Annotated in this window: 214 protein-coding genes (1 of these 214 running past the window's edge); 118 read left to right on the top strand and 96 right to left on the bottom strand. The window is 69.1% G+C overall.

What is annotated here, in order from left to right:
• Positions 1-2,341, top strand: partial view of a M16 family metallopeptidase gene (locus Strain318_RS14170; RefSeq protein WP_367886346.1) — the 3' portion only. It extends 488 nt beyond the left edge of the window; 2,341 of the gene's 2,829 nt are visible here — the last part of the coding sequence; the start codon falls outside the window, past its left edge; the stop codon is at positions 2,339-2,341.
• Here Strain318_RS14170 and Strain318_RS14165 read toward each other — a convergent pair.
• From Strain318_RS14165 to Strain318_RS14150, 4 genes are all read right to left on the bottom strand, one after another.
• Positions 2,338-5,355 (bottom strand): spermine/spermidine synthase domain-containing protein, encoded by a 3,018-nt coding sequence (locus tag Strain318_RS14165; RefSeq protein WP_367886345.1) that lies wholly within the window; start codon positions 5,353-5,355, stop codon positions 2,338-2,340. The genes Strain318_RS14170 and Strain318_RS14165 overlap by 4 nt on opposite strands.
• A gap of 21 nt (positions 5,356-5,376) precedes the next feature.
• A complete protein-coding gene (locus Strain318_RS14160) occupies positions 5,377-6,186 on the bottom strand; it encodes a carboxypeptidase-like regulatory domain-containing protein (protein WP_367886344.1) in 810 nt (269 codons plus the stop codon).
• Positions 6,187-6,255: 69 nt separating this feature from the next.
• Positions 6,256-6,819 carry a hypothetical protein gene (locus Strain318_RS14155; protein ID WP_367886343.1) on the bottom strand — a complete coding sequence of 188 codons (564 nt, stop codon included), beginning with the start codon at positions 6,817-6,819 and terminating at the stop codon, positions 6,256-6,258.
• Positions 6,820-6,869: 50 nt separating this feature from the next.
• Positions 6,870-7,808, bottom strand: coding sequence for an IS110 family RNA-guided transposase (locus tag Strain318_RS14150; RefSeq protein ID WP_367886342.1), 939 nt, complete (start codon positions 7,806-7,808; stop codon positions 6,870-6,872).
• 503 nt (positions 7,809-8,311) lie between these two features.
• Here Strain318_RS14150 and Strain318_RS14145 point away from each other — a divergent pair.
• Positions 8,312-9,259 carry an IS110 family RNA-guided transposase gene (locus Strain318_RS14145; RefSeq protein WP_367887880.1) on the top strand — a complete coding sequence of 316 codons (948 nt, stop codon included), beginning with the start codon at positions 8,312-8,314 and terminating at the stop codon, positions 9,257-9,259.
• 48 nt (positions 9,260-9,307) lie between these two features.
• Here the strand turns inward: Strain318_RS14145 and msrA are convergent, their stop codons facing one another.
• Genes msrA through Strain318_RS14130 form a run of 3 tightly spaced genes read right to left on the bottom strand, consistent with a single transcriptional unit; the run spans position 9,308 to position 10,723 of the window.
• On the bottom strand, positions 9,308-9,838 hold the full coding sequence (msrA, locus tag Strain318_RS14140) for a peptide-methionine (S)-S-oxide reductase MsrA (RefSeq protein ID WP_367886341.1): 531 nt from the start codon (positions 9,836-9,838) through the stop codon (positions 9,308-9,310).
• On the bottom strand, positions 9,835-10,293 hold the full coding sequence (gene msrB / locus Strain318_RS14135) for a peptide-methionine (R)-S-oxide reductase MsrB (protein WP_437436308.1): 459 nt from the start codon (positions 10,291-10,293) through the stop codon (positions 9,835-9,837). The genes msrA and msrB overlap by 4 nt, the downstream gene beginning before the upstream one ends.
• A 31-nt stretch (positions 10,294-10,324) precedes the next feature.
• Positions 10,325-10,723 (bottom strand): hypothetical protein, encoded by a 399-nt coding sequence (locus Strain318_RS14130; RefSeq protein WP_367886340.1) that lies wholly within the window; start codon positions 10,721-10,723, stop codon positions 10,325-10,327.
• Between the two features lie 218 nt (positions 10,724-10,941).
• Here Strain318_RS14130 and Strain318_RS14125 point away from each other — a divergent pair, with 218 nt between their 5' ends.
• From Strain318_RS14125 to Strain318_RS14115, 3 genes are read left to right on the top strand one after another with little or no spacing between them, the layout of a single operon-like run.
• The gene (locus Strain318_RS14125) at positions 10,942-12,942 is read left to right on the top strand and encodes a TolC family protein (protein ID WP_367886339.1); all 2,001 of its coding nucleotides are present in this window, start codon (positions 10,942-10,944) and stop codon (positions 12,940-12,942) included.
• A gap of 50 nt (positions 12,943-12,992) precedes the next feature.
• Positions 12,993-14,117: an efflux RND transporter periplasmic adaptor subunit gene (locus tag Strain318_RS14120; protein ID WP_367886338.1), complete on the top strand. Its 1,125-nt coding sequence runs from the start codon at positions 12,993-12,995 to the stop codon at positions 14,115-14,117.
• 12 nt (positions 14,118-14,129) lie between these two features.
• Complete coding sequence (locus tag Strain318_RS14115) at positions 14,130-17,288, top strand: efflux RND transporter permease subunit (RefSeq protein WP_367886337.1); 3,159 nt, start codon at positions 14,130-14,132, stop codon at positions 17,286-17,288.
• 140 nt (positions 17,289-17,428) lie between these two features.
• Here the strand turns inward: Strain318_RS14115 and Strain318_RS14110 are convergent, their stop codons facing one another.
• The 3 genes from Strain318_RS14110 to Strain318_RS14100 all read right to left on the bottom strand — a co-directional run bounded on the left by Strain318_RS14110 (position 17,429) and on the right by Strain318_RS14100 (position 20,711).
• Positions 17,429-17,935, bottom strand: coding sequence for a hypothetical protein (locus Strain318_RS14110; RefSeq protein WP_367886336.1), 507 nt, complete (start codon positions 17,933-17,935; stop codon positions 17,429-17,431).
• Positions 17,936-18,063: 128 nt separating this feature from the next.
• Positions 18,064-19,257 carry a hypothetical protein gene (locus Strain318_RS14105; RefSeq protein WP_367886335.1) on the bottom strand — a complete coding sequence of 398 codons (1,194 nt, stop codon included), beginning with the start codon at positions 19,255-19,257 and terminating at the stop codon, positions 18,064-18,066.
• A complete protein-coding gene (locus Strain318_RS14100; RefSeq protein WP_367886334.1) occupies positions 19,254-20,711 on the bottom strand; it encodes a pyridoxal phosphate-dependent decarboxylase family protein in 1,458 nt (485 codons plus the stop codon). The genes Strain318_RS14105 and Strain318_RS14100 overlap by 4 nt, the downstream gene beginning before the upstream one ends.
• Here Strain318_RS14100 and Strain318_RS14095 point away from each other — a divergent pair.
• The 3 genes from Strain318_RS14095 (at position 20,710) to Strain318_RS14085 (ending at position 25,774) form a co-directional block, all read left to right on the top strand.
• The gene (locus Strain318_RS14095; RefSeq protein WP_367886333.1) at positions 20,710-21,948 is read left to right on the top strand and encodes a hypothetical protein; all 1,239 of its coding nucleotides are present in this window, start codon (positions 20,710-20,712) and stop codon (positions 21,946-21,948) included. The two genes, Strain318_RS14100 and Strain318_RS14095, sit on opposite strands and share 2 nt — an antisense overlap.
• A gap of 66 nt (positions 21,949-22,014) precedes the next feature.
• Complete coding sequence (locus Strain318_RS14090) at positions 22,015-24,360, top strand: ShlB/FhaC/HecB family hemolysin secretion/activation protein (protein ID WP_367886332.1); 2,346 nt, start codon at positions 22,015-22,017, stop codon at positions 24,358-24,360.
• A gap of 112 nt (positions 24,361-24,472) precedes the next feature.
• A complete protein-coding gene (locus Strain318_RS14085; RefSeq protein WP_367886331.1) occupies positions 24,473-25,774 on the top strand; it encodes a GGDEF domain-containing protein in 1,302 nt (433 codons plus the stop codon).
• Positions 25,775-25,800: 26 nt separating this feature from the next.
• Here the strand turns inward: Strain318_RS14085 and Strain318_RS14080 are convergent, their stop codons facing one another.
• Entirely contained in the window at positions 25,801-26,712 is a 912-nt protein-coding gene (locus Strain318_RS14080) for a PhzF family phenazine biosynthesis protein (RefSeq protein ID WP_367887931.1), read from the bottom strand.
• Between the two features lie 38 nt (positions 26,713-26,750).
• Positions 26,751-28,382, bottom strand: a complete 1,632-nt coding sequence (pruA, locus tag Strain318_RS14075) for an L-glutamate gamma-semialdehyde dehydrogenase (RefSeq protein ID WP_367886330.1) — start codon at positions 28,380-28,382, stop codon at positions 26,751-26,753.
• A gap of 62 nt (positions 28,383-28,444) precedes the next feature.
• Here pruA and Strain318_RS14070 point away from each other — a divergent pair, with 62 nt between their 5' ends.
• The 10 genes from Strain318_RS14070 (at position 28,445) to Strain318_RS14025 (ending at position 35,488) form a co-directional block, all read left to right on the top strand.
• The gene (locus Strain318_RS14070; protein WP_367886329.1) at positions 28,445-29,263 is read left to right on the top strand and encodes a hypothetical protein; all 819 of its coding nucleotides are present in this window, start codon (positions 28,445-28,447) and stop codon (positions 29,261-29,263) included.
• Positions 29,260-29,946, top strand: coding sequence for a response regulator transcription factor (locus tag Strain318_RS14065; protein WP_367886328.1), 687 nt, complete (start codon positions 29,260-29,262; stop codon positions 29,944-29,946). The genes Strain318_RS14070 and Strain318_RS14065 overlap by 4 nt, the downstream gene beginning before the upstream one ends.
• A complete protein-coding gene (locus Strain318_RS14060) occupies positions 29,943-30,848 on the top strand; it encodes a deoxyribonuclease IV (protein WP_367886327.1) in 906 nt (301 codons plus the stop codon). Before Strain318_RS14065 ends, Strain318_RS14060 begins: the two co-directional genes overlap by 4 nt.
• 138 nt (positions 30,849-30,986) lie before the next feature.
• Complete coding sequence (locus tag Strain318_RS14055) at positions 30,987-31,325, top strand: SWIB/MDM2 domain-containing protein (RefSeq protein ID WP_367887965.1); 339 nt, start codon at positions 30,987-30,989, stop codon at positions 31,323-31,325.
• An 85-nt stretch (positions 31,326-31,410) separates the two neighbouring features.
• Positions 31,411-32,205 carry a signal peptidase I gene (lepB, locus tag Strain318_RS14050; protein ID WP_367886325.1) on the top strand — a complete coding sequence of 265 codons (795 nt, stop codon included), beginning with the start codon at positions 31,411-31,413 and terminating at the stop codon, positions 32,203-32,205.
• Positions 32,202-32,699, top strand: coding sequence for a RidA family protein (locus Strain318_RS14045; RefSeq protein ID WP_367886324.1), 498 nt, complete (start codon positions 32,202-32,204; stop codon positions 32,697-32,699). Before lepB ends, Strain318_RS14045 begins: the two co-directional genes overlap by 4 nt.
• A 14-nt stretch (positions 32,700-32,713) precedes the next feature.
• A complete protein-coding gene (locus Strain318_RS14040) occupies positions 32,714-33,226 on the top strand; it encodes a hypothetical protein (RefSeq protein ID WP_367886323.1) in 513 nt (170 codons plus the stop codon).
• A 35-nt stretch (positions 33,227-33,261) separates the two neighbouring features.
• A complete protein-coding gene (locus tag Strain318_RS14035; protein WP_367886322.1) occupies positions 33,262-34,653 on the top strand; it encodes a M24 family metallopeptidase in 1,392 nt (463 codons plus the stop codon).
• A 13-nt stretch (positions 34,654-34,666) separates the two neighbouring features.
• On the top strand, positions 34,667-35,026 hold the full coding sequence (locus tag Strain318_RS14030; RefSeq protein WP_367886321.1) for a co-chaperone GroES: 360 nt from the start codon (positions 34,667-34,669) through the stop codon (positions 35,024-35,026).
• Between the two features lie 33 nt (positions 35,027-35,059).
• Positions 35,060-35,488 (top strand): BrxA/BrxB family bacilliredoxin, encoded by a 429-nt coding sequence (locus tag Strain318_RS14025; RefSeq protein WP_367887930.1) that lies wholly within the window; start codon positions 35,060-35,062, stop codon positions 35,486-35,488.
• Between the two features lie 147 nt (positions 35,489-35,635).
• Here Strain318_RS14025 and Strain318_RS14020 read toward each other — a convergent pair whose 3' ends face one another.
• The gene (locus Strain318_RS14020) at positions 35,636-36,934 is read right to left on the bottom strand and encodes an ABC transporter permease (RefSeq protein ID WP_367886320.1); all 1,299 of its coding nucleotides are present in this window, start codon (positions 36,932-36,934) and stop codon (positions 35,636-35,638) included.
• Positions 36,927-37,892: an ABC transporter ATP-binding protein gene (locus Strain318_RS14015; RefSeq protein ID WP_367886319.1), complete on the bottom strand. Its 966-nt coding sequence runs from the start codon at positions 37,890-37,892 to the stop codon at positions 36,927-36,929. Before Strain318_RS14015 ends, Strain318_RS14020 begins: the two co-directional genes overlap by 8 nt.
• 53 nt (positions 37,893-37,945) lie before the next feature.
• Between Strain318_RS14015 and Strain318_RS14010 the strand changes: the two genes are divergently transcribed.
• From Strain318_RS14010 to Strain318_RS13975, 8 genes are read left to right on the top strand one after another with little or no spacing between them, the layout of a single operon-like run.
• Positions 37,946-38,905 (top strand): extracellular solute-binding protein, encoded by a 960-nt coding sequence (locus tag Strain318_RS14010; RefSeq protein ID WP_367886318.1) that lies wholly within the window; start codon positions 37,946-37,948, stop codon positions 38,903-38,905.
• Positions 38,906-38,923: 18 nt separating this feature from the next.
• Complete coding sequence (locus Strain318_RS14005; protein ID WP_367886317.1) at positions 38,924-39,706, top strand: ABC transporter permease; 783 nt, start codon at positions 38,924-38,926, stop codon at positions 39,704-39,706.
• A 1-nt stretch (position 39,707) separates the two neighbouring features.
• The gene (locus tag Strain318_RS14000) at positions 39,708-40,787 is read left to right on the top strand and encodes an ABC transporter ATP-binding protein (protein WP_367886316.1); all 1,080 of its coding nucleotides are present in this window, start codon (positions 39,708-39,710) and stop codon (positions 40,785-40,787) included.
• The gene (locus Strain318_RS13995; RefSeq protein ID WP_367886315.1) at positions 40,781-42,004 is read left to right on the top strand and encodes a glycosyltransferase family 2 protein; all 1,224 of its coding nucleotides are present in this window, start codon (positions 40,781-40,783) and stop codon (positions 42,002-42,004) included. The genes Strain318_RS14000 and Strain318_RS13995 overlap by 7 nt, the downstream gene beginning before the upstream one ends.
• The gene (locus tag Strain318_RS13990; RefSeq protein WP_367886314.1) at positions 41,997-42,695 is read left to right on the top strand and encodes a class I SAM-dependent methyltransferase; all 699 of its coding nucleotides are present in this window, start codon (positions 41,997-41,999) and stop codon (positions 42,693-42,695) included. Before Strain318_RS13995 ends, Strain318_RS13990 begins: the two co-directional genes overlap by 8 nt.
• A complete protein-coding gene (locus Strain318_RS13985) occupies positions 42,692-43,696 on the top strand; it encodes a class I SAM-dependent methyltransferase (RefSeq protein ID WP_367887929.1) in 1,005 nt (334 codons plus the stop codon). Before Strain318_RS13990 ends, Strain318_RS13985 begins: the two co-directional genes overlap by 4 nt.
• A 9-nt stretch (positions 43,697-43,705) precedes the next feature.
• Positions 43,706-44,668 (top strand): fatty acid desaturase family protein, encoded by a 963-nt coding sequence (locus Strain318_RS13980; protein ID WP_367886313.1) that lies wholly within the window; start codon positions 43,706-43,708, stop codon positions 44,666-44,668.
• The gene (locus Strain318_RS13975; protein WP_367886312.1) at positions 44,665-46,173 is read left to right on the top strand and encodes a hypothetical protein; all 1,509 of its coding nucleotides are present in this window, start codon (positions 44,665-44,667) and stop codon (positions 46,171-46,173) included. The genes Strain318_RS13980 and Strain318_RS13975 overlap by 4 nt, the downstream gene beginning before the upstream one ends.
• Here the strand turns inward: Strain318_RS13975 and Strain318_RS13970 are convergent.
• From Strain318_RS13970 to Strain318_RS13960, 3 genes are read right to left on the bottom strand one after another with little or no spacing between them, the layout of a single operon-like run.
• Positions 46,157-47,557, bottom strand: coding sequence for a sulfatase-like hydrolase/transferase (locus Strain318_RS13970; protein ID WP_367886311.1), 1,401 nt, complete (start codon positions 47,555-47,557; stop codon positions 46,157-46,159). The two genes, Strain318_RS13975 and Strain318_RS13970, sit on opposite strands and share 17 nt — an antisense overlap.
• 51 nt (positions 47,558-47,608) lie before the next feature.
• The gene (locus Strain318_RS13965; RefSeq protein WP_367886310.1) at positions 47,609-47,752 is read right to left on the bottom strand and encodes a hypothetical protein; all 144 of its coding nucleotides are present in this window, start codon (positions 47,750-47,752) and stop codon (positions 47,609-47,611) included.
• An 11-nt stretch (positions 47,753-47,763) separates the two neighbouring features.
• Complete coding sequence (locus Strain318_RS13960) at positions 47,764-49,641, bottom strand: gamma-glutamyltransferase family protein (RefSeq protein ID WP_367886309.1); 1,878 nt, start codon at positions 49,639-49,641, stop codon at positions 47,764-47,766.
• Between the two features lie 179 nt (positions 49,642-49,820).
• Between Strain318_RS13960 and Strain318_RS13955 the strand changes: the two genes are divergently transcribed.
• Genes Strain318_RS13955 through Strain318_RS13945 form a run of 3 tightly spaced genes read left to right on the top strand, consistent with a single transcriptional unit; the run spans position 49,821 to position 54,014 of the window.
• A complete protein-coding gene (locus tag Strain318_RS13955) occupies positions 49,821-50,495 on the top strand; it encodes an ABC transporter ATP-binding protein (RefSeq protein ID WP_367887928.1) in 675 nt (224 codons plus the stop codon).
• The gene (locus Strain318_RS13950; RefSeq protein WP_367886308.1) at positions 50,489-52,858 is read left to right on the top strand and encodes an ABC transporter permease; all 2,370 of its coding nucleotides are present in this window, start codon (positions 50,489-50,491) and stop codon (positions 52,856-52,858) included. The genes Strain318_RS13955 and Strain318_RS13950 overlap by 7 nt, the downstream gene beginning before the upstream one ends.
• 43 nt (positions 52,859-52,901) lie before the next feature.
• Positions 52,902-54,014, top strand: coding sequence for an efflux RND transporter periplasmic adaptor subunit (locus tag Strain318_RS13945; RefSeq protein WP_367886307.1), 1,113 nt, complete (start codon positions 52,902-52,904; stop codon positions 54,012-54,014).
• Between the two features lie 34 nt (positions 54,015-54,048).
• Here the strand turns inward: Strain318_RS13945 and Strain318_RS13940 are convergent, their stop codons facing one another.
• Positions 54,049-54,990, bottom strand: a complete 942-nt coding sequence (locus Strain318_RS13940; protein ID WP_367886306.1) for an IS481 family transposase — start codon at positions 54,988-54,990, stop codon at positions 54,049-54,051.
• A gap of 132 nt (positions 54,991-55,122) precedes the next feature.
• On the opposite strand from Strain318_RS13940, the gene Strain318_RS13935 reads away from it, so the two are divergent.
• Entirely contained in the window at positions 55,123-56,040 is a 918-nt protein-coding gene (locus Strain318_RS13935; protein ID WP_367886305.1) for a hypothetical protein, read from the top strand.
• Between the two features lie 10 nt (positions 56,041-56,050).
• Here Strain318_RS13935 and Strain318_RS13930 read toward each other — a convergent pair whose 3' ends face one another.
• The 7 genes from Strain318_RS13930 to Strain318_RS13900 all read right to left on the bottom strand — a co-directional run bounded on the left by Strain318_RS13930 (position 56,051) and on the right by Strain318_RS13900 (position 63,121).
• Positions 56,051-57,286 (bottom strand): aminotransferase class V-fold PLP-dependent enzyme, encoded by a 1,236-nt coding sequence (locus tag Strain318_RS13930; protein WP_367886304.1) that lies wholly within the window; start codon positions 57,284-57,286, stop codon positions 56,051-56,053.
• Positions 57,283-57,684, bottom strand: coding sequence for a Rieske (2Fe-2S) protein (locus Strain318_RS13925; protein ID WP_367886303.1), 402 nt, complete (start codon positions 57,682-57,684; stop codon positions 57,283-57,285). The genes Strain318_RS13930 and Strain318_RS13925 overlap by 4 nt, the downstream gene beginning before the upstream one ends.
• Entirely contained in the window at positions 57,681-58,163 is a 483-nt protein-coding gene (sufU, locus tag Strain318_RS13920) for a Fe-S cluster assembly sulfur transfer protein SufU (RefSeq protein ID WP_367886302.1), read from the bottom strand. The genes Strain318_RS13925 and sufU overlap by 4 nt, the downstream gene beginning before the upstream one ends.
• 11 nt (positions 58,164-58,174) lie before the next feature.
• Positions 58,175-59,485, bottom strand: coding sequence for a Fe-S cluster assembly protein SufD (sufD, locus tag Strain318_RS13915; RefSeq protein WP_367886301.1), 1,311 nt, complete (start codon positions 59,483-59,485; stop codon positions 58,175-58,177).
• A 2-nt stretch (positions 59,486-59,487) separates the two neighbouring features.
• Positions 59,488-60,240, bottom strand: coding sequence for a Fe-S cluster assembly ATPase SufC (gene sufC / locus Strain318_RS13910; RefSeq protein ID WP_367886300.1), 753 nt, complete (start codon positions 60,238-60,240; stop codon positions 59,488-59,490).
• Positions 60,241-60,350: 110 nt separating this feature from the next.
• Complete coding sequence (sufB, locus tag Strain318_RS13905) at positions 60,351-61,784, bottom strand: Fe-S cluster assembly protein SufB (protein WP_367886299.1); 1,434 nt, start codon at positions 61,782-61,784, stop codon at positions 60,351-60,353.
• Positions 61,785-61,945: 161 nt separating this feature from the next.
• Positions 61,946-63,121, bottom strand: a complete 1,176-nt coding sequence (locus Strain318_RS13900) for a GGDEF domain-containing protein (RefSeq protein ID WP_367886298.1) — start codon at positions 63,119-63,121, stop codon at positions 61,946-61,948.
• Positions 63,122-63,219: 98 nt separating this feature from the next.
• Between Strain318_RS13900 and Strain318_RS13895 the strand changes: the two genes are divergently transcribed.
• A complete protein-coding gene (locus Strain318_RS13895; RefSeq protein ID WP_367886297.1) occupies positions 63,220-63,774 on the top strand; it encodes a hypothetical protein in 555 nt (184 codons plus the stop codon).
• A 106-nt stretch (positions 63,775-63,880) separates the two neighbouring features.
• Here Strain318_RS13895 and Strain318_RS13890 read toward each other — a convergent pair whose 3' ends face one another.
• From Strain318_RS13890 to Strain318_RS13875, 4 genes are all read right to left on the bottom strand, one after another.
• A complete protein-coding gene (locus Strain318_RS13890) occupies positions 63,881-64,876 on the bottom strand; it encodes a Vgb family protein (protein ID WP_367886296.1) in 996 nt (331 codons plus the stop codon).
• Between the two features lie 69 nt (positions 64,877-64,945).
• A complete protein-coding gene (locus tag Strain318_RS13885; RefSeq protein WP_367886295.1) occupies positions 64,946-66,160 on the bottom strand; it encodes a hypothetical protein in 1,215 nt (404 codons plus the stop codon).
• Between the two features lie 154 nt (positions 66,161-66,314).
• A complete protein-coding gene (locus Strain318_RS13880; protein WP_367886294.1) occupies positions 66,315-67,277 on the bottom strand; it encodes an FAD binding domain-containing protein in 963 nt (320 codons plus the stop codon).
• A 4-nt stretch (positions 67,278-67,281) separates the two neighbouring features.
• A complete protein-coding gene (locus tag Strain318_RS13875; protein WP_367886293.1) occupies positions 67,282-68,223 on the bottom strand; it encodes a ChaN family lipoprotein in 942 nt (313 codons plus the stop codon).
• Positions 68,224-68,311: 88 nt separating this feature from the next.
• Here Strain318_RS13875 and Strain318_RS13870 point away from each other — a divergent pair, with 88 nt between their 5' ends.
• Genes Strain318_RS13870 through Strain318_RS13860 form a run of 3 tightly spaced genes read left to right on the top strand, consistent with a single transcriptional unit; the run spans position 68,312 to position 70,145 of the window.
• Positions 68,312-69,235: a hypothetical protein gene (locus tag Strain318_RS13870; protein WP_367886292.1), complete on the top strand. Its 924-nt coding sequence runs from the start codon at positions 68,312-68,314 to the stop codon at positions 69,233-69,235.
• Between the two features lie 41 nt (positions 69,236-69,276).
• On the top strand, positions 69,277-69,840 hold the full coding sequence (locus Strain318_RS13865; RefSeq protein ID WP_367886291.1) for a M23 family metallopeptidase: 564 nt from the start codon (positions 69,277-69,279) through the stop codon (positions 69,838-69,840).
• The gene (locus Strain318_RS13860) at positions 69,837-70,145 is read left to right on the top strand and encodes a YhbY family RNA-binding protein (protein ID WP_367886290.1); all 309 of its coding nucleotides are present in this window, start codon (positions 69,837-69,839) and stop codon (positions 70,143-70,145) included. Before Strain318_RS13865 ends, Strain318_RS13860 begins: the two co-directional genes overlap by 4 nt.
• Before the next feature lie 57 nt (positions 70,146-70,202).
• On the opposite strand, the gene Strain318_RS13855 is transcribed toward Strain318_RS13860, so the two are convergent.
• Positions 70,203-72,518: a xanthine dehydrogenase family protein molybdopterin-binding subunit gene (locus Strain318_RS13855; protein ID WP_367886289.1), complete on the bottom strand. Its 2,316-nt coding sequence runs from the start codon at positions 72,516-72,518 to the stop codon at positions 70,203-70,205.
• Positions 72,511-72,981, bottom strand: coding sequence for a (2Fe-2S)-binding protein (locus Strain318_RS13850; RefSeq protein ID WP_367886288.1), 471 nt, complete (start codon positions 72,979-72,981; stop codon positions 72,511-72,513). The genes Strain318_RS13855 and Strain318_RS13850 overlap by 8 nt, the downstream gene beginning before the upstream one ends.
• 142 nt (positions 72,982-73,123) lie before the next feature.
• Between Strain318_RS13850 and Strain318_RS13845 the strand changes: the two genes are divergently transcribed.
• The gene (locus tag Strain318_RS13845; protein WP_367886287.1) at positions 73,124-73,387 is read left to right on the top strand and encodes an indolepyruvate ferredoxin oxidoreductase subunit alpha; all 264 of its coding nucleotides are present in this window, start codon (positions 73,124-73,126) and stop codon (positions 73,385-73,387) included.
• A 117-nt stretch (positions 73,388-73,504) separates the two neighbouring features.
• On the opposite strand, the gene Strain318_RS13840 is transcribed toward Strain318_RS13845, so the two are convergent.
• The 3 genes from Strain318_RS13840 to Strain318_RS13830 are packed head-to-tail and all read right to left on the bottom strand — an operon-like array spanning position 73,505 to position 76,065.
• Positions 73,505-74,128 (bottom strand): methyltransferase family protein, encoded by a 624-nt coding sequence (locus Strain318_RS13840; protein WP_367886286.1) that lies wholly within the window; start codon positions 74,126-74,128, stop codon positions 73,505-73,507.
• Positions 74,129-74,149: 21 nt separating this feature from the next.
• Positions 74,150-74,941: an alpha/beta fold hydrolase gene (locus Strain318_RS13835; RefSeq protein WP_367886285.1), complete on the bottom strand. Its 792-nt coding sequence runs from the start codon at positions 74,939-74,941 to the stop codon at positions 74,150-74,152.
• The gene (locus tag Strain318_RS13830) at positions 74,938-76,065 is read right to left on the bottom strand and encodes an AI-2E family transporter (RefSeq protein ID WP_367886284.1); all 1,128 of its coding nucleotides are present in this window, start codon (positions 76,063-76,065) and stop codon (positions 74,938-74,940) included. The genes Strain318_RS13835 and Strain318_RS13830 overlap by 4 nt, the downstream gene beginning before the upstream one ends.
• A 92-nt stretch (positions 76,066-76,157) precedes the next feature.
• Here Strain318_RS13830 and Strain318_RS13825 point away from each other — a divergent pair, with 92 nt between their 5' ends.
• Complete coding sequence (locus Strain318_RS13825; RefSeq protein ID WP_367886283.1) at positions 76,158-77,342, top strand: ribonuclease D; 1,185 nt, start codon at positions 76,158-76,160, stop codon at positions 77,340-77,342.
• Positions 77,332-79,959 carry a protein kinase domain-containing protein gene (locus tag Strain318_RS13820; protein WP_367887927.1) on the top strand — a complete coding sequence of 876 codons (2,628 nt, stop codon included), beginning with the start codon at positions 77,332-77,334 and terminating at the stop codon, positions 79,957-79,959. The genes Strain318_RS13825 and Strain318_RS13820 overlap by 11 nt, the downstream gene beginning before the upstream one ends.
• On the opposite strand, the gene Strain318_RS13815 is transcribed toward Strain318_RS13820, so the two are convergent.
• Together Strain318_RS13815 and Strain318_RS13810 are read right to left on the bottom strand one after the other, a co-directional pair.
• Positions 79,956-80,321 carry a metal-sulfur cluster assembly factor gene (locus Strain318_RS13815; RefSeq protein ID WP_367886282.1) on the bottom strand — a complete coding sequence of 122 codons (366 nt, stop codon included), beginning with the start codon at positions 80,319-80,321 and terminating at the stop codon, positions 79,956-79,958. The genes Strain318_RS13820 and Strain318_RS13815 overlap by 4 nt on opposite strands.
• Positions 80,318-81,610 (bottom strand): serine hydrolase domain-containing protein, encoded by a 1,293-nt coding sequence (locus Strain318_RS13810; RefSeq protein WP_367886281.1) that lies wholly within the window; start codon positions 81,608-81,610, stop codon positions 80,318-80,320. The genes Strain318_RS13815 and Strain318_RS13810 overlap by 4 nt, the downstream gene beginning before the upstream one ends.
• Before the next feature lie 138 nt (positions 81,611-81,748).
• Here Strain318_RS13810 and Strain318_RS13805 point away from each other — a divergent pair, with 138 nt between their 5' ends.
• From Strain318_RS13805 to Strain318_RS13795, 3 genes are read left to right on the top strand one after another with little or no spacing between them, the layout of a single operon-like run.
• Positions 81,749-82,324, top strand: a complete 576-nt coding sequence (locus Strain318_RS13805) for an RNA polymerase sigma factor (protein WP_367886280.1) — start codon at positions 81,749-81,751, stop codon at positions 82,322-82,324.
• Positions 82,305-83,036: a cupin domain-containing protein gene (locus Strain318_RS13800; protein WP_367886279.1), complete on the top strand. Its 732-nt coding sequence runs from the start codon at positions 82,305-82,307 to the stop codon at positions 83,034-83,036. Before Strain318_RS13805 ends, Strain318_RS13800 begins: the two co-directional genes overlap by 20 nt.
• Positions 83,036-84,232 (top strand): PDZ domain-containing protein, encoded by a 1,197-nt coding sequence (locus Strain318_RS13795; RefSeq protein WP_367886278.1) that lies wholly within the window; start codon positions 83,036-83,038, stop codon positions 84,230-84,232. The genes Strain318_RS13800 and Strain318_RS13795 overlap by 1 nt, the downstream gene beginning before the upstream one ends.
• 13 nt (positions 84,233-84,245) lie before the next feature.
• On the opposite strand, the gene Strain318_RS13790 is transcribed toward Strain318_RS13795, so the two are convergent.
• Complete coding sequence (locus Strain318_RS13790) at positions 84,246-84,968, bottom strand: matrixin family metalloprotease (RefSeq protein WP_367886277.1); 723 nt, start codon at positions 84,966-84,968, stop codon at positions 84,246-84,248.
• Positions 84,965-85,897: an alpha/beta fold hydrolase gene (locus Strain318_RS13785; protein ID WP_367886276.1), complete on the bottom strand. Its 933-nt coding sequence runs from the start codon at positions 85,895-85,897 to the stop codon at positions 84,965-84,967. The genes Strain318_RS13790 and Strain318_RS13785 overlap by 4 nt, the downstream gene beginning before the upstream one ends.
• A gap of 230 nt (positions 85,898-86,127) precedes the next feature.
• On the opposite strand from Strain318_RS13785, the gene Strain318_RS13780 reads away from it, so the two are divergent.
• From Strain318_RS13780 to Strain318_RS13745, 8 genes are all read left to right on the top strand, one after another.
• The gene (locus Strain318_RS13780; RefSeq protein ID WP_367886275.1) at positions 86,128-87,045 is read left to right on the top strand and encodes a hypothetical protein; all 918 of its coding nucleotides are present in this window, start codon (positions 86,128-86,130) and stop codon (positions 87,043-87,045) included.
• A gap of 162 nt (positions 87,046-87,207) precedes the next feature.
• Positions 87,208-87,417: a heavy-metal-associated domain-containing protein gene (locus tag Strain318_RS13775; RefSeq protein WP_367886274.1), complete on the top strand. Its 210-nt coding sequence runs from the start codon at positions 87,208-87,210 to the stop codon at positions 87,415-87,417.
• 9 nt (positions 87,418-87,426) lie between these two features.
• Entirely contained in the window at positions 87,427-87,810 is a 384-nt protein-coding gene (locus Strain318_RS13770) for a cupredoxin domain-containing protein (RefSeq protein WP_367886273.1), read from the top strand.
• Complete coding sequence (locus Strain318_RS13765) at positions 87,803-90,034, top strand: heavy metal translocating P-type ATPase (protein WP_367886272.1); 2,232 nt, start codon at positions 87,803-87,805, stop codon at positions 90,032-90,034. The genes Strain318_RS13770 and Strain318_RS13765 overlap by 8 nt, the downstream gene beginning before the upstream one ends.
• Positions 90,035-90,049: 15 nt before the next feature.
• Positions 90,050-90,400: a metal-sensitive transcriptional regulator gene (locus tag Strain318_RS13760; RefSeq protein ID WP_367886271.1), complete on the top strand. Its 351-nt coding sequence runs from the start codon at positions 90,050-90,052 to the stop codon at positions 90,398-90,400.
• 2 nt (positions 90,401-90,402) lie between these two features.
• Entirely contained in the window at positions 90,403-91,452 is a 1,050-nt protein-coding gene (locus Strain318_RS13755; RefSeq protein WP_367886270.1) for an LLM class flavin-dependent oxidoreductase, read from the top strand.
• Between the two features lie 10 nt (positions 91,453-91,462).
• Positions 91,463-92,041, top strand: a complete 579-nt coding sequence (locus tag Strain318_RS13750) for a hypothetical protein (RefSeq protein ID WP_367886269.1) — start codon at positions 91,463-91,465, stop codon at positions 92,039-92,041.
• A gap of 28 nt (positions 92,042-92,069) precedes the next feature.
• Positions 92,070-92,645 (top strand): NADPH-dependent FMN reductase, encoded by a 576-nt coding sequence (locus Strain318_RS13745; protein ID WP_367886268.1) that lies wholly within the window; start codon positions 92,070-92,072, stop codon positions 92,643-92,645.
• Here the strand turns inward: Strain318_RS13745 and Strain318_RS13740 are convergent.
• Complete coding sequence (locus Strain318_RS13740; RefSeq protein WP_367886267.1) at positions 92,623-93,351, bottom strand: DsbA family oxidoreductase; 729 nt, start codon at positions 93,349-93,351, stop codon at positions 92,623-92,625. The genes Strain318_RS13745 and Strain318_RS13740 overlap by 23 nt on opposite strands.
• A gap of 3 nt (positions 93,352-93,354) precedes the next feature.
• Here Strain318_RS13740 and Strain318_RS13735 point away from each other — a divergent pair, with 3 nt between their 5' ends.
• The 7 genes from Strain318_RS13735 (at position 93,355) to Strain318_RS13705 (ending at position 99,131) form a co-directional block, all read left to right on the top strand.
• Positions 93,355-94,833, top strand: coding sequence for a flavin-containing monooxygenase (locus tag Strain318_RS13735; protein ID WP_437436307.1), 1,479 nt, complete (start codon positions 93,355-93,357; stop codon positions 94,831-94,833).
• A gap of 4 nt (positions 94,834-94,837) precedes the next feature.
• On the top strand, positions 94,838-95,683 hold the full coding sequence (locus Strain318_RS13730) for an SDR family NAD(P)-dependent oxidoreductase (RefSeq protein ID WP_367887926.1): 846 nt from the start codon (positions 94,838-94,840) through the stop codon (positions 95,681-95,683).
• Positions 95,684-95,728: 45 nt separating this feature from the next.
• Positions 95,729-96,190, top strand: coding sequence for a MarR family winged helix-turn-helix transcriptional regulator (locus tag Strain318_RS13725; RefSeq protein ID WP_367886265.1), 462 nt, complete (start codon positions 95,729-95,731; stop codon positions 96,188-96,190).
• A gap of 65 nt (positions 96,191-96,255) precedes the next feature.
• Positions 96,256-96,675 carry a DoxX family protein gene (locus Strain318_RS13720; RefSeq protein ID WP_367886264.1) on the top strand — a complete coding sequence of 140 codons (420 nt, stop codon included), beginning with the start codon at positions 96,256-96,258 and terminating at the stop codon, positions 96,673-96,675.
• A gap of 2 nt (positions 96,676-96,677) precedes the next feature.
• Complete coding sequence (locus tag Strain318_RS13715) at positions 96,678-97,313, top strand: NADPH-dependent F420 reductase (protein WP_367886263.1); 636 nt, start codon at positions 96,678-96,680, stop codon at positions 97,311-97,313.
• Between the two features lie 66 nt (positions 97,314-97,379).
• Positions 97,380-98,318, top strand: coding sequence for a VOC family protein (locus Strain318_RS13710; RefSeq protein WP_367886262.1), 939 nt, complete (start codon positions 97,380-97,382; stop codon positions 98,316-98,318).
• 57 nt (positions 98,319-98,375) lie between these two features.
• Positions 98,376-99,131: an SDR family NAD(P)-dependent oxidoreductase gene (locus Strain318_RS13705; RefSeq protein WP_367886261.1), complete on the top strand. Its 756-nt coding sequence runs from the start codon at positions 98,376-98,378 to the stop codon at positions 99,129-99,131.
• A gap of 11 nt (positions 99,132-99,142) precedes the next feature.
• Here Strain318_RS13705 and queG read toward each other — a convergent pair whose 3' ends face one another.
• Entirely contained in the window at positions 99,143-100,078 is a 936-nt protein-coding gene (gene queG / locus Strain318_RS13700) for a tRNA epoxyqueuosine(34) reductase QueG (RefSeq protein WP_367886260.1), read from the bottom strand.
• Between the two features lie 51 nt (positions 100,079-100,129).
• Positions 100,130-100,372 carry a hypothetical protein gene (locus Strain318_RS13695; RefSeq protein WP_367886259.1) on the bottom strand — a complete coding sequence of 81 codons (243 nt, stop codon included), beginning with the start codon at positions 100,370-100,372 and terminating at the stop codon, positions 100,130-100,132.
• A gap of 97 nt (positions 100,373-100,469) precedes the next feature.
• Here Strain318_RS13695 and Strain318_RS13690 point away from each other — a divergent pair, with 97 nt between their 5' ends.
• Positions 100,470-101,792: a lysophospholipid acyltransferase family protein gene (locus tag Strain318_RS13690; RefSeq protein ID WP_367886258.1), complete on the top strand. Its 1,323-nt coding sequence runs from the start codon at positions 100,470-100,472 to the stop codon at positions 101,790-101,792.
• A gap of 18 nt (positions 101,793-101,810) precedes the next feature.
• Here Strain318_RS13690 and Strain318_RS13685 read toward each other — a convergent pair whose 3' ends face one another.
• The gene (locus Strain318_RS13685; RefSeq protein WP_367886257.1) at positions 101,811-103,214 is read right to left on the bottom strand and encodes an alkaline phosphatase family protein; all 1,404 of its coding nucleotides are present in this window, start codon (positions 103,212-103,214) and stop codon (positions 101,811-101,813) included.
• A 51-nt stretch (positions 103,215-103,265) separates the two neighbouring features.
• On the opposite strand from Strain318_RS13685, the gene Strain318_RS13680 reads away from it, so the two are divergent.
• The 6 genes from Strain318_RS13680 to Strain318_RS13655 all read left to right on the top strand — a co-directional run bounded on the left by Strain318_RS13680 (position 103,266) and on the right by Strain318_RS13655 (position 110,563).
• Positions 103,266-104,231: an LOG family protein gene (locus Strain318_RS13680; protein WP_367886256.1), complete on the top strand. Its 966-nt coding sequence runs from the start codon at positions 103,266-103,268 to the stop codon at positions 104,229-104,231.
• A complete protein-coding gene (locus Strain318_RS13675; RefSeq protein WP_367886255.1) occupies positions 104,218-105,459 on the top strand; it encodes a homospermidine biosynthesis protein in 1,242 nt (413 codons plus the stop codon). Before Strain318_RS13680 ends, Strain318_RS13675 begins: the two co-directional genes overlap by 14 nt.
• Positions 105,460-105,639: 180 nt before the next feature.
• Positions 105,640-106,665, top strand: coding sequence for an HmuY family protein (locus Strain318_RS13670; protein WP_367886254.1), 1,026 nt, complete (start codon positions 105,640-105,642; stop codon positions 106,663-106,665).
• Positions 106,665-108,788, top strand: a complete 2,124-nt coding sequence (locus Strain318_RS13665; RefSeq protein WP_367886253.1) for a TonB-dependent receptor — start codon at positions 106,665-106,667, stop codon at positions 108,786-108,788. Before Strain318_RS13670 ends, Strain318_RS13665 begins: the two co-directional genes overlap by 1 nt.
• Positions 108,788-109,684 (top strand): sirohydrochlorin chelatase, encoded by an 897-nt coding sequence (locus Strain318_RS13660; protein WP_367886252.1) that lies wholly within the window; start codon positions 108,788-108,790, stop codon positions 109,682-109,684. The genes Strain318_RS13665 and Strain318_RS13660 overlap by 1 nt, the downstream gene beginning before the upstream one ends.
• A gap of 39 nt (positions 109,685-109,723) precedes the next feature.
• Positions 109,724-110,563 (top strand): tetrahydrofolate dehydrogenase/cyclohydrolase catalytic domain-containing protein, encoded by an 840-nt coding sequence (locus Strain318_RS13655; protein WP_367886251.1) that lies wholly within the window; start codon positions 109,724-109,726, stop codon positions 110,561-110,563.
• A gap of 13 nt (positions 110,564-110,576) precedes the next feature.
• Here the strand turns inward: Strain318_RS13655 and Strain318_RS13650 are convergent, their stop codons facing one another.
• From Strain318_RS13650 to Strain318_RS13640, 3 genes are all read right to left on the bottom strand, one after another.
• Positions 110,577-111,287, bottom strand: a complete 711-nt coding sequence (locus Strain318_RS13650) for an energy transducer TonB (RefSeq protein ID WP_367886250.1) — start codon at positions 111,285-111,287, stop codon at positions 110,577-110,579.
• Positions 111,288-111,409: 122 nt separating this feature from the next.
• Positions 111,410-111,667 carry a hypothetical protein gene (locus Strain318_RS13645; protein ID WP_367886249.1) on the bottom strand — a complete coding sequence of 86 codons (258 nt, stop codon included), beginning with the start codon at positions 111,665-111,667 and terminating at the stop codon, positions 111,410-111,412.
• Between the two features lie 78 nt (positions 111,668-111,745).
• Positions 111,746-112,333, bottom strand: a complete 588-nt coding sequence (locus Strain318_RS13640) for a DUF4142 domain-containing protein (protein ID WP_367886248.1) — start codon at positions 112,331-112,333, stop codon at positions 111,746-111,748.
• Positions 112,334-112,500: 167 nt separating this feature from the next.
• On the opposite strand from Strain318_RS13640, the gene Strain318_RS13635 reads away from it, so the two are divergent.
• Entirely contained in the window at positions 112,501-113,130 is a 630-nt protein-coding gene (locus Strain318_RS13635) for a helix-turn-helix transcriptional regulator (protein WP_367887925.1), read from the top strand.
• A gap of 28 nt (positions 113,131-113,158) precedes the next feature.
• Here Strain318_RS13635 and Strain318_RS13630 read toward each other — a convergent pair whose 3' ends face one another.
• Entirely contained in the window at positions 113,159-114,604 is a 1,446-nt protein-coding gene (locus Strain318_RS13630; RefSeq protein ID WP_367886247.1) for a NupC/NupG family nucleoside CNT transporter, read from the bottom strand.
• Between the two features lie 199 nt (positions 114,605-114,803).
• Positions 114,804-115,247 carry a hypothetical protein gene (locus tag Strain318_RS13625; RefSeq protein WP_367886246.1) on the bottom strand — a complete coding sequence of 148 codons (444 nt, stop codon included), beginning with the start codon at positions 115,245-115,247 and terminating at the stop codon, positions 114,804-114,806.
• 73 nt (positions 115,248-115,320) lie between these two features.
• Here Strain318_RS13625 and Strain318_RS13620 point away from each other — a divergent pair, with 73 nt between their 5' ends.
• Positions 115,321-116,625 (top strand): M24 family metallopeptidase, encoded by a 1,305-nt coding sequence (locus Strain318_RS13620; RefSeq protein WP_367886245.1) that lies wholly within the window; start codon positions 115,321-115,323, stop codon positions 116,623-116,625.
• Here Strain318_RS13620 and Strain318_RS13615 read toward each other — a convergent pair whose 3' ends face one another.
• The 4 genes from Strain318_RS13615 to Strain318_RS13600 are packed head-to-tail and all read right to left on the bottom strand — an operon-like array spanning position 116,626 to position 121,047.
• Positions 116,626-117,837 (bottom strand): GGDEF domain-containing protein, encoded by a 1,212-nt coding sequence (locus Strain318_RS13615; protein ID WP_367886244.1) that lies wholly within the window; start codon positions 117,835-117,837, stop codon positions 116,626-116,628.
• 35 nt (positions 117,838-117,872) lie between these two features.
• On the bottom strand, positions 117,873-118,307 hold the full coding sequence (locus Strain318_RS13610) for a hypothetical protein (RefSeq protein WP_367886243.1): 435 nt from the start codon (positions 118,305-118,307) through the stop codon (positions 117,873-117,875).
• 30 nt (positions 118,308-118,337) lie between these two features.
• Positions 118,338-120,584 (bottom strand): xanthine dehydrogenase family protein molybdopterin-binding subunit, encoded by a 2,247-nt coding sequence (locus Strain318_RS13605; protein WP_367886242.1) that lies wholly within the window; start codon positions 120,582-120,584, stop codon positions 118,338-118,340.
• Between the two features lies 1 nt (position 120,585).
• Entirely contained in the window at positions 120,586-121,047 is a 462-nt protein-coding gene (locus tag Strain318_RS13600) for a (2Fe-2S)-binding protein (RefSeq protein ID WP_367886241.1), read from the bottom strand.
• Between the two features lie 36 nt (positions 121,048-121,083).
• Here Strain318_RS13600 and Strain318_RS13595 point away from each other — a divergent pair, with 36 nt between their 5' ends.
• The 5 genes from Strain318_RS13595 to Strain318_RS13575 all read left to right on the top strand — a co-directional run bounded on the left by Strain318_RS13595 (position 121,084) and on the right by Strain318_RS13575 (position 128,236).
• Positions 121,084-121,509: a secondary thiamine-phosphate synthase enzyme YjbQ gene (locus tag Strain318_RS13595; protein WP_367886240.1), complete on the top strand. Its 426-nt coding sequence runs from the start codon at positions 121,084-121,086 to the stop codon at positions 121,507-121,509.
• A 20-nt stretch (positions 121,510-121,529) separates the two neighbouring features.
• Positions 121,530-123,242 carry an alpha/beta hydrolase gene (locus tag Strain318_RS13590; RefSeq protein ID WP_367886239.1) on the top strand — a complete coding sequence of 571 codons (1,713 nt, stop codon included), beginning with the start codon at positions 121,530-121,532 and terminating at the stop codon, positions 123,240-123,242.
• Between the two features lie 6 nt (positions 123,243-123,248).
• Entirely contained in the window at positions 123,249-124,472 is a 1,224-nt protein-coding gene (locus Strain318_RS13585; RefSeq protein ID WP_367886238.1) for a RuBisCO large subunit C-terminal-like domain-containing protein, read from the top strand.
• Complete coding sequence (locus Strain318_RS13580) at positions 124,469-125,602, top strand: alpha/beta hydrolase (protein ID WP_367886237.1); 1,134 nt, start codon at positions 124,469-124,471, stop codon at positions 125,600-125,602. The genes Strain318_RS13585 and Strain318_RS13580 overlap by 4 nt, the downstream gene beginning before the upstream one ends.
• A 72-nt stretch (positions 125,603-125,674) precedes the next feature.
• The gene (locus Strain318_RS13575; protein WP_367886236.1) at positions 125,675-128,236 is read left to right on the top strand and encodes a M1 family metallopeptidase; all 2,562 of its coding nucleotides are present in this window, start codon (positions 125,675-125,677) and stop codon (positions 128,234-128,236) included.
• Here the strand turns inward: Strain318_RS13575 and Strain318_RS13570 are convergent.
• The 6 genes from Strain318_RS13570 to Strain318_RS13545 form a co-directional block, all read right to left on the bottom strand.
• Entirely contained in the window at positions 128,233-129,705 is a 1,473-nt protein-coding gene (locus tag Strain318_RS13570; protein ID WP_367886235.1) for a M20 family peptidase, read from the bottom strand. The genes Strain318_RS13575 and Strain318_RS13570 overlap by 4 nt on opposite strands.
• A complete protein-coding gene (locus tag Strain318_RS13565) occupies positions 129,702-130,058 on the bottom strand; it encodes a DUF1304 domain-containing protein (protein WP_367886234.1) in 357 nt (118 codons plus the stop codon). Before Strain318_RS13565 ends, Strain318_RS13570 begins: the two co-directional genes overlap by 4 nt.
• A 28-nt stretch (positions 130,059-130,086) precedes the next feature.
• Positions 130,087-130,437, bottom strand: a complete 351-nt coding sequence (locus Strain318_RS13560) for a hypothetical protein (protein ID WP_367887964.1) — start codon at positions 130,435-130,437, stop codon at positions 130,087-130,089.
• Positions 130,438-130,559: 122 nt separating this feature from the next.
• Positions 130,560-131,216, bottom strand: a complete 657-nt coding sequence (locus Strain318_RS13555; protein ID WP_367886232.1) for a hypothetical protein — start codon at positions 131,214-131,216, stop codon at positions 130,560-130,562.
• Position 131,217: 1 nt separating this feature from the next.
• The gene (locus tag Strain318_RS13550; protein WP_367886231.1) at positions 131,218-131,679 is read right to left on the bottom strand and encodes a hypothetical protein; all 462 of its coding nucleotides are present in this window, start codon (positions 131,677-131,679) and stop codon (positions 131,218-131,220) included.
• A 50-nt stretch (positions 131,680-131,729) separates the two neighbouring features.
• A complete protein-coding gene (locus Strain318_RS13545; RefSeq protein WP_367886230.1) occupies positions 131,730-132,299 on the bottom strand; it encodes a hypothetical protein in 570 nt (189 codons plus the stop codon).
• Positions 132,300-132,430: 131 nt separating this feature from the next.
• On the opposite strand from Strain318_RS13545, the gene Strain318_RS13540 reads away from it, so the two are divergent.
• Positions 132,431-133,351, top strand: a complete 921-nt coding sequence (locus Strain318_RS13540; RefSeq protein ID WP_367885738.1) for an IS481 family transposase — start codon at positions 132,431-132,433, stop codon at positions 133,349-133,351.
• A gap of 107 nt (positions 133,352-133,458) precedes the next feature.
• Here Strain318_RS13540 and Strain318_RS13535 read toward each other — a convergent pair whose 3' ends face one another.
• The 6 genes from Strain318_RS13535 to Strain318_RS13510 are packed head-to-tail and all read right to left on the bottom strand — an operon-like array spanning position 133,459 to position 139,549.
• On the bottom strand, positions 133,459-135,105 hold the full coding sequence (locus tag Strain318_RS13535; protein WP_367886229.1) for a M20/M25/M40 family metallo-hydrolase: 1,647 nt from the start codon (positions 135,103-135,105) through the stop codon (positions 133,459-133,461).
• A 36-nt stretch (positions 135,106-135,141) separates the two neighbouring features.
• Positions 135,142-136,386 carry an ABC transporter permease gene (locus tag Strain318_RS13530; protein WP_367886228.1) on the bottom strand — a complete coding sequence of 415 codons (1,245 nt, stop codon included), beginning with the start codon at positions 136,384-136,386 and terminating at the stop codon, positions 135,142-135,144.
• Positions 136,386-137,084: an ABC transporter ATP-binding protein gene (locus Strain318_RS13525; RefSeq protein ID WP_367886227.1), complete on the bottom strand. Its 699-nt coding sequence runs from the start codon at positions 137,082-137,084 to the stop codon at positions 136,386-136,388. Before Strain318_RS13525 ends, Strain318_RS13530 begins: the two co-directional genes overlap by 1 nt.
• Positions 137,081-137,557 carry a DUF3299 domain-containing protein gene (locus Strain318_RS13520; protein ID WP_367886226.1) on the bottom strand — a complete coding sequence of 159 codons (477 nt, stop codon included), beginning with the start codon at positions 137,555-137,557 and terminating at the stop codon, positions 137,081-137,083. Before Strain318_RS13520 ends, Strain318_RS13525 begins: the two co-directional genes overlap by 4 nt.
• A 23-nt stretch (positions 137,558-137,580) precedes the next feature.
• On the bottom strand, positions 137,581-138,714 hold the full coding sequence (locus tag Strain318_RS13515) for a DUF2911 domain-containing protein (RefSeq protein WP_367886225.1): 1,134 nt from the start codon (positions 138,712-138,714) through the stop codon (positions 137,581-137,583).
• Positions 138,715-138,751: 37 nt separating this feature from the next.
• Positions 138,752-139,549, bottom strand: coding sequence for an MBL fold metallo-hydrolase (locus Strain318_RS13510; protein ID WP_367886224.1), 798 nt, complete (start codon positions 139,547-139,549; stop codon positions 138,752-138,754).
• A 214-nt stretch (positions 139,550-139,763) separates the two neighbouring features.
• Between Strain318_RS13510 and Strain318_RS13505 the strand changes: the two genes are divergently transcribed.
• A complete protein-coding gene (locus Strain318_RS13505) occupies positions 139,764-140,234 on the top strand; it encodes a GreA/GreB family elongation factor (protein WP_367886223.1) in 471 nt (156 codons plus the stop codon).
• A gap of 5 nt (positions 140,235-140,239) precedes the next feature.
• Here Strain318_RS13505 and Strain318_RS13500 read toward each other — a convergent pair whose 3' ends face one another.
• The 3 genes from Strain318_RS13500 to Strain318_RS13490 are packed head-to-tail and all read right to left on the bottom strand — an operon-like array spanning position 140,240 to position 143,542.
• Positions 140,240-140,773 carry a TlpA family protein disulfide reductase gene (locus Strain318_RS13500; RefSeq protein ID WP_367887963.1) on the bottom strand — a complete coding sequence of 178 codons (534 nt, stop codon included), beginning with the start codon at positions 140,771-140,773 and terminating at the stop codon, positions 140,240-140,242.
• Complete coding sequence (locus Strain318_RS13495) at positions 140,773-142,014, bottom strand: sialidase family protein (protein WP_367886221.1); 1,242 nt, start codon at positions 142,012-142,014, stop codon at positions 140,773-140,775. The genes Strain318_RS13500 and Strain318_RS13495 overlap by 1 nt, the downstream gene beginning before the upstream one ends.
• Position 142,015: 1 nt before the next feature.
• Entirely contained in the window at positions 142,016-143,542 is a 1,527-nt protein-coding gene (locus Strain318_RS13490; RefSeq protein ID WP_367886220.1) for a glycerol-3-phosphate dehydrogenase/oxidase, read from the bottom strand.
• Between the two features lie 94 nt (positions 143,543-143,636).
• Between Strain318_RS13490 and fadI the strand changes: the two genes are divergently transcribed.
• The 8 genes from fadI to Strain318_RS13450 all read left to right on the top strand — a co-directional run bounded on the left by fadI (position 143,637) and on the right by Strain318_RS13450 (position 152,462).
• Entirely contained in the window at positions 143,637-144,929 is a 1,293-nt protein-coding gene (gene fadI, locus Strain318_RS13485; protein WP_367886219.1) for an acetyl-CoA C-acyltransferase FadI, read from the top strand.
• Entirely contained in the window at positions 144,929-147,082 is a 2,154-nt protein-coding gene (gene fadJ / locus Strain318_RS13480; RefSeq protein WP_367886218.1) for a fatty acid oxidation complex subunit alpha FadJ, read from the top strand. The genes fadI and fadJ overlap by 1 nt, the downstream gene beginning before the upstream one ends.
• A 103-nt stretch (positions 147,083-147,185) precedes the next feature.
• Positions 147,186-148,766 carry a M14 family metallopeptidase gene (locus Strain318_RS13475; protein WP_367886217.1) on the top strand — a complete coding sequence of 527 codons (1,581 nt, stop codon included), beginning with the start codon at positions 147,186-147,188 and terminating at the stop codon, positions 148,764-148,766.
• Between the two features lie 28 nt (positions 148,767-148,794).
• Positions 148,795-149,727 carry a proline dehydrogenase family protein gene (locus Strain318_RS13470; RefSeq protein ID WP_367886216.1) on the top strand — a complete coding sequence of 311 codons (933 nt, stop codon included), beginning with the start codon at positions 148,795-148,797 and terminating at the stop codon, positions 149,725-149,727.
• Positions 149,724-150,059, top strand: coding sequence for a hypothetical protein (locus tag Strain318_RS13465; protein WP_367886215.1), 336 nt, complete (start codon positions 149,724-149,726; stop codon positions 150,057-150,059). The genes Strain318_RS13470 and Strain318_RS13465 overlap by 4 nt, the downstream gene beginning before the upstream one ends.
• Positions 150,056-150,991, top strand: coding sequence for a ribosome small subunit-dependent GTPase A (rsgA, locus tag Strain318_RS13460; protein ID WP_367886214.1), 936 nt, complete (start codon positions 150,056-150,058; stop codon positions 150,989-150,991). Before Strain318_RS13465 ends, rsgA begins: the two co-directional genes overlap by 4 nt.
• Entirely contained in the window at positions 150,988-151,485 is a 498-nt protein-coding gene (locus Strain318_RS13455) for an arsinothricin resistance N-acetyltransferase ArsN1 family B (protein WP_437436306.1), read from the top strand. Before rsgA ends, Strain318_RS13455 begins: the two co-directional genes overlap by 4 nt.
• A 71-nt stretch (positions 151,486-151,556) precedes the next feature.
• Positions 151,557-152,462 carry a tetratricopeptide repeat protein gene (locus tag Strain318_RS13450; protein ID WP_367886213.1) on the top strand — a complete coding sequence of 302 codons (906 nt, stop codon included), beginning with the start codon at positions 151,557-151,559 and terminating at the stop codon, positions 152,460-152,462.
• A gap of 7 nt (positions 152,463-152,469) precedes the next feature.
• Here Strain318_RS13450 and pdxH read toward each other — a convergent pair whose 3' ends face one another.
• Entirely contained in the window at positions 152,470-153,105 is a 636-nt protein-coding gene (gene pdxH / locus Strain318_RS13445) for a pyridoxamine 5'-phosphate oxidase (RefSeq protein ID WP_367886212.1), read from the bottom strand.
• 232 nt (positions 153,106-153,337) lie between these two features.
• Here pdxH and Strain318_RS13440 point away from each other — a divergent pair, with 232 nt between their 5' ends.
• From Strain318_RS13440 to Strain318_RS13425, 4 genes are read left to right on the top strand one after another with little or no spacing between them, the layout of a single operon-like run.
• Positions 153,338-153,934, top strand: a complete 597-nt coding sequence (locus Strain318_RS13440) for a sigma-70 family RNA polymerase sigma factor (RefSeq protein ID WP_367886211.1) — start codon at positions 153,338-153,340, stop codon at positions 153,932-153,934.
• Positions 153,931-154,203 carry a zf-HC2 domain-containing protein gene (locus Strain318_RS13435; RefSeq protein WP_367886210.1) on the top strand — a complete coding sequence of 91 codons (273 nt, stop codon included), beginning with the start codon at positions 153,931-153,933 and terminating at the stop codon, positions 154,201-154,203. Before Strain318_RS13440 ends, Strain318_RS13435 begins: the two co-directional genes overlap by 4 nt.
• Positions 154,204-154,221: 18 nt before the next feature.
• The gene (locus tag Strain318_RS13430) at positions 154,222-154,749 is read left to right on the top strand and encodes a MogA/MoaB family molybdenum cofactor biosynthesis protein (protein ID WP_367886209.1); all 528 of its coding nucleotides are present in this window, start codon (positions 154,222-154,224) and stop codon (positions 154,747-154,749) included.
• Positions 154,746-155,543 carry an exodeoxyribonuclease III gene (locus Strain318_RS13425; RefSeq protein ID WP_367886208.1) on the top strand — a complete coding sequence of 266 codons (798 nt, stop codon included), beginning with the start codon at positions 154,746-154,748 and terminating at the stop codon, positions 155,541-155,543. The genes Strain318_RS13430 and Strain318_RS13425 overlap by 4 nt, the downstream gene beginning before the upstream one ends.
• Before the next feature lie 15 nt (positions 155,544-155,558).
• On the opposite strand, the gene Strain318_RS13420 is transcribed toward Strain318_RS13425, so the two are convergent.
• Positions 155,559-157,475 (bottom strand): Kelch repeat-containing protein, encoded by a 1,917-nt coding sequence (locus Strain318_RS13420; RefSeq protein WP_367886207.1) that lies wholly within the window; start codon positions 157,473-157,475, stop codon positions 155,559-155,561.
• Between the two features lie 238 nt (positions 157,476-157,713).
• Between Strain318_RS13420 and Strain318_RS13415 the strand changes: the two genes are divergently transcribed.
• Entirely contained in the window at positions 157,714-159,612 is a 1,899-nt protein-coding gene (locus Strain318_RS13415) for an Ig-like domain-containing protein (RefSeq protein ID WP_367886206.1), read from the top strand.
• A gap of 24 nt (positions 159,613-159,636) precedes the next feature.
• Here Strain318_RS13415 and Strain318_RS13410 read toward each other — a convergent pair whose 3' ends face one another.
• The 3 genes from Strain318_RS13410 to Strain318_RS13400 are packed head-to-tail and all read right to left on the bottom strand — an operon-like array spanning position 159,637 to position 161,666.
• Positions 159,637-160,068 carry an OsmC family protein gene (locus Strain318_RS13410; RefSeq protein WP_367886205.1) on the bottom strand — a complete coding sequence of 144 codons (432 nt, stop codon included), beginning with the start codon at positions 160,066-160,068 and terminating at the stop codon, positions 159,637-159,639.
• 18 nt (positions 160,069-160,086) lie between these two features.
• The gene (locus Strain318_RS13405; protein ID WP_367886204.1) at positions 160,087-161,328 is read right to left on the bottom strand and encodes an amidohydrolase family protein; all 1,242 of its coding nucleotides are present in this window, start codon (positions 161,326-161,328) and stop codon (positions 160,087-160,089) included.
• Between the two features lie 5 nt (positions 161,329-161,333).
• Positions 161,334-161,666 carry a tRNA-binding protein gene (locus Strain318_RS13400; RefSeq protein ID WP_367886203.1) on the bottom strand — a complete coding sequence of 111 codons (333 nt, stop codon included), beginning with the start codon at positions 161,664-161,666 and terminating at the stop codon, positions 161,334-161,336.
• Between the two features lie 17 nt (positions 161,667-161,683).
• Here Strain318_RS13400 and Strain318_RS13395 point away from each other — a divergent pair, with 17 nt between their 5' ends.
• The 3 genes from Strain318_RS13395 to Strain318_RS13385 all read left to right on the top strand — a co-directional run bounded on the left by Strain318_RS13395 (position 161,684) and on the right by Strain318_RS13385 (position 162,705).
• Positions 161,684-162,007, top strand: coding sequence for a (2Fe-2S) ferredoxin domain-containing protein (locus tag Strain318_RS13395; protein WP_367886202.1), 324 nt, complete (start codon positions 161,684-161,686; stop codon positions 162,005-162,007).
• A complete protein-coding gene (locus Strain318_RS13390; RefSeq protein WP_367886201.1) occupies positions 162,007-162,360 on the top strand; it encodes a (2Fe-2S) ferredoxin domain-containing protein in 354 nt (117 codons plus the stop codon). Before Strain318_RS13395 ends, Strain318_RS13390 begins: the two co-directional genes overlap by 1 nt.
• Positions 162,361-162,426: 66 nt before the next feature.
• Complete coding sequence (locus Strain318_RS13385; protein WP_367886200.1) at positions 162,427-162,705, top strand: hypothetical protein; 279 nt, start codon at positions 162,427-162,429, stop codon at positions 162,703-162,705.
• A gap of 49 nt (positions 162,706-162,754) precedes the next feature.
• Here Strain318_RS13385 and Strain318_RS13380 read toward each other — a convergent pair whose 3' ends face one another.
• The gene (locus Strain318_RS13380; protein ID WP_367886199.1) at positions 162,755-163,585 is read right to left on the bottom strand and encodes a zinc metalloprotease HtpX; all 831 of its coding nucleotides are present in this window, start codon (positions 163,583-163,585) and stop codon (positions 162,755-162,757) included.
• An 84-nt stretch (positions 163,586-163,669) separates the two neighbouring features.
• On the opposite strand from Strain318_RS13380, the gene Strain318_RS13375 reads away from it, so the two are divergent.
• Positions 163,670-164,023, top strand: coding sequence for a hypothetical protein (locus Strain318_RS13375; RefSeq protein WP_367887962.1), 354 nt, complete (start codon positions 163,670-163,672; stop codon positions 164,021-164,023).
• A 37-nt stretch (positions 164,024-164,060) separates the two neighbouring features.
• On the opposite strand, the gene Strain318_RS13370 is transcribed toward Strain318_RS13375, so the two are convergent.
• Together Strain318_RS13370 and Strain318_RS13365 are read right to left on the bottom strand one after the other, a co-directional pair.
• Positions 164,061-166,085, bottom strand: a complete 2,025-nt coding sequence (locus tag Strain318_RS13370) for a TonB-dependent receptor plug domain-containing protein (RefSeq protein WP_367886197.1) — start codon at positions 166,083-166,085, stop codon at positions 164,061-164,063.
• 189 nt (positions 166,086-166,274) lie between these two features.
• A complete protein-coding gene (locus Strain318_RS13365; RefSeq protein ID WP_367886196.1) occupies positions 166,275-168,383 on the bottom strand; it encodes an alpha-ketoacid dehydrogenase subunit alpha/beta in 2,109 nt (702 codons plus the stop codon).
• Positions 168,384-168,514: 131 nt separating this feature from the next.
• On the opposite strand from Strain318_RS13365, the gene Strain318_RS13360 reads away from it, so the two are divergent.
• The 3 genes from Strain318_RS13360 to Strain318_RS13350 all read left to right on the top strand — a co-directional run bounded on the left by Strain318_RS13360 (position 168,515) and on the right by Strain318_RS13350 (position 170,798).
• Complete coding sequence (locus Strain318_RS13360) at positions 168,515-169,195, top strand: hypothetical protein (protein ID WP_367886195.1); 681 nt, start codon at positions 168,515-168,517, stop codon at positions 169,193-169,195.
• Positions 169,196-169,242: 47 nt separating this feature from the next.
• On the top strand, positions 169,243-170,109 hold the full coding sequence (locus Strain318_RS13355) for a hypothetical protein (protein ID WP_367886194.1): 867 nt from the start codon (positions 169,243-169,245) through the stop codon (positions 170,107-170,109).
• A gap of 284 nt (positions 170,110-170,393) precedes the next feature.
• Positions 170,394-170,798 (top strand): HNH endonuclease, encoded by a 405-nt coding sequence (locus Strain318_RS13350; RefSeq protein WP_367886193.1) that lies wholly within the window; start codon positions 170,394-170,396, stop codon positions 170,796-170,798.
• A gap of 97 nt (positions 170,799-170,895) precedes the next feature.
• Here Strain318_RS13350 and Strain318_RS13345 read toward each other — a convergent pair whose 3' ends face one another.
• Entirely contained in the window at positions 170,896-171,738 is an 843-nt protein-coding gene (locus Strain318_RS13345) for a methylated-DNA--[protein]-cysteine S-methyltransferase (RefSeq protein WP_367886192.1), read from the bottom strand.
• Positions 171,739-171,828: 90 nt separating this feature from the next.
• Positions 171,829-173,688: an NAD+ synthase gene (locus Strain318_RS13340; protein ID WP_367886191.1), complete on the bottom strand. Its 1,860-nt coding sequence runs from the start codon at positions 173,686-173,688 to the stop codon at positions 171,829-171,831.
• Positions 173,689-173,812: 124 nt separating this feature from the next.
• Between Strain318_RS13340 and Strain318_RS13335 the strand changes: the two genes are divergently transcribed.
• Entirely contained in the window at positions 173,813-175,837 is a 2,025-nt protein-coding gene (locus Strain318_RS13335; protein WP_367886190.1) for a transglycosylase domain-containing protein, read from the top strand.
• 53 nt (positions 175,838-175,890) lie between these two features.
• Positions 175,891-176,820, top strand: a complete 930-nt coding sequence (locus tag Strain318_RS13330) for a leishmanolysin-related zinc metalloendopeptidase (RefSeq protein ID WP_367886189.1) — start codon at positions 175,891-175,893, stop codon at positions 176,818-176,820.
• Positions 176,821-177,815: 995 nt separating this feature from the next.
• Here the strand turns inward: Strain318_RS13330 and Strain318_RS13325 are convergent.
• The 3 genes from Strain318_RS13325 to lon form a co-directional block, all read right to left on the bottom strand.
• The gene (locus tag Strain318_RS13325) at positions 177,816-178,976 is read right to left on the bottom strand and encodes an IS30 family transposase (protein WP_437436301.1); all 1,161 of its coding nucleotides are present in this window, start codon (positions 178,974-178,976) and stop codon (positions 177,816-177,818) included.
• Positions 178,977-179,001: 25 nt separating this feature from the next.
• Positions 179,002-180,150, bottom strand: coding sequence for an NHL repeat-containing protein (locus Strain318_RS13320; RefSeq protein ID WP_367886188.1), 1,149 nt, complete (start codon positions 180,148-180,150; stop codon positions 179,002-179,004).
• 503 nt (positions 180,151-180,653) lie between these two features.
• Complete coding sequence (lon, locus tag Strain318_RS13315) at positions 180,654-183,194, bottom strand: endopeptidase La (protein WP_367886187.1); 2,541 nt, start codon at positions 183,192-183,194, stop codon at positions 180,654-180,656.
• 235 nt (positions 183,195-183,429) lie between these two features.
• Here lon and Strain318_RS13310 point away from each other — a divergent pair, with 235 nt between their 5' ends.
• Both Strain318_RS13310 and Strain318_RS13305 read left to right on the top strand, forming a co-directional pair.
• Entirely contained in the window at positions 183,430-185,328 is a 1,899-nt protein-coding gene (locus Strain318_RS13310; protein ID WP_367886186.1) for a serine/threonine-protein kinase, read from the top strand.
• Positions 185,321-187,369, top strand: coding sequence for a protein kinase domain-containing protein (locus tag Strain318_RS13305; RefSeq protein ID WP_367886185.1), 2,049 nt, complete (start codon positions 185,321-185,323; stop codon positions 187,367-187,369). The genes Strain318_RS13310 and Strain318_RS13305 overlap by 8 nt, the downstream gene beginning before the upstream one ends.
• Here the strand turns inward: Strain318_RS13305 and Strain318_RS13300 are convergent.
• Entirely contained in the window at positions 187,346-188,176 is an 831-nt protein-coding gene (locus Strain318_RS13300; protein WP_367886184.1) for an alpha/beta fold hydrolase, read from the bottom strand. The genes Strain318_RS13305 and Strain318_RS13300 overlap by 24 nt on opposite strands.
• 137 nt (positions 188,177-188,313) lie before the next feature.
• Between Strain318_RS13300 and Strain318_RS13295 the strand changes: the two genes are divergently transcribed.
• The 3 genes from Strain318_RS13295 to Strain318_RS13285 all read left to right on the top strand — a co-directional run bounded on the left by Strain318_RS13295 (position 188,314) and on the right by Strain318_RS13285 (position 191,709).
• Positions 188,314-189,453, top strand: coding sequence for a hypothetical protein (locus Strain318_RS13295; RefSeq protein WP_367886183.1), 1,140 nt, complete (start codon positions 188,314-188,316; stop codon positions 189,451-189,453).
• 40 nt (positions 189,454-189,493) lie between these two features.
• The gene (locus Strain318_RS13290) at positions 189,494-190,381 is read left to right on the top strand and encodes an alpha/beta fold hydrolase (RefSeq protein WP_367886182.1); all 888 of its coding nucleotides are present in this window, start codon (positions 189,494-189,496) and stop codon (positions 190,379-190,381) included.
• Positions 190,382-190,512: 131 nt separating this feature from the next.
• Positions 190,513-191,709, top strand: coding sequence for a DEAD/DEAH box helicase (locus Strain318_RS13285; protein WP_367886181.1), 1,197 nt, complete (start codon positions 190,513-190,515; stop codon positions 191,707-191,709).
• Between the two features lie 85 nt (positions 191,710-191,794).
• Here the strand turns inward: Strain318_RS13285 and Strain318_RS13280 are convergent, their stop codons facing one another.
• On the bottom strand, positions 191,795-192,220 hold the full coding sequence (locus Strain318_RS13280; RefSeq protein ID WP_367886180.1) for a pilus assembly FimT family protein: 426 nt from the start codon (positions 192,218-192,220) through the stop codon (positions 191,795-191,797).
• Positions 192,221-192,300: 80 nt separating this feature from the next.
• Here Strain318_RS13280 and Strain318_RS13275 point away from each other — a divergent pair, with 80 nt between their 5' ends.
• The 5 genes from Strain318_RS13275 (at position 192,301) to Strain318_RS13255 (ending at position 197,021) form a co-directional block, all read left to right on the top strand.
• Positions 192,301-192,549: a hypothetical protein gene (locus Strain318_RS13275; protein WP_367886179.1), complete on the top strand. Its 249-nt coding sequence runs from the start codon at positions 192,301-192,303 to the stop codon at positions 192,547-192,549.
• 3 nt (positions 192,550-192,552) lie between these two features.
• Complete coding sequence (locus Strain318_RS13270; RefSeq protein ID WP_437436305.1) at positions 192,553-192,795, top strand: Rdx family protein; 243 nt, start codon at positions 192,553-192,555, stop codon at positions 192,793-192,795.
• A complete protein-coding gene (locus tag Strain318_RS13265; RefSeq protein WP_367886178.1) occupies positions 192,795-193,877 on the top strand; it encodes a 6-phosphofructokinase in 1,083 nt (360 codons plus the stop codon). Before Strain318_RS13270 ends, Strain318_RS13265 begins: the two co-directional genes overlap by 1 nt.
• A gap of 76 nt (positions 193,878-193,953) precedes the next feature.
• Complete coding sequence (locus Strain318_RS13260) at positions 193,954-194,352, top strand: hypothetical protein (protein ID WP_367886177.1); 399 nt, start codon at positions 193,954-193,956, stop codon at positions 194,350-194,352.
• Between the two features lie 8 nt (positions 194,353-194,360).
• On the top strand, positions 194,361-197,021 hold the full coding sequence (locus Strain318_RS13255; RefSeq protein WP_367886176.1) for a DEAD/DEAH box helicase: 2,661 nt from the start codon (positions 194,361-194,363) through the stop codon (positions 197,019-197,021).
• A gap of 83 nt (positions 197,022-197,104) precedes the next feature.
• Here the strand turns inward: Strain318_RS13255 and Strain318_RS13250 are convergent, their stop codons facing one another.
• Positions 197,105-198,097, bottom strand: coding sequence for an IS110 family RNA-guided transposase (locus Strain318_RS13250; protein WP_437436304.1), 993 nt, complete (start codon positions 198,095-198,097; stop codon positions 197,105-197,107).
• 528 nt (positions 198,098-198,625) lie between these two features.
• Here Strain318_RS13250 and Strain318_RS13245 point away from each other — a divergent pair.
• Entirely contained in the window at positions 198,626-199,222 is a 597-nt protein-coding gene (locus Strain318_RS13245; RefSeq protein ID WP_367886175.1) for a TetR/AcrR family transcriptional regulator, read from the top strand.
• Between the two features lie 23 nt (positions 199,223-199,245).
• Positions 199,246-199,851 carry a sigma-70 family RNA polymerase sigma factor gene (locus Strain318_RS13240; protein WP_367886174.1) on the top strand — a complete coding sequence of 202 codons (606 nt, stop codon included), beginning with the start codon at positions 199,246-199,248 and terminating at the stop codon, positions 199,849-199,851.
• Between the two features lie 20 nt (positions 199,852-199,871).
• On the opposite strand, the gene Strain318_RS13235 is transcribed toward Strain318_RS13240, so the two are convergent.
• A complete protein-coding gene (locus Strain318_RS13235; protein WP_367886173.1) occupies positions 199,872-200,495 on the bottom strand; it encodes a CGNR zinc finger domain-containing protein in 624 nt (207 codons plus the stop codon).
• A 38-nt stretch (positions 200,496-200,533) separates the two neighbouring features.
• Between Strain318_RS13235 and yjjX the strand changes: the two genes are divergently transcribed.
• Entirely contained in the window at positions 200,534-201,067 is a 534-nt protein-coding gene (gene yjjX, locus Strain318_RS13230) for an inosine/xanthosine triphosphatase (RefSeq protein ID WP_367886172.1), read from the top strand.
• 3 nt (positions 201,068-201,070) lie between these two features.
• On the opposite strand, the gene Strain318_RS13225 is transcribed toward yjjX, so the two are convergent.
• Complete coding sequence (locus Strain318_RS13225) at positions 201,071-201,988, bottom strand: universal stress protein (RefSeq protein ID WP_367886171.1); 918 nt, start codon at positions 201,986-201,988, stop codon at positions 201,071-201,073.
• A gap of 134 nt (positions 201,989-202,122) precedes the next feature.
• On the opposite strand from Strain318_RS13225, the gene Strain318_RS13220 reads away from it, so the two are divergent.
• The gene (locus Strain318_RS13220) at positions 202,123-202,542 is read left to right on the top strand and encodes an acyl-CoA thioesterase (protein ID WP_367886170.1); all 420 of its coding nucleotides are present in this window, start codon (positions 202,123-202,125) and stop codon (positions 202,540-202,542) included.
• Here the strand turns inward: Strain318_RS13220 and sthA are convergent.
• Positions 202,535-203,968, bottom strand: coding sequence for a Si-specific NAD(P)(+) transhydrogenase (gene sthA / locus Strain318_RS13215; RefSeq protein ID WP_367886169.1), 1,434 nt, complete (start codon positions 203,966-203,968; stop codon positions 202,535-202,537). The genes Strain318_RS13220 and sthA overlap by 8 nt on opposite strands.
• Positions 203,969-204,050: 82 nt before the next feature.
• On the opposite strand from sthA, the gene Strain318_RS13210 reads away from it, so the two are divergent.
• From Strain318_RS13210 to Strain318_RS13170, 9 genes are all read left to right on the top strand, one after another.
• Positions 204,051-205,265 (top strand): 4-hydroxy-3-methylbut-2-enyl diphosphate reductase, encoded by a 1,215-nt coding sequence (locus Strain318_RS13210; RefSeq protein ID WP_367886168.1) that lies wholly within the window; start codon positions 204,051-204,053, stop codon positions 205,263-205,265.
• 2 nt (positions 205,266-205,267) lie between these two features.
• A complete protein-coding gene (locus Strain318_RS13205) occupies positions 205,268-206,239 on the top strand; it encodes a hypothetical protein (protein WP_367886167.1) in 972 nt (323 codons plus the stop codon).
• A complete protein-coding gene (locus tag Strain318_RS13200; protein WP_367886166.1) occupies positions 206,179-207,120 on the top strand; it encodes a hypothetical protein in 942 nt (313 codons plus the stop codon). The genes Strain318_RS13205 and Strain318_RS13200 overlap by 61 nt, the downstream gene beginning before the upstream one ends.
• On the top strand, positions 207,117-208,427 hold the full coding sequence (gene fahA / locus Strain318_RS13195; RefSeq protein WP_367886165.1) for a fumarylacetoacetase: 1,311 nt from the start codon (positions 207,117-207,119) through the stop codon (positions 208,425-208,427). Before Strain318_RS13200 ends, fahA begins: the two co-directional genes overlap by 4 nt.
• 20 nt (positions 208,428-208,447) lie before the next feature.
• Entirely contained in the window at positions 208,448-209,326 is an 879-nt protein-coding gene (locus Strain318_RS13190; RefSeq protein WP_367886164.1) for a TolB family protein, read from the top strand.
• Between the two features lie 2 nt (positions 209,327-209,328).
• Positions 209,329-210,117 carry a class I SAM-dependent methyltransferase gene (locus Strain318_RS13185; protein ID WP_367886163.1) on the top strand — a complete coding sequence of 263 codons (789 nt, stop codon included), beginning with the start codon at positions 209,329-209,331 and terminating at the stop codon, positions 210,115-210,117.
• A complete protein-coding gene (locus Strain318_RS13180; protein WP_367886162.1) occupies positions 210,114-210,554 on the top strand; it encodes a response regulator transcription factor in 441 nt (146 codons plus the stop codon). Before Strain318_RS13185 ends, Strain318_RS13180 begins: the two co-directional genes overlap by 4 nt.
• A 147-nt stretch (positions 210,555-210,701) precedes the next feature.
• Positions 210,702-211,220 carry a DUF4199 domain-containing protein gene (locus tag Strain318_RS13175; protein ID WP_367886161.1) on the top strand — a complete coding sequence of 173 codons (519 nt, stop codon included), beginning with the start codon at positions 210,702-210,704 and terminating at the stop codon, positions 211,218-211,220.
• A 155-nt stretch (positions 211,221-211,375) separates the two neighbouring features.
• Positions 211,376-211,780, top strand: a complete 405-nt coding sequence (locus tag Strain318_RS13170) for a hypothetical protein (RefSeq protein ID WP_367886160.1) — start codon at positions 211,376-211,378, stop codon at positions 211,778-211,780.
• 27 nt (positions 211,781-211,807) lie between these two features.
• On the opposite strand, the gene Strain318_RS13165 is transcribed toward Strain318_RS13170, so the two are convergent.
• Together Strain318_RS13165 and Strain318_RS13160 are read right to left on the bottom strand one after the other, a co-directional pair.
• Complete coding sequence (locus Strain318_RS13165; protein ID WP_367886159.1) at positions 211,808-213,739, bottom strand: ABC-F family ATP-binding cassette domain-containing protein; 1,932 nt, start codon at positions 213,737-213,739, stop codon at positions 211,808-211,810.
• A complete protein-coding gene (locus tag Strain318_RS13160; RefSeq protein WP_367886158.1) occupies positions 213,736-215,505 on the bottom strand; it encodes an acyl-CoA dehydrogenase family protein in 1,770 nt (589 codons plus the stop codon). Before Strain318_RS13160 ends, Strain318_RS13165 begins: the two co-directional genes overlap by 4 nt.
• An 85-nt stretch (positions 215,506-215,590) precedes the next feature.
• On the opposite strand from Strain318_RS13160, the gene Strain318_RS13155 reads away from it, so the two are divergent.
• Positions 215,591-217,189, top strand: a complete 1,599-nt coding sequence (locus Strain318_RS13155) for a mechanosensitive ion channel family protein (RefSeq protein ID WP_367886157.1) — start codon at positions 215,591-215,593, stop codon at positions 217,187-217,189.
• 45 nt (positions 217,190-217,234) lie between these two features.
• Here the strand turns inward: Strain318_RS13155 and Strain318_RS13150 are convergent, their stop codons facing one another.
• From Strain318_RS13150 to Strain318_RS13130, 5 genes are all read right to left on the bottom strand, one after another.
• Complete coding sequence (locus tag Strain318_RS13150; RefSeq protein ID WP_367886306.1) at positions 217,235-218,176, bottom strand: IS481 family transposase; 942 nt, start codon at positions 218,174-218,176, stop codon at positions 217,235-217,237.
• A 96-nt stretch (positions 218,177-218,272) separates the two neighbouring features.
• Positions 218,273-218,662, bottom strand: a complete 390-nt coding sequence (locus Strain318_RS13145) for a hypothetical protein (RefSeq protein WP_367886155.1) — start codon at positions 218,660-218,662, stop codon at positions 218,273-218,275.
• 45 nt (positions 218,663-218,707) lie between these two features.
• Positions 218,708-219,271, bottom strand: coding sequence for a nucleoside deaminase (locus Strain318_RS13140; protein ID WP_367886154.1), 564 nt, complete (start codon positions 219,269-219,271; stop codon positions 218,708-218,710).
• Positions 219,272-219,294: 23 nt separating this feature from the next.
• Entirely contained in the window at positions 219,295-220,428 is a 1,134-nt protein-coding gene (locus tag Strain318_RS13135) for an NAD(P)/FAD-dependent oxidoreductase (RefSeq protein ID WP_367886153.1), read from the bottom strand.
• Positions 220,425-221,645 carry a trans-sulfuration enzyme family protein gene (locus tag Strain318_RS13130; RefSeq protein WP_367886152.1) on the bottom strand — a complete coding sequence of 407 codons (1,221 nt, stop codon included), beginning with the start codon at positions 221,643-221,645 and terminating at the stop codon, positions 220,425-220,427. The genes Strain318_RS13135 and Strain318_RS13130 overlap by 4 nt, the downstream gene beginning before the upstream one ends.
• Before the next feature lie 52 nt (positions 221,646-221,697).
• Between Strain318_RS13130 and Strain318_RS13125 the strand changes: the two genes are divergently transcribed.
• Positions 221,698-222,231: an Lrp/AsnC family transcriptional regulator gene (locus Strain318_RS13125; RefSeq protein WP_367887961.1), complete on the top strand. Its 534-nt coding sequence runs from the start codon at positions 221,698-221,700 to the stop codon at positions 222,229-222,231.
• Here the strand turns inward: Strain318_RS13125 and Strain318_RS13120 are convergent.
• The 4 genes from Strain318_RS13120 to Strain318_RS13105 are packed head-to-tail and all read right to left on the bottom strand — an operon-like array spanning position 222,228 to position 226,956.
• Positions 222,228-223,376, bottom strand: a complete 1,149-nt coding sequence (locus Strain318_RS13120) for a pyridoxal phosphate-dependent aminotransferase (RefSeq protein ID WP_367886150.1) — start codon at positions 223,374-223,376, stop codon at positions 222,228-222,230. The two genes, Strain318_RS13125 and Strain318_RS13120, sit on opposite strands and share 4 nt — an antisense overlap.
• 58 nt (positions 223,377-223,434) lie before the next feature.
• A complete protein-coding gene (locus Strain318_RS13115) occupies positions 223,435-224,622 on the bottom strand; it encodes an NRAMP family divalent metal transporter (RefSeq protein ID WP_367886149.1) in 1,188 nt (395 codons plus the stop codon).
• A complete protein-coding gene (locus tag Strain318_RS13110; protein WP_367887960.1) occupies positions 224,592-225,965 on the bottom strand; it encodes a high affinity choline transporter 1 in 1,374 nt (457 codons plus the stop codon). The genes Strain318_RS13115 and Strain318_RS13110 overlap by 31 nt, the downstream gene beginning before the upstream one ends.
• Positions 225,966-226,014: 49 nt before the next feature.
• Complete coding sequence (locus tag Strain318_RS13105; RefSeq protein ID WP_367886147.1) at positions 226,015-226,956, bottom strand: glutamate--tRNA ligase family protein; 942 nt, start codon at positions 226,954-226,956, stop codon at positions 226,015-226,017.
• Positions 226,957-226,984 lie beyond the last annotated feature (28 nt).

The following is a 226,984-nucleotide window of genomic DNA, read 5'->3' as shown; positions in this document are numbered from 1 at the left end:
CATCGCGAAGAAGGACCTCGAAAGCGAGTTCACGGTGGTGCGCAACGAGTTCGAGTCGGGCGAGAACAGCCCCGTGAACGTCACGCTGCAGCGCACCATGGCCGCGGCCTTCGACTGGCACAACTACGGCAAGAGCACGATCGGCGCGCGCGCCGACATCGAGAACGTGCCGATCGAGCGCCTGCAGGCCTTCTACCGCCGGTACTACCAGCCGGACAACGCCATCCTCGTCGTCGCGGGCAAGTTCGACGAAGCGGCGGCGTTGCGCCTCATCGCGACCAAGTTCGGCAGCATTCCGCGGCCGCAGCGCTCGCTCGATCGCGGCAACCTGCTGTTCCCGACCTACACGCGCGATCCCGATCAGGACGGCGAGCGCGAGGTCACCGTGCGCCGCGTCGGCGACCAGCAGGCCGTGATCGCCGCGTACAAGGTCCCGGCGGGCACGCATCCGGATTTCGCCGCCATCGACGTGCTCGCCCAGGTCCTCACCCGCACGCCGGGCGGTCGTCTGCACTCGGCGTTGGTCCAGCCGGGGCTCGTGGCGCAGGCGGGCAGCCAGGCCTTCCAGCTCGCCGAACCCGGCCTGCTCTTCGGTCTCGCACTGCTCCGCAAGGAGCAGTCGGTCGACTCGGCACGCCGCGTGCTGCTCGCGACGATGGAGGGCTTCGCCGCCCGCCCCGTCACGGCCGATGAGGTGACGCAGGCCAAGGCCGCGCTGACCCGGCAGATCGAACTCTCGATGAACAACTCGCAGAACATCGCGCTCGATCTCTCCGAGTGGGCGTCGATGGGCGATTGGCGCCTGCTTTTCATCCATCGCGACCGCATCGAAGCCGTCACGCCGGCGGACGTGCAGCGCGTCGCCACCACGTACTTCAAGCCCGACAACCGCACCGTCGGCACGTTCATTCCGACGGACGCACCGGCGCGCGTCACCATCCCGACGATTGCGCAGGCCACGGTGGACTCCGTCGCGCGCGCCTACCGCGGCCGCGCGGCGATGGCCGCCGGCGAAGCCTTCGATCCCTCGCCGTCCAACATCGACGCGCGCACCGTGCGCGGCCAGTTGGCCAACGGTTTCAAGCTCGCCATGCTGCCCAAGCAGACGCGCGGCAACCAAGTCGTCGCACGCATCTCGCTGCGCCACGGCAACCTCGAGACGCTCAGCGGCCGCAACCACATCGCGGCCTTCATGCCGGGGATGCTCGACAAGGGCACGCGGACCCGCTCACGCCAGCAGATCCGCGAGGAGTTCGACCGCCTGAAGGCGCAGGTGTCCTTCGTCGGCGCGGGTAACAACATCCAGGCGTCGGTGACGACCACGCGCGAGAACCTCATGCCGACGCTGCGGCTGGTCGGCGAGATCCTCAAGACGCCGACCTTCCCAGCGGAAGAGTTCGAGGAACTGCGCCGCCAGCAACTCGCAGCCATCGAGTCGAACAAGTCCGAACCGGTGGCGCTCGCCGCCACCGAGTACCAGCGGCGCATGAGCCCGTACCCGAAGGGCCACCCGCTCGCCGTCACGTCCTTCGAGGAAGACATCGCGAACCTGCAGGCCATGACGGTCGAACAGGTGCGGAGCATCTACACCGAGCTCGTCGGCGCGAGCTACGGCGACCTGGCGATCGTCGGCGACTTCGACCGCGCCGAGGTCGAGGCCTGGGCGAAGGAGACTTTCGAGGGCTGGCGCAGCCCGAAGCCCTTCGCACGCGCCGAGCGCCAGTTCTTCGACGTCCCGCAGTTCAACGTCTCGATCGAGACGCCGGACAAGGCCAACGCGTTCTTCATCGCCGGGCAGAACCTGCGGCTCCGGGATGATTCGCCGGACTATCCGGCGCTGACGATCGGCAACTTCATCCTCGGCGGCGGCTTCCTCAACTCGCGCCTCGCCACGCGCATCCGCCAGCGCGACGGCATCAGTTACGGCGTCGGTTCCGGGCTCAGCGCACAGTCGCTCGACCAGGTCGGCTCGTTCTCGGCCAACGCCATCTACGCGCCCGAGAACGTGCTGCGGCTCGAGACGGCCTTCGGCGAGGAGATCGGCCGCATTCTCAGCGAGGGCATCACGGCCGAGGAGCTCGAGGCCGCGCGCAACGCCTGGCTCCAGCAGCGCGTGCAAATGCGGGCGAACGACGGCTTCGTCGCGTCCATGTTTGCCGCGCAGTACATCACGGGGCGGACCATGGCCTTCGAGCAGCAGCTCGACGACAAGGTGCGCGCGCTCACGGTGAACGACGTCAACGCGGCCATGCGCCGGCACATCAACCTGGCGCGCATCTCGACCGTCAAGGCCGGCGACTTCAAGAACAAGCCGCCGGTCGCGCCGCCGACGCGCCCCTAGTTCACCAGGGCGTCGAGCATGCGGGTGCGCAGGTCTTCGGGCCTGCGCCCCGCGGCATTGCCCAGCCGCGCAAACGCCGCCTGCGCGCCGGTCACGTCCCCGGTGCGCAGGCGCGCGAGCACTGCAGCGTCCAACAGCAACGCCGGCGGTAGCCACGCACGGCCGCGGTCACGCTCGGCGATCTGCGTGCGCACCTCCGCTGCCGCTGTCGGCCAATCGTAGGTCACCGCCGCGCGCAAGAAGCGCCACGCCGACTGCGCACCCTCTGGGGCGCGCTGCCGTGTGAGATAGCGCTCGACTTGCGCATACCAGGCCGCGTCTACCACACCCATCGTGCCTTGGTGCCGGTCGCGCTCCACCTGCAACACCTCGGCGAACCAGAGCGGCCAGTCCGGCGGCGGACGATCGCTCGCGAGCTCGAGCGAAAGGCGCGCATCGCGCAGCTGCGCGGCGCGCACGCCGACCAGCACCGCGCTGGTGTCGTTGCCGGAGACACGCTGCCGCATCTGCACCGACTTCGCCTGCGCATCGAAGCGCGCGTGCGAAAGCGGCGCGCGGGCCAGTCCCAACGGCGCAATCACCCGCTCGGCCATTGCATCGGCGAGCGCAAAGCGATCACTGTGCATCGAAGCGAAGGCATCGGCCTCCACGCCCAGGAACCGCGCCCGCTCCGCGCGCAGGTCGAGCTGTGGGTAGAAATCGCTGTTCGACGCGGAGTCGCGCGCGAGTGCCGGCCCGAGCTGGCGATGGCCCACGAGCCAAGTCGCGCGTAGCGCGGCGTCGCTGAGCGGACGGAAGCGCGCGAGATCCAGCGCGACGTCCTCCGTGCGGAACACCGACCAGTCCGGCGTGGGCAGTGAATCGGCATTCGAGGCGACGACCAGCACGTCGACGTCGTTCGTGAGATACAGCTCATACGACCGGAACTGCGTGGACAGCGCCTTGAGGATGCCCAAGACCAGCGCGTCCTCGATCTCATACAAGTGCAGCCACTGCCCGAACACGCCGCCCGGTGCGAGCTGGCGTGCCGCCCGCGCGTAGAACTCCTCGGTGAACAGCGCCGACACGCCGCTCACCCAGGGATTCGACGGTTCCGACACGATCACATCGAAGCGGTGGCTCGTCGCCGCGAAGAAGGCGCGCGCGTCGTCAATCACCGTGACCGATCGCGGGTCCTCGAAGGCACGGGCGTTCGCCGGCATGAGTTGCTTCGCGGCCTCGACCATCTCCGGCTCGATCTCGATGGTCGTTACGCGCTCCATCGTCGGCGACCCGAGCAGGAAGTGCGTCGTCATGCCCGCGCCGTGCCCGATCACCGCGGCCTCGCGCGCCGTCGGCGCATGCGCCAGCGTGATGAGCGCGAGCAGTGCCTGCGTGGCGTTGTCGCTGGCCAGTGCCGGCCGCAGCGAATCCGGGCGCGGTGGCTCGAACCACACCGCCTGCAGCGAAGCATCGGGCTTGCCGTTGGTGGCCAGCGTGAAGCCGCTGTCGCTGCCCATCTGCACGCTCACGCTGGCGGTGCGTCCGTCGCGGTAGAAGAGGATGTCGCGCGAACCGGCCTCCGCAACCGTGCCGTAGCGGAACACGCCGCTCGAGAGCACCGAGGGGTCGAAGCCGGGGCTCAGCGACGACACGAGCACCAGCGCCGCCGTCGCGCCGAGGGCGAGAGTGGCGGTGCGTCGGCCACCGGCGCGCAACGGCGCGGCGACCCACAGCAGCCAGCAACCCAACGCGAGATCGATCGTCCCGCCGAGGATCAACGTGCCGCGCACGCCGATGGCGGGCAGTAACCAGAGTCCTGCCGCACTCGCGCCGATGATCGACCCGACGGTGTTCCAGGCGTACACCGTCCCGATGGCGCGTTCGCCGCGGGCGCTGCGCAGCAGCGCACGCGTGATGAGCGGCAGCGTCATGCCCGCGCAGATCGTCGCGGGCAGCATGATGGCCATCGCCAACGCGTAGCGCCCCACATGGAATGCCGCGTAGCCCGCTTCGTTGCGCTGCACGGTTTCCATCAGCGTGGCCATCCACCCGAACGCATCGAGATACCAGCCCAGCGAGAGGATCGCCGCCGCGCCCATCGCTACCTGCACGAGTCCGAGCTGGCGCAGCGGATCGCCGCTGCCATCAGCACGGCGGCGAATCACGAAGGCGCCGATCGCCAAGCCGAGGATGAACGCCGAGAGCATCAACTCAAATGCGTGCGTGGCGCTGCCCAGCACGAGCGAGAGCATGCGGATCCAGGCGATCTCGTAGATGAACGAGGCCACCGCCGTGCCGAACGCGACGCTGAGCAGGAGCTGCGCAAACGCCCCGCTGGGCAGCGCGGCGCCTGCGTCCGTAGCGTCGGGTGCCGCAGCGACGCTCGGCGTATCGGCGGCGTCGCGCGCGGCGAGTGGCTGCCGTCCCGAGAGCAGGTACGCCGCAGCGGCGACGAGCAGGTTCACGACGGCCGCCACGATAAGCGTGCCCGGCAGTCCCGCGATCTCGAGCAACCAGAACCCGGCGACGAGCACGCCGATCGCCGCGCCCAACGAGTTCGCGAAGTACAGCAGCCCGATGGTCCGGCCCGCGCGGTCCGCCGCCTGGCGGCGCAGCACGCCCGCCGTCATGAGCGGGAAGGTCGCGCCCAGCAGCAGCGATTGCGGCAGGATCAGCAGGGCGGCAATGGTCCACTTGGCGATCGTGACCGTCGCCGTGCCGCCGAGCGCGGGGAACAGCGTGTCGTAGGCGAACGCGCTGGTCGCCACGAACACGTCATGGAACGCGAGGCCGAGCAGGCCGACCAGCGCCTCGACGATGGCGTACCAGCGCAGCGGATCGCCGATGCGCGTCGCGCGGCGCGCGATCCATGCGGCGCCGCCGGCCATCCCCCCGAGGAAGATGACGAGCACGAGGATCTGCGCGTACGCCCCGTGGCCGACGAGGAGCCCGAGGTAGCGGCTCCACAGGGATTCGTAGACCAGCCCGGCCGCGCCCGAGCAGATGAAGAGCAGCGTGAGAAGCAGCGTCACGCGCGGAATCTAGCGCGAGGGCTACGGGCGCTGACGCGGCGGCCCGCCGTTCTCCTCGACGTAGGCCTTGGTCCAGTACACCACGAGGGCACAGGGCCTGTCAGTCGTGTTGGGCCAGGCGAAGCGCTTGTAGATCTCCGGCACGCGCTCGTAGACGTCGTAGTACTCGATCGCGTAGATCTGCTCGGGGTAGATGATCTCCTCGCGCGCCGTGCGGAAGCGGCCATTGAACGCCTCGGTGAGGCAGCGCCAGCCGGTGGTCGACGCCACCGTCCAGTCGAGGCGCCCGCGCGCGACGTCGCGGAACGGCTCGCGGCGGAGACCGGTCATGCCCTCGAACATGTCCGCCATGTGCTGCGCCCGGATCGCCTCCAGCTCCTCGGGCCCGCGGAACTGCCCGATCCCCGCGCGGCGTCGGCATTCGAAGCCCTCGATCTGCGTGGCCGCGCAGCCGTCCTGCGAGACGATGCGCAGCGTGTCGAGCAGTTGGACGGCGCGCACCATCGCGAAGCGCACCTCGCGGGACGTGCCGTCGTCGTTGATGCGCACCACCTGCTCCTGCGCGCGCCAGCCCGGGAGGCGGGCCATCAGCACCACCTGGCCCCACGGCATGTTCCGCAGCACGAAGCGGCCATCGGCCCCGGTGCGCACCGAACGCTCCTGCTGCAGCGCGAGCACCTCCACGCCGCGGATCGGATTGCCGACCGAGTCCGTGACGATGCCGCGCACGACGGCCGTCTGCGCCGCAAGCGCGTTGGGCAGGAGCGCGCCGGGCAACAGCACCGCGGCGGCCACGGCGAGGGCGCGAAGGAGAGGGCGGAGGGAAGGCATCACGGACGTCATACCCGGAATTTACGCCGATGCGCCGCGAATGTGCCGCGACCGTCCCTCATCTCCGCGTCAGCGTCCCTCGAAGCCCCACGGCGCGGGCGGTGCCGGCACGGGACGCGTGACATCGAACTCCACGCGGAAGCGGCGGTCCGAACCCGCGCGCGTGAGTTGGTAGACGAACTGCGTCGGCGTGATCTCGACGGTCCAGACGTTCGTGCGCGAGGCCGGCAGCAGCGCCGCCGTGAAGCTGTCCGCCGGGAACTCCATGCGCATCGCCGTGCCGCCGGGCCGCGCGTCACCGCCGTACTGCGTGACGCGGTCCTCGCTGCCGTCCCGATGCCGGTGATCGTGCTTGAGCCGCAGGCCCGATGCCGTTCGCGTCAGCACCCAGGTGCGCGAGCGATCGTCGCCCACATGGAACGGCACCCGCAGCGTGTCACCGCAGCCGCGCACGTGCATCACGAGCCGCTGCCGCGCGAATGCCGTGTCCGCCGGTTGCGGGTCGATGATACGGCCCTCGTACGCCTTGCCGCAGTGCGCGCGCAGCGCTGCGAGGAAATCGTCCGGCGCGGATTGCGCGGAGAGGGCCGTCGCCGAGAGGGCGAGCAGGACGAGCGTCTTGAGAGCGTTCATACGGGAAACGTACTCCAACAACATTCACCACGAAGTGGCTGTGTTGGAAGTCAAGCGGTGGTGGGCGTCGGTGACGCCTGCCACCGCGTCTGGTGTTTGACCATCGCGTTGAGGATGACGAGGAGGCGGCGCATGCACGCGGTCAGGGCGAGCTTCTTCGGCTTGCCGGCGGCGACGAGGCGCCGATACATCGCGCGTACGACGGCGTTGCAGCGGATCGCCGCGAGGGTCGCCATGTAGAGCCCCGTGCGGACGTCGGCGCGGCCGCCGCGGATGCGCCGCACGCCGCGCCAGCGGCCCGACTCCTGCGCGTAGGGCGCCAGCCCGACGAGGGCGGCGATCTCCTTCGCGGACAGCGCGCCGAGCTCCGTGAGGCGCGCGATCAGCAGCCGCGCCGTCTGCGGCCCGACGCCCGGCACGCTCGTCAGCAAGTCCTCCTGCGCGCGCCACAGCGGCGAGCCCTGGATCCAGCGGTCCGTCTCCTCCTCGAGGGCCCGCAGCGCCCGCTCCAGCGCGCGGATCGTCTGCCGGACGCTCGGCTGCACGCTGCGGCGCGCCACCGCGAGCCGGTTGTGCTCCATCGTCAGCATCTCGACGAGCTGCCGCCGCCGGTCGACGAGCGCCGCGAGCTCCTGCGTCGCCGCATCGGGCAGCGGCCGCGCGGCCGGCCGCACCGTCGCCGCGAAGCGCGCGAGCAGCGCCGCGTCGAGCCGGTCCGTCTTCGCCAGCTGCCCGACGCTCTCGGCGAAGCGCCGCACCTGCCGCGGATTCACCACGGCGACCGGCACGCCCGCCGCCGCGAGCGCCGCCGTCAGCGGCACGTGGTAGGCGCCCGTCGCCTCCAGCACGACGAGCGTCGGCCCCTGCGCGCCCACGCGCGCCACCGTCGCGGCGATGCCCGCCGCGTCGTTCGCGTGCTGCCACGCCTGGCCCGTCGCGTCCGCGCCGTCCAGCGTCGCCTGGCTCACGTCGATCCCGATGTACGTCATCCGCCCCTCGCCGCGTGAGGACCGCGCGCGCCCGGCCTTGCGCCATGCGGGCTCGCGGCCCCAGCGGCTGTTCGGGCGTCCCGCGATCGGTTCGACGACGCTCCCGCTTCGTGACGGGCTCTGCACGCCCCTGGCACGACAATCGAGCTGTCGCCGCCCCGATGACTTACCACCATTCGTGTGAGACATACAAGGCACGAAGGGAGCCGCGACGGCCCTGGAAGCTCGCGACGTCCACGCAGGGATCCTACGCGGCGTGGCGGAACGGCGAGGGCATTGCGGCTCCCTTCGTGCCTTCTATGTCGATTCGACGGTATGTTCGTGGGACAAGGGTGCGGGGCGAGCCCGGTCGTGCCTCGGTTCGTGAAGACCGCCACGGAGCAGGGGCCGCGCCCACCCATCACGATTGCCGAGAGCCCGGACGGTTGGGTGGTGCCCACGCCCGACGTGGAGCCCGCATGCGGAAGGCCGGTGCCGGCGGCGATCCCCACGCGGAGGTCCGGATGTTTGTCGGCATCGATGTGGCGAAGGCGACCGTCGTGGTCGCGCTCCATCCGAGCGGCGAGACGTGGACGACGGGCACGAGCGCCAAGGAGTTGCGCGCGCTCGCGCGGCGCCTCGCGGCGCTGCGGCCTGCGCACGTCGTGCTCGAGCCCACCGGCGGCTACGAGCTCCCCGTGCTGATGGCCCTCGGCGCGCAGGCCCTGCCGGTGAGCCTCGTCGCGCCGGCGCGCGTGCGCGAGTACGCGCGCTCGCACGGGCAGTTCGCGAAGACCGACGTGCTCGACGCGCGGATGCTCGCGCGCTTCGCGGCCGAGCGGCCCGTGCAGGCCGTCACGCTCCCCGACGCCGCGCACCGCACCCTGATGCAGCTCGTCGCCCGCCGGCGCCAGCTCGACGAGATGCTCGTCGCCGAGCGGCTGCGCCTCGACCAGCAGCGGCTCTTCCCCGACTCGCCCGTCGTCGCCGACATCGAGGAGACGATCGCGTTCCTCGAGGCGAAGGGGCGCGACCTCGACCGGCAGCTCCAGGCCCACATCGCCGCGCACCCGCAGTGGCGCGAGACGGCCGCGCTGCTGCGCAGCGTCCCCGGGATCGGCCCCGTGACGGTCGCGACGCTGCTCGCGTTCCTGCCCGAGCTCGGGACGCTCTCGCGCCGCGAGATCGCCGCCCTGGTCGGCGTCGCGCCGCTCGCGCAGGACAGTGGCGCCTGGCACGGCCGGCGGCACATCCGCGGCGGTCGCGCCGACGTCCGCCGCGTGCTCTACATGGCCGCGCTCACGGCGGCGCACCACAATCCCGCGCTCAAGGCCTTCTACGCGCGGCTGCGCGCGCGCGGCAAGACGGCGAAGCAGGCGCTCACCGCCTGCAGCCGCAAGCTCATCGTCGTCTGCAACACGATCCTCAAAACGAAGCAGCCGTGGCAGGCCCCGAGGCCCGCCACGGCATAACTCCTCACCTTCGAGACACGGTTGCTTCGTGGTGAAGGCCGTCCGCCGTTACTTCTTCAGCTTGTCGAAGAACACCTTGCGCGCCTTTGCCACCTTCGGCGCGACCACCACGGCGCAGTAGGGATTCTGTGGATTCCGCGCGAGATAGTTGTCGTGGTAGGTCTCCGCCGGCCAGAACGTCTCCAGCGGCTGCAGCTCCGTCACGATCGGGTCTTCCCAGTGCGCCTGCGCCGCCGCGAGCTTCTCGCGCGCCACGCGCGCCTGGCTCTCCGAGTGCGTGAAGATCGCCGAGCGATATTGCGGCCCGACGTCGTTGCCCTGGCGATTCAACGTCGTCGGATCGTGGATGGTGAAGAACACATCCAGCAACTCTCCATACCCGATCACCGCCGGATCGAAGGTCACCTGCACCACCTCGGCGTGCCCCGTCTGCTTGCCGCAGACCTGCTCGTAGGTCGGGTTGGGCACATGGCCACCGGCATAGCCGCTCTTCACGCGCTCCACGCCACGCAGTTCGAGGTACACCGCCTCGAGGCACCAGAAACATCCGCCGGCCAGCGTCGCGACTTCGCCGCTCATGCCGACTCCTGCGCGATGCCCGGAAACAGCCCCGCGAACTGTGCGTAGCCCTCCGCCGTCAGGCGCGCCGCCGGGATGAAGCGCAACGACGCCGAGTTGATGCAGTAGCGCAGGCCCGAGGGTCCCGGGCCATCGGGAAACACATGCCCGAGATGCGAGTCCGCGTCGGCGGAGCGCACCTCGACGCGGCGCATGCCGTACGACGAGTCGGTGTGCTCCGTCACGCGCTCGCGCAGCAGCGGCTGCGTGAACGACGGCCACCCCGTGCCGGAGTCGAACTTGTCGGTGGACGAGAACAAGGGCTCACCGGAGACGACATCTACATAGATGCCGGGTTCGTGATGGTCCCAGAACTCGTTGCGGAACGGCGGCTCGGTCGCGCTGCACTGCGTTACCTCGTACTGCAACGGTGTGAGCTTGGAGGCGAGCTGCGGATCGTCAGGCTTCTTCTTCATGGGCGAAAGGCTCGGAGGGAGGCGTACGGCATCAATCCGCGGCGGTGGATGCGGCGTTCCCCGCGACTCGCCGCGCGCTGCGGAAGAGATACCACGCGGCACAGGTTCCGACGAGCGCGATGCCGATCACCGCCGGCACGAAGCCTTGGGCGTCTTCGGGCGAGAGTTGCAGTAGCGATTCCAGCGAGAGAATCAGCGTCGAGGTCGCCGCCGCCCACGCGAGCGCGGCCATCCATGCCCATCGCGTCATCCGCCACGCGCCGATCGCCGTGAGGATGCCCGGGACCCCGGCGACCACGTGCAGTATACCGAGCATCGGTAGCGCGTCGTCCCCACGGAACTCGCCTGGCACCTGAATCAGCTGGTTGAGGCCGCTCACGGTGAAGAGCGTGGCGAGCAGCAAGCGGGGCCAGAAGGGGCGTGGTGGCATCGACGATTCCTCAATACTGAAGTGCGGGCGGGCGACAAGCACACCACGGAAATCCCACAGTTGCTGATTCATTACCGAACAAATACCGTATATCAATGGACGAAATTCTACATCACAGCACGTTGTGCAGGGCTGAAACCCAAACACAACCTCACCCGTTGTAAGCAAGTGGTCGCTTGCTTTAATTGCTGCCTCCAGTTCGTTCCCCAGATCTCCGTATGACAGAACCAACCAAACAGCAGCTCATCGACGCGGCGCTACGCGTCTACGCCGAGGGTGGATTCCGCGGCGCAACCACGCGACGCATCGCCGAAGCAGCCGGTGTCAACGAAGTCACGCTCTTCCGGCTCTTTGGCTCCAAGGCGACACTCATCGAAGAAGCCCTGCGGTCGCGCGCCGCGACGGTCGACCGCCCGACGCCGCCCGCGGTGCCCGTGGATCCGCAGGGCGAACTCACCGAGTGGGCCGCCGCCGACCACGCGTTCATGCTCGAGTCCGCCGGCATGATCCGCTCCTCGCTCGCCGAGATGCATCAGCATCCGGAGTGCGCCGACACCACCGCCGAGCGCCCCGAAGAGTCCCGCGCGGAAGTCCTGCGCTACTTCGAACGGCTGGTCGAGCACCGCTTCATTCCACCCTCTGCCGACCTCAAGGCGGCGGCCACGATGCTGCTCGGCACCATCTTCGCCGACGCCATGGGACGAGACCTCATGCCCTCCATGTTCCCGCCGCGCGACAAGGCGCCGGCGACGTACGTTCGCCTCGTCCTGCGCGCCATCGGTGCGACGGCCGTCGCACTGCTCTTACTCGTGCTGCCCCTCGCGTCATCGACGCTGCAGGCGCAGGGCACTGCGCCCAACGCGGCCCCGGCGGCGCTCTCGCTCGCCGAGGCACTGCAGATGGCGGAGCAGCGTAGCGCCGGCGTGCGTGCCGCTGCGGCCGGTGCCGACCGCGCGCGCGGACAGCTGCGTCAGGCCAACAGCCAACTGCTGCCGCAAATCAACGGCGCCGCCAACTACCAGCGCGCCATCCAGAACCAGTTCCAGGCCATCTCCGAGCAGTTCGCGCCCGACTCCGGCAGCGGCGGCGGTGACGATGGCATCGCGAACTCGCCGCTCGCGCAGATCTTCGCGGCGCCCAACACCTTCATCTTCACGCTCAGCGCGACGCAGAACCTCTGGACCGCAGGCCGCCTGACCGCGCAGCGCGCCGGCGCCGAGGCCGGACTCTCCGCCGCGGACATCGCGCTCTCGTCGGCCAAGGCGCAGGCGCTGCTCGACGTCGCGCAGGCCTACTACGACGCCGTCGCCGCCGAACGCTTTGCCGAGATCGCCGACTCCACGCTCGCCCTCACCGAGCGCACGCTCTCGCAGGTGCGCCTCGCGCGCGAGGTCGGCACGGCGTCGGAGTTCGATCTGCTCCGGGCGCAGGTCACGCGCGACAACCAGCGCCCCGCGGCCATCCAGGCCCGCGGCGCCCGTCAGGCCGCGCAACTGCGCCTCAAGCAGTTGCTGCGCCTGCCGCTCGCGCAGCCGCTGACGCTCACCACCCCCATCCGCGACGAAGGTGCCGCGATGGCCGCGCCGCTCGCCCCCGTCACGCTCGCTGGCGCGCGTAGCCTCGCACCCGACACGTCGGCCACCGCGCGCGCGACCGTGCGCCAGGCCGCCGCGCAGCTCGACGCTGCCGAGAAGGCCCTCACCGCCGCGCGTCTCGCCCGACTGCCCGCGTTGCAGCTGAGCTCCACCTATCAGCGCTTCGCGTATCCGCCCGACGGCACCTTCTTGCCGAGCGACTTCAATCTCTACTTCCCGAACTGGACCGTCACGCTCGGGCTCAGCTTCCCCGTGTTCAACGGCGGGCTGACCTCCGGCCAGAAGATGGTCGCGCAAGCGAACGTCGCCGAAGCCCGCGCGCGGCTCGAGCAGACGCGCGATGGCGCCGAGCTCGATGCCGTGCTCGCCGTCAACGCCTACGAGCAGGCCGCGGCGGCGTACCAAGCCGCCGTCGGCACCGATGCGCAGGCCGCGCGCGCCTACGCCATCGCCGAAGTGCGCTTCAGCGAGGGCATCTCGACGCCTGTCGAACTCACCGAGGCCCGCGTGCAACTCGAGCAGGCCCGCCTGCAGCGCGTCACCACGGCGCGTGACCTCGAGGTCGCGCGCATGCGCCTCGCGCTCCTGAAGGACCTCCCGCTGGCCATCGGAGGCGCCCGCTGATGTCCATTCCCATGATTTCCCACACGCCCGCCCTGCGGGGGATGCTTTCGATGTCTTCGCGTTCGTTCCGCGCCGCCGGCGTTGCCGCACTCGCGCTCCTCGTGTCTCTCTCCGCCTGCGGACGCGGCGACGCCAACGAGGCGCCCGTCTCCGAGGCCGTCACCGTCAACGTCGGGCCGGAAGGCGTCGCCGTTGCCGAACAGACCTCGCTCTCGATCGGGCCGATCCTCTCGGGCTCGCTCGTCGCCGAGCGCACGGCGCAGATCCGCGCCGAGGTGCCGGGCGCGGTGCTGGCCGTGAACGTGGATCCCGGCGCCGTCGTCACCAAAGGCACGTCGCTGGCCAAGATCGATGACCGTGCCATCCAGGACGCCTACCTCGGCGCGCGCAGCGGCTTCACCGCCGCGCAGCAGGCGGCGGACCTCGCGGCGCGCGAACTCACGCGGGCCGAGCGCCTGCACGCGGCCGGCGCGCTCGCCGACCGCGATCTCGAGAACGCCCGCCGTGCCGACCTCGGTGCCCGCTCCATGCTCGACGACGCCCGCGCGCGCCTCTCGCAGGCCGAGAAGTCCCGCGATGCGGCGAACGTGCTCGCGCCGTACGACGGCGTGGTCTCCGAGCGCTTCGTGAATCCGGGTGACATCGTGAACCCCGGCGCGCCGCTGTTTGCGATCGTCGATCCGAGCACGATGCGCCTCGAGGCGGCCGTGCCGGCCAGTGAACTCGCGATGCTGCGCATCGGCGCGCCCGTGCGCTTCAGCGTGACGGGCTACCCGGGCCGCAGCTTCGAGGGCCGCATCTCCAGCGTGAACCCGCAGGCCGATCCGCAGACGCGGCAGGTGCGGCTCTTCGTGCGCATCCCCAACCAAGGCCAGCGACTCGTCGCCGGTCTCTTCGCCGAAGGGCGCGTGGCCAGCGAGACGCGGGAGACGCTCACGGTGCCCGCGGAGGCCGTGGACGAGCGCGGGCTGCAGCCGCAGGTCGTGCGCCTCAAGAGCGGTGTCACGGAGCGCGTGCCCGTGCAGCTCGGCGCGCGCGACGGCAGCACCGGCCGCGTCGAGATCACGACGGGCCTCGCCGCCGGCGACACCGTGCTCGTGGGCGCCGCGCTCGGCATCACCATCGGGTCGCGCGTGAAGGTGAGCGCGCCGTCAGACACTTCGACTCAGCGCTGAGGCGCATAGCAGATGTTCATCTCAGACTTTGCGATCAAGCGGCCGCTGGTCACCGTCGTGTCGATGCTGGCACTGGTGGTGTTCGGGCTGTTCTCGCTCTGGCAGCTGGAGACGGACGAGTTCCCGGACGTCCAGCAGCCGATCATCAACGTCGCGATTCCGTATCCGGGCGCCTCGCCTGACGTCGTCGAGCGCGAAGTGCTCGACCGCGTCGAGGAGGCGGTGAGCGGCATCTCGGGCGTGGACCGCATCAGCGGCGCGGCGCAGGACGGCTTCGCCAACGTCACGGTGTTCTTCGTGTTCGAGAAGGACCTGCAGCAGGCCTCGCAGGACATCCGCGACAAGATCAGCGCCATCCGCTCCGAGCTCCCGGTGGAAATGAAGGAGCCGGTGCTCACGCGCTTCGACCCCGCGGACCAGCCGATCATCGAGATGTCGCTCAACTCGAGCACGCTCGACGCGCCGGCGCTCACGCGCATCGCCGATCCTGGCATCACGCGCATCCTGCGCGGCATCCCGGGCGTCGCGGAAGCGAACGTCATCGGCGGCGTGGAGCGCGAGCTCACCGTCGAGATCCGTCCCGAGGCGATGGAGGCGGCGGGCATCTCCGTGGCCCAGCTCGTCGGCGCGCTGCAGTCGCAGAACCTCGCGGCGCCGGTCGGCCGCATCACCGGCGCGCTCGACGAGCGCTCGATCCGCCTCAAGGGCAAGCTCGAGACGCCGGAAGACTTCCTGCAGTTGGTGGTCGCCGAGAAGGGTGGTCGCGCCATCCGCCTCGGCGAAGTCGCCACCGCGCGCGACGGCACGGCCGAGCCGCGCACGGCGGCGATGTTCAACGGCCGCGATGCCATCGGCATCCAGGTGAAGAAGTCGAAGGGCTATTCGACGACGGCGGTGGCCGAGCGCGTGGTCGCGGCAATCGATGAACTGCGCCCGGGCCTGCCGACGGGCACCACGCTGGACGTGGTGCGCAACTCCGGCGAGCGCGTCGAGGCGTCGGTGGCCAACGTGCAGAGCACGCTGGTCGAAGGCGCGGTGCTGACGGTGCTCGTGGTGTTCCTGTTCCTGAATTCCTGGCGCTCGACGGTGATCACCGGCCTCGCGCTGCCGATCTCCGTGCTCGCCAGCTTCGTGGCCGTGTGGGCCTTCGGCTTCACGCTCAACACGATGTCGCTGCTCGGCCTCTCGCTGGCCATCGGCATCCTGATCGACGACGCCATCGTGGTGCGCGAGAACATCGTGCGACACGTGGAGATGGGGAAAGACCATTTCCGGGCGGCGCACGAGGGCACCGACGAAATCGGCCTCGCCGTCGCCGCGACGACGTTCTCGATCGTCGCGGTGTTCGTGCCGATCGGCTTCATGGCCGGTCTGTCGGGCCAGTGGTTCAAGCCCTTCGCGTTGACCATCGCCTGCGCGGTGCTCGTGTCGCTGTTCGTGTCATTCTCGCTCGACCCGATGCTCTCGGCGTACTGGCCGGACCCGGAGATCGAGAACCACGAGCACCGCAGCTGGATCTCGCGGCAGCTCGTGAAGTTCAACAATTGGTTCGACCGCATGGCCGGCGGGTACACCAAGGTCATCGGCTGGGCGCTGGACCATCGTCTCGCGATGATCCTGCTCGCCGTCGGCTCGCTCGTGGGCGCGCTCGCGCTGCAGGCGACGATCGGCGGGTTCGGCTTCGTGCCGGTGAGCGACAACTCGGAGCTCATCATCCAGGTGGAGACGCCGCCGGGGTCGAACCTCGAGTACACGCGGATGAAGACGGAGGAGGCCGCGCAGGTGGCGCGCAAGCACGGCGAGGTGCGCTACACGTTCGCGACGATCGGCGCGGGCGGCGGCCTGGATCCGTCGGAAGCGCTCGGGGCCGTGGACCTGGGCTCCGTGTATGTACGCATGACACCCAAGGCCACGCGCGAGATCTCGCAGGAGCAGCTCGGCGCGATCCTGCGTGAGGACGTGAAGACGATCGGCGGCGCGACGGTGGCCGTGTTCACCTCGGGCTTCGGTGGTGCGATCAAGCAGGTGCAGCTCGAGCTGCGCGGCTTCGACGGCCGCCAGCTGCAGGCGTTCGCCGACTCGGTGCTCAAGGTGGTGCGCGCCGTGCCGGGCGCGGTGGACGTGTCGCTCTCGACCAAGGGCCAGAAGCCCGAGCTCGAGATCACGCTCGACCGCGCGCTGGCCGGTTCGCTGGGCGTGAGCGTGGGGCAGATCGCCCAGTCGCTGCGTCCGGCCTTCGCGGGCATCGACGCCGGCGACTGGGTCGACCCGGCGGGCGAGAACCGCAAGGTGCGCGTGCGCCTCGCGCCGGAGTCGCGCACCAAGGTGAGCGACATCGAGCGCCTGCCGATCGCCGTGGGTGGCCAGGGCGGTGCGCCGATGCGCATGATGCCGCTGGGGCAGCTGGCGACGGTCACGCAGGGCTTGGGACCGGCGAAGATCTCGCACCTCGACCGCGACAACGTGGTCGTCGTGCAGGGCAACGTCTCCGGCCGTTCGCTCGGCGAAGTCACCAGCGACATCACGCGTGAACTGCAGCGCATGCAGGTGCCGGACGGCATCCGTTGGAGCTTCGGCGGCGAGGCGAAGGACCAGGCGCAGGTCTTCGGCGACATCCTGGCGGCGCTGGGCATCGCGCTGCTGCTGATGTACCTGATCCTCGTGATGCAGTTCGGCTCGTTCCTCGAGCCGATCGCCATCCTCATCTCGCTGCCGCTGTCGCTGATCGGCGTGGTGCTGGCGCTGATCATCACGAACGACACGCTGAACATCATGTCGATGATCGGCGTGATCCTGCTGATGGGCATCGTGGCGAAGAACGCCATCCTGCTCATCGACTTCGCGAAGTGGGGGCAGGAGCAGGGCATGGAGCGCCGCGCGGCGATCATCGAGGCGGGGCGCGTGCGCCTGCGGCCGATCCTGATGACGACCTTCGCACTCATCGCCGGCATGATCCCCGTGGCGCTGGGCCTCGGCGAAGGCGCGGACTTCCGGGCTCCGTTGGGGCGTGCGGTCATCGGTGGAACCATCACGTCCACGGTCCTGACGCTGCTTGTGATCCCGACGATCTACGAGATCATGGACGAGTGGCGCGAGAAGGTGTCGGGGTGGTTCAAGTTCCCGGTGCGGCCGAAGACCGAGGAGTTCATGATTCCGACCAAGACCTCGTAACGGATTTCACCACGAAGGCACGAAGGGCTCTGCAACAGACTTTCGGGCCTGCGACTCCAAGAAGCATTGCTTCCTTGGCGTTGCGGGCCCGAGAGATTTTCGCGACTCCCTTCGTGCCTTCGTGGTGAACGCCGTTGCCGTTACGGCCGCGGACCAAACCGTCGCGGCCGGCGCTGTGCGTCGAGCCACGCGCGCTGGGCATCGGTGAGCACCGCGCGCAGGGCCGCGTGCAGGGCCTGCACGTCAGGACGCAGCGCCTCGGCGATCGGGCGGCCCGTCTCGAGGATCGCGCGGACCTCGGCGCGCGTGGCGCCTTCAAGGCGCGCCAACCGCGCTTCCTGGAAGATCGCCCGCAGCGAATCGAGCTGCGCCTCGTGGTCGGCACGGAAGGCCATGCGCAGGGCGAGCATCTCGGCGCGCTGCGCGTCCGTGAGCGCCAGCGAATCCGGGAAGATCGGGCGGCGCGTGCGACCGTCGAACGGTGCGCCCGGCTGCGGGCCCATGGTGCCGTCCAACGCCTCGCCCTGCTCGCCGAACATCACGAGCGCGAAGTCATCGGTCAGCGTGGTCGCCGTCGGCGCCTCGCCGCAGGCGGCGAGCACGAGCGCGAGAGCCAGGGTGGGGAACAACGCGAATCGACGCAACATCGGAACATCTCCTTCGGGCCGTGGGGACCCGGTGTGAAGCGCGGCAGGGTGGGAGCCTGCGCGGGGTGTGCCAGTTGGATGCCGCAAACCCTCGGTCGTTAATGGGACTGCGGCAGCCGTGATTCAGGTCACCGGGACGTGGCCATGACTTCGTCCAGCATTCCGTCCCACAGCGGCATCGTGACCCTCCAGAAGAAACGCTGCTGCCGACCTGGCTTCTTCGTGCGCGCCTGCAGCCGACCCATCCAATCCATGCCGCGGGTGCGCCGCAGCGGGGGCGGCGTCGCACCGACGTCCGCAAAGTCGCCCGCGAAGTACGCACGCACCCCGGCGCCGCGGTGCCGCACGACGGCCGGCGGCAGCGACGAGAAGCCCATCGCCCGCAGCCGCTGCTTGGCCGCATCGGTGACGTGCAGGTGGAAGTGCGCGAGCACCTCGCCGCTGTCGGTCGGTGATACGCCGGAGACCCAATACCAATACGGCTGGCCGCTGCGGACCCGGCGCGTCAAAGGATCGTCGGGGTCATCGACCTCGAGCGTGATCGGCCAGCGCGACGTGAACTCGCTGGAGTCGATGACGACGATGCGATCCTCGCGGTCGGAGAACATCACCACGCCGGGCCCGCGGAAGTTCCATGGCTTCCAATAGACGCGCTCGTAGCGCTCCTTCATCCACGACGGGATCTCGTCGGGCGACGAGAGGTCGCCGTACCAGCGTCCGAGCCAACGGTCGAAGCGCACGCCGAGCAGGGCGCCGAGCCGATCGCCGGCTGCCGTGCCCGCCGTCGGATCCTCGAGTGTGTTGAACTCCGCCACCACGCTGCCGCCGCGCGCGACGAATCGTTCGAGCGCCGTCACCTCGGCGTCCTTCATCCCGCCGTAGATCAACTGCGAGGGCTCGAGCTCGCCATGAGTGGTCGAGTCGTCATCCGCGAGATAATCACCCGTGTACACGCCGTAGGCATCGGCGATGTACACCAGGCGTGCGCCGGCGAGATGCGTGCTGTCGAGGTCGGTGCCGACCTTGGTGAGCGGCGCGTAGCCCACATAGTCCTCGGCGTAGCGCCAGGCGACGCCACCGCGCGGATCCATCACGCGCCGGTGGTCCAGCCACCAGTGCACGCGCTCATGCTCGCGCCATGCGGCATGCGGCAGGGTCTTGTCGATGACGACGACCCCGACCGACCGCGCCGGCGTCAGGTGCCACCAGACCGTCGGCAACACGAGGAGCGCAACCAGGACCACGAGCAGCGTCACGCGCACGACCGGGAAACGCCGCCCCGTTCGCGATTCCGGCTTGGGAGGAAACAGGGGCGCGGTCATGCCTGCGCCGCCTCACGCAGCAGTCGCCAAGCCTCGGCCACGTGCCGCTCCTCCGTGCGCAGGTTGCCGATGGCGATGCGCAACGTGTAGCGCCCGTCGAGTTTGGTGTGCGAGAGGAACACGCGCCCGCTGGCGTTCACGCGCTCGAGGATGGCCGCGTTGTGGCGCTCGAGCGCCGCCTCGTCAACCACGCCCGTCGGCCGGTGCCGGAAGCACACCACCGACATCGTGACCGGCGCGAGCAACTCCCAGCCGGGCTCGGCGGCGATCCATTCCGCCGCACGCTCGGCCAGCGCACAGTGGAAGCGCAGCCGCGCCTGGATGCCCGCGAGCCCGAAGGCCCGCAGCACGAACCAGAGCTTGAGGGCCCGGAACCGACGGCCGAGTTGGAAGGAGTAGTCGGAGTACGACAGCGCCACGTCCTGCTCGCGCGTGCGCAGGTACTCCGGCGTCAGCGAGAATGCGCGGCGCAGCACGTCCGGATGCCGCGTCCACAGCACGCTGCAGTCCATCGGCGTGAACAGCCACTTGTGCGGGTTCACGACGAGTGAATCCGCCCGCTCCAGCCCGGCGAACATCGCGCGACGCTCCGGCAGCATCGCGAGCACGCCGCCGTACGCCGCGTCCGCGTGCAGCCACAGGCCGTGGCGCTCGCAGAGCGCGGCGATCTCGGCGATCGGATCCACCGCGGTGCTCGAGGTCGTGCCGAGCGTCGCGACCACGGCCATAGGTCGCATGCCGGCCGCGACATCGGCCTCGACCTGCGCGCGCAGCGCATCGACGCGCATGCGCTGCGCGCCGTCGCTTGCGATGCGCACGCAGTTCGCGCGGCCGAGCCCGAGGGTGATCACGGCCTTGTCGACCGATGAGTGCGCTTGGTCCGAGCAGTACACGCGCAGCGCGGGCAGGTCGCTGCGGCCCGCCATGCCGCGCTCGCGGATGTCGAGGGTCGCGTCGCGCTCGCGCGCTGCCGCCAGCGCCTGCAAGGTGCTCGTGCTCGCCGTGTCGGTGAGCATGCCGAACCACTCGCGCGGCAGGCCCATGGCGTCGCGCAGCCATCCGGTGGTGACCTGCTCCATCTCGGCGAGCACGGGCGACGTGCGCCAGAGGATGCCGACCTGGTTGAGGGCGGCGCTCACCAGCTCACCGAGGATGCCGGGGACCGACGCCGTGTTCGCGAAGTAGGCGAAGAAGCCCGGATGGTTCCAGTGCGTAACGCCCGGCATCACGACGCGGTCGAGGTCCGCGAGGATCGCGTCGAGCGATTCCGCCTCGGGCGGCATCGCCGCCGGCAGCGAGGCGGCGACGGCCCCCGGTGCAACCGGAGCGAGGACGGCGTAGCGTTCGGGAGATCCGAGGTACGTCGCGATCCAATGCGCCAGCTGCGTGGCGTGTCGCTCGAACTCCTCGAGCGGCAGGTCGCCGTGCTCGGCGGGACGGGGAGGCGCACTCATGGCAGAAATGTACGAAGACGACGATCGACGGCTCGATGCCGCCGTGTCGCTCGGCATCATCTCGGCTGAGCAGGCGGCAGCGATCCGCGCGCTGGCCCCCGCACGCCGCGCCACGACGTCTCCGCGTCCGGTGGACGCCTCGGTCATCGGCTACATCCTCGGGGCCGTGACCGTGCTCTCGGCGATGGGCTGGTTCCTCGCGGACCGCTGGGACTGGCTGGGGGCGGGTGGCGTGCTGGCGGTGGTCGGGCTGTACATGGCGCTGTTCCTTGGCGTCGCGCAGCGGCTCCGACGCGAGGGCTTCCAGACCGCGGGCGGACTTGCCGTGCTCCTCGCCGTGGCGATGGTCCCGATTGGCGTCGTCGCCCTGAACGAGCTGACGCGATGGATAGCAGCGGACGTCCCGGCGTCGTGCCGCAACTCCCGGTTCGACCTCGTCTTCGACTTCCACCTCGGGCGCTGTCGCGGACTCGAGATCGTCGTCGAACTCGCGACGCTGGCGGCGGCGCTGGTGGCCGTGCGCCGCGTGCGCTTCCCGCTCTTCGCGCTGCTGATCGCCGGCCTCCTGCTGCGGTTTCTCTTCCACGCCGCCGATGCCGCGCTGGCCGGAGAGCTCGGCGCCGTCGGCACGGGCTGGGTGTGGTGGATCGCCGCGAGCCTGGTGACGGCGGGGGCGTATGTCGCCGACCGCGTCCAGCCGCGCGGCGAGGATTACGCCCTGTGGCTGCATGCGCTCGCCGTCTTCGCCGCGGCGACCGCATCGGCGATGCTCCTCGGGGAGTACGAGGTGTTCCGGCACCTGCTCCCGCCGGCGGCGCTGGTCGCGTTCCTGTTCTCGCTGCGCATGCGCCGCATGCCGTGGACCCTGCTCGGCTTGGGCTGGTTCGTGGCCTATCTCGGATGGCTCGCCGCGGATGTGTTCCGCGACACGCCGGTCTTCCCGATCATCCTCGCCGCGCTCGGGCTCGCGGTGATCATTGGCACGGTGTGGATCCAGCGGAACGCGGCGATGCTGGTCGCGCGGTTTGGCGTCATCTCTCCCGACGGGCGGCCGACCTTCCCGGGTGGCGCCGGATTGCTGCTGCTCCCGGTACTCGTTGGCGCGCTGCAGCTGCCGGCGGCCGCGGCCTTGGATGCCGCGAACCGGCGCGGGATGCTCGCTCGGGTGGAGACCCAGCGGCGGCAGGCCGCTGCGGCGGACTCGACCCGGGAAACCCCTCCCCCGCGCAGGCCGTAGGTCCCGACATCGTCGCCACCGCGCCAGTCGGGGGCGTCAAGGCATTCCAGACGGGGTATCAGACTGATGGTCGCGCTCGGCTTACTGCTCGCCTTCCAGGTCACGGTGCAAGTGAACCGAGACTCCAGCACTGCCAGCGGCAGCATTTCGGTGCGTCCGCCATCGCGAGAGCGCATCGCCGTCACCGACGAGCACCGCCGCACGGCATTCAAGGACAACGCGGCGCGCGAGCTGCTGCTGCGCGCGCGCGCAGCCCGGCTGCAGCAGGACTCCTCGCTGTACAGCTATGAGGTCAAGAGCTACCAGCGCATCTCGGCCGGCATGTCGTTGCGCGAGACGGCGCGCGAGCGCTTGGTCTGGCGAGGCGAGAATGCGTCGCGGGTGCGCTGGCAGCGTGGACGCGGGGCGCGGGTCGAGGTGCTCGGTGCCCGCATGGTCGCGCCGATCACGCAGGGCATCAAGGAAGCCGAGGCGGAGCTCGAGAGCGAGATGGCCTCCGAGCTCGACGACATGCTCGCGGTGCCGTACTACCCGGGCAAGGACCAGCTCTGGCTGTTCGAGATGGTCGGCTCGTCGGACAACGACGGGTCGCCGATGCTGATCCACCCGGTGGCCGAGGGGTCGGAAGCATACTTCACCTTCGCCAGCGGCGACTCGGTGGACATCGTGCTGCCCGACGGGAAGCGCCTCAAGTTGCGCGAACTCATCGCGACGCCGCGGCGGGCCGTGTGGAATCTCGTCGTGGGGTCGTTCTGGTTCGAGACGGAGAGCGCGCAGCTCGCGCGCGCCGTGATGCGCTTCTCGGCACCGATGGACATCTGGGAGACCGTCGAGGCCGAGGATCCCGACGCCCGGAAGGACATGCCGGCCCCCGTGCGGGGCATGCTGACGCCGATGCGCGCGGAGATCACGGCCGTGACCATCGAGTACGGCCTCTTCGAGCAACGGTACTGGCTGCCGCGCACGCAGGGCGCGGAGGGCTATGCGCGGGTGAGCTTCATGCGCGTGCCGTTCCGGATCGAGCAGCGGTATCGCTATGAAAGCGTGAACGGCTTCGATGACCTGCCGGAGGTGCCGAGGGTCAACCGCGTCGACAACGATTCGTTGACGCAGTCCTTCCGCGACCGCGGGCTGGATTCCGCCGCCGTGCGCGATTCCGTGCGGGCGTTCTACGCCGCGCGCGAGGAGCTGTTCAAGGTGGAACGGGCTGCAGGCTGCGCGCGCACGGGCACGTACCGCGTGTACGAGACGCGCGGCAACGGTGCGCTCTCGATGGCCGTCGACGTGCCCTGCGACATGAAGCAACTCACCGAGTCCGCCGAGCTGCCGCCGTCCATCTACGACCCTGGCGAAGAACTCTTCGGCGCCGCGCAGCGCGACGAGCTCATGCGGATGCTCGACTTCGGCCTGCAGCCGGCGTGGGCGCCGCGCAAGCCGACGCTCGAGTACGGCCTGGCCTACACGCGCTACAACCGCATCGAGGGCTTCGGCACAGGCGCCCGGATGAGCACGACGCTCGGCAAGGGCTACAGCGTGGCGCTCGATGGCCGCGCCTCGGGTGGCGACCTGCAACTCAACGGTGGCCTGTCCGTCGCCCGCAGCAACGGCCGCACGCAGTACCACGCGGGCGTGTTCCGTCGCTTGAACGTGAGTTCGGATTTCGGCGATCCGCTGTCGTTCGGTGCCTCGCTCCCGAACCTCTTCTACGCGCGCGACGAGGGCTTCTACCATCGCAGTTGGGGTGCGGAGCTCACGCGCGAGCGCGTGCCGCGCGGCGGGCTGGAGTGGCGCGTCTTCGCCGAGCAGCAGTGGAACGCGCGTGTCGATAGCCGCTGGTCGCTGTTCGGTGGTGCCAACGACGATCGCTTTCTCGGCAATGTCGTCGCGGACACCGGTTGGTTCTATGGTGCGGGCCTGCGCTGGCGCGGCAGCCGCGGCCTGGATCCGCGCGGGTGGCGCATGAGCGCCGACCTGCGGCTCGAGGGAGCGACCGGCCAGATGGACTACGGCCGCGCCTTCCTCGAGACCATCGTGAGCCGTGGCCTCGGCCCCGTGACCGCGTCGGTCACCGCGGCGGCCGGCACCAGCGAAGGCGAACTGCCGGCGCAGCGCCAGTTCTTTCTCGGTGGCCTGTGGAGCGTGCGCGGCCAGACGGCGGGCACGGGGGTCGGTGAGGCATTCTGGCTGAGCCGCGTCGAGTTGGGCACGGGCAGCGTGGCCGCGCGGCCAGTGCTGTTCGGCGACTTGGGTTGGGCGGGGCCTCGCGACGGCTGGAATGCGATGGGGCGCCCGATGAGCGGTGTCGGCGTCGGGGCGAGCTTCTTCGACGGGATGGCGCGCATCGACCTCTCGCGCGGCATGCATCCCCGCTGGCAGACGCGACTCGACCTGTACCTCGAGGCCAGGTTCTAGACGCGCGCAGGGTGTGGGGTTGTGACGTATGCCCTTGCGAGACTGTCGGGATAGTGGCCTTTTCAAGGGCTACGGTCCATCGCCGGGCTAAGTCGGTCCCACCCTCCCCCTCGTGACAGTCCCGCTGACCCCCCCCTCACGCAGCAGCGACGAGCACTACGCCGAGATCCTGCGCTGGCAAGCGCGGTACCGGATGCTGTTCGCGTCACTGATCGGCTTCGGGACCATCACCCTCAAGTGGTTCGGCGTGGTCTCCGCCGAATCCGTGCTGATGGCACGTTACGGCCTCCGCGGCGTGCTGCTGGCGATGCTCGGGCTCGTCGTCGCGTACGTCGTAGGGCACCGCGTGCTCGTGGCCGTGCTCATGCGGCGTGGTCACGCGCCGATGGGCGTCGTCGTCGGCGCCATCGCGTCCGATACGGTGATCCTCTTCGGCAGCGCGCTGCTCATCACGCCGCCCGAGCATTTCGATCGCGCCTTGCTGCTCTCGATCTTCACGGTGCAGTTCACGCAGATCTTCTTCGGGTGGACGGCGACCATCGCCAACCTCATCCTCATCGGCGCCGGCTACACCACGCTGGTCGCGGTGGCGGCCGACGCCAGCATGATCGCGACGCCGGCGGAAGAGCTGTGGACGCTGGCGCTGTATGGCATCGGCGTGCTGCTCTACGTGGCGCTGCAGGGCCATGTCGCCGCGCGGATGCGGCGCCTCGTGGAGATCTTCCAGCGCGCCCAGGATGGGGACTTCTCGGCGCGCTACGAGGAAGAGCCGGACCAGATGCCGGACCCGGTGAGCGTCATTGGCCGTGCGTACAACCAGATGCGCGAGCGGTTGCAGGCGATCGTCCTCACCGATCCGCTCTCGGGTTGCTACAACCGGCGCGGTCTCAACCAGCTCGCCGAGCGCGAGGTCTCACGCGCCATCCGGCAGAAGAAGGAACTCGCGGTGCTGGCCATCGACCTCGACCACTTCAAGCGCATCAACGACGACTACGGCCACCTCACGGGGGACGAGGTGATCCGTGAGGTCGGCGCGCTGCTCCGCACGACCGCCCGCGAGGCGGACATCGTGGCCCGCTTCGGCGGCGAGGAGTTCACGATCTTGGCTCCCGATTCGAACGAGGAGGGCGCGCTCATCCTCGCGGACCGCGTGATGCAGGCCTTCCGCAACTACCGGTTCCGCTCGCTACCGCCGGACATCCGCATCACGGCGAGCATCGGCTTGGCCGCCGATTGGGCGCGCGACGACGACGTCTCGAAGACGCTGCTCGCCCGAGCTGACGAGGCCTTGTACGTCGCGAAGCGCAACGGGCGCGATCAAGCGGTCGTGTGGCATGCCGGCATGCGCGCCTTCGACGGCACGCCCCCCAAGGTGCGGAGCTCCGTCGTGGGGATGCTGCGGATCAACGACTAGCGCGCGCCGCCGCGCGCGCTCGCCGATCAGCGCGCCGGTAGCCGCAGTCGGCCCTCGCCGGTCAGCACGGCACGCCCCGCCACCTTCACCGCCGTCACGGCGCCGCCGACCTTCGTCGCGCGCACCTCGAGCAGGCTGGGACGTCCCATCTCGATGCCCTGCCGCACCGTCCAGGCGAACTCCCCGTCCGGCTTCGATTCCTTCGTGGCCAGCCAGCCGCCGAAGGCCGCGATCGCCGACCCCGTGGCGGGATCCTCCGGCACGTTGATGCCCGGCGCGAACATCCGCGCGTGCCAGGCCTGCTCCCCGTGCTCGGCGTCCCGCGCCGCGACGAGGATCTCCGGGGCCCATGAACGCTTCAGCGTCTGTTCCCACAGGTCCACGCGCACGCGCGCGCGGCGCACGGCGTCCACGCTCTTGAGCGGCACCATCAGGAACGGATAGCCGCAGCTCACCGCGGCCGGCGAGAGCGAGCCGCCGACCAGATCCTTGGCGTCGAGCGAGAGGATCTCGGCCAAGGTGTTCAGCGTCGGCACCGAGGGCCCGATCTCGGGCATCTTCGCCGCCGAAAGCTCGGCCCACGCGAGCCCGTCGCCTTCGACGCGCACATCGACCGGGACCGTGCCGATCTTGAGGTCGAGGGTCAGGGTGCCCTGCGTCGCGCCGCCGAGGGCGCCCTCGACCAGCGCCAGCGCGGCCGCCGTGCCGATCGTCGGATGGCCGGCGAAGGGCATTTCCTTCTCCGGCGTGAAGATGCGCACCGTCCGCGTATGCGCGGCGTCCTTCGCGGGATACACGAAGGTCACCTCCGAGAAGTTGAACTCCCGCGTGATGGGGAGCAGCAACTCCTCGGGAATGCCGCTCGCGTCGGGGAAGACCGCGAGCTGGTTGCCGCCGAAGGGCGTGGCGGTGAAGACGTCGAGCGTGAGGTAGCGCAGAAGCGTGGACGGTGAAGGGTGAGCGGACGACGCGGGGCCTAGCCCATGTGCGGATACTTGTAATCCCGCGGCGGCACGAAGGTCTCCTTCACGGTCCGCGCGCTGACCCAGCGCAGCAGGTTGAGCTTCGAGCCCGCCTTGTCGTTGGTGCCCGAGGCGCGCGCGCCGCCGAACGGCTGCTGGCCGACGACGGCACCCGTGCACTTGTCGTTGATGTAGAAGTTGCCGGCGGCGTGGCGCAGCGCCGCATGCGCCTGCTTGAGCGCGCTGCGGTCCTGCGCGAACACCGCGCCCGTGAGCGCGTACGGCGAGGTCTCGTCGACGAGCTTCAGCGTCTCTTCCCACTTGGCGTCGTCGTACACGTAGGCCGTGACGATGGGGCCGAAGATCTCCTCGCACATGAGGCGGTACTTCGGATCCGTGGTCTCGACGAGCGTGGGCTTCACGAACCAGCCGGTCGAGCCGTCGGCCGTCCCGCCGGCGATCACCTTCGCGTTCTGCTTGGCGTCGGCGAGGTACCCGCTGATGCGATCGAAGGCGCGCTGGTCGATGACGGCGCCCATGAAATTCGAGAAGTCGTTCGTGTCGCCGACCTTGATCTCGTCGATCATGGCGGTGATGCGCGCCTTCACCTCGGGCCAGATGCTCTTGGGCACGTAGATGCGCGAGCAGGCCGAGCACTTCTGGCCCTGGTACTCGAAGGCGCCGCGCACGACGCCCACCGCGAAGGCCTGCACGTCGGCGCTGGCGTGCGCGATCATGAAGTCCTTGCCGCCCGTCTCGCCGACGATGCGCGGATACGAGCGGTAGCTGCTCATGTTCGTACCGATCGTGTTCCACATCGAGTTGAACACGCCGGTGGAGCCGGTGAAGTGCACGCCGGCGAGGTCGCGGTGCTTCAGCGCGATGTCGCTGATCATTACCGGGTCGCCGGGCAGGAAGTTGATGACGCCCTTCGGAAGCCCGGCCTCGTGCAGGAGCTGCAGCGTGTACCAGGCGGAGAGCATGGCGCTGGCGGCCGGCTTCCAGAGCACGGTGTTGCCCATCAGCGCCGGCGCGCCGGCGAGGTTGCCGCCGATGGCCGTGAAGTTGAACGGCGTCACCGCGTAGACGAAGCCTTCGAGCGCGCGGTATTCGCTCTGGTTCCACATGCCGGGGCCGGAGATCGGCTGCTCGCTGTAGAGCTCGCGTGCGAACTGCACGTTGAAGCGGAAAAAGTCCGTCATCTCGCAGGCGGCGTCGATCTCCGACTGGAAGACGTTCTTCGACTGGCCGAGCATGGTGGCGGCGTTGATCGTGTCGCGCCAGGGGCCGGCGAGCAGGTCGGCGGCCTTGAGGAACACGGCGGCGCGCTCCTCCCAGGTCCACTCGCTCCATTCCTTGTACGCCTTCTTGCCGCTCTCGATGGCATCGTGCACGTCCTGCGCCGTGGCGTGGTGCCAGGTGGCCGTGACGTGCTGGTGCTTGTGCGGCGAGACGGCGTTGACGGCCTTGCCGCTGCGGCGCTCCTCGCCGTGCACGACGACGGCGATGTCGGGGCGCTCGCCTTCCATGGCCTTGATGCGGGCTTGGAGGGAAGCGCGCTCGGGGGAACCCGGGGCATAGCTGCGGATCGGTTCGTTCACGATCGGCGGCAGCTGACGGACGCCGTTGGGCGAAAAGGTCGACATGGTCTGGGTCCGAAGAGGGAGAAGACGTGGAAATCTAATGGCCCGCCGGGCGATACTTCAGCATGTCCATACGCGTTTCGCGCCATGCGGTGTACCTGCTTGCGCTGCTGGGCCTCTCGGCCTGTCTCCCGCAGCCGGTCGAGTGGGCCGAGGAGACGCGACGACGCGACGGTATCGTCGCCGAGAGCAGCGTGCTGGTGCTCGACGCCGACGCGGCGGATGGGGTCCAGCTGGTACCGCAGTGGACGCCGCCGGCATGGCCGGAGGAGCCCTCGGCCTGCACCGCGACGCGCCGCGCCACGCGCGCGCTCGGCGAGGAAGCCTACGCGAGCTGGTTCACCGTGCGCGCCGATTCGAGCGTCCTGCTGCGTGTTGCACGCTCTGACGACGGCGGGCACACCTGGCAACCCGCCGTGACGGCGGACTCGTTGGACGTCGGGCGCGCGGGCTGTGCGCGGCCGGTGCCGTACATCGCCGCGGATTCGCTCAACGGCTATGTGCACCTCGTCTACTTCCTCGATGCGCGGGAAGGGGCCGGGGTGTTCTTCACGCACACGATGGAGCGCGGTGCCTTGTTCCACGAGCCCGTCCCCATCGTGTACGGTGACCGGCCGTCGCAGGCCGCGGTCGCGTCGCGCGGCGACACGGTGATTGTCGCGTATGAGGATCCCAACTCCCGCCTGCCACGCCTCGGTCTCGCGCTCTCGCGGGTGCAAGGCCACATTTTCGAGCATCGCATTCCGGCGTCCGACGAGACGGGCGAGGCGCGCACGCCGCGCGTCGCCCTGCGTGGGACGCAGCTGGTGGTGGCATGGACGGCGACCTCGCGCGGGGGGACCTCGCCGCGCACGGCCATTCGCGCCGGAACCCTGACCTGGTGAGCACGGCTTTGCGCATCCTCCTCGCCGACGACGACTTGCTCATGCGCGAGCTGCTGCAGACGGTGTTCGCCGCCTATGGGCATGAGGTCGAGGTCTTCGATGACGGCGCCGAGGCGTGGGCGGCGTTCAACGAGGCGCCCGCCCCGATGGTCGTGCTCGACTGGGAGATGCCGCGCATGGACGGCCTCGAGGTCTGCCGGCGCATCCGGGACCACGACGCAGGCGAGGACACCTACCTGCTCGTCATCACGGCGCGCTCGAAGGCGGCGGACCTGGAAGACGTGCTGAAGGCCGGCGCCGACGACTACCTCTCGAAGCCCGTGACGCCCAGCGACATCGCGGCGCGCCTGCGCATCGCCGAGAAGCGCATCGAGGTCGCGACGGCGCGGCGACGGGCCGAGGAAGAGCTGCGCAAGGCGCGGTATCTCGCCGGCGTCGGCGAGATCTCGCTCGCGCTGCAGCACGAGATCAACAATCCGCTCGCCGCGCTGCTCACGACCGCCGAGATCGTGAAGCAGGGCATGGTCCCGGCCGAGGAAATTCCCGCCGCCCTCGCGACGATCGAGACGCAGGCGAAGCGCATCGTCGAGGTGCTGAAGCGCCTGCGCGAGGTCCAGACGGACAAGTCGGTGGAGTACGCGCACGGGCAGCGCATGGTGGATCTCTCGGGGCGCAAGCCGTGAACCGGCCGCTGATCGGCGTGCATCCTGCCGACGAGGGCGGGATGCCGATGGCGATCCGTCGGGCGGCCGCGGCGGGTGCGGAGGCGGTGCAGGTCTTCACCGCGCCGCCGACGTACTACAACGAGAAGGTGACGCTGAAGCCGCCGAAGGTCGCGGCGGCGCACGCGGCGCTCGCCGACGTCGGGCTGACGCCGCGGGCCATCTTCGTGCACGCCGCGTACGTGCTCAACACCGCGTCCGCCGAAGAGGAGAAGGCGCGCCGTGCGGCGAGCGGCCTCGCCAAGGAGTACGAGCGCACGACCGCCCTCGGCGCCTTCGGCTGCTGCTTTCACCCCGGCTCGGCGGGCGAGAGCGCGCCGGAGGATGCGGCGGTGCGCGTCGGCCGCGCGATCGCACAGGCGCTGGAGGCGGTGCCCGAGACGGCCGCGGGCACGCGCGTGCTGATCGAGAACACGGCGGGGGCGGGCAAGACGATGGGCCGCACGCCCGAGGAGATCGCGATCATGCTCGCGCAGGTGCCGGCGGCGCTGCGGCATCGCACGGGCTACGGCCTCGATACCTGCCACCTCTTCGCCGCGGGACATCCCATTCACGAGAGCGCCGTGCGACTCCGCGAGGTGCTCGACGCCTTCGAGCGGACGATCGGCGAACCACCCGCGTTCTTCCACCTGAACGACAGTCAGCACGCCTTCGGCTCGAACAAGGATCGGCACGCGCTGCTCGGCGAGGGCATGCTCGGCGCCGAGCCGTTCCGCTGGCTGCTGGAGGACGCGCGTACGAGGGGAATTCCCTGCATTCTCGAGACGCCGAGCGAGCGCACGGAGGTGGCCGAGGACGATGCGAGTGCCGACCCGGCGGACGCCCGGATGGTGGCGCTCCTGAGGGGTTTCCTGGGCGCCTGAGGGCCGCCCCAGAGGGAAAAGCGGCAGTTCTCGCTCTTGCGCGGTACGCGGCGCCCCTTACTTTCGAGAGCAGAACGCGCAGCGCTCGACCGGGCGAAGCAGCGCGTTCGACAAACTTCCTTTCGAGGAGAAGTTCGAATGGCTGCCAAGAAGAAGGCTGCGAAGAAGCCGGCGAAGAAGGCCGCGAAGAAGCCGGCGAAGAAGGCCGCGAAGAAGGCCACGAAGCGCAAGCCGAATGCCGCGTTCATGAAGCCGGTGACGCCGAACGAGAAGCTCGCCGCCGTCGTCGGCGCTGCGCCGCTGCCGCGCACCGAGCTCACCAAGAAGCTCTGGGCCTACATCAAGAAGAACGGCCTGCAGGACAAGAAGAACCGCCGCATGATCAACGCCGACGACAAGCTCAAGGTCGTCTTCGGCGGCAAGGGCCAGGTCTCGATGTTCGACATGACCAAGCTCGTCTCCAAGAACCTCAAGTAAGCTCGGGGTCCTTGGTAGACCTGAGGGGCGCGCCGCGAGGCGCGCCCCTCTCGTTTTCGGGCCCGTCTCCGGCGAGATTCCCCGTATGGCAAGCAAGAAGCGCGGCTCGAAGGCCGCCCCGAAGAACGTGGTCGCCGCGGCCCGCGAGGGCGGCGGCTCGAAGTTCGACGCCAAGAAGTTCTGGGAGGGCTTCAAGTCGATCGCCGCGACGCTGGCGATCTTCCTGCTCCTGCGGACCTTCCTCATCGAGGCGTATCGGATTCCCTCGGGCTCGATGATCCCGTCGATGCTGATCGGCGATTGGCTGTTCGTGAACAAGCTGCGCTACGGCCCGCACGTGCCGTTCACGGACATCAACTTGCCGGGCTACGCCGACCCGCAGCGCGGCGAGATCGTGGTGTTCATCTCGCCGCTGCAGATCGACCAGCCGGAGGACCCGACGCCGATCCTCGTGAAGCGGCTCATCGGCATGCCGGGCGACACGATCTACTCGCGCGACGGCGTGGTGCACGTGAACGGCGCGCCGCAGCGCCTCGGCTTCCAGACGGCCGACCGCTCCGGCGCGCCGGGCGACGAGTGGCATCCGCTCTTCGACTGGCAGAAGCGCATCGCGCTGGATTCGTCGCGCTTCGGGCCGGCACCGGCGCGGCCCACGCTCGACGACTGGGGCCCGCTGGTCATCCCCGAGGGCTACTTCTGGATGATGGGCGACAACCGCTATCAGTCGAAGGATTCGCGCTACTGGGGCATCGTGCCGCGCAAGAACGTGCGCGGCAAGCCGCTGTTCGTGTACTACTCGTGGAACGCCGACGACTCCGACCGGCCGTTGCCGTTCCTGACGGACATCCGCTGGTCGCGCATCGGGCACGTGTTCAGATGAGAGACCTCCGGATCGCGGCATTGGCCAGTGGCGTCGCCGTCGCCGCCGCGGGACTCGCCGTCGCGCTGTTTCTCCGCGAAGGCGCGGCGCGCGACGGGACGCTGCCGCAGGGCGCTGACGTCGAGTACCTCACGCCCTTCGGCAAGCCGACGCGGCCGTTCTCGCCGGCCGTGCGCGTCGGCGACCTGCTGTTCCTCTCCGGGCAGATCGGCACCGACGCGTCCGCCAATGGCGGGCTCATCGCGGGCGGCATCGAAGCCGAGACGCGGCAGACGCTGGAGAACATCAAGCGTACGGTCGAGGCCGTGGGCTCGTCGATGGACAAGGTCGTGAAGTGCACGGTGATGATGGCCGACATGGCCGAGTGGGACCGCATGAACGTCGTGTACCGCGAGTTCTTCCCCGAGGGGCGGTTGCCGGCGCGCTCGGCGTTCGGGGCCTCGGGCCTCGCGCTCGGCGCGCGCGTGGAGATCGAGTGCATCGCCACCCGCTGAACTAGAGCACGCCGATGCCGCTGCTGCGCCCGACCGCCGTCCTGAGCCTCGAGGACATCGAAGCCCTGGAGAAGCCGGGGCTCTGGCGACGGCTGGGCCTCTCGCTGGTGGCCATGGCGATCCTTACGGGCGCCAGCCTGCGCATGTACCGCGCGCTGGTGTTGACGTTCGGCTGGAGCGACTCCTGGCTGTGGATCGGCGGCACGTTCATCGGCGGCGCGATGATCCTGTTCCTCATGGCGACGCTGCATCTGGGGAACTATCCCGTGAAGGCGTGGTGGTGGCGGACGCCGGTCTTCGCGCTGGTCGAGGCGGGGACGGAGATCCTGGTGTCGCTGGTGCTGACCTATCTGGGGCTCGAGGTGGTGGGTTCGATGCAGGCGACGCTCGAGGACTGGCAGGTGACGTCGTTGCGGACGTTGTTCTTCCGGTTCGCGGGTATCTCGCTGTTCGCGCTGGTGCTCGCGTTGGTGTCCACGGTGGTTCGATGGCTTCTGCTCAAGAAGCGTGAGGTGACGCATACATGAACGGCTTTGCCACAGAGGCACAGAGGCACGGAGGATTGCGTGGCGTCATCGGCGGCTTCGCGCTGTGCGCCGTGTCGTTGCTGACGCTTGCACCTCAAGTCGCGGCGCAGCAGCGGCCCTTCGGGACGCTGCGCGAGAAGGCGGTGCTGCAGCAGGCTTGGTTGGAGAGTCGCCTCAAGACGGTGCTGCCGGCGGTGATGCGCCGGCACGGCGTGGATGCGTGGGTGATCCCCATGCGGGAGTACAACCACGATCCGATGTTCTCGTCGTTGGTGGCGCCGGAGACCTTTGCGGCGCGGCGGCGGACGATCTACGTGTTCTTCGACAAGTGCGCCGCGGGCGGTCGCGTGGATCCGGGCGACGGCAGCTGCGTGGAGCGCATCGCGCTCGGCGGCACCTCCCAGGGCGGCCTCTACGATGCGCGCCGGGCGATGGCCGCCGTGGACGCCGGCGCCGAGGCGCGGCAGGCGGAGTTGGTGGGCGCCGAGCAGTGGAACGCGCTCAAGAGCGTGCTCGAAGAGCGCAATCCACGGAAGGTCGCGATCAATGTGTCGCGCAACTTCGCGTTCTCCGATGGCCTCACGGCCGGTGAACGCGATGGCATGAGCGAGGCGCTGGGGCCGACGTGGACCTCGCGCTTCACGAGCAACGACGCGCTGGCGCTGGACTTCATCGCCACGCGGTTGCCCGAGGAGGCGGAGTTCTACGCCAAGCTGCAGGAGCTGGTGTGGACGCTCACGCAGCGGATGTTCTCGAACGAGGCCATCACGCCGGGCGTCACGAAGACCGGCGACCTCGTGTGGTGGTGGCGGCAGCAGGTGAACGACCTCGGGCTCGGGACCTGGTTCCAGCCCAGCATCAGCGTGCAGCGGCGCGGCGTGAGTGCGGCGCAGCTGGGCGCCGACCCGGTCATCCAGCGCGGCGACGTGCTGCATTGCGATGTCGGCATCACGGCACTGGGCCTCAACACCGACACGCAGCACAACGCCTACGTGCTGCTCGAGGGCGAGACGGCGCCGCCGGCGGGGCTGCAGCGGGCGCTGCGGAACGCCAACCGGCTGCAGGACATCACGATGGAAGAGCTGCGCCCCGGGCGCAGCGGCAACGCGATCCTCGCGGCGTCGCTCTCGCGCATGCGCGCCGAGGGCCTGAATGGCACGCTCTATTCGCACCCGATCGGCATGCACGGGCACGGGGCGGGCGCGCTGATCGGCCGCTGGGACGCGCAGGAGGGCACCGGGCCGCAGGGCGAGCCGCTGGTGATCCCGAACATGTGGTACTCGATCGAACTGCAGGTCACGACGCCGGTGCCCGAGTGGGGCAACCAGCCCGTCCGCATGGCGCAGGAGGAAGACGCGATCATCGGCCCCGACGGCCGGACGCGCTGGGCCCTGCGTCGGCAGTCGAACCTTTTCCTCGTCCGGTGAGTTTGTGCCTCGTATGCGCAAAGGCAAGAAGGAGCTGATCGTCGTCGGCGACCGCGTCCTCATCAAGATCGAAGAGGGCGAGGAGCGCTCGAAGGTAGGGCTGTACCTTCCGGCCACGGCCGTGGACAGCCAGGCGGTGCAGGGCGGGCGGATCGTCGCCACGGGTCCGGGCACGCCGCTCCCGGAGGTGACCGACCACCTCGACGAGCCCTGGCGCATCACCGGCCAGAAGGAAACGCGGCACATCCCGATGCAGGCGCAGGTCGGGGACTATGCCCTGTTCTTTCGCAAGGCGGCCGTAGAAATCACGTTCGAGAACGAGCGCTATCTCGTGGTGCCTCAGGCGGCGTTGCTGGCCCTGAGCCGCGAATAGGCCTCACCAGACCCATACGGAGAGACGCACATGATGTACGACGAACGGTTCATCGGTCCCATGCGCGCGGAGATCGCACAGCTCGGCGTGGCGGAGCTGAAGTCCGCCCAGGCGGTCGACGACGCCCTCAAGGGCACCAAGGGCACGCAGTTGATGGTCGTGAACTCGATGTGCGGCTGTGCGGCGCGCAACATGCGTCCCGCCGTGGCCATGGCCCTCAAGCACAGCGTGACGCCGAACCACAAGTTCACCGTGTTCGCCGGCAACGACGTGGACGCCACCCGTCAGGCCCGCGCGTACTTCACGGGCTACGCGCCGAGCTCGCCGTCCATTGCATTGCTCAAGGACGGCAAGCTAGTGCACATGATCGAGCGCTGGCAGATCGAAGGGCGCGCGGCGGAAGAGATCGCGCAGGACCTGACGGCGGCGTTCGACAAGCACTGCGCGCCGGCGGCGGTGTAAGCCTCACGGCCTTTCACCACGAAGGCACGAAGGGAGCCGCAGTAGACTCTCGGGCCCGCAACGCCAAAGAAGCAATGCTTCTTGGGGTCGCGGGCCCGAACGATTGTCGCGAGGCCCTTCGTGCCTTCGTGGTGAAGGCCGTCGCAGTTACGCCTGCTTGATCCAGCGCATGAGCTCCTTGATGCTCGGACGCTTGCCGTACATGAGCAGGCCCACGCGGTAGATCCGGGCCGAGAGCCAGGTCACGAAGGCGCAGGCCAGCGCGAGGACCGCAAGCGAGCCGACGATCTCCCAGGCCGGAACCGGCGAAGCGGTCATGCGCATGGGCATGATGATCGGCGACGAGAACGGCAGCCAGCTCATCGTGTGCGCCAGCTGGCCGTCGGGACTGGTCGCCACCGGCTGGACGAAGATGATGCTGAACACCAGCAGCATCATCACCGGCTGCGCCGCCTGCTGCGCCTCTTCCAGCGAGCCGACCATCGCGCCGACGGCGGCGAAGAGCGTCGCGTAGAACGCGTAGCCGAGCACGAAGAACAGCAGCAGCGCGGCCAGCACCAGCGGGTCGATCGTCGGGAACACCAGGCTGGGCAAGGCCGGGAGTCCCATGGCCTCGAAGATGCGCGCGCGCTGGGTCCAGAACAGGATGCCGCTGGTGGTCCACACGAGCATCTGCGTGAGACCCACGGCGCCGACGCCGATGATCTTGCCGGCGAGCAGCTTGTCGGGGCTCACGCTGGAGACCACCACCTCGGCCACGCGCGTGGTCTTCTCCTCCAGCACGCCGCGCAGGACGTTCTGGCCATAGAGCAGGATGCTCATGTAGAGCAGGAAGGTCACGCCGAAGCCGAAGATCGTCGCCGCGAGGCCTGAGCCCTCGAGTCCCTTGTCCGTGACCTTCTGCGTCGCGATGCTCACCCGCACGCGGGCCAGCGCGCTGGCAGACTGCGCATCGAGGCCAGCCCCCTCAAGCCGCGTCGCGAGGATGGCCGTGCGGGCGGCGCCTTCGATCGCATCGATCTGGCCCACCGACCCGGCGTCACGCCCGAAGTAGCGGGCGCGCCCGCTCGCCACGGTCCCGGTGTCGAGCACCAGCACGCCGCTGATCTGCTTCGTGCGCACGGCTTCGAGCAAGGTCGCCTCGATGGCGGGCAGGTCGCCCTGCGCCACCGTGTCCACCCGCGCCATCGCGGCGGCGTCGCTGCCGCTGGTCAGCGCCGGCGTGGCCAAGCGCTCGGCGACGCGCTGCCCCAGCCCCGCACCGCTGGCGTCCACGATGGTCAGGCCCGTGACGCGGGCCTCGCGCATCCCCTTCACCGACAGGTAGCCGGGAAGGATCATGATCGCCGCGAAGAACACCGGGCCGAACAGCGTCACGATGAGGAACCACACCGTGCGCACGCGCTCCAGATACTCGCGCTTGATGACCGTCCAGAGCTTAGCCATGTCCGCTCATCCCCTCCTCGACGCCCGTGGCGCCGACGCGTTGCAGGAAGATCTGGTGCAACGACGGCTGCACCTTCTCGAAGCGATTGATCGTCGCGCCGGCGGCGACCAGCCGCTGCAGCAGCGCCTGCGCGTCGGCGCCCTGGCGCAGTTCCACCTCGAAATAGCGCGAGTGGTCGTCCACGCGGTCCACCAGCTCGCGGTCGCCGAGCACCTGCATCACGGCCGGCGTCGCGCCGCCGTCGAGGGCCAAGGCCACGGTGCGGCCGGCATTCTCGGCCTTCACCGCCGCCACGCTGCCGTCGAGCACCTTCTCGCCCCGCGCGATGATGCACACGGCGTCGCAGAGACGCTCGGCGTTGTCCATCAGGTGCGTCGAGAAGATCACCGTCTTGCCGCGGCGCCGCAGCTCGACCACGGTGTCCTTCAGCGCCTGCGCATTGATCGGGTCGAGGCCCGAGAAGGGCTCGTCGAGGATGACCAGCTCGGGGTCGTGCAGCAGCGTGCCGATGAACTGCACCTTCTGCTGCATGCCGCGCGAGAGTTCGTCGACCTTGCTCTTGCTCCAGTCCTTCTCGGCCGTGCGCAGCGTGAGGCGCTCGAGCCACTCGTCGATGCGGCGGTCGGCGTCCTTGCGGGCCACGCCCTTCAGCTCGGCGAGGAAACGCAGCACGTCGCGCACGTTCATCTTCTTGTAGAGGCCGCGTTCCTCGGGGAGGTAGCCGAGCCGATCCTGGATGGATGTGTCGCGGTTCGAGCGGCCGAGCAGCGTGATGCTGCCCGAGTCCGGGGCGATCACGTTGAGGATCATGCGGATGGTCGTCGTCTTGCCGGCGCCGTTGGGACCGAGGAGGCCGTACACGGTGCCCGTGGGCACGGCGAGCGAGAGGTCGCGGACGGCGACGTGCTCGGCGTAGCGCTTGTTGACGCCGCGGATGTCGAGGGCGAGTTGGGACATGAAGGTCCGGGGAGAGGGACGCATCAAGATACGGGTGGGCGCTAACTTTCGGCATGCCAGTCCTGCTGCTCGTGGTGCTCGCCCTCGTCGGCTGCGGCGGGTCGCGCACGCCGGAACGCACGCTCACCGTGTTCAACGCCGGGTCACTGGCGCGGCCGATGCGCGCCGTGCTCGACACCTTCGCGCGGCGTGAGGGCGTGGCCGTCGCGCAGGAAATCGCCGGCTCGCTCGAGAGCGCGCGCAAGCTCACCGAACTCGGCAAGATTCCCGATGTGATCGCCCTCGCCGACGCCGACGTGTTCCCGCAGTACCTCGTGCCCACGCACGTCGCGAGCTACACGCTCTTCGCCCGCAACCGCATGGTGGTCGCGTACACCGAGCGTTCCCGCTACGCGCAGGAGATGCAGACTTCGACGTGGTCCGATATCCTGACGCGCCCCGACGTGGAGGTCGGGCGCTCGGACCCCGAGCTCGACCCCAACGGCTACCGCACGCTGATGGTCTGGCAGCTCGTCGAGCGCAGCCGCGGCGTGCCGGGGCTCGCCGCCCGGCTCGAGGCGCGGGCCGTGGCGCGCAACGTGCGCCCGAAGGAGGCGGACCTCGTCGGGCTGCTCGAGGCCGGCGAGCTCGACTACATCTGGTCCTACGAGTCGATGGCCAAGGCGATCGGCTTCCGCTACGTGCTGCTGGGCGATTCGGTGGACCTGTCGGTGCCGGAACTCGCCGACGTCTACCGCGCGGCCAGCGTGTCGGTGCGCGGCGCGGTGTCGGGCAGTCGCGTGACGTTCACGGGCGCGCCGATCGTGTACGCCTTCGCGGTGCCGCGCGAGGCGCCGCAGCCGGCGCTCGCGCAGCGCTTCGCGGATTTCCTTGTCTCCACCGAGGGCAAGGCGATCCTGCGCCGCGAGGGCCTCGAGGTGATGGACCTGCCGGAAGTCGTGACGGGCACGCAGCGCAGCGGGATGCTCGCGGCGGCACCTCGCGCGGGCCTGCGTTCGAGCGGCTCGCGCTGAACGATGCGGCATCGCGGCATGCAAGCCCTGCTGAGCATCGTGGCGGCGCTGATGGCGTCGCTGCTGCTCGTGTTCCTCGCGGCGCCGATCCTGCGGCTCGTGACGGAAGGCGGGGCGGCGGGCCTCGCGCGACTGGGCAGCGACGCCGAGTTGCGCCGCTCGCTGCTGTTGACCGGGCTTACGGCGACGGCGGCCACCGGGCTCGGCGTCCTCGGCGGCACGCCGCTGGCCTGGCTGCTGGCGCGCAAGGAGTTTCCCGGCCGCGCGGCGCTCTCGGCGCTGCTCGACCTGCCGCTGCTGATCCCGCATCCGGTCGCGGGCATTGCGCTCCTCCTCCTGCTCGGCCGCGACAGCGCCGTCGGCGGCGCGGCCCTGGACCTCGGCCTGCGCATCGTCGGCACGCCGGTCGGCATCATCGCGGCGATGCTGTTCGTGAGCGCGCCGCTGTTCGTGAGCGGCGCGCGCGAGGCCTTCGCCAAGGTGGACGCGCGCTACGAGGGCGTGGCGCGCACGCTTGGCGACTCGCCGTGGCGGGCCTTCCGCCGGGTCACGCTGCCGCTGGCCTCGCGGGGCCTGCTCGCCAGCGCCGTCGTGATGTGGGCGCGCGCGGTCTCGGAGTTCGGGGCGATCGTCATCCTCACGTACAACCCGAAGGTCGTCAGCGTGCTCAGTTACGACCGCTTCACGAGCTACGGGCTGCAGGAGGCGCTGCCCGTCGCCGCCGCGCTGGCGCTGCTGGCCTTGGTGCCGCTCACGCTGCTGCGCGCGCTGCGTACCGATGACGGCCGGCGGAAGACCTGAGATGATCGCGCTCTCGGGTGTCACGGCGCGGAAGGGGCGCTTCGCGCTCGCCGACGTGAGCGTCTCGCTCGCCGAGGGCGAGTACGGCGTGGTGATCGGGCCGGCGGGATCGGGCAAGACGACGCTGCTCGAGGTCATCGCCGGATTGCTCGTGCCCGCGGCGGGCACGGTGCAAGTGGGCGGCGTGGACGCGCGCCGGCTCGCGCCGGAGGATCGCCACCTCTCGCTGGTGTACCAGCACGCGTACCTCTTTCCGCACCTCTCGGTGCGCGACAACGTCGCCTATGGGACGGCCGACGCCCGCAGCCTGCAGGAAGTCGAGGAGCGGCTCGACGTCGGCGCGTACTACTCGCGCGACATCCTCGGACTGAGCGGCGGCGAGCGGCAGATCGTCGCCCTCGCGCGGGCGCTGGCGCGCCGCCCGCGCCTGCTGCTGCTCGACGAGCCCTTCTCCGCGCTCGACCCGCGGCGGCGCATGCTCGTGCGGCGCGAGGTGCGGCAGCTGCACCGCGACTGGGGGCTCACGACGCTGCAGGTCACGCACGACTTCGCCGAGGCCGGCATGCTCGGCGACCGGGCCATCCTGCTCGACGCCGGCCGCGTGCTGCAGCAAGGCACGCCGGCGGAGGTGTTCCGGCGGCCGGCCTCGCCGTACGTGGCGGAGTTCCTCGGGGCGGAGAACGTGTTCGGCGGCATCGCACGCGAGCTCGGCGAGGTGTCGCCGGATTGGGTCGAGGGCGATCCCGCGCAGTATGCGCGTGGGCACCGCGCCTTCGCGTTCGAGACGGAGGGGCTGACGCTCTATGCCGTGGGCGACTTCGCGCCGGGCGTGGGGCACGCGGTGATCCGGGCCGAGGAGATCACGATCTCGCGCGACCACGTGCACGACTCGGCGCGCAACCGCCTCGCCGGGCGGGTGACGGAAGTGCAGGCGCTCGGCGCCCTGACGCGCGTGACGCTCGACGTGCGCGGGGTGCCGTTGGTGGCGGCGCTGACGACGCGATCGGCGTTGGAGCTGCGGTTGGAGCCGGGGTTGGCGGTGGTGGCTAGCTTCAAGGCCATGGCGGTGCATCTGTGCTGAGCAATGGGCCGATCGAGGTCTCGGTCGTGTTGCCGTGTCTCAACGAGGCGGAGACCGTCGTCACCTGCGTGCAGAAGGCGCGGGAGGGACTCGCGTCCGCAGGGGTCGTCGGCGAGGTGATCGTCGCCGACAACGGCAGCACCGACGGATCGCAGGAGCTCGCGCGCGCGGCCGGCGCCCGCGTGGTCGCCGCGCCTGAGCGCGGGTACGGAGCCGCGTTGCTCGCGGGTATCGCGGCTGCGGAGGGGCGATACGTGATCATGGGCGACGCCGACGATTCCTACGACTTCCGGGAGATCGGCAAGTTCGTGGCGAAGTTGCGCGAGGGGTATGACCTCGTGCAGGGGTGCCGCTTGCCGAGCGGTGGCGGCACCATCGTCCCGGGCGCGATGCCGTTCCTGCATCGCTGGTGGGGCAACCCGATGTTCACGTGGATGGCGCGGCGCTGGTTCCGCGCCCCCGTGGATGACGTGAACTGCGGGCTGCGGGGCTTCTCGCGTGCGTTCCAGGCTCGCCTGCGCCAGCGATGCACCGGCATGGAGTTCGCGAACGAGATGGTGATCAAGATGGCGCTCGCCGGTGCGCGGATCACCAACGTGCCGATCACGTTGCATGTGGATGGACGCACGAAGCATCCGCCGCATCTCCGCACGTGGCGTGACGGGTGGCGCACGTTGCGGTTCTACCTGCTGCTCTCGCCCCGTTGGCTGTTCTTGGTGCCGGGGGTCGCGTTGATGCTCGCGGGCGCATTGGCGTTCATCGCTGGCTTCTTCAACCTCTCGCTCGGGCCGGCGCGATTCGCCGAGAGCACGATGCTGTTCGGCAGCCTGTTCGTGTCGACGGGATTCCTGCTCGTGCAGTTCGCCGTCTTCACGAAGGTCTTTGCCATCAACGAAGACCTGTTGCCCGCGGACCAGCGGCTGCTGCGGACGTTCCGGGCGCTGTCGCTGGAGAGCGGGATGCTTGGCGGCGCGGTGGTCGCGGCCGTCGGCTTTGCCATCCTCGGGAGTGCCGTGCTGGACTGGCGCGCGGCGGCTTGGGGTCCGATGGACCTTTCGCGCATGCTGCGGACGGTGATCCCGGGCGCGTTGCTCGCCTTGCTCGGCGTGCAGGCCGTCTTCGGGTCGTTCTTCCTGGGCATCCTTGGGATGCAGAAACGCGTGGCCTCCTCGCAGGCTATCGTGTCACCGGAAGGGCTCGGGCGCGCCGATGGCTGAGTCGGGGGCGGGCGCGGAGTTCGACGCGTACGCGGCGGAGTACGATGCCGACCTCGCGGCGGGCCTCCGCCTCACGGGCGGGGACAAGCAGCACTATGCCGAGGAGCGGGTGCGCCTGCTCCGCGACCGGCTCATCGAGATCGGCCGCTGGCCGGTGCGTCGCGTGCTCGACTACGGTTGCGGTGACGGCGACACCGCCCCGCTGCTCCGCGATGGGCTCGAGGCGGCCGACGTGGTGGGCGTCGACGTGAGCGACGAGATGCTCGCGCGTGCGCGAGCCCGTCATCCGTGGGCGCAGTGGGGCAGGGTCACGGACCTTCCGACACTCGGCTCCTTCGATGTCGCCTACTGCAACGGCGTCTTTCACCACATCCCGCGGGCTGCGCGCCATGCCGCGGCGGTGGCCGTGCACGACGCGCTGGGTGCGGGCGGTGTCTGGGGATTCTGGGAGAACAATCCATGGAATCCCGGCACGCGGTTCGTGATGTCGCGGGTGCGATTTGACCGTGACGCCGACATGCTGAACCCGCCGACGGCTCGCAGGCTGCTGCGGTCGGCGGGGTTCAGGGTGGTCCGGACGGACCATCTCTTCGTGCTGCCGTTGAGCGTCCCCGTCGTCCGTCGGGCGGAGCGGCTCGTCTCGCGCCTCCCCTTGGGCGGGCAGTTCATGGTGCTCGCGTGCGCGCAATGATCGACGCGGCGGCAGCCGAACGCGCGGAGTTCGAGCGTCCGGACATCCCGTCGATTGCCGAAGAGGCGGTGCCGCGCTGCGACCACTGCGCGAGCGAGGCATTCACGGTCTACGCCAGCGGTCGCGACTACGAGTTGCGCACCTGCCGGAACGAGTGGCGGTTCGTGCGCTGCGCGGACTGCGGCCTCGTGCGGCTGCATCCGCGGCCGGCCCTCACGGCCCTCGATACCATCTATCCGGCGACGTACTACGCGTACGAATACGAACGCATCCCCTGGGTGGCGCGGACGGCCAAGGCCCTCCTGGACCGCCGGAAGCTCGGGCGCATCCTCCGGGATACGGGGCGGCCCGTGCGCAGCTACGCCGACATCGGCTGCGGGACCGGTCGTTACCTCGACGCCATGCACGCCATCGGCGTGCCGAAGGCGCAGATCTATGGTCTCGAGCTCGACGCCGCGACCGTCGAGCGGCTTCGTGTCGCCGGATACCAGGTGCACTGTGAGCGCGTCGAGACCTGCACGCAGGTGCCCGATGGATCGCTGGACCTCGCGACCATGTTCCACGTGATCGAACACGTGGAGTCCCCGGCGGCCGTGCTCGGTCGGGTGGCGCGCTGGCTCGCGCCGGGCGGCGTGCTCGCGCTGGAGACACCGAACCTCGACAGCCTCGATGCACGGTTGTTCCACGACCGCTGGTGGGGTGGCTACCACATCCCGCGACATTGGACGCTGTTCACGCCGGAAGGCCTGCAGGCGATGTTGCGGGCGCAGGGCCTCGAACCGTTCGCCGTGCGCTATCAGACGGGACATTCCTTCTGGATGTACTCACTGCACCATCGGCTGCGATACGGGCCGCGGCCGCGGCCGCGGCTCGCGCGGTTGTTCGACCCATTGCGGAACGTGCTGCCGTTGGCAGCCTTCACGGCATTCGACCTTCTGCGCGGTGCCCTCGGCGCGTCTACGTCCGCGATGCTCGTGCTGGCACGGCGTCCGGCCGCATAGATTCCCGGCATGGCAGAGGTTGACGGCTTCGACCCCTATCAACCGTATCGCTCGACCCTCCTGACGCCGGAACGGGTGCGAGCGCTCAGCCAGCTGCGGCCGGGCATCGTCGTGCGCGATGCCGTGCTCTGCTGGGCGACGATCATCGCGGCCTGGACCATCGCGAGCTGGGACGGTCGGGCGTGGGTCTGTCTGCTGGCCGCCGTGTTCGTCGGCTCGCGCTACTACGCCCTGTACATCATGGGGCACGATGGCCTCCATCGGCGCCTCTTCCCGACGCGGGCCGCCAACGACCGATTCAACGATCTCGTGATCCTCGGGCCGATCGGCGCGATCACGCGACTGAACAACAGGAACCATCTCGCGCACCACCAGTACCTGGGCCACGCAGAGGATCCCGACCGCTTCAAGCACGCCTGCTTCAACAAGTCAGAGCGTCTCGAGCTGGCCGCCTTCCTGGTGGGCATCACGAGCGTGTGGCGGGCCGCGCACAACGTGTTGGTGGGCAACCGTGCCACGGGTGACGGCTACACCGTCCGAGACCTGGCGATCCTCGGGGGCTGGCAGGTCGCCTTGATCGGTGGGCTGACGGCGGCATTCGGCTGGTGGGGCTATCCACTCATGTGGCTGCTGCCCGTGTTCGTCTTCACGTATCTCGCCGACCTCTGCCGGTCGTTCCTCGAGCATTCGCATCCCGAGGCCGACGCCACGGCGGATCACCATCGCCTGATCACGTTCGAAAGCAACGCGTTCGAGCGATGGTTCCTGGCGCCGATGCACATGAACCTCCACGTCGCGCATCATCTCTGGGTCGGCATCCCATACTACAACCTGCCCGTCGCGGACGCCGAGATGAGCCAGCATCCGCTGGCGCGCGAACTGGAGCGGCGGGGCAGCTATCTCGCCTACCTCTGGCGGTACTGGCGCGCGCTGCCGCTCGACGAGTGTAAACCGGCCGGGCGACTGGCGTGAGCCGGCGCGGGCGCCTCGAGTCGTTCGTCTCGTCGCCGGCGTTTCCTGCGGTCGCCGCCCTCGTCACCGCGCTGGCGGTCACCTGGATGTGGGGCGGACTCGACCAGCCAGGCGCATTTCACGACGAGCGCGCGTACGTCGTGCAGGCGCGGCTGTTGGCCGGCGGCAGCTGGACCGCAGCGACTCCACCGCAGCCGCTCGCCTGGGCGATGCCCCATGTGTTCATGGAGCCAGCGATATTCGCGAAGTATCCGCCCGGCTTCGCGCCGCTCCTCGTGCCAGGCATCTGGATCGGACTGCCTGGGTTGATGCCCGTCCTCCTCGCCGGAGGTGCGGCCGCCTTGCTGGTCCTGCTGGTGCGTCGTCTCGCCGGACCATGGCCAGCGGCAGGGGCATGGTTGCTGTGGACCAGCAGCGCACCCGCTGCGGCGTGGCATGCGAGCTATTTCTCGGAGACGGCCACCACCACCCTGTACCTCGGTGCGCTGCTGGCCCTGCATCATTGGTGGCAGCGACCGCGCGCGACGCTCTTGGTCCTGCTCGTCGCCTGCATGGGTTGGATAGGCATCTCCCGGCCTGTCACCGGCATGGCGCTGGCGGTGCCGATCGCCGCCCTGCTGATGCGTCGCGTCTGGCGCGAACGGCAACTGGATGGATGGCGTGCGGCCGTCGTCGTCGGCATCGTGATCTGCAGCATCGTTCCGTACTGGAGCATGCGGACCTTGGGGAGCCCCGGGCGCATGCCCTACAGCGAGTACTCGAGAGAGTACTTTCCGCTCGATATGCCGGGGTTCGCACGCGACACGTCGGCGCCGCGCCAACCCTTGCCTGCGGATTTCCAAGCGCTGAGCGGGGAGCTCGAGCTCCTCTACGCAGACCACCGCCCCCAGCGCATACCCGACTATATCCTCGGGCGCGGGACCGCGCTCGGCGCCCAAGTCGTCGGCACGAGGGTGTGGGTGCATGCCTGGCTGCTTGCACCGGTGGGATTCGCCCTGCTCGGCGCGGGCGTGGCGTGGTTCGCCGTGGGTTCGGTGTCAGCGATGCTCGTGGTCTACACGCTGATGCCGCACCCGGTGCACTGGACCCTGTACTACCTAGAGCTGTTCCCGCTCGTTGCCGCCGCCGCTGTGGTCGCACTGGCGCGATTCCCGCGGCTGCTGCTGCCGGTGGCGGGCGTGGCGTTCGCCGCGCTGGTGATCGGCAACGTACAGGGTTGGCCGCGTGAGCATCGCATCAAGTCGAGACTGACGGCCCATCAGCGAGGCGCGCAGTCGCTCATCCGCGGGCTTGACGATCCGTTCGCCGTGATCTTCGTGCGGCGCTCCGAGTCGAGGACGCCGCATTTCACGCTCATCGACATCCTCGGGCCGCCAAGCACGACCCCCACGTGGGTCGTCCGCGACCTTGGCGCCGAGCTGAACTCACGCCTACTGCAACACGCGGGCGGTCGACGTCCGTACATCCTCGACGAGAACGAGATGACGCTCACGGGCGGTCGGTGAGCGGTGGCTCGTCAAGCTGACTCCGAGGTACCGGAACGAAGTCGTGCATCCGATGGAACGGCGACCAATACGACGGCGCCTCCCGGTGCACGTTGACGGTATCGCCCCAAGCCGCACGTCGGACAAGGGGCATGAGCTCCACGAGCGAGATCGTGTCGGGGATCGCAGCCGCTCCGCGGGGTAGGTGCACGGCCGTGAAGACGCGCAAGCGTTCCGCCAAGCGTGCGGGCGGGAGTTCGTCCAGTTCGAACGTGATGCCCCGGAGCACATCACGGCCGATCCGGCCGTGCCCATGGTCGCTGGTGATGACGATGACCGGCGGGATTTCCGACCGACGCAGGATCTCGCTGACCGCGCCCAGCGTCAGCGAGTCGACGCAGCGGGCCTGTGCCCCATAGGCGCGGCGCAGCGCGTCCTGCTCGTCCGAATCGACCTCATCAAGCGGCCACCACGGCGTCCGATGCGAGCAGTCGTCGGCGTAGAGGTAGGGCTCGTGAGGACTCAAGACGTGTAGGAAGGCAAACACCGGTCCCGCGCTATCGGGCAACGTCGCAAGCATCTTGAACTTCCACTCGAGCGCCGACGCCGACTCGAAGGGAAACGGCGCCAGGATGGACTCCTCGCATTCGAAGACATGGCAGCGCAGCTCAGGACTCAGGGCGAACGGCGAGTGCGCGACTAAGGTCTCGGCCCACGGAATGCGCCGCGTGGACGGAGCGGGCAGGTCGAGGTCGGATTCGGGCAGTTCCCGGGTCGCTGGATACGGTGTCGGGAAGAAGGCGATGCGATAGCCGCGTTCGTGCACCGTCGGCCACAGCGACGACTCGCCGACCAGGTCGTACACGGCGCTGCCTTCCACCGTCGCGGTGGTCGAGTCATCCTCGAGCAGGCGACCGTTCAGCAGCGATGGGAGCGCGAGCTGTGTGTGCGTGTAGTTCGCGTATGCCGCGGTGGGGATCGAGAATCCGAGCGCACGCAGTGAATCCAGGAATCGCGATTGGTCGTAGCCGTACTCCGACGCCATCCACCCGACCGACGCGCGCATGTCGAGGACGACCAAGTAGATGTCGGGTCGCGCGGGTTGCCGCGCGTCTTCCCACGCTTCGGCGGCCTCGGCACTGGCACCGGCGTCGCGCTGCGTTGCCAGCGCCGAGGCGCCGAGGCGCCCGATGGTGAGCACGGCGAGCAGCGCGGCGCCGACCTCGATGGCGTCGGCGAACCGCGCCGCCGGACCGCTCGCCTTCACGATGCCGACGGCGAGAAGGCCAAGCACGAGCGTCCACGTGATGGCGATGCTGGTGCCGTCGACCGGAATGGGGCTGAAGAGGCGCGTGACGAAGAGTCCGAACGTGCCGCCGAGTGCCAGCCACCCGAGCGCCAACACCGCAATCAGGAAGGCACGCGCCGGGTCGGCTGTCAGCCGTCTCGCGAACGCTCACGCGACGAATGCGACGCCCCACGCCACGGCGACAGACGCGGCCAGATCGTTCCAGAGGCTGCCCGCCTCCCCCGCGCGCGCCGTCCACAGCCCGGCCACCACGAACAGCGCCAGCGCGCCCAACGCGCCGACGCTACGCATCGCCGCCGCGCTTACCACGCGATTCCGTAATCCTCCCCGTTGTTGCTCGCCGCCCCCCAGAACGACCGGTTCCGCCGATCCCACATGATCGCCGTGATCGGTCCCGAGGTATGCGTCGCGAACTCTAGCGAGTAGCCCTTGGTGCGCAGCTCATCGCGCACCCAGCTCGGAATGCGCTCGTTCAGCTGCAGGCGGCCCGGGCGCGCCTCGTGCGCGCCGAAGCTCGAGCGCATCTGGTACGAGTGGAAGCCCGGATGCTCCGCCGCCTGCTGCGGCGTCTGGTTGAACTCGACCATCGCGAGGAAGAACTGCAGCAGGTCCTGGTCCTGTGTGTCGCCGCCCTGCACGGAGAAGGCCATCCACGGCTCGCCGTCCTTCATGGCGATCGTCGGCGTGAGCGTGACGCGCGGGCGCTTGCCCGGCTCGATCACGTTGAACGGCCCGTCTTCCGGATCGGTCACGAAGCTCTGCATGCGCTGCGAGAGCCCGATGCCCGTGCGGCCGGCGATCACCGCCGGCACCCAACCGCCGCTCGGCGTGATGCTGACCATCCAGCCGTTCTTGTCGGCGGCCTGGATGCTCGTCGTGCCGCGCGTGAAGGCGTCGTCGAACGTGGCGTCGTCGGAACGCAGCGTCTCGCCACCCGCGGCACCCGCGCGCGCCATCGCCCGCGGCCCCTCGGTGCTCCAGCGTTCGAGCAGTGCCGTGTACGGATTCGTGCCGCCCTGGAACGGATACGGGTCGCCCGGCTTCACGCGCGCGTCGTTGCGCGTGAGGCTCATCTGCCCCCAACGGCTGCGCGCGTATTCCTTGCTCAGCAACCCGCGCATCGGCTCCTCCGGCGCGAAGGCCGGATCGCCGTAGTAGAAGTCGCGGTCGGCGTAGGCGAGGTTCATCGCCTGGTACACGGTGTGGATGTACTGCGCCGAGTTGTAGCCCATGCCGCGCAGATCGGCGTTCTCGAGGATGTTGAGCGCCTGCAGCATCACGGGACCCTGCTGCCACTGCTGCAGCTTGTAGACCTCGACGCCGCGGTACGTCGTCGAGAAAGGTTCCTCGATTTTCACCTGCCAGTTCGCGAGGTCCTCGCGCGTGAAGAGGCCGCCCTCTTCCTGCACCGCGCGCACGATCTCCTCGGCGATGTCGCCGCGGTAGAAGCGCTCGTAGGCGGCCATGATCGCCTCCTTGCGCGGCCGGCGGCGGCGCAGTGCCTGCGCTTCGGCGTCGATCAACTTGCGGAACGTCGCCGCGAGATCCGCCTGCCGGAAGATCTGCCCCGCCACCGGTGCCTCGCGCTCCTGGCCGGTGTTCGGCAGGAACACGGACGGCGAGTACTTCCACTGTTTGATGCGCTCGCGGTTCGCATGGATGCCGTTGGCGAGCTGCGCTTCGATCGGATAGCCCTGCTCGGCCATCTGGAGCGCCGGCGCGAGCACCTGCGCCAGCGACATCGTGCCGTATTCGGCAAGCATCACCATCAGCGCGCCGGGGGTGCCCGGCGTCACCGCCGCCAGCGGCCCGAACTCCGGCGGGAACTGCATGCCGCGGGAACGGAAGTACTCAGCGGTTGCGCCGGTAGGCGCGACACCCAGTCCGTTGATGCCGATGACTTTCTTGAGGCCCGGATGGTAGATCAGCGCCTGCGTCTCGCCGCCGCAGCCCAGCGTGTCCCACATGGTGCAGGTCGCGGCGAGCATCGCGACGGCGGCGTCCACGGCGTTGCCGCCCTGCTGGAAGATCATCGCGCCGGCGGTGGCGGCGAGCGGCTTTCCGGTGACGGCGACCCAGTGCTGGCCGTGGAGCGGAGGGCGCTCGGTGCGCTGGGCGTCAGCAGTGGTGAACGGCGCGAGGAGCGTGAGGGCGACGATCAGGCGGGCGTGTAGACGCATGGCGGAATCCGGACAGTTGAAGGGAGGCTCGGAGAAAGCTGTACGGGGCGGGACGCTTGGGATAGACCCGACACATCAGCATTGATTTTCCTGACAGACGCCGGGGCCGCCGGGGTCCAGCGTTGAGTGTGACTACCGCCCCGGTCTTCCACGCCCGCGGACTCGCCAAGACGTACACGATGGGCGAGGTGCAGGTGCACGCCCTGCGCAACGTGGACCTCGACCTCTACGCCGGCGAGTTCGTGGTGATTCTCGGGCCCTCGGGCTCGGGCAAGTCCACGCTGCTCAACATCCTCGGTGGGCTCGATGCGCCGACGGCCGGCACCGTGGAGTTCCGCGACCACGTCCTCACCGACGCGGACGACCGCGCACTGACGCAGTATCGGCGCGAGCACGTGGGCTTCGTGTTCCAATTCTACAACCTGATCCCGGCCCTCACCGCGTTCGAGAACGTCGCGCTGGTGACGGCGCTGGCCACGGAGAAGCACGGCAAGGCGACGGCAGATCCCGCCCAGGTGCTGCGGCTCGTCGGGCTGGGGGAGCGCATGGACAACTTCCCCGCGCAGCTCTCCGGCGGCGAGCAGCAGCGCGTCGCCATCGCCCGCGCCGTCGCCAAGCGTCCGGACGTGCTGCTCTGCGACGAGCCCACCGGCGCGCTCGACGTGGGCACGGGCAAGCTCGTGCTGCAGGCGCTCAAGACGGCGAATCGGGAGTTTGGCACGCTGACGGTGGTCATCACGCACAACGTCGCCGTGGCCGCGATGGCCGACCGCGTGCTCAAGCTGCGCGACGGCCAGATCGTGAGCGACGAGGCTGTCGCGGCGCCGGTGGATCCGGAGGCGCTGGCATGGTGAGACGTCTCCTCGACAAGAAGCTGCGCCGCGACCTGCGGCGGCACTTCGGTTCGATGCTGGCGATCGCCGTCGTCGTCACCTGCGGCATCGCGGCATTCGTGGGCATGCGCTCCATGGTCCACGTCCTCGGCGACGCACAGCTGGCGTACTACGAGCGTTCGCGGTTCCCCGACGTGTTCGCGCGCGTGCGCCGCGCGCCGGATGCGATCGTCCCCGCGTTGCGCGACATCGTCGGCGTCGAGCGGCTCGAGACCCGCGCCGGCGGCGAGGTCGTCGTGCGCGTGCCCGGCCTGCGCGAACCGGCGACGGCGCGGCTGGTCGGCATTCACGACGAGACGCCAGGCTCGCTGAACCGCGTGGTGCTGCGGCGCGGACGCCTGCCCGCCGCCGACGAGGCCGACGCCGTGACCGTGAGTCAGGGCTTCGCCGACGCCAACGGCCTCGTCCTCGGCGACACGTTGGGTGCCGTGATCGGCGGACGCTGGCGCCACCTGCGCGTGGTGGGCGTCGGGATCTCCGCGGAGTTCGTCTACGAGCTGCGGCCCGGCGACATGCTGCCCGATTCCAAGCGCTACGGCGTGCTCTGGTTGCCGGACGCCGAGGCCGAGCAGGCCTTCGACCTCGAGCAGGCGTGGAACGAGCTTGCGCTGACGCTCGAGCCCGGCGCGGATACCGCCGCCGTCGTCGCCGCGCTCGACGACGCGCTGCAGCGCTACGGCAGCTTCGGCGCGACCACGCGCAGGCTGCATCCCTCGCACCAGTTCCTGAGTTCGGAGATCGACGAGAACCGGACCTTCGCGAGCGTCCTGCCGACGATCTTTCTCGGCGTCGCGGCCTTCCTCGTCCACTTGGTGCTGAGCCGCGTGGTCATCCCGCAGCGCGACCAGATCGGCACGCTCAAGGCCTTCGGCCTCCCGACGGCGGCGTTGGTGCGCCACTACACGCTGTTCGCGCTGGTGCCCGTGATGGTCGGCAGCGTCGCGGGCGTCGGGCTCGGCATCTGGCTGGCGGCGTTCCTGAGCGAGATGTACCAGGAGTTCTTCCGCTTCCCATCGCTGACGGCGCCGCTGTATCCCGCGGTGATTGCCGCGGGCGTGGGCATCGGCGTGGTCGCCGCGGTGGTCGGGGCGCTCGGCGCGCTGCGCCGCGTGCTGCGCCTGCCGCCAGCGGAGGCCATGCGACCGGAGCAGCCGGCGCTGTACGCGAGCGGCATCGTCGAGACCGTGCTCGGGCGGCACGGCTCGCCAATCGCGCGCATGATCGCGCGCGGCGTCACGCACCGGCCCTGGCGCACGGCGCTCTCCGCGCTAGGCATCGGATTCGGCGCCGCGGTGGTCGTCGTCGGCACCTTCGGCTTCGATGCCATCGGGCGCATGAAGCACGTCATGTTCGACATCGCCGCGCGGGCCGACGTGACCGTGGTGTTCGCGGCCCCGCAGGGCCCCGCGGTGGTCGCCGATTTGCTGGCGCTCCCGGGCGTGCTGCGCGTGGAGCCGCATCGCGAGGCTGCGGTGCGCGCCTGGCACGGCCATCGCAAGCGACAGACGGCGCTGGTGGGCGTCGACTCGTCTGCGCGGATGCGCCAGGTGTCCGATCTCGCGGCGCGCATCCCGACCATCCATCCCGGCGGCGTGACGCTGAGCGCGTCGCTCAGCCGCGTGCTGGCAGCCGGCGTCGGTGACACGGTGGACCTCGAGTTCCTCGACGGGCGGCGTCGGCGTATCGCGCAGCCGGTGGTCGGCGTGGTCGAAGACCTCACGGGCAGTAGCGTCTACGTGCCGGCAGCGGCCATGGCGGCGCTCGTCGGTGGCGGCGAGGCCGTCACGAGTGCCGACCTGCAGATCGATCCGCGGCAGGAGGCGGCGCTCTACGCACGGCTCGTCGCCGCGCCACAGGTGCAGTCCGTGACGGCGCGCGTGCGCATGCGCGAGAGCTTCGACGCGACCATCCGCGAGAGCTTCTACATGGTGTTGACGACGATGCTGCTGATCGCCGGCGCGCTGTCCGCCGGCACGATCTACAACGCGGGTCGCGTGACGCTGTCCGAGCGCGCGCGCGACCTCGCCTCGCTGCGTGTGCTCGGCTTCACGCGCGGTGAAGTGTCGCGCATCCTGTTCGGCGAGATCGGGCTGCTCGGCGCGTTCGGCCTGCCGCTCGGCATCGCGATCGGCATCGGCATGGCGTGGGCCACCGTGCAGTCGCTGGGTCGCGACGAGATGTTCCGCCTGCCGCTTGTGATCGGTCCGCGGACTATCGGGCTCGGCCTGGCGGTTCCGGTGCTCGCCGGCCTGTTCAGCTTGTGGCCCCTGCGACATCGCCTCGATCGGCTGGACCTGGTAGAATCGCTCAAGACCCGGGAGTGACCCCATGACTACGCGCACCCGATGGATCGTACTCGCTGTAAGCGTGACTGCCGTCGCAGCCCTCACGGCGCTCGCGTGGCAGCGTCGCGCGCGCGGCGTCGACGTGGAGCTGGCCACGGTCCGCGAGGGCGTATTCGAAGAGCTGCTCGTGGACGAGGGCCGCACCCGGGCCCGCTGGCACGAGGATCTCACGGCGCCCGTGGCCGGCACCTGGACGCCGGTTGGCCGCTTGGCGGGTGATAGCGTACGCGCCGGCACGCTGCTCGGCACCTTGACCGCCGCCGCGCAGGACCCGGCGACGACGTCGCAACTGCAGGCGAGGGTCGGCGTGGCGCAGGCGGCAGTGGAGGAGGCACGCGCGGCCCTCGCCGCGGCCGTCGTACGCGAGCGCGAGGCGCGGCGCGCGTTGGAGCGCACCGAGCGCCTTTCCACCAGCGGTGGAGTCTCCGAGGAACAGCAGGAGATCGCGCGCGCCACGCACGAGGGCGCCGCGCGTTCGCTGGATGCCGCGCGCGCCCGTGTGGCCGCCGCCCAACACGAGGTCGAGGCGGCGCGCGCATTCCTGCCTGGCGGCGGTAGCGAGCCCGTGCAGCTCCGTGCCCCGGCCGCTGGCGTGATCCTTCGGGTGGACGAGGAGCATCGGCGCGTCGTGCCACCGGGTACGCCACTGCTGCAGATCGGCGCACTCGGCGACCCCGAGGTCGTCGTGCGCGTGCTCAGCGCCGACGCGCCGCGCGTGCGAGTCGGTGCAACGCTCTACGCGATCGTCGGCGGCGACACGCTGCGCGGCCACGTCACGCGCATCGAGCCCAGCGCGCAGACCGTGCGCAGCACCTTGGGCGTCGACGAGCAGCGCGTGCCGGTGATCGGCGACCTGCATTCGGGTCGGCTGACCGTGGGGCATGATTTCGCCGTGGACGTCCGCATCGTGCTGCGCCGCCTCGAAAGCGCGCGCATCGTGCCGACCGGCGCGTTGGCGCGTGACGGCGACGGCTGGCGCGTGTTCGCCGTCGATGCCGATGGCGTGGCGACGGAGCGATCGGTGACTGTGATTGCGCGCGGACCGGAGTCGGCGGCGATCGAGGGGCTCGAGCCGGGCGAGCGGGTGGTGGTCTATCCACCGGAGGCATTGCGCTCGGGTGACCGCGTGCGCTGAGCGGCACGGATCGCACACGCCCTAGGTGTCGGTTCTAAGGACGTTGTTCACGCTGCATGAGGAAGTGGAGCAGCGGCGGGACGCGGCCGAGCGACCGGTGCGGCCGTTCGACGTTGTAGCAATCTAGGAAGTCGGGCAGCGCCGCGTTGCGGTGCGCCGAGGTCCGGTATGGCTTCTTGTAGGCCCAGCGGCGGAGCGCGGTCTGGATGAAGCGCTCCGCCTTGCCGTTCGTCTGCGGGCGGTAGGGCTTGGTGCGCAGGTGCCGGATCCCGTGCGCGGCCAGCGCGGCCTGCACCGCGTGGCTCGTGTACGCCTTGGCGTTGTCGGTCATCACACCGGTGACGGCGATGCCCAGCTGCGCAAACCAGCGGCGCGCCGCCTCGAGGAAGCGGGTGCACGCCGCCGCGTCCTGTGTCGGCAGCAGCGCCGCGTACGCGAGCCGCGTCGCGTCGTCGACCGCGACGTGGAGATGGTCCTGCCCGAGCCCCCGACGGCGGCCGACCTTCGAGCGGTTGCCGTGCGCGCGATGGCCCGCCGTGACGAAGCGATCGAGGGCCTTCGTGTCGACATGCACGAGCTCGCCGGGCGTCTCGCGCTGGTAGCGCGGCCCGCCCGTCGCCCCCGGGCCCTTCAGCCGGCCCTGGCCCGCGCGCGTGAGGACCCGGCCCACGGTCGAGACCGCGAGCCCGAGCCGCTCCGCGATCTCCGGCCCGGTGAGCCGCGTCGCGCGCAGGCGGAGAATCCGCTCGATGAGCGCCGGCCGCGTGGCGGTCGGCGAGCGATGCGGGCGCGAGGAGCGGTCGGCCAGCGCCGCCCAGCCCCCGGCCGCGAAGCGGCGCAGCCACTTGTAAGCCGTGCTCGGGCTGATGTGGAGGGCCGCGGCGACGGCGCGCACCGGCTCGCCGTCGAGGACCACCCGGCGGACGAGCTCGGCTCGCCCCCAGGCGGTCAATCGCGCATTGTTGTGGATGTTCACTGAGGCCTCTGGCTGAAGGTTGGGTGGCTCGCACCTCCAGCTTCCTCAGTTATGCCTCAGTGAACAACCTCTTTAGAACCGACACCTAGGGCACCCGTTGGCATCGCGGCCTCGCCGGACGTAGCGTGGGGCATGCCTCGACATCGATCGTTCGTGTGTGCCGCCGTTGCGCTGTGGGTCGCCGCCTGTGTGGACGACGCGCCGACAGCGGCGGATGCGGGCATAAACCCGGCGCTGCTCACACCGGAAGTCGCGGCACAGCTTGATGCGCGCGGGATGTTCCCGCTGCAGCAGCCGGAGGCAGGGTACATCAACCCGCGCAGCCGCAGCGACGCGGATTCCCTCGCACGACGGGCCATCGCGAGCCAAGCGGCCGAATACCTCATCCAGTGGCAGATGCGGCGCGGCGCGGCGATTGACATCGGCCGGTTAGAGCGCTGCGGTCCCATTCTGTACTCGGCATCGGCGTACGAAGTCGCGATGATGACGCCGCAGCATCTCGTGCGCCAGGAGGTGGGCGGCCGCTACGAGATGGTCTTCTGTGGCCCCGATGGACGACGCACGCTGTACGTCAGCGTGCCGATCGAAGAGATCATGGTGGAGTCGGAGGCCTTTGGGGACCTCGCCAACGTGCTGGTGGCCGGGATTCCGATTGCCGGAGAGCACACCGAGCTGCCGTCTCCCGAAGAGGCCGCGCGAATCGCGGCCAAGCGCACCGGCCGACGTGTGGCCTCGGTGCCGGAGCGAGTCAACACACGCTTTCGATGGCCCACGTCGCGCTACATGGTACGACTGGACAGACCGGTGGCGGTACACGGCCTCGGGTCGTTCATGGCCGACACCATCAGCGTGGTTTTCGTCGGGTCGTTCTGGAGCGATGACGGGGAGTACACCCCGCTCACCGCGCTGCGACCGTTCCGACCAGCAACCGAATCGTCGCGCGTAGACACGCTGCCGTACACCCTCGTCGAGGGCTGTTCGTTGTGCCTCTACACGGCACGCATCGGCATGCCGCGCTGGGCGGAGCCGTTCTCCCTGCGCGCGCCGTAGCGGCGCGCGTTCAGGCCCCGAACCGCTCCCGCGCCGCCCGCACCGCGCGCACCAGCGCGTCCACATCCTCGAGCGTGTTGTACACCCAGAAGCTCGCCCGCGTCGTCGCCGCCGCGCCAAGCGTGCGCATCAGCGGCTGCGCGCAGTGGTGCCCGGCGCGCACACAGACCCCCGCGGCATCGAGCATCGTGGCCACGTCGTGCGGATGCACGTCCGCCACCGCGAAGCTTACCACACCCGAGCGCCCCTCGGCGGTCGGCGTGCCGAACAGCGTGACGCCGTCGATCTCCGAGAGCGCGCGCATCGCCGCCGTAGTGAGCAACAGCTCATGCTCGCGCACGGCGTCCATGCCGAGCGACTCGAGGTAGTCGCAGGCCGCCGCGAGCCCGACCGCCGCCTCGACGTTCGGCGTGCCTGCCTCGAAGCGATGCGGCAGCACGTTCCACGTCGAGTCACGGTCGTTGACCCACTCGATCATGTCGCCGCCGAAATGATACGGCGGCATCTTCTCCAGGATCGGCCGACGCACCACGACCGCGCCCGAGCCCATCGGCCCGCCGACCTTGTGGCCGCTGAATGCGTACACGTCGACGCCCATGGCATCGACGGAGACGCGCAGGTGCGGCACGCCCTGCGCACCGTCACACACGACCAGCGCCTGCGGCGCCTGCGCGCGCGCGATCTTCACGAACTCCGCCACGGGGTTGATCGTCCCGAGCGCATTGGAGACCTGCCCGAACGCGACGACCTTCGTCTTCGCATCGACGAGCCGCGCCATCATCGCGAGGTCCACGCCGCCCGCGGCGTCGAGCTCGACGATCCGGAACTCCGCGCCCGCGGCGAGGCACAGCTGCTGCCACGGCACGAAGTTCGCGTGATGCTCCATCCGGGTCACGACGACGTTGTCGCCGGCCTTCACGTTCGCGCGGCCCCAGGTCGACGCCACGAGGTTGAGTCCCTCGGTGGTGCCGCGCACGAAGATCAACGTGTCGGCATCCGCGACGCCGATGAAGCGCGCGACGCGCTCGCGCGCCTGATGGTACGCCTCGGTCGCCGCCGCGCTCAGCGCATACGCGCCGCGATGCGGATTCGCATTCTCCGTCTCGTAGTAGCGCTGGATCGCATCGAGGACGGCCTTCGGCTTCTGCGACGTCGCTGCAGAATCCAGGTACACGAGCCCAGGCTGCGCGGCCAAGAGCGGGAAATCCGTCCGCTTGGCGAGACTGACGGGCGTCGATGCCCTCATGCTGCCCCTCCTGACTGCAGCGGCGCCGTTCCACGCCGCACGTAAAGGTCGCCATTCACCGCAAAGACCTCGAACCGCACGAGATCGGACTCCGCCGGTCCGCGCAGCACCTTGCCGCTCGCGCAGGCGAATCGCGCGCCGTGCCAACAGCACTCCAGCTCGCCGTTCGCGTACAGGGTGCCCTCGCTGAGCGGGAATTCCGCGTGTGGACAGTAATCCTTCACGGCGAAGAATCGTCCCTCGTGCACGCCGACGCACAGCGCCGTGCCGTTCGGCATCGTCGCCCGGTACAACTGCAGCGGTTGGACCTCGTCCGCCGTGATGCCGCCGAGCAAAACGGCGCCCTCAGGCGCCGCTGCGTCACCACTGCCTACCGATGCCGGAGCACCGTCGCTCACGATGCGCTCCGGGCGTCTTCCGGTCCCTCGGTGCTCACCACCGCCGTGCCGTCCAGCGCGGCCTTCATCGCATGCCAGGCCAGCGAGGCGCACTTCACGCGCATCGGGAACTTGCTCACGCCACCCAGCGCGCGCAGCGACCCGAGCTCCCTGTCCTTCGCGATCGTGAGGTCCTCGCCAGTGACCAGCTTGTGCACCTTGTCGTACAGCTGCACGGCGTCCGCGCGGCTCTTGCCCTTGAGCGCCTCGGTCATCATCGACGCCGAGGCCTTGGAGATCGCACAGCCCTGGCCCTGGAAGGAGATGTCAGACACCCGCTCGTCCTCGACCTTCAACCACACGGTGAGCTGGTCGCCGCAGTTCGGGTTCTTGCCATCCGCCGAGCACGAGGCGTGCTCCATGGGATGGAAGTTCCGCGGCCGGCGATTGTGGTCGAGGATGACTTCCTGGTACAGCGCGTCGAGCGTGGCGTCAGCCATGGCCGTGTGCCTTACACCAGCTGGGTGTGCGTGAAGCGCTCGAACACGCGCTGCTCCAGCGCGATGCGCAGCGCATCGATCTCGATCGTCTCCAGCGCCTCGGCGGCGAAGGCGTAGGTCAGCAGCGCCCGCGCCGACTCCCCACCGATGCCGCGGCTCTTGAGGTAGAACAGCGCCATCTCGTCGATGCGGCCGACCGTCGCGCCGTGCGTGCACTTCACGTCGTCGGCGAAGATCTCGAGTTGCGGCTTGGTGTCCACCCGCGCCTGCGGCGAGAGCAGCAGCGCCTTGTTGGTCTGCTTGCCGTCCGTCTTCTGCGCGATCGGGTCCACGTAGACCTTGCCGTTGAAGACGCCGTGGCTCTGGCCGTCGAGCACGCCACAGTAGAGCTCGCGGCTGGCGCAGGCTTCGGCGAGATGCTCGACGAAGGTCTGGTGGTCGCCATGCTGCGAGCCATCCAGCAGGTAGAGGCCGTTGAGACGCGCCTCGCTGTTGGTGTCGGCGAGCTTGGTGTAGATGTTCGTGCGCGACAGCGCCGCGCCCGAGGCAAACGAGAACGAGTGGTAGATTGAGTCGCGGCCCTGCGTGACCTGCGCCGTGCCGACGTGGAAAGCCTCGGTGCTCTCGTTCTGCACCTTGTAGTGGTCCACGCGCGCCCCGTTGCCGACGACGATCTCGGCCACCGCGTTCACCAGGTAGCTCACGCTGCCGAGCCCGACGTACTGCTCGACGAGCATCACGCTCGAGAGCGCCTCGGCGACGACCAGCAGGCGCGGATGGATCGCCGCACCGGCGGCGTTCGCATCGGTCACGTGCAGGATGTGGATCGGCACGTCCACGACCTCGCCCTTCGGCACGCGGAGCACGACGCCGTCCTGCATGAAGGCCGTGTTCATCGCCGTGAAGGCGGCCTTGTCGAAGGCGGCCAGCGAGCCGAGATGCCGCTTGGCCCAGTCCGGCTCCTCCTTGAGCACTTCCGATAGCGGCGCGAGCTGCACGTCGGCCGGGAGGCCGGCGAACTGCGAGAGCGCCGGCTCGAGCTTGCCATTCACGAACACCAGGCGATGCCACTCCGGATCCACGAGGTAGGCCTCGAGGTCGGAGAGCGTCAGCGTCGTCGTGGCCGGCTTGATGGCCTTGAACGTGCGCTCGGCGATCGGCGTGACGGACGTGAAATGCCAGTCCTCGTCACGCGTGGTCGGGAAGCCGAGGGTGGTGAAGCGCTCGAAGGCCTTCTTGCGCAGCGCCGGCAGCCAGGATGGGGCATCCTTGGCGGCGGCCTCCGCGGCGGCCTCGAACTGCTCGACGTACGGAGTGGTCACGCTCAGACTCCCGCCGGCTCGAGCAGCCAGTCGTAGCCCTTGGCCTCGAGTTCGAGGGCCAGCTCCTTGCCGCCGCTCTTCACGATGCGGCCGCCGGCGAGCACGTGCACGAAGTCCGGCACGATGTAGTTGAGCAGGCGCTGGTAGTGCGTCACGACGACCGTCGCGTTGGTCGGCTTCTTCAGCTTGTTCACGCCTTCGGCGACGATGCGCAGGGCGTCGATGTCGAGGCCGGAGTCCGTCTCGTCGAGCACCGCGAGCTTCGGCTCGAGCACGGCCATCTGGAGGATCTCGTTGCGCTTCTTCTCGCCGCCCGAAAAGCCGGCGTTGACGGAGCGCTGCATCATCGACGGGTCCATCTCGACGATCTTGAGCTTCTCTTCCATGATGTCGAGGAACTCGATCGGATCGACCTCCGGCTCGCCGTTCGCCTTGCGCAGCTCGTTGTACGCGGCGCGCAGGAAGTAGGCGTTGGTCACGCCCGGGATCTCGACCGGATACTGGAAGGCCAGGAAGACGCCCTTCTGCGCGCGCTCCTCGCTCTCGAGCTCGAGGAGGTCCTCGCCGAGGTACTCGATGGAACCCGCGGTGACTTCATAGCCCGGGTGCCCGGCGATCACCTGCGCGAGCGTGGACTTGCCGGAGCCGTTGGGGCCCATGATGGCGTGGACTTCGCCCGGCTTGATCTCGAGCGAGATCCCCTTGAGGATCTCCTTGTCGCCGGCGGAAGCATGGAGGTTCGTGATCTTCAGCATTCGTGTATGAACCGCAGTGGTGAGTTGGTAGTTGGCAGTTGGGAGAGTCGGGTCGCGGCGCGTTGTTGGACGTTGGCTTTCTACTCCCAACTTCCAACTCGCAACTGCCGTTATCCGACCGATCCTTCCAGCGAGATGCCCAGCAGCTGCTGCGCCTCGAGCGCGAACTCCATCGGCAGCTCCTTGAACACTTCCTTGCAGAAGCCGGCGACGATCAGCGAGATCGCATGCTCGGCGTTCAGCCCGCGCGCCTTGCAGTAGAAGATCTGGTCTTCGCCGATCTTCGAGGTCGACGCCTCGTGCTCGAGCGTGGCCGAGTTGTTGGCGATCTCGATGTACGGGAAGGTGTGCGCCCCGCACTTGTTGCCGATCAGCATCGAGTCGCACTGCGTGTAGTTGCGCGCGCCCTCGGCCTTCGGCAGCACCTTCACCTGGCCGCGGTACGAGTTCTGCCCGCGACCGGCGCTGATGCCCTTCGAGATGATCGTCGACTTCGTGTTGCGGCCGATGTGGATCATCTTCGTGCCGGTGTCGGCCTGCTGGGCGCCGTTCACCACGGCCACCGAGTAGAACTCGCCCACCGAGTTGTCGCCCTGGAGGATCACCGAGGGATACTTCCAGGTGATCGCCGAGCCCGTCTCGACCTGCGTCCACGAGATCTTGGCGTTGGTGAACGCCTTGCCGCGCTTGGTGACGAAGTTGTAGATGCCGCCCTTGCCGTCGGCGTCGCCGGCATACCAGTTCTGCACCGTCGAGTACTTCACGGTGGAGTTGTCCAGCGCGACGATCTCCACGACCGCGGCGTGCAGCTGGTGCTCGTCGCGCTTCGGGGCCGTGCAGCCCTCGAGGTAGCTGACCGAGGCGCCTTCATCGGCGACGATGAGCGTGCGCTCGAACTGGCCGGTGTTCGCGGCGTTGATGCGGAAATACGTCGAGAGTTCCAGCGGGCACTTCACGCCCTTCGGCACGTACACGAAGCTGCCGTCGGAGAACACCGCCGAGTTCAGCGCGGCGAAGAAGTTGTCCGAGTAGGGCACCACGGAGCCGAGGTACTTCTGCACCAGCTCGGGGTGGTTGTGCACCGCCTCGCCGAAGCTGCAGAAGATCACGCCGACCTTCTCGAGCTCGGTCTTCATCGTCGTGCCGACCGAGACGGAGTCGAAGATCGCGTCCACGGCGATGCCCTGGAGACGCTTCTGCTCGGTGAGCGAGATGCCGAGCTTCTCGTAGGTCTTGAGCAGCTCGGGGTCGACTTCGTCGAGCGACTGCTTGGGCTTCACCGACTTCGGCGCGGAATAGTAGGTCTGCGCCTGGTAGTCGATGACGTCGTACTTCACGTTGGGCCAGCGCGGCTCCGTCATCGTCTGCCAACGACGGAAGGCCTTCAGGCGCCATTCCAGCAACCATTCCGGTTCGTCCTTCTTCGCGGAGATGGCGCGGACCGTGTCTTCGGTGAGGCCAGCGGGGATCGTGTCCGACTCGACGTCGGTCACGAAGCCGTACTGGTACTCCTTATTGACGAGAGCCTCGATGGAGGAGCTCATATTTGTGCGGTGCGAGGGTGGGACGAGATAGCCAATAAAGTTAGTCGGATTTTGCGGCCGACGGAAGGCTGATTTCGTCGATTTGCCCGGATATTGCCGCGGCCAGTGCCGTAGGTAAGCCGTTGCGCTATAAAGCGTTGAAGAGCGCGGCCGGTTCCACGCTAGACGCCGAAGACCTCAACGCGATCGCGTCCGAGATTCTTGGCGCGGTACATCGCCTTGTCGGCGTGGTCGATGGCGACGGTGATGGGCATCTCCTGCTCGAGCGGGGCGATGCCGGCGCTCATCGTCAGCGTGAGCGTGGGGCCGTCCGGCACCACGATCGGCTCGCGCGACATCTCCTTGCGCACACGCTCGATGGCGTTGAGGGCCTGCTGGGCCGTCGTGAACGGCAACAACATCACGAACTCCTCGCCGCCGAAGCGTCCGACGACGTGCTCTTCGCGCGAGCTCTCGTCGATGCGGCGGGCGGCCTCGCGCAGGACGACATCGCCGACCGCGTGGCCGTAGGTGTCGTTGATCGACTTGAAGTGGTCGAGGTCGATCACCGCGACCGTCACCGGCTGGCCGCGGCGGCGGCTGGCCGAGATGCTGGGTTCGGCGTCGTCGAAGAACGCGCGGCGGTTCTTCAGCCCGGTGAGCTGGTCCACCATCGCGAGGTCCTGCATCTGCGCAAGCGTGGTTTCGAGCTCGCTGCGATTGGCCCGCGCAGCCTTCAGGGCCTCGTCGCGCTCGACGAGGATGCGCACGCTCTCCACGAACTGGAACCAGCTGGTCCGGGTGAAGAGCATGGCGCAGAGCGTGAACACGCCGACGGCGGTCGGCAGCACGGGCTGCGCGGCGGTGTCGTAGCGCACGACCTGCACCATGAGCGCGCACATCAGGGGCAGGAAGAACAGCATGGACGCCACCGGCGACGACGAGAAGAACGCGACGGAGCCGGCGCAGAGCCCGGACATCATCATCACCAGCATCGCCTTCTCTTCGGTGCCGCCGACGGGATACAGCACCCAGGCGGCAATCGCCCAGAGCGTACCGGCGATCGCCGAGAAGATCAGGGCGCGCATCTCGTTGCGCGGGCTCACGTCGACCGGGCGCGGCAGCTTGCGCAGGCGCCGCCAACTGAGGGCCGCCGGGGTCCAGAGCACGACCATCACGGCCACGAAGACCACCAACGACAGGTGGTCGGCCCGCTCCCAGTACGACAACGCGATGAACACCGCCAACAGCGGGTTGGCGACGAACACGGTTGGCATCTGGCGGACGCGATTGACGGCCTGCGACACGCGGATGGCGCGCAGCAGGGCCTCGGACTGCCCGGGAATCGGCAACTGCATTGAGGCAAAGGATATTGCGCGGCGGTCCCGGGAGCCAGACGTTAGTGGCGGCGGCGCTCCGTTCGGACGCCGTCGCACCTTCCCCCCCGGAGGTATCCGTGCAGTTCTTGGCTGAGCTGTGGCTCCCGATCCTGCTGTCTGCCGTCGCGGTCTTCATCCTCTCGGCGCTGTTCCACACCGTGGTGCCCTTCCACAACAACGAATGGCGCGGACTGAGCGGCGAGCCCGCGGTCCTCGAAGCGCTCGGCAAGGCGGCGCCGACGCCCGGGCTCTACATGATGCCCTTCACCACGCAGGAGGGCATGAAGGACCCCGAATGGCAGGCGCGGATGGCACGCGGCCCGGTGGGCTTCCTCACCGTCATGCCCAACGGCATGCGGCCGATGGGTCCGATGCTGGCGATGAGCTTCGTGCACAATCTCGTGGTCGCGGTCTTCGTGGGGTACGTCGCGTCGCATACGGTGGCGTCCGACGCCGACTACCTCGCCGTGTTCCGGGTGACGGGCACGATCACCTTCATGGCCTACGCACTCGGCCAGATTCCGGACTCGGTGTGGTTTGGGCGGCCGTGGAAGAGCTACGGGCTGATCGCGATGGATGCGATTGCCTACGCGCTGGTGACGGCGGGGATCTTTGGGTGGCGGTGGAGCTGATAACTGCAGTTACGAGTTGAGAGTTGGTAGTTGAAAGAGGGCCCGCACCGAACCGTCGGTGCGGGCCCTCTCTCTACTCACAACTCCCAACTTCCAACTGCACTTTTCACATCGCCGTCTGCGCGCGGCTCACTTCCGCCCGCCCGATCGTCCCCTGGTCGGTGCCGAACCACAGCAGCCCGGTGCGACGGTCGAACATCATGTGGCGGATCGTGTTGTTGTCTTCGCGGCCGATCAGCGTGCGCCCGAAGAAGCGGCCCGTGCCGGGATCGTAGCCCTGCAGGATCGCGCCCTTGGTGCCGCTTTCCGTCACCCAGATGCGGCCCTTGTCGTCGCTGCCCATGCCGTACGGGAGCGAAGCGGCACCGCCGGGCAGCGGGATCTCCGTCACGCGGCCCGTGCGCGGGTCGACGCGGCCGAGCATGCCGCGCGTGTAGTCGGTGTACCAGACCACGTCGTCCGGCGTGATGGCGATGCGACGGCCGCGCGCACGCTCATGCGGCAAGTCGTAGGTGGTCAGCTCGTACGTCTGCGGGTTGATGCGGCCGATCTTGTTGGTGCCGAACAGGTTGAACCACACTTCGCCGCGCGAATTGAGCTCGATGCCGTACGGCCGCGTGTTCGGGCCGACGCGCACGAAGCGGATCGCGCCCGACTGCACGTTCATGTGGCCGACGACGCCGGAGTTCTGCGCCGTGAACCAGAGATTGCCGTTGCGGTCGAAGACCATCGTGTGCGGATCGCGCACCGTCGAATCGCCCATCTGGTACCAGCGGATGTCGCCGCTGGCCGGATTCAGGCGGCCGATGGTGGCGTTGCGGTTCCCGGCGATCCAGATGTGGTTGTCCGGCCCCGCCACGACGGTGTGCGGGTTCGTGTTCGGCGGCAACTCGTAGCGCCGGGTCTGGCCGGTACGCGGATCGAGACGGCCGACGTAGTTGCCGGCTTGGCCGGCGAAATACACGATGCCATCCTGCGCGACGTACGGGTCACGCGGGCGTCCGCCCCATTCGATCGGCCACTCCTGGAAGGGCACGACCTGGGCGGACAACTCCGGCACCGCGAGGGCGCCGATCAGGGCAAGGGTGACAAGGCCACGCATGGGATTCTCCTCTGGGGGACGAGACTTCAAGCTTACGTCCCCACGAGGAGTTCCGTTGGCGCGAGGGTGCTACTCGCGCCCGAAGTTCACGATCGGCAGCACCTTGCCCAGGCCTTCGCGCTCGCTGACGATGTTGATCACGCCGAGCTGCATGCCGCGCAGGCGACGCGTGTAGTTGACGAGGCCGATCGAAAGGCCGTGTTGGTCGCCGCGGATGGCGTTGATGGACGACAGGCTGGCGCCCGTCATGCGGCCGCCGCGTTCGGTGCGGAACAACGCGGGCGCGATCACGACGCCGTGGGTGCGTTCGGCACCCACCATGGTCGCGGCGGCGAATCCTTCGATGCGCGGCGCGCCGAGGCCGAGTCCGGCCACGGTCACCCAGCGCACGGTGCCGCCCGAGCCGACGCCGATCACTGAGCCGGTGATGCCGTTGATGTCGCCGCCGGCGCCTACGCCGACGCCACCCACCGTGATGCCGCGGATCGAACCACCCGAGCCCACGCCGACGCCCGCGAGCGTCAGTCCGCGGATCGACCCGCCGGCGCCTGCCCCGACGCCGGCAACCGTGATGCCGCGGATCGAGCCGCCCGCGCCGACGCCGATCGTGCCGTACGCCAAGCCGCGCAGGTCGCCGCCGACCCCGGCGCCGATGCCGCCGACCACTGCCCCTCGCACGTTGCCACCGGCCCCTGCGCCGATGCCGCCGACCATGAGGCCCCGCACATTGCCGCCCGCGCCGGCGCCGACGCCGCCCACGGTGATGCCACGGACGGAGCCGCCCGCCGCTGCGCCGATCAGGCCCACCGCCGCGCCGCGGATGTCACCGCCCGCGCCGACGCCGATGCCGCCCGCCGCGAGGCCGCGCAAGTCGTTGCCCGCGCCGATGCCGATGCCCGCCACATGGATGCCGCGCACCGAACCACCCGCCCCCAAGCCGACGCCCGCCACACCGATGCCGCGCATGTCATCCTCGGCGCCGACACCAAAGACGCCAAGCGAGAGACCGGTGATATCGCCAACGGCCGTAAGCGGCAGGCCCACCGCGACGCCGTTCACGCGGCCACCGATGTAGCCCTCGTGCGGCGCCCACAGCGTCAGGTTCATGCCGTTGACCAGTTCGAGCTCGCGGTCACGGTAGTTGAGGCGAATCCCGTCGACGCGAGGGTGCTGTCCAATCGAGATGACGCGGCGTACCGGCGCGCCGCGTTGGGCGCTGAGGGTCGGGGCGATCGCAGCGACGGCGAGCATCGCGGCGGCGGACGCGCGGAGAATGCGGGACATGCGAAGCGCTCGGGTGAAGGTCACACGGGGACTACGCGGCTGCGGTTCCCCGGGGTTTCGACACCCGCGGCATCGAAAAGGATTGAACGCTGTGGTGGCCGCGACGGGGTCGCGTCCCGCTGCCGCGTGCTGCGACCGCGACCTGCGCCGACGTTCAGTCCGCGGAGATCGCCTGGATGGCGCGCTTGAGCACGCCCTGCCCCATCACGCGCTTGTAGTCGTTGCCGGACAGCGGTTCCATGTCGTAGAACGCGCGCTCGACCAGCGCGTCGATGGAATCCTCGTCCAAACCGCCGCTCGCCACGTCTTCCTCGATGCTGTCCGGGACGCGCCAGGGCGCCAGGCCGAGTCCGCCCATGGCCATGCGCACGCTGCCGTCCGTGCGGCGACAGGCCGCGACGGAGACCAACGCAAAATCCCAGGCGCCGCGCTGCATGACCTTCTCCCAATGCTGCGCGCCTGCGGCTCCGATCGCGGGCAAGTGCACGGCGACGATCAGCTCGCCGGGCTCGAGCTGCGCCTCCTTGAGCGGGTCGCGCGAGGCACCGTCGTACAGGGCGGCGATGTCGACGTGCCGGACGCGGCCGTCGGCGCGGACGATCTCCACCCGCGCGTCGAGGGCCAGCAACGCGACCGCAGGATCCGACGGATGCACGGCGCGACAGGTGCCATCGGCGACGATCCCGTGATACTGATGCTCGCCCTCCACCGCCGCGCACTGCGTGCCGCCGCGCTTGAAGCAGCCCACGCCACGCCGGAAGTACCAGCAGTGGTGCCGCTGCACCAGGTTGCCGCCGAGGCTGCCGCTGTTCCGCAGCGCCGGGGTGCCGACGCTCCCGCAGGCCTCGGCGAGCACCGGGAACCGTGCCCGAATCGCGTCGTGCGCCGCGAGTTCGGCGATCGTCGCCGCGGCGCCGATGCGCAGGCCCCCAGCCGTCGCGCTGATGTCGCGGAGAGCGGGGATGCGCCGGATATCGACCACGAGCGTGGGCGCGAGGATCCCCTCTTCGGTACACGGCACCAGGTCCGTGCCGCCGGCGACGGGCAACACGCCGGCGTCCGCGATGCGGCGCAGTGCGTCGTCTTGGGTCGAGGCGATGTGGTAGGAGAACGTCACGCGTTCAGGGTGCAGGCGGCGTCGGGGTGGGCGCAAGGGTGAAGACGATGTAGTCGCCGATCTTGCGCTGGCTCCGGCCGTCGGCCGCATCGAGGTCCGCAACGGGCTGGAAGCTCACGACGATCTGCCGCGCGCCGCGATCGCGGCGCTGCACGCGCTCCACCGTGCCCAAGCGGTAGTTGGAGTGGAACGATCCGTTGGCGTGCACGACCAACGTGCCGTGCGCCGCGCGGGCGCGCACGATCGACTCGGCCATCGCTTCGTCCTTCACGCACTGCGCCTCATAGGTGCGCCACACCATCGCCTCGACTTGGTCGGGCGTGAGCTGCATGCCGTGGCCCGACATGTCGCCCATAGTCTCGCGGAACCGCTCCCAATACTCGTTGCGCGGGCAGCTGTGTTCGCTGGCCACGAAGGGGCGGTCGGCTTCCGGCAGCGAGTCGAGCGCGGCGAGCCCGCGACGCGCCACGACGGACGCGAGGCGACGCGGCACGTTGCCGCCGACCACGGGCCACGCGCGCGCCTTGGCGAACTCGACCATCGGGCGGTAATCGGCGCGGTAGTTAGGCCAGGGTCTCGATGCCGCGAGGAAGGCGCTCTCATCGATGGAGTCCGCGAGATAGCCGTCGAGGTGCGGCTGGACGTCGCGCTCGAACATCTCGAGGGAGAGCACCACCTTGCCGTCGCGGCGGCGGGCGATGCCCTCGAGCACTGCCGCCTGGAGCTGGTGCGTGCCTGGGTCGTTGTGGAACTCGCCGAGGTACGCGACGTCGGCGTCACGGGCAATGCGCGCGATCAGCGTCTCGAGGTCGAGAAAGCGCCGGCGCTTCGTGTCGTAGACGCGGTGGGGGGTGTAGGCGGCCGCAGCCGGGGGCGCCTGAGTCTGCGCGACGGTCGGAGCGGCGGACTGGGCGACGGAAACCGCCGGAATGCTGGAGGAAAGCATCGCAGCGATCACAAGAAAAGCAAATTTACGCATTCAAAATTGCCCAGTTGATATTCGGTTGCACAAAAACAATATTTGTGAATCTAAAATGACTTTACACGCTGCGGTGACGCCGTCGACGGTACGGCTGCACGAAGAGTGCGCCGAAGAGCTGGGGCGCCTTGATGCGCTCGTCTCGGTTGCACCGCCCGCCGCCGCCCTCGTGCTCCAATCCGTCGCGGTTGCCGGCCTCGCTGTGCGCGACACGGCGAATCGCGACATCGCCGTCGACACCGCGCAAGCTACGCGACTGGCCTGTGCTTCGCTCGTGGCATCCCGCGTCGAGATGGTGCACGCCGCCGCAATGGATCGCGCGCTCGAGCGATGGCAGCAGCTGGTCGATGACGGGGAACGGCGCGCGCGCAGCGGGGCACCGCTCGCGATCCCGCCGGACGTCTCGATGACGCCGGATGCGCAGGTCGCGGTGCTCGAGGCCTTGCGGCCCGGGAGCGAGCCGCGCCCGTTGCTTTGGCGCGCCCTGCACATCGTCGCGTGGATGCCGGAGACGCCGCATGCCGATCTCCTCTCCGCACTCGTGCTCACGGCCGGGGGACTGACCGATCGCCTGCGGCTGCTGCCGTTCGCCGCCGTCGAGCGGAGGTTGCGTCTCGACGTCGCGGCCGCTTGGCGTGCGGGCGATGTCACGCCACTCGCGCGCGTCGCGTTGGCTTCGCTCGCGTCCAACGCCCGGCATCTCCGTCTGCAGCTCAAGCTGCTCTGGGAGTCGCAGGCCGCGGAAGACGCGCACGTGGCAAGCATCGGGCGCGCCGGTCTCACCGCTCGAGACGCACTCGCCGTCCTGCGCCTGTCCCTCGCGACTTCCGTGCCCGACCTGAGTGTCCGGCTCTCGCTCTCGCGTCCGGCCGCCGGTGCCGCATTGCAGCGATTGGTCGAGCTCGGCCTCGCCGAGGAGATTACCGGACGCGCGCGCGATCGCGTCTTCGTGTACGCCGGGGCCTGGGGCCTCGTGTAATTACCGTGACGGAGAGGGCTGGGCACTCGTTTTCCCCGTGAATGCACGGTCTGCGCACAATCACGTTGGTCGCTCTGGTCCTCGCCGGGTCTGGTTGCTTCGGCGGAGGCCCCGCGCCGGGCGGCTCGCCGCGTGTGGCGGCGGACCGCGAGTATCTGCGGGACCGACGCCTGATGGTGCCGGTGGATGGCGTGCGTCCCCGGGACCTCGTCGACACGTACAATGCGGCCCGCAGCGGGGGACGGCGGCACCACGCCCTCGACGTCATGGCCCGGCGCGGCACGCCCGTCATCTCGGCGGACGACGGTGTCGTGCGCCGCATCTCGACGAATGCCCTCGGCGGGCGCACGGTGTACGTGGTGGATCACCAGCAGCGCTTCGTGCATTACTATGCGCATCTCGACCGCTACGCGCGCGGACTCCGCGAAGGACAGCGTGTGCGGAAGGGCGACCAGCTGGGCACGGTCGGGAGCACCGGCAATGCGGATCGCAACGCACCGCACCTGCATTACCAGCTGCTGCGCTACGCGAACGCGCGGATGTGGTGGGCCGGCGACCCGGTGAATCCGGTGCCGTATCTCGTACTGAGGGGCGACAAGCGATGACGATGACGGGCAAGGAGCGCGCCGAGCTGCGCTCGGAATGCAACCGGCTGAAGCCGACGATGCATATCGGCCACGAAGGCATCACCGGGCCCGTCCTCGCGGCGCTCGACGACGCGCTTCGTACGCGCGAGCTGGTGAAGATCCAGCTGAACAAGAGCGTCGAGGTGTCGGCGAAGTCCGCGGCGAACGATCTGGCGAAGCGCGTGAAGGCCGAGGTGATTCAAGTCATCGGCCGCACGACCACGCTCTACCGCCACAATCCCGAACTGAAGCGCAAGAAGGGCGACGCGCCGCCCTGGCGCTGAGCCGCCGCGGCGTCGCCCGCGGCGCCGCCTGTCGCCCGAGCCCCGCGGGCCGGCAGCCTATGCGCGACGGCCGAGCGCGGCGAGCACGCGCCACGGCGTGAGCGGGAGTTCGTTGACCTCGACCCCCAGCGCATCCGCCACGGCCCCGGCGATTGCCGGAGCGGTCGGCACGATCGCCGGCTCCGCGATGCCGCGCGCGCCGACATGGTTGGCCTGCACGTCGGCCCCCGGCAGGAAGACGCCGTCGATCACCGGAATGTCGGCGAGCGTCGGAATCTTGTAGTCGTGGAGTCCCACGTTCAGCGGTAAGCCCATGCGCGCGTCCAGTGCGCGCTCCTCGAAGAGCGCGAAGCCGAGCCCCTGGATGATGCCGCCTTCGAGCTGCGACTCCGCCAGCGTGGGATTCACAATGCGGCCGGCGTCATGCACCGCGACGAGACGCAGGACGCGCACGACGCCGGTGACCGTGTCGACCTCGACTTCGGCGAACTGCACGCCCGTGGTGACGATACCGGCGTCCTGCGGATTCGGGCCGCGCGATCCATGCCCTTGGATCATCACGTTGCCGAGCTTGGCGGTGATCTCACCGAAGGTCATCGCGCGGTCGCTGCCGCGCACGAGCACGCGGCCGTCACGGGTCTCGAGCGCATCCTTCGGCGCGGCGAGCACGCCGGCCGCCGCATCAAGCAGCGCGTTGCGCGCATCTTCCGCCGCCATGCGCACGGCGGGCGTCAGCGAGGCGACGGTCATCGAGCCCCAGCTGTTCCCGGCGTACGGCGTGGCGCCGGTGTCGCCGATGATCGCGCGCACCTGGTCGAGGCGATGTCCGAGCGCCTCGGCGGCAACCTGGGCGAGGATCGTGCGCGTGCCGGTGCCGAGGTCCTGTGAACCGGCGAGGACGTCGGCGCTTCCGTCGTTGTTCAGCCGTACCGTCGCATAGCTCGGCGGACCGCCACCGGTGGACCAGATCTGGGCGCTGACGCCCACGCCGCGGCGGAGCTGCGGCTTTCCGGGCACGCGGTGAGGGTCGCGTTGTGGCGTCGAACGCTGCCACTCCGCCCAGCCGAAGCGCCGCGCGCCCTCGTCGTAGCACTCGGCGAGGCGATTGCCCGTGTACGGACGGTTCTTCTTCTGGTCGTGCGTGGCGATGTTGCGCCGGCGCAGCTCGAGCGGATCGATTTCCAGTGCCGCGGCGAGCGCATTGATGCCGATCTCGAGCCCCACCGCGCCCTCCGCGTGCCCAGGCGCGCGGAAGGCGGCCATCGCCGCGGTATTCACAAACGCGAAAGTCTCGTGCGTGCGCACGTTCGGGCAGGCGTAGAGTTCGTGGTAGATCTCGCCAGGTCCGCCCTCCCAGCCGCCGATGCCGAGCGGCACGTCGGCGACCATCTCGATGGCGGTCAATGTTCCATCGCGCGTCGCGCCCATCTTCACGCGCTGCACGCTCGACGGGCGATTGCCGGTGTCGACCTGTTCGCCGATGCGGTCGACGGCGCAGAGCACGGGGCGGCCGAGGCGCTTCGCGAACAGCGCCGCGATGTACGTGTGCGCGCCGGCGTAGTTCTTGGCGCCGAAGCCGCCGCCCATCGCCTCGCAGATGACGCGCACGTTCGTGAGCGGGATGCCCAGCGCCTTCGCGACGTTATCGCGCACGCGGAAGATGCCCTGCGTGCTTTCCCACACGGTGAGGCGATCGCCGTCCCATTCGCAGACGGCGCTGTGCGGTTCGAGCGCGCTGTGCAGGACGCAGGGCGTGCGCACCTCACGCTCGATGATCACGTCGGCTTGGGCGAATCCCGCCGCGACGTCGCCGCGTGCGCGGACGCGCGGTTCGTTGAACAGCAGGTTCGTGGAAATGCCGGGGCGCACGGGCGCAGCGTCGGCGGCGGTGGCCTGCGCGACGGTGACGCTGTGGCGGGCCTTCTCGACCTCGATGACCACGCGTACGGCCGCGCGGTCGGCCGCCTCCTGCGAGTCCGCGCAGATGGCGGCGAGCGGCTGGCCGTGGTAAGTGATCTCGGGATTGAACAGCCGCGTCTTCGGCGGGCAATCGGCGTGGAGCAGCACGTCGAGTACCCCCGGCATGGCACGCGCCGCGTCCGCGTCGATGCGCGTCACGCGCCCCCGCGCCACACCGCTGCGGACGATGGCAACGTACGCTTGGCGCGGGCGACGGACGTCGGTGGTATAGCCGGGCCTACCGGTGGCCTTGAGTGCTGCGTCGACGCGGATCGCTCGCGCGCCGACGTGCGTGAGTGCGGCATCGGCGCCCCAAGGTTCGAGGTCGAAGGCCGGCAACTCGACCACGCGCTGCTCGGTGCGGCCTTCGACTTCGACCGAGGTCGTGACGAACCGCGCTTTCGGTTCAATCATGCGCCGCATTCCGCAACATGGTGGCGGCGCGACGCACCGCGCGGACGATCTTGGGATACGTGCCGCAGCGGCAGAGGTTGCCGCTCATGGCCGCGACGACTTGCTCGTCGGTGGGATCCGGATTCGACGCCAGCAGCGCGGCGGCGGCCATGAGCTGGCCCGGCGTGCAGAAGCCGCATTGCGCGGCGTCTTCGAGGGCGAAGGCCTGCTGCAGGGGGTGCGGCGCATCGGGGCTGCCGAGTCCCTCGATGGTCTGGATGTGCTGGCCGTCGCAGCCGTGGGCCAGCGTCAGGCAGGCGTAGACGGGCCGACCCTCGACGTGGACGGTGCAGGCCCCGCAGGCGCCGCGGTCACAGACGCGTTTGGTGCCGGTCAGCGCGAGGTCGTCGCGGAGGAGGTCGAGCAGGGTCGCGTGGCCGGCAGGGGCGACGTCCCGGGGCGTTCCGTTGACGGTGATGCGCACAGCTGGGATTTAGGTGAGGGATAGGGCGCTGTCCAGCGATGTCCGGCGATTGAAAACCGGGTGACACTCCCGCCTGTTGTGCCGTCCAGAGATTGTTATCTTCCGCCAGTCACCGCACGACCACCCACCGAGGACCAGCCCGATGCCGTACGTGATCACCGAAGCCTGCATCAACGTCAAGGACAAGTCCTGCGTGGACGTGTGCCCGGTGGATTGCATCTATGAGGGGCCGGACCAGCTGTTCATCCAGCCGGATGAGTGCATCGATTGCGGCGCCTGCGAGCCGGAGTGTCCGGTGACGGCGATCTTCCCGGAGGAAGACGTGCCGGCGAACCTGAAGCAGTATGTGCAGCTGAACCGCGAGGCGTTCAATAAGGAGCCGAAGCCGGGACGGCCCACGCGGTAAGAGAGAACTGCCAACTGCAGTTACGAGTTGGGAGTTATGAGTTGAAAGAGAGGGCCCGCTACCGATTCTTCGGTGCGGGCCCTCTCACTACTTCCAACTGCCAACTCGTAACTGCAGTTATGAGAGGAACCTGTCCTTCGCCCAGAACAAGGCGATGATCGCCGCGAACTGCATGAACGTGCTGATCTCCGACCGCCAGGCTTCCGCCCAGAAGAACTCTCCCTGTGCATCCTCGGGCTTGGGCGGCCGCGGGAACCAGCGCGGCGTCTTCTCCTTGTAGTCGAGATACACCTGGCCGAAGATGCTCTCGAGCACTCCCTCTTCGTAGCGCACGATGTAGTAGTACTCGACCGCGAAGATCACGGCGGCGACCGGCAGGAACCAGTACACGCCGCTGATGGTGATGATGCCCATCCAGAGCAGGAAGTTGCCGTTGTAGAGCGGATTGCGGCTCCACGAGAACGGCCCGTGACTCACGAGCTTCTGCACGTTGCGCGAGCGGCGGCGCGTCACGGTGCCAGCGGTCGCCACGCCCCACATCCGCCACCACTCGCCGATCACCATCACGATGGCGCCGATGAGCAGGTTGCGCGTCGTGAGCTCCTGCATCGCCAGGACGGGCACGACGAGGAAGGGCACGGGCAGCCAGCCGCGGTTCTTGAACAGCACCGCGCCGATCCTTGCGGCGGGCGTCTGTTCGGCGGCGCTGACGTTCTGGTGGTTCGGGGTCGCGGAGGTCAAATCGGATTCCAGTGGGGGGAATCAGGGAAATCTGGCCTGAACGAAGCCAGAAAGCAGGGCGTTGAAGGCGGACGGGTGCTCGACGCAGCTGGCGTGGCCGGCGCCCGGGATCAGGGCCAGCTGTGCGTCAGCGATTGCGGCGTGCATCGCCTCGCTCTCCTTCACGGGCGTCAGCACGTCTTCCTCGCCGCAGATGATGAGCGTAGGGACGGTGATGGTCGCGAGGGTCGGCGTGGAATCGGGGCGCGTGCGCAGCGCGTCCAGCGCGTCGTGGATGGCCTCGACGCTGGCGCGGCGCATCATCGCGTCGAGATACTCGACCGCCCGCGGTCGCTCGGCGCGCGTCGTCTTGCCGACCATGCCCGGCAGCATGGCCGCGGCGATGGCCCCGGGGCCCTCCTTCAAGACCTGCGCCTGCATTGCGACGCGCTTCTCCTGGCCCTCGAGGGTGTCGGCCCCCGCCCGGGTATCGGCGAGGATGAGGCCGAGGATTCGTTGCGGGTGGCGGCGCCAGAGCGCGAACGCGAGATAGCCGCCCATCGAGAGGCCGCCGATGACGGCGCGTTCGATGGCCAGGGCGTCGAGGGCGGCGACGACCCAATCGGCCCAGTGGTCGAGCGAGGGGACTTCGGCGCTGTCGCTCTCACCGAAGCCTGGCAGGTCAAGCGCAATCATCCGCGCGCCAGCAGGCGCTGCGGCCAACTGCGCCGCCCACAGCGTGCGGTCGTGGGGAAATCCGTGCAGCAACACGACCGGCAGTCCGCTGCCGGATTCCTCGAAGCCGACGGTTCCGCGGGCGGTCTGGAGCTTCACGCGGTCGGCTCGCCGACGTTCGCCGGCACTTGAAGCTCGACCGTCGGCAGCGGCGGCACGTCGTCCTCGACCCAGAACGTGCGCATCACGACGACCACGGCGGCGAGCATGGGAATCGCCACGAAGAGCCCCAGGAAACCGAAGACGAAGGCCATCACGACCTGCGCGATCAGCGTCAGCGCCGGGGGCAGGTCGAGCTGCTCCTTCATCAGGTACGGGATGAGGAGGTTGTTCTCGAGGAACTGGATGCCCCAGTACACGCCGACCACCAAGAGCGCCTTCTGCGGTGAGTCGACGAAGCCCATCAGGACTGCGGGAATCGCCGCGAGCATCGGGCCGACATTCGGGATGAACTCGAAGATGCCGGCGATCACGCCGAGTGGGAACGCGGCGCGCACGCCGAGCACGGCGAGCAGGATGGTCGTGACGATGCCGATCACGACCATCGCGATGAGCTGCGTGGCGAACCACGTACGCAGCGTCGTGCCAAGCGCGGTGAGCAGACCGGCGACGCGCTCGCGCTTGGCGACCGGCACCAGCAACAGCGCACCGCGGCGGTACACGCCCGGATCGGCCGCGATGTAGAGCGCGAGGAACACCACCATGACCACGCCCGCGGCGACGACGAGCGTCGACTGCAGGATGCCAAAGGCGAAGTTGGTCAGCGCCGGGGCGTGTTTGCTCACGGCCGCGACGATGCGGCTGGAGCCGTCAGCGGTGGGCGGCGCGATCGTGTTCAGCAGGTCCGGCATCCTGCCGGCCAGCCATTCTTCGAGCTTGGTCGCGGCCTCGGGCAGCTTGGTGCGCAGGTCCTGCGACTGCTCCACGAGCGTCGGGCCGGTCCAGGCGAAGATGCCGACCAGCACGAGTAGGGTGCCCAATACCACGACCGCCGCGGCGACATTGCGGTTCAGCTTGCTCCGGGCGACCACCCAGTCGGTCGCCCGCGCCGCGGACAAGCCGAAAAGCACGCCCAGAAATGCGGTCAGCACGAGAATCCGCGCCGACCAGAGCAGTTGGAACAGGATGAGCGTGGCGATGATGGCAATCGCCGCACGGTAGATGTCGCCCGCATGCATGGGGCGCTCGGGCGGCGCGCCGGAGGAGGTCGTCGTCAGGGGCATCTCGGCGGAAGGGGACCTAGCACAAACGAACCGTCCGGGTCCCCTCTGGGCAAGGGCGGCCCCGACTGGCGCAGGGGGCTAGATTGCAGGCTGTGAATCCGTCCGCCCCGCGCAGCGCCAAGGCTCCGAGCGCCCAGTACCTCGACACCGATGCCGCGGTCCGCGCCTGGCTCGCCGCCGCCAAGGGCGCGCGTCGCCTCGCGCTCGACACCGAGGGCGCGAGCTTCCATCGCTTCGTCGATCGCATCTACCTGCTGCAGCTGTCCACGGACAACGCGCACGCGGTGATCGATCCGCTGCCCATCGAGTCGCCGGCGCTGCTTGGCGCGATGATCGAGGACCCGGCGATCGAGATCGTCTTCCACGACGCCGACTACGACCTGCGGCTGCTGCACCAGGATTACGGCTGGAACGTGCGCAACGTGTTCGACACGCGCGTCGCGGCGCAGCTACTCGGCATCAAGGCCTTCGGACTCGCGGCACTGCTCGAGCAGTACTTCGGCGTGAAGCTCGACAAGAAGCACCAGCGCGCGGATTGGTCGATGCGCCCGCTGACGGCCGACATGCTCGATTACGCGGCGCAGGACACCATCCACCTGCTCGGCCTGCGCGACGAGCTGCATGGGCAACTCGTGAAGAAGGGGCGGCTCGCCTGGGCCAAGGAAGAGTTCGAGCGGCTGGAGAGCGTGCGTTGGCCGGCGGACGACGCGAACGGGTTCCTGAAAGTGAAGGGCGCGCGCGACCTCACGCGCCGCGAGCTGGCGGTGTTCCGCGAGTTGGTGCAGTGGCGCGATGGCGCGGCGCTCAAGCTCGACCGTGCGACGTTCCGCGTGGTGAGCAACGAGGTGCTGCTCGAGGCGGCGAAGGCGCACCCGGCGAGCAAGGAGACGTTGGCGAACATCAAGGGCATGCCGCGGGGCATCCTCGAGCGCTCGCATGCGGAGATCATCGAAGCAATCGACCGCGGCCTCGCGGTGCCGGAAGCGGCGCTGCCGAAGTTCCCGAAGTCCGCGCGCTGGGACCGCGATCCGGATTTCGATCATAAGGTCGGCGCCCTGAAGGCCGTGCGCGATGCGGCGGCGGCGCGGCTGGAGTTGGATCCGGGCGTGCTCTGCTCGCGCGAGCGCATGGAGTCCGTGGCGCGCATGCTGCCGGCGAAGGCCGAGCAGATCCTGGAGATTCCGGAGTTCCGGTGTTGGCAGGTCGAGGAGCTGGGCGCCGATTTCGTGAAGGCGCTCGAACCGTGGCGGAAGAAGGAGTCGCCGTATCTCGACTGACCTGCGTGCGCGGCTGACGGCGGCGCTTCGCGAGCGCTACGCGATCGAGCGCGAGCTCGGCGCCGGCGGCATGGCCACCGTTTGGTTGGCGCGCGACCTGCGGCATGAGCGTGAGGTGGCGATCAAGGTGTTGCACCCCGACCTCGGGGCGGCACTGGGCGGCGATCGGTTCTTGAGCGAGATCAAGACCACCGCGAAGCTGCAGCATCCGCACATCTTGCCGTTGCTCGACAGCGGCGAAGCGGACGGGCTGCTGTTTTACGTGATGCCGCTGGTCACGGGCGAGACGTTGCGCGCCCGACTCGCGCGCGAGCAGCAGCTGCCGCTCGAGGACGCGCTGCTGGTGGCGCGCGAAGTCGCCGATGCGCTGGCCCATGCGCACTCGCAAGGCGTGATCCACCGCGACATCAAGCCTGAGAACATCCTGCTGCAGGGCGGGCACGCTGTGGTGGCCGACTTCGGCATTGCGCTGGCGGTGCAGACCGCGGGCGGTGCGCGCATGACGCAGACCGGGCTCTCGCTGGGGACGCCGCAGTATATGAGTCCCGAACAGGCGATGGGCGAGCGCACGATCGATGCGCGCAGCGACATCTACGCGCTTGGTGCGGTGACCTACGAGATGCTGACCGGTGAGCCGCCCTTCGCTGGCGCGTCGGTGCAGAGCATCGTGGCGAAGGTGCTGACCGAGAAGCCCGTCGCACCCACGGCATTGCGTGATACGATTCCGCCGCAGGTCGAAGCCGCCGTGCTGCGCGCGCTCGCGAAGCTGCCGGCCGATCGCTTCGCGACGGCTGCGTCGTTCAGCGAGGCGTTGCGCGCGCCGAGCCCACCGACGGTCGCTGGCGCCGCGCCCTCGCACAGCGGAGCGCCAGCCGCAGCGTCCATGCGCGCGGCGCGCTGGCCGCTCGTGGCCGGTGTCACGGTGGCCCTGCTCGGGCTCGCGGGTGGCGCGTGGCTGGGTGCCGATCGTGAAGCGGGCGCGAGCGGTCTCGCGCTGCCGCTCGTGCTGGAAGTCGACGGGCGCGGTCCTGACCTGCGGCGCTTCACCGTCTCATCAGACGGCGAGGCGGTCGCGATCGCCATGGATGACGGCATCGCGGTACGCGAGCGGGGATCCCGCGCATATCGCCTATTGCCCGGCACCGATGGTGCGGAGTCGCCGTCGTTCTCCCCCGATGGCGCGTGGATTGCGTACTCCGCCAGCGGAGCGCTGCGAAAAGTCTCGATGCGCGGCGGGGCACCGATCGCCGTCCTCTCGGCGGACACACTCGATGGAAGCCGGGTGCGGTACGGACGGCAAGGGCAACTGGCATTCGAGGGACGCGGTGGCCTGTGGGTCGTCTCGCCCGATGGCGCCGAGGTTCGGCGCCTGGTGACCGCTGCGGATGGCTCGGCGCCGCGCTTCACGCCCGATGGCCGCGGGTTGTTCTACGTGGACGAGCGGCAGGGCAGCCGTCTGATGTACTACGACCTCGAGCGCGACGACACCACGCAGGTGCTCGCGCAAGCGAGTGAAGGTGAACTCACCGACGACGGCTACCTGCTCTTCGGCCATCCGCAGGGCGGCCTGTTCGCGGTAGAGTTCGACCAAGGGGCGCGGAAGGTGGTGGGCGCGCCGGTGCCGATCGCCGCCGACATGGCCGTCAGTTCCGCCATCAGCCCGTTCGCCGTCACGGCGCGCGGCCTGCTGGTGTATCTGGTGGGGTCGGACCCTGCGGTGCGCATCGTGGTGCAGTCAGCCGGCGGTCGCTTGGACACCCTGCCGCTGCCGCCGCAGACGGTGTCCTACCTTCGCTTCTCACCGGATGGATCCCGGCTTGCCCTTACGCGCGGTTCCGCGCGCGGCTCGCTCCGCGAAACGCAGATCTATGATTTCGCCTCGAAGACGCTGACGCGGTTTGCCGCGGTCGGCGGTCCGCATGCCCCCGTGTGGTCTCCGGATGGGCGTGAGTTGGCCTTCACCGCCACCGATTCCGCGAGCGACGCCGAGGATCTCTTCGCGCAACCGCTCGATGGATCGTCGCCCGTCCGCCGCCTCGCGCGGCGACCGGGTGACCAGCACGGCTTCAGTTGGGTCAACGACTCGACGCTGGTCTTCGCCGACGGGAGCCCGGCCAACGCGATGCGAGGGCACTCGGCGATTGTGGTGCTGGATCCGCGACGCGAACGGTCCGAGCGCGATTTCCTGCGCGGCGCCTACAACGGGTTGATGCCGGCGGTCTCGCCTGACGGACGCTGGATCGTCTACGCCAGCGACGAAGGTGGACCCACCGAGGTGTATCTCCGACCGTTCCCGGCCGTCGGTTCCGGTGCGCAATGGAAGCTGTCGTCGGGATATGGCTTCGCACCGCGCTGGTCGGGCGATGGACGCAGCGTGTACTACGTCGCTGCCGGGGGCCGAGACCGCACGATACCGAGTCTCTTCCGGGTCTCGGTGTCGTTGGGTGCCAATGTCGCGGTCGGTACGCCGGTCCGTGTGGCGGTGCCGGAAGGGCTCGTCGGCAACTGGGATGTCGATCGCGCGGGGCGGATGGTGTTCGCCGTGCGGGAAGGCGAGGGTGACACCCAGCTCATCGCCATTCCTGACTGGCGCGCGCTACTACGTTCGCAGCGCTAGAACCCGAGATACGCGCGTACGCGCGGCTCGATGCGATCCGGCGTCCACGGCGGCGACCACACGAGGTTCATGGATACGGTGCCGATGCCCTCCATCGCCTTCAGCTGATTCTCGGCGTCGGTCATGATCTCCGGCCCCGATGGGCAGCCCGGCGACGTGAGCGACATATCGATCTTCACGTCGTTGCCCTCGACGGCGATGCCGTAGATGAGCCCGAGATCGAGGATGTTGAGATTGAGCTCGGGATCCTTCACGCGCCGCAGCGCCAGCTTCACCTGGTCTTCGGTGATGCTGCCGCTCGGTGCTGGCGCGGGGGTCGGCGCGGGGGTCGGCGCGGGGGTCGGGGTTTCGGAGTCGCTCACTGCTGCGCGGAGTTGTTGGGGCTCGACGCGGCCGCGGCGCGCGGCATGGTCGTTGGACGACGAATCAGCGCGCGTGTGCGAGGGTTCCAGTCGGGGCGCTGGTCCACGCGGAAGTCCCGTGGCCAGCCCACCTGCGCCAGCGTGCGGTCGTCGGTGATGGCGAGCGCGGCGGCGTCGGCGACGTCGTGTCGCACGTCCGCCATGATGACGCCGGCGCGCACCGTGCGCGGGTCGTGGACGCGGTTGCTGAGGATGATGACGAAGAGCTCGCGATCGGGGTCGATCCATATGGATGTGCCCGTGTAGCCCGCATGCCCGTAGGTGCGCTCGGAGAGGAACTCGCCCGACCCCTGCTCGCCGGAGGCAATCATCCAGCCGAAGGTCCGGTTGCCGGCCTGCAGCGAGGTGAAGCGGCGCACCGTGGAGTCGGCGAGCAAGCGCGTCCCGCCGTACGTGCCGCGGTTCACCATCATCTGCGCGAAGATCGCGAGGTCGGAGGCCGTGCCGAACAAGCCGGCGTTGCCGCTCACGCCGCCGAGCGCCCACGCCGACGCGTCGTGCACCTCGCCGCGGAGCGGATACCCGCGGGGTGGATACATCTCCGTCGGCGCGATGCGGTCGCGCCAGGCCGTTGGCGGCAGATACGTCGTCTGCGTCATGCCCAGCGGTTCGAAGATGCGCGTCTTGCAGAACCGGTCGAGCGGCATGCCGCTCACGCGCTCGATGGTCCAGCCAAGGACCATGGGGCCGAGGTCCGTGTAGTCGGTGACGCCACCGGGCATCGAGTTGAGCCGCGTGGTGAGCACCTGCTCGCGCGCCTGCGCCGGATTCGTCGCCGTCTCGGCGATGCGGCGACCGGGCGGCAGACCGGAGCGATGCGTGAGCAGGTGTGCCACGGTCACGCGCTCCTTCCAACGGCCCGTAAACTCCGGCAGCACCGTCTGGACCTTGAGGTCGAGCGGCAGCTTGCCTTCGTCGTAGAGGATCATCGCCGCCGTCGTGAGGCAGACGGCCTTGGTGAGCGAGGCGAGGTCGTACACGCTGCGCGCGGGGTCCACCGGTGGCGCGTCGGTTCCCCAGGCCAAGCGGCCGTAGCCCTTCTGGTGCACGACGGCCCCTCGGCGGCCGATGATGACGGCAGCGCCGGGATACGCCCCCGCCCGTTGGCCGGCCGTCACGATCCGGTCCACCTCGGCGAGACGGTCCGCCGCCATCCCGACCGTGCGAGGGGCACGGACGGGCACCGGGTCACCGACGAGGGCGAGGCTGAAGAGGGCGGAGAGCAGCACGGCAGGGGCGGTAGGGAGGGGGCAGATTCCTCAAGGTAACGACCTTCGGACCCAGGGGGGCGTCACCGATCCGAGGGCATCCTCGTACGGGGGGCGGCAACCCTTCCGCGCCCTCCCGTGACAGATTGAGCGTACCCGATGGCCACCGACCCCCTCACCATCCGACGCGCCATCAACGGCGACGAATCGGCAATGCGCGCCCTGTGGGTCGCGCATGCGCCGCGCATCGACGCCGTGGTGCGCCGGTTGGTCGGCGACCCTGACCAAGCGGCCGACATCGCCCAAGAGGTCTGGATCCAGATCTTCCGGGCGTTGCCGACATGGCGGGGCGACTCGCAGTTCTCGACCTGGGCGCATCGCATCGCGGTGAACCGCACGCTGAACGCGCTGCGTTCGGTGCGGCGGATCGCCAAGCTCGAAGTAGGGATCGAAGACGATACCGTCGCGGTGGACGAGGACATGGACCGTTCGTTCCTCGCGCAGTCCATCGACGAAGCCGTCCAGAAGCTGTCCCCCGGTGCGCGCGCGGTGTTCGTGCTGCACGACATCGAGGGCTACACGCACGAGGAGATCGCGCAGGAGCTGGGCATCACCTCGGGCGGGTCGAAGTCTCAACTGTTCAAGGCGCGCGCGAAGCTCCGCCGGCTGCTCGCGCATCTCGTAGACGTCTCCTCGCCGGCGCAGGACCGGAACTATGTCACACCTCTCGATTGACCGTCTCGCCGCGATTGCGGACGAGACGCCGACCCCCGACGAAGCGACGCACTTGGCCGGCTGCTGGGATTGCCGGGCCGAGGTGGCGGCGTACCGTCGTCTCGCGCGGATGTCGGCGATGGCACCCGTCCCCAACGAGCCGCTCACGGCCTGGTCGCAACTGGGTCCGCAGCTGCGCGCGGCCGGGCTGATCGTGGATGCGCCGCCCGCCGGCGCTGGCGCGCGCGTGCAGGAGGATCCGCGTGTCATCGCGCTGGACCGTCGCAAGCCGACGCTACAGGTGTGGGCGATGCGCATCGCGGCGGGTCTCGCGTTGACCGTCGGCGGTGGGGCCGTGGGCCGCATGACGGCACCCGAGCTGCCGGGCTTCGATCCGACCTCGATCGCCGCGGCGGCGCCGGTGGCCAGCTATCGCTCGCCGGACGACGCCGTGCGGGCGCTGACCGTGGCGCAGCAACAGTACCAATCGGCAGCGGCGTTCCTCGCGTCGCAGGACACGACGTCGCGGTTCATCGGACTCAATCGCGAGACCTACGAGGCGCGCCTCGCCGCGCTCGACGAGATCGCCGCGCTGACGCGAGCCGCGCTGTATCGCGCACCGCAGGATCCGATGCTGAACCAGTACTATCTCACCACGCTGGGTGCGCGCGAGGCGACGCTGCGCGAACTCGGCGCGTCGATGCCGGACACGCGCCGGTTGGAGCGCTACTGATGCGCGCGATCGGTCTTCGGGCGACGGCGGTGCTGGCGCTGGTCGCGACGCCGGCGTTCGCGCAGCAAACGTCGGTGAGCGCCACGTCGCCGGCGATGGCGCGGACGCGTGCGGCTGACGCCAACGCGGAGGAGATGCTGCGGCTCGTGAACGAGCTGCGGGCCCGAGAGGCGCGGCTACTGCGCGAGCTGGCCGCCACGCCGGAATCGGAGGCGGGCACGCGGCGTAACATCGAGCAGCAGTTGGCGCGTACCGCGCGCGAGGCGTTCGCCGTGATGAGCGTGATCGAGTCGCGCTGCCTGGAGCAGCGCATCGCGCCGCCACGTGGGCATCTGGGCGTGACGATCGACAACGACTTGGACATGCGGGATGGGCGCGTGGCGCGCTCGGTGGCGAACATCGCGAGCGTCGAGCCCGGCTCGCCGGCGGCGACGGCGGGCCTGCAGGCCGGGGACCGGTTGATCAGCATCGCCGGCCGCGATTTCTCCAACGGCATGCCGCGGCTCGGTGATCTGCTGGAGCCGGGGCGCCGTATCGTCGTGCGCATCCAGCGCGATGGATTGGAGCGCGAGGTGCCCGTGGTGGTGGGGCAGGGGACGCCGCGGATGGATCCGGCGTGCCCGGAGTATGAGCGCGTGATGCAGCCGCTGCGCATGGGGACGATCGCCCGCGTGTGGGTGCGCGATACCTCCGACGGCCAGGGCAACCGCGTGGTGACGGTGCTGCCGACGCCGCGCACGGCGCTCGTGCGCTCGCCGAACCCGCCGCCGCCGCCGCCCGCCGCGCCGAACGCGCCGACGGCGACCGCGGCGCCCACGCCGCCCGTGCCGCCGGCCGCTCCGGCCACGCCGGGGGTGTATGTGTTCGGCTACACGCGCGGCGCGACGAGCGAGTTCGCCTACTACAATGGCGCGCAGCTGCGGCAGCTCGACGATGACTGGCGCAACGTGCTCGGGCTCCGCAGCGGCACCGAGGGGGTGCTCGTGAACGAAGTGGCCCCCGGGTCAGCCGCTGCCGCGGCGGGGCTCAAGAGCGGTGACGTCATCCTCTCCGTCGACGGGAATACCGCGACGTCCCCGCTGGTGGTGGTGCGCATGCTGTCGCTGGACGATCGCGACGAGACGCGGCTGCGGGTGATCCGTGCGCGCGACACGCGCACGGTGGTCTTCAAGCGTGGAGACGCGCCGCGGGAATAGGCGCGGCGTCTGCTCAGGGCCGGATGCGCCCGGGCGGCAGGTCGTAGACGAGGCGGGCCGTGCGGCGGTCCGCCTCGCTCATGTCCGTGACGAATACCTGCGCCGACATCACGCTCGTGGCGTCCTCGGGATGGTCGAGGCCGATGAGATGCCCCACTTCGTGCAGCGCGACGGCGCGGACGCCTTCGCGCACGACGGGGCGGCCGTCGGGCAACTGCAGCGAGAGCTGGATGGAGCCGGCGGTGATCCAACCATGCTCGTCGTGCCGCCACATCGTACGGCCGGTCATGCGGCCCTCGAAGCGCTCCACCCACGTGACGTGCACCTCCGCGCGCGCGGAGTCGCGGACGAACGTGAACACGAAGGGCAGGCCGATGCGCGCCCAAGCTTCGAACGCGGCCTCGACTTCACGCGCGAAGTCCGGCGTGTAGCCCCCGAGGCTCGAGGGTTCGATCCACACGCGCATCGGTTCGAGCGAGCGGTCACGCCAGCGATAGCTCCAGCCGTCGCGCATCTCGAGCAGCTCGGGCAGGTAGGTATCCGGCGCACGCAGGTCGAGCGCCGCGGCGATCGCGACGGGATCGCGCTCGGGGGCGGGGGAGCCGGAAGCTTCGAGTTCGCCCGATGCGCTGAGCGCGGCGGGCGCGTCCTCCTCGACGACGATGTGCCGCGCGCGCGGCGCGGTATCGGAGCCGCTGCAGGCGACGAGCGCGAGGACGGCGATGATGGGCCTCATGCGCGCAAGAACCGCAGCGCGGCTTCGAAGACCATCGCCGGCCATTCGAAGAACGGCATGTGGCCGCACTGCGGCACGCGCAACACGTGGGCGCGCGTGATGACCTTCGCGAGCGCCTCGGCTTCCTCGACGGGGACGCAATCCTGCTCGCCGTGGATGAGCAGGACGGGCGCCTGGATGCGCGCGAGCGTGTCGCGCCAGTCGTAGCCTTCGCGGCGCAACCGCGCGGCGACGGCGGCACCGGTGGCACTGATGGATAGCGGGGGCGGTGCGAGCATCGCCGACTCGTCGAAGAACCACGCCGGGTATAGCGCGCGGCTGTAGTGCGCGTGGGCCTCCGGGTCGTCACGATGCAGCGCGGTCGGATCGAGCACGGCGAGCGCTTCGTACTCCGTGCGGCGGTCGCGCGAGAGCAGGAAGGCCAGCGCGCGGGCATGCAGGCCGTCGAGCCAGCGCGAGGTGGGTCCGACGGCATCGAACGTGACGACGCGGCGGACGCCGGCGATGTCGTGCGCGGCGCCGAGCAGGGCGATGCCGCCGCCCCAGGAATGTGCGGCGATGTCCCACTGCGGGATCTCCAGCGCTTCGCGCAGCGCCTGGAGGTCGAGCGCATCGTGCTCGACGCGCGCCGCCCGCGCGCCCGGCGGCGCGGCCGACGCGCCGCGGCCGCGCTGGTCGTAGAGGATGACCTGTCGGTACTCGGCGAAGGGCGCGAAGGTCGGCCACAGCAGCTCGTGGCCGTAGATCATGCCGCCGTTGACGGCGACGAGCGGGACCTCGCCGGCGACGGGCGGCGACATGCGCACGGCGAAGTCGAGGCCGCGCGCACGGACGGTGCGGCGTTGGAGCGCCGGGGTCCGCGGGCGCGAGCGGCGCCACTCGGCGAGGCGGTCTTTGGCGGAGGGGGGCTCGGCGGCGCTTGGAGGCACGCGCGGAATCTACTAAGCGCCGCTTGATCGGCGTCCCGATCGACGGTGGGTCCCTTGCACGAAGCAGCCATGCGCGTCCCGCTCCTGACACTCGCGCGCGGTGAGCGACGTAGTGAAGCCGTCCGGGTTCATGAGAAGTACGAGCGAAGCTTCAGCATGGGCGTTCAGGCTCTCCCGTAAGCGATCGTCGCCATCGTGGATCCGTCACTTCCACTCTGACGGAGTCACCCATGTTGCGCCAGTGTACGTTGATGGCGTTTGCCGCCCTGACGACCGCCTGCGCCACGACCGGAGCCACGCTGGGCAGCGGCGTCGGCGATGCAATGCTCTCGCGTGCGCCGTGGTATGCGGGCGTTCGCAGCACCCCGGTCGCCGCGCCCAGCACCCGCGTGGGTGTCGCGCCGATCGCGTATCAGAAGCGCGAGGGCCAAGGCGACGTCTTCGATCCGAGCGGCGCGCCCGGTTCGCCGATGGCCGCGTTGCTCGCCGAGATGAACGCCTACCTCGACTCGCTGACGGCGGCCAACGGCTCGGTGCCCGTCCGCCTGTTGGAGGCAGGCGCCGCCGGTGCGCGACCGGCGATGCGCGGCACGCCCCCCGATGTGCGCTTCGGCTGCCTGCGCGAGGGGAACCTCGTCGGTGAAGACTGCGCCGCGCGCGGCGACAGCGTGCTGGGACGGGATCCGAACTTGAACCAGATGAAGCTCGAGGTCGGACGTCCGTCGCCCGACTGGGTGTCGTGGTTCGCCGAGGAGACCGCGAACAGCGACGTCTCGCATGCGCTCGTGATCACGATTAAAGTGGGCGGGTACCTGATTCGCCAGCGCGGCCTCACGGCGCAGAAGTCCGTCGAGCTGGGCAGCCAGCACGTGCAGGAACTGCCGTGGCTCACGTCGCTGGAGCAGCCCGTGCAGGTCATCCAGCTGACGGGCGCGCTGGTCGGCCGCGACGGCAAGGCGCTGCGCATCGGCGCCGAGGGCATCGTCGCCAAGCGCACCGGCATTGTCGCGAGCGGGTTCGGGCTTACGGCGCTGATTACGGACGAGGACGTCGCGGCGCTCCGCGCAGGTCGGCGCGACGATCTGCCGGGACGGCCGTTGGCCTGGCAGGAAGCGCTGCGGACGCTGGTGAAGGAGCTGACGCGCTAGGCGCAGGATCGGGGCGCGGGAGCCCCGTCAGTCCGCCGCGCGGGTTGCGGCGGCCAGAGGTCCGGGTGCCGTGGGGGCGCCCGGGCCTCTTGACATAGGGGGTGGGGGTATATCAAATTGATACCCGTAGGGGGTATATTCACACTCAATCAGGAGCAGGCGATGACGACGAAGACGCTGGAGATCGGTGGGATGACCTGCGGGCATTGCCTGCGGATGGTGAAGCAGGCGATGGACGGGCTGGCGGGCGTGACGCTCGACGACCTGCGCATCGGCAAGGCGACGGTGACGTTCGATGAGACGCAGGTCTCGGTCGACGCGATCGCCGAGGCGGTGCGTGACGCTGGGTACGACGTCCGCTCGACGCAGTAGGAGGTGGATATGTCAGCGACGGACTGGACGGTCATACTCGCGGCGGTGTTGGCGATCGCCGCGGTGAACTGGTGGTTCTTCGTCGCGGGGCAGTCGCCCGCGGCGGCGGTGGTCGCGGAGTCGGGCGGCCCTGCGGAGGTCGTGATCACCGTCGACGGCGGCTACAGCCCGGCGGTGGTGCAGGTCCGCAAGGGCGAACGCGTGCGCCTCGTGTTCGACCGCAAGGACACGTCGTCCTGCTCGGAGGAGGTCGTGATCCCGGCGTTCGACGTGCGGCAGTTCCTGCCGTCGGGCGAGCGCACGGTCATCGAGATCCAGCCGACGGAGGCTGGTCGCTTCCCCTTCACCTGCGGCATGTCGATGCTGCGCGGGAGCATCATCGTCGATGGCTAACCACACGATTGCCCGCATCCCCGTGACGGGGATGACCTGCGCGGCCTGCCAGGCCCGCGTACAGAAGACGCTCGAGAAGCAACCGGGCGTGACCGAAGCGTCGGTGAACCTGATGATGGGCACCGCGACGGTCACCTACGACCCAGCCGCGGTGCAGCCGGCGGCGTTGGTGTCGGCCATCGAGCAGACCGGCTACGGCGCCGAGCTGCCGAAGCCGGAGCGCAGCGCGTTCGAGGAGCAGGAGGCGCGCGACAAGGCGACCGCCGAGGAGTTCCAGGAACTCAAGTGGAAGGCGATTGCCAGCGGCGTCGTCGGTGCGCTTGCGATGGCGGTGATGCCATGGATGCACCAGATGATGTGGATCACCTGGCCGCTGCTCGTGGTGACGGCCCTCGTGATGGCCACGGCGGGGCGCCACTTCTACGTGCGGGCGTGGAAGGCCTTTACGCACCACTCGGCGGACATGAACACGCTGGTGGCGCTGGGCACGGGCGCGGCTTTCCTGTACTCCGTGATCGCCACGGTCGCGCCGGGGTTTTTCCTCTCGCGCGGCGTGAGCGCCGACGTCTACTACGAGGCGGTGATCCTCATCATCGCGTTCATCCTCACGGGAAACGCCTTCGAGGCGCGCGCCAAGCGCAACACGGCTACGGCGCTGCGTGCACTGGTCCAGCTGCAGCCGAAGACGGCGCGCGTGCTGCGCAACCTGGTGGAGCAGGACATCCCCATCGAGGACGTCGTGGCAGGCGACCTCGTGGTCGTGCGGCCGGGCGAGCGCATCCCGGTGGATGGTGTCGTGCACAAGGGTGAAAGCGCGGTGGATGAGTCCATGCTCACCGGCGAATCGCTGCCCGTGGCGAAGAAGCCGGGCGACACGGTGATCGGCGGGACGATCAACCGCACGGGCGCGTTCCGCCTCAAGGCGACGACGCTGGGCGAGGCGTCGGTGCTCGCGCAGATCGTGAAGCTGATGCGCGACGCGCAGGGCTCGCGGGCGCCGATCCAGGCGTTGGCGGACCGGATCTCGTCCGTGTTCGTGCCGATCGTCATCTCGATCGCCATCGCGACCTTCGCCACGTGGGCGATCGTCGCGAGCGACGCGTCGTTCGTGAAGGGCTTCGCCGCGGCGGTCACGGTACTGATCATCGCCTGCCCCTGCGCGATGGGGCTCGCCGTGCCGACGGCCGTGATGGTCGCGACGGGCAAGGGCGCCGAGCTTGGCGTGCTCATCAAGGGCGGCGAGGCGCTGCAGCGCGCCGGCGACGTGCGGACGATCGTGCTCGACAAGACGGGCACGGTGACCGAGGGCAAGCCCACGGTCACGGACTTGATCGCCGTGACCTCCGGCGACGAGCAGCCGTTGCTCGGGCAAGTCGCTGCGCTCGAGGCGATGTCGGAGCATCCGCTGGCCGATGCCATCGTGCGCGCGGCCAAGGAGCGTGGCGCGGTCATGGGAACCGCCGAGGGCTTTGCCTCCGTCACGGGCAAAGGCGTGACGGGCGTCGTCGATGGTGCGGCGTTGGCCGTTGGCAACGCCGCGCTGATGGCTGACTATGCCATCGATGTGACGCCGCTCGAGGCCGATGCGGCGCGGCTAGCGGACGCTGGGCGCACGCCGATGTTCGTCGCGCGCGATGGCGCACTCGCCGGCCTGCTGGCCGTGGCCGATCCCATCAAGGACACGTCGCGCACGGCGATCCAGCGCATGCATGCGTTGGGCCTCGAGGTCGTGATGCTCACGGGCGACACCGAGCGCACGGCCAAGGCCATCGCCAAGGAAGCGGGCATCGAGCGCGTGGTCGCCAGCGTCCTGCCCGAGGGTAAGGTGGCTGAGGTGAAGCGGCTGCAGGCCGAGGGCAAGGTCGTCGCCATGGTCGGCGACGGCATCAACGACGCACCGGCGCTGGCGCAGGCCGATGTCGGCATGGCGATCGGCACGGGCACGGACATCGCGGCCGAGGCGGCCGACGTGGTGTTGATGCGCGGCGACCTCCGGGCCGCTGCGCACGCGGTGGAGCTGTCGCGCCGCACGATGGCGACCATGAAGCAAAACCTGTTCTGGGCGTTCATCTACAACGTGATCGGCATCCCCGTGGCGGCGGGAGTACTTTTCCCGGCCTTCGGATTGCTGCTGACACCCGTGATGGCGAGCGCCGCGATGGCGTTCAGTTCCGTCAGCGTCGTGACGAACTCCCTGCGCCTGCGTTCGGCGCGCATCGCATAACCGGAGACTGCATCGATGGCGACGACCCACAAGCACCTGCCCACGGCGAGCTGCAGCTGCGCGGTCCACGAGGATGGCCGCAAGGCCGTAGCCGTGGACCCCGGCATCAAGGACAGCAACCTCAAGCGCCTGCGGCGCGTCGAGGGTCAGGTGCGCGGCCTGCAGAAGATGATCGAGGAGGACCGCTACTGCGCGGACATCCTCACGCAGATCTCCTCGGTGCAGGAGGCGCTGCGCGCCGTCGGGCGCGAGTTGATGCGCAACCACCTCAAGCACTGCGCGTCGGCGGCAATCAAGGGCTCCGATGCGGAGGCCGAGGCGATGTACGACGAGTTAGTGGACATGATCTACAAGAGCAGCAGGTAACCATGGAACTGGGACTCTACACCTTCGTCGAGCACACGCCCGACCGGCACGGGACGCTGATCCCGCGCGAGCAGCGCATCGCGAACCTCCTCGAGGAAGCGGTGCTCGCCGATCAAGTCGGCCTCGATGCGTTCGGCATCGGCGAACACCATCGCGAGGACTACCTCGCGAGCGCGCCGACGATCCTGCTGGCGGCGATTGCCGCGCGCACCTCGCGCATCAAGCTCTCGACGGCGGTCACCGTGCTGAGCTCGGAGGAGCCGGTACGCGTGTTCCAGCAGTTCGCGACGCTGGACCTGCTGTCGCAGGGCCGCGCCGAGATCATGGCGGGGCGCGGCAGCTTCATCGAGAGCTTTCCGCTGTTCGGCTACGACCTCAACGACTACGACACGCTGTTCAACGAGAAGCTCGACCTGCTGCTCGAGCTGGTGCGCAACGAGCGCGTGACGTGGAAGGGGCGCCATCGCGCGCCGCTGACCGACCAGGTCGTGTATCCGCGGCCGTTGCAGGAGCAGCTGCCGGTGTGGATCGCGGTGGGTGGGACGCCGCAGTCGGTGATCCGGGCGGCGATGCACGGTGTGCCGATGGCGCTGGCGATCATCGGCGGTTCGCCCGAACGCTTCGTGCCCTACGCGGAACTCTACCGCGACACCTGGCAGAAGGCGGGCCACGACCCGGCCAAGCTGCAGCTCAGCATCAACTCGCACGGATTCATCGGCGACACGACGGCGCAGGCCGCGGAGATCGCCTGGCATCCGTATATGCTGCAGATGGGCAAGATCGGTCGCGAGCGTGGTTGGCCGCCGCCGACCAAGCATCAGTTCGACGCCGAGCGCTCGCCGAAGGGCGCCGTGCTGATCGGCGATCCGCAGGCGGTCATCGACAAGATCCTCTGGGAGCATGAACTCTTCGGCATGACCCGCTTCACGCTGCAGATGAGCGTCGGGTCGTTGCCGCACAAGGACCTCATGCGGGCGATCGAGTTGTACGGCACGGTCGTCGCGCCGGCGGTGCGCAAGGCGGTCGGGAGCGGTGTCGCGACGGCGGTGTGATATTTCCGCGGTGCGCGTTCCGCCACGCTTCCTCCGCTCGCTGCTCGCGTCCGCGGGCGTCGCCCTCGCGGCGGCGCCCGCGCTGCGTGCCCAGCCGGTCGTGCAGATGTCGGTCACGGGGGCCGATGCCTCCCCAGCCACCAAGGCCGCACTCACCGGCAGCCTGATTCTCGCGGGTGCGGCCGGCGCGCAGCTCATCAAGACGCCCAAGGCCTGGGACCGCACGTGGCAGGGCTTCGGCTATCGCGTCGCGGACCAATCCGGCTTCTATCTCGTGCAGACGACGAGCTTCCGCGCGCTGGGGCGTGCGCTCGACTACCGGCAGGACGCGGTGCTCTGCCCGCGCGATGGCCTCGTCGGCTGCGCATTCACCGCGACCTTCACGGCCTTCGACCGCGAGGGGCGGCGGCGCGTGAACACGCCCCTCGTGACGAGCATTCTCGTCGGCACCGGTGCGTCGCTGCTGTGGCGACCCGAGCGGCACGACAACGGGGAGTCGTGGGCCTTCGTCGGTACCCGTTTGGGCATCGCGTTCGGCGGTTATGTAGCCGAGCGCATCCTCGTGGATTGGTGGGCGCAGCGGAACTAGGCGTGCGGCGCGGTGGTTTGTCCCGAACATGTCAAAGCCACTGCTGCAGGTCCTGATCGCCTCCACCCGTCCGTCGCGCGTCGGTGCGAAGGTTGCCGACTGGTTCATTCCGATCGCCGAGGCGCACGGCGCGTTCGCGATCGAGCGCGTGGACCTGAAGGACGTGAATCTCCCGTTCCTCGACGAACCGAAGCATCCGCGGCTCGGTGAATATGAGCATGAGCACACGAAGCGCTGGAGCGCGACGGTCTCGCGCGCCGATGCGTTCGTGTTCGTCACGCCGGAGTACGACTTCGGTCCGCCGGCCTCGCTGATCAACGCCCTGCAGTTCCTCGTGAAGGAATGGGCGTACAAGCCGGTCGGCCTGCTCAGCTACGGCGGTGTCTCGGCCGGTCTCCGCTCCGCCAACGCGCTGCGCATCATGTGCACGGCGAACAACATGATGCCGCTGCCGGGCGCCGTGTCGATCCCGCTGGTCGGTCAGCTCGTGAACAAGGAGACCGGCCTCTTCGAGCCTGGGGACGTGCAGGTGAAGGCGTCGAACGGGATGCTGGCCGAACTCGCGCGCTGGGAACGCGCGCTCAGGACGCTGCGGACGGCGTAGCCAACGCGTTCGCGGCGCGCCACTCCGCGTGGGCCTGCGCCAGCGCCTGGTCGAAGAGCTCCGGTGGCTGCGCGCCACTGACCGCGTAGGCCTGGTCGAACACGAAGAACGGCACGCCGCTGATGCGCTGCTGCCGCGCCTCGGCGATGTCGCGGCGCACCTCGTCGGCGAAGGCATCGCTGGCGAGCAGGGCGGCGGCGGCCGCGGCGTCGAGTCCGACGTCCACGGCGAGCGCCTGCAGCGACGCGTGATCGTCGACGTTGGCGCCCTCGGTGAAGTAGGCGCGCAGCAGTCGGTCCTTCATGGCGTCGCCGCGGCCGAGCGACTGCGCCCACTGGAGGAGCCGATGCGCGGTGAAGGTGTTGGCGACGACGACGCGGTCCATCGCGAACGCGATGCCCTCGCTCTCGCCCATCGCGCGCACGTGGGCCTGCATCTGCTCCACCTGCGCCAGTGACAGGCCCTTGCTCGTGGCGAGGAACTCGTTGAGGCGCCGCGAGGCATCGGTGACGAGTTGCGGCTGGAGCTGGAAGCTGCGCCATTCCACGCGGATCTCGTCGCGGTGCGGAAAGCGCGCCAGTGCGCCCTGCAGCCTCCGCTTGCCGATGTAGCAGAAGGGGCAGGCGATGTCGGACCAGACTTCGATGAGCATGGGGTCGCGGGTCGTCATCCCTGACGAATACGCGAGCGCGGCGATATGCTCCACGGCGTGACTCCCGAACACGTCGACGTGCTCGTCATCGGCGCCGGACTCTCCGGCGTCGGCGCGGCCTACCACCTGCAGACGCTGTGCCCCGGTCGCAGCTATGCGATCGTCGAGGCGCGCGAGGCGATGGGCGGCACCTGGGACTTGTTCCGGTACCCGGGGGTGCGTTCGGACTCCGACATGTTCACGCTGGGGTACCGCTTCCGGCCGTGGACCGGCGGCAAGGCGATTACCGATGGACCGTCCATCAAGGCGTACATCGAGGACACGGCGCGCGCCTACGGCATCGATCGGAAGATCCGCTACGGACACCGCGTCGTTGCGGCGTCGTGGTCGAGTGCCGACGCGTGCTGGACCGTGACGATGGAGGTCGGCGCCGCGCGCGAGCGCCGCACACTCCGCGCGCACTTCCTGTACACGTGCACGGGCTACTACGACTACGCGAAGGGCTACCTGCCGGAGTGGGCAGGGACGGGCGAGTTCCGCGGGCGCTTCGTGCATCCGCAGTTCTGGCCGGAGGATCTCGATTACTCCGGCAAGCGCGTCGTCGTCATCGGCAGCGGCGCGACGGCCGTGACGCTGGTGCCGGCGATGGCCGAGGGGCCAGGGGCGGCGGCGTCGGTGACGATGCTGCAGCGCTCGCCGACCTACGTGGCCTCGCTGCCTGCCGCGGACGGCATCGCGAACGTGTTCCGCGAGGTGATGTCGGAGGATGCCGCGTACGCGGCGGCGCGCTGGAAGAACATCCTGCGGCAGATGCTGTTCTTCAACGTGGCGCGCGCATGGCCGGGATTCTTCCGTCGGCTGATCCAGAAGGGCAACCGCGCCGAGCTCGGGCCGGCATTCGACGTCGACACGCATTTCAATCCCAAGTACAACCCCTGGGACGAACGTTTCTGCATCGTGCCGGATGGCGACCTGTTCCGGGTGCTGCGCGAGGGGCGGGCGGACATCGTGACGGACCAGATCGAGCGCTTCGATGCGACGGGCATCGTCCTCACGTCCGGGCGGCATCTCGAGGCGGACATCGTCGTCACGGCGACCGGCCTCGTGGTCCAGCTGCTTGGCGGAATGTCGCTGGAGGTGGATGGCCAGCGTGTCAACCTCGCGGACACGATGGCGTACCGCGGCATGATGTACAGCGGCGTGCCGAATCTCGCGTCAGCCTTCGGCTACACGAATGCGAGCTGGACGCTCAAGTGCGACCTCACGAGCGAGCATGTGTGCCGGCTGCTCAACTATATGGATGCGAAGGGCTACGTGCAGGCGACGCCGCAGCGGGAACCGGGGATCGAGGGCGAGCCGGTGCTCGACTTCACGTCGGGCTACGTGCAACGCGCGCTGCCGTTCCTGCCGAAGCAGGGGCCCGCGGCGCCGTGGCGGCTGTATCAGAACTACATCCGCGACCTGTTCCTGCTGCGACATGGCAAGGTGAACCATCGGGTGATGCAGTTCCGCCGCGGGGAACGCCCGCGTGCCTGAGCGCATGCGCCTCGCCGGTCGCACGGCGGTGGTCACCGGGGCGGGCAGCGGCATCGGGCGTGCGACGGCCGTCGCGTTGGCGGCGCGCGGATGCCATCTCGCGCTCGCGGACCTGCACGCCGAACGTTTGGCCGAGACGGCGCAGTTGGTGGCGCGCGAGGGGCTGCGCGTGAGCGCGCATCGTCTCGATGTGTCGGACCGGGCGCAGGTGCAGGCGTTCCCCGATCAGGTGCTGGCGCACCACGTCGGCGTGGACCTGTTGTTCAACGTTGCCGGCGTCGGTTTGGGCGGGACGTATGAGCAAGTCACCGATGATGACGTCGCGTGGGTGATGGACGTGAACTTCTGGGGGACGGTGTGGATGACGCGCGCCTTCCTGCCCGCGCTGCGGTCCTGCGATGCGGCGCAGATCGTGAATGTGTCGAGCGTGTTCGGCATGGTCGCACCGGCGGGGAACGTGGCGTACTCGGCGAGCAAGTTCGCGGTGCGCGGATTCAGCGAGGCGCTGCGCTGGGAGCTCGAGGACACGCACATCGGCGTGACGGTCGTGCATCCGGGAGGAGTGGCGACGAACATCGCCAACGATGCGCGGGTGCCCGACGGGGTGGACGAAGCGGAGCGGCAGCGGAAGCTGGCGTTCTCGAACAAGCGGCTGCGGATGCCCCCGGCGAAGGCGGGGGAGATCATCGTGCGTGGCGTCGAGGCGCGGAAGTTGCGCGTGCTGGTGGGTTGGGACGCCGTGGCGCTGTCGATCCTCACGCGGCTCGTGCCGGTGCGGTATTGGCGCGTGCTGCGGAGCTGGGTGCGGGAGGACTTGGCGGCAGGCGGGGGGTCGGGCCCGCAGGGTTAACTGGGAGGCCTTGACACTTGGTGTTATAACACGTATTATGCTTCCGTGTCGCCTGACCTCCGCCACGAGCTGCGCCAGCAGAAGCCCTTCGCGAGCCTCGCGCAGGAGGCATTCCTCAGCGTGGCGCGCACGGAGACGGTGCTGCGGGAGGGCATCGAGCGGCTGTTGGAGCCGTACGACCTGACGCTCACGCAGTACAACGTGTTGCGCGTGCTGCGCGGTGCGGACTCGACCGGGCTGTGTCGCAACGAGATCCGCGATCGCCTGGTGACGCGGATGCCGGACGTGACGCGGTTGCTGGATCGGATGGAGGACGCGGGGTTGATTCACCGCGTGCGCAGCACGGAGGACCGGCGGCAGGTCAACACGACGCTGACGCCCAAGGGTCGGAAGCTCGTGAACGAACTCGATGCGCCGATGGCGAAGGTGCATGAGCAGCAGCTCGGGCACCTCGATGCCAAGCAACTGAAGACCCTGATCGACCTGCTCGCCCTCGCGCGCAACTAGGAACTTCTTTGTCGCAATACGTGTTATAACACCAAGTATCATCACACCAACAAGGAGCTTATCCCATGACCCGCAGCAGCACTGACTCTCGCCACGATGCCGCTCTCGCGGCCCTGCGCGTCGCCATCGGCGGCATCTTCGCCGCCCACGGCGCGCAGAAGCTCTTCGTCTATGGCATCGACGGCGTCACCGGTGCCTTCGGCGGCATGGGGATCCCGATGCCCGGCATCACCGGTCCGTTGACGGGCGTGGTGGAACTGCTCGCTGGCCTGGCGCTGGTGGTTGGCCTGATGACGCGGCTCGCCGGACTCGGTCTCGCCGTGATCATGCTCGGCGCCATCGGCATGGTCCACATCGGCGCGGGCTTCTGGGCGCCGAACGGCGTCGAATTCCCCTTGGCGCTGATGGCTGGTGCCACGACGATCGCGCTGGCCGGCGCGGGTCGCTTCTCACTCGATGCCGCGATCGCGGCGCGGAGGAACTAACCATGCGTGTTCTCATCATCGGCACCGGCAACATGGGGCGCGGCATCGCGACCCGGGCCATTGCGGGCAAGCACAGCGTCACCCTGCATGACGAAGACGGCGCGAAGGCGCAGGCGCTCGCCAAGGAGCTCGGCGTCGCCGTCGCCGGCGAGCTTCGCGACGCGGTCTCGGCAAGCGACCTCGTGATTCTCGCGACGCCGTTCGAAGGCAACGTCGCGTTGGCGAAGGCGCACGCCGCCCTCCTGGACGGCAAGATCGTGATCGACATCTCGAACCCGCTCAACGACACCTACAGCGGCCTCGTGACCGCGCCGGGTACGTCGGCGGCCGAAACGATTCGTGCGCTGCTGCCGAGGGGCACCAAGGTGGTGAAGGCGTTCAACACGACCTTCGCCGGCACGCTGGTCGCCGGTCAGGTGGCCGGCCAAACGCTCGACGTGCTCATCGCCGGCGATGACGAGGCGGCGAAGGCGACGGTCGCGGAGTTCGTGACCAGCGGTGGCCTGACACCGATCGACGTGGGCGCGCTGGATCGCGCCCGCGAACTCGAGGCGATGGCCCTGCTCGGCATCACCCTGCAGTTCCGGCTCAACACCGGCTTCGGGACGGCGTGGCGCCTCGTGCGCCCCGCCGCCTGAGGCGCGCGCTCGCCGCGACGGCGGGCAACCCGTACGTTCGCTCCACCACCGCAAGAGGATCAGACCATGGCAGTCACGAGAGACGACATCTTCGGCGCGCGCACCACGCCCGAACCCGCAGTGCCGGGCTCGTACGGCGAACGTCCGAGCGGATATCGCCTGCCGGACGCGACGCGCCTTGGCCGAGTGACGCTCCAGGTCGCCAACCTGCCGCGATCGCTCGCCTTCTATGAGGAAGTGCTTGGCATGCAGGTCGTCGCGCGGGATGCGACGACGGCGGCGCTGGGTGCCGTGGGCGATGCGCGCGTGCTCGTGACGCTCGAGGAGAAGCCGGGGATCCGTCCGGCACGCGGCGGCATGCTTGGGCTGTATCACTTTGCACTCCTCTTGCCGGACCGTCCGGCGCTCGGTCGCTTCGTGCAGCATCTGGCGGAGATGAACGTGCGCGCCGGTGCCGGCGATCACCTGGTCAGTGAGGCGTTCTACCTCACCGATCCGGATGGCTTGGGGATCGAAGTGTACGCCGATCGCCCGCGCGACACGTGGCGGCGCATCGGGCGCGAACTGATGCTCGCGACCGATCCTGTCGATGCCCGCGCCTTGGTCGCGGCGGCGGGCGGGCAACCGTGGACGGGCATGCCGGCCGGCACGGTCATGGGACACGTACATCTGCATGTCGGCGATCTCGAGCGCACGCGCGCGTTCTACTCCGAGGCCCTGGGCTTTGACCGCATGACGTGGCGGTATCCGGGCGCGCTGTTCCTCGGCGCTGGCGGCTACCACCATCACCTCGGCACGAACCTCTGGGCGGGGCCGCATGCGCGTCCGGCCACCGACGACGACGCGCGCCTGATGGAATGGACGATCGAAGTGCCGACCACGCACGACGTCGCCGCTGTGGTCGCCAGCCTGGAAGGCGCGGGCTACCCCGTGATGCGCATGTCGACGGGAGATGGCATCACGAAGGATCCGTGGGGACAACAGCTGCGACTCGCGGCACAGTAGTCTGCGAAGGCGCCTCATCGCCCGACGGAAAACCGCAGGACAACAGACGGAGGCACTATGCGTGGCATCAAAGACAAGGTCGCCCTCATCACGGGCGGCGGCTCAGGGATCGGGGAGGCGATCGGCAAGCGGCTCGCTGCGCTCGGCGCAAAGGTCGTGCTGACCGACATCAAGCTCGAAGCGGCCGAGCGCGTCGCGAAAGAGATCGCCGCCGCCGGCGGCACGGCGCTGGCCCTGCAGCAGGACACGGCCAAGGCCGGGGACCACGAGCGCGCGGTGGCGCAGGCGGTCGCCGCGTTCGGCGCGCTGCACTTCGCGGTCAACAACGCCGGCATCGGAGGCCGCTCGGCGCCGACCGGCGACGTGGACCTTGCCGACTGGCAGCGCGTGATCGACATCAATCTCAACGGCGTGCTGTACGGCATGCGCTACCAGATTCCGGCCATGCTGAAGGCGGGCGCGTCGCAGAGCGCGATCGTGAACATGGCGTCGATCCATGGCTCCGTGGCGGCTCTCGGCAACAGCGCCTACACCGCGTCGAAGCATGCCGTGGTCGGCCTCACGCGCAACGCGGCGGCCGAGTACGGGGCGCAGGGCCTGCGCATCAACAGCGTGGGGCCCGGCTACATCGAGACACCGCTGCTCGGCGGGCTTCCCGAGAACGTCCGGACGGCGCTGGTCGCCAAGCACCCCCTGGGCCGGCTCGGCAAGTCGGACGAAGTCGCCGCGCTGGTGGCGTTCCTGCTGTCCGACGAGGCCTCGTTCATGACGGGCGGGTACTATCTCGTGGACGGTGGATACACGACGGTCTGAGGGCGCGTCCGTCAGGCGTGACGCGGAGATGCCGAGACGATCGCCGCGTTCCGCTGCAAGCCGCTGAGCTTGGCGCGCTTCATCGCCGAGCCGCGGAAGGCATCGCGATACGTCGCGTCGTCGAGGGAAAGCAGCCAGGTCGCGAGCTCGCTGGCGCTGCGCCCGTCGAGCGCCGGTCGGGCCGCAAACGACGGCTCGCGCAGTGCGCGGGCGAACTTCACGTTCCACGGGCAGACGTCTTGGCAGATGTCGCAGCCGTAGACGTGCTCGCCGAGGGCGGCGTGGAACTCCTCGGGAATCGCGCTGCGTGATTCGATCGTGAGGTAGGAGATGCAGCGGCGCGCGTCCATCACGCGTGGGGCGACGAAAGCCTGCGTGGGGCAGGCCTCGAGGCAGCGCGTGCAGGTGCCGCAGTGGTCGTCCTCGAAGGGCGCATCGGGCTCAAGCTCCGCGTCAAGGAAGAGCGCGCCAATGAAGAAGAACGACCCGAGCTCCGGGTTGATGAGCATGGTGTTCTTGCCGGTCCAGCCAAGCCCGGCTTGGCGCGCGAGCTCGCGTTCGAGGATCGGTCCGGTGTCGACGTAGCTGCGGCCGCGCACGTCATCACCGCGTTCGCGCTTGACCCACGCGAGCAGTGCATCGAGGCGGTCCCACATCAGACGATGGTAGTCGTCACCGCGGGCGTAGCGCGCGACAGGCCCGTCGGGTTGCTTGCCGCCGTAGTCGAGCGCGACGACCACGGCGCTGTGCATCCCGGGTTCGGGGCGGGTGGTGTCGGCGCGCAGCTCGGCGCCGCGTTGCAGGTAGTCCATCTCGCCGTGGTATCCCTGCGCGAGCCAGTCGGCGAAGGCCGCGTGCGTCGTGACGGGTCCCAGCCGGGCGATGCCGGCGAGATCGAAGCCGAGTCCGAGGGCCTGCGCCTTGAGGCGCTGTTCGAAGGCCGTCATAACGCGCGATCACCGGCGCGCCGGGACGCGCGGCGCAGGGCCGTCACGCGCTCACGGGAAGCGCGCGGCCCAGCGCGCATAGCGGATCACATCCTCGACGGGCGGAATCGCGTCGTAGTCACCGTAGGCCGTGTACATCCGCCAGCGCACATAATCGCGGGCCGGCAGCGGCAGGAACGGAAATCGCAGGTACCAGCGATTGCGGCGGAAGCGCCAGGCAACGACGAGCAAGGCCCGGGCGGTGCGCGGGCTCACCAGGGCGCGCGGGATGAGGGCGAGAACGAGGCCGAGCACGCCTTGAATATAGGCCGGACCCTGCGACTGGGCGGGCTGCGGCCCCGCACCAGGCTCGAGTGCCGCTCCCGCGAGATTCCCCGTATCTTCCCGCGCCATGTGGCTCTACCGCGCGATGCCGCTCATTTCCGAGCTCGCCGTCCGCTCGTACTATCGCGTGACGGTGGCGGGTGCGCGCCTGCCGTCCGACGGGCCGGTGCTGATCGTGGCGAACCACAACAACTCGCTGGTGGATCCGGCGCTGGTGGCGGCGATGGCCGGGCGGAAGGTGCGATTCATGGCGAAGTCGCCGCTGTTCTCGCATCCGCTTATCGGCTGGCTCATCAAGGGCGTGGGGTCGGTGCCGGTGTACCGGCAGCAGGACGACCCGGGCAAGATGTCGCAGAACCTCGATTCCTTCCGCGACGTGCACGCGGTGCTCGCGAAGGGCGACGTGGTCGGAATCTTTCCCGAGGGCATCTCGCACTCGATGTCTCGCTTGGCGCCGCTGAAGACGGGTGCGGCGCGCATCGCCCTTGGCGCGGCGCAGCAGCGGGGCACGGACTTCCCGATCGTGGCCATGGGTCTCGTGTTCCGCGATCGCGACACCTTCCGCTCCGAAGCGCATGTGATCGTCGGCGAGTCGTTCCGTTGGCACGATCTCGTGTCCGAAGCCACGAACCGATCGGCGGTGCGCGAACTCACGGAGCGAATCGAGCAGGCGATGCGCGCGGTGTCGGTGAACCTCGAGCGCTGGGAGGACGAGCCCGTGGTCCGCACGGCCGAGGCGGTGTGGCGTGCGGAGTTCGGGGCGGACGCCTCGCCGGCAGCGGAGGTCGAGCGGCTGCGCATCACTACCGAAGCGCTGCAGGCGCTGCGTGACGGCGGTGCGAACGATTGGCGGGACGTCGCGCTGGCCCTCAAGGCGCACGGGCGTGCGCTGCATCGGCTCGGGCTCACGCCGGAGACGCTGCGCAGCGACGTTCCGTTGTCCGCGGCGCTGCGCTGGGCGTTGGGCCGGCTGCCGCTGCTGCCGCTGCTGCCGATCTCGCTGCTGGGCGGCGTGTTCTTCTGGATCCCGAAGCGCATCACCGTCGCCGCGGCCGCCTACACGGCGCGCCTCGAAGGTGACGACACGGTGGTGACGCATCGCGTCCTCGTCGGTGGCGTCGCCTTCCCCCTGTGGATTGCGCTGACGTCGCTCGCCATCGGACTCGCGTATGGCTGGATGGCTGGGCTGCTCAGCGCCATGCTGCAGCCGGTCTGGGCCTTCGCGGCGCTGGCGGTGGGCGAGCGTCGGCAGGCCATGTGGACGGCGGTGCGGCGCTACTTCCTGCGGCGCTTCAACGCGCGGCGGCTCGCCCCGATGCGCGAGCGGCAGCGCGACCTCGCGCAGCGCTTGCAGCAGTTGCTCGCCCGCACCGTCCCGTCGGCGTCCTGACCCGGGTCGCGCGCGCGGTCAGCGCGCGGACTTGCCGTCGAGCCCTCGCGGCACCGGGAGTCCCAGCGTCGTGAGCGCGGTAGGGAAGAGGTCCACGGTGCGCCGCAGCGCGCCTGCCATCGGTCGCGAACTGATGAACGGGACGAGCAGATGATCGCGCTGCATCGCGCCGTGCCCTGACGTGTGCAGCACGGGCTCGTAGCGCGAGCGGAAGTCCCAGCCGGGAGCCGCGGAGAGGATGATGTCGCCGGCGCGCGGGGCCGCGGCGATGGCGCAGGCCTGCACGATCGCATCGGGGTACTCGCTCTCGCGTGTGCGTTCCCAGGCTGCGGTCTCGTCGAGCCCGAGCAGGTCTTGTCCCAGTCCGAGCGGATCACCGCTGTCGCGGCGGTAAGAGAACGTCCCATCGCCGGCGGTGAACAGGTCGGCGCTGCCGCGTGCGCGTGAGTGAACGCGGACGCGTGCGTCGCCCATAGGCAGCAGCGCGAGGTCAACGGCTGGTAAGTCGAGCAATCGCTCAAGGAAGGGCTGCCAGCGATCGCGAAGCGCGGGCCAGACGGCGCGCCGTCGACGCCCCAGCTCGAGATAGAGATGCGCCATCGCATTGCCGCTGACCATGACGGCGACGTCGTCGCCGCCGATGACCCAGGGATGCGCGCGCACGGCGTGTCCCCATGACGCAATCGTGCCCGCGAGGTCTTCGTGCTGCGGCACCGGCGCGTGCCCGTGATCGCTGACGATCCAGATCTCCAGTTCCCCGGCGCGGCCCTCGCGCGCGAACGCCGCTTCGAGCGTCCGCACCGTGTGGTCCACCGTGCGCATGGCCTCGAGCACGCGTGGATGCCCGTGCCCGAAGCGATGGGACATCTTGTCGATGCCCGGATGCGCAAGGAACGCCACGCGCGGGCGCTGCGCGACGATGCGCCGCACGAACTCCTCGCCGAGCCAGCGATCGAAGCGCATCCAGCCGTCGAGGTCGCCGCGGAAGTGCGTCCACGCCATGCGCGCGCCGAAGGCCCACCCCGTACCGATGCGCTGCCGCGTGGAGAGGCCGCGCCCGACGTACGTGAAGCCGCCGATCGCGCGCGGTTCGTGCTCGAAGAGCGTGCGGTGCTCGCGCGTGAGGTCCTTGTCGGCGCGCATGCCGCCGAGCCCGACGTAGCTGCGGGCATGCGCGGGCCACAGCGTGTGGCGTCGTTCGCGGTCGTACCAGCGGAGGCCGGGCAGGCCGGCGCGGCCGGGGTGCAGGCCCATGAGGAAGGGCGTGTACGCGCTGCCCGTGACCGAGGGAAAGACGCTCGTGAGCGTCAGCGCCGTGCCGCGCGCGCGCAGGCCAGCGAGCGCGGGGAGCTCGCCGGCGTCGATGGCGCCGAACAGCGTGTCGGGACGGGCGCCGTCGGCGACGAGGATGACGAGGGTCACGGGAGCGCGGCAGTCGCAGGAGCGGGTGCGGGAACGTAAACTTCACGGACGATGGCAGCCAAGAAAACTCCCAAGTCCACGTCGCCGGCCAAGGCGACGAAGCCCAAGCCGGCGCGCACCGCGTCGGGCAAGAAGGCCGACCCCGCGCGCCTGGACGCCGCGGCGCGCGAGAGTCTCCAAGGCCTCAAGGACCGCATGGACGAAGGCATGCGGGCGAGTGGGCAGTTTCCGGTCATGAAGGACGAGGTGCTGCCGCGCGCGGCGACCGACGATTCGATCGGCGACTTCTCCTGGGCACTGACCGAGGACGCGAAGCTCCTCCAGTACGGCGGCCCCAAGAGCGACTTCCGCACGACGGATCCGTGGCGCGTCATGCGCATCCAGGCGGAGTTCGTCGAAGGCTTCGACAAGCTCGCCGGCATCGAGAAGGGCGTCAGCATCTTCGGCTCGGCGCGCACGCATCCCGACGATCCGCAGTATCTCGCGGCCGTCGAGGTGGCGCGGATCCTCGGGACGCAAGGCTTCAGCATCCTTACCGGTGCGGGCCCGGGCATCATGGAAGCGGCGAACAAGGGCGCGAAGCTCGCGGGCGCGCCGAGCTTCGGCTGCAACATCGAGTTGCCGTTCGAGCAGGGGGCGAATCCGTACGTCGATACCCTGGTGAGCTTCCGGTACTTCGCGGTGCGCAAGACGATGTTCATCAAGTATTCGAGTGCGTTCATCATCTTCCCGGGTGGTTTCGGCACCTTCGACGAGATGTTCGAGGCGCTGACGCTGATCCAGACCGGGAAGATCTCGCAATTCCCGGTGGTGCTGTTCGGCACGCACTACTGGGCGGGCTTGGTGCGTTGGATCCGGTCGCGCGTGTTGGCGGAGCGGAAGATCTCGCCGGGCGACATGGACCTGATGGTGGTGACGGACGATCCCGCGGAGGCGGCGCGGGTGGTGGAAGAGGCGTATCAACTGCAGCTCAAGACGGCCCGCAAGCGGGCAAGGGAAGCCAATGGCGAAGGGTGAGGATCGCGCGCGCGGTGGGTTCAAGGCGTCGCGTCATGGAGACGGCAAGGCGCAGCGCGCGAGTGCGGCGGGCAACAAGAGCTCGCAGAAGAAGGCGGCCGAGCAGCGCGAGGCGAAGGGCGCCAAGAAGGTGATCACGAAGGCGGCGAGCCCGTTCCTGCGCGGCCGCAAGATCGATCCGCGCAAGATCGACGGCACGGAGACGGTGGTGCAGCTCGTGGAGCAGTGCTTCCAGAGCTACAACTCCGGGCGCCTGCGCGAAGCCTGCCAGCTCTTCACGGAGAAGATGCTGACCCCGAAGTGCACCGTGGGCCTCACGCTCACGGGCGCGCTGACGCCGGCCGGACTGGGCATGAGCAGCATCATCCCGCTCATCGAGGCGGGCTTCGTGGACTGGATCATCTCCACGGGTGCGAACCTCTACCACGACACGCACTTCGGCCTCGGCCTCTCGATGCACCGCGGCGATCCGCAGACGTCAGACACCGTGCTGCGCGAGGAAGGCGTGGTGCGCATCTACGACGTGTTCTTCGACTACGACGTGCTGCTCTCGACGGACGCGTTCTTCCGCAAGGTGATCCGTGCGCCGGAGTTCCAGCGCACGATGTCGAGCGCGGAGTTCCACCATCTCTGCGGCAAGTATCTCGTCGAGCGCGAGAAGGCCTTGGGTATCCCGCAGAAGTCGCTGCTCGCGGCGGCGTACCGCTGCGGGGTGCCGATCTACACGTCGAGCCCGGGCGACTCGAGCATCGGCATGAACGTGGCGGCCTTGGCGCTGGAAGGCGGCACTTGCGTGATCGATCCGAACAGGGACGTGAACGAGACGGCGTCGATCGTGCTGCATGCGAAGCGCAACGGCGAGAGCGCGATCTGCATCATGGGCGGCGGCAGCCCGAAGAACTTCGCGCTGCAGACGGAACCGCAGATCCAGGAAGTGCTCGGCATCGACGAGCGCGGACATGATTACTTCCTGCAGGTGACGGACGCGCGGCCGGACACCGGTGGCCTGAGCGGCGCGACGCCGGCCGAAGCGGTGAGCTGGGGCAAGATCGATCCGGACAAGTTGCCGGATGCGGTGGTGTGCTACCTGGATTCGACGATCGCGTTGCCGGTGTTGACGTCGTACGCGCTGGGCAAGAAGAAGCCGCGCAAGCTGAAGCGGCTGTATGACCGTCGCGACGAGTTGATGGCGCGGCTGCGTCGGGAGTTCGAGGCGGCGAACAAGTAGTCGCGTTCGAACAGGCAGGGCGAGGCGCGGCGGTGAGCTCGGGGCTCACCGCCGCGCTGTGCTTCGTGGGTCTGTCATCGTCTCGTGATAGAATCCCTATTGACTTAGTCGGAATTGCGGCGATAGACTACTTCGCTCGTACAAGCATTTGAGAACAATTCTCATCTAAGTCACAACACGATGACACGCAACATATCTCGCCTGGCAGCAATCGCCGGTGTTGCCGCGCTCACCGCCTGCACCACCGACAACGTCGTTTCCCCCAGCCGCCTGCAGGACGAGGGCTCGATCACGGTCATCGCGACCAGCGCCTGGCAGTTCGTGAGCCTCGCCGACTCGGCGCTCGTGACGCCGACGCCGAGCCCGAATGCGAGCACAGCCTGGGACATCGCGTTCTTGGGGACCAACGTGACGCTCAACGGCGGCGACGCCGGTCCGGGTGGAGTGACGGCGGCCTGCCTCTGCCAGAACGCGTCCGCCACCAACGACCAAGTGCTGGCCATGACGGCGGAGAGCGAGTTTGCAGACTTCGATACGGTCACAGCCGTGCCTCCGGGGCTGAGCTTCGTGAGCGATGCGCTGACGCCGGCGATTGTCGGGTGGCACGCGGGCAGCGGCGCCGCTGCGACCGCCGACACGACGAAGACTTGGTTGCTGCGGCTCAGCGATTCCACGTCGTTCGCTGCGCTGCGCGTGAAGGCGATCGCGACGCCGACGGCCACGCACGCGGGTTCGGTCACGCTGGAGTACCGGCTGCAGACGACGAGCGGGTCGGCCTTGCCGGCGCCGCAGCAGATCGTCATCAACGCCGGCGCCACCGGCGGCGCGCGTGTCGACTTGAACACCGGCACCATCACGACGGATGACGCAGCGTGGGACCTGCACGTGCAGGGCTTCACGATCCGCGTGAACGGCGGCATCAGCGGCAGCGGAAAGGCCGGTGCGGCGACCACCGCCACCGCGTTTGCCGACCTCACGACGGCCGTCACGAACGCCAGCGCCTATCGCATCGACACCTACGCCGGCGTCTTCGGTAGCCAGCGCTACTACCGCTACAACATTCTCGGCGATCACCGCATCTCGCCCACCTTCGACGTGTACTTCCTGCGCCGCGGCAGCGATACCTACAAGCTGCAGGTGACGGGCTACTACAGCGCGACGGGAGCTGCGCGGCACATCACGTTCCGCTGGGCCAAGCTGGACTGATGCGTCGACGGCTGGTGGTGCTGTTGGCGGCGTCCTGCGTCGCCGCGCCGACGCTCGCGGCGCAGGACCTGCCGCGCGGGCGCGTGACCTCGCGCGCTGACGGGCGCGCCGTGGCGGGCGCCGAGGTCCTGCTGATCGGCGATGACACGCTGCGCGTGCGCACGGATGCCGACGGGCGATGGGTCGCGACGCGGCGCCCGGCGAATGCGCGAGAGCTGCGCGTGCGCGCGATGGGATTCGTCGCGCAGTCGCGGGTGCCCAGCACCGGCACCCACGATGTCGCGCTGGTGCCCGCCGCATTGGCGCTGGACCAGGTGGTGGTGAGTGCCGCGCGTCGCGAACAGAAGCTGGCGGACGCCGTCGCGACCGTCGAAGTCGTGAGCCGGCGCGAGCTCGAGCGCAGCGGAGCGTCCGATCTCGCCGCCGTCCTCACCGAGCAACTCGGCATCGAGATGCAGGGCGGCCATCCCGCCGGCAGCGGCGCGATGCTGCAGGGCATCGGCAGCGAGCGCGTGCTCATCCTGCTCGACGGGCAGCCGTTGGCGGGGCGCCTGTCCGGCAACTTCGACCTGGCGCGGATCCCCGTCGGGATGGTGGAGCGCGTCGAAGTAGTGAAGGGCGCGCAGTCCACGCTGTACGGCAGCGAGGCGATGGGCGGCGTGATCAACATCATCACGCGCCGGCCCAGCGACGACGGCCGCCGCGTGGGTGTCAGCGCGAGCGGCACGATGGGCGCGCAGGGCCGCATGGATGCAGCGGGGCGCGTGCAGCTCGTCGCCGGCGACTTCGCGACGTCGCTCGACGTGGCGCGGCGCACGCAGGAATCGGCGCCGGGTATCGCGCGCAACGAAGGGGCATTGGCGGCCCGACTCGACGTGGCGGCGACGATGCAGTGGCGGCCGGACAGCGCGCGGCAAGCCGAGCTCGCGGTGCTTGCGCTCGACGAACGTCAGCGCTGGCGCACGGGCACCTTCTACGGCATCAGCGACAACGTGCAGCTCAACGCACGCGTGGGCGGCAGCTGGACGCGCGGCGCGCACCGCATCAGTCCCAAGCTCGCGGTCTCCGACTGGGATCACACCGCGTACACCAGCGCCTTCACGGCGCCGGTCGCGGGCGATCCCGGCGATCGGCAGCGCCAGCAGATCCTGCTGGGCGAGCTGCTGTATAACGGCGCGTTCCGCCGCGGCGTCTCGCTGGACGCGGGTGTGCAACTGCGCACGGACGCCATCGAGACGGCGCGCGTGCCGGGCGGCCGGCGTTCGCATACCTCGCTCGAGCCGTTCGCGCAGTTGGAGTTCTCGCCGCTGCGCGGCTTCACGTTGCTCCCGGGCGTCCGCATGACGCACAGCGACGTGTGGGGTACACACGTCACGCCGCGCGTCGCGGCCCGCGCACAGGTGGCGCCGCGCGTCACGCTGCGCGCCTCGTACGGGGACGGATTCCGCGCACCGGACTTCAAGGAGCTGTTCCTGTTCTTCCAGAACACCAACGCCGGCTATGCTGTGCAGGGCAATCCGCTGCTGCAGCCGGAGCATTCACGCAACGCCATGCTCGGCATCGAGTGGGCGACGGCCGGCGGCTACGTGCGCGGCCAGCTGTTCCAGAACACCTTCGCCGACTTCATCGAGACGCAGATCGTCTCGGCGCCCAACGAGGCGCCGGTGTACGAGTACCAGAACCGCGACCGCGGATGGACGCGCGGCGCGGAGTTCGAGACCGGCGCGAACCTCGTGGCCAGCGGACGGCTGCGCGGCGAGCTGGGCGCTTCGCTGCTGCAGACGCGGGACGAGCGCAGCGGGCTGGAGTTGCTCGGCCGGCCGTCGCGCTCAGCGCGCATTGGCGTGCAAGCCGTGCTGCCGCTTGCGCTGCGCAGCAGCGTCACGCTCGTCCACACCGGCCGCACGCCGATGCAGCGCGACGACTCCACCGGCGCCGTCGGAAGCTGGCGCGACGCCTTCACCCGTGTGGACCTCCGCGTCGCACGGACGCTGCCCGTGAGCGGCCTCGAGTTCGCGCTCGGCGCCGACAACCTCTTCGACCGCCGCCCCCGCGAATGGGCGGGATTCACCGGTCGGCATGTGTACACGACCCTCACCTACACCCTACCCGGACTCCGTTGATGCTGCGCACGCTCTCCCTCCTCGCCCTCACCGCGCTCTCCCTCGGCGCGCAATCACCCGCGACGACGGGCACGATCGTCATCGCCCACGGCGGCGACTCGACCTGGAATGCCGGCGTGCGCGCCATCGCGGCGCAGGCGCAGACCGGCGGTCCCGTGGAAGTGAGCTTCCTCATGGGGCCTGGTGCCGCGACGACGCGCTTCCAGGATGCGGTGGCGAAGCTCGACGCGAAGGGCGTGTCGCGCATCGTGATCGTTCCGATGCTCGTCTCGAGCCACAGCGGGCACTACGAGCAGATTCGCTACCTCGCGGGCCAGGACGTGCGGCTCGACGAAACGATGGAGCACCATTTGCACATGGCGGGCATCGAGCGCACGGCGTCGCGCACGCCGTTGGTGCTGACGCCGGCGCTGGACAACGCGCACGAGATGGCGCGCGTGCTGGCGGACCGCGCGCTGGCCTTGGTGCAGGGGCAGGGCGATGTGCCGGCGAACCGAGGACTGATGATCGTGGGTCACGGCCCGAACTCCGCCGAGGACTACGCGGCATGGATGGGCAACCTGCGTCCAGTGGCCGATAGCGTGAAGGCGTGGACCGGCTTCCGCGATGTGCGGTTGGAGCTCGTGCGCGACGACGCGCCGGTTGCCGTGCGGGCCGAGGGCGTGACGCGGACACGCGAGTTGATCGAGATGCAGCGCTTGATCACGGGCCGCGATGCGATTGTCGTGCCGGTGTTGGTGTCGAAGGGCTTGGTCAGCCGCGACAAGCTGCCGCGCGACATCGCCGGCACGCCGTCCGTCTATGCGGGCGAGCCGCTGCTGCCACACAGCGCAATGGCACGCTGGGTCGAGCGCCGCGTGCGCGAAGCGACGACGACGGCGGTGACGTCACGCTGACGCGATTGGAATGTCGTCGCGGTCGGATAGATTGCCGATGTGATCATCCTTGACGGGACCGCGCTGGCCGCGCGGCGACTTCCCGGGCTCCGCGCCCGCGCGCAGGCACTGGCTGCCGCGCGCGGGCGCGCGCCGTTGCTGGGCATCCTCGGTTTCGCCGACGCCAGTGGGAGGGTTCCACACGTGGCGCCGAAGCTCCGGGCCGCCGAGTCCTGCGGGATCGCCGTCGACGTCGCGGCGGTCCCGCTCGGCGCGACACTCGCCGACACACTGGCCGCCGCCGAGCGCCTGCGTGCGACGCCTGGCCTCGACGGATTGTTCGTGCAGTTTCCGTATCCCGACCCTGCGTGGGGCGACGCGGTCGAGGCGATGATTCCCGCGTCGCTGGATGTCGACGTGATGGCGCCTGTTGAGGTCGAACGGTACTTCGCCGACGCGTCCGCGTTGCCGCCGGTGACGGTGAGCGCGGCGCTGCATCTCGTGGACGAGGCCGGCATCGCGCTCGAGGGCCGCAGCGGCGTCGTGGTCGCGGAACAGTCGCCGTTCGCCGAGATGTTCCGTGAGGCCTTCGCGCGGCGCGGGGCGCAGATGTCGGCGTTGGTTGCGCCTGCTGCCGCCGCCGATGATGCGCGTGTGCGCAACGCTGGCGTGGTGATTGTGGCGGCCGGCGTGCCCGGTGTCGTGGACGCGATGATGCTCGCGGACGGCGCCGTGGCGATTGACGTCGGCTACTTCAACCCCGGCGCGCGCGGCGACATTGCCAACGCGACGACCGCCCGGCACCTGGACGCGATGGTCCCGGTACCGGGCGGCATCGGCCCGATGACGATCTCGGCGTTGCTCGAGCGCGTGCTCGTGTTCGCCGAGCGCGGGGGCTGAGCGCCCGCGCGGCTCAGCGCACGACGAAGCCGAAGGGAATCTCCACCACCTGCTTCACGCGGTCGCGCCCCACGCGCGCCGGGGTGAAGCGCAGGCGCGGCAGCACGGCGCGCACGCTTTCGATGAAGGCCGGGTGCGTGCTCTCGAGCACCGTCAGTGTGCCGAGCTCGGCGCGGCCGTTCTCGTCCACCACGAAGCGCACGCGCACGCCCCCTTCGATGCGTGACTGGCGCAGGATCTCCGGGTACCGCGGCAGCGGCGATCCAGCGCGCAACGCGGCCGGCACGTCCACCGACTCCGCACCGAGCACGCCGTCGCCGCTGCCGAGCGGCGTCGCGTCACTCCCCGGCGACGGCGCGCCGAGTCCGCCGTCGCCGGCGGGGAGGTCAATCGGCGGCGCGTAGTCGGTCGGGAGGCCCGTCGGCACGTCCGTCGGGATGCTCACCGGCGGCACGTCCACCGCCGGGACGGCCGCCGTGGTGCTCGGCGTGTGGCTGGTCCGCGGGGGCGCCGCCTGCGGACGCTGCGGCGTCGCGGGACGCGGCGAGGCGGGTGCCACCAGTGGCACGATGCGCGTGCTGCTCGACGGCGGCGTGAAGACGTCGCGCTGTGTGGTGGCGACGAGCATCGTCGCGATCACGCCGAGGTGCAGGGCGAGGCTGAACGCCGTGCCGTTGGCGGTCGTGTGCTGCGTCGGACGCGAGGCGATCAGGGTCGTCAGCATGCTGGTCTCCCGTGAGGGTCTTGGGAGATCGTACGCCGCAGAGATTGCGCCGGCCCCGGCGGTTCCGTTACGGGATGGTTAAGGCTGCGTGAAGACTGCGTGGAGGACAGGTGGTCAGGGTGTCACAGCGACTTGAGGTACTGGACGAGGTCAGGCCGCTGCTGTGCCGAGAGGCTGAGTGAGAAGATGCGTTCGTAGTGCGCGACGACGGCGTCGAGCTTGAGGAGCGCATCCTTCAGGCCCTGCGGCAGCGCGTCAGTCCAGAACTGCTCATCGCCGAAGGTGTCGTACCGGAAGATCCGCTTTCCTTCCTCGATGAGGCGCGCGATGCCCGGACCCGTGGGCCCCCCGTCGCTGCAGGCGACGGGGGCCGCGAGCACGACGGCGCCAACGATGCCCGCCGCGAGGAGGGCGCGCCGTGCGGCGCGCCGGTGCCGTTCGTGTCGCGTCGGATGGTCCTAGCGCCGCGCGCCAGCGAGCTTCTGCTCGAGCGTCGCCGCGGCAAGGCGGTGCGCCTCGAACGCCGGCGCCACCTTCGTGACCAACTCGCGCAACTCGGCGTTCTGGATCGCCGGCAACAGCGTCGAGTTGATCGCATCGATCACCGATTGGTGAAACGCGACCTCGTGACGCAGGAATGCGAGGTCGAACGCGGCACCGCGGGCGGCGCGCAGCTCGCGCATCGCAGTCGCGTGCGCGGCCGGGGCGGCGTCGTTGGCTGGCGGCGTCGGCGTCACGCCGAGCTTCTTGGCGAGGTCGCGTCCCATCTGGCGCACGGCGGCGTGGTCGCGGGCGATCATCGCGCCGAACTCGCGGACCTCCGGCGACTGTCCGCGCTGGGCCGCGAGTTGGCCGGTCTCGATGTCGGCCGTGTTCGCGGCGTCGAAGATCGCGACGATCGTGGCATCGTCGAGCGAGGCGAGGAGGCGGGCGTCAGCGACCGGCGCGGCCGCGGAGTCCGCGGAGGTCGGCTCGCCAACCGGCGCAGCGGCGACGAGGGTGATGGCGAGGCCGGTGGCCGCGACGGCAATCAGTGAGCGCTTCATATGATGCATCTCCGAGGAATGGGGGGGTGAAATGGCCTGCGCAGTGACGATACCCCATTAAAACAAATAAGTCAATATGAAATGGTGATTATTGTGGAATTGGCGGATTTTGACTAGTTTTTGTGCAGTTATCACCGGATGGAGGCTCTCGCGTGGCGGCAACGGCGATGGATGGACGCTTTTTCGAGACGACTCGGGGACGAATCGTGACCCTGCTGCGCCGGGGGGCGAGTACCGTCGAGGAGCTCGCCAGCGCCCTGGGGCTCTCGGACAACGCCGTGCGCTCGCACCTCTCGACGCTTGAGCGCGACGCACTCGTGCGTCAGCAGGGGGTTCGACGTGGCGCGGGGGCGGGGAAGCCAGCCACCGTGTACGAGATCCATCCGGATGCCGAGGTGGGTTTCTCCCGGGCATACGCCCCGGTGCTGCTCGCCGTCTTGGACGAACTGGCGACGCGCGCGCCGGCCGACCTCGGGCCGGATGTGATGCACGCGGTCGGCCAACGGCTCGCGCGGGCGCTGGGCTATCCCGCGCACGCCGCGCCGACGGCGGGAGTGCAAGCGGCGATCGACGCGCTCACCATCCTCGGCGGCGAGGCGCGCGCGGAGACGGACGCAGATCGCGTCATCATCCGCGGCTGCGGTGCCTGTCCGCTCGGCGACGCCGTGTCGCAGCATCCGGGACTCTGCCGTGCCGTCGAGTCCCTGCTCGGCGAAGTCGCGGGGACTCGCGTGACCTCCGTCTGCGACCACGCCGCGCGGCCACGCTGCGGCTTCGAAGTGCCGCTGCCGGCCTGATCGCAGGGCGGGTGACCGCCCCGTCAGGTCACACGAGCATCCCGGCGAGGCATGCCGACGTAAACGCCGCAAGGTTGCCACCGATCATCGCCTTCAACCCCAGCTGCGCGATCTCCCCGCGCCGCTCCGGTGCCAGCCCACCGATGCCACCGATCTGGATCGCAATCGAACTGAAGTTCGCGAAGCCAAGCAGCGCGTACGTGAGGATGATCGCCGAGCGCGGCTCGAGCACTTGGCCCGCGCCGAGGTCTGCGCCGAACTGCGCGTAGGCGACGAACTCGTTGAGCGTAGCCTTGAGGCCGATCAGCGAGCCGACGTAGGGCGTGTCCTGCCACGGCACGCCCATCACCCACGCGAGCGGACGGAGCAGGGTGCCGAGGATGCTCTGGAGCGAGAGGCCGTCGATGCCGACAAGCGCGCCGCCCCAGCCGAGGATGGCGTTGATGAGGGCGACGAGCGCGACGAAGGCCATGAGCATCGCGGCGACGTTGATGGCGAGTTGCACGCCCTGCGCGGCGCCGTTGGCGGCGGCTTCGATCATGCCGCTCTCTCCGCTGTGGCCGCCGATTTGGAAGATGCGCTTGCGCGGCGGCACGGGTTCCGCGGACTTCATCGCGGCTTCCGCTTCACGGAGTGAGGCGGCCTTTGCGCGTGATTCCTCGGTTTCGGGGAGCAGGATCTTGGAGATGGCGAGGCCGGCGGGCGCATTCATCACGCTGGCGGCGAGCAGGTGCGCCGCGATGCCCGGAAACCATCCGGAGAGCATGCCGACGTATGCGGCGAGCACGCCGCCAGCGACGGTCGCGAAGCCACCGACCATCACGGTGTTGAGTTCACTGCGTGACATCGTGCCGACGAAAGGCTTGATGAGCAGCGGCGCTTCCGTCTGGCCGAGGAAGATGTTGCCGCTCGCACTGAGCGTTTCGGGGCCGGACGTCTTGAGCGTCTTCTGCATGACGAAGGCCAGCGACTTCACGATCATCTGCATCACGCCGAGGTAGTACATCACCGACATCAGCGCGGAGAAGAAGATGATCGTCGGCAGGACGTTGAAGGCGAAGTAGGCGCCGGTCTGGGCGACCTGCGTGGCGCCTTCGATCGTGCTGCCGTCGGCGTTGGTGACGGGCACGCTCGACTGCACGAGGTTACCGAAGACGAAGCGGGCGCCCTGCTCCTGGAAGCCGAGGAGCGAGGTGATCAAGTCGCCGACCTTGGCGAAGACTTGGCGCCCGATCTCGGTCTTGAGCACGAGCACGCCGAACAGCGTCTGGAGGCCGACGCCGGCGCCGACGAGTCGCCAGTCGATCTTCTTGCGGTCGCTGGAGAGCAGCACGGCGATGCCCAGCATCACGGCGATGCCGAGCAGGCCGATCAGGCGCTGGCCCAAGGGGATGTCGAGTCCGTCGCGCGCGGACGCGAGGCGTTCAGCAGCGGTTTGGGCGAGCGGATACAGCCACGGCAAGGCGAGCGACATCAGGGCTCCGAAGGACGGGGGGCGCCAACGATTCGGTTCAGGCCGACCAAGAGGGCGGACAACGCCACAAAGCTACGCCGAGCAGGGCGGCATGTCGAAGGCCTTCGCGGTTGTCCGGAATCTCCCTCAGGGAGAATCCGCGCTTCGCTTCTGACGGGCCTTGGCGGCTCAAGGGCAACTTGTCCCGCCAGCCGGACCGTCAACGTCCCCTGACCCCGCGGACCCCTGCCGATGCGCGTCGTCCTCGCCCAGCCCAACCATCACGCCGATCGCGCCGGCGGCGATAGGCCAACCAGCCGAGCGCACTGCCTGCGGCGGCGAGGGCGAAGGTCGTCGTGAACGCGACGACCTCGCCCCGCGGGGTGAGCCGTGCGGCAATCGCCAGCGCAACCGCCACACCGGCGCAGCCGACCGCGATATCGAGGAGGATATTCGTCCAACTCTCCGTGACGCCGGACACCCACTCCGCGAGCTCCCAGATGCCCATCACGATGCAAGCGACCGCGAAGACCATGGGGGTCGTCAGGTCGAACCAGCGATTGCTGAAGCCGCCTGCCACCCCGCTGATGAAGTGAACGAGCATCCATCGGTCGAAGTAGCGCCCTTCGGACCAATCGAGGCTGACGGCGGGACGTTCAGGCATGCGGGAAATCTGCCGAGTTCCCTCGCGCCGCGCCGCCGGGCATACTTCGGAAGACCCGAGCCGTCTCCCTGACATGCGTCGACTGTTCCTGGCATCCGTTCTCGCCACCGCGCCCCTCGTGGCCCAGGCGCCCTCTGATTTCACCGGCCCCAGTCCGTGGCCCGAGATCCGCCGCGAGCGCATCACGCGCCTGCTGCCGCAGGCGATGCGCGAAGCAAACGTCGACGCATGGGTGACCTTTCTCCGCGAGAATGCCAACGACCCGCTGGCGCTGCACGTGGGCGGCGAGAACGCCGGGTCGCCCGCCGCCGTCGTGTTCGTCCGGAACGGCGACCGTGTGCGGTCCGTGATGATCTCCGGCTTCGGCGAAGCCATCGCCCTGCGTGAACTCGGCTTGCACGACTCCGTGGTCGTCTACGACCGGAACTCGTCCACCGCACTGATGGATGCCGTGGCGAGCCGCCTGCGCGCGAGCGGTGCCCGCCGCATCGCCATCAACAGCGGCGGCAGCGAGAACGTCACCGACGGCCTCTCCCACACGCAGCGGATCGCGCTCGAGCGAGCGCTCGGATCCGAGTGGACGGCACGGCTGGTCCCAAGCGAGGAGTTGGTCGAGCTCTGGCTACAGGTGAAGTTGCCGGCCGAGGTGGCGATCATGCAGCGTGCTGCCGCGCTTACGGCGCAGTTGGAGGCGGAAGCGTATGCGACCGTCGTGCCGGGCGTCACGAAGGATTCCGATGTCGCGCGCTTCCTCAAGCGGCGCATGCGCGAATTGGGCGTGGAGGATGGGTGGTCGCCCGCGCAAAACCCGAGCGTGAACTCCGGGCCAGACCGCGGCCACTCACACGCCTCGGATCGCGTCATCCAGCACGGCGACTTCATCCAGACCGACTTCGGCATCAAGGTGTGGGACGTGTGGGTCACGGACATCCAGCGCTTCGCCTATGTGCTGCGACCCGGGGAGTCAGCGGTGCCGGCGGAGGACCTACGGCGTTGGGAGCATGCACGGGCCGGCAGTCGCGCGGCGTTCGCGGCGATGCGGCCCGGGGTCACGGGCGCGCAGGTGGACTCCGCGCAGCGCGTGGTCATGAACCGCGCGGGCTCGGCGAGCGTGCCGTGGGGCACGGGCCACAGTGTCGGCTACTGGGCACATGACGCGGGGCCGAACCTCAACCGCCGCGAGACGCGTGCCCTGCGCGAAGGCATGACCTTTGCCTTCGACGGGTTCTACGCCTGGGCCTTGCCCGGTGGCAGCACGACGTGGGGCGAAGGCACGAAGACATTGTCGCCCGAGGAGATGGTGGTCATCACGGCGACGGGCGCCGAGTGGCTCGTGCCGCCGCAGGACAGCCTGATCCTGATCCGCCCGCGGCGCTGATCACGCGACGTTGTCGCTACCGAAGCAGCGCCCGCGTCCGGCGCGCTTGGCGGCGAGCAGCCGCCGGTCGGCGACATCGACGAGCACCTTGGGGTCGATGATCGGCCCGTCGGCCTGCGTCGCGGCCACGCCGGCGCTGAAGTCGATGCGGAGCACGCGTCCGTCGTCCATGCGCAGGGGAAAATCGCTGATCTCGCGGCGCAGGGCCTCGATGCGATGGAAGGCCGCTTCGCGTGTGGTGTTCGGCAACAGGATCACGAACTCCTCACCGCCGTAGCGCGCCACGATGTCAGTGCGGCGCATCGAGCGCCCCATCAGGTCCGCGACCTGCTCGAGCACGCGGTCGCCGACGGCGTGGCCGTGCCCGTCGTTCACCTGCTTGAAGTGGTCGACGTCGATCAAGGCGAGCGCGAGCGGCGTCTTGTCGCGCGTGGCCTGGTCCATGGCCGAGACCAGGGCGCGGTCGAAGTGGCCGCGGTTGAAGAGACCGGTGAGGCGGTCGCGGGACGCGAGGTAGAGGAGGCGCTGGGCACGGCGCACGATGCTCACGGCGAGCAGCGTCGCAATGCCGAGCAGGATCAACCGCGTGAAGAGATCGACGGGGATGTAGGGACCGGCCCGCATCGTCATCTCGACGGCCGTGAGATTCCCGCTCGCCACCGCCGCGGCCCACAGCGCGCCGTACTGCGTGATGGCCAAGCCGCCGACCACCATGCAGATGCGCGCGTCGTAGCGGAGCGATGTCGCCACGAGCGCCAAGAAGTACATCTCGAACGTGACCGTCGAGTTGATGGCGTTCAGCGGCGACGCGACGATGAAGAAGCTGGTGAGCGCCACCGAGACCATCGTGACGTCGAAGGCGCTTGATGCGAAGCCGATCCACGGGCGCCACGCGCCATTGCGGAGGCGGAAGAAGATGGCGAGCGAGACGCCGGCAGCGAGCAGCGTGACGACGAAGCCGGCCACATGCATGGGGTCTTCACCGCGCGACGCCAGGAGGCTGTAGGTCGGCGAGATGAGCAGCAGCAGCATCGCGACCAGGCGGACGCGGGCCACGACGTACTCACCTTCGATACCGGCAGCGGCGAGTGCCGGATCGGGCGCGGACCAGATCGGGGCCTTCGGCGCGCCCTTGCTGAAGGAGTCCGACCAGCGGCGGGGGGCACGAACGGGGGCTTCGGCTGGAGCGTCGCCAGGAGCGTCAGGCTGCATACCAAAAGGTACCGTCGCCTCGCGCGGCGAGCGACTCAGCGGCGCGCCAACCAGTCCCGTGCCGCGTCGACGTCGGAGAAGAAGCTCTCTTCGGGGCTCGCCAACAGCTCGCGATAGCGGTCCATCTTGTGCGCGTCATGGTGCAGGTGGACGACGCGCGTGCAGGTCCGGGGTTCCGTGGGCTCCGGCGGAACCCGTTCATACAACCGGAAGAAGCCGACGACGAAGCCGTGGGCCGCCAAGAAGCGCGGCGTGACCTCGCGCATCTCCTTGTGGACCGCGAGTTCCTGCTCGCCCACCTCGTACCCACGCAGGTCCTCGATCACCTGAAAGCGGCTGCCTTCGGGCAGCGACCGCGCGGCACCGTACAGCTCCGCCTCCCATGCGGCGACCGTCGTGAAGTCCACCACGCCGTTGAGCGCCGTGTAGAGCGTACCGCAGCTGGGGTCGTAATGGACGGTGTAGGGCATGCTTTCCCTACGAAGGTCGCGGCCGCTGGGTTACGCGAAGCGCACGGACTTCCGCATCGGCAGTTCGCGCACGCGGGCACCGGTGGCCGCGAAGATCGCGTTGGCGAGCGCCGGCGCAGCGGGCGGGACCGGTGGCTCGCCGATGCCCCGGACGGCGGGACCCGCCTCGAGCGCGCGCACGACGATCTCCGGGACCTGCTTCAGGCGCATCGTCTCGAAGAGGTGGAAGTTCGTCTGCTCGGCGACGCCGTCGGCATACGTGATCTCCGCATGCATCGCATGCCCGAGCCCCCAGATCACCGCGCCCTGCACCTGGTTCTCGAAGTTCACTGGATCGAGCACGCGCCCGACTTCCGCCGCGACGAAGACGCGGTCGATGCGGATGCCGTCCGGGGTATCGGTGACTTCGACGACCTCGGCGACCGGCACGCCGAACGAGACCGTGAGCGCCACACCGCGTCCGCGACCGGTGCCCATCGGGCTGCCCCACCCGGACATCTCCGCCACGGCTTCGAGCACGCGCCGCGAGGGCTCATGCATGCAGAGCCGGATGCGCTCGCGCAGCGGGTCTGCGCCGGCCGCGTGGATGAGTTCGTCGAGGAAGCTCTCGTGCAGGAAGCCATTGATGCTCGCGCCGACCGAACGCCACGAGCTCACGGGCACCAGTTCCGGCACGCGGTATCCCGTGACGCGGTAGTGGGGAATCGCGTACGGCTGATCCCAGGCGCCGGCGACGATGGAGATGTCCGGTCCGGGTGTGGAGAGGCCGATGCGTGACATCTGCGACGCCGTGGTCGCGGGTGCCGCGATGCCGAGGTCGAAGGCGTCGACCCTGCCATCCTGCACGACGCCGCGGCCGCGGCCCATCGCCAGCGGGCGCGGGAAGTCGTGCGTGAAATCCTCCTCGCGCGTCCAGGTGAGCTTGATCGGGACGTCGGGATGCGCCATCGCCAACTGCACGGCTTGCCGCACGTAATCATCCTCGAGGCGGCGACCGAAGCTGCCGCCCGCGATGAGCGCGTGGAGCGTCACGTTGTCTTCGTCGATGTCCGCGGTCTTGGCCGCCCACTGCACGAGGAAGCGCGGGATCTGCGTGGCCGTCCAGATCTCGAGCTTGCCGCCGGTGAACTTCACGACGGCAGTCATCGGTTCGAGCGGCGCGTGCGCCAAGTACGGCAGTTTGTATTCGGCGCTATGTACGGAGGCGCCGCCGGCGGCGAGTGCCTCCTCGATGTCGCCGTCGTTGCGGAACCGCGAATCGCGCCGATCGTCCGTAAACGACTCGCCGACGATGCGGAACATCTCGGCGCTGGTCTTCGGGTATGGGGCGTCGCCCCACTGCGGCTGCAGCAGCGCCGCCGCGCGGAAGGCACGCCATGTATTGTCGGCGATGATGCCGACGCCATTCGTGATCGGGACGACCTTGATCACGCCACGCGCGGACTTGGCGGCGCTGTCATCCACCGAGATCATGCTGCCGCCGAGGCGCGGATTGGTCCGCACCGTGGCGTAGACCATGCCCGGCATCCGCAGGTCGATGCCGTACTGCGCCGTGCCGGTGCTCTTCGCGACGATGTCGAGCCGCTGCATCGGCTTGCCGAGGAACTTCCACTGCGCTGGATCGCGCAGTTGCACGGAGGACGGCGGATCGATCTGTGCGGCCTCGGCGGCCAGCAACGTGTAGGGGATGCGCTCGCCGGTCGGCGTGACGACGTGGCCGTTCTCGGTCTTCAGTTGATCTACGGGAACGCCCGTGCGGCGTGACGCCGCCTCGAGGAGCATCAGGCGCGCCACGGCACCCGCCGCGCGCAACTTCTCGTAGGCGTCGGGCACGGTGGACGAGCCGCCGGTGATCTGCAGGCCGATGAGCTTCGAAATCGCACCGCCCAAGGCCCGGCCCTGCCGCGCCACGAAGCCGTCGTTGATGCTCGCGAACGGCATGCCCTCGGGCAGCACCGCCTCGTTAAAGTAGGCCTTGCTCGGCGGCCCCGGCTCGACTGCAAAGCTGCCCCACTCCAGGTCGAGCTCCTCGGCGACCAGCATCGCCTGCACGGAGTAGGCGCCTTGGCCCACGTCGGCACGCGGCGTGATGATGGTGATGCCGTTCGGGTCGATCTTCACATAGGGGTTCAGCGTCGCGTCGTCGTCATCGAGGACGTCGAGCAGCGGATTGCGGAGCGGCCACTTCACGAGCGCCCAGCCGACGACGAGTCCGCCGGCCACGGCCGCCGAGCCGATGAGGAACGTGCGGCGCGCGATGGTCTTCACCTTGCCCATGTCAGCGGCCCTCGCGCAGGAGCTCGGCGGCGCGCAACACACCCTGGCGGATGCGCGGATACGTGCCGCAGCGGCAGAGGTGCGCCTGCATGGCGTCGTCGATCTGGGCGGCGCTTGGGTTGCGATTCTGCGCCAGCAGCGCGGCCGCGGTCATGATCTGGCCGGACTGGCAGTAGCCGCACTGCGCGACTTGGACCTCGATCCACGCGCGTTGCACGGCATGCAGCGCCTCGGGGCTGCCCAAGCCTTCGATGGTCGTAACCGGCTTCGTTACGGTACCCACGGGCGTCGAGCAGCTCCGCACGGGCTTGCCGTCCACGTGGACGGTGCAGGCGCCGCAGACGCCGATGCCACAGCCGTACTTGGGCCCGGTGATGCCGAGTTCGTCGCGGAGGGCCCACAAGAGAGGCATCTCGGGTTCGACGTCGAGCTCGTGCGGGGTGCCGTTGACGGTCAGGCGCATTGGCGAAGGGGCAGGGGTTCCCTGAATATTTCACCGATGCAGCTGCGTCGCCATTCATTTGATATCCGGACCGAGTCCGCGATCGCCTTCGTGGACGTCACGGAGACGGTGCGCAGTTGGGTCGAGGCGCAGGGGATGGCGAACGGCCTGCTCACCGTGAGCACGCCGCATACGACGGCGCGCATCGTCATCAATGAGCGCGACGCTGCACTGCAACGCGACATGATCCGGCACCTCCAGTGGTTCGCGCCCACCGACGCCGCGTACGAGCACAACCAGCACACCGTGGACGGTCGCAACAACGCGCACGCACATCTCGCGGCGCTGTTCATGCCGGCGAGCGAGAACGTGCAGGTCGTCCATGGGACGATCCAGCTCGGAGAGTGGCAAGCGCTGTTCTTCGTGGAACTCGACGGGCCGCGCGAACGGCGCGAGATACATGTGCAGTTGTTGGGGGAGTAGGCATCTTCAGCGAGGTTCTCGTGCGTCCAGTCCTGCTTGCCGCTGCACTGCTCCTCGCGCCGACGATCGTCGACGCCCAAGGGCCGCGCTTCACCGTGACGTTCCCGGCCGAGCGCTCCGACGCGCCGATCGACGGACGCGTGCTCCTGTACATCAGCGCCGACACGACGGGTGAACCCCGCTTCCGCGCCAGCGACGCCGTCACGACGGCGCAGGTGACCGGCACGGACGTGGACGGTTGGCGGCCCGGCACCCCGGTCATGGTGGATGCGGCCGCGTTCGGGTATCCGATCGAGTCGCTGCGCGACTTGCCGCCGGGCCGGTATCGCGTACAGGCGCTGGTGAACCGCTACCAGACCTTCCGACGCGCGGACGGACATGTGGTGAAGCTCCCACCCGACCGCTGGGAAGGACAGCAGCTGACGCGGAAGCCGGGCAATCTGTACTCGCGACCCGTGAACGTGACCATCGCCGCCAACAGCCGCATCGCGTTGGAGCTGACGGAGGAGATTCCGCCGGTCGCGGACTTCGCTGCGCAAGAGACCAAGTACGTGAAGTACGTCCGCATCCGCTCCGAACGGCTCTCGCAGTTCTGGGGCACGGACATGTACCTCGCCGCTTGGGTGCTGTTGCCCGAGGGCTTCGACACGCATCCCGATGCGCGATATCCGCTGGTCATCAACCACGGGCACTTCCCGTCGAGCGTGAGCGGCTGGCGGGAAACGCCGCCGGATTCCACACTGGCCCCGGATTTCTCCACGCGCTTTAACCTGCGGGGCTACAATCGCATCCAGCAGGAGCTCGCCTACCAGCTCTACAGGGATTGGACCGGTCCCGGCTTCCCGCGCATGCTGCTGGTCGAGATCCAGCACGCGACGCCGTTCTACGATGATTCCTACGCCGTGAACTCGGCGAACAACGGCCCGTACGGCGATGCCATCAACCATGAACTGATCCCGGAGATCGAACGGCGCTTCCGCGGCATCGGGCAGGGTTGGGCGCGGTTCACGTACGGCGGCTCGACCGGCGGCTGGGAAGCGATGGCCGTGCAGATGTTCTATCCCGACTTCTTCAACGGTGCGTGGATCGCCTGTCCGGACCCGATCGACTTCCGGCACTACACGACCGTCAACATCTATGCCGATCGCAACGCGTACTACACGGAAGGCCCGTTCCGCCGCACGCGGCGACCCGCGCAACGCAACTACCTCGGTCACATCACCGCCACGGTCGAAGACATGAACCGTCGCGAGCTCGCCCTCGGCAGCAACACGCGCTCGGGTGACCAGTTCGACGTGTGGGAGAGCGTGTATTCGCCGGTCGGGCCCGACGGCTATCCGGCGCGCATCTGGGACAAGCGCAGCGGCGTGATCGATACCGCCGTGGCGCGGCATTGGCGCGACAACTGGGACCTCTCGCACATTCTGCAGCGAGACTGGGCGACCTTGGGGCCGAAGCTGCGCGGCAAGCTGCGCATCTATGTCGGCGACATGGACAACTACTACCTGAACAACGCCGTGTACGAGGTGGAGAAGTTCCTGCGCAGCGCCAGCCCGCCCGCCGACGCGGTCGTGGACTACGGCGATCGCGATGAGCACTGCTGGAACGGCGACCATACGCGCAGCAATGCGTACTCGCGCTTGCGGTATCCGCAGATGGTGTTCCCCTGGGCCCTCGAGCGCATCCTGCTTACGGCGCCGCCAGGATCAGATCTGCGTAGCTGGCGCTACTGAGGCACGATGCGGCCGACCGACATCGACGCCTTCTTCGCCGACCGCCACACGCTCGACGCCGCACAATACCTCGAGCTCGACTACACCTTCGAGTGCGGCGGCGACCCGCGGGCGGCGGCGGCACACCTGTGCGCCGAGCAGTCCACCGCGCAATGGCAGCGCGTCGGCGTGGACGAGGACTACCGTCCGCGCCATGCCGCCAAGGTGATCGCCCTTGAAGCCGAGCCCATCGCGGCGCTGAGCCTTCCTGTGCCGGGTGCACCCGCTGGACCGCTGCACCGTGTACGCGTGACCGTCGCGCATCCGCACGGCAACTTCGGGCCGCGCATCCCGAACCTGCTCTCGGCCGTGCTCGGCGAAGGCGTGTACCACGTGCCCGGCGTACCCGTCATCCGACTCGATGACATCCGGTTTCCCGACGCATATCTCGCGCAGTTCCCGGGGCCGCAATTCGGCGTGGCGGGACTGCGCCAGCTGCTCGATGCCCACGACCGCCCGATCTTCCTCGGCGTGGTGAAGCCGAACATCGGCCTCACGCCGGCGGCGTTCGCGGCCATCGCGGAAGAGGCGTGGCTTGGCGGGCTCGACATCGCCAAGGACGACGAGATGCTCGCGGACATCGACTGGTCGCCGCTCGCCGAGCGGGCGCAGCGCATGGGGGAGGCCCGGGCACGCGCGGAGCGCGCAACGGGAGCACGCAAGCTGTACATGGCGAACGTCACGGACGAGGTCTCGCGGATCCGTGAGCTGCATGACGTCGCGGTGTCGCGCGGTGCGGGGGCGCTGCTGGTGAATGCGCTGCCCGTGGGCTTGAGCGGCCTGCGTATGCTTCGCGAGCACGCGCGGGTGCCGCTGTTCGCGCACTTCCCGATGGTCGCGGCGCTGACGCGCGTGCCCGGGTATGGGGTGCATGCTCGGGTGCTCACGAAGCTGCAGCGTCTCTGCGGCGCGGATGCCGTGATCATGCCCGGCTTTGGCGATCGCATGATGGTGCCAGAGGACGAGGTGATGGCGAACGTGCGCGCCTGTCTCGAGCCGATGGGCCCGATCCAACCGGCGCTTCCCGTGCCGGGCGGCAGTGATTCTGCGGAGACGCTGCCGCGCGTGTATGCGACGATCGGTACACGCGACTTCGGCTTCGTGTGCGGGCGCGGGATCTTCGGCCATGCGGATGGGCCGCGCGGTGGCGCGGCGAGCGTGCGCGCGGCGTGGACGCAGCTCGCGACATGAAGGGCCGGGCTTCGCTGCTGCTCGTGCTTGCGGGTGCGGCGCTAACCGTGTCGACAAGCGCGTGCCGTCCGATCCTTGGGCGTGCCGACGCGCCGGTGCTCGTGGACACGTTGTTCTACATCTCGGCGCGTGCACGCGAGAACGGCCGCGACGCGGCACGGTTGTCGGACCATCTCGAGTATGGCATGGTCTTCACGCGGCGCCCCGTACTCGATGACCCGGTCACGGACGGCGCGCGCATCCAGATCCTCGATTCCCTCGTGTTGAGCCGCGAGGCGTTCCTCGGCGCCCTCGGCGGCTGTGCCGCGCGACCGGACGAACCGCATCGGTTTGCGGTGATGTACACGCACGGGTACGGCACCTCGCTCCGCGATCTCTGGGAGCATGCGGCGTTGGCGCGCGTCCGGGCGCGCGGCACCCAGCCGTGGCTCGTCTTCGCATGGCCGTCCATCGGTTCAGGCGTCGCGTGGCCGCGCGTTGGCGAGGTTCTCACGGCAGCGTATCGCCAGGACTCGACCGCCGCCGCCGCGAGCCATGCGGCGTTCGCCGAGGCCCTTGGCACCGCGCACGCGGCCACCGGCGGAGCGCGACTCATGCTCGTCGCCCACAGCCTCGGCGGGCAACTCGTCGGGGAGACCTTCCGCGAAGACAGCGCGTTGCGCGCCGCGCTGACGCAGGATCCGTTGCGTGCGGTGGCGTTTGTCTCACCCGATATCGCGCTGGAGCGGTTCGGCGATTCGATCGTGCCGGCCGTGCGACCGCTCGCGCAGCGACTGCTGCTCTACGCCTCGGCCGATGATCGCGTGCTGTTCTTCTCGGAGATGGTGAACGACTCGGAGCGGGCCGGTCGCATGGCCGGTGGTCGACGGGAGGTCCCCGCGTTTCCGGGGGTCGAGTCCGTGGACATGACCGATGGGCAGTACGCCAACTCCTGGCTGGTGCACACGTTCGGGACGCGGCATGCGCTGCGCCGGAAAAGCGCCGCGCTGTTCGACCTCGTTCATATAGTAGGGGCGCAACGTCCGGCAGAGTGCCGGCTGACGCTTGGGACGGCGGAGCGGGCGGCGAACGGAAGCTGGCGGCTGCAGCCCACCGCGGTGCCCGCGCCGAGTGCCGCAGGGCGCTGCTAAGCCCCCTCGCCGGAAGCAATCATCGGGACACGTCCCGTTGCCGGCGCCCGATGCGCGGCGCAACTTCCGCGCATGCTGAACCGCCTTCTGCGCCTGCCACTCGCGCTCGCGCTCGGGAGTCTCGTCCTCGGCTGCGGTGACGCAGTCGAGCCAGGCGTCGCCCGAGAGCTCGCCCAGTACCGTGCACGCACCATCTCCGACCTCCGCTACGACGCGCACTTCGACATTCCGGCCGAGAAAGACTCGGCGGTCACGGGTGTCGTTGACATCGCGTTCACGCTGAGCGAGGCGCGCAAGCCCCTCGTGCTCGACTTCCGCGCGCCCGCCGACCACGTGGAGGAGGTCCGGCTCGACGGCGCGAGCATCGAACCGCGGTTCGTGCAGGATCACATCGTATTGCCGCCGCGGTTGCTGGAGACCGGCAAGCACGTCGTCAGCGTGCGCTTCCGGAGCACGGATGCCGCCCTCAACCGCAACGCGGACTTCCTCTACGCGCTCTTCGTGCCCGACCGCGCGTCGACGGCGTTCCCGGTGTTCGAGCAGCCGGACCTGAAGGCGACGCTCGCCCTGACGCTGACCGTGCCGGCGGCATGGAAGGCCGTCAGCAATGGGCCATTGGTCTCGCGCGACAGCAGCGACGCATCACGGCAAGTGCTGCGCTTCGCGGAGACCGAGCCGATCAGCACCTACCTGATGACCTTCGCCGCCGGCGTGCTGCAGGAGGAGACGGCGGAGCGCGACGGCCGGCGCTTCACGATGTATCACCGCGAGACGGACAGCGCGCGCGTCCGCCGCAACGCCGCTGCCGTCTTCGATCTGCACGCGGCGGCGCTGGCGTGGCTCGAGGAGTACACGGGAATCCCCTATCCGTTCGCCAAGTTCGACTTCTTTGCCGTGCCGGCGTTCCAGTTTGGTGGCATGGAGCATCCGGGGGCGGTGTGGTACCGGGCGGGCAGTCTTTTCCTCGACGAGTCCGCCGGCCGCACGCAGGAGCTGGGCCGTGCGAGTCTCATCGCGCACGAGACGGCGCACATGTGGTTCGGCGACCTCGTCACGATGGAATGGTTCAACGACGTGTGGATGAAGGAGGTCTTCGCGAACTTCATGGCGGCGAAGATCGTCGGACCCTCGTTCCCGGATGTCGACCAGCGTCTGCGCTTCTTCCAGGCACACCATCCCGCCGCGTACGGCGTGGATCGCACGCAGGGTGCGAATCCGATCCGCCAGCCGCTGGAGAACCTGCGCGAGGCTGGGTCGCTGTACGGCGCCATCATTTACCAGAAGGCGCCCATCGTTATGCAGCAGCTCGAGACGATGGTCGGCGACACGACCTTCCGCGACGCACTGCGCATCTATCTCGACCGGCATCGGTTCGGGAACGCGACGTGGCCGGACCTGGTGTCCGTGCTCGACTCGCTCAGCCCGATGGACGTGACGACGTGGAGCCGCGTGTGGGTGGAAGAGCCCGGGCGCCCGACGCTGACGGCGTGGGTGGAGGACGGCACGCTGCATATCACGCAGAACGATACCTGGCCGGATCGCCGCCTCCGGTGGCCGCAGCAGCTCAGCTATGCGCTGATCACGGACGAGAAGGTCGCGCTGCTGCGCGGCAACTTCGCCGGTGACATCCTGACCCTGCGGTTACCCGAGCCGATCCAGTCGCCGCGCATCCTGCTTGGTGGCGCCGACGGCGTTGCGTACGGACGCTTTGCCCTGGACTCCGCGTCGCGACGCGCACTGCTCGACCGCGTGCATACGCTCCCCGAGGCGTTGCATCGCGCCGTCGCGTGGCAAACGCTGCAGGAAGAGTTGATCGCCGGCGTCCTCGAGCCCGCGGCGTTGCTGGACGCGACACTCGTCGCCATCGATACGGAACGCGAGGAGCTCGTTGCCTCACAGGTACTGGGCCTCCTGCGCTTCACGTACTGGTCGTTCCTCGATGACAGCCTGCGGCAGCGCGTGGCGCCGGAAGTCGAGCGGCGGCTGTGGCGGGCGCTCGAGCGTGCGCCGACCCCAGGCCGGAAGGGCGCCTTCTTCAGCACGATCGCGTCCGCCACGCTGACTCCGGATGGAGTCGCCCGGCTAGAGGAGATCTGGCGCACGCGGAAGCCGCCGGCGGGCCTGCCGCTCTCCGAACAGCAGTATACGGCGCTCGCCGAGGCGCTGGCGCTGCGGGGGCTGCCGAATGCGGAGCAGATTCTCGACGAGGAGGCTTCGCGCATCACCAATGCGGATCGGCGCGCGCGTCTCGCCTTCGTGCGGCCGGCACTGAACGCGGACCCGGCGGTGCGCACCGCGTTCTTCGAGACTCTGAAGGTGGTTGAGAACCGGCGGCAGGAGTCGTGGGTACTCGATGCAGTCGGGCACCTGAACCATCCGTTGCGTGCGGAGGCATCGCTGCCGCTGTTGCGTCCGAGTCTCGACCTCGTGCTCGAGATCCAGCAGACGGGTGACATCTTCTTCCCGCTGCGGTGGATGAACGCGGTGCTCGACGGGCACCGGTCGGCGGCGGCCGCGGACACGCTGCGGCGCTTCCTCGAGGAGCACCCCGGCTATCCGCCTCGCCTGCGCGGGAAGATGCTGCAGGCCGGGGATCTCCTGCTGCGTCGCGGCCGCGACGCTACGGTCCGCTAGAGCCCGTCGAGGTTCCTGAGCAGCCGTGCGTAGAAGCCGATCGCCGTCCCGAACGCCTCGATGCCGATGCGCTCGTTGACGCCATGCACGCGGGCGACGTCGCTCTCCCCGAGAGGCACGGCAAGGAATCGGTAGACACGGTCGGAGTGCGCACTCCAGAACTTGGCATCCGTGCCGCCCATGACGAGGTAGGGCAGGACCGGAACGCTGCGATCCGGCACCATTGCACGAATGGTGCGCTCGATCAGCTGGTATGCCGGCACGTCGGTGCGCGAGACCGCTGAGGGATCGGCGGTTGCGGAGTCGCGCGGCGCGATGGCGATCATGGTGTCGTTCACGATCTCGCGCACGCGCGCGATGACGGTCTCGCGGGTCTCGCCGGGTCGGATGCGGAAGTTGACCACCGCCGTCGCTTCAGGTGGCAGCACGTTGTCCTTGACCCCGGCGTTCAGCATCGTCGGCGCCGTTGTCGTACGCGTGAGGGCGCCGCCCAGTGGCGTGCCTTGCAACGACCGGATGACCAACGGCTCCGTGAGCCAGAGGTTGGCCAGCACGAGGCGCTGGCCAAACGGCACGTACGGCGCCATCGCCGTCATCATCTGCGCCGTCGGGCCGTCGAGCGACGCGGGGAACGGGTTCGCCATCAGCCGATCGATGGCGGCGCTGAGCGCCCCGACCGCCGTGCGCGTCGGCGGCATGGACGAGTGTCCACCGCTGGCCCGCGACGTCAGCGTGAGCGAGAGATAGCCCTTCTCGGCGATGCCGACGATTGCCGCCACGCCTTCAACGCCGGGAATCGCGCCGGAGGTCATGAACCCGCCCTCGTCCAACACCAGCGCAGGACGAACGCCTCGTGCGACCAGCGTATCGACGATGCGCCGTGCGCCGTGGAGACCACCGACTTCCTCGTCGTGGCCGAAGGCGAGATACACGGTCCGCGCCGGTCGCAGGCCAGCCGCCGCCATTTGCTCTACCGCTTCAAGGATCGACACGACTGTGACCTTGTCGTCGAGCGTCCCGCGACCCCACACGAACCCGTCTGCAATGGTGCCGTCGAAGGGGCCGTGCAGCCACTCGGCGCGATTCTCGTCCGTGACTGGAACGACGTCAACGTGGCCCATCAGCACGACGGGAGCTGCGGTGGAGTCGCTGCCGGGCCAGGTGTAGAGGAGGGAGAGCTCCCCGATCGTCTCGCGGCGCATGGCGGCGTGCGCCGCGGGATACGCGCGCTCGAAGTGCGCGTAGAGCGCGCGGAACTCTGCGGTGTCGATCGGCGCGCCGCTTTGCACGCTCACGGTGGGGAAGCGCACCGCGACAGCCAAGCGCTCGGCGGCTGCCGCGACGTCAATGGCGATGGCGTCGGACGCCCCCGACGCGGCAGCGGGCGCCGGGACACGCAGGGCATTGGCCGCGAGCACACCGAACAGCGCGAGACCGAGCACGACGATGGCGATGAGGATGCGCTTCATGAGAGCAGCGTGAGGGCGAGGGCGATGGCGGCGGGGAGCGCCTGGATGAACAGGATGCGTCGATTGGCTGTCGCGGCGCCGAAGATGCCGGCGGCGATTACCGCGACCAGGAAGAACACGACGACGGATTCACCCGCGGCGCCGAGCCACAGGCCCCAGAGGAGGCCTGCGGCCAGGATGCCGTTGTAGAACCCTTGGTTGGCGGCGAGCACGCGGGTCTGCGCCGCGAACTCCGGTGTCGTGCCGAACGCGCGGCGTCCGCGCGGGGTCTCCCACCAGAACATCTCAAGGACGAGGATGTAGACGTGGAGTAGGGCCACCAGCAGGGCCGAGAGGCGCGCTATCGCGAGCATCGCTCTAGCCGTAAACGAGGCCGCAGGCTCACTGGGTGGGCGCGGTGTTCGTCGAGGACTTCCTCAACTCGCGGAATCCGAGGACGAGGCACGCCGCGGGGAAGGCAGAGATGATCGCAACCCAGAACCAATCGATGCGCGCTTCGACCGGCAGCGTGCCGATGGCGATCGCGACCGTCCAGAAGAGGATCCCGAGGATTCCGAATCCGACGAAGAAGCGCCCGAGCTGGCGGGGCTTGCCCACGGCCTGCAGGTACGTGACCAGTCCCAGCAGCGGCGCGGCGGCGACCATCGACCACGATTGCATCTCTGGATCGAAGGCGCCCCAGACGTACCGCACCGTGACGCCGAAGGCCGCGAAGATGGCGGCAGACGCCACGGCCCTTCCCAGGGGAGACCTACGGAACTCGGCAAGCTGGCTCATGCGCATAAAGAGACGACAAAGGCCGCACGCCTGCAAGCGTGCGGCCCCCGTCCCGCGGTGCGCGCGGCTAGCGCCGGTCAGCGGATGATCGCATACCGCCAGAGCCGCGCGACTTCCGTCGGATTGCGCCGGACGTACTTCCCGATCTCCCGTTCGAACTGCGCCTGCGAGGTCCACGGCCGGTATTCCTTGAATTCGCGGATCCAGCGCGGCGTCCCGACGGCAATCGGCGCGAAGGTCGCCATGATCTCGTCAGTCGCTGTGTTCAGATCGAAGGCGATGAACGTGTACTGCTCGAGGCGCTCGACTTCGCCGGGCACATTGCGCACGTACTTGCCAATCTCGCGCTCGAACTGCGCGTACGAGGTCCACGGCCGGTACTCCTTGAATTCTCGCAGCATGCGCGGCCCGGCACCGGGGATCAGCAGGAACTCGGCGTCGGTGCCGCGGTTCAAGTCCACGTGCACGAACATCCGGCGGTACAGTGAGTCGCGCTGCGGCTTGGTGAGGCGCTGCGCGGTCAGGATGCTATCGAGGGTCACGATGCTCAGGATCGGCCGCGCGGCCTTGATGGCCTCGACGATCGTCGGCGTGAGGTACGGCAGCGCCAGCATCGTGCTGTCCGCGGCGATGTTCGGCTCGACGAGCCGGTCGCGCTGCCGGCCCAACTGGGCCTCGGCGGTCGAGACGACGGTGAGCAGCAGGGCAGCGGCAGCAACGATGAACCGCGACATATCAGGACTCCGGTGAGGATGGTGAGGTCGGCTGAAGCTCGCGGTGGCGCAGGTAGCCGTGCAGCAGGCCGATGAGGCCGAGCTGGATCATGGCGCCCGGAGCGAGCGACGGGGTGGCGCCCATGAGGGCGTCGCGGAGGAGCGGCCAGCCGGTGAGCTCGGGGGCGCGCTCGAGCTCCCATTCGATATTGCCCGAGAGGTGCATCGCGAGGCCGACGACGCCGGCGGCGATGCACAGGGCCATGACGCCATCAAGGGCGAGACGTGCCGGCCTAACGTCGGTCAGTGCATTCAGGATGAGCAGCGCGAGGGCGCCGCCCAGCAAGGTGACGGGCACGAACTGCCAGATGTCCTCGAAGTGCTTGAGGAGCAGGAGCTCCGCGAGCGTGCCAGCTACCCCGAGCAGCAGGATGGCGAAGAGCGCTCGGCGGGCGAGGCGTGCGGTCGCGAAGGGGGGGCGCATCCTATGGAAGATACGCCAGACGGGCGAGCCGCGTTAATGCGGCCGCGGGGTCATGCCCCCGTCGCGAACTCTAGCTCTTCCGTCATCCGCGCAAGGCAGTCCTCGCAGATGCCGTGGGTCACCGTCGGGGGAGATGCGCGTTCGAGCAACCGCAGTCGCGGCAGCGCGTCTTCGATCTCCATCCAGGTGCCATCGACATCAAGGCGATTGCACCATCCGCAGGCGCGCTGGAGCTCCTCTGGGTCCGGATCCAAGGCGCCGTCGGCCTGCGGCACCACCATCGGGGTGCGCGGATGCTCTTCCACGGTCACCGAGCGGAACTCGACCCCGCCCTTCTCGGCCGTGGCGACGATCTGCATCTCCATGAGTCGCCGGCAATCCGGCGAGTCGCAGCGGTACCGATAGCGGAGATTTCCGCCGGCCCTGATGCGGGCCAGCATCTGCCGGTAGATGTGCCGCGTGGTCCTGTCCCCGATGAACTCGAAGAGATTCTTTCCCAAGACCGATGAGGCCGTGACCTCGCGCCCGTTGTTCGCGATGGCGAACGGGTCCCACGCGGAACTGACAGAGACAATGCGATCGTCTGCATCAACCCGGTAGACGATCGTGTCATTAGTCATATGGAGACAGTGTAGGCAAGTACGGCGAATAGATAGTGGCCTAGGTCTTATTGCTCAGGAGGTTGTTCACAGGGCGTAGCCTCACCAAGCTGGGGTTGTCGAGACACGCAACCGGCAACGCCAGAGGCCCTGTGAACACCCACAAGAATGCACGACTCACCCCGTACGCGCGACGGGAGGCCTGCCGCCGCGTGTGGGCCGGTACGCCCGTCGCCCAGGTCGCCCGCGCCTTCGGTGTGTCGCGGCAGACCATCTACAAGTGGCTGCGCCGCCGCGCGGAGGTCGAGACGCGCTCGTCGCGGCCGCATCACTCGCCGACGCGCCTGAAGCGCCGCTACCGCCGGCAGATCCTCAAGCGGCGGCGGCAGCGGTGGTCGAGCCGCCGCATCGCGCAGCACACGGGCCTGCCACTCTCGAGCGTCGGCCGCGAGCTGCGCCGCCTGGGGCTCGGGCGCCTGCCGCGTGTCGAGCCCCCGCGGCGCCTCGTGCGCTACGAACGGGCGCGGCCCGGCGAGCTCGTGCACCTCGACGTCAAGAAGCTCGGGCGCATCGGCGTCGTCGGGCACCGCATCCACGGGGACCGCACCCGCCGCACGCGCGGACGCGGCTGGGAGTTCGTGCACGTCGCCATCGACGACCACACGCGCATCGCGTACGTCGAGGTCTTGCCTGACGAGACGGCACCGACCGCGGCGGCCTTCCTCGCGCGCGCGGTCGCCTGGTACGCGGCGCTCGGCATCGTCGTCGAGCGCATCCTCACCGACAACGGCAGCTGCTACCGCGCGCTCCCCTTCGCGGAGCAGGCGCTCACGCTCGGCGTCGGCCAGCGCTTCACGCGCCCGTATCGGCCGCAGACGAACGGCAAGGCGGAGCGCTTCATCCGCACGCTGCTCGCGGAGTGGGCCTATGAACGCCCGTACGGCCGCTCCGGCTGGCGGACCCGCGCGCTCCCGCACTATCTCTCCTTCTACAACACCGAGCGCCGCCACAGCGCGCTCGGCGATCGCACCCCGGCCCAGCGACTCGCCCTCTACCTGTCAACAACGTGCTAGGTCATTACACCTAGGGTACAATCGGCCCCCTCACCGTGTACATAATATGAAAGAAAACGGCCTCCCCGGCGTGTGCCGGAGAGGCCGTCCCACTGCGTGAGCGTCCCTTACCGCGTCGCACCCTCCGACGACCGCCGCGCCGGATTGCACGCCTGCCACGCACGCGGCTGCCCGTTCGGCCCACCCGGCAGCGGATCCATCACATCCCGCGGCATGCGCTGCGGATCCTCGCTCGCGAGGTACGCCAACATCGCGACAAGCGTCGCGTTGTTCTTGAGATCGTACTCCACGATCTTGTCGTACGTGTCGCGGTCGGTATGCCACGTCGTGAACGAATAGTCCCACGGCAACGCGCCGAGGTTGAACGCCGGCGCCTTGTGGCACACGAAGCTGGCGTGGTCCGTACCGCCCGTCGCCTGGCCGCCCGTGGGCTGGAAGCGAATCCACTGGGTGATCTCGCTCGGGAGCTGGCCGAGGTACTGCTCGATGCGGCCCGCGGCGCCCGGGAAGGGACCGGCGCTCAGGTTCACGACGCGGCCGGTGCCGTTGTCCTGGTTCCACAGCGCCTGCAGGCCGTTCACGACCTCCGGATGATCCTCGCTGAACGCGCGCGAGCCGTTGAGGCCCTGCTCTTCGCCATTCCAGTGGCCGACGAGGATCGTCCGCTTGGGATTCGGATACACCTGGCGCAGGATGCGCAGCGCTTCGAGCATCGTCACGGTGCCCGTGCCGTTGTCCGTGGCGCCGGAGGCCGACGAGTGCGAGTCGAAGTGGGCCGACAGCAGCACGTACTCCTCGGGCTTCTCGCTGCCGCGGATCTCTGCGACGACGTTGAACACCGGACGCTCTCCGAGCAACTCACTGTCGGTGAAGGCGCGCACGCGCGGGCCCTGACCGGCGCGTGCCATGCGGAAGAGCAGGCCGTAATCCTCGCAGCCGATCGCGAACGACGGGACGCTCTGCAGCGGCGAGCCGAAGATCTTCTGGATGCCGGGGTAGTTCGACCACTGCGACTCGAACACGCCGAGCGCGCCTGCCGCCTTGAGCTTCTCCCAGATGCTGCGTCCGCCGCTCATCGCGACGTTCAGCTGATTCCAAGCGAGCTGCATCTGGTTCTGCATCGAGTCGACGCGGGCGCGTTCCTCGGGCGTGCCGAACTCGGCCCACTGGCCCGGCGAGCGGCAGCTGAGGCGCGGAACGCTGCGCAGGAAGAACTTGCCGCGCACGTTCGGAAGCCACGCATCGAACTCCGCCGGCGTCGAGATGCCTTCCGGCCACGCGATCACCTCGCCCTCCGCCGGCCGACGCATGCCCGGGCTGTACGCCAGCGCGTGCGCCTCCAGCGAACGGATACGCGGCGAGATCAAGTCCACGTGCGTCACACCGCGCTTCCATCCGAGCCAAGTGCCGTAGCGCTCCTTGCGCGCCGTCACGCCCCAGCCCTGATACGTCTTCACCAGCCAGTCCTGCGCGCGCTCGCTCTCCGGCGAGCCCGTGAGTCGCTGCCCGATCGGATCGAGGAACTGCTGCGCCAGCGACATCGCTTGCGAGCGGTTCATGCCTTCGTCCCAGATGCGCTGGATGGTCGCATCGCTCGGCGGCGTGCGACGGATGTAGGCAGGCACGGCCTCGACGTTGATCGGGTCGGCCATCGGATTGCGGCTGCCCATCGGCGGCCGGGCCTGTCCCGCCGGCGTTTGGGCCGACAGCAGCGGCGCGGCAAGCGCCACGAGCATGAGTGCACGAGCGAACACGAACGTCTCCTTGCGTGTGAGAATCACGACCTGCGCTTACACCTTCACGCTGAGCCCATCGGCCAGCGAACTGCGATATGCCTTCCACGCGGGCACGAGGCCGACCAGCGTCCCTGCGACTACGACCATGCCGAGGAAGATCCACTCGGTACGCGCGAGCCCGGACATGCCCAGCGCGAATCCGTATCGCGCCTCGACCGGACCGGCGGCGGCCGCCAACCCGGCGTACACCAGCAACACGCCCAGTACCGCGCCGCTCAGTGCCAGCAGCGCCGACTCGCTCACGAGCAGCGCGACGATGCTGCGCGGCCCCGCACCGATCGCGCGAAGCACGGCCATCTCGCGCCGCCGGCTCTCGAGCGACGCGTACAGCGCCACGCACATGCCCAGCAGGCCCACGAGCAGCGTGAACAGGCTCACCAGCCGCAACGCCTGCTCCGCGTTGCCCACCACGTCCCAGAGCTGCGCCAGCGCGACGCCGGGAATGATGGCCGTCAGCGGCTCCGTGCGATCTTCGTTCATCTCACGCTGCAACTGCAGCGTCTCGAACCGGTTCTTCGTGCCGAGCAGGAAGGCAGTGATCGGCGCCTCGCCGTGCGCGTGCTCCTGCGGCGGCCCCAGCATCAGGCCGCCGCCGCGCTCCTGCTCCGCGGCGTGCATCTCGGTGAGGCCGTCGAGCGTCACGTACAGCGCGCGGTCGATCGGCGTCGACGTGCGTGCGATGATCCCGACCACCGTGAACGGATGCACCTCGTGCTCGGCGAAGCTGACCTCGGCGATGCCGTGCGCCAGCACGATCTCCGCTCCCAGGGCGTAGCCGAGGCGCTGCGCGACCTCATGGCCGATGGCGACCTCGCGGTCCGTGGACGGCGCCCGTCCGCTGGCGAAGGTGACCGACTGGTCGCGGAAGCGATACCGCGTGAAGAACTCCTCGGTGGTACCGATGACGCGGAAGCCGCGATGCGAGTCGCCGAGGGAGTAGGGGATCGTCCACGCGACCGCGGGATGCGCCTTCCAGCGTTCGTAGGTCTCCCAACTGACGCTGCCGGAGGGCGTGGCCATGCCGAAGACGGTGCTCAGCAGCACCTGCGTGGTGCCGCCGCGCGCGCCGACGATGAGATCGGTCCCCTTGATCGTGCCGGCGAACGATTCGCGCACGCCGACGCGCAGGTGCTCGATGCCGATAAGCAGCGCGACGGACAGCGCGATGCTCGCGACGGTGAGCAGCGAGATCGTGAGGCGGGCGCGGAGGGAGCGCCACGCGAGCGAGACGAGATACATCAGGCCGCCGCCACCTGGCTCGCGCGATTCAGTTGCCCGAGGGCGACCGTGCGGCCAAAGCGTTCCGCGAGCGCGAGGTCATGGCTGACGAACACCAGCGTGCTGCCAACAGCGGCAACCGAGGCAAACAGAAGTTCAAGGAAGCGGTCCCGGCGGTCGGCGTCGAGCGCTGACGTCGGCTCGTCGCAGACGATGAGCTCGGGCGCCCCGATCAGCGCACGCGCCACGGCGACGCGTTGCTGCTGGCCGACGGACAGCTCCCCGATGCGGGCGTCGAGGAGCGTGTCGATCTCGAGCCCTGCGGCGAGGCGGGTGGCCTCGGCGTTCGGTTCGGCGTCGCCGAGCCGTGCACGGCGAAGCTTCGACAGTCGCGCGGGCAACATGATGTTCTCCCGCACCGAGAGATACGGGATGAGGTTGAACATCTGGAACACGTAGCCGACGTGTGCGGCGCGAAAACGATCGCGTTCGGCGGATCCCATGGCGCCCAAGTCGCTGCCCAGGACCTGGACGCGGCCGGACGTCGCGCTCAGCACGCCCGCGATCAATCCGAGCAGCGTCGTCTTGCCGCTGCCGCTGGGGCCGTGCAGGAACAGGCGCTCGCCGCGCGCCACATGCAGGCTCGGGATGTCGAGGACCGCGGTACCGCCGCGATACGCGAACCGGACCTCGTGGAGGGCGACGGCGGGCTCGGTCACCGCCCGGTGTACGGCGCCATGGACAACCCTTCGATCGTGAAGCCGACCGATCCGTACGGCGAGTCGTAGTTCACGATGCGCAACGTGCCTTCCATCCACACCGCGTCGAAGAGCGCCAGCTTGATCGGCCGTCCGCCCTGCATCGTGACGAACGCCATCTGGTTCGGTGGCGGTGGCGGCGTATGCACGCAGGCACCGTAGTACGGCACGAGCAGGAACTCCGCGCCTTCATCCTGCGCGTCATCGAGTGGAACCACGAAGCCCGGAATGCGCACCCGCCGGCCATCGAGACGCTTCAGCGAGTCCGGCGCGACGCGGGTGTCGGGATTCATCTGGCCCAGGAGGCGCCAGTCGATGGACACCGCCGCGGACTGGGCCGCGGTTCCCGGGCGCTGTTGCGCCTCGAGGCGCGGGGCGACCAGCGCTGCGCCGGAGAGTGCGACGGTAAGGCTGATGCGAGCGAGCGAACGCATGGAAGGGCGAATGGAAGTGATGTTCAGCGAACGACCGTGAACTCGGCGACGAGTTCCGTGCGGTCCCACTGCAGCGCGAGGACGCCACGGCCGTTCTCCTCGCGCACCTGGATCGTGAAGGCCTCGACCTCGCGATCGAGGGCGCGCGCACGCAGCGGCACGCGGCCAAGGTCGCGGGCCGGGTCGTACTGCTGGCCGTTCTGGCCGGTCTGGCGATTGATGATCAGCAGGCCGCCGGCGGCCTCGGGAATCGAGAACAGCGTATACTCGCCGGCCGGAACCACGAGGTCTCCGAAGCGCAGCTCGCGGTCAGTCTTGAAGTGCGTCGCGCGGTTCGCACCGGTGCGCCAGAGCTGGCCGTAGCGCACCAGCGCGCCCCAGATGTCGCGGCCGCGCTTCATCGGCACGCCGTAGTCGAGGGTGATGGTCGCGCCGAGCACGCTCGTCTCGCCGCCGCCGCGGCCCGACAGCTCGCCGATGCCGCGTCCGGCGGCGTCGCGGGTCGCGAAGTCGCGGGCCAACGCGGCCGGATCGCTGTCGCCGCTGCGCGACACGATCAACGCCCGCGTGGTCGCGCCCGCGTCGAGCGTGCGGATGGCCCCATCCGGAAGCACCGTGAGGCGCATCGTGCCGCGCGTCGGATGCGTGACCGTCGCGGAGTCACGGCCCATGAACGCCAGCGGGAAGTTCGAGATGCGCTGGCCGCTGAGCATCGGGGCGGCGTACTGCGTCTGGTTGCTGCGCCGCATCCGTTGCAGGGCAACGTCAAACGGCCAATGCACGAGGTCGATGAACGGCAGCCACTCGGCCGGCGCCGCGACCGTACGCGCGCTCTGCTGATTGCCACGGACCGCGATGTCGAGTGAATCGCCGCGCCGCGTGTACGTGGTGATGCGCTCCTCGAATCCGTTGGCGGGATTGAAGTCGCGCACCGTCAGCGAGGTCAGGTTGCCGGCCTCGTCGAACTGGGCACGGTGGCGCTGGAAGGTGGTTCGCGGCGAGCGCGTCACGACTTCCGCGACCAGCGTGTTGCCGGTGCGGACGACCTTCTCGACGGAAATCGTGTCGACGCCGAGGCGCGCGGTCAGCGTCGCGGGAGCCTGCGCGACCAGGGTCGCTGGCAGGACGGCGATGAGGGCGATCGGAAGGAGGCGCATACCGGGAATTCTACGCCGAAACGCCCCCGAACGTTGCCTAGGATGCCTGTGGCATCGTCTCGCGGACGTTCCGTACGAAATTCGCCTTCGAATAGGCCCCGAAACTCCACGTGCCGGTCGGATCCTCGGCGCCCAACACCTCGTCGCGGATCCTCGCATCGGGCCAGCCCCGGCCAACGAGCGTTTCGATGCGCCCAATCGTCTCCTCGATCCAGTCAGCCTTGGCCCGCAACTGACCGACGGGATCGGGCAGCAGCCCCCGGTGCGCGTCGAAGAAACGCTCGGGTTGCCACGAGGCCACCTCCCGGAGCGCGACGACCTGCGGCCGCATCTGCTCGTCGTGATGCGCGAGGCGCAGCTTCACGCCGATGAACAGGTCACCGCCAAACACCGTGCCGCGTTCCGCATCCCACACGATGTGGTGGTCCGCCGAGTGGCCGGGGGTCGGCTTGAGCTGCAAGGCCGGGGATGGCGAAAACACGTGCAGCGGAAGCGTAAGTCTCACCCGACTCCCCCACGTCAGCCGCCGATACATCCCGACGCGTTCCACGCGGCGCATCTCCGCTTCGGTCTCGGCCGCGCAGTGCACGCCGACGCCGCGCGCGAGCAGCGCGGCGACACCACCGCTGTGGTCCTCGTGCCCGTGCGTGAGGACGGCACCGTCGACCGGATGGGCATCGACGTAGGCGGCCAGCTCCGGCGCGGCGTCAGGAAATCCCGCGTCGATCAGCGTGTGGCGCGCGACGAACGCGCTCACGCCGTATCCGGCGAGACGACTCTTCCACGTGGAGAGCCGGAGTTCGCGGACATCGCCGTGTTCAATGACTTGCAGCATCCAGGGAAAGGTATGCCGCCGTTCCACGTGCCAAGCGGATGGACGCGCACCGCTGAATCGTGCTAGGCCGTTCGCCCGAGAGATGATTGCCCCGGCGCCTGCGCGGGGCTAGCTTTCTCGAAGCGGAAAGACCCCTCCGGCGCCCGGCCCCTCTAGGTCGGGCGTCGGGTCTTTTTTCCACCCCCGCTTCATCCTTATATCCGAGGGCTGCGCCGTGATCGAGGCGCTCAAGCAGAAGCTCACCGACGAAGCCGAGAAGCTCCGCTTCGAACTCAACGTCACGCTCCCCAACGAGATCCGCAAAGCCGTCGAACTCGGCGACCTGCGCGAGAACTCGGAGTACAAGGCCGCGCTCGAACGCCAGCAGTTCGTGCAGGCGCGGTTGGGGCACCTGACGCAGCGGCTGTCGAAGCTCTCGCAGATCGACGAGTCGCAGATCGCGACCGACGCCGTCGGCATGGGCTCGAAGGTCACGGTCGAGGACCAGGACACCAAGGATCGCGAGGACTACTACCTGATCTTCGGCGACGCCGAGGACTTCGAGGACGGCCAGGTGACGATGTCGTCGCCGATCGGCCGCGCCCTGTTGCACAAGAAGGTCGGCGAAGTGGCCATGCTCAAGCTGCCCGGCCGCACGCGCAAGCTGAAGATCGTGAAACTCGTCACGATCCACGAAGACGCGTAAGACCGCTAGTTCAGCACGGAGTCCAGCAGGGCCCGGAGCGCCGGATCGTTCGCGCGCACCGGGCCCATATGCCGCCAGCGCAGTACGCCGTCGCGGTCAATGAGTGCCGTGCTCGGCACCCCAATCGCCCGGAACGTCGTCGAGACCTTGTCGTCGGGGTCGAGCCAGAGGTCGTAGCTCGCCCCGAGCTGACGCGCGAAGCCCGCGATCTCCGCGGTGTCGCCCGCGACGTCGATACTCACGCCGACGACGCGGAATCCCCGCGGGCCGAACTCGCGATGCAGCGAGTCGAGCGCCGGAATCTCCTCGCGGCAGGGCTTGCACCAGGTCGCCCACACATTGAGCATCACCGCCTCGCCTTTGTGGTCGGCGAGGGCGACGGGAGTGCCGTCCATGCGCTGCGCGGCGTACGCCGGCGCGGGCGCACCGATGGCGAGTGTCGCGGCGGGTGCGCGCTCCGCACCGCCGCAAGCGCTGAGCACGAGGCCGAGCGCGACGGTCATGGTCAATCGCGCTGCGCGCTCGCGACGAACCCGCATCACTCGACCCGCCGATACGTCGCGCCGCGAATCACGCTCGGGCGCCCAGGCACCGTCCATGCGAAGAGCAGGCCATCCCGGAGCCGCGCCATCCGCGGGAACCCGCTCGACCGCGCACCACTCGACGGACTGACGACGATGCTCGTGTCGGCGCGTCCATCGCGCTCGACGCGGCGCAGCTTCACGAAGGCGGAATCGCCCGCACCGCGCTCGAGCCAGCTCACGTAGGCCGCGCCGTCGAAGAGCTGCAGGCCGACGCGTCCGGCGGGATTGCCCTCGTCCACACGCACCGGGGCACCGAACGTCGCGCCGGCATCATACGAGAACGCCACCTGCACCTTCGCAGTGTCGCGCGCCGCCGTGAACCAGGCCACCACGACCGTGTCGCCGTAGGCCTGCACCATCGGGCCGTTCACCGGGCAGAAGTCCACCTCCCAGTTGTCGGCGTGCACGGGCACGGCGGGCGTCCACGCGCCATTCACGAGGCGCGAGATGACGATGTCGCGGATCTCGGGCTTGGTGTCGCTGCGGTCGCGGTACACGACCACCGGACCGCTGGCGGAGAGCGCAGCGCTCGTCTGGCAGCAATCGCAGACGCGCGCATCGACGACGGTCTTGGTCGCCGGCGAGAGCGGCGCGTTGCCCCAGCGGTTTGCGGCGAGCGTCATCGGCGTGCTGTGCTCCGCGTCGCCGTGGGCATGTGCCGGCGCCGACGTGATGTTGTTGCCACCATCGAGGAAGACCACGAGCGCGCCGCTATCGAAGGGCAGGATCGACACGAAGCCGTGCTCGGCCTCGATGCCCGGCTGATGCGGGGTGACGCTCTCGCTCCAGGTGCGGCCCTCGTCCCGCGACTCGGCCATGCGCACTTCGTACGCGTAGCGTCCGCTGCCGTTGCGCTGCGGCCAATGGGCGAGCAGGCGTCCGTCGGCGAGCATCGCCACCGAGGGGAAGTCGGCCCAGTTGAGCCAGAAGTCGCTGCGCCGCGTGACGTCCCGCGGCTCGCCCCAGCTGCCGTCGGTCGAGCGAATCGCGATCCGCAACGCGTGCGTGCTGCTGTCCACGCGTTCGATCCAGCTCATGACCACGCGGCCGTCCGTGGCCGTGTAGAAGTTCGGCTCCGTGGCATCCGCGCCCACCGGCAGCGGGGTCTCGGTGAGGGCGTAGGAGTGCGGCGCATCATCGCCGGCACAGGCGACGGACGCGGCGAGGAGGAGCGCGAGGGGGAGGGAGGCGCGCATGTCAGGGCGTGATGGTGAAGATGCGGTCGAGGGCCTGCGTGTATTCCCGGACGGCGTTCGCGATGCCGGCGTCGGTCCAGCCGAGCCGCGGTGCCATCCGTCGCGCGATGCGCGGCGCGATGCTCCGCCCCTGGTCCGGCAATTCGAATGCGAGAAAGGTACGTCGGATCATGACGTCGGCGAGCGATTCGGCGAACTCCTGGCGCACGGCTTGGTCAACGTCGGATTCGCGCCACGTGAGCTCGGGCACGATCCGCACGTCGCCGCCCGTCGCCGCAGGACGCGCGCCCGGGAGGGGCGCGTCGGCGGTGTCGCAGGCTTTGGTGGTGACGCCAAGGCGCTGCACGGCCGCGTCGACGATCTGCTGTGCCTGCGCGCGATAGGTCGTCAGCTTGCCGCCCGTGGCCGTCAGCACGCCGCGCCGCGAGAGTTGCGTCGCATGCTCGCGCGACGCACTGGAGGGGTCGCCCGTGTTGCCACTCGCCACCAGCGGTCGGATGCCGGCCCACGCCGAGACGACGTCATCCTCCGTCAGCCGCGCCTCGGGAAAGAAGCGGTTTGCGGCATTCAGCAGGTAGCGTACATCGGCGCGTGCGGCCCGCACGTCGGCGGGATGCTCCGTCGTCGGTGTGTCCGTGGTGCCGACGATCGTCATGCCACCGCTCGCTGGCAGCGTGAACATCACGCGTCCGTCGTCGGGCGAGAGCATGGTCACGGCCGCCACGTTTCCGACGCGCGATGCCGGCACGGCGATATGCACGCCCTTGGTGCCGCGGACGGCCGGTCCGGCGTGCGGATCTTCGAGACGCGCGATCTCGTCCGTCCAGGGGCCGACGCAGCTCACGACGAGCTTGGCCCGCACATGGATGGTCGCGCCGCCGAGTGCGTCGTGCACCTCGACGCCGTCGGCGGGGCCGTGCTCGCCATTGAAGGTCAGGCGTCGCACTGGCGCGTGGTTCAGGACCACGGCGCCATGCGCCGCGGCGTCGAGCACGTTCGCGAGGGTGAGGCGCGAGTCGTCAGTGGCGGCATCCCAGTAGGTGGCGCCGCCGAGCAGTCCGTCGCGGGCGAGCAGCGGCTCGGCGCTCAGCACGCCGCTGGTGTCGAGCCGCCGGTGGCGTCCGACGTTCCGGAACATCGCGAGGGCGTCGTACATCGTCAGCGCGGCGGCGAGCTGCCAACGCTTCACCCGCGCGCCGCGGTACACCGGCCACGTGAACTGCAGCGGCCGGACGAGATGCGGGGCTTGCTGCAGCAGGCGTCGGCGTTCCCGGCTGGACTCCCACACGAGATGCAGGTAGCCGTGCTCGAGGTAGCGCACGCCGCCGTGGACGAGTCGCGACGAGCGGCTGGAGGTGCCGGCCGCGAAATCCTCCGCTTCGAGCAGCGCGACGCGCAGTCCACGCCGCGCGGCGTCGCGGGCGACTCCCGCACCCGTGATGCCGCCCCCGATGACCGCGAGGTCGAATCGGTCGCCGGCGAGAGCCTGGAGGCGCTCGCTGCGCCGCGGGGCATGGGGGGTGGACATCGCTAGGACGATACCCCGTCCGCGGCGCCGATGATAGCCGCGTGCCCCGCGTCGCCGGTCTGCGCCACGGGCCCGCGTCCCCTACCTTTATAGGATGCCTATCTACGAGCCGGGGCGGCGCATCGCGATCATCGCGGGCGTGCGGACCCCATTCGCCAAGGCCGGCACCACCCTCCGGGCGCTCAGCGCGATCGAGCTTGGCAAGATCGCCGTCAGCGAACTGGTGCATCGGACCGATCTGGACCCCAAGACCCTCGACCTGCTGGTGTTCGGCACGGTCGTCCCCAACGTCACCGCTCCGAACATCGCGCGCGAAGTCGCGCTGATGCCGCTGCTGCCCAAGGGCGTGGACGCGTACAGCGTCTCGCGCGCCTGCGCCTCGGCGAACCAGGCGATCACCGACGCCGCGGACCAGCTCGCGCTGGGCCATGCCGACGTCGCGATTGCCGGCGGTGCGGAGAGCCTGTCGAACGTGCCGATCCTGCACTCGCGCGGCTTCTCGGATGCACTGGTCGCAGCGAGCAAGGCGAAGACGCTGGGGCAGCGCGTCCAGGCCTTCTCGAAGATCCGCGGCAAGGACTTCATCCCGATCACGCCGGCCATTGCCGAGCCCACGACGGGCGAGACGATGGGCCAGAGCGCCGAGAAGATGGCGAAGCTCAACGGCATCACACGCGAGGAGCAGGACCAGCTCGCGCTGGCCTCGCACCTGAACGCGGCGGCGGGCATCAAGGACGGGCGTCTCCGCGCGGAGGTCGCGCCGGTGATCGCCGGACCCAAGTACGAGGCCGTGACCGACGACAACATCGTGCGTGCCGACACGACGCTCGAGGCCTTGGCGGGCCTCAAGCCCGTGTTCGACAAGCGCTACGGCACGATCACAGCGGGCAATGCCTCGCCGCTCACCGACGGCGCGGCCGCCGTGCTGCTGATGCGCGAGGACGTGGCGAAGGCGTTGGGGCACACGCCGAAGGCGTTCATCCGGGCGTATGCGTACGCCGCGGTGGATCCCGGTGAACAGCTCCTGCAGGCCCCAGTGCTCGCGGCGCCGAAGGCGCTCAAGCGGGCCGGCCTCACGCTCAAGGACATGGACCTGATCGAGATGCACGAGGCCTTCGCCGCGCAGGTGCTCAGCAACATCAAGGGCCTGGAGAGCAGGGAGTGGGCGCAGCGCGCCGGCTTCAGCGAGCCGACCGGAACGGTGGACCGCAGCAAGCTGAACGTGATGGGCGGCTCGGTGAGCATCGGCCACCCGTTCGGCGCGACGGGTGCGCGCATCCTCACGACGCTGACCAACGAACTCGCCCGCCGCGGCGGGCAGTTCGGGCTCATGACTGTCTGCGCGGCCGGCGGACTCGGCCACGCGATGGTGGTGGAGCGCGCCTGATGACCACCGCACTCATGCTGGAGATGGTGGACGGCGTCGCCGTGCTCACCTTCGACCTCAAGGGCGAGAGCATCAACAAGTTCTCCCCGGCCGTGATCGACGAGTTCACGGCGATGATCGAGCGGCTCGACAAGGATCCGTCCGTGAAGGCCGCCGTGCTGATCTCGGGCAAGCCCGGCACGTTCATCGCCGGCGCCGACATCGATCAGTTCCTCGAGTTCAAGACGGCCGCCGATGCGCAGAAGGCCAGTGCCTTCGGGCACACGATGATGTCGCGCATCGAGAAGGGCCGCGTGCCGGTCGTCGCCGCCATCGAGGGCGCCTGCCTCGGCGGCGGCTTGGAGTTCGCGCTGGCCTGCGCGTATCGCATCGCGGCGGACACGCCCAAGACGGTCCTCGCGCTGCCCGAGGTGCAACTCGGACTGATTCCCGGCGCCGGCGGCACGCAGCGCCTGCCGCGCCGCGTCGGGCTGCAGGTGGCGCTCGACATGATCCTCACGGGCAAGAACGTCCGCGCGAAGAAGGCCCTGCAGACGAACCTGATCGACGAGCTGGTGCATCCGAGCATCCTGCGGCAGGTCGCCGTGCAGCGCGCGAAGGAACTCGCGGCCGGCACGCTCGAGCGCAATCGCGATGTGCGCAAGCATGGCGCCAAGGAGATCCTGCTCGATGACAACCCGATCGGGCGCAGCGTCGTGTTCCGCCAGGCGCGGGAGATGACGCAGAAGAAGTCGAAGGGCCACTACCCGGCGCTGTTCGCGGCCATCGATGCCGTGCAGGCCAGCTACTCGGGTTCGGAGGCGCAGGGCTTTGCGGAGGAAGCGCGACTCTTCGGCGAGATGGCGATGACGCCGGTCTGCAAGCAGCTGATGTTCCTGTTCTACGCGACGACGTCGCTCAAGAAGGACGCGGGCGTGCCGGCCGACGTGAAGGCACGCGCCGTGGATCGCATCGGCGTGCTGGGCACGGGCTTCATGGGCGCGGGCATCGCGAGCATCAGCGTCCAGCAAGGCGTCCCGGTGCGCTTCAAGGACACCGCCGCCGCGCAGGTCGCCAAGGGAGTCGCCGCGGTGAAGGACGTGCTGAAGGACCGGCTCACCAAGCGGCAGGTCACGAAGCAGCAGTTCGATGACCAGATGTCCTTGGTCTCCGGCACGACGGAGTACTCAGGCTTCGGTCGGCTGCCGTTGGTGATCGAGGCGGTCTTCGAGGACCTCGCCGTCAAGCACAAGGTGATCGCCGAGGCGGAATCGGTGCTGCCGCCCGATGCGATCTTCGCGACGAACACGAGCACGATCCCGATCGCGAAGATCGCGGCGGGGAGCAAGCGGCCGGAGCAGGTCATCGGCATGCACTTCTTCTCGCCGGTGCACAAGATGCCGCTGCTCGAGGTCATCGTGACGCCGCGGACCGCGTCGGAAGTGACGGCGACGGTGGTCGAGTTCGGCCGCCGCATCGGCAAGACGGTCATCATCGTCAACGACGCGCCGGGGTTCTATGTGAACCGCATCCTGGCACCGTACGTCAACGAAGCGGGCATTCTGCTCGACGAAGGCGTCGCCATCGATGCGATCGACAAGGCGATGGCGCAGTTCGGCTTCCCCGTGGGGCCGATCAACCTCATCGACGAGGTCGGTCTCGACATCGCCGGCAAGAGCGGCGCGATCATGGCGGAGGCCTTCGGCGGACGCATGTCGCCGAGCACGGCGCTGCAGAAGGTGCTCGGCGCCGGCCGGCTGGGCCGCAAGGGCAAGAGCGGCTTCTATGTGTACGACGAAAAGGGCAAGCGCGGGGACGTGGACGAGAGCGTCTACCAGCTGTATCCCGGTGGCACGAAGCGCGTGACGGTCGAGAAGGGCGAGATCCAGCGTCGCCTCTCGTTGGCGATGGTGAATGAAGCGGCGCGTTGCCTGGAGGAAGGCATCATCCGCTCGGCGCGCGACGGCGACATCGGTGCGGTGTTCGGCATCGGATTCCCGCCGTTCCGCGGCGGGCCGTTCCGGCACATCGATGCCGTCGGCGTGGCCGAGGCGGTGAAGCAGCTCGAGGCGCTGGATGCACGGTACCCGGGGCGGTTCACGCCGGCGAAGCTGTTGGTGGAGATGGCACGGGATGGGAGGACGTTTTATCCGCGTGAAGGGAAGCCGGTCTAACTGCAGATGTGAGATGTGAGCTATGAGATGTAAGGGAACGGCAACTGCCATCGTCTCCTTCGGGCTTGTGCTTGTGCTTGGGCTGTCGGCTTCGACTGCTCCTGTGCTCGGCGCGCAGCAGACGCGGGCTGAGCGCTCGGCGTACACCGAGACGTCGACGCATGCCGATGTGATCGCGTTCATCGACTCGCTCGAGCGGGCGTATCCCACCGCGTTCGTGCGCGGGGAGATCGGGCGGTCGGGGCAGGGGAAGGTGCTGCCGTACCTGCTCATCTCGCGGCCGCTGGTGCGCGATGCGGGGGAGGCGCGGCGCAGCGGCAAGCCGATCGTCTACGTGCAGGGCAACATCCACGGCGGCGAGGTCGAGGGGAAAGAGGCGCTGCTCGCGCTCGTCCGCGACTTGCTCCGCGACGCGCGCCCGAATGTGCTCGACTCGATCGTGCTCGTGGCGGTGCCGATCTACAACGCGGACGGCAACGACGCGTTCGGGCCGCAAGAGCGGCTTCGCGGGGCGCAGAACGGGCCGCAGCTCGTCGGCAACCGCCCCAATGCGCAGAACCTCGACCTGAACCGCGACTACATCAAGGTCGAGGCGCCTGAGACCGCGGCGTCGATGCGCATGTTTGCGATGTTCGATCCACACGTGTTCATGGACCTGCACACGACGAACGGATCGTACCACGGCTATGCGCTCACCTACTCGCCGTCGCTGCACCCGGCGGCGATGGATCCGGCGTTGGCGCCCGCGGGCCCGTTCACGCGCGACACGCTGCTGCCGCTCATCCGCGAGCGGATGCGCAGCCGCCACAGGCTCGAGACCTTCGACTACGGCAACTTCCGTGGCCGCGACGACGTGACGTCCACGCAGAAGGCCGCGTGGGAGACGTACGAGCACGTGCCGCGCTTCGGTACGAACTACTACGGCCTGCGGAACCGCGTCTCCATCCTCAGCGAGGCCTACTCGCACGATCCCTTCGAGCGGCGCGTCCTCGCGACGTACCACTACGTGCACGAGACCCTGCACGCGGTGGCGGAGCATCGTGCGACAATCCTCGCGCGGACGGGCGCGCGCAGCACGCTGCCGGCCTCGGCTACCGTCGCCCTGCGCTCGCAGATGACGACCACGCCGTTCACCGCGCCCATCCTGGTGGAGCCGCTGATCCCGACGGGCGACTCGGTTCGCTACGAGCCTGGCCTGCGCCGCGGCTTCCGGCGCTCGAACGTGTTCACGGCAGTCGAGATGCCCGTCTACGACCGCTTCGAGCCCACGCTGCGCCGCCCGCTGCCGACCGCGTGGATCGTGCCGGTGGACGACAGCGCCTTCGTCGCGCGCCTCGCGCACCACGGCATCGAGTTTCGGCAGATCGCGACGAGCAGCGGTTCACTCGGGACGGTGACGGTCGAACGCTTCGTCATCGACTCGATTGCGCGCGCCCCGCGTCCGTTCCAGGGCCATCAGGAAGTACGGCTCGTGGGGCGGTGGGTGACGGAGCGCATGGAGCTCCGGGGCCGCGTCATGTTGGTCCCCGCGTCGCCGCGGCAGGCACTGCTGGCTTCGATCCTGCTCGAACCCGAGAGCGACGACGGCCTGACGACCTGGAACTTCCTCGATGCCGCGCTGCGCGTCGGCGCCCCGCACCCGGTGGTCCGGATCACGGGACCGCTGCCGCGCGCCTTCCGCTGATCGCTTCTCTCCACGAATCTCCCCACCGATGCTCCGCAAGACCCTGCTGTACCTGTCGCACCAGCCGCAGATCTTCCGATTCGTCCGCAACAACGGACTCGCCAAGAAGTTCGCGTCGCGATTCGTCGCGGGTGAAACCATCGCTACTGCCTGCGATGCCGTCGCCGAGCTCAAGGCGAAGGGCATCACGGCCTCGCTGGACCTGCTTGGCGAATCCGTCACCAACGAAGCCGAGGCGCGCGAAACGGCGCGGCAGTACCTGGCCCTCGTCGATGAGATGCAGCGCCGCGGCCTCGAAGTGAACGTGAGCGTCAAGCTCACCGCGCTCGGTCAGGACATCAGCGCTGCGCTCTGCGAAGAGAACATCCGCGCCATCCTCGCCAAGGTGAAGGGCTATGGCGGCTTCGTGCGCCTCGACATGGAGAGCTCGGCGTACACGCAGCGGACCATCGACTTCTTCGAGCGGCGGCTGTTCCCCGACTATCCGGAGACGGTGGGTGTCGTGCTGCAGAGCGCGCTGCGCCGCACGCTGGCCGACGTCGATTGGAGCGTGCAGAAGCAGTGCCGCGTGCGCATTTGCAAAGGCGCGTATCTCGAGCCGGCGACGGTGGCCTTTCCCGACAAGCGGGACGTCGACGCCAATTACGTCGAGGCCATGCAGCGGCTGATGCAGAAGGGCCGCTACCCCGGCCTCGCCACCCACGACGAGCGCATCATCGACGAAGCCATCCGCTTCGCGAAGGCCAATGGCATCGCGCCGGATCGCTTCGAGTTCCAGATGCTCTACGGCGTGCGTCGCGACTTGCAGGAGCGGATCGTGAGGGAAGGCTGGCGCATGCGCGTCTATGTGCCCTTCGGCACGCAATGGTATCCGTACCTGATGCGCCGGCTCGCCGAGCGTCCGGCCAACCTGGCGTTCATCACGGGCAACGTGATGAAGGAAATGGTGAAGGGCCGTTGAGCCGTTTCCTGCCGGCGGACCACACCAAGGGTGACGAGACCACCGTCGGTGGCTACGAGGCCGTGCATGCGCGGCCGGCCGCCCTGGATGCGCCGGACGGGTTTCCGTACAGCATCGCCCGCATGGCCGATCCGCTCGCCGACGATCCCCGCGGCGCGTGGGGAGCGTATCTGATGTTCCTGCGCTGGCGTCGCATCGGCGAGGAAGGCGTGGAGGGGCATGTCGAGACGGCATACCTCGAGTTCGGCCCGACGCGCGCGGCGGTGCTCGAGGCCCTCGGTGCGTGGCCGCTGGCGCGTGCGCAGGACGCCCTGAACGCGCTGCTGCGATGAGCGCCATGCAGGGCATCGTCATCGAGGGTACGGGCGGCGTCTGGCAGGTGCGCACGCCCGATGGCACCATGCTGCCATCGGCATTGGCGGGGCGGCTCAAGCAGGAAGAGCGCGACTTCGTGAAGCTGGCGGTCGGCGATCATGTCACGGTCGAGCCCGAGGAGCGCGGCCAAGGCTGGCGCATCACGGCGATCGCACCGCGCAAGTCGGTCCTCGCGCGACGCGAACCGGGTGGCCGCTACGGCGAGCGCGTCCTCGCCGCCAATGTCGATCAGGTCTGCGTCGTGTTCGCGGTGGCGAACCCGGAGCCGCACGTGCGCATGATCGACCGGTTTCTCGTCGTGTGCGAGGCGAACGACCTCGAACCGCACGTGGTGCTGAACAAGGTCGATCTCGTGGCGGACGCCGCGATGATCGACGCGCTCGCGGCGCCGTACGAAAAGGCGGGCTACCCGGTGCATCGGACCAGCGTGAAGCGCGGCATCGGCCTCGACGAGCTCCGCGCCGTCTTGCATGGCAAGGTGACGGCGGTCGCCGGCCCGTCGGGCGCCGGCAAGTCGTCGCTGCTCAACACCCTGCACCCGGGCGTCGCGCTGCGGACGGCGGAGATCTCGCAGAGCGTCAACAAGGGCCGCCACACGACCGTCGGCGCGAAGCTGATCCCGCTGCCTGATGGCGATGAAGGCTACCTGGTCGACACGCCGGGTCTTCGCGAGATCGCGATGTGGGGCCTGCCGGCCGAGTCGCTGGACCAGTGCTTCCGCGAGTTCCGCCCGTACCTGGGCGAGTGCCGGTTCCAGGACTGTCACCACGAAGTCGAGCCGCAATGTGCAGTGCAGCAGGCCGTCGAGTCGGGCAAGGTCGATCGCGGACGCTACGAGAGCTACCTCAAGCTGTACGCGGAGCTCCGCGCTTCGGAGCGCCCGCGGTGACGTCCGCCGTGATCCGCGACATGCTGCCCGGCGATGCGCCGGCCATCGCGGCGATCTACTCGCACTACATCACGCACACGACAGTCACGTTCGAGGAGCAACCGGTCTCGGCGGACGAGATGCAGCGTCGCGCGGAGGCGGTCACGGCTGCGGGGCTGCCGTGGCTGGTGGCCGAGGCCGCAGGAGCCGTTGTCGGCTACGCCTATGCGACCCCGTGGAAGCCGCGCTCGGCGTATCGCTTCTCTGTCGAAGCCACCGTGTATGTCGCCGATGCGGCGCGGGGCCGCGGCCATGGCCGCGCACTCTACGCCGCGTTGTTCGAGCGGCTGCGGGCTCAGGGCCTCCACGCCGTCCTCGGCGGCATCACGCTGCCGAATGACGCCAGCATCGCGCTGCACGAGGCGATGGGCATGACGAAGGTCGCCCACCTGCCCGAGGTCGGCTTCAAGTTCGGCCGTTGGCTCGACGTCGGGTATTGGCACCGGCTGCTCTGAGCCGGGGCGCTCAAACCCTCGGGGAACCCGCGTGGTCGAAACGTGTAAGCTCGTCCACCCGTTCAACTTTCATGCGCCTCGTTCACCTGTCTCTTGCATTCCTCGCCGCGCTGAGCGCGTCGTCACTGCATCTCGCCGCGCAGACCGGACCAGGGGCGCGCGACTACGAAGCGGGACGCAACTATCTCCGCGCCAACCAGCCGGACCGCGCCGAGCGCAGTTTCGAACGCGCGATCGAACGTGAGCCTCGCAACGGCACCTATCATCTCTGGCTCGGCAACGCCGTAGGGCAGCAGGCAGCCACGGCGAACGTGGTGCGCCAGCCGTTCCTCGCGCGTCGCGTGAAGAGCGCCTTCGAGCAGGCGGTGCGTTACGACCCGGAACTGCTCGATGCACGCGAAGGGCTCATCCAGTTCCACCTGCTCGCGCCCGGTGTCATGGGTGGCGACAAGGCCGAGGCGCAGCGCCAGCAGCGCGAGATCGCGCGACGGAATCCGGCGCGCGGACATGTCGCGGCGGCGAATATCGCGTGGTCGGGCCGCGACACGGCAACGACGGAGCGGGAGCTGCGGGCGGCCATCGCGCTGCAGCCGGACTCGCTCGCCGCGACAGCCAATCTCTCGGCGCGGCTCGTCCAGTGGCGCCGTGTTCCCGACGCGTTCGCGCTGTGGGACGCGTTCTTGGCGCGCCAGCCGGCGAGCGTTCCCGGGCGGTATCAGGTCGGTCGACTCGCCGCGATTACCGGCCAGCGACTGCTGGACGGTGAGCGCCATCTGCGGGCGATCCTCGCGATCGAGACTTGGCCCGAGGACAACTGGGCGCCCGGCAAGGCTGCCGCGCACGCGCGACTCGGCGACGTGCTCCGGCAACAGGGCAAGCGCGACGACGCCCGCGCCGCCTACGACCGCGCGTTGGCGCTCGACCCCAATCTGCAGATCGCCAAGGACGGACGGCGGGCCCTAGGCAGTACGAACTGAGCCCGCGTTACGGGCTCAGGCGCTCCACGACCCATGAGGCCGCATCGCGCCGATACCGGATGCGGTCGTGCAGGCGGCTCGCACGCCCCTGCCAGAACTCATACGACTCAGGCTGTAGCTGGAACCCGCCCCAGTGCGGGGGCAGCGGCACGTCTTCGCCCGGGTATTGCACGTCGAGCTCCGCATGCTTGCGCTCGAGCTCATCGCGGCTGGCGATCACCGAGCTCTGGGCGGAGGCCCACGCGCCGAGCCGGCTGCCGCGCGGCCGCTGCACGAAGTACGCCGCCGAATCCTCGGAGGGAATCCGCGTGATCGCGCCGCGCAGCCGCACCTGACGCTCTAGAGGGCCCCACCAGAAGCAGAGCGCGCCACGCGCATTCGCGTCCAGTTCAAGGCCCTTCACCGAGCGATAGTCGGTGAAGAACACGAAGCCTCGCTCGGTGGCCTCCTTGAGGAGCACCATGCGGACGTTGGGAAAGCCATCGCCGTCCGCCGTCGCCAAGGCCATCGCATTCGGCTCGTACACGCGCGCCTCCTGCGCCTCATGGAACCAGCGGCGGAACTGATCGAGCGGATCCGCCTCCACGTCTCCCGCGTCGAGCGTCGCGCGGCGGTAGTCCTCTCGGAGGTGGGATAGATCCATGGGCCCTTCAGTGGGAGAGGGAAGACGGCGGTACGGGCGGTGGGTAGGGATACGATAATGGGGGAGACGGGGGAATCACGAGAGAGGGGCGCCACACGGATGCGACCTCTCCCCCCTCCCCCCCGTCTCCCCCATTCCCCTCTCTCCATCCCCGCCCGTACCCCCCTCTCCCGTCTCCCACGGAAAGAGGGAACCCGTAGCCCCAACGCCGGATAACTGCGATGTTCCAGTGATGACCGAAGAGCTCGCCCCCGCGACAGACGAACACGCCGAGTTCAGTGCTCTCACGCTGACGGCGCTGGACGACGTGTATCGGTTTGCCCGCTCGCTCACGCGCGACGAGGCAGACGCCGAGGACGTGGTGCAGGAGACCTACCTGCGCGCGTTCCGGAGCTGGAAGACCTTCCAGCCGGGCACGGATGTGCGGCGCTGGCTCTTCACCATCGCGCGGAACGTGTTCCTGCGCTCTCGCGAACGGGGGCAGCGGGAGGTCACCTTGGACGACGATGGCGCGGAGGCCGTGGATGCCGCGCAGTCGAAGGAAGGCTGGGTACGGCGTGGACTCGATCCGCTGCTCGCGCGGACCGATCTCGCCCCGGCCATCCAGCAGGCGTTGGAGGACATCCCCGACACGTTCCGCTCGGCGGTGGTGCTCGTGGATCTCGAAGACCAATCGTACGAGGACGCCGCACAGGTCCTCGGCATTCCCGTCGGCACGGTGCGTTCCCGCTTGTTCCGTGGCCGGAAGCTGTTGCAGGAGAAGTTGGCCCTGCATGCGCAGGACCTTGGACTCATTCCACCTCCCGGCCCCGACCGGAGCGATGCATGATGCAGCACACGCATGACGATGGAGCGCCGATCAAGGATTGCCGCGGCGCGATGAACAAGCTCTTCGATCTGTTGGATGGCGAGCTGACGCCGGATCGCGAACGCGAAGTGCGCTCGCACATCACGTCCTGTCCGGACTGCTTCAGCCACCACGATTTCGAGGAGCGCTTCCTCAAGGCCCTGCAGGCGGCCAAGAAGTCGGTCTGCGCCTCCGAGAAGCTTCGCGACCGGCTGATGAGCGCACTGCGCGCCGAAGGCCTCACCCGCTGATCGCGGAGTGGCAGATCGGTGAGTTCGACACCTGAAGGGACGGCGAGCCATCGCCGGGAAGCGCAGGCGCTCGGGGCGCTGCGCATCGCCGTCCTGACCGTGACGGACTCCCGCACGGAGGCCACGGACGAATCCGGGCCGTTGGCGCGACGGCTGCTCGAGGCTGCGGGCCACGAGATCGCCCGCCACGCGCTGCTCCCCAACGACGAAGCCCGTGTGCGCGCGCTCGTCGCCGAGTGGCTGGCGACTGGAGACCTCCACGCCATCGTCATCACTGGCGGCACCGGACTCGGCAGCAAGGACCGCACCGTCGAAGCCGTGACACCGCTGTTCGAGAAGGAGATTCCGGGGTTCGGCGAACTCTTCCGGCTCTTGAGCTACCAGGAGCAGATCGGCACGACGGCGATCCTCAGCCGCGCGGTGGCGGGCAGCGCGAAGGGCGCCGTCATCGTGTCGCTGCCGGGTTCGAAGGCAGCGGTCGAGCTCGCGTTGACGCGCGTGCTGATTCCGGAGCTGCGCCACCTGCTGCGTGAGATTCGCAAGTGAAGATCTATTCGTGGAACGTGAACGGCCTGCGCGCCGTCATCCGCAAGGGCGACTTCCAGAAGTTCATCGCCAAGCACAAGCCGGATGTCCTCTGCCTGCAGGAGACCAAGGCCGAGCAGGGGCAGGCCGAGATCGACCTGCCCGACTACGAGGAGTACTGGAACTCCGCGTCCACCAAGGGCTACTCCGGCACGGCGATCTTCTCGCGCGTGAAGCCGCTCAAGGTGACCACCGGGTTCTCGGCGGCCATCCGCAAGAAGTACGCCCTCGTCGACAGCGAGGGGCGCGACAGCAACGATGAGGGCCGTGTGGTGACGGCCGAATTCGCCAAGTGCTTCGTGGTGAGCGTGTACACGCCGAACGCCAAGGACGACTTGAGCCGCCTGCCGCTGCGCGAGAAGGCCTGGGACCCGGCCTTCCTCGCGCACTGCAAGGCGCTGGAGAAGAAGAAGCCGGTGGTGTTCTGCGGGGACCTGAATGTGGCCCACACCGAGCTCGACCTCGCGAACCCCAAGCCGAACGTCGGGAACAAGGGCTTCACCGACGAGGAGCGCGCCGGCTTCCAGGCATTCCTCGACGCGGGCTTCGTCGACACGTTCCGGTTGTTCACGCAGGGCAATGGCCACTATTCCTGGTGGAGCCAGCGGGCCAACTGCCGCGCGCGGAACATCGGCTGGAGAATCGACTACGTGTTGGTGTCGAAGGCGCTGGCCAAGCAGGTGAAGGCGGCGCGGATCCACACGGATGTGATGGGCAGCGATCACTGTCCGGTGAGCATTACGCTGGCGCGATAGCCGACCATGGCGCCCTCAGGGCGTGAGGCGCCACACGTCGTTGAGGGAGTTGGTCTGGAAGGCGCCCCCGAACAGCACCAGCGCGCGCGTACTCCCGCTCCATGCGAGGGTGGCATCGCTCCGAGCCGGAGGACCGTAGTCATCCGTGAGGAGGCGTGTCCACCGGCATCCCGCTCGCTCGTCGCGTCCGAGATCGATTCGCCAGACGTCGCGGCTGTATCGCGAGTCGTCATCGTAGCCGCCAAAGGCCCAGAGTACCTCGCCGCTCGGTTCCACGGCAACCGCCAGTCCGAAGTGACTGGTCGGTGCGTCTAGGCAGTCGACGCGCTGCCACTTGGCAGCGGCAGCATTGAGGTCGCGAAGGGTCCACAGCGTGGCGCGTAGCCCTGCGCCGGGGACGATGCGGATGAGTCGCGCACGGGCGGGATCGAAGGCCACCGCAGCACCGGCCGACTGCGGCGGAGCTCCGTCCGTGGAATCCACGGCGACCAGCCGCCACTCCCCGGAGCGCTGTGTGGAATCGTCGAAGGCGAAAATCCACGTGTCGTGCATGTGCACCGTGAAGCAGTCATTGCCGCCGTGCAGCAAGAGCCGGTTGGTGGCAGCATCGAACGCCAGCCGATGCGATGCCCGTGCTGAGGGACGCGGGCCGCGCTGCGCCACCTGATGCCATCGCCGCGCCTGCGACGGCCCGGCGCCACCGAGCATCCACAGGTCGCTCGAGCAGGGTGACGTGCTGCCGAAGGCGCCGCCGTGCAGGAACACTCGGTCGCGAGTCGGGTCGAGCGTGGCCGCTGCGAGCCAGCGCGGCGCCGGGAAGCGGTCACCCTCCGTCTCGACGGTTGTCCATGTCATCGACTCCCCGCGGAGGCCAACGAGGCGCATCACGCGCCCATTCAATCGCTGCGGATGCATCGTCTCGGTGCCGAACATGACCAGCAGCGCGTCCTCCGCCGAGTCGAGCACCACCGATGGTCCGATCAGGTGCAGCGGTGTACCGTGATGGCTCGCCACAGGTTGCCACGCGAGCGGCGACGCAGCGAGCCCCTCACGCCGGCGGAGGGCGGTCATCGTCAACGCCGTCGCAAGCATGGTTGCGATCGCGGCGCCGCCAACGAGGACCGCGAGGGATAGACGGGCCGGTCCCTCCGGCATCGCATCTGTCACGACGCTGGTGGGCCGAGAATCGCGCAGCGCGCGCTCCGACCGTCCCGCCGCCGTGGGAACGCCGCGAGGCACCGACCGCTCGAGCGCTTCCACCACGCTTGCCGTTTCCGCCGACGGTGCGATTCCGAATTCGCGTGCCAGCTTGTCGCGCAGGCGGTCGTAGATGCGCGAGGCCGATCCACGGTCGCCGACGGCGACATGGAGTTGGATGGCCAAGCGCGCGACCGCCTCGTCGAGCGGAGCCAGCGCGGTCGCCCGTTCGGCGCGCACGATGGCAGCGTCCAGTCGCCCCGCATCGCGCTCGCGATGCGCCGCCTGTACCAGCGCCTGTACGACCTCACGATGCAGGCGCGTCCGCTCCTCGTCGACCCAGCTTTCGAACGCTTCCGCGACGCCATCGACGTGTACGCCATCGAGGAACGGACCGACAAGCCGTTCCGCCGCGCCCAACGCATCACCGGCCGCCAACGCCGCCTCGACCGCAAGCGCGTCACACGACAGGCCTGACATGTCGAGCGCGACTTCCTCGGCGCTGCGCGTCACGACGAGATCGGCGCCGAGGTCGTCGCGCAGTCGTGAGAGAGTCGTGCGCAGCGCGGCACGCGCGCGCTCGTCGGGCAGTTCGGGCCAGAAGAGGGCCGCCAGCTTGTCGCGGCGGTGGAAGCCGCGCGGTCGCGCGCAGGCCAGGTACACCACCAACGCCAGTCGCTTGGTGTGTCGGCTGAGGTCATCGAGCGGCCTGTCATCGGCCGCGATCGCCTCCATCCCTCCCAAGACCCGAAGCCGGAGCATGCGCGAGACCCCCTGTAACGCCTAAGAAACGCCAAACCGGACGTGGCGGCAACGGGAGGCGGCTACTTAGTGCGGCTCGAAGCGAAGCACGCACAAAAACCTGTGAGGCGCGGGGACCATGCGAATGACTCTGGCTCAGGTGTGGCGATCGACATCCACTACTGCGCGGCTGATATGTGCCGCCGGGCTCGGCGCATGCGCAGCCGATCCCGTGTTGCCGCCCGAGCCGGTGGATCGGGTCGAGATCCTCGTCGCCGACACCGTGCTCGAGATCGGCGCGACTCGCCAGCTCACCGCCCGCGCCCTCTCGGCCTTCAGCGTGGAACTGACGGATCGGCCCGTGACGTGGAGCGTCTCCCCGGCGGGCCCGCTGAGCGTGGACCCCCAAGGGCTGGTGACCGCGCTGGCGCCGGGAAGCGCGGCGGTGACGGCATCGGCCGGCGGCAAGGTCGCGTCGCGCGTGCTGACCGCGCGCGAACCCGTGGTCGCCAGTGTCGCGGTGACCGGGCCCGCGTCCACGCTGTTCGTCGACCACTCGCTGAATCTCACCGCGACGCCTCGTTCAGCATCGAATCAACCGCTGGCTGGACGCATCGTCACGTGGACCTCCAGTAATCCCTCGGTCGCGTCGGTGTCAGACCAAGGCGTGGTCACCGGAGTCGGCGCGGGTACGGTGACGATCACCGCCGTCGTGGAAGCCATCGTCGGGCAGATGACGCTTACGGTCAGTCTCGCGCCTATCGCAAGCATCACGGTCAGCGGTCCCGGGTCGTCGGTTGTCGTCGGCCAATCGCTGAACCTGACGGCGACGGCGCGCTCGTCGAGCGGGCAAGCATTGTCGGGCCGCAGCTTTGTCTGGGCGACCAGTGATGCGGCCGTGGCCACCGTTTCGTCCGCAGGGATCGTGACGGGCGTGGCAGCAGGGACCGCGACGATCAGCGCCAGCGCCGAGGGGGTCAGTGGCAGCATGGCGGTGAGTGTCTCTGCGATACCAGTCGCGACTGTGACCGTCACGCCGGCCCTCGATACCCTAGAGGTCGGCGAGACTCTGCAACTTGCGGCGCGTACGTTTGCCTCAGGGGGTTCGGAGCTCACGGGCCGCGGGGTGACGTGGCAGTCCCTGAACACGGCAGTCGCAACGGTGAGCGCGGCCGGTCTCGTGACGGCGGTCGGTCCCGGCAGCACGACTGTGCGCGCGACGAGTGAAGGGGTGAACGCCGACGCCACCGTCGTTGCCGTGTCGACTAGCGGCTTCTGGGAGTCGCGGGCGGCGATGCCGAACGCGCGATGGGCGTTCAGCATGGGTGCCGTCTCGGGCACGATCGTCGCGGTCGGCGGGTTCCGCGTCGGCGGTCATCGTTCGGACGTCGAGGCCTACGACGCCACGTCAAACACGTGGTCAATACGCAGCGGCAGCGGATTCATCCAGACGGGGGCCGGGGCAGGCGTCATCGGCGGGAAGTTGTATGCGGCAGGCGGTACGGACTGCTGCGTCGTCTCGACCCAAGTGCGCGCCTACGATCCAAGCACGCAGCTGTGGACGTCGTTGGCAGGCCTCACCGTCGGTCCCCGCGCCGACCCTGCGGCCGCGGTCATCGGCAACGTGCTGTACGTCGCCGGCGGCCGGAATGGATCCACGACCGTCGCGACCCACGAGTCCTTCGATCCGACCGCGGCCACGAACGGCGTGTGGACCATCCGTGCCTCGATGCCCACGGCGCGCACGGCGCCCGCCGGTGCGGCGCTGGATGGCAAGTTCTATGTGGTCGGTGGCCAGCTTGTCGGTGGCGCGTTCGCCAACCACGTGGAGGTGTACGATCCCGCGACGAATGCATGGACCGCGCGCACGGCGATGCCAACCGCGCGCGCGGACCTCGTGCTCTTGGCTCACAACGGCAGGCTGTACGCCATCGGAGGCAACAACGGCACGCCGCTCGGCGTCGTCGAGGAGTACAATCCCACGACGAACACTTGGCGGACGCTGGCGGTGATGCCCACGGCGCGCATCGCGGCGCGCGGCGCCGTGGTGAACGGCAAGCTCTACGTGATCGGTGGCTACAACGGGGTGAACACGGCGCTGGGCACGGTGGAGGCGTTCACGCCGCCGTGACCCCGCGCCGGCAACGCGGCCCGATCAGTCCTCGAGCACCAGCGTCCACCGAATCGGTGTCGCTGGATCGATCGAGCTGCCCACGGAGCAGTACTTCGTCACCGCCAGCTCGATGGCGCGCTCGGCGTGGGCGCGTTCGATGCCCGCGCCCCTGATGTGGTAGGTGATGTCGACCGCGACGACCCGCGCCGGTACGGCGTTCGCCCGTTCCGCGTGCACTTCCATGCTCAGCGATTCCACCGGCGTGCGGCGCTTCGCGAGAATGTCGACGATGTCGACGCCTGTGCAGCCGGCGATGGCGATGCCCAGCGCATCGACCGGGCTCGGTCCCGTCGCGCCGCGGCCATCGAGGCGAATCGTCGGACCACCGCTCGCGCGCCCGCCGTCGAACTGTTGGTCACCCGCCCACGTGACGACGGTCTTGGAGGGCGGCTTGCCCTGCGTGCCTTCAGCCATGATGCCTACGACTCCGATTCAGTTGCCCAGCCCCATGCGGAGCCGGTCGAGCGCGACGCGCCCGTTGGTGATGACCAGTAGGGGATCGCGCAGCGTCCCCGGATTGGCGAGGGGATCATGCTCGAGCACGATCAAATCCGCTTCGTAACCAACCCGCAGCTGCCCCGTGGCATTCCCGACGCCGAGCAGCTCCGCCGCGCCGCTGGTCGCGGTTGCCAGCGCCTGCACGGGGGTCAGGCCGAGCCCGACAAAGCGCATCACCTCGTGGCTGATGCGCGTCGTGCTTTCGCGATGGTAGTCCGTGTCCGCGCCCGCGGCGATGCGTACGCCCATCGCGTGTGCCCGACGAATCACGTCCTCGATGCGCGGCTGCATGTGCTGGCCGCGCAGTTCGAGCACCGGGTCGCTGTAGTCGCCGCCCGGCGTCGTGAGGTCGACGATCGTCGACAACGTGGGCACCAGCCAGACGTTGCGCTCCTTCATGAGGCGCAGCGTGGAATCGGAGAGGTACGTGCCGTGCTCGATGCTCTTCACGCCGGCGCGCACCGCCGCGTATGCCCCTTCGTCACCGTGCGCATGCGCCATGACGGGGATGTTGGCCTTCGCGGCCTCTTCCACGACCACGCGCAACTGCGCTTCGGTGTAGGTCTGCTGCCGCGGGTCCGTGTCGGGCAGGCCGGCACGCTCGGTGCCGCGCGTCTTGATCCAGTTCACGCCGCGCGCGGCGTTCACCTGCACGAGGAGCCGCAGCTGCTCCGGCGTGCGCACGCCACCGGCCAGCGGCGCGAGTCGTGCGTCGGCCGTGATCGTTTCGCCGAGGTCGGGTGAGACGAAGACGCCGGTGGCGAGCACGTCCGGCAGGATCATCCAGCCCGACTTCCCGATGTCCCGCAGGGCGACGTCTTGGTAGTTCGGCACGGACGCCGAGCGTACCGTCGTGACGCCGCTGAGCAGGGCGCGGCGCGCGTCAGCGACCGTGCGGATGTGCGTGTGCGCGTCGATCAGTCCGGGAGCCACCCAGCGGCCGGCGGCGTCGAGCACGCGTGCCCCTGCCGGCACCGCACCGTTCTCGCGAATGCTTTCGATCTTCCCGGCGCGGATCACGATGGTCGCATTGCGCAGGCGCGTGTCACTGACGCCGTCCACCACGTTGGCACGTGTGATGGCCAGTACCTCCTGCGGCAGCTGGGCGGCGCCCGCATTGGCGAAAAGCGCCGACGCAGCGGCAACCGCGAAGGCACGACGCACGAATCTCAGCATGGATGTCATCCGATTCTGGTCCCGTTCTCGACGGGAACGTTGACCTGCAGCAGCACGACGTCCGTGGGGTCCGGCATCGCGCCGAGGACCAGCACCTCGCTCTTGAAGCCGGCGATGCGGCGCTCGCCGAGGTTCACGGCCGCGACGACCTGCCGTCCGACCAAGGCTTCCGGCGTGTAGCGCTTCGTGAGCTGGGCCGAAGACCGCTTCACCCCCAGCTCCGGGCCGAAGTCGATTTCCAGCTTGATGGACGGCTTCCGAGCCTCCGGAAACGGCTCGGCGGCGAGCACCGTCCCGACCCGCATGTCGATGGCAAAGAACTCTTCGGGGGTGGCCATGCGTTAAGGTACACAACATGTCCCAATACCAGAAACACGCCTTCGTCTGCACCTCTGGCAAGACCTGCAAGGCCGCCGATTCGCAGCTCACCTTCGAGGCGCTCAAGCATGCTTGCCGCGATGCGGGCATCGCGCAGCAGGTCCGCGTGAACCATGCCGGCTGCTTCGCGCAATGCGGACACGGACCGATGGTCGTGGTGTACCCCGAGAACACCTGGTACCACGGCGTCACGGTCGAGAAGGCGCAGCGGATCTTCAGCGAACATCTCATCGGCGGCGCCGTCGTCGAGCAATTCCGGTACGTCGCGCCGCCGGGCGACAACAAGCTGCCAGGCACCTGATGTCTGAGCGGCATCCCCTGCAGGGATTGATGGAGCCGTACACGCGCCACGTGCTCGTGTGCGTCGGCGGCTATTGCGCGCGCGATCGCGGAGGGCGCGCCATCTATTCCCAACTCGCGCGCTTGCTGGAACGCGAAGGCCTGCTCTTCGGCCCCACGCGGGTGAAGCGCAGCGAGGCGCCCTGTCTCGGTGTGTGTACCGGAGGTCCGATTGTCGTCGTGTACCCTGAGGGCACGTGGTATGCCGGCGTCACGCCGGAGCTGCTCGAACGCATCGTCGTCGAGCATCTGAAGGGCGGACAAGAGGTCCGCGAGGCCGTGTTCCATCGGCTCGCGGAGCCTCCTGCGCCCTGAGCGCTGCGGTAGTGGGCCTAGGCCTTTGGTGGACGAACGCCGTGACCGGCGCGACATTATCGGACGATGACCCAAGACCTCACCAGCGTCCTGTTCGAACGTCGCATGCAGCAGGGTCCCGTCGTGCGCATCCGGCGCGTGCCCGCGGCCACGCCGGGCGCCGTGGCGGCCGTGATCGAAGTGGACCGGCGCGCCGGGACGCCGCGCGAAGCCGAGGGCGGCGTCCCGCCGGCATTGATGGCGGTCGAAGGAGAAAGTGAGGAAGCCGTCGTGGCGTCGCTGATGCCGTTTGCGGAGGATGACTCGGCGGTCGCGCGCCTGTTGGCGGCGCGCGGCCTCCGCTGACTGCCGCGCTCGGCGTCTCGACGGACCGCTAGATCGACGAGCGCACGGCTTACGCCATCGCCTGCAGTTTCGCGACGCGCAGCTCCGTGGCCGGATGCGTCGAGAACAGCGACATCATGCCGCCGCCAAGCGCCGAGAGCGGATTGGAGATCGCCAAGGCCGCTGCGGCCGGTGCGACGTCCATCGGGATCCGCTTCGCGTAGGCCTCCAGCTTCTGCAGCGAACTGGCGAGCGCCAGCGGCTTGCCGCTGATTTCGGCGCCGACCGCATCGGCCTTGAACTCACGCTGACGCGAGATCGCCGACTGGATCAACGCGGCCGCCAGCGGCGCCACGAAGAACATCACCATCGCACCGACGATGTTGGAGTTGCCCTCCTCGTCGCGGCCGCCGAACCACAGCGCCATCTGGCCCAGCGAGGAGATTGCGCCCGCCATGGTGGCCGTGATCGTCTGCAGCAGCATGTCGCGGTTCTTGATGTGCGCCAGCTCGTGCGCGATCACGCCCTCCAGTTCGTCGCGGTTCACGAGCTTGAGCAGCCCTTCCGTGACGCAGACGACGGCGTTCTCCTCGTTGCGACCCGTCGCGAACGCGTTGGGCTGGTCGTGCGGCGCAATCGCCAGCGTCGGCATCGGCAGGCCAGCGCGCTGGCGCAGCCGATCCGTCATCTCATACAGCTCGGGCGCCTGGGCGCGGTCCACGACCTGCGCCCGGTACATCTTGAGCACCATCTTCGAGCTGTTCCAGTACATGAAGACGTTCATGACGCCGGCGAACAGCAGCGCCATCACCAACCCGCTCTGGCCTCCGACGACTCCACCCACCGCACCGAGAAGGGCGGTCATGGCTGCCATCAATGCGAAGACCTTCACGTTGTTCATCTCATACTCCTACAAGGGGTTACAGGCACCCTGCCACGGCGGCAGGGACTCCCGGGACACATGTAGATTAATCACGCAACTGCCGTGCCAGTTCGCCCGCGGCTAGGTTCCATCGCGATGGCCAACAACCCCGACGCGCGGCGGAAGTTCCTCGACGCCGCCTCCAAGTACTTGCTCGAGACGCCCAAGAAGGCGGTGCCGGAACCGGCCCCCTTCGTGCCGCCTCGCCTCACGTTCAGCGCCCTGAAGGAGATCCCGATGTCCCGCTCCCGCGACCGCATCCTCGCCAACCTCGAGGAGATGTACACCGAGGCCTTCCGCCGCGCGAAGGAGACGGGCGACGAGGCGCAGATGGCGTCGCTGGACTTCGCCTACCGCCGCGAGCAGTTGTACTTCGAGATCCTGCTCGACGTCCGGGACGCGGTCGAGCGGCGCTAGACCGTCGCGTCCACGCGCGACGGGCCACCCCGCGCGCTCATCCGAGGCGTACACTCAGGCGCAGCGTGCGCCCGGCCTGCGGGAGGCCGCACTTGTCGTAGATCGCCGCGTCGAAGGCGTTCTCGAGCTGCAGCGCCGCGGTGATGCGCCCGAATATCCGCGCCGCACTGCCCCAGCGCCGTTCGATGCCGAGATCCACCGCCCGCGCACCGCCCTGCCGCTCGGGCCGGTTCGAGTCGGGGTTGGTGCAGCGCGTCGCCCCGAGTGCCCGCATGCGCGCCTGCGCTTCGACGCCGCGGCCGACGGGCATCACGGCCTGCAGGGAACCGAACACTTCCGGCACATCCTCTGGGCGGCGCAGATCCGGATCGAACACCGTCGCGTCCGCGATGCGCGCCTGCTGCAGCGTGACATCGCCACGCAGTGCCGCACGGCCGAGCATCGTGCCGGCCGTCAACTCAACGCCGCTGCTGGTGAAGCGATCGCGGTTGACGCGCTGGAAGCGTGCACTCGGCAGCGTGATGCGCACGACGGCGTTGTCAATCTGTTGGCGGAACACCACGGTCTGCACGTCGAAGCGCGCGCGAATGAAGCCGGCGCCGACCTCCGCGCTGTGCGCCGTCTCCGGACGGAGCGCGGGATTCGGCTCGAATCGATCTAGGGCCCCCGAGTACAGTTCGCGCAGGGCCGGGAATCGCTTGCGTTGGCTCGCCGATGCATGCACCCGCAGCCCCTGCTCGGCGAGCACCCAGGTACCGCCGGCGCGCCAACCCACGCCATCTTTGCGGCCGAGCGGCGGGCGTCCGCCGGCCTCGTCCGTCGTCGCGGCATCTTGCGAGACGCCTGCCGATAGCGTCAGCGCTGCTGACGGGCGGAAATCGAGCTCCGTGGCGGCACTCGAGAGGCGCTGGCGATACTCGAGCGCAGGTGCCGCGTTGATGGTCTCGAGATAGCGCACCCACGACTCCGTGAACGCCCCGCGCACCACGAGCCGTTGCCCGACTTGCTGGTCGAAGGTGACGCGCAGGGTGGCCGTGCGATCTTCGCCGAGTTCGGTGCCGGTCACGGATGCGTAGCTGCGGTCCGCGTAGCTGTGAATCAGCGTGCGGCCGTCGTTGAGCCCCAGGGAGACTTCGGCGTCGCCGATGCCGAGTCCATTGCGCAGGGCGCCGGTGCCCGCCGAGAGGCCGCCGATCACGCGGCGCACGTCGGGGTTCCGCCAGAGCCGCGGCGTGTCGATGTGCAGCTCGGGCGCCACTCCGCGCTCGCCATCGGTGATGGTGGCAAAGCCGGAGAGATAGCGCCCCTGCTCGTGCTCGTAGCGCAGGCCCGCAAAGGCGTCGATGGCGCGGGTGTCTGTGTTGAGACGCAACGGCTCATCACGCCCGGGCTCCGTGACGCCGTGCGGGCGCGCGAGGCCGGGCAGGTCGCGCAGACCGGCGCCAAAGCGGTACTGCAGTGAACTGGTCGCAGAGTGTCGCAACGCTCTACCGAACGTCGCGGTCGAGCGCGTGCCGCCGAACTGGTCGGCCTGCAGCTCCGCCCGCGCGAGGCGCGCGGGCGCACGTTCGCCGTCGTGGTCCGTCCAGAGCGTCGCCGACACCACGCCGCCGATCGCATTGGGCCCCGACAGCAGCGATGACAACCCGCGCACATAGTGCAGCTGCTGCACGCCGGCCAACGGAATCGCCGATACGTCGGCGCGTGCATCCCAGGTCAGCGTGAGCGGTACGCCCTCGAAGAGGACAGCCGCCTGGCGCGACTCCGAGCCGCGGATCGAGAGTTCATTCTCGCCGCGCGAGTTCTGCCGCACGTACAGGAACGGCAGCCGACGCAGCATCTCGCCCATCGACGGCGCGGCCGCGGCCAGCGGCAGCGAGTCGGGCATGATTGTCGCCGATGCCGCGCTTCCCACCACCCGCGGCGTGTAGGCCGCGCGGACCTGTAGCGCTTGCAGTGCCGCGATCGAGTCGCGCCGCGCGGCGGAATCAGGCGCGACTTGTGCGCCCAATGTGCCGGCAACGAGTGTCAGCGCGGTCGCGAGATGAAGTGCGCGCGGCAAAGAGCGAAGATCGAAGGGGAAGAGCGAATGCAGAAGAGCGAAAGCTGAATCTGCGAAGATTACGGGCCGGCTTCCGCGCCCGTTGGCGGCCTGTCGGGGAGCCCCTTCGACCAGGGGGAAGACAAGGGGCGCCCCGAACCCTCCGGAGCGCCCCTTTCAGCTTGCAGCTTAGAGCTTACAGCTGCCCTTCTAGAATCCCACGATCTCCTCATACGCCCGCGTGAAGTCCGCAATCTGCGGCAGGATCGCATCCTCGAGGCTCGGCGCGTAGCCGACAAACGTGTCCGTGGACGCCACGCGCTTCACCGGCGCATCCAGCCAGGCGAAGCAATCATCCGCGATGCGCGCCGCGATCTCCGCACCCACGCCCCATGAGATGGAATCCTCGTAGGCGACGATCACGCGCGAGGTCTTCTTGACCGACGCGTACACCGCTTCCTTGTCCCAGGGCGAGAGCGTGCGCAGGTCGATCACCTCGACGCTGATGCCCTTCTCCTCTTCGATCTGCTTGGCCGCCACCAGCGCGCGCTGCACCGTCGCGCCGTAGGTCACCACCGTCACATCCGAGCCTTCCTTCACGATCTTCGCCTTGCCGAAGGGGATCATGAAGTTCGGGCCGGGATACGCGGCCTTGTTGTACGTCTGGCGGTAGAGATGCTTGTGCTCGAGGAAGATCACCGGATCGTCCGAACGGATCGCCGTGCGCAGCAGGCCGTTGGCGTCGAGCGCGTTGCTCGGGCAGACCACACGCAGGCCCGGGCAGTGCGTGAACAGCGAGGCGCCCGTCTGCGAGTGGTAAATCGCGCCGCGGATGTAGCCGCCGTAGGTCGTGCGCACGACCATCGGCGCCGCGAACATGTTGTTTGAACGCCAGCGCATGGTCGCGAGCTCGTCGCGCAGCTGCATGTAGGCGGTCCAGATGTAATCGAAGAACTGGACCTCGATCACCGGCTTGAAGCCGCGCAGCGCCAGGCCGATCGCGCGGCCGACGATGTTCGCTTCGGCCAGCGGCGAGTTGTACACGCGCGTGCCGCCGAACTCCTTCTGCAATCCCCACGTGACCTTGAAGACGCCGCCCTTGCCCTTGACCTTGCCGAGGTACTCCTCGCGCGAGACGTCGGCCACGTCCTCGCCGAACATCAGGATCTTCGGGTCACGCCGCATCTCGTCCTTCATGCAGGCGTTGAGCAGGTCCACCATCGTCGTGGGATCGCCGGAGAACTGCGGGTCGTCCTCGGTGTCGAACTGCTCGCTGGTCGGGTCCACGTCCGGCGAGAACACGGCGAAGTGCACGGTGCTCGGATCCGGCTGCGGCTGCGCGAGCGCGTCGTCGGTGGCGGCGAGCACCTCGGCGTCCACGGACTCCTGGATCGCCTTGATGTCCGCGTCCGTGCAGTAGCCTTCGTCCACCAGCCACTTCGGATAGTTCGTGATCGGATCGCGCGCCGCATCGGCCTCGCGCTCGGCGTCCGGGCGGTACATCACCTCGTCGTCCGACAGCGAGTGCGAGTACGGACGAATCACCTTCGCGTGCACGAGGGCCGGGCCCTTCCGCTGACGCGCGTAGTCGACGGCCTTCTGCATCACCTCGTACGACGCGAGCAGGTCGCAGCCGTCCACTTCCTGGATGTAGAGGTCCGGGAAGCTCGCGACGAGCTTGCTGATCGAGCCGCCCGCCGTGTTGACCTCGACCGGTACGGAGATCGCGTAGCCGTTGTCCTCGACGAGGTAGACCACGGGCAGCTTCAGGTTGCAGGCCGTGTTCAGCGATTCCCAGAACTCGCCCTGCGACGTGGTGCCGTCACCCGTGGAGACGAAGACGACCTCGTCCTTCTCGAAGCCTTCGCTGATGCCCAGCGCCTTGGCGCGCACCGACGCCTCGGCCGAGCCCACGGCCTGCAGGAACTGTGTCCCCGTCGGCGAGGAGGTGGAGACGATGTTGAGCCGCTTATGGCCCCAATGGGACGGCATTTGACGGCCGCCCGAGTTGGGATCGATGGCTGCGCCGACCGCCGAGTACAGCATCTCGGCGCCCGTCATGCCCAGCTGCAGGCAGAGGGCACGGTCGCGGTAATACATGTAGAACCAGTCGTAGCCGGGCTTGAAGACCAGGCCCGCAGCCGTCAGCACGGCCTCATGGCCGGCGCCGGAGATCTGGAAGAAGATCTTGTTCTGCCGCTTGAGCTGGATCTCCTTGTCGTCGAGGCGACGCGACAGGAGCATCGTGCGGTAGGCAGCGAGCAGTTGGTCCTTCGTGAGGCCGTGCGTGGCGCGACGGGCCTTGGCGGAGGTGGCCATGGTGAGGCTGGGTTTTGAGGGAAGCCTTTGGGACTCCGCAATTTACTACCGCTGCGGACCTTTGGGGTGGATGCCGACCGCGGACTTTGTCCGTATACTCCTCCTCCCATCCCCTGTCTCGGAGCGTTTCGATGCGCGCGTTGCTCGCGGTCCTGGTCCTCCTCCCTGCGTTCGGCCTCGCCGCGCAGATGGCTCCGACGGCCACAGCCGTCACGCCGCCGGGATGGTCCTGGAAGACCGACGCTCCCGCCGAGCCCCAGCGCGGCGGCACGGGCAACGTGGGCACGGCGAAGTTCGAGTTCACGCACATGGCCCCCGGCTGGCATGTCACGATGGGCCCGGGCGGCGTGCTGTTCCCCACGACAGGTCGCGCGGAGGGTCGCTTCGTGCTCGAGGGCGAGATGATCTACTTCAACGACGGCGCCGACGCGGCCGAGTACGGGGTGTTCGTCGGGGGCGCGGGGCTCGATGGTCTGCACGCGAGCTGGACGGCCTTCGTGATGCGGCCCGACGGCAAGGCAGCGGTGCTGCGGCACGAGCATGGGTCGACGCGGGCCCTGTACGAGTGGACGAGCGTACCGGGCGTCAGCGGGCGCGATTCCACGGGGTTCGCGCGGCATCGCGTGAGCGTGCGCGCCGAGCCGGACTCGGTGCGGTTCTTGGTGAATGGGACGCGCATCGGCGCGTGGCCGCGCGCGGCGCTCGCCGTCGAGGGTGGGTACGGCTTCCGCATCGGACGCGGCGCCAACCTGCACATCACGAACCTCGATCTCACGCGACGCCTCGCCCCGTTCCCCGCACCTCGACCCTGAGGCCGGTGGTGGGGTAGTATTCGGGCGAACCTCTTCCACGCCCGCGCATGACTCAGTCCTCCGCCTTCCGCCTGTCGTTGCTGGCCTCCCTCTGCGTGGCCGGCGCCATGACTCCGAATACCGCCGCCGCGCAGGACCCGGCGGCGAGCGCGTCGTCCAGCGTCGTGCGCGAAGTCGCCGTGCGCGACCGCGGCGGGCAGGGCATTCCCTACGCCGTGCTGACGGTGAAGAGCGGCGTGAACCGCGTGGCCAACGAGGACGGCATCGTCGAGCTCCCGGCGCCGGTGGACGCGGACTCCGTGGAGCTCGTGGTCCGTCGCATCGGGTATCGCCCGTTCGGCGACTGGGTGCGGGTCGTGGAGGACGGGCGCTTCATCGTCGAGATGGATCCGCTGCCGCGCGCGCTGAACCCCCGCACGATTACCGAGCGCCGCGACACGCCGCTCGCGCGGCGCGGGTTCTACGACCGCATGGAGCGTGTCCGTCGCGGCGCCACCGTGGCGCGGTTCATCACCCCCGAGGAACTCGACTCGCGCCAGGTCAACATCGTGTCCGCCATTCTCGCGGGCGAGAGCTACGTGAAGATCGAGCGCTTCGGCACCCGGCCGATCCTGACGGGCCGGACACCGGGCTGTGCGCTCGCAGTCATCGTCGACGGCATGCGCATGACGGGCATGGTCGAGGAGCTGTATACGCGCGAAGGCCAGGACGAAGTCCGTCGCTTGGGCGGCGGGCAGCAGGGTACGCAGCGCTTCCTCTCGTCGCGCACTACCGTGGACGACCTGCTCTCTGCCCAGTCGGTGGCCGGCATGGAGCTGTACCCGACGGCGGCGTCGGCCCCGATCGAGTTGCAGCGCGCCGCCGGCAACGGGTGGTGCGGCATCCTGGCGATCTGGAGCGGCGGGCGGCAGTAAGTCGCATCACAAATATGCGACTTCACGGATATCCCTTGCGCGGAATCACGTGACCTCGCAATCATAGGCGCGTCTTACCCACACAAGGGACGTGGCTTGGACTCACGAGCCAGCACGTTCCGCGACGGGAGGCCTGTGACCGAAACGTTCGGACAGCCATTCCAGCCGCAGTGGCCACGATCGCTCAGTGCGATCGTGAGCTGGAGCCTCCCCTACTTCTCCGACGACACCCCGCCCGGGCCCAATGGCCTGCCGCGGGGTGTCGTCATTTCAGGTGAGGTTCGATGTCACATCGGGGCGTCCACCACATCGCTCTCGCCCGCGCCCCGCGCGGGCTTTCCCGCAACGCTCGCCGCGTGCTGCACCAGCAGCACAAGCGCCAGGTCAAGCGTGCGACCTTCCGGGATTGTGGACGTCGCTGTGTGTACTGCGGAACCGGCTTGGGACTGGAAAACGCCACGCTGGATCATGTAATCCCGCTCTCGCGCGGCGGATCGCATCACCCCGGCAACCTCGTCTCGGCCTGCCAGGCCTGCAACCAACGCAAAGGCTCGTTGCTACCGACAGAATTCTTCGCCCGGTATCCGGTGGCCGGGCAGAACTTCATGCGGTATGCACGAGCGGTGCACCGGCAGCTCAAGAGAGGGGCACGAAGGGCGGTGAGTCTACATTTTGCTCAAGCGGCCTAACTGCAGATGTAAGACATGAGATGTGAGATGTAAGACTGGGGCAACGGCAGTTCCCACTTACATCTCACATCTTACATCTCAGATCTGCGGTTGTAGTTCATCGCTCGGTGAGCATGGCTTCCCGCCGCAGCATCACCTTCTTCCGCTCGACCCCCCACGCGTACCCTCCCAGCTCCCCACTGGCGCGAATCACGCGGTGGCAGGGAATCAGGTAGCTCACGGGGTTCGCGCCCACCGCCGCGCCGACGGCGCGTGAGGCCTTGGGGTCGCCCAGCTTCGTGGCGATCGCCCCGTACGTGGTGACGTCGCCGACGGGGATCTCCAGCAGCGCCTTCCACACCTTGAGCTGGAAGTTCGTCCCCTTCACGTGCAGCGCGAGCGACGGCACCGCGCTGCTGCCGGGCGGCGGGAAGGCCTTCGCCGCCGCTGCGCGCGTGGCGGCTTGGTCCGGCGTGAGCTGCGCCAAGGGCCAGTCATGCTCGAGGCGCGCGAGCGCTTCCGTGCGCGAGAGCGGCTCGACGAACGCGAGATGGCAGACCCCGCGCGGCGTCACGGCGATCAGGCAGTCGCCGAACGGCGTGGGATGGAATCCGTACCGGACCGTCACGCCCAAGCCGCCGCGCTGCAGCTCGCCCGGCGTGACGGCCTCGGCGTTCACGACCAAGTCATGCAGGCGCCCTGGGCCCGACAGTCCCGCCTCGTACGTGGTCTCGAGCACCGGACGCCGCTCGCGCAGCAGGCGCTTCACCATCTCCGCCGTGCGGTACTGCACGAAGCGTTTCGGGCTGATGCCTGCCCAGCGCGTGAACATGCGCTGGAAGTGCGATTCACTGAGGCCCACGTGCGCAGCGACGTCCGCCAGGGACGGTGCCGCGGCGCGCTCGCGGTCGAGGTAGCGGATCGCTCGCTCGATCCGCGCGTAGTCAGTCGTGGCGTCCATCCAGCTCTCCGGTCAGGTCTGATGGAACGATGCGCGACGCGACGCGGACGGGCGACCCGATTCTTGCGCTGCGGGGCGCCGCAGGCGTGTTCAGTAATCGACGGGCCGCAGGTAGCTCTCGCCGATCGCCGCCGCACTGAGCATCGCGACCGTCGGCAGCTTGCGCTTCCAATGCGTGGAATCGAGCCGCTTGGTCACCAACCGCAATGCCTCGCCGTCGATGCCCTTCGCCAACAACTCCTCACGCGTCCAGCCGTGCAGCAGCCAGTTGAGGATCTCGTCCGCGACGGCGTAGCTCACCCCGAAATCCGCCTCGTCCGTCTGGCCGGCGATGAGATCCGCGCTCGCCGGCTTCTGCACGATCTCGCTGGGTACGCCGAGGTAGGCGGCCAGTTGCCAGACCTGCGTCTTGAACAGGTCGCCGATCGGATTCACCGGCGGCGAATCGTCGGCGTGCCACGTGAAGTAGCCGAGCAGGCGCTCGCTCTTGTTGCCCGTGCCGAGCGGCAGCGCGCGGTGCTTGGCGCTCAGGTCGAAGAGCGAGATCATGCGGACGCGGGCCATCACGTTGCCGCGGCGCGCCGCATCGGCGTCGGGCTCCTGGGCGAGATAGCCGTCCACCGCGCCCGTGATATCGAGCGTGCGCTGCTCGATGCCGAGCTGGTCCATCAGGAGCTGGGCATGGGCCAACGAGTCTGCGCTCGAGCTGCGATACGGCAGCCGCACGCCGATCACGTTCTCCTTGCCGAGGGCGCGCGCCGCGAGCGCAGCGACCACGGCCGAGTCGACGCCGCCCGAAACGCCCACGACGGCCTTGGAGAATCCGCGCCGCTGGAACTCGTCGCGCAGGAAGGCGACCAGCCACTGCTCGACTAGGCGCGCGTCGATATCCAGCGACGGCGGCGCTGCGTGCGAGGAGCCGGTCACCAGCGGCAGATGGTTGACGGCGGCGAGCGGGACGTCCCGCGGCGCCGTGGCAGCGGCCGCGGCCTTCGGCGATGCGAGCGATTCGCCACGCGGCGCCTTGCGCTCCTCGCCACCGCGACGCTCGCCGAGTCCGAGCACGCGATCGAGCTCCGTGCGCAGGTACGGCAGCTGCGACTTGAGGTCGCTCAACAGCGGCAGTTCGGCGCGCACGCGCGCCAGGTCGGCGAGCTCGACGGTCGCCGTGACCAGGGCTTCCTCGAAGACGGGTCCGCGCACGCGCACATCGCCGCGCGGGCCGACCACCATGGAACCGCCCTGGAACATGCGGCCCCCCTCGCTGCCGACGAGGTTGGCGAGCACGGCATACACCCCGTGCTCGTCGGCGATGTCGCGGATCAGGCGCTCCCAGCGCCCGACGCTGCCCGGCTGTGAACCCTCGTCGCGCGGCGCGATGCCGCGCGCGGGCGCGGCAGCCACCACACACACGACCTGCGCGCCATCGAGCGCCGCAATGGTCCCGGTCAACGAATGCCAGGCATCTTCGCAGATGAGGATTGCCGCGCGTCCCCAGCGCGTGTCGAAGGCCTCGACGCCGTAGCCGCGTTCGACGAAACGCTCTTCGTCGAAGAGCCCGTACGTGGGCAGGAAGTTCTTCCGGTGCAGGTGCAGCAGGCGCGCCGGTTCACCCCCACCGAAGGACACGCAGGCGGCGCTGTTGTGCAGCGTCCCGTCGGGGGCGACTTCGTAGAAGCCGAGCACCACGTCCATCGCCGGGAGCTTCGGCGCGAGGCTCGCCAGGCGCGACGCGAGTTCTGCCATCAGCCGTTCGGAAGGGAGCGCCAGCTCGCGGACGCCGCCCTCGACGAAATAGCCGGTCGTCACTGTCTCGGCGAAGACCACCAGCTGCGGCCGCGGCTCGAGCGTGACGGACTGGGCGATCAGGCCCGCGATGCGGTCGAGGTTGGCGGGGAGGTTCGCCTTCGCGGGGCGGAACTGGGGGAGAGCGATGGTGAGCGTGGACACGCTGGAAATCTACGTTCGGTGGGAGAGGGGAGACGGGGGTAGGGGCGGAGGCGGGGAGAAGGGAATGGGGGAGGTGGGGGGGAGAGGTGGCAGGTGGGGGCCTCTGGGCGTCCTTTGGGGTACAATGCAGGCCATGCTTTCGGTGCGCCGATTCTTCTGCACGGGTTCGCTGCTGCTCCTCGCGGGGGCGGGTGTCGCGCGGGCGCAGGATTCCGCGGCGGTGCAGCCGTGGCAGATCATCCCGCCGCCGCAATCGTCGCTGGTGCTGGCGCGGGATGGGTCGCTGATCGGAGAGATCGGGCGCGAGTGGCGTACCTCAATTTCCCTCGCGTCGCTGCCGCGCTATGTGCACGGGGCCTTCGTGGCTGTCGAGGACAGGCGCTTCTACCAGCATGACGGCGTGGACGTCGTGGGCATCGCGTCCGCAATCCGCGACAACCTGCTGGGGGCGTCGCGCGGGGCCAGTACGATCACGCAGCAGCTCGTCGGCAACATGCATCCGACGATCATCGACCGGTCGGACCGCTCGATTTCCCGCAAGGTGCGCGAGCAACTGGCGGCCCGCGAGATGGAGAAGCGCTACACCAAGCAGCAGATCCTCGAGGCCTACCTCAACCAGATCCACTTCGGGCGCAACTGGTACGGCATCGAGAGTGCGGCGCGGCACTATTTCGGCAAGGCTGCGGCGGACCTAAGCATCGCCGAGGCGGCATCGCTGGCCGCGTTGCCGAAGGGTCCGGCGATCTACGATCCGATCCGCTATCCCGACCGCAACAAGAACCGGCGTGACGCAATCCTCGGCCTGATGGCCGAACAGGGCTACATCACCCGTGAGCAGGCGCAGGCGGCACGCCGCGAGCCGGTGCGCGTGGCACCGAACGCGGGCATGAGCGTGGCGGCACCGTACTTCGTCGATGCCGTGCGGCAAACGCTCGAGCGCGCCGGACTGCCGGTGGACGCCGGCGGGCTGCGCATCACGACGACAATCGACCCAGTGCTGCAGCGCGCCGCGGAGTCGGCGCTGACCGAAGGCATCCGGGGCATCGAGGCGCAGCGCGGCTATCGCCACTCCACGCCGCGGACGGCGCCGCGCGACGCAAGCAACTGGCTGCAAGGCGCGGTGGTGGCGATGGATCCGGCCACGGGCGACGTGCGCGCGCTCATCGGTGGCCGCGACTACGCGACCGCGCCGTTCAACCGCGCGACGAACGGCCAGCGGCAGCCAGGCTCGACGTTCAAGCCGATCGTCTATGCGCGGGCGCTGATGGACTCGATGCCGCCGACCGCCATCGTGCCCGATACGGCCATCACCATCGCGTACGACGCGCAGGTCTACCAGCCCAAGAACGCGGACGGGGAGTTCCTCGGACCGATCACGTTGCGCACGGCGTTGACGCGCTCGCGGAACCCGGTGGCGGTCACGCTCTGGCAGCGGGAAGGCGCGGACTCCGTGATCGCGCTGGCACAGCGCATGGGCATCGCGTCGCCGATCGCGCCGTTCCCGGCGAGCGCCATCGGTGCCTCGGTGGTGCGCCCGGTCGAACTGGTCGCGGCGTTCACCGCCTTCGCCAACTACGGTCGCGCGGTGGAGCCGCGCGTGGTGCTGCGCGTGCAGGATCCCGTGGGCCGTACGCTGTGGGGGCAGGGCACGCAGCTGCGCGCGCCGGCCATGGACTCCGCCGTGGCGTTCGTGGCCGTGCAGATGATGCGCGATGCGGTGGACCGCGGAACGGGCAACGCCGTGCGGCGCTTCCTGCCGCCCGAGGTCCAGGTGGCGGGGAAGACCGGGACGACTGACGACAACACCGACGTCTGGTTTGTCGGCATGACGCCGAACCTCGTGGCCGGCGTGTGGCTGGGCTTCGACCGCCCGCGCACGATCACGCCGGGCGCGGCGGGCGGCGGACTCGCCGCGCCGATCTTCGGGACGATGCTTGCGCGCTGGGGCGCGGCGTCGCCACTCGCGTGGCCCGAGCCGTCGAACATCGTGCGGGCCGAGATGGACCGCGACACGGGTGACCTCGCGGAGCCGACCACACCGGCCGAGCGTCGTTACACCGAGACCTTCGTGGCGGGTACTGAACCAGGTGCCCTCCGCGTCGATGCCCGGCGATTCTTCCTGACCTACGGGCCGTTACCCGGCATGTGAGCCTGTGATACAGGTCCTTCGCCTGCCATCCTCCTCCTCGCCAGATTTCCCGCGTGACCTTCCCTTCGATTTCCCGTCGCCTCGCACTCGCGGTCCTCGCGGCGATCATCACGGCCTGCGGTACCTCGACGCGCCCTGAGCAGTCGACCGCGTACGAGCTCGAGCTGATCTGGCTTGGCACGGAGCCGAGCGCCCAGGTCCGCAATTCCTTCGATGTCGCCGGCAACACGATTCGCGCGACCATCGTCGGGCCGCTGTCGAGCGTGGCGCTGCCGGCGTCGTTCACGAACCTGAGCCAGTGTGGCTTGCCGGGGCATCCGGACATCGGGCGCGAGCCCATCCGCGGATTGCGCATCTACGCCATCGTGGAATCCATCGATGGTCCCGGCGGGACGCTCGGCTCGGCCGGTCCCTGCCTGATCCGCAATGACGACACGCCGGCGCTGGGCGTGATGCGCTTCGACGATGCCGACGTGCAGAACCTGCTCAGCGCCGGTCGCCTGCCGAGCGTGGTGCTGCACGAGATGCTGCACGTCGTCGGCTTCGGCACGGTGTGGACCGACAAGGGCGTGATCGACACGGCGACCAACGGCGCCGACGCGCGCTACACGGGCCTGTTCGCACGCCAGGCCTGCCGCGACTTCAACGGCGGCGCGACCGTCTGCGCGAACACCGTCCCGGTGCACAGCACCGACGGCGTCGGCTCGCGCTACTCGCACTGGCGCGAGAACGTGTTCGCGAACGAACTCATGACGCCGTTCCTCGGCAGCGGCGCGACCCCGTTCTCGGCCACGACGATCGGTGCGCTCGAGGACATCGGCTACGAAGTCAGCTACGAAACGGCGCATCCGTTCACGCTGCCGGGTACCGCCGCGCTGCGGGCCGACGCCGCGGCGCCGCAGCTCGAGCTCGGCGAGCCGATGCTGCCGCGCTTCAAGCTCGACGGGGCCGGCCGGCTCACGCCGTACCGACCCCGTCGCTGACGCGCCTGTCCGACGCCTTCCGTGCGAAGCTCAATGACAATAGTAGGTTTGGCAGAACGGAGATCCGTATACCTTGTCGCAGCCGATCGGGAGGACTCCAACGTCGATACATGTGTACCAGTTGACACACTCGTCGCTCTCGCAGTAACTCACCGCGCGGGCCTCTGCGTTGCTCGACGCGAACATCGCGCCAGCCGCAAGACCAAACAGAACGGCCACCAATGACCACGGGCGAGAAAGTCTCATCTGATTTCCTCCTAGGGTGGACCTCGGTATCGTCGCTCAGAACGGCGCCACAGAAGCGACAGTTGGAGCAGAGTTGGACGTGATCGAAGGAATCGGAGTCCCAAGGTGCAGCCAGTGTTCGATTTCTAGGAGCCCAACACGCCTCAAGAGCAGCGTCTCACGCACTGAGCCTGCATCGAGCCCTCCGAGTGGTAGCTCGTCGTATTCGCGAAGCAAAATCAGTATTTGGGGCGTGGCCGCCGCTCCAGAAAAGTCGCGAGAAATGTACTTTTGGCTGAGATGATTCTTCTCGCGAAGTCCAGCTGACACCTCGTCAAAGGCTGCCATTCGTGCGAGGTGCGCCATGCCTGTCGCGACATCGAGTTCGCGCGCAACGCCTACCACAACCACGCTGGCGTCCCCGCGACGCGCACGCAATTGCAGTGTATCCTCTGCCTCTCGGAGCCAACCGGGAAGGCGGGCGTCGTTGGACGGTCCACATGTCGAAGCGCCGATGTAAACCATGACGAGTTCCCGGCGCGCGGTTACCGCCGAGGCAGCGACCCCTGCGCTTGACGCCTGAGCCAGAGGGTCACGCGGGAGATGATATCCTACGATTCCACCAGCTGCCACTAGCGCGCCGAGGACCACAAGCGATCGCGCATGTATCAAAGCTCACCTCGCGGCGCCCGCGTTGCCCCGCCCAGTCGTAGCCTGACTAAGCGCGGAAACGGCTCGTTGGCAAATGTATACAGATATGTGGGATGAATTCAAGCAATCAATGCAACAGCTTCGTCGAAGACTTCTGCCGGGGTGCGGAAGTCGAGCGTCTTGCGGGGCCGTCCATTGAGCTGAGCCGCGACGGCATCGAGCTGCCGCTGCGTAACGTTGGCGAGGCTCGTGCCCGTGGGGAAGTACTGCCGCAGGAGGCCGTTCGTGTTCTCGTTGGTGCCGCGCTGCCACGGACTGTACGGATCGCAGAAGTAGACCTGCACGCCGGTGGCGACGGTGAAGCGCTGGTGGTGCGCGAGTTCCTTGCCGCGGTCCCAGGTGAGCGAGCGCGCGACGTGCGCCGGCAGCCGCCGGATCTGGCGGATGAGCGCGGGCACGACGCGGCCCGGCTCCTTGCTCTCGACCTTCACGAGGATCGTGAAGCGCGACGTGCGCTCCACGAGCGTGGCGATGTGCGTGTTGCCGCCGCCGGCGAGGAGGTCGCCCTCCCAGTGGCCGGGCACGGCGCGGTCCTCGACCTCGGCCGGGCGCGCGCTGATGGGAATGGCATCGACGATCTGCCCGCGCCCCTGGCCCTTGCGCGTCGAGGCGCGGGCGCGCCGCACCACGCGTCCCGTGCGCAGGTGCCTCAGCAGTTCCTTCTTGAGCACGCCGCGCGCCTGGACGTACAGCGAGCGGTAGATCGTCTCGTGCGACACGTGCAACTCCGGCTCGTGCGGGTAGGTGCGGCGGAGCCACGCGCTGATCTGCTCCGGTGACCAGCGCAGCTTCAGCTTCGCTGCAATGAGATAGCGCAGGCGCGGCCGGGACGCGAGGCGGCAGGCCTTCGGCCGACGCGCGGACTTCCACGCGACCGCGTCGGCGCGGACGGCCCGATACTTCGTCGGGCCCCCATGACGTGCGACCTCACGACTGATGGTCGATGCGGCACGGCCCAGGGCGCGGCCGATCGCTCGGTAGGATTCGCCGGCGGCGAGCCCGCGCGAGATGCGCTCCCGTTCGTCGAGCGACAGCGCCAACGCCGATCGTGCACGCAGGCGCGGCGAGATGCCCCCTTGCTTGCGAATCACGCCGTGAAGTGCGCCGGGATCCTTGGCGAGGTCGCGGGCGATCTCGCGGACCGAGTCACCGGCGCGATAGCGCGCCCAGAGTTCAGCGCGCTGCTGCCACGTGTAGCCGTGCGGGCTGGGGATGAACATCGCGACAACCTCCATATAGAAGGAACTATGGAAGGTGTTGCATCGACCCTCTGAATCCAGTGGAGTCGACGTGTCCGATGCGCGGCAAATGGTTGCCGACGCTCACCGCCTCGAAGGAGGACAAACTGAGCAAATAGGTTTGCACTTCGACTTCCGGAAATGATCTGCGGTTCGGTGAAAGCTCGAATCGAGAGACCTGGACCGCAAAAACATCTCCTTCAAGGTGAACGATGCGAGAGAGCGTGCTGATACTTCGCGTCTCGGGATCAAGGCCGATCGACATCTGCCCCCGTGCATTGGGACGTTCCAGTGACCGCGAAAGCTCGAAATCTCGAACACGCAATCGACGCATCGAGCGTCCATCCTCTGAGTAGGCAGTCACGAACGGGAGTTTTACCAGTCCGATGAGCGCGCGCCCTCTCGCGTCACACCCAATGACTCCTTCTGACATCATTCTGCGCACAAGAGGGCTGGGTGAAGCGTATGACTCGCCGAACGTACCGCCTACGCTCCCATCCGGCCGAAGAATCGACACCAGAGGCTCGATGTCCCGAGCAGTCTCACGACCTGGTTGGAGCGACGACGGCGCGATTGCGTACATGCCGCCGTTGCGGAAGCAAAGCGTTTGCACAGCCACAACGGGCTGCACGGCTGAGATCATTCGTGCCCCGAACCTTGGCGACACCGAGAGCACGAAAGTCTTGAGCCCAAGTGCGGCGTCGTAAACCCGGAGAGTATCTGCGACGATTGTCACGTTGATCGGAGCTCGGAACTCAGACGGGCCGCTCCCTTGGCGCCCGACGTCACCCAGCACACCAAGATCCCGGTTGAGCAACACCACACGCATTTGACTCTGGTCGAGAACGGCCACGATGGAGCCGCTAACGGCAAGGTCTACGATTGTACCGAACGCCTCTTGAACTTCCCCGTCCAGCGAACCCACCGAATCGGCGCGCCGAGCGCCGACCAGCGCATCGCGCCAAAGGCGAAGTCGCGGGTCTCGTGCAACAGTGTCGCGAAGGGAGACGCTTACATCCGTCTCGCGCGCGCGGAGGTTTGGCGCGGTAGGATGCTGAACGGTCGCTTGAGCGTGCGATGCGGGCGCCAGCGCAGCTAGGACGGCTGCAACCAGCGCGACGCGGAAGCGGACCGAGATCAGGAACGAAGCAGGCATCACTCCTCGTCACACTGGTAAGTCGCGCAAAACACGCCCTGCATGTCGCAACCCGTGCGGATGATCTGGGTATGCACGCACACGTTCGGGTTGAGGCACAGATCGCGTTCGCAGAATCTCTTCACCTGTTTCGGGGCTGCGGCAGCACCGAGCAGAAGGCCTCCAAGCACTGCGGCGGTCGAAATCGCTACGCGTCTCCATCGCATGACTAATCCTCGGTTAGAAGAAGTGAGGACACGATGTGCGTGGTGGCGGGGGGGGGGGGCAATAGGATAGATGTAGGGCAATCGTTCGAGGGAGACCTGATGGGCGTCCAGTTTGTTGGCGCTGTGCGAGGCTTGGACGGTATCGGACTTCCGGCGAGCCGTTTGACTGACTAATCGATACACGTTTCGAGAGCGGCGTTGCACAAGTTCGACGGGGCCGGCCGGCTCACGCCGTACCGACCCCGTCGCTGATCCCTGGTGGATCCGAACGGCCGCCCTCGGGCGGCCGTTCGTCGTTTACGCCACCGCGACCAGTGGTTCCTTGGTCGGCTCCGGCAGCAGCGCCAGCGCCAGCACTTCCTCGAGCGTGCCGACGAAGTGGAAGCGCAGCTGGCCGCGCGCTTCGTCCGGCACGTCCTCCACGTCCGCTTCGTTGTCCTTCGGCAGGATGACGTCGGTGATGCCGGCGCGCAGCGCGCCGAGCACCTTCTCCTTCACGCCGCCGATCGGCAGCACGCGACCGCGCAATGTCACTTCGCCCGTCATCGCGATGTCCTTGCGCACCGGGCGTCCGCTGAGCTCGCTGGCCAGCGCGGTGGAGATCGCCACGCCCGCTGACGGACCATCCTTGGGGATGGCGCCCGCCGGGACGTGGATGTGCGTCTCGACGGTGCCGAGCTTGCTCTTCGGGATGCCCAGCGCCTCGGCGTTCTTCGTGACGTAGGTGAACGCCGCGCGCGCGGATTCCTTCATCACGTCGCCGAGCTGGCCGGTGAGGATGAGCGACACGGGTGCGCCGCCTTCGGCCGTCGGCGCGGCGAGCGGCCGCACGGAAGCCTCGACGAACATGATGTCGCCGCCCATCGGCGTGTAGTACATGCCGGTGGCGATGCCGACCTCGTGCGCGACGTTGGCCTTCTCCGGATGCACCTTCGGGCGGCCGAGCAGCTCGCGCACTTCCTCGGCGCTGATGATGCCGTCCTTGGTCGGGTCCTCGCCTTCCTTGGTCGCGATGCGGCGCGCCACCTTGCGCGCCACCTTGCCGATCTCGCGCTCGAGCTGGCGCACGCCGCTCTCGCGCGTGTACTTGCTCACCAGCGACGCGATGGCGTCATCGTCGAAGCTCAGCTTCTTGTCGGCGAGGCCGTTCTCCTCCAGCTGGCGCGGGATCAGGTACTTCTTGGCGATCTCCTGCTTCTCGCGCTCGGTGTAGCCGGCGAAGTCCACGACTTCCATGCGGTCCAGCAGCGGACCGGGGATGTTCTGGATGAAGTTGGCCGTCGCGATGAACAACACCTCGGAGAGATCGAAGGGGATGCCGAGGTAGTGGTCGGTGAACGAATCGTTCTGGGCCGGGTCGAGCACTTCCAGCAGCGCCGCGGACGGATCGCCCTGGAAGCTCTGGCCGAGCTTGTCGACTTCGTCGAGCAGGAACACCGGGTTCTTGGTGCCCGCCTGCTTCATGCCCTGGATGATGCGCCCCGGCATCGCGCCCACGTAGGTGCGGCGATGGCCGCGGATGTCGGCCTCGTCGCGCGCGCCGCCGAGGGCGACGCGCACGTACTCGCGCCCCAGCGACCGGGCGATCGACTTCGCGATGCTCGTCTTGCCGACGCCCGGCGGACCCGAGAACAGGAGGATCGGGCCCTTGGCCATCGCGCGGGCCTTGGCCTCGCGCTTGTCCGTGATCTGGCGGTCCTTCTCCTCGTGATTGGTCTTCTTCGGAATGGACGCGCTCGGGGCCTCGTCGGCGGTCGTCTTGAGCTTGGCCGCCGGGAACTCGCCGGTGCGATCCATCTCCTCGGCGAGCTGCTGCGCGCGGAGCTGGCGCACGGCGAGGAACTCGAGGACGCGATCCTTCACGTCCTTGAGGCCGTAGTGGTCTTCCTCGAGCACGGTGTGCGCGTGGGTCAGGTCGAGCTGGTCGTCGGAGCGCGTATTCCACGGCAACTCGGCGATCCACTCGAGGTAGGTCCGGATGACCTGCGCTTCCATCGACTCGCGGCCGGAGCGCTCGAGGCGTCCCAGCTCGCGCTCGACCTCGGTGCGGGCGTCCTTCGGGAGCTCGAGCTTGTTGAGCTTCTCACGGAGCTCCTCGATCTCCTTGGACTGGTCGTCGTCGCCGAGTTCCTTCTGGATGGCCTTCATCTGCTCGCGCAGGAACATCTCGCGCTGGCGCTCGCCGAGCTCTTCCTGGACCTGCGACTTGATCTCCTCCTGCGCCTCGAGCAGCGAGATCTGGCGCTGGACCATCACGAGCACCTTGCGCAGGCGGTCTTCCACCGAGAGGGTCTCGAGCAGGCCCTGCTTCTCGGCGACGGAGAGTTCGATGTAGCCGGCGACGAGGTCGGCGAACTTGCCGGGCTCGGTGACGGAGTCGAGCACCTGATGCACGACTTCCTCGGGCAGGCCGCGGCGCTCACCGAGCTCGGCGGCGCGCTCGCGGATCTCCTTGTGCAGCGCTTCGAACGCGGCGTCCTTCTCATCCAGCGGCGCCATCTCCTCGGTGTTCGTGACGACGGCGGAGAGGAAGCCTTCGGTCATCGTGTACTGCAGGGAGGTGGCGCGCTGTTCGCCGTGCAGCAGCAGCTGCACGCCGCCCAAGCCGCGCTGCACCTGGCCGATGCGGGCGATGACGCCCATCGAGTAGAGGATGTCGGCCGAGGGCTCCTCGGTGTTGTCCTTCTGCGCGACGGCGAAGACGAGGCGATCGCCCTTGAGGGCGCTCTCGATGGCGCGGAGTGTGCCGGGACGGCCCGCCGCGATCGGGGCGGTCAGCCCCGGGAAAATGACCGTCCCACGCAACGGCAGGACGGGAAGGGTCTGGCGGGTGCTCATCTCGACGAATCCTGGGGGATGATGAAGATGGGTGTGTGCATTGGAATATCCCCCTGACGCAACAAGCGTTCCGCCCTGACTTACGACCTTTTGGCGGGGATTGCAACTTTGATGCGCCGTCCTGACGTAGGGACTGCCACGGCATCCCGCAGGGCCCGAGGTGTGGTATCGGACCCGTTCAGGTCGTATCTTTGCCGCTCCGGTTCCCCCACCCAGCACGCCCTTCGCACGCACCTTGAGCGACTCGCGCCTCAGCCAATCCGACGCGGAACTGCAATCGCATGTGATGCGAGTGCTGGAATCGCAGTACGAGGTCGAGAAGGAAATCGGCCGCGGCGGCATGGGCATCGTGTATGGCGGGCGGGACAAGCGCCTGAAGCGACCGGTCGCCATCAAGCTGCTGCCGCCCGAGCTCGCATTCCGTTCGGAGATCCGTTCGCGCTTCCTGCGCGAGGCGGAGATGGCCGCGCAGCTCTCGCACCCGCACATCGTCCCGATCTACAGCGTCGACGAGCGCGAAGGCCTGGTGTACTTCGTGATGGCGCTGGTGGAGGGCGAGAACCTCGGGACGCGCATCGCGAACCGCGGACCGGTAACGCCCGAGGAGGCGCGGCGCATCCTGCGCGAGGTCGGTGATGCGCTGGCCTACGCGCACTCGCAGAACACGGTGCACCGCGACATCAAGCCGGACAACATCCTCATCGACCGCGCCACCGGGCGCACGATGGTGACGGACTTCGGCATCGCGCGCGCGGTCAGCGAGGGCGGCGACAGCAAGCTGACGGCGACGGGCATCGCCATCGGCACGCCGGCGTACATGAGCCCCGAGCAGTCGGCGGGCGACCGCGACATCGACGGGCGCACGGATCTCTACGCGCTGGGCATCGTCGCCTACCAGATGCTGTGCGGCGACCTGCCGTTCAACGCGACAAGCGCACCGGCGCTGCTGGTAAAGCACCTGAGCGAGAAGCCGGTGCCCATCGACCAGCGCGCGATGGTGCCGCCGGACCTGGCGCGCGCGGTGATGCTCTGCCTCGAGAAGAATCCCGACGACCGTTTCCCCGACGCCCGCGCGTTCGTGCAGGCGCTGGAGACGGGCAACGTGCCGCAGCTGCCGCAGCGCATGGGCAACGCCTATCCGCAGGCGCAGCCGACGTGGACGCCGCCGGCGAACTTCGATCCCGATGCGCCGACGCCCGAGGAACTCGTGCGCTGGGAGCACCGCACGGTCGTCGCGTTCCGCAAGGCGATCGCCCCGTTCCTGTTCGTCACCGGCGCGCTGTTCTTCGTGAACTTCCTCGGCGGGCCGAACTTCCTGTTCGTCTCGGCGTTCTGGGGCATCAACATCGCGTACAAGTACGCGCGACTCTGGAGCGACGGCTTCGACTGGCGCGATGTGTTCCGCCAGCCACGCGACAAGATGATCGTCGACGTCGCCGCCGATACGGTGGACAGCGCGAAGGCGATCTGGGACCGCGAGAAGCGGATGGAGATCCGCGAGAAGGCGCGGCGTCGCCGGCTGAGCGTGGAGTCGGCGTCGCCGGCGGGCGGGCTGCCGGGCATCACGTCGGCGGACGCGGCGGCGTTGGGTTCGGGTCCGCACGCGGCGACGGCGCGGCAGGCCTTGCTCGATCGCGAGGAAGTGCTGCGCTTGGTGGACTCGCTGCCGAGTGCGGACAAGGCGCGCATCCCGGACGTCGTGCCGACGGCGCGCAGCCTCTCCGAGTCCGTGATGGGCCTGGCGACGGCGCTGACGACCGTCGAGCGCGAGCTCGGCGACGCGACCGTGGCGGCGATGGACAAGGAAATCTCGATGCTGGAGTCGCAGGCGAATCCGCTCGACGTGCAGGCGTCGGAGGCGCGCGTGCGGCGACTGGCGTTGCTCAAGCGCTCGCGGCGCGGCGCGGCGGAGCTGGAGGCGCGGCGCGCCGAGCTCGCGGCGAAGCTCGAGAACGTGGCGCTCACGCTGCAGAACCTGAAGTTCGATGTGCTGCGCCTGAAGACGGGCAACCAGAGCTGGCAGCAGTTGACCACGGTTGCGGAGCGGGCGGCTGCGCTCGCGCGTGAGGTGGACGCGTCGGTGTATGCGGGCGACCAGCTCGCGCGCATCGATCGCGGCAGGACCCGTGGCTGACGACGCGCTGCTGCAGCGACTCGCGGCCGCCGTCGACGGCCACTACGCAATCGAGGCGGAAGTCGGACGCGGCGGCATGGCGGTGGTGTACCGCGCCACCGACGTGCGCCTGCGCCGGAAGGTCGCGCTCAAGGTGCTGCCGCCGGAGCTGGCGTTCCGCGAGGAAGTGAAGCGGCGCTTCCTGCGGGAGGCCGAGATGGCGGCGGGGCTCTCGCATCCGCACATCGTGCCCATCTACGCCGTGGACGAGCGGGACGGACTCGTCTGGATGGCGATGGGTCTCGTGGACGGCGAGTCGCTCGCGGAACGCCTGCACCGCGAGCCGCGCCCGCCTGTCGACGTCGTGCGACGGGTGTTGCGCGAGGTCTGCGACGCCCTCGACTATGCGCATCGCGAGCGCGTGGTGCATCGCGACATCAAGCCGGACAACATCCTGCTCGAGCGCGGCACCGGTCGCGCGCTGGTCACGGACTTCGGCATCGCGCGTGCGGCGGAAGGCGATCAGCGCCTGACGGCGACGGGCATCGCGGTCGGGACGCCGGCGTACATGAGCCCCGAGCAGGCGATGGGCGAGCGCGAGGTGGACGGCCGCGCCGACCTCTACGCGCTGGGCATCGTCGGCTACCAGATGCTGGCGGGCGAGCTGCCGTTCCAGGCGAGCAATACGCCGACGATGCTCATGAAGCACCTGAGCGAACGTCCGCGCCCGCTGCGCGACGTGCGCGCCGACCTGCCGGAGAACCTCGTGTACGCGATCGACCGCGCCCTCGAGAAGGCGCGCGACTCGCGCTGGGCGAGTGCGGCGGAGTTCCGCGCGGCGCTGGCCGAAGATGCCGAGTCGCCATCGATGAAGCGCCGGTCGGCGGCCACGGCACGTCCCTCGGCCGCGGTGCCGCGTCCGTCGAGCGGCGGCATGCCGGCGATCCCGGCAGCTCCGCCCCCCCCGAGCCCGTCGACCGATCCGCTCGATGACCTGCATGCGCGGACGCCGGTGCCGGGTCCTGACTTCCCGAAGTTGCCGCGCGACTGGATGCAGGACGCTGCGGCGCGCACGGAGGGACGCGAGGCGCTCAAGCAGTGGCGCGAGGAGGCGCGGCGCTGGCGCGACCAGGTGCGCAACCAGCCGCGGGCGCAGCGCGAGGAGCTGCGCGTCGCCGCGCAGCGCATGGGGGAGTTCGTGCTGCAGCAGAAGACGCCGGAGGAGCGCATTGCCGGCGTGCGGCGGCGCATCGGCGCCGGCGTGGTGACGATCGGCATGTTGGCCGTGATCAATGCCGTCACGTCGCCGTCCTTTCCGTGGGTGATCTTCCCGGCGATCGGCATCGGCTACGGCATCGTGCGGCGCCTGACCGACCTGTGGGCCGATGGCATCCCGGTGCGCGATGTCTTCCGCAAGCCGGCGCCGCGCACGTCGGGTGACGAAGCGCCGCTGCGCCGTCTCGAACCGAAGCTGCCGGCGCCGCCCGCGGCCACGGCCGCGCAGGCGGTGCTCGAGGCGGTGCCGAAGGACGTGCTCGCGGGACAGTTCGGTCCGGCGCTGCGCGATGCCTACGAGTCGCGCGCGAAGATCCGCTCGATGCTCGCGCGGCTGCCGGAGCACGAGCGTGCGATGCTGCCGGAAATCGAGCCCACCGTCGAGGCGCTGGTGGAGCGCGTGCGCACGCTGGCCATCGCGCTGCACGCGCTCGACGCCGATGCGTCGCCGGACGCGCTGGTGCGCCTGGAGACGCGCGTGGCGCAGGCCGAGGCGATGCCCGACGGACCGGAGCGCACGCGGCGCCTCGAGCTGTTGGAGCGGCAGCGCACGACGCTGACCGACCTCGCCGAGCGGCGCGGCTCGCTCAAGGCGCAGCTGGAGCAAGCGGTGCTCGTGCTCGAGACGATGAAGCTCGACCTGACGCGGCTGCGCAGTTCGGGCGTCGCCTCGCGCGTGGCCGACGAAGGGCCGCGCACGCAGGAGATCAATGCGTTGGTGCGCGACGTCGAACGCGTCGCCGAGGCGGTGGATGAGTCGCGCCTAGAGCGCGGCCCGGGCGAGTAGCGGATCGAGGGCGCGCCGCAGCGCGTCGGGTTGGTCCTCGGGCACGAAGTGCGAGGCGCCGGGGATCACCGTGAAGCTGGACCCCGCGATGGCTTGATGCAGGCGCTCGCCGAGTGCCACGGGATAGAACGGGTCGTCGGCGCCCCAGACGACGGCGGCGGGCACGGCGAGTTCACCGAGGCGCCGCGACCAGGCGGCCGTGTCGCAATGCCGCATCACCGCGAGATGCGCGGCGAGCGCGTCGCGCCCGGGCGTGGTGGTGAAGTGGCGCAGGCAGGTGTCGAGCGTGAGGTGGGCGCGATGGGGATCGGCGAAGCCACGACGCACCGAGCCATGGACGAGTCCCGCCAGCAGGGCCGGCGGCGTGTGCCGGGCGAGCGGGCCGAGTGCACGGGCGAGACGGGCGAGGCGCCGTGGTTTCACCCCGAAGCCGGCTGAGCTGACGAGTGCGAGTCCGGCGACGCGCGTGGGCCACTGCACGGCAAAGGCCTGCGCCACGCCGCCGCCGAGTCCGTGTCCGACGATGAAGGCTTGGTCGACGCCGAGGTCGTCGAGCAGGGCGTGAATGGCGGCGGCGTGTGCGCCGCATCCGGCGCGCGCGGAGCTGGGCGGATCGCTGCGGCCGAACCCGGGGAGATCGACGATGATCTGCCGATGGCCTGGCGCGAAGTCCCGCACGAAGTCGTGCCAGAGGCGCGACGTCATCGGGAATCCGTGGATCAGGACGACCGGCGCTCCGGCTCCGCGGGTACCCGCCGCGTAGTAATAGAGGCGGCTTCCCCCGACGTCCACGAATTCTCCGCGCATGCGCGCAATCTGGCGGAATTCGTAGGAAATGGTATCCTTTACCGCTCCCGAGGGTATGGGACCCGGCCGGCATAGGTTATACTCCAAGTGCCGCCGGATAAGTTCTTTTCTCGTATGGCGTTAGCCACGGTTATCGTTTGACGACCCCAATCATCTCGCCCACGTCGATCTTCGCGCCCCCCCCTCCTCCCGAGGCGGAGGTCGCGTTTCCGCTGGGATGGCTGCTGGATCACGCGTCACCACCGATTCAGTATCGCGCCACCAACGAGGTAGCGAAGCTCGGGCCCGGGGTGGACTTCGAACCCGGAATCCTGCCGCTCGCCTATAAGCCGGCCCTCGAGCTCGCGCTCCAGGCCGATGTGAACGGCGTCTGGAACGGCGCCATGCTCGCCCTGCCATCGCAGCGTGCCGAGCATTTCGAAGGAATCGGCACCATTCCCGCGATGCGCCGGCTGCTCGAGTACGGCTGGGACAAGGATGCGCCGCCCATCGTGCACACGAAGCGCGTGCTCTTCCGGCTGCTCGCGGAGGACAACGATCCGGACTTCCTCTATGAGCTGCGCCCGACCAAGGCCAAGGTCGACGAAGAAGTGCTGTTGGCGCAGCGCCAGCTGCTGCGCGAGGCGGCGGGAGCGGCGCTGGCGCAGGCGGGCTTCGAGGCGGACCCGCGACTCCGTGGGCTCGCACGTCGCACGATCGAGCGCATTGCCGAGTTCGTGCGCTCGCCGCTGGCCGAGAAGCCGTGGATCCGCGTGGGCAACAAGCAGGTGCTGCACCCCGACGCGTTCCCGCCGAGCATCTACGCGCTGCATCTGATCGCGCACATGCCGCTGTTCCAGAACGAGCACTACGAGGCGATGGAACTGCTCAACGCGTACCTCGCGCGCCCGTTGCCGCGCCAGGAGTCGGTGCAGCAGGTCGGCAACACCTTGATGCCGCTGCCGTACGCCGTGCTCGGCGACATGCTGCCGCACCGCAATGCCGTCGAGGCCGACGTGCCGAAGGCGCTGGCGTGGCTCGAGCTGATGGCGCGACTCGGGTTCCTGCGGCGCAACGAGGTGTGGACGAAGATGTTCGAGCGCTTCGTCGACGATTGCGGGCGCGACGGCGTCTGGCATCCGCACAAGGGTCTGGCGATGCCGAAGAGCACGGATCCCTATGTGTGGCCGATGTTCCCGCTGGAGGTGACGCACGGCGGTGACGAGCGTTGGTGCGACGTGACGTTCCGCATCGGGCTCATCGCGCGGGCCAGCGGCCGTCCGATTTCGCTCGTTTGAGTCGGGTGCAGGGGCAGGGTAGTCGGCGGGAGGCGAGCGCGTGAATACGCGTCTGCCTCCCGCCGAGTGGTTTCCGGCCGGCGTCGACGGCATCGTCGCGCGCACTGTGACGCTCGCCAGCGGGCCGCGGGTGCGCGTCTTGGAGGCGGGGCCTGCCAATGGACCGCCCGTGCTGCTCGTGCATGGGTGGGCGGTAAGCGCGTACCTGTGGCGCCACAACATCCTGCCGCTGGCCAACGCGGGATACCGCGTGCTGGCCCCGGACTTGCCCGGCCACGGACTCAGCGATGCGCCAAGCGCGCCCGGCAGCTACTCGCTCGATGCCTTCGCGCGCTATGTGCTGGAGACGCTCGATGCCTGCGGCGTCGCGCGCGCGGCGGTGGCGGGGCAGAGCATGGGCGGCAAGGTCGTGGTGCACGCGGCGCTGCAGGCGCCGGCGCGGGTGTCGCAGTTGATGCTCTACGGTGCGGTGGGCTTCGGGCTGATTCCCCCCTGGCAGGCGCTCTCGCCGTTGCTGCCGACGCTGCCGGGCGAATGGATCGCCAAGCTGATTCCGCGCGAGGCGATCGCGTTCGTGCAGCACCGCGTCTACGGCAAGCTCGGCTTCTTCACGGAGCGCGATGTGGATGAGTACTGGGCGCCGACGCAGTTCCCCGCGGTGGTGCGCGCGCAGTTCCAGATGCTGCAAGAGTTCCAGTGGGGGCTGTGGGACGAGGCGACGGTGCGGCGGCTGCGGGTGCCGACGCATGTGATCTTCGGGACGCGCGACCGGACGGTGCGGCCGCGCAATGCGGAGTCGCTGGCGCGCATGCTACCGGATGGGCGGCTGACGTGGATTCCCGATGGCGGGCATGTGGTGATGGAGGAAGTGCCGGGGCAAGTGAATGCCCAGATGCTTGAGGACCTGACTAGGTTTCCGACACGATGACAAAGAGAAAGAAGGGAGACGGCGGTACGGGCGGGGGTGGGAAGAAGGCGACGGGAAAGGGGAGAAGGGGGGGAGAGGGGGAGACGAAACGGCCGAGTAAGTCCAAGGCTGCGGCGGCGATCCTGCCCCCGGTGTCCACGCGTCCCGCGCTGGAGGGGGATGCCCGCACGCTCGCCGAGCAGGAAGCGGCGACCTCCGACATCACGTTCGCCGACCTTGGGCTCAGCGAGCGGATGCTCGCGTCGCTCAAGCGCGCGGGGTACCTGCGGCCGACGCCGATCCAGCAGCAGGCGGTGCCGCTCGCGCTCAAGGGGCGCGACCTCATGGGGCTCGCGCAGACGGGCACGGGCAAGACCGCGGCGTTCACGATCCCGATCATCGAGCGGCTGATGGGCGGGCCGCAGCGGACGCGCGCGCTGGTGCTGACGCCGACGCGCGAGCTCTGCCAGCAGGTCGAGGCCAGCGTGCGCAAGTACGGCGAGGGCACGGGGCTCGAGGTCATCTCCGTGTACGGCGGCGTGGGCTACGACCAACAGACCGAGGCGCTGCGCAACGGGGTGGATATCGTCGTCGCGACGCCGGGGCGCTTGATCGACCATCTCGAGAAGCAGAACGTCGTGTTCGACGACCTCGAAGTCTTGGTGCTCGACGAAGCCGACCGCATGCTCGACATGGGCTTCGCGCCGCAGATCAACCGCATCGTCGCGCAGATCCACGCGTATCGGCAGACCCTGCTGTTCTCCGCCACGATGCCGCCCGAGGTCGAAGCGCTGGCGCGGAAGTACCTGCGGAAGCCGACGGTGGTGCAGGTCGGCCGCCGCTCGCAGGCGGCGAATACGGTGCGGCACTTCGTCTACCCCGTGCCCGGCCACCGCAAGACGGCGCTGCTCACGCACCTGCTCAAGGAGCTGGGCGACGACGACTCGATCTTGGTCTTCACGCGGACGAAGCACGGCGCCGACCGCGTGGTGCGGCACCTCGAGGAGCATCACGTGAAGGCCGATGCGCTGCACGCGGACAAGAGCCAGAGCCAACGCGAGCAGGCGCTGGCGCGGTTCAAGGACGGCAAGACGCGCGTCCTGGTCGCCACCGACATCGCGCAGCGCGGCCTCGACATCTCCGGCATCACGCACGTGATCAACTACGACGTGCCGCAGCAGGCCGAGGATTACGTGCACCGCATCGGGCGCACGGGCCGCGCGGCGAAGGAAGGTGACGCCTTCACGTTCATGAGCACCGAGGAGATCGGGATGGTGCGGACGATCGAACGCGTGATCGGGCAGGAGATCCCGCGGATTTCGGTGCAAGGCTTCGATTTTGGCACTTAACGGCAGATGTAAGCTGTGAGATGTGAGATGTAAGGGGCGGATGCGGCGTGGGAGGATGCCACTTCCGTCTCGTGCGTCTCGCTGCTTAGTAACTGACCCGGGCGCGCCCCATGCGACTGACCACCACCGTCTCGGCGCGCGCGCCGATGCGCACGACGATGGTGGAGTTCGCGATGCCGACGCCGAGTCCGTTGGCGCCGAAGGTGACGGTGTCGCGCGTGGCGTGGAGCTGCACGTAGTGCATGGCGCGCAGCGCGCGGATGAGCAACGTGTCGCCACCCGACTCGACGCGGATGGTGCCGGCGGGACGGTCGACGATGAGGCGGGCGACGTGGCCGCGCCGGATCGCCGCGACGCGTGTGAGGGCGACGGCGCCGCTCACCTCGTGCGCCGCTTGGCGCAGGCGCAGGCCGTCGAGCAGGTACTTGCCGCGCGGCAGGGCGACGCCGGCGGCGAGCGCCACGAAAGTGCAGACGACGACGAGTTCGACGAGGGAGAAAGCGCGGCGCATGGCAGCATAGCTGCGTAGATTGCAGGCACGCTGCGGCATCATCGCCCTGCCGCCACTACCGGATCATCGCGGAGGCCTCCGTGGCACGCATTCGCCGTCTCTCGTTCGCGCTGCTCGCTGCCCTCGCGCTCGGCGCCTGCTATCAGGACCCCGAGGAGCGCATCGCCGAGCAACAGCTGATGCAGGACATGACGGACGCCGTGAATTCGCTCGGCATGCAGGTGGCGGAGATGCAGGCGACGGTGGATTCACTCCGCACGATCATCGCGAAGCACGACACGGCGGTGTATCGCATGGCGAACGTCACGGGCGTGCCCTACCAGCGATAGCCGTTGCCCGTCCGCTGGATCGACATCGCCCTCTGCGTGGGCTGCAACTACCAGCCCCGGGCCGCGGCGTTGGCGGCGACGCTGCGCGAGGCGTATCCTCAGGCGACCGTGACGCTCACGCCGACGGGCGGTGGGAGGTTCGAGCTCAGCGTGGACGGTCGGCTGCTGTTCTCCAAGCACGAACTCGGGCGGCACCTGCAGCCCGGGGAAGCGCTCACTCTCCTCCAACGGCTCACTCCCGACTGATGCGCATCGCAATCTCCACCGGCGGCGGCGACGCCCCCGGACTCAATGCCGTCATCCGCGCGGCCACGCTCTCGGCGCTCGAGCGCGGCTGGAGCGTCATGGGCATCAAACGCGGCTACGCCGGCCTGCTCGGCGAGGACGAGGTCATCCCGCTCACGCGCGAGTCGGTGCGCGGCATCGGCCACCTCGGCGGCACGATCCTGCGGACCACGAATCGCGGCAATCCCTTCAGCTTCCCCGTGCAGCAGGCGGATGGGTCGTGGCGGGAGATCGACCGTTCCGACGAGATCCTCGAGAACGCGCGCAACCTCGGCATCGAAGCGCTGATCTCGATCGGCGGCGACGGCTCGCTGGCCATCGCGCAGCGGCTGGTCGACAAGGGCATGCGCATCGTCGGCGTACCGAAGACGATCGACAACGATGTCGCGGGTACGGTGACGACCTTCGGCTTCGACACGGCGGTGGCGACGGCGATCGAGGCGATCGACAAGCTGCAGACGACGGCGGAGTCGCATGACCGCGTGCTGGTGCTCGAGGTGATGGGGCGCGAGGCGGGGTTCATCGCGCTGCATTCCGGTGTGGCGGGATCGGCGGACGTGGTGCTGATCCCCGAGATCGCGTGGAAGCTCGAACACGTGTGCGAGGCGGTGATGGAGCGCGACCGTCGCGGGCGGAAGTTCGCGATCGTCGTGGTCGCCGAGGGGGCGAAGGACGAGGGTGGGCATGTGTCGCTGATCGGCGACTCGCTGCCGGGACAGGCGCCGCGCATCGGCGGAGTCGCGCACAATCTCGCGAAGGCGATCCAGGCGAAGACGGGCAAGGAGTGCCGCGCGATGGTGCTGGGGCACCTGCAGCGCGGCGGGATGCCGACGGGGTATGACCGGTTGCTGGCGACGCGGTTTGGCGGCGCGGCGGCGCAGGCGGTGGCGGACGGGAAGTGGGGCCACATGGTGGCCCTGCAGACGCCGCATATCGTGACGGTGCCGATCCGCGAGGCAATCCGGGAGCCGCGGCGCGTGGATCCGTCGCATGACATCGTGCAAACGGCGCGGCGGACCGGCATCAGCTTCGGCGACCGCTGAGTGTCCAGAGGGGCGGAAATGAACGTCCGTGGACGAGACGGGTAGAATTCCCTTCCAGACCGACGATATTGCCCTCATGCTGCGATCCCTTTTCCTGCTGGCCGCCGTGGCGGCGCTTCCGGCCATGGCCGGTGCGCAGGGGACGGCGCGGCCGCAGGTGCCGGTGGTGCCGACGCACCTGATGCCGCCGGCGGGGAAGTGCCGCATCTGGATGGATGGGGTCTCGCCGGCGCAGCAGCCCGCGCCCACCGACTGCCAGACCGCGCTGCGACAGAAGCCGGCGAACGGCACGGTGATCTTCGGGCCCTCGGAGCGGGAACTCGAGACCAAGGGGTTCCGCAGCAATCCGCGGCCGACGCGGCGTGACACGACCTCGCGCGCGGCGCTGCCCGCGCGAGGGCGGAATACGCCGCCGCGCACGCCGCCGGACACGACCAAGCCGCCGGCCGAGCGCCGTCCGGAGCCCACGTCGTAAACGCGCCGTTGCCACAGCGCCCGGTCCGCGACGCGTATCTGCCGCCGGACCGCGAGGCGTTTCTCCGCGCCGGCGGTCCGCGCGGCCGGATCATCGTCATCGCGCCGACGCGCGCTGCCTGCGAGACCATCGAACTCGCGTTCGGCCTCGACATCGAAACCGTGCTGTGGAAGTCGCGCGGCGAGGAACTCTCGCGCATCACCGCGGAGCTCGCCGAGAGTGAAGCGCGGCCGCGACAGGGCTTTGGCATCGTCGCGGGGACGGGTACGGGCAAGACGCTCTCGGTGAAGCCGATCGCCAAGCTGCTGCTGGGCACCGACGAGCTGCGCGTGGGTGTGGTGAACCGCGAGCGCGAGGCGACGCCCGAGACGCCGACATGGAACGTGGTGATCGTGACCACGGGCATCGCGCGGCGCTGGTTCCAGGACGGCGATATCCGGCCGCACGACACGTTGGTCGTGGATGAGATCCACCAAACCAGTGCGGAGTTGGAACTCTGCCTCGCGCTGGGCAAGCGGACGGGATGCCGCTTCATCTGGCTCTCGGCGACGGTGGATCCGTCGTTCTACAAGCGCTACCTGAATGCGGCGGCCGTGGTGGAGTCGAGCGCCTTCGACCCGCAGAAGGCCGCACGCGTCGAGGTGGAGCGCAAGAAGCCGACGAGCTTCCTCGACGACCGCTTCATCACGCGGGCGATCAAGGAGCGGCGCGGCATCGGCGTGTTCCTGCCGACGCGCGCCGCGGTCGAGGAAGTCGCGACGGATGTCGGGGCGCGCTATCCGCGGATGCAGGTGGCGTTCTACCACGGCGGCGAGCCGATCCGCGTGATCCGGCCGTTCCTGGAAGGCGAGGTGGAGAAGCCCTTCCTGCTGGCGATGACGGCCGCGGGCCAGAGCGCGCTGAACGTGCAGGGCCTCGACACGGTGATCATCGACGACACGCGCTTTGCGAACGTCGTCGAGCAGGGTCGCAACGTGCTGACGCGGCTGCACCTCGGCGCCAACGAGATCCTGCAGATGGCGGGACGCGTGCATGGGCGGGTCGCCGGCGGCCGCGTGTTCATCCTGAGCGACCGCGACATCCGTTTCGATCGCCTTATGCCGACGGCGCCGGATTTCCAGCTGGCGGGTGACTCGGAGCGCGTGGCGCTGACCTGCGCGGCGCTGGGCGTGCGTGCGGACGAGCTCGACCTGCCGGTGCCGCTCGACAAGCAGAGCTACCGCAACTCGCTGGAGTTCCTGGCGCGGCGCGGCATCATCGAGAACGGGCGCCTGACGGAGTACGGCAAGGCGGTCGAAGCGCTGCCCGTGGACCGCTCGTGGGCCGAGCTGCTCGTGCACTGCAGCGACACGCTGCTGCCGTACGTGGCGGTGATGGCCAGCGTCGAGTCGCTGCACCGGATGACGCGCGAAGATCGGGATCTCGCGGGGCTCATCGTGCCGGGCAGCGATCACCTGACGACGTACAACGTGTACGCCGAGGCCTTCGCCAAGTGCGGGTACCTCGGCGAGGTGTACGGACTGCCGCGGCAGCTGTTCGATGCGAGCATCGAACGCTGGGCGGAGGGCCGCGGGGTGCTCGTGAAGGCCGTGGAAGACGCGGCCCTCGCGCTGGCGAGCATCTATCGCTCCGTGCGCTTGCCGTTGCCGGAGCGCATGCCGATGGCGACACAGGCGATCGAGAAGGAGTGGGTCGAGCTGTTGGCGCGCATCATGCCGTTCTCGCTGGTGATCGACGAGCAGACGGTGAACGGCGACGAGGCGCGGGTGTCCAAGACGAGCGTCTGCGGCAGTTGGGGGCCGGTCGCGGGCACGCTGCGGTACTTCGCCGACAAGTTCGGTGTGGCGCGGGCGGGGATCGAGGGCACGCAGCTCGGACGCGACCTGATCCGCAAGTACGCGACGGGGCACTCGCCGCAGTTGGTGTACGATCCGCAGCAGCGGGATCGCCCGTTTGCGCTGGAGCGGCGGCTGGAGTACTTCGGCTTCGAGTTGGAGCGGGAGCGCGAAGCGATCGCGGATTTCCCGCCGGGCAAGGAAGCCGAGGCGCGACGCGTGCTCGCCGAGGCCTTGGCACGCGGCGAGGCCCGGCATGCGAGCATGCCGCAGAACCAGCCGCGCATTGCAGAGGTGCGGGAGGCGTGGCGCCGCAGCGGTGGCGCGATGCCGCGCATCTCGCAGGCGGAGCTTGCGGCCTGGTATGAGCGGCAGCTGGCTGGCGTGAACTCGATGGCGGAGTTTCGCGCGGCGAAGCTGGTGTTCGATCCGGATGAGTGGATTCCGGCGGCGGAGCGCGGGCGGCTGATGCGCCTGCCGTCGCACGTGACGATCCGCGACCGCGAGGTCTCGCTGCACTACGAAGTGGAAGAGACGCCGGAAGGGCCGCGCGGCGTGGCGCGGCTGCACATTCCGGAGAAGCTGGCGCGCACGATGGTGGCAGAAGAGTTGCCGGTGTTGGATCGGCCGCTGCGCTTCGCCGTGGGGCGTGGGCAGCGCGGGACGATCAAGGCCGATTCGCTCGAGGCGGCGCAGGAGGAGTTGGCGCGGCCGTGGATGCGCGGCGAGGCCGAGCGTCGGCCGCAGCGGCGCGATGGGCGACGCGATGACCGACGAGACGAGCGGCGTGGGCCTCGGCCGCCGTATCCGAAGGGTGGGCGGCGGAAGCGATAACTGCTTTCACCACGAAGGCACGCAGCAAAAGAAGGAAATGCAACGACCTCGCCACGGAGCAACCGTGTCTCGAAGGTGAGGAGTTATGCCGTGGCGGGCCTCGGGGCCTGCCACGGCTGCTTCGTTTTGAGGATCGTGTTGCAGACGACGATGAGCTTGCGGCTGCAGGCGGTGAGCGCCTGCTTCGCCGTCTTGCCGCGCGCGCGCAGCCGCGCGTAGAAGGCCTTGAGCGCGGGATTGTGGTGCGCCGCCGTGAGCGCGGCCATGTAGAGCACGCGGCGGACGTCGGCGCGACCGCCGCGGATGTGCCGCCGGCCGTGCCAGGCGCCACTGTCCTGCGCGAGCGGCGCGACGCCGACCAGGGCGGCGATCTCGCGGCGCGAGAGCGTCCCGAGCTCGGGCAGGAACGCGAGCAGCGTCGCGACCGTCACGGGGCCGATCCCGGGGACGCTGCGCAGCAGCGCGGCCGTCTCGCGCCACTGCGGGTGCGCGGCGATGTGGGCCTGGAGCTGCCGGTCGAGGTCGCGCCCCTTCGCCTCGAGGAACGCGATCGTCTCCTCGATGTCGGCGACGACGGGCGAGTCGGGGAAGAGCCGCTGCTGGTCGAGGCGCAGCCGCTCGGCGACGAGCATCTCGTCGAGCTGGCGCCGGCGGGCGACGAGCTGCATCAGGGTGCGGTGCGCGGCGTCGGGGAGCGTGACGGCCTGCACGGGCCGCTCGGCCGCGAAGCGCGCGAGCATCCGCGCGTCGAGCACGTCGGTCTTCGCGAACTGCCCGTGCGAGCGCGCGTACTCGCGCACGCGCGCCGGCGCGACGAGGCTCACCGGCAGGGCCTGCGCGCCGAGGGCCATCAGCACGGGGAGCTCGTAGCCGCCGGTGGGCTCGAGCACGACGTGCGCAGGCCGCAGCGCCGCGAGGCGCCGCGCGAGCGCGCGCAACTCCTTGGCGCTCGTGCCCGTCGTCCACGTCTCGCCGCTCGGATGGAGCGCGACCACGACGGTCGCCTTCGCCACATCGATGCCGACAAACATCCGGACCTCCGCGTGGGGATCGCCGCCGGCACCGGCCTTCCGCATGCGGGCTCCACGTCGGGCGTGGGCACCACCCAACCGTCCGGGCTCTCGGCAATCGTGATGGGTGGGCGCGGCCCCTGCTCCGTGGCGGTCTTCACGAACCGAGGCACGACCGGGCTCGCCCCGCACCCTTGTCCCACGAACATACCGTCGAATCGACATAGAAGGCACAGAGTCACGGAGGTCGCACGGAGAACCGCAAGAAACCCTAGGGGGTCCGCTCCGATGCTTCGGTGCGGACCCCCATGCATTTGCTTCTTGCAGTGCTCTGTGAAGACCTCTGTGCCTCTGTGTCTCTGTGGCAAAGCGGTTCAAAATCCTTCGTGTGCTTCGTGCCTTCGTGGTGAGCGCCGTTCTGGGTGCAGACTAGTACTCTCGGTACGGAACCGCGGTACTAGAGATTCCAATTATTGCACTTTCACAAGCCAGTCCAACTCTCTGTCCAGTTTATAAGTTCTTATACAACAACGATTTATAAGATATTTCCTAAGTTCTATTGGATTAGGACTAGTTGGTCCTAAGTTTACCGCCGTGACCCAGAAGCGCATGCAAATCCTCGATGCCGCGGCGGAACTGATCGCCGAGAAGGGCTTCGTGCAGACGTCAGTGGATGACGTCATCGCGCGAGCCGGCCTCAGCGGCAAGTCGCACTTCTACCACTACTTCAAGTCCAAGGAGTCGCTTGGCCACGAAGTACTGGCGCGGCAGTTCGACGTCCTCGCGGAGCGGGGCCTCGCCATCCTGCGTGAACCGACGCTCGACCCGATTGAACGCCTCCACGTGTTCATCGATTCGGTCGTCGCGTTGCAGGCCGAGCGCGGGGGGCGCTCGGCGTCCCCGTTCGGCGCCCTGGCGACCGAGATGGCGGCGATGGACGAGGGCTTCCGTGTGCGGATCGCGCGCGTGTTCCGCTCGTGGACGGACGAGATCGCGGGCCTCTTGGGCCAGGTCAAGGATCGGTTGGAGGATGACGCGGACCCGATGCGTCTGGCGCGGTTCATCGTCGCGACCCTCGAGGGCGCGACGACGATGGCGCGGATGAAGCGGGACGTGAGCCTGATGCACGGCGTGGCGACGGACCTCAAGCGGTTCGTGGCCGGCCACGTGAAGAAGACGACCGCAGCGTAGATCGCACAGTTCCGGAGGGAACGATGGCGTCGATGGCAGCAGGGTATGGCATCTTCGGGATGGATGATCGGGCCGCGGAGCGCGAGCGCGCCGATCGGCGTGCGCGCTTCGACGCGGAGGCGATGGCGCAGCTCGACGCGCTGTATTCCTTCGCGCTCAAGCTGACGCGCGTGCGCGACGAGGCCGAAGACCTCGTCTCCGACACGCTGCTCCGCGCGTTCCAACGCTGGGAGCAGTACCGGCTCGGCACCAACATCCGCGCGTGGCTGTTCACCATCCTCTACCACGCGTTCGTGAGCCGCAAGCGTCGCATCGACGCGCGCGAGGTGCAGCCGCTCGAGGACGAAGATGGCCGCGAGGTGTTCGAGGCGGTCGGCGACGTCGATCCGGAAGGCACGTTCTACGATTCATTCATCGACCAGGAAATCGTCGATGCCATCCACGGCCTGCCGGAGGAGTATCGTGCGGCGGTGGTGATGAGCGACTTGCACGGCCTGCGCTACGGCGAGATCGCCCAGGCGCTCGGCGTCCCGGAAGGAACGATCAAGAGCCGCCTGTTCCGCGGCCGGCGCCTGCTGCAGGAGAAGCTCCGCGGCTACGCGACCGAGATGGGCTACATCAAGGCGTAACGGTCAATAGCCGTGCGACCTCACGGCACCGCCTTCTGGCGGTGCCGTTTTGCTTTCGCGCGGTTGCCGCAGGTCTTCATGTCGCACCAGCGCCGCGTGCCGCTCTTGGTGTCGTCGGCGAAGTGGCGCGGGCACCGGCGGTCGGCGCAGCCGCGGATCTTGCCGAGTTCGCCGCGGACGAGTGAGTCGACGGCGCTCTCGACGACGGGAATCACCAGGCCGCCGAAGGCATCGCCCACGGGCACGAAGCTGCGCACATAGCCGCCGTCGGGCATCGCGTCGACGCGTCGCGTGCCGACGGAACGCCCCAAGACCCGGTTGATCTCCTCGACGACGTGCGCGCGCTGCACGGCGCCGCGGGCGTCACGGCCCTGCTCGGCGAGCTGCCGGAGCAGCGTACGGATACGCTGTGCCTCGACGAGCGCGGCGGCGGCACCGCTGGGTTGCTCGACCGCGCGACGTCGCAGGGTCGCGGCGCGTTCGGCGTCGATGACCTGCGCGGCCGCGAGCCAGTCGACGAATGCCGAGAACGTCGCCAGCAGGTCCACACGCTGGCCGAGTCGGGCGTCGGCGGTGTTGACGAAATCGAGCCAAAGCCGACCGGCGATGAAGACCGGAGCAGGGGCGGGAGTGCGTGCAGGCACAGGGCGAAGATACTCGCTGCCGCCTAGATTCGGGCGGTATGACGACTGTTCGCGTAGCGGTGGGCTCGGGCAATCCCGTGAAGCTGGCGGCGGCTGCGGCCGTGCTCCGGGCGTACTTCCCCGAGGCGGAGGTCGCGCCGCAGGTGGTGGCGAGCGGTGTGCCGGACCAACCGTTCGGAGACGACGAGACGATTGCCGGCGCGCGCGAGCGGGCGCGTCGGGCGCGCGAGGCGACGGATGCCGACCTCGGTGTGGGGCTCGAGGGCGGCGTGGTGGACGGCCCGGACGGCATGCGCACCTGCGCGTGGTGTGTCGTGGTGCACCGTGACGGACGCGAGGGCGTGGGCGGCTCGCTGGCGATGCCGTTGCCGGACGGCGTCGCCGCCTTGATCCGCGATGGCGAGGAGCTGGGGCACGCGATGGACCGCTTCGCGAACGAGCGCGGCACCAAGCACGGCAAGGGCGCCGTGGGGATCCTCACGGCGGGCCGCATCGACCGGCAGGCCGCGTACGAGGTCCTCGTGACGTACGCGATGGCGCCGTTCGTGACGCCATCGCTGTTTGCGCGCTGACCCTCAGTCCTTCATCGGCCGCAGCACAAGCACCGGTCGCTTCGCGCCACGGATGAGCTTGTCGGCCACCGAGCCGACGATGAGGCGGCTGAACCCGCGCCCCTGCGTGGCGAGGGCAAGGATGTCGGGGTCGGTTTCTTCGACGTGGGCGAGCAGCGCCTTCACCGGCGAGAGCTCGACGCGCACCGTGGCCTCGGCCTTGAGTCCGCTCTCGGCGAGCCCCTTCACGACTTTGTCGATGGCCTCCTTCGCGGCCGCCGCTTCGGCGTCGATGCCGTAGGGATCGGGGCGCTCGCTGGTCAGGATGCTCGCGACGTCGTTCGGGATGAACGGCGCGACCATGCGCACCACGTCCACCTCGGCGCCGAAGAGCAGGGCCAGGTCGCGCGCGGCGGGGATGATGCCGTCGGCGCGGGCACTGCCGTCGAGGGCCATCGCGATGCGCTTCGGCACGAAGGGCTTGCCGCCGTGTGCGTCGTTCTCGGGGAGCGCGAGCACGGCGCGATGCGTGTGACGGATCACGGCATCGCAGACCGAGCCGAGCCAGCCGGGCGCGAAGCCGCCGGCGCCGTGCGTGGTCATCACGATCAAGCCGGCATTGACGCGGTCGGCGGCCTCGGTGATGCAGGCACCGGGCGTGCCGTCCTCGATGTGCGCTTCGACGGGCACGCCCCAGTCCTTCGCGAGATTGTGGGCGCGCTCGTTGAGGTACTGCACCGCGCGATTGCGGAGCGCGTCGTCGGCGGCGAGCATGTCCTGCGTGAACACCCCCTCGGCGGTTGCGCCGACGATCGCGAGCGGGACGTGGGCGCGGACGAGGTGGACGGTACCGCCGGCGCGGCGGGCGATGTCCATGGCGATCGGCAGGGCGCGTTCGGCCAGCGCCGAGCCGTCGAGTGGCACCAAGATCGTGCGGAGCATGGAGGCCTCCGGTCCAGAGGGGGGGAACACTACAGGCCCCGACCGCGGGGCGCTGCCGTATGCTACCATTCTACACCGGCGAACGGGCGTAGGACCTTCCCCGAACCTCTGTCAGCGAAATCGTGACGACACATGTGCCGCTTCCGTTCCGTGTCCAGCAGCGCGTGCGCTGGAGTGACTGCGACCCGCTGGGCATCATCTGGTACGGCTCGTATCTCAAGTACTTCGAGGCGGCCGAGCACGACATGATGCGGGCGAGCGGCCTGCCGTTCGAGACGTTGCGGCTGGAGCGTGGCGTGCAGATCCCGCGCAAGGCGTTCCAGGTGGAGTTCCATTCGCCGGCGCAGATGGACGAGTTGCTCGACGTGGAGTGCGGCGTGGCGAAGATCGGGCAGACGTCGCTGACGTTCCGGTTCGAGGCCTACCGTGCCAGCGATCGCGCCCATCGCGCGAGTGCGACCCTGACGGTGGTCAGCGTGGTGAAGGAGACGATGCAGAAGCGGCCGATTCCCGACTGGATGCGGGAGGCACTGCATCCCTTCGTGATCAAGTGACGCGCGCGCGCGCTTCCATGCTGCGGGAGACGCGCCGCTGCAGGCGCTGCAGCCCGTCGTAGGCGGCGTACTTGAAGGCGTCGCTGAGCGTCGGGTAGTTGAACACCGCGTCGATGAAGTAGTCGAGCGTCGCGTTGAAGTGGATCGCCGCGGCGGGGACGTGGATGAGCTCGCAGGCCCCTTCGCCGACGACGCTGGCGCCGATGACGAGTCGGTCGTCGACCGTGAAGACCAACTTCACGAACCCTTCGGTGTCGCCGATGATCAGGCCGCGGGGATTCGTGCGGAATGACGCCTTGCCGATCTCGACGGCGATGCCCTTGGCGCGGGCTTCGTCCTCGCCCATGCCGACCGTGGCGATCTCGGGCACCGTCCACACGCCGTAGGGGAGCACGGCGCCCATCTGCATCTTGTACTTGAGGTCGAAGGCGTGGCACATCGCGACGCGGGCCTGTTCCATGGCCGTGCTCGCGAGGGCGGGAAAGCCGACGATGTCGCCGGCGGCGAAGATGTGCGCCGTGGTGCTGCGGAAGGTGGAATCGACCTGCACGAACCCCCGCGCGTTGGTCTTCACGCCGGTGTTATCGAGCTGCAGTCCCTCGCTGTTGCCCTCGCGGCCGGCGCAGTAGAGCACGCAGTCCGCGGCGAGGGCGCGGCCGTCGGAGAGCGTGACCGTGGCGAGGTCGCCCTCGACCGTGACCGCGCTGACATTCGTATCGAGCACGACCTGCACGCCCATGCGGCGCGTGAGCTCCACGCGCAGCGCGTCGGAGAGGTCCGCGTCGAGCTGCATGAGCAGGCGCTCGCGCGAGTTGATGAGCGTGACGCGCACGCCGAGGGCACCGAAGATCGAGGCGTACTCGCAGCCGATGACGCCGCCGCCGATGACGATGAGCCGCTGCGGGATCTGCGTGAGCGAAAGCACGTCGTCGGAATCCACGACGATGCGGCCGTCGAAGGGAATCTCCGGCGGGTGCGCGGGCCGCGAGCCCGTCGCGAGGAGGAAGACGTCGGCGCGGATGCGGCGTTGCGGCTGCTGGTAGCGCGCAACCTCTACGGTGTAGGGATCCACGAAGTGCGCCGCGCCCTGGATGCGGGTGACCTTGTGGCGGTCGAGGTTGGCGTCGATGGTCTCCCACGCGGCCTCCACCACGGCGCGCTCGCGGTGCATGAAGTCGCCGATCGTGATGTCGCTCTTCACGCGGTAATCCACGCCGTAGAGCCCGCGTTGGCGGAGGCCGCTGAGGTAGAGGGCGGTCTCGCGGAGGGTCTTGGAGGGGATGGTCCCGGTGTTGACCGCGGCACCGCCGGGCTTCGGCGCGCGTTCAATGAGGCAGACGGACTTGCCGAAGTAGGCCGCCTGCGCGGCGCCCTTCTCGCCGGCGGGTCCGCTCCCGATCACGCACAAGTCGTAGTGCTCGGCCATGGGCGCCAAGGTACGGCGCGGCGGCCGGTCGCGCGAGCTTTTCCGCCCCCCGGGAGGGGGGTGCCACCGCTAGATTTCCCGTATGGCTTCCGAGTCCACGTACGTCCGCAAGGGCTTCGGCCTGAAGGCCGAGGTCCAGAACACCCTGACCGCCGATTACGACGGCAAGCTGGTCGACCTGCTGCTGGCCCGTGAGTACACGCTCACGGCCGGGGATGTCACCATCCGCCTCGCCAAGGAGTTCGGCTTTTGCTACGGCGTGGAGCGGGCCGTCGAGTACGCGTACCAGACGCGGCTCAAGTTCCCGGACAAGAAGATCTACCTCGCCGGCGAGATCATCCACAACCCGCACGTGAACGCGAAGCTGAAGGAAATGGGCATCGTGTTCCTGAAGCCCAGCGACAAGGGCTTCGACTACACGGGCGTCGAGCCGGGCGACGTGGTGATCCTGCCGGCCTTCGGCGTGACCATCCACGACTTCGAGACGCTGCGCGCGATCGGCTGCGTCATGGTCGACACGACCTGCGGCTCGGTGCTCAACGTCTGGAAGCGCGTGGATGCTTACGCGAAGGACGGCTTCACCTCGCTGATCCACGGCAAGTACTACCACGAGGAGACGCGGGCGACGGCGTCGCAGGTGGAGAAGTACGCCGGGGGCACGTACATCGTGGTGCGCAACATGGCGGAGGCCGAGGACGTGATGGCGTACATCGCCGGCACGTTCCCGGGCGGCCGCGAGGCGTTCCTGGCCAAGTACGCGCATGCGGCGAGCCCTGGCTTCGATCCCGACGTGCACTTGAAGCGGATCGGCGTGGCGAACCAGACGACCATGCTGGCGCGCGAGTCGCTGGCGATCGGCGAGGCCGTGGGCCAGACGATGGAGCGTGTGCACGGCGCCGAGTATCGCGCGCAGAACTTCCGCACCTTCGACACCATCTGCTCCGCCACGCAGGACCGGCAGGACGCCGTGAACGCGCTGCTCACGGAGCCGCTGGACGTGATGCTGGTGATCGGCGGCTACAACTCCTCGAACACGATCTCGCTCGCCGCGCTCTGTGCGGAGAAGGTGCGCACGTATCACGTCGAGGACGCGAACTGCATCGACCCCGAGCAGGGGACGATCCGCCACCGCGATCTCGCGACGGGCAAGGAAGTGTCGGAGAGCGGCTGGCTGCCGGCGTCCGGTCCGCTCCGCGTCGGGCTCACGGCCGGCGCGAGCACGCCGAACAACAAGATCGGCGAGGCCGTGACGCGCGTGCTGCAGACGCGCGGCGTGGATCCGGCTAGCGTCGCCTGAGCGTGGCCACCGCGCTCGCCGCTGCCGAGCCGGGATTCGTCGCCCTCGAAGGGGGCGACTCGCGCATCGAGGTCGTGCCGACGCTCGGTGGCCGCGTGCGGTCGCTGGACCTGTTCGATCACGAGTGGTTGCTGCCCACCACCTCGGCGACGCTGCCACGCCTCAACCAGGCACCCATCGCGTCGGCGGGCTGGGATGAGTGCGCGCCGAGTGCCGGGGGCGGACACGTGCCCGAGTGGGTGAAGGGCGTCGGCGGACGCCCGCTGCCCGTCGGTGGCGAGGCGCGCGCGCAGGTGCCCGAGACGACGCTGAGCACGGACCCCGATGGCCACAAGCTGAGCTGCACCTGGCGCGGCGAGCGCATGCCGTGGGCGCTCACGCGCACCTTGTTGGTGCGGCCCGACGGCGCCGTCGAGGCGCGGTACGAAGCGCACACGACGGGCAAGGATCGGCTGCCGTTCCTCTGGAGCGCGTTCCTCACGTTTCCACTGACCAAGCTCACGCGGCTGCGCCTCCCGGACGGCGGGCGCTTTCGCGTGGCGTCGGTGGAGGGCGCAAAGCTGCGCGGCGACGTCATGGAAGGCGACGGCAAGTGGCCACGCCTGGTCCTCGATGACAAGTCGCGCGACCTCAGCATGCCGTGGAGCATTCCCCGCAAGGCGCAGCTGGGCGCGTGGCTGGAACTCGGGGCAGGACGCTCGATGATCCAGATCTGGGAAGACGACAAGCGGCTGACGCTGAGCTTCGACGGGGCGGGGGTGCCCTACTGCGGGGTGTTCATCGACCGCAGCGGGCTGCAGCACGCCCGGAAGGTGCGGCTGCAGAAGATCGGCAGCCCGACGCTGTGCTTGGCGCCGGCGCTCGGGGCTCCGGACAACTACAAGGACGCGCTCGGTGAATGGCAGAGCATGACATGGCTGGTGCCCGGGGAGCCGCGGCGCTGGAGCGTGACGATCCGCGGAGGTACGGCGTGAACGCGTTGGAGACGTTGCTCGAAGGTTTGGTGGACTACGCCGGGCTGTTTCCCCCGGCGGCGTTGCCGATGGACGACGCGGTGCGCAACTACGCGGCGTATCGGGTAGGTGAGCGGCGCGGGATGCTCGCGCGCTTCGTGCTGCCTGTCGCGCGGCTCGACGAGTTCGTGCGCGCGGCGTCGCGGATCGACCGCGGCGGCGATATCGGTCCGTGGCCGCTGTCGGTGCTCGCGGGTCCCATCGACGCTTCAGTGGTCGCCGCCTTCAATCGCGAGCACGGTGCGCGCTGGGTGATCGACAGCATCGAGGCGAAGGCCACGACAGTCGGCGAGGTGAACGCCGTCGCGGCGGCGTACGGCGGGCTGATCGTCTACGTGGAGATTCCCGTCGATGCCGACCCGGCCGAGCTCGTGCACGCCATCGGCGCCGCCCACCTGCGGGCGAAGATCCGAACCGGCGGCGTGACGCCCGAGGCATTCCCGGCGCCGGCCGCGGTGCTGCGGTTCCTCGCCGAATGCGTCCAGCGCCAGGTGCCGTTCAAGGCGACCGCGGGGCTGCACCATCCGCTGCGCGGAGAGTATCCGTTGACCTACGCCCCCGACGCCGAACGCGGGACGATGTACGGATTCCTCAACGTGTTCCTCGCGGCGACGCTGCTGCACGCGGGCACCGAACCCGCGTCGCTCGTCGAGCTGCTCGAGGAACGCGACCCGGCGGCGATCGTCGCGGACGCGCACGGGATCTCGTGGCGCGGCCTGCACGCCAGCGCCGCGCAGGTTGCCCAGGCGCGCTCGCGGTTTGCGGGATCGTTCGGATCCTGCTCTTTTGAAGAGCCGGTGCAGGACCTCGCCGCGCTCCGGCTTCTCCCCCCACGCCTATGACGCACGACCCGACGATCGATCCCAACCTGCGCAGTTGGGTGGAAGCGGCCAACGCGGGCGGTACCGACTTCCCGATCCAGAACTTGCCGCTCGGCTGCTTCATCGTGGTGGACGGCCAGGCAGCGCGCAGCGGAGTGGCAATCGGCGACCGCGTCCTCGACCTGCGCGCCGCGCGGGACGCAGGGCTGTTCGACGGACTGCGGACCGATGTGCTCGAGGCGCTGGATGCGGAGTCGCTCACGCCGCTGTTCGCGACGGGGCGCACGGGCCTCGCCGCCCTCCGTCGGCGTGTGAGCGAGCTGCTGGCTTCGAGCTTCGCGCAGCAAGGCCGCGTGGCGGACGTGCTCGTCCCGATGGCGGCGGTGCGGATGACGATGCCGGCCGAGGTCGGGGACTACACGGACTTCTACGCGAGCATCGATCACGCGACGAACGTGGGCTCGATGTTCCGGCCGGACAATCCGCTGCTGCCGAACTACAAGCACGTGCCGATCGGCTACCATGGCCGGGCGAGTTCGCTGGTGGTGAGCGGCACGGCGGTGAAGCGGCCGCATGGACAGACGAGCGCGAAGCCCGAGGGTCCCCCGAGCTGGGGCGCGAGCGCGCGGCTGGACTACGAACTCGAGGTCGGGGCCTTCATCGCCGGCGGCAACGCGCTGGGCCACGCGATTCCGCTCGGCGAGGCCGAGCAGCATCTCGCGGGGCTGGTGTTGGTGAACGATTGGTCGGCGCGTGACGTGCAGACGTGGGAGTACCAACCGCTGGGACCGTTCCTCGCGAAGAACTTCGCGACGACGCTGAGCCCGTGGGTGGTGACGCTGGATGCCTTGGCGCCGTTCCGCGTGCCCGCCCGGACACGCGAGGCGACGGATCCGGCGCCGCTGCCCTACCTGCTCGACGCCGCGAACGAGCGCGCCGGCGGCTTCGGCATCACGCTCGAGGTCTGGCTGCAGACGGCGAAGATGCGGGAGGCGGGTGATGCACCGGTGCGCCTCTCGCAGGGCGACTTCACGCGCATGTATTGGACGATGGCGCAGATGCTCGCGCACCACGCGAGCAACGGCTGCAACATGCGCCCGGGCGACCTGTTCGCGAGCGGCACGGTGAGCGGTCCGACCAAGGACTCGCGCGGCTGCCTGCTCGAACTCACCTGGCGCGGCACGGAGCCGCTGGCGCTGCCCAACGGCGAGACGCGGACCTTCCTCGCCGATGGGGACGAGGTGATCATGCGCGGGTGGTGCGAGCGGCCGGGTGCCGTACGCATCGGGTTCGGCGAATGTCGAGGCGTGGTGCTGCCGGCGGTCTGACCTCAGCGGAGGCGACGGTGATGCGGGGAATCGGTGTGGTGGTGTCGACGATGCTGCTGGCGAGCGCGCTCGGTGCGCAGGGCGGCACGGACATCTGGGTGGGCGAGCTGCGCGGCAGCGGTTCGGCCCTCTCGCTGGGCGACCTTCGCAACGTGACGCGGCGTGCCGGTTACGACAACCAGCCGCAGTTCGCGCCGGACGGCCGCTCGCTGCTGTTCACGCGCATCGAGGCGGACGGGCGAGCGGACTCGTGGCGCGTCACGGTCGATGGCCGCGTGGTCTCGCAGCTGACGCGGACGGCGGTCGAGCAGGAGTACTCCCCGACGCCGATGCCGGACGGCAACGGCTTCAGCGCGATCGTCGTCGAGGCTGATTCCACGCAGCGTCTCTGGGCATACGATTGGAACGGGGTGCCGCAGCGACCGATCGTGCCGGCGCTCAGGCCCGTGGGCTACCACGTGTGGGTGGGGCTTGGCAACATCGGCGCCTTCGTGCTCAGCCAGCCGACGCCACGCGATGCGAATGCGCTGGTGCTGATGAATCCGCAAACCGAGCGCGTGGACACGCTGGCCCGCGGCATCGGGCGCGCCTTTGCGCGCGTGCCCGGGCGCGAGGCGTTCACGTTCGTGCACTTCCACGGCGATACTGCGGTGCTGGGTGAGGTGGACGTGCGCACGCGCGGGGTGCGGCGCGTGGTCGTGCTGCCGCGGGGCGCGGAGTACCACGTGTGGTTGTCGGACGGGAGTGCGCTGATCAGCGGCAACGGCGTGCTGTATCGCTGGGCCGAGGGGCGCTTGGAGACCTTCGTGGATCTGCGCTCGCGCGGGATTCGCGATGTGTCGCGGCTCGCGCTGAGCGCGGACGGGACACATCTGGCGATCGTCGGGGCGGATCAATAGCCGTGACGCCGCTGCCGCCACGCGATCGCCCCGAAGCGGACGACGCACGCGGACACTTCGCGCACCTCTTCAGCGGCCACGCGGCAACCTACGCGGCGTTTCGCCCGACGTACCCGACGGCGCTGTACGACTGGCTCGCCGGTGTCGTGCGTGGGCATCGGCAGGCTTGGGACGTGGGCACGGGCAACGGGCAGGTGGCGATGGCGCTTGCGGCGCGCTTCGAGCGCGTGATGGCCACCGACCCGAGCGCCGCGCAGCTCGCCGCGGCGCCGCCGCACGAGCGCGTCAGCTACCGCGAAACCACGTACGACTCGGCGTTGCCCGATGGTTCCGTGGACCTCGTCACCGTCGGGCAAGCGCTGCATTGGTTCGCGTTGTCGCCGTTCTTCACCGAGGTGCGCCGCGTGCTGGCGCCGGGTGGGGTGTTCGCGGCGTTCGCCTACGTGCACAGTCGTGTCACGCCGGAGGTCGACGCGGTGACCATGTACTACCACGACGTGACCTGCGCGGCGCATTGGGCACCGGAGCATCACCTCATCCGCGAGGGCTACCGTTCGATGCCCCTGCCGATCGACGAGGTGCAGGTGCCGCCGTTCGAGATTCGCAGCGCGATGGCGGTGGAGCAGTATCTCGGGTTCCACCGCTCGTGGAGCGCCACGCAGCGCTTGCTGCAGGCGGGCGGCGAGGCGGACGTGCTCCGGTTCGAGGCGGCCGTGCGGGACGCCTGGGGCGCCGTCGGCGCGCGAGACGTGGTGTGGCCGATGTTCGTGCGAGCGGGAACGCTGCGATGATGCGCAAGGTGCTGGTGTATGGACTCGTAGCCGGTCTCTGCACCGCGCTGTTGCAGCTGCTGGAGTACAAGTGGCTCGTCATGGAGCATTCCTTCGAGATCTACGGCGGCCTTGTTGCGGCGATCTTCGCCGGGCTCGGCATCTGGCTTGGCCTCAAGCTCACGCGCAAGCAGGTCGAGGTCCGTGAGGTCTTGGTGCCCGTGGGCCCCGACTTCGTGCGCGATGACGCACAGGTGGCGGCGCTCGGCCTCACGCCGCGGGAGCTGGAGATCCTCGCGCTGATGGCCGAAGGGCTGAGCAATCGGGAGATCGCCGAGCGGGCCTTCGTGAGCGAGAACACGGTGAAGACGCATGCGAGCCGCGTACTCGACAAGCTCGGGGCGGCGCGGCGGACGCAGGCGATCCAGAAGGCACGGGAGCTTCGGCTGGTTCCCTGAGCTGGCGTTCCGAGTGCCGCCTCGGCGCGTGTTTCGTCATCCGAAGGGATGAAATCGCGGATTTCGGGCCAAAATCACCCTTTCCGGTGACGCGCCGACGCTGGGACCCACGCTAGGATGCCGCCGCACCCAACCCCTGGAGCCACTATGCGGAAGATCGTCCTGACCTTTGGCCTCATCGCCGGCGCCGTGATGTCCGGCATGATGGTCCTCTCGCTGCCGTTTCATGACCAACTCGGCAGTGGTGCCGGCATGGCCGTCGGGTATGCGTCGATGGTCTTGGCATCACTGATGATCTACTTCGGCGTCCGGCAATTCCGGGATACTGAACGGGGCGGCGAGATCCGCTTTGGCGAGGCGCTCAAGGTCGGGCTGCTGATCTCGCTGATTGCGGTCGCCTGCTACGTGGTGGCCTGGGAAATCGCCTTCACGAACTTCGTGCCCGACTTCGGCGAGCGGTACATGGCCGAGATGCTGGAGCGCGCGCGCCAGGCGGGAGCCACTGCGGAACAGCTGGCGACGCAGGAGGCCGAGCAACTGAAGTTCTGGGAGATGTACAAGAACAACACCCTCGCGCGCATGGGCTTCACGGCGCTGGAGCCGCTGCCGGTGGTGGTCGTGTTCAGCCTGGCGTCGGCGGGGTTGCTGCGGAAGCGGGCGGGGTGAGGGACCGCGTCACCGGTTGGGCGGGATTGTGCGCTTGCCCCGCCCGAGTCGCCCGTTCAGCTTGAAGAGGTCCGCGCTTGCCGTCTCCCCTCCTCAGTGCATCCCTCATGCCGTCCAAGCCTGCACCTCGCGCCTCCAAACCGTCCGCGCACCCTGTGAAGGATGCCGGGGACGCGCTGTACCGCGCGGCGCAGGAATGCTGCCACCAGCATGAGCGGATCGGCGCGTTGATCAAGCTCGGCGCAGACGATCAGGAATTCGCCGCCGCGTGGGAGATGGCGGACCTCGCGGAGTCGCAGCTCGTGGCGCGCACCGGTGCCTACGAGGAGATCGCTGCCGCGGGCCGCGGCGCGGAGTCGGAAGACTGGTGGCATCGCGCGAACGCGATGTGGATGGCCTGCCGCGAGTACGCGCGTCGGTACGCGGCGAGTTCGGACGCCGCGACGCGGCGGAAGCGGCACACGGCGGCCGAGTTCAGTGAGATCGCCGTGGAGTATGAGCTCGAGGTGTCGGCGCGGATGGCGGTGAAGCAGGCGATCAAGCACTACGGCGCCGCATAATCCCCGCGCGGCGCTCGGCGACGGCGCTCAGTCCGCCGCCTCCGCCCACGCCGCCATCGCGGCATCCAGTTCCTTCCGCGCCTTGGCCAGTTCCTGGTCGAGGCGCGCGGCTTTCTGCGCACCCTCCGGCGAGCCGTCGTAGAGATCGGTGTCCTCGAGCTGCACCTCGATCTCGTTCACGCGCTTCTCCCAGCGCTGCACCGCCGCCTCGGCGTACGCGGCGGCCTGCTTCTTGGCCCGCTGCGTCGCGTGCTGGTCGGCCTGCTTGTTCGCGTTCTGCTTGGCCTTCTCCTTCTCGGCCTGCTTCCGCGCCTCATTCGCGGCAGCCTCCTGCTTCGCCGCGAGCTGCGCCTTGCTGAGCTTGGATTCCTCCCACTCGACGAAGCTGCCGTCGAAGTCCACGAGGCGGCTGCCTTCGAAGGCCCACACGCGCGTCGCCACCTCGCGGAGGAACGCGCGGTCGTGGCTGACGAGCAGCACCGTGCCCTCGTACTCGTCGAGCGCGTCTTCCAAGGCTTCGATGTTCTCGACGTCGAGGTGATTGGTCGGTTCGTCGAAGACGAGGAGGTTGGCGTGCGAGAGCGTGATCAGCGCCATCGCCATGCGCGCGCGCTCGCCACCGGAGAGCGTGCCGATCTCGCGGAACACTTCGTCCCCGCTGAAGCCAAACGCGCCAAGGTGGTTCTGGACGGCGCCACGCGACCAAAGGGGACGCTGGTCGAGGATGGCATCCATCAGCGACTTGCGCAGCGGAAGGTCGGAGAGGTCCTGGCGGAACCAAGCCGGCGTGATGGAGCTGCCGATCCTCGACTCGCCGCCGGCGGGCGCGAGGTCGCCGAGGATGGTGCGGATGAACGTGGACTTGCCGGCGCCGTTGGGGCCGACGAGCGCGACGAAATCGTTGCGGCGGAGCACCGCAGTGAAGCCGTCCACGAGCACGCGGTCTGGTGGGACTTCGACGCGAAGGTCCTTGATGGCGATGACTTGGTCGCCGCCGCGCTCGTTGGGCTCGAAGTGCAGCGACATCGCCGCGGGATCGCCCGGCGGCGGGGCGAGGCGCGGCAAGCGCTCGAGGCGCTTGCGCTTGCCCTTGGCCTGGAAGGAGTTCACGCCGGCGAGGTTCCGGCGGATGTACTCCTCCTCCTTCTTCACGTACGCGATCTGCTTCTGCAGCTCGCGTTCGCGCGTGAGCCGGCGCTCGGCGCGCTGCGGCACGAACTGGCTGTAGTTGCCCTTGTACCACTCGCTGGTGCGGCCTTCGACGTGCAGGATGTGCGTGCAGATGGCGTCGAGGAAGGCGCGGTCGTGGGAGACGACGATGACCGTCTCGTCCGCCTCGCGAAGCCAGTCCTGCAGCCACGTGGTGGTATCGAGGTCGAGATGGTTGGTCGGTTCGTCGAGCAGCAGCAGGTCGGCGGGCGCGATGAGCTGCGCGGCGAGGCCCACGCGACCGCGCTCACCGCCCGATAGCGACGAGACCAGGCGCGTCTTGGACTCCTCGGCGTCGAAGCCGAGGCCCTGCAGCACGGCGTCCACGCGGGCGTGGTACGTGTAGCCGCCCAAGTCGGCGAAGCGCTCTTGGTCGCGGCCGAACTTCTCGAGGAATTCTTCGGTGACCTTCTCGCCCATCTCGCCGAGCTGCATGGCTTGCTCGGCGATGCTCTTCTCGAGCGCGATGACGTCCTTCCAGGCGGCGGCACCGGCTTCCCACACCGTCGTCGCGCCCTCAAAGGCACGATGTTGATCGAGCAGCGCGTGGCGCAGGCCCGGCTGCCGCGCGACGTTGCCCACCGTCGGCGGCATTTCGCCGGTCATGATGCGGAAGAGCGACGTCTTGCCGGCGCCGTTGCGCCCGATGATGCCCCAGCGGTCCCGTGCGGCGACCGTGAAGGTGACGTTCTTGAGGAGTTCCGTGGCGCCGAACGAGATGCCGACGCCGGACAGCGAAATGAGGGTCACGTATCCGTTGGAGTGGGGACGGTGAGGTCCCCGGTGTCGTACGCCCGCTTGGCGAGTGCGCGCAGGCGGTCATCCTGGTTCTTCTCGATGGCGCGGATGGCGCGGCGCGCGCGGCGCATCGCCATCGCGATGAAGATCTTCGCGGCGTCGAGGTCGTCCTTGGCGCCGGCTTCGCCGTGCTTCTTGATGGCCGTGGTCGCGCGCGAGAGCACGGCGGTGCCGAGGTAGATGTCGATGGCTGCGTTGGCCATGCGCTCCTGGAGCATCTGCCGCTCGATGATGTCCTTGCCGTGCTCGATGAGCGCCTTCTCGACGGCCAGCGCGAGGTCGTGGATGGCCGTCTCGACGAGATCGGCTTCGTCGGCCAGCGCCTCATGGACCTTCGTGAACTTGTTCTTCGTGATGGTGCGCTTGGCGCGGCCGGTCACGTAGCTGGAGATGGCGCCGATGTTCTTGAGCGGGTTCTTGAAGGCCTTGCCGACCTGCTTGAGCTCCTCGCCGGGCTGCTGGAGGCCCATGAGCGCGATGAGCGCGCGCAGGATCTCGTTGGTGCCTTCGAAGATCATGTTGATGCGCGAATCGCGCACGGCCTGCTCGTAGCGGTACTCCTTCGAGTAGCCGATGCCGCCCGCCATCTGCATGGCGTCGGAGGCCGAGCGCCAGGCGAGTTCGGAGGCGTAGACCTTGCAGGCGGCCGTCTCGAGCGAGAAGTCCACGCCCCCGCGATCCACCATGCCGGCGCAGAGCATCCAGCCGGCATCGGCCGCGTAGCAGTCCGCGGCGGCGATGGCGACCTTGCGCTGGATCATCTCGAAGTTGCCGATCGGGCGGCCGAACTGCTCGCGTTGCTTCACGTACTCGATGGCCATCTTGAGCATCTCGCGCGTGCCGCGCGAGGACCCGGCGGCGAGGCCGAGGCGGCCGGAGTTGAGGATCTCGAGGGCGATCTTGAAGCCGCTGCCGACGTCACCGAGGCGATCCTCCGCGGGCACCGTCACGTTCTCGAAGGTCACCGTGCGCGTGTCGCTGGCCTTGATGCCCATCTTCTCCTCGATCTTGCCGAGCGAGACGCCGGGGGCCTTGGCGTCGACGATGAACGCCGTGACGCGCTGCTTCTCCTTGCCGTCGACGACCACCGGCACCTTGGCGAAGACGGTCATCACGCCGGCGTAACCGGCGTTGGAGATCCAGATCTTCGTGCCGTTGAGCGTGTAGCTCTTGCCGTCGGCGCTGGGCACGGCGGTGCTGAGCATGGCCTGCGCGTCGGATCCGGAGCCAGGTTCGGTCAGGCAGAACGCGCCGATGAGCTCACCGCTGGCGCAGCGCGGGAGCCAGCGCTGCTTCTGGTCCTCCGTGCCGAAGAGGATGATGCCCTTGATGCCGATGCTCTGGTGCGCGCCGAAGTAGACGGCCAGCGCCGCGTCGGTCGCGCCGATCTCACCGAACACGCGGCTGAAGACCATCGTGCTGGCGCCGAAGCCACCGTACTCCTCGGGGATGTTGAGCCCCATCAGGCCGAGCTCGGCCATGCCTTGCCGCACTTCCGGCGTGAACTTGCCGTCGTGGTCCATCTTCGCGGAGTCGACGGTCTCCGCGGCCCAACCGCGGAAGCTGTCGAGGATCTGCGCGAGAGTTTCCTTCTCCTCAGCCGAGGGCTCGGGGAAGGGGAAGACGAGGTCTTCGAGGATCTCGCCCTGGAACACGCCGCGCGTGAACGAAGGGTTCTTGTCGGGGTCGGCGAGATGCGGTGCTTTCGAGGTGCTCATGGGATCCGTCGCAGGGCTAGGGATAGATGTGAAATCTACTCGGGCGAAGGGTTGCTTCGCTGGTTCCTATGCCCGAGTTTGGGAGATGCACGCGATTCGCACCGCCCTCCTCCTGTTGTTCACGCCGCTCGCACTGGCCGCCCAGCTCCTCGGGCGACCGGCGGCGCCGGCCGTCGCGCCCGACACCGAGCTGGTGGCGCAGGTCGTCGTCGACTCGGCGTCGCCCCGAGCCGCCGTCGCGCGGTTCCTGGACTTGGCGCACCGCGCCGACTTCGCGGCAGCCGGTCGGCTCCTCGACCTCCCGCCGGGTATCGACACCAGCCGCGCCGATGAACTCGCGCGGCGGCTGGTCGCCGTACTCGATTCGCGGCTGTGGCTCGATCTCGAGAAGGTGTCGCCGGTGGCGGAGGGCGAGCGCGAGGACGGATTGCCCTCCGACCGCGAGCTGCTCGGGAGCATCAAGCTCTCCGACGGCCGGGAGGTAGCGATCCGCCTCGCCCGCAGCGGGCGTGGCGACGAGCGCGGCTGGCGCTTTTCGCAGGCGACGGTCAACGAGATCGACCAGATCTACGCCGACCTGCCCGACCATTGGATCCGCGAGCATATCCCGGTGCGGATGCTGAACCCGGGGCCGTTCGACATCCTCTACTGGCAGTGGATCGCGTTGCTGGTGCTGCTGCCCGCATCGGCGCTGATCGGCTGGGCGCTCCAGGGGCCGACGCGTCGGGCGCTGCGCAAGCTGTCGGCGAAGACCGATACGGAGTTCGACGACAAGCTGATTGCGGCGGCGAAGGGTCCGCTGACGCTGCTCTGGGGCGTCGCGGCGAGCCGCGTGCTGCTCCGGTGGATCGCGCTGGCGGCGCCGGCGCAGGCGTTCATCGTCGAGCTGCAGGCGGCCATCGCCACCGTCGCGGTCTTCTGGGTGATCTTGCGGGCGATCGGGGTGCTGCAGGAGACGATTCCGATCTCGGAATGGGGTGCGCGGCATCCCGCGCTGCGCTCGCTGATTCCGCTGGGCGCGCGCATCGCGCGGCTGATCGTGTTCGTGATCGCCGTGCTCACGGTCGTGGCGCAGTTCGGCTACCCCGTTGCGACCATCCTCGCCGGCCTCGGCATCGGCGGTATCGCCGTGGCGCTGGGTGCACAGAAGTCGCTGGAGCACTTCTTCGGGTCCGTCAGCATCGGTGTGGACCAACCGTTCCGCGTCGGCGACTGGGTGAACGTCGGGGGCGTGGAGGGCGAGGTCGAAGCCATCGGCTTGCGCTCGACGCGCATCCGTACGCTGGCGCGGACCATCATTTCGGTTCCGAATGGCCAGCTGGCGGAGTCGCGCACGGAGAACTTCGCCCCGCGCGACCGCTTCCTGCTCCGCGCGATCATCGGCGTTGAGTACGGCACGAGCGCTGCCACGATGCGGCTGCTGCGCGATGAGATCGAGAAGTGCCTGCGCGCGCATCCGAAGACCTGGCCGGACCGCGTACAGGTGCGTTTCTCCGAGTTCGCTTCGTCGTCACTGAACTTCGAGATGTTCTGCTGGATCCTCGCGGATGGCATCGACGAGTTCCGCGAGATTCGGGAGGGGCTCTTCCTCCAGATCATGGAGATCGTCGAAGGCAACGGGGCGGCGTTCGCATTCCCGACGCAGACGGTGCATGTGGTCAAGGCCGACACGACCGCGCGATAGCCCGGCGCCGTGAGCACAGTGCGCCGGCGCACCTAGGTGTCGGTTCTAAGGACGTTGTTCACGCTGCATGAGGAAGTGGAGCAGCGGCGGGACGCGGCCGAGCGACCGGTGCGGCCGTTCGACGTTGTAGCAATCTAGGAAGTCGGGCAGCGCCGCGTTGCGGTGCGCCGAGGTCCGGTATGGCTTCTTGTAGGCCCAGCGGCGGAGCGCGGTCTGGATGAAGCGCTCCGCCTTGCCGTTCGTCTGCGGGCGGTAGGGCTTGGTGCGCAGGTGCCGGATCCCGTGCGCGGCCAGCGCGGCCTGCACCGCGTGGCTCGTGTACGCCTTGGCGTTGTCGGTCATCACACCGGTGACGGCGATGCCCAGCTGCGCAAACCAGCGGCGCGCCGCCTCGAGGAAGCGGGTGCACGCCGCCGCGTCCTGTGTCGGTAGCAGCGCCGCGTACGCGAGCCGCGTCGCGTCGTCGACCGCGACGTGGAGATGGTCCTGCCCGAGCCCCCGACGGCGGCCGACCTTCGAGCGGTTGCCGTGCGCGCGATGGCCCGCCGTGACGAAGCGATCGAGGGCCTTCGTGTCGACATGCACGAGCTCGCCGGGCGTCTCGCGCTGGTAGCGCGGCCCGCCCGTCGCCCCCGGGCCCTTCAGCCGGCCCTGGCCCGCGCGCGTGAGGACCCGGCCCACGGTCGAGACCGCGAGCCCGAGCCGCTCCGCGATCTCCGGCCCGGTGAGCCGCGTCGCGCGCAGGCGGAGAATCCGCTCGATGAGCGCCGGCCGCGTGGCGGTCGGCGAGCGATGCGGGCGCGAGGAGCGGTCGGCCAGCGCCGCCCAGCCCCCGGCCGCGAAGCGGCGCAGCCACTTGTAAGCCGTGCTCGGGCTGATGTGGAGGGCCGCGGCGACGGCGCGCACCGGCTCGCCGTCGAGGACCACCCGGCGGACGAGCTCGGCTCGCCCCCAGGCGGTCAATCGCGCATTGTTGTGGATGTTCACTGAGGCCTCTGGCTGAAGGTTGGGTGGCTCGCACCTCCAGCTTCCTCAGTTATGCCTCAGTGAACAACCTCTTTAGAACCGACACCTAGGCTGGTGTCAGGTGAAGAGACTGACTATCGCGCCCCAGACGGCAAGCACCGCGGCCGTGCTTGCCGCGGCGGTGGCCAGCGCCGTCGGAATCACGCGTACTTCGCGTCGCACGGTCACGATGCGCACGATTGAGTCGCTGGGTGTGAACCGGGTTCGACTGCGCGGGCCTGTCGCGCGTCCACGGCCGGACACCCCGTCGCGCCCGAGCAACATGTAGCCCTTGAAGATGACGTCGTGCCCGTCTAGCCGAGTGACGCGCAGCTCCCCAACGATGGTGGTGTCGCGCGCCAGCGACTCGAGCGCGAACGGTAACGGCGTGGGGTGCGCCCGCGTGATGGGGAAGTAGCAGCCGCCGAGGCCGGCAACAAGCAGGAGCAAGAGGAGGCGAGTCAGCATGACGAGCATACCCTGCCGAGACAATCCCTGTGCCGCTAGCCTAGGTCAGCCGTTGTAGACCGGACCGCCAAGGTCTTGGTAGCGCTGCAACACGGCGCGGCCTTCGGCTCGCAGCACGCCGGGCACGACCTCCACGCCACGCTCGCGCAGATAGCCGTAGCTCTCCGCGAACACCGGGCCTTCGTCAAACCCGATGGCAATCGCGTCGTCGCGCGAGGCGGCGATCACCACGCGGCTGACGCCGCTCCAGAGCGTCGCGCCGAGGCACATGGCGCAGGGCTCGCAGCTCGTGAACAGCTCGTGCGCCGGGTGCCCCTCGGCGCCGAGCGAGTAGCTCTGGATGCGCTTCTGGGCGAGTTGGTATGCGACCATCTCGGCGTGCAGCGTGCAGTTGTTGAGCCGCACGACCGAGTTGACGCCGACGCTGATCAGCTGGCCGCTGCGGCGCTCGAAGACGGCCGCGCCGAAAGGACCGCCGGTGCGATGCGTGACGTTGGCGTCGGCGAGGCGCACGGCGAGCCGCATCTTCTCTTCGTCCGTCTCATAGCGTGCGTCGAAATCCACCGCATCGCGGATCCACGCCGGCAGCGAGACGGTGGCGTCGAGCATGGGTGGCCGTTCCCAGCGCATGGTCAGTCCTGGAAGGGTGCGAGCAGCGTGTTCTCGCCGGTGAGCGCCAACTGCGCGGCGCCGCGTCCGCAGACGGCGCCGACGAGATTGCCGGTCCCGCTGTAGGCGCCAACGACGAAGACGCCGCCACCGAGTTCGCGGGCGATCGGCAATCCAGAATCCGTAAACGCCACCGACGCGGCCCAACGATGCGTGATGTCGGTGCTGATGCCGAGCCGCTCGCGGAGGCGCTTCTCGAGGTACTCCTGCACCTTCGCGTCCGGCGCGTCGTCGGTGGTCCACTCGTCGGCCTCGAACTTGTCGCGGCCGCCGCCGAAGAGCACGCTGCCGTCCTCCAGCTGCTGCCAATAGTCGAAGCCGTAGCGCGTCGAGACGGGCCTGTCGTACTTGATCGGCAGCTGGGGCGCGGTCGCGAGCATCTGCAGTCGCGCGGTGCGCACTTCGGCCAGCAACTCCGGAAACAGCCATTCGAGCTTGCCGTCCACGCAGACGATGACGTGCCGGGCGCTGATCGTGCCCGACTCGGTGCGCACGCGGCCGGGCTCGATGCTGCGCGCGATGGTCTGGCCGTAGAGCTGCGCGCCGCGGCTACGCAGCGCCGTGGCGAGCGCACGGGCTCGCTTCAGCGGATGGAACACGGCGTCGTGGGGGAACAGCAGTCCGCGGCCCTCGGGACCGTCGTAGTGTTCCACGGCGAGCCCATCGGCGCGCATCGCGGTGAACTGCCTCCCGCAATCGGCAAGTTCCTCCGGGGTCTCGGCGATGCGAAGCGAGCCGGTGACGCGGACGATGCCCGGCGTCTCCTGCTGGATCGTCGCGAGTTCACGCTCCGTGAGCGCGTGGATGGCCAGCGTGCGCTCCACGCCGTGCCGCTCGACGGCATCGTGATGGAAATCCACCGGGCCCGCGAGGAGCAGGCCGCCGTTGCGACCGGCGGCGCCCGCGGCGACGTCCACGGCGTCGATGCCGATGACGGACGTGGCGCCGAGGTTCAGGGCCTCACTGATGCAGGAGAGTCCCGTGCCACCGAGGCCGATCACACAGACCTCAGCCTCGGCGTCGCGGGTGAGCGGCGGCAGCGGCCCCCAGTCGTGATCGTCCCAACGGGGCTTGTTGAGGGCTTCGATGGCGTTCACGCCGTGGAAGCTAGCATCTCGCCCGTGTGGATGGGGGCGGCGCGCGCGACGCCGTCGAGGGCCTGCGCGAGGTCCTGCCAGAGGTCATCTGCCGACTCGAGTCCGACGGAAAGCCGTGCGAGTCCCGGCGTGATGTGGCTGGCGGCGCGTGCGGCGGGGTCCACCGCACGGTGCGTCAGCGCGGCCGGCGGCTGGATGAGCGTGTCGGTGGAGCCCAAGCTCACGGCGGGCGTGATGAGGCGCAGTCGCGAGATGAAGCGCTGCATCGCATCGGCGCTGTCCTCGACGAGCGTGAAGCTGAGGATGCTGCCGGGCCCGGCCATCTGGCGACCGATCAGGCCGCGGGGATCCTGGCCGGGCATGCCCGGATAGAACACGCGCTGGACGCGCGGCGACTCGGCGAGACGCGTCGCGAGGATGTCGGCCGTCTGCTGCATGCGCAACACGCGCAGTTCCAGCGTGGGCAGGCCGCGGTGCAGGAGGTAGCTGGCGAGAGGATGCAGCACGCCACCGGTGATGGCGCGGAGGTGCTTGAGCCGCGCGATGTGCGCGTGCGGCCCGGCGACGACGCCGGCAAGCACATCGCCGTGGCCGCCGAGGAACTTGGTCGCCGAATGCAGCACGAGGGCCGCACCGTGCGCCAGCGGCCGCTGCAGGACCGGCGTCGCGAAGGTGGAATCCACGCAGACGGGCACGTGCCCCGCTTGGCGCACGACGTCGGCGATGTCGACGAGGTCGAGCGTGGGGTTCGCAGGCGTCTCGATATAGACGAGCGAGGTATCCGCGCGCACGGCCGTGGCGATCTCCGCGGCGGCCACCCACGACACGTCAAGGTCGAACGTGTTGCTGGCCAATAGGTGGTCGGTGCCGCCGTACAGGGGTCGCACCGCGACGACATGCCGGCCACGCTGTCGCGCGTCCAGCAGCACCGCGGCGATGGCGGCCATGCCCGAGGCGAACGCGGCGGCATCCTCGGCGCCTTCGAGCTCGGCGATCGCGCGTTCGGCGCGGTCGGTGGTCGGATTGAAGAGCCGGGAATAGACGGCATTGCCACGAGGGGCGTCGCCACCGGCGAGCGCGTCGTAGGAGGCGGCGGCCGCGGCGAGATCCGGTGTCGGATACGTGGAGCTGAGATCGAGCGGCGGGGCGTGGACGCCGAGGTCGGTAAAGTCGGCGCGTCCGGCGTGGACGGCGCGGGTGGCGAAGGATGGGGGCACGGCTCGTCTCCTGTGCGGATTCTATGTACAATTCAGCAGGAAATCACACAGGATGCGACAATTGCCGCAGAAGATTCTGTCAGAAGGGCTAATTGCGACCCTCGACCGCACGGATCGCCTGATTCTCGCGCACTTGCAGCACAATGCGCGGTTGTCGAATAAGGAGCTCGCGGCCAAGGTGGGGCTGTCGCCGTCGAGCTGCCTGGCGCGGGTGCGGCGGCTGGAACAGGGAGGGGTGCTGCGCGGCTATCACGCCGACGTGGCGCTGGGGGCCTTCGGCGTCACCCTGCAGGCGATGGTCGCGGTGAGACTGGAGAAGCATGTGCGCGCGGCCATCACGGCGTTCGAGCGGCACCTTGCCACGCTCCCGGAAGTGCTCGCGTGGCACCACGTGGCGGGCGCCAACGACTATCTCGTGCATGTGGCGGTGCACGATGCGGCGCACCTGCGGGAGTTCGTGCTGACGGCGTTCGCGGGGCGCACGGAGGTCGCGCACCTCGAGACGAATCTGATCTTCTCACACCGGCGGAGCGTCGCGTTCGGCGCGGTGGAGCCGCGCCGCGCCGAACGCCAGACGGACGCCTAGCCGAGCAGCTTCCGGAACGCCGGCGCCGCCCGGCGCATCTCGTCCATCGTGCCGATGGACACGCGCGACCACTGCGTCATCGGCGGGAACGCGCGACCGACGATGAGCCCCTCCGTGCGGCAGGCGGCCTGGAAGGCGAGCGCATCGCGCCGCACGTTGACGAACACGAAGTTGGTCTGCGAGGGAATCACCTGATAGCCGAGATCCGTGAAGACGCGGGCCGTGTACGCGCGGGCCTCACGGTTCAGTTGCTGCTCGCGGGCCATCTGCGCCGTGTCGGCGAGTGCGGCGACCGCGGCCACCTGCGCCAGCGCGCCGACGCCGTTCGATACGCGGTGCGCCGCCATGCGCTCGAGCGTGGCCGGCTGCCCGAAGGCGTAGCCGACGCGGAGACCGGCGAGGCCGTAGATCTTGGAGAAGGTGCGCGACACGAACACGCGCGGCTGCGACGCCACGATCGGCAGCGCGCTTGCGTACGAGGGATCGTCCACGAACTCGTGATACGCCTCGTCGACGAGGATGACGACTTCGGGGTCCGCCGCCAGCACGGCCGTGATGAAGCGTTCGACGGCCGCCTTGCCGTGCACATGCCCCGTCGGATTGTTCGGATTACACAGGAACACCAGCCCAGCGCCGCGGACCTCGCGCAGCATGCCGTCGAGGTCGAGTCGCAGTTGGCTGTCGAGCGGCACTTCCCGCACGGGGAATCCCAAGCCGCGCGCGGTGGCCGTCGGCGTCTCGAAGGTCGGGATCGCGGTGACGAGATGCTTGGTCGGCGAGCAGAAGGCCTGCACGGCGACCTTGAGGATCTCACCGGAGCCCGAGCCGAGGAGGATCTGCTCCTCCGGCATGTTGAAGGAACGGGCAAGCGCCGTGCGGACACGGCCTTCGGTGCTGGCCGGGTACCACGCCGCCTCATGGAAGCTGGCCTGCATCGCGCGAATCGCCGCGGGCACGGGACCGTTGGGATTCTCGTTGCTCATCAGTCGGATCGCGCCGCCCTGCAGCGTGCGCTCGAGCTCGACGAGGTCGCCGCTGCCGGCGAGCGACTCGAGGCCACGGGCGCCCACCCAGCTCGGCGCGGTGAGGGCGGCAGTGCCGCCGAGGCCGAGAGCGCGGACGAATGAACGACGCGAGAATGCCACGGGTGGCTCCGGTGAGGGATGCGGGAAACTACGCCCGGAGCGGCGTCGAGAGGAAGCGCTAACGCAGCAGCCCAGGCAGGTCTCGCCACGCGACGAATGCGCCGGCGATAGCCATCGCCACCGCGGCGACGGCACCGCCCGCGGTGAGCCACCGAGGCTGGCGATAGGCGCCGATGATGTCCGTCCGGTGGGCGGCGACGAGCATGGTCCCCAAGGCGAGCGGGAGAATGAGGCCGTTGAGCGTCCCCACGACGACCATCGTGCGCGCCGGACGGCCCGTGAGCACGAAGACGATCGTCGAGAACGCGATGAGCACGATGACCGCGCGCTGCCAGTGCCGGTCGATGGCGGGATGCAGGTCGCGCAGGAACGACACGCTCGTGTATGCGGCGCCGATGAGCGACGTCACCGCGGCGGTCCACATCACGACGCCGAACAGGCGGTATCCCACGGCCCCGGTGGCGAGGCGGAACACGGAGCCCGGTGGGTTCGCCGGATCCAGCGCGAGGCCCTGGTGCACGACGCCGAGCGCCGCGAGGAACAGCACGATGCGCATCACCGTGGCGGCGGAGATGGCCGTGATGGCGGTCCGCGTGACTTCCTGCACGGCGCCGAGGCCGTGGATCCCCGCGTCGACGAGGCGGTGCGCGCCGGAAAAGGTGATGTAGCCACCGACCGTGCCGCCGACGATCGTCACGATGCTCAGGGCATCCACGCGCGTCGGCCACACGCTGCGCAGCGCCGCCTCGGCCACCGGCGGCTGGCTCGTGATCGCCACGTATACCGTCAGGAGGATGAGGCACGCGCCGAGCACGACGCTCATGCGGTCCATCACCTTCCCGGCTTCGCGGATGAGGAAGATCGCGATGGCGAACGCTGCGCTCAGCACCGCACCGATGGTGACCGGGACGCCGAGCGCCGCTTCAAGACCCACCCCCGTGCCGGCCACGTTGCCGATGTTGAACGCGAGGCCGCCGAGCGCCACCAAGATCGCGAGCAGCGTGCCGAGGCCTCGCGCGACGGCGTTGCCGACGTCGGTGGCGCGCTTGCCGGAGATCGTCAGCACGCGCCAGATGCTGACCTGCGCGACGATGTCGATGAGAACGCTGATGAGGATCGCGAACGCGAAACTCGGACCCAACCGCTCGGTGAACACGGCGGTCTGCGTGAGGAACCCCGGCCCGATGGCCGAGGTGGCCATCAGGAACGCCGCGCCTAGGAGGACGCCCGTGCGTCGAGTGTGCATCCGAGTCCCCAGGTGAGCAGCGAGAGGGCCAGCGACGCGAGGAAGGGCGTCTCGACGCCGACCGTGACGCCGAGAACATAGCTCACGAGGCCGACGATGAGCGTCGCCCCAGCGGTGCGCGGCGAGCCAAGCTTCGTGAAGAGCCCGAACAGCACGGTGACCACGATCCCTGTGGATCCGAGGGCCGATGCCTGCTCGACGAGCGCGAGGACACCACTGGTCGAGAGCGCGAGCAGGTACGCGACGAGACCGAAGGCCATGACGCCGCTGCGCGCGATCCACAGCTTCCGGCGCTCGTCCGTGATCTTGCCAAGCGGCACGATCAGGTTGTGCGTCAGCAGGCCGGCCGACACGAGCAAGGTGGAGTCTACGGTCGAGAGAATCGCCGAGACGAGGCCGCCGGCGAACACGGCGAACGCGATCGGCGGCAGCAGCTCGCGCGCGACCGCGGGCAACACGGCCTCCGCGTCTGCCAGCGGCCCGATGAACTGCGTGGCCAGCAACGCGACGGCGATCGGGATGAGGCCCAATGCGATGTACAGCGTGCCGGCCGTGAGCGAGGCACGTCGCGCCACGGTTCCCGAGCGCGCGGCGATGACGCGGCTGACGACTTCGGTGGTCGTCAGCGAGCCGATGACGGGAATCGCCCACGCCTCGAGGGTGAGGTACCACGGCCCGGCGGCCGCCGGCGTGAGGTTCACCTTGTCCGATGCGGCGATGGCGGCGAAGGAGGCGCTGACGCCTCCGACATGCCCGACGGTTGCCCCGAGCAGGAGCAGGAGACCGACGGCGAGCACGATGCCCTGGATCACGTCGGTGTAGGCGTCGGCCAGCAATCCGCCGAACGTGGTGTAGGCGATCACGAAGAGCGCGGCGATGCCGATGGCCGATTCGATCTGCACGTTGCCGACCAGCGCGACGACGCTGCCGAAGGCCCGGATCTGCGCGGCCGCCCAGAGGACGGACGCCGGCACCAGCAGCACGGCGGCCAAGCGTTCGACGCGGATGCCGAAGCGCGCGCGGTAGAGATCCGCGAGCGTGGTCATGCCGAGATTCCACAGCGGGCGCGCGAGGAAGAGGCCCATCAGCACGAGGCAGAGTCCGTAGCCGAAGGGCTCCGCGGAGCCGAGCGATACGCCGTGCGCGAAGGCCTCGCCCGCCGAGCCGATGACCGTCTCGGCGCCGAACCATGTCGCGAAGATCGAGAACGTCGCGAGCAGCGGCCCGAGCCGCCGTCCGGCGACGAGGTAGTCATCCTCGGTGGCGATGCGGCGCGAGATCCACACGCCGATGCCGAGCTGCAGGACGAGGAAGAGCGCGAGTGCGACGAGCGGCGCGGTCACGGCTGGACGCGGGGGACGTGCATCGGCGCAATCTCGCGCCGCGTGGCGCTCAGCGGAACAGGCGGTGGAGTTCCGTAGCGGCGATCGGGGCCCCGTCATGCGGGAGTCCGCCGAGCTGGGCGGCGCGCCCGAGCACGGCCGCGGGTGTGGCGCCGAACGCCCGCAGCTCGCGCACGCCGGTGTCGCCGGCGCTCTTGCTCAGCTTGCGGCCGTCGGGATGGCGTACCAGCCGATGGTGCAGGAACTCCGGCGCGCGCTCGCGTCCCAGGAGGCGCGAGAGCAGGATCTGGCGGCCCGTGCTGTCGAGTAGATCCTCGCCGCGGATCACGAGGTCCACGCCTTGGTCGAGGTCGTCGACGGTCACGCAGAACTGGTATGTGAAGTTGCCGAGGCGATCGCGGGCGAGCAGGTCGCCGCATTGCAGCTGCGGGTCTTGTACCTGACGTCCGTCGCGGAGGTCGTCGAAGACGACCGGGTCATCCGCGTCCATGACGATGCGGCGCGCTGGCGTGGCGTCGGGGGCGATGCCGCGGTGGCGGCAGGTGCCGGTGTAGCGCGGTTCCACGCCCTCGAGCAGCGGGATGCCCGGCTGTTCGCGCGACCAAGCCTCGGCCCAGGCGCGGTCGATGTCGCTGCGCGAGCAGGTGCAGGGATAGGCAAGCCCACGCGTCTCCAACTCAGCGAGCGCCCTGGCGTAGCGCGCCGCGTTGTCGTGCTGGCGAAACGGCGTGCTGCCGGCGCGGAACGTCGCAATCGGCGCGATGTCCCCGTCGAGCCCGAGCCACTCCAGGTCGTCGAGGATGCTCTGCTCGTACTCAGGCCGGCAGCGGCCGCGGTCATGATCCTCGAGGCGCAGGATGACACGGCCGTCGTAGGCGCGCGCGAGGCCCCACACCCAGACGGCGTTGACGATGTGTCCGAGGTGCAGGTGGCCCGTGGGGGCGGGCGCGAAGCGCGTGGTGAACCCGCGCGGGATTTCGCGGAGGATCACGGGCGCAAGGAGACGGGTCGCATGCGCC

The sequence above is a fragment of the Pseudogemmatithrix spongiicola genome (assembly GCF_030623445.1).
Lineage (GTDB): Bacteria > Gemmatimonadota > Gemmatimonadetes > Gemmatimonadales > Gemmatimonadaceae > Pseudogemmatithrix > Pseudogemmatithrix spongiicola.
The sequence above is the reverse complement of the archived record's forward strand: the minus strand, read 5'-3'. Positions and strand labels throughout refer to the sequence as shown.

What these genes read in the sequence shown, in the direction of transcription:
- Strain318_RS14160 (WP_367886344.1), bottom strand. Translation starts at nt 6,186, where the DNA reads ATGCCTTCCCTCCGCCCTCTCCTTCGCGCCCTCGCCGTGGCCGCCGCG.
- Strain318_RS14155 (WP_367886343.1), bottom strand. Translation starts at nt 6,819, where the DNA reads ATGAACGCTCTCAAGACGCTCGTCCTGCTCGCCCTCTCGGCGACGGCC.
- Strain318_RS14150 (WP_367886342.1), bottom strand. Translation starts at nt 7,808, where the DNA reads ATGACGTACATCGGGATCGACGTGAGCCAGGCGACGCTGGACGGCGCG.
- Strain318_RS14145 (WP_367887880.1), top strand. Translation starts at nt 8,312, where the DNA reads ATGTTTGTCGGCATCGATGTGGCGAAGGCGACCGTCGTGGTCGCGCTC.
- msrA (WP_367886341.1), bottom strand. Translation starts at nt 9,838, where the DNA reads ATGAGCGGCGAAGTCGCGACGCTGGCCGGCGGATGTTTCTGGTGCCTC.
- msrB (WP_437436308.1), bottom strand. Translation starts at nt 10,293, where the DNA reads ATGAAGAAGAAGCCTGACGATCCGCAGCTCGCCTCCAAGCTCACACCG.
- Strain318_RS14130 (WP_367886340.1), bottom strand. Translation starts at nt 10,723, where the DNA reads ATGCCACCACGCCCCTTCTGGCCCCGCTTGCTGCTCGCCACGCTCTTC.
- Strain318_RS14125 (WP_367886339.1), top strand. Translation starts at nt 10,942, where the DNA reads ATGACAGAACCAACCAAACAGCAGCTCATCGACGCGGCGCTACGCGTC.
- Strain318_RS14120 (WP_367886338.1), top strand. Translation starts at nt 12,993, where the DNA reads ATGTCTTCGCGTTCGTTCCGCGCCGCCGGCGTTGCCGCACTCGCGCTC.
- Strain318_RS14115 (WP_367886337.1), top strand. Translation starts at nt 14,130, where the DNA reads ATGTTCATCTCAGACTTTGCGATCAAGCGGCCGCTGGTCACCGTCGTG.
- Strain318_RS14110 (WP_367886336.1), bottom strand. Translation starts at nt 17,935, where the DNA reads ATGTTGCGTCGATTCGCGTTGTTCCCCACCCTGGCTCTCGCGCTCGTG.
- Strain318_RS14105 (WP_367886335.1), bottom strand. Translation starts at nt 19,257, where the DNA reads ATGACCGCGCCCCTGTTTCCTCCCAAGCCGGAATCGCGAACGGGGCGG.
- Strain318_RS14095 (WP_367886333.1), top strand. Translation starts at nt 20,710, where the DNA reads ATGGCAGAAATGTACGAAGACGACGATCGACGGCTCGATGCCGCCGTG.
- Strain318_RS14100 (WP_367886334.1), bottom strand. Translation starts at nt 20,711, where the DNA reads ATGAGTGCGCCTCCCCGTCCCGCCGAGCACGGCGACCTGCCGCTCGAG.
- Strain318_RS14090 (WP_367886332.1), top strand. Translation starts at nt 22,015, where the DNA reads ATGGTCGCGCTCGGCTTACTGCTCGCCTTCCAGGTCACGGTGCAAGTG.
- pruA (WP_367886330.1), bottom strand. Translation starts at nt 28,382, where the DNA reads ATGTCGACCTTTTCGCCCAACGGCGTCCGTCAGCTGCCGCCGATCGTG.
- Strain318_RS14070 (WP_367886329.1), top strand. Translation starts at nt 28,445, where the DNA reads ATGTCCATACGCGTTTCGCGCCATGCGGTGTACCTGCTTGCGCTGCTG.
- Strain318_RS14055 (WP_367887965.1), top strand. Translation starts at nt 30,987, where the DNA reads ATGGCTGCCAAGAAGAAGGCTGCGAAGAAGCCGGCGAAGAAGGCCGCG.
- lepB (WP_367886325.1), top strand. Translation starts at nt 31,411, where the DNA reads ATGGCAAGCAAGAAGCGCGGCTCGAAGGCCGCCCCGAAGAACGTGGTC.
- Strain318_RS14045 (WP_367886324.1), top strand. Translation starts at nt 32,202, where the DNA reads ATGAGAGACCTCCGGATCGCGGCATTGGCCAGTGGCGTCGCCGTCGCC.
- Strain318_RS14040 (WP_367886323.1), top strand. Translation starts at nt 32,714, where the DNA reads ATGCCGCTGCTGCGCCCGACCGCCGTCCTGAGCCTCGAGGACATCGAA.
- Strain318_RS14030 (WP_367886321.1), top strand. Translation starts at nt 34,667, where the DNA reads ATGCGCAAAGGCAAGAAGGAGCTGATCGTCGTCGGCGACCGCGTCCTC.
- Strain318_RS14025 (WP_367887930.1), top strand. Translation starts at nt 35,060, where the DNA reads ATGTACGACGAACGGTTCATCGGTCCCATGCGCGCGGAGATCGCACAG.
- Strain318_RS14020 (WP_367886320.1), bottom strand. Translation starts at nt 36,934, where the DNA reads ATGGCTAAGCTCTGGACGGTCATCAAGCGCGAGTATCTGGAGCGCGTG.
- Strain318_RS14015 (WP_367886319.1), bottom strand. Translation starts at nt 37,892, where the DNA reads ATGTCCCAACTCGCCCTCGACATCCGCGGCGTCAACAAGCGCTACGCC.
- Strain318_RS14010 (WP_367886318.1), top strand. Translation starts at nt 37,946, where the DNA reads ATGCCAGTCCTGCTGCTCGTGGTGCTCGCCCTCGTCGGCTGCGGCGGG.
- Strain318_RS14005 (WP_367886317.1), top strand. Translation starts at nt 38,924, where the DNA reads ATGCAAGCCCTGCTGAGCATCGTGGCGGCGCTGATGGCGTCGCTGCTG.
- Strain318_RS14000 (WP_367886316.1), top strand. Translation starts at nt 39,708, where the DNA reads ATGATCGCGCTCTCGGGTGTCACGGCGCGGAAGGGGCGCTTCGCGCTC.
- Strain318_RS13990 (WP_367886314.1), top strand. Translation starts at nt 41,997, where the DNA reads ATGGCTGAGTCGGGGGCGGGCGCGGAGTTCGACGCGTACGCGGCGGAG.
- Strain318_RS13985 (WP_367887929.1), top strand. Translation starts at nt 42,692, where the DNA reads ATGATCGACGCGGCGGCAGCCGAACGCGCGGAGTTCGAGCGTCCGGAC.
- Strain318_RS13980 (WP_367886313.1), top strand. Translation starts at nt 43,706, where the DNA reads ATGGCAGAGGTTGACGGCTTCGACCCCTATCAACCGTATCGCTCGACC.
- Strain318_RS13965 (WP_367886310.1), bottom strand. Translation starts at nt 47,752, where the DNA reads ATGCGTAGCGTCGGCGCGTTGGGCGCGCTGGCGCTGTTCGTGGTGGCC.
- Strain318_RS13960 (WP_367886309.1), bottom strand. Translation starts at nt 49,641, where the DNA reads ATGCGTCTACACGCCCGCCTGATCGTCGCCCTCACGCTCCTCGCGCCG.
- Strain318_RS13955 (WP_367887928.1), top strand. Translation starts at nt 49,821, where the DNA reads ATGGGCGAGGTGCAGGTGCACGCCCTGCGCAACGTGGACCTCGACCTC.
- Strain318_RS13950 (WP_367886308.1), top strand. Translation starts at nt 50,489, where the DNA reads ATGGTGAGACGTCTCCTCGACAAGAAGCTGCGCCGCGACCTGCGGCGG.
- Strain318_RS13935 (WP_367886305.1), top strand. Translation starts at nt 55,123, where the DNA reads ATGCCTCGACATCGATCGTTCGTGTGTGCCGCCGTTGCGCTGTGGGTC.
- Strain318_RS13930 (WP_367886304.1), bottom strand. Translation starts at nt 57,286, where the DNA reads ATGAGGGCATCGACGCCCGTCAGTCTCGCCAAGCGGACGGATTTCCCG.
- sufU (WP_367886302.1), bottom strand. Translation starts at nt 58,163, where the DNA reads ATGGCTGACGCCACGCTCGACGCGCTGTACCAGGAAGTCATCCTCGAC.
- sufC (WP_367886300.1), bottom strand. Translation starts at nt 60,240, where the DNA reads ATGCTGAAGATCACGAACCTCCATGCTTCCGCCGGCGACAAGGAGATC.
- sufB (WP_367886299.1), bottom strand. Translation starts at nt 61,784, where the DNA reads ATGAGCTCCTCCATCGAGGCTCTCGTCAATAAGGAGTACCAGTACGGC.
- Strain318_RS13900 (WP_367886298.1), bottom strand. Translation starts at nt 63,121, where the DNA reads ATGCAGTTGCCGATTCCCGGGCAGTCCGAGGCCCTGCTGCGCGCCATC.
- Strain318_RS13890 (WP_367886296.1), bottom strand. Translation starts at nt 64,876, where the DNA reads ATGCGTGGCCTTGTCACCCTTGCCCTGATCGGCGCCCTCGCGGTGCCG.
- Strain318_RS13885 (WP_367886295.1), bottom strand. Translation starts at nt 66,160, where the DNA reads ATGTCCCGCATTCTCCGCGCGTCCGCCGCCGCGATGCTCGCCGTCGCT.
- Strain318_RS13875 (WP_367886293.1), bottom strand. Translation starts at nt 68,223, where the DNA reads ATGCTTTCCTCCAGCATTCCGGCGGTTTCCGTCGCCCAGTCCGCCGCT.
- Strain318_RS13870 (WP_367886292.1), top strand. Translation starts at nt 68,312, where the DNA reads ATGACTTTACACGCTGCGGTGACGCCGTCGACGGTACGGCTGCACGAA.
- Strain318_RS13865 (WP_367886291.1), top strand. Translation starts at nt 69,277, where the DNA reads ATGCACGGTCTGCGCACAATCACGTTGGTCGCTCTGGTCCTCGCCGGG.
- Strain318_RS13860 (WP_367886290.1), top strand. Translation starts at nt 69,837, where the DNA reads ATGACGATGACGGGCAAGGAGCGCGCCGAGCTGCGCTCGGAATGCAAC.
- Strain318_RS13855 (WP_367886289.1), bottom strand. Translation starts at nt 72,518, where the DNA reads ATGATTGAACCGAAAGCGCGGTTCGTCACGACCTCGGTCGAAGTCGAA.
- Strain318_RS13845 (WP_367886287.1), top strand. Translation starts at nt 73,124, where the DNA reads ATGCCGTACGTGATCACCGAAGCCTGCATCAACGTCAAGGACAAGTCC.
- Strain318_RS13830 (WP_367886284.1), bottom strand. Translation starts at nt 76,065, where the DNA reads ATGCCCCTGACGACGACCTCCTCCGGCGCGCCGCCCGAGCGCCCCATG.
- Strain318_RS13805 (WP_367886280.1), top strand. Translation starts at nt 81,749, where the DNA reads ATGGCCACCGACCCCCTCACCATCCGACGCGCCATCAACGGCGACGAA.
- Strain318_RS13800 (WP_367886279.1), top strand. Translation starts at nt 82,305, where the DNA reads ATGTCACACCTCTCGATTGACCGTCTCGCCGCGATTGCGGACGAGACG.
- Strain318_RS13795 (WP_367886278.1), top strand. Translation starts at nt 83,036, where the DNA reads ATGCGCGCGATCGGTCTTCGGGCGACGGCGGTGCTGGCGCTGGTCGCG.
- Strain318_RS13790 (WP_367886277.1), bottom strand. Translation starts at nt 84,968, where the DNA reads ATGAGGCCCATCATCGCCGTCCTCGCGCTCGTCGCCTGCAGCGGCTCC.
- Strain318_RS13780 (WP_367886275.1), top strand. Translation starts at nt 86,128, where the DNA reads ATGTTGCGCCAGTGTACGTTGATGGCGTTTGCCGCCCTGACGACCGCC.
- Strain318_RS13775 (WP_367886274.1), top strand. Translation starts at nt 87,208, where the DNA reads ATGACGACGAAGACGCTGGAGATCGGTGGGATGACCTGCGGGCATTGC.
- Strain318_RS13770 (WP_367886273.1), top strand. Translation starts at nt 87,427, where the DNA reads ATGTCAGCGACGGACTGGACGGTCATACTCGCGGCGGTGTTGGCGATC.
- Strain318_RS13765 (WP_367886272.1), top strand. Translation starts at nt 87,803, where the DNA reads ATGGCTAACCACACGATTGCCCGCATCCCCGTGACGGGGATGACCTGC.
- Strain318_RS13760 (WP_367886271.1), top strand. Translation starts at nt 90,050, where the DNA reads ATGGCGACGACCCACAAGCACCTGCCCACGGCGAGCTGCAGCTGCGCG.
- Strain318_RS13755 (WP_367886270.1), top strand. Translation starts at nt 90,403, where the DNA reads ATGGAACTGGGACTCTACACCTTCGTCGAGCACACGCCCGACCGGCAC.
- Strain318_RS13745 (WP_367886268.1), top strand. Translation starts at nt 92,070, where the DNA reads ATGTCAAAGCCACTGCTGCAGGTCCTGATCGCCTCCACCCGTCCGTCG.
- Strain318_RS13730 (WP_367887926.1), top strand. Translation starts at nt 94,838, where the DNA reads ATGCGCCTCGCCGGTCGCACGGCGGTGGTCACCGGGGCGGGCAGCGGC.
- Strain318_RS13720 (WP_367886264.1), top strand. Translation starts at nt 96,256, where the DNA reads ATGACCCGCAGCAGCACTGACTCTCGCCACGATGCCGCTCTCGCGGCC.
- Strain318_RS13715 (WP_367886263.1), top strand. Translation starts at nt 96,678, where the DNA reads ATGCGTGTTCTCATCATCGGCACCGGCAACATGGGGCGCGGCATCGCG.
- Strain318_RS13710 (WP_367886262.1), top strand. Translation starts at nt 97,380, where the DNA reads ATGGCAGTCACGAGAGACGACATCTTCGGCGCGCGCACCACGCCCGAA.
- Strain318_RS13705 (WP_367886261.1), top strand. Translation starts at nt 98,376, where the DNA reads ATGCGTGGCATCAAAGACAAGGTCGCCCTCATCACGGGCGGCGGCTCA.
- queG (WP_367886260.1), bottom strand. Translation starts at nt 100,078, where the DNA reads ATGACGGCCTTCGAACAGCGCCTCAAGGCGCAGGCCCTCGGACTCGGC.
- Strain318_RS13690 (WP_367886258.1), top strand. Translation starts at nt 100,470, where the DNA reads ATGTGGCTCTACCGCGCGATGCCGCTCATTTCCGAGCTCGCCGTCCGC.
- Strain318_RS13680 (WP_367886256.1), top strand. Translation starts at nt 103,266, where the DNA reads ATGGCAGCCAAGAAAACTCCCAAGTCCACGTCGCCGGCCAAGGCGACG.
- Strain318_RS13675 (WP_367886255.1), top strand. Translation starts at nt 104,218, where the DNA reads ATGGCGAAGGGTGAGGATCGCGCGCGCGGTGGGTTCAAGGCGTCGCGT.
- Strain318_RS13670 (WP_367886254.1), top strand. Translation starts at nt 105,640, where the DNA reads ATGACACGCAACATATCTCGCCTGGCAGCAATCGCCGGTGTTGCCGCG.
- Strain318_RS13665 (WP_367886253.1), top strand. Translation starts at nt 106,665, where the DNA reads ATGCGTCGACGGCTGGTGGTGCTGTTGGCGGCGTCCTGCGTCGCCGCG.
- Strain318_RS13660 (WP_367886252.1), top strand. Translation starts at nt 108,788, where the DNA reads ATGCTGCGCACGCTCTCCCTCCTCGCCCTCACCGCGCTCTCCCTCGGC.
- Strain318_RS13650 (WP_367886250.1), bottom strand. Translation starts at nt 111,287, where the DNA reads ATGCTGACGACCCTGATCGCCTCGCGTCCGACGCAGCACACGACCGCC.
- Strain318_RS13640 (WP_367886248.1), bottom strand. Translation starts at nt 112,333, where the DNA reads ATGAAGCGCTCACTGATTGCCGTCGCGGCCACCGGCCTCGCCATCACC.
- Strain318_RS13635 (WP_367887925.1), top strand. Translation starts at nt 112,501, where the DNA reads ATGGATGGACGCTTTTTCGAGACGACTCGGGGACGAATCGTGACCCTG.
- Strain318_RS13630 (WP_367886247.1), bottom strand. Translation starts at nt 114,604, where the DNA reads ATGTCGCTCGCCTTGCCGTGGCTGTATCCGCTCGCCCAAACCGCTGCT.
- Strain318_RS13625 (WP_367886246.1), bottom strand. Translation starts at nt 115,247, where the DNA reads ATGCCTGAACGTCCCGCCGTCAGCCTCGATTGGTCCGAAGGGCGCTAC.
- Strain318_RS13620 (WP_367886245.1), top strand. Translation starts at nt 115,321, where the DNA reads ATGCGTCGACTGTTCCTGGCATCCGTTCTCGCCACCGCGCCCCTCGTG.
- Strain318_RS13615 (WP_367886244.1), bottom strand. Translation starts at nt 117,837, where the DNA reads ATGCAGCCTGACGCTCCTGGCGACGCTCCAGCCGAAGCCCCCGTTCGT.
- Strain318_RS13610 (WP_367886243.1), bottom strand. Translation starts at nt 118,307, where the DNA reads ATGCCCTACACCGTCCATTACGACCCCAGCTGCGGTACGCTCTACACG.
- Strain318_RS13605 (WP_367886242.1), bottom strand. Translation starts at nt 120,584, where the DNA reads ATGGGCAAGGTGAAGACCATCGCGCGCCGCACGTTCCTCATCGGCTCG.
- Strain318_RS13600 (WP_367886241.1), bottom strand. Translation starts at nt 121,047, where the DNA reads ATGCGCCTGACCGTCAACGGCACCCCGCACGAGCTCGACGTCGAACCC.
- Strain318_RS13595 (WP_367886240.1), top strand. Translation starts at nt 121,084, where the DNA reads ATGCAGCTGCGTCGCCATTCATTTGATATCCGGACCGAGTCCGCGATC.
- Strain318_RS13585 (WP_367886238.1), top strand. Translation starts at nt 123,249, where the DNA reads ATGCGGCCGACCGACATCGACGCCTTCTTCGCCGACCGCCACACGCTC.
- Strain318_RS13580 (WP_367886237.1), top strand. Translation starts at nt 124,469, where the DNA reads ATGAAGGGCCGGGCTTCGCTGCTGCTCGTGCTTGCGGGTGCGGCGCTA.
- Strain318_RS13575 (WP_367886236.1), top strand. Translation starts at nt 125,675, where the DNA reads ATGCTGAACCGCCTTCTGCGCCTGCCACTCGCGCTCGCGCTCGGGAGT.
- Strain318_RS13570 (WP_367886235.1), bottom strand. Translation starts at nt 129,705, where the DNA reads ATGAAGCGCATCCTCATCGCCATCGTCGTGCTCGGTCTCGCGCTGTTC.
- Strain318_RS13565 (WP_367886234.1), bottom strand. Translation starts at nt 130,058, where the DNA reads ATGCTCGCGATAGCGCGCCTCTCGGCCCTGCTGGTGGCCCTACTCCAC.
- Strain318_RS13555 (WP_367886232.1), bottom strand. Translation starts at nt 131,216, where the DNA reads ATGTCGCGGTTCATCGTTGCTGCCGCTGCCCTGCTGCTCACCGTCGTC.
- Strain318_RS13550 (WP_367886231.1), bottom strand. Translation starts at nt 131,679, where the DNA reads ATGCGCCCCCCCTTCGCGACCGCACGCCTCGCCCGCCGAGCGCTCTTC.
- Strain318_RS13545 (WP_367886230.1), bottom strand. Translation starts at nt 132,299, where the DNA reads ATGACTAATGACACGATCGTCTACCGGGTTGATGCAGACGATCGCATT.
- Strain318_RS13530 (WP_367886228.1), bottom strand. Translation starts at nt 136,386, where the DNA reads ATGTATCTCGTCTCGCTCGCGTGGCGCTCCCTCCGCGCCCGCCTCACG.
- Strain318_RS13520 (WP_367886226.1), bottom strand. Translation starts at nt 137,557, where the DNA reads ATGCGTTCGCTCGCTCGCATCAGCCTTACCGTCGCACTCTCCGGCGCA.
- Strain318_RS13515 (WP_367886225.1), bottom strand. Translation starts at nt 138,714, where the DNA reads ATGCGCCTCCTTCCGATCGCCCTCATCGCCGTCCTGCCAGCGACCCTG.
- Strain318_RS13510 (WP_367886224.1), bottom strand. Translation starts at nt 139,549, where the DNA reads ATGCTGCAAGTCATTGAACACGGCGATGTCCGCGAACTCCGGCTCTCC.
- Strain318_RS13500 (WP_367887963.1), bottom strand. Translation starts at nt 140,773, where the DNA reads ATGCGGGTTCGTCGCGAGCGCGCAGCGCGATTGACCATGACCGTCGCG.
- Strain318_RS13495 (WP_367886221.1), bottom strand. Translation starts at nt 142,014, where the DNA reads ATGCGCGCCTCCCTCCCCCTCGCGCTCCTCCTCGCCGCGTCCGTCGCC.
- Strain318_RS13490 (WP_367886220.1), bottom strand. Translation starts at nt 143,542, where the DNA reads ATGTCCACCCCCCATGCCCCGCGGCGCAGCGAGCGCCTCCAGGCTCTC.
- fadI (WP_367886219.1), top strand. Translation starts at nt 143,637, where the DNA reads ATGCCTATCTACGAGCCGGGGCGGCGCATCGCGATCATCGCGGGCGTG.
- fadJ (WP_367886218.1), top strand. Translation starts at nt 144,929, where the DNA reads ATGACCACCGCACTCATGCTGGAGATGGTGGACGGCGTCGCCGTGCTC.
- Strain318_RS13470 (WP_367886216.1), top strand. Translation starts at nt 148,795, where the DNA reads ATGCTCCGCAAGACCCTGCTGTACCTGTCGCACCAGCCGCAGATCTTC.
- rsgA (WP_367886214.1), top strand. Translation starts at nt 150,056, where the DNA reads ATGAGCGCCATGCAGGGCATCGTCATCGAGGGTACGGGCGGCGTCTGG.
- Strain318_RS13450 (WP_367886213.1), top strand. Translation starts at nt 151,557, where the DNA reads ATGCGCCTCGTTCACCTGTCTCTTGCATTCCTCGCCGCGCTGAGCGCG.
- pdxH (WP_367886212.1), bottom strand. Translation starts at nt 153,105, where the DNA reads ATGGATCTATCCCACCTCCGAGAGGACTACCGCCGCGCGACGCTCGAC.
- Strain318_RS13440 (WP_367886211.1), top strand. Translation starts at nt 153,338, where the DNA reads ATGACCGAAGAGCTCGCCCCCGCGACAGACGAACACGCCGAGTTCAGT.
- Strain318_RS13435 (WP_367886210.1), top strand. Translation starts at nt 153,931, where the DNA reads ATGATGCAGCACACGCATGACGATGGAGCGCCGATCAAGGATTGCCGC.
- Strain318_RS13420 (WP_367886207.1), bottom strand. Translation starts at nt 157,475, where the DNA reads ATGGAGGCGATCGCGGCCGATGACAGGCCGCTCGATGACCTCAGCCGA.
- Strain318_RS13410 (WP_367886205.1), bottom strand. Translation starts at nt 160,068, where the DNA reads ATGGCTGAAGGCACGCAGGGCAAGCCGCCCTCCAAGACCGTCGTCACG.
- Strain318_RS13405 (WP_367886204.1), bottom strand. Translation starts at nt 161,328, where the DNA reads ATGCTGAGATTCGTGCGTCGTGCCTTCGCGGTTGCCGCTGCGTCGGCG.
- Strain318_RS13400 (WP_367886203.1), bottom strand. Translation starts at nt 161,666, where the DNA reads ATGGCCACCCCCGAAGAGTTCTTTGCCATCGACATGCGGGTCGGGACG.
- Strain318_RS13395 (WP_367886202.1), top strand. Translation starts at nt 161,684, where the DNA reads ATGTCCCAATACCAGAAACACGCCTTCGTCTGCACCTCTGGCAAGACC.
- Strain318_RS13390 (WP_367886201.1), top strand. Translation starts at nt 162,007, where the DNA reads ATGTCTGAGCGGCATCCCCTGCAGGGATTGATGGAGCCGTACACGCGC.
- Strain318_RS13385 (WP_367886200.1), top strand. Translation starts at nt 162,427, where the DNA reads ATGACCCAAGACCTCACCAGCGTCCTGTTCGAACGTCGCATGCAGCAG.
- Strain318_RS13380 (WP_367886199.1), bottom strand. Translation starts at nt 163,585, where the DNA reads ATGAACAACGTGAAGGTCTTCGCATTGATGGCAGCCATGACCGCCCTT.
- Strain318_RS13365 (WP_367886196.1), bottom strand. Translation starts at nt 168,383, where the DNA reads ATGGCCACCTCCGCCAAGGCCCGTCGCGCCACGCACGGCCTCACGAAG.
- Strain318_RS13360 (WP_367886195.1), top strand. Translation starts at nt 168,515, where the DNA reads ATGCGCGCGTTGCTCGCGGTCCTGGTCCTCCTCCCTGCGTTCGGCCTC.
- Strain318_RS13355 (WP_367886194.1), top strand. Translation starts at nt 169,243, where the DNA reads ATGACTCAGTCCTCCGCCTTCCGCCTGTCGTTGCTGGCCTCCCTCTGC.
- Strain318_RS13350 (WP_367886193.1), top strand. Translation starts at nt 170,394, where the DNA reads ATGTCACATCGGGGCGTCCACCACATCGCTCTCGCCCGCGCCCCGCGC.
- Strain318_RS13345 (WP_367886192.1), bottom strand. Translation starts at nt 171,738, where the DNA reads ATGGACGCCACGACTGACTACGCGCGGATCGAGCGAGCGATCCGCTAC.
- Strain318_RS13335 (WP_367886190.1), top strand. Translation starts at nt 173,813, where the DNA reads ATGCAGGCCATGCTTTCGGTGCGCCGATTCTTCTGCACGGGTTCGCTG.
- Strain318_RS13325 (WP_437436301.1), bottom strand. Translation starts at nt 178,976, where the DNA reads ATGTTCATCCCCAGCCCGCACGGCTACACGTGGCAGCAGCGCGCTGAA.
- Strain318_RS13320 (WP_367886188.1), bottom strand. Translation starts at nt 180,150, where the DNA reads ATGCCTGCTTCGTTCCTGATCTCGGTCCGCTTCCGCGTCGCGCTGGTT.
- lon (WP_367886187.1), bottom strand. Translation starts at nt 183,194, where the DNA reads ATGAGCACCCGCCAGACCCTTCCCGTCCTGCCGTTGCGTGGGACGGTC.
- Strain318_RS13300 (WP_367886184.1), bottom strand. Translation starts at nt 188,176, where the DNA reads ATGCGCGGAGAATTCGTGGACGTCGGGGGAAGCCGCCTCTATTACTAC.
- Strain318_RS13280 (WP_367886180.1), bottom strand. Translation starts at nt 192,220, where the DNA reads ATGCGCCGCGCTTTCTCCCTCGTCGAACTCGTCGTCGTCTGCACTTTC.
- Strain318_RS13265 (WP_367886178.1), top strand. Translation starts at nt 192,795, where the DNA reads ATGCGCATCGCAATCTCCACCGGCGGCGGCGACGCCCCCGGACTCAAT.
- Strain318_RS13260 (WP_367886177.1), top strand. Translation starts at nt 193,954, where the DNA reads ATGCTGCGATCCCTTTTCCTGCTGGCCGCCGTGGCGGCGCTTCCGGCC.
- Strain318_RS13250 (WP_437436304.1), bottom strand. Translation starts at nt 198,097, where the DNA reads ATGCGGAAGGCCGGTGCCGGCGGCGATCCCCACGCGGAGGTCCGGATG.
- Strain318_RS13240 (WP_367886174.1), top strand. Translation starts at nt 199,246, where the DNA reads ATGGCGTCGATGGCAGCAGGGTATGGCATCTTCGGGATGGATGATCGG.
- yjjX (WP_367886172.1), top strand. Translation starts at nt 200,534, where the DNA reads ATGACGACTGTTCGCGTAGCGGTGGGCTCGGGCAATCCCGTGAAGCTG.
- Strain318_RS13225 (WP_367886171.1), bottom strand. Translation starts at nt 201,988, where the DNA reads ATGCTCCGCACGATCTTGGTGCCACTCGACGGCTCGGCGCTGGCCGAA.
- sthA (WP_367886169.1), bottom strand. Translation starts at nt 203,968, where the DNA reads ATGGCCGAGCACTACGACTTGTGCGTGATCGGGAGCGGACCCGCCGGC.
- Strain318_RS13210 (WP_367886168.1), top strand. Translation starts at nt 204,051, where the DNA reads ATGGCTTCCGAGTCCACGTACGTCCGCAAGGGCTTCGGCCTGAAGGCC.
- Strain318_RS13200 (WP_367886166.1), top strand. Translation starts at nt 206,179, where the DNA reads ATGGCTGGTGCCCGGGGAGCCGCGGCGCTGGAGCGTGACGATCCGCGG.
- fahA (WP_367886165.1), top strand. Translation starts at nt 207,117, where the DNA reads ATGACGCACGACCCGACGATCGATCCCAACCTGCGCAGTTGGGTGGAA.
- Strain318_RS13190 (WP_367886164.1), top strand. Translation starts at nt 208,448, where the DNA reads ATGCGGGGAATCGGTGTGGTGGTGTCGACGATGCTGCTGGCGAGCGCG.
- Strain318_RS13180 (WP_367886162.1), top strand. Translation starts at nt 210,114, where the DNA reads ATGATGCGCAAGGTGCTGGTGTATGGACTCGTAGCCGGTCTCTGCACC.
- Strain318_RS13175 (WP_367886161.1), top strand. Translation starts at nt 210,702, where the DNA reads ATGCGGAAGATCGTCCTGACCTTTGGCCTCATCGCCGGCGCCGTGATG.
- Strain318_RS13160 (WP_367886158.1), bottom strand. Translation starts at nt 215,505, where the DNA reads ATGAGCACCTCGAAAGCACCGCATCTCGCCGACCCCGACAAGAACCCT.
- Strain318_RS13155 (WP_367886157.1), top strand. Translation starts at nt 215,591, where the DNA reads ATGCACGCGATTCGCACCGCCCTCCTCCTGTTGTTCACGCCGCTCGCA.
- Strain318_RS13145 (WP_367886155.1), bottom strand. Translation starts at nt 218,662, where the DNA reads ATGCTGACTCGCCTCCTCTTGCTCCTGCTTGTTGCCGGCCTCGGCGGC.
- Strain318_RS13140 (WP_367886154.1), bottom strand. Translation starts at nt 219,271, where the DNA reads ATGCTCGACGCCACCGTCTCGCTGCCGGCGTGGATCCGCGATGCGGTG.
- Strain318_RS13125 (WP_367887961.1), top strand. Translation starts at nt 221,698, where the DNA reads ATGCGACAATTGCCGCAGAAGATTCTGTCAGAAGGGCTAATTGCGACC.
- Strain318_RS13115 (WP_367886149.1), bottom strand. Translation starts at nt 224,622, where the DNA reads ATGCACACTCGACGCACGGGCGTCCTCCTAGGCGCGGCGTTCCTGATG.